This is a genomic window from Mucilaginibacter sp. dw_454 (genome assembly GCF_018449775.1).
Taxonomy (GTDB): Bacteria; Bacteroidota; Bacteroidia; order Sphingobacteriales; family Sphingobacteriaceae; genus Mucilaginibacter.
Window position 1 is genome coordinate 1 of sequence record NZ_JAAVVB010000003.1, and the last position, 230,686, is coordinate 230,686.

Annotated in this window: 204 protein-coding genes (1 of these 204 cut by a window edge); 133 read left to right on the forward strand and 71 right to left on the reverse strand. The window is 42.5% G+C overall.

Annotated elements, in window-relative coordinates; all coding sequences use genetic code 11:
* Positions 1-198: 198 nt before the first annotated feature.
* Complete coding sequence (locus HB679_RS10425; RefSeq protein WP_214071923.1) at positions 199-1,005, forward strand: hypothetical protein; 807 nt, start codon at positions 199-201, stop codon at positions 1,003-1,005.
* A gap of 45 nt (positions 1,006-1,050) precedes the next feature.
* On the opposite strand, the gene HB679_RS10430 is transcribed toward HB679_RS10425, so the two are convergent.
* From HB679_RS10430 to HB679_RS10450, 5 genes are all read right to left on the reverse strand, one after another.
* Positions 1,051-2,121 carry an AI-2E family transporter gene (locus tag HB679_RS10430; protein WP_214071924.1) on the reverse strand — a complete coding sequence of 357 codons (1,071 nt, stop codon included), beginning with the start codon at positions 2,119-2,121 and terminating at the stop codon, positions 1,051-1,053.
* An 89-nt stretch (positions 2,122-2,210) separates the two neighbouring features.
* Positions 2,211-3,788, reverse strand: a complete 1,578-nt coding sequence (locus tag HB679_RS10435) for a hypothetical protein (RefSeq protein ID WP_214071925.1) — start codon at positions 3,786-3,788, stop codon at positions 2,211-2,213.
* Positions 3,788-5,632 (reverse strand): glycosyltransferase family 2 protein, encoded by a 1,845-nt coding sequence (locus tag HB679_RS10440; protein ID WP_214071926.1) that lies wholly within the window; start codon positions 5,630-5,632, stop codon positions 3,788-3,790. Before HB679_RS10440 ends, HB679_RS10435 begins: the two co-directional genes overlap by 1 nt.
* 100 nt (positions 5,633-5,732) lie before the next feature.
* Complete coding sequence (locus HB679_RS10445) at positions 5,733-7,814, reverse strand: cellulose biosynthesis cyclic di-GMP-binding regulatory protein BcsB (RefSeq protein ID WP_214071927.1); 2,082 nt, start codon at positions 7,812-7,814, stop codon at positions 5,733-5,735.
* A gap of 11 nt (positions 7,815-7,825) precedes the next feature.
* Positions 7,826-9,172 (reverse strand): HAMP domain-containing sensor histidine kinase, encoded by a 1,347-nt coding sequence (locus HB679_RS10450; RefSeq protein WP_214071928.1) that lies wholly within the window; start codon positions 9,170-9,172, stop codon positions 7,826-7,828.
* Between the two features lie 117 nt (positions 9,173-9,289).
* Here HB679_RS10450 and HB679_RS10455 point away from each other — a divergent pair, with 117 nt between their 5' ends.
* Positions 9,290-10,375, forward strand: coding sequence for a cellulase family glycosylhydrolase (locus HB679_RS10455; RefSeq protein WP_214071929.1), 1,086 nt, complete (start codon positions 9,290-9,292; stop codon positions 10,373-10,375).
* A gap of 51 nt (positions 10,376-10,426) precedes the next feature.
* Complete coding sequence (locus HB679_RS10460; RefSeq protein ID WP_214071930.1) at positions 10,427-11,407, forward strand: acyl-ACP desaturase; 981 nt, start codon at positions 10,427-10,429, stop codon at positions 11,405-11,407.
* A 174-nt stretch (positions 11,408-11,581) separates the two neighbouring features.
* Here HB679_RS10460 and HB679_RS10465 read toward each other — a convergent pair whose 3' ends face one another.
* The gene (locus HB679_RS10465) at positions 11,582-11,911 is read right to left on the reverse strand and encodes a hypothetical protein (RefSeq protein WP_214071931.1); all 330 of its coding nucleotides are present in this window, start codon (positions 11,909-11,911) and stop codon (positions 11,582-11,584) included.
* Positions 11,912-12,106: 195 nt separating this feature from the next.
* Here HB679_RS10465 and HB679_RS10470 point away from each other — a divergent pair, with 195 nt between their 5' ends.
* A complete protein-coding gene (locus tag HB679_RS10470; protein ID WP_214071932.1) occupies positions 12,107-13,129 on the forward strand; it encodes an aldo/keto reductase in 1,023 nt (340 codons plus the stop codon).
* Positions 13,130-13,235: 106 nt separating this feature from the next.
* On the opposite strand, the gene HB679_RS10475 is transcribed toward HB679_RS10470, so the two are convergent.
* The 10 genes from HB679_RS10475 to HB679_RS10520 all read right to left on the reverse strand — a co-directional run bounded on the left by HB679_RS10475 (position 13,236) and on the right by HB679_RS10520 (position 22,164).
* Positions 13,236-13,604: a DUF3471 domain-containing protein gene (locus HB679_RS10475; protein WP_214071933.1), complete on the reverse strand. Its 369-nt coding sequence runs from the start codon at positions 13,602-13,604 to the stop codon at positions 13,236-13,238.
* A 115-nt stretch (positions 13,605-13,719) separates the two neighbouring features.
* On the reverse strand, positions 13,720-14,880 hold the full coding sequence (locus HB679_RS20710; RefSeq protein WP_214071934.1) for a helix-turn-helix domain-containing protein: 1,161 nt from the start codon (positions 14,878-14,880) through the stop codon (positions 13,720-13,722).
* Between the two features lie 81 nt (positions 14,881-14,961).
* Positions 14,962-15,984, reverse strand: a complete 1,023-nt coding sequence (gene hemH / locus HB679_RS10485) for a ferrochelatase (RefSeq protein ID WP_214071935.1) — start codon at positions 15,982-15,984, stop codon at positions 14,962-14,964.
* Between the two features lie 226 nt (positions 15,985-16,210).
* The gene (locus HB679_RS10490) at positions 16,211-17,062 is read right to left on the reverse strand and encodes a 4-hydroxy-3-methylbut-2-enyl diphosphate reductase (RefSeq protein ID WP_214071936.1); all 852 of its coding nucleotides are present in this window, start codon (positions 17,060-17,062) and stop codon (positions 16,211-16,213) included.
* 31 nt (positions 17,063-17,093) lie between these two features.
* Positions 17,094-17,762: a carotenoid biosynthesis protein gene (locus tag HB679_RS10495; RefSeq protein ID WP_214071937.1), complete on the reverse strand. Its 669-nt coding sequence runs from the start codon at positions 17,760-17,762 to the stop codon at positions 17,094-17,096.
* A complete protein-coding gene (locus tag HB679_RS10500) occupies positions 17,741-18,829 on the reverse strand; it encodes a glycosyltransferase family 2 protein (protein WP_346345151.1) in 1,089 nt (362 codons plus the stop codon). Before HB679_RS10500 ends, HB679_RS10495 begins: the two co-directional genes overlap by 22 nt.
* Entirely contained in the window at positions 18,829-19,410 is a 582-nt protein-coding gene (locus HB679_RS10505; protein WP_214071938.1) for a 1-acyl-sn-glycerol-3-phosphate acyltransferase, read from the reverse strand. The genes HB679_RS10500 and HB679_RS10505 overlap by 1 nt, the downstream gene beginning before the upstream one ends.
* A gap of 38 nt (positions 19,411-19,448) precedes the next feature.
* Positions 19,449-20,072, reverse strand: coding sequence for a lysophospholipid acyltransferase family protein (locus HB679_RS10510; protein ID WP_214071939.1), 624 nt, complete (start codon positions 20,070-20,072; stop codon positions 19,449-19,451).
* Positions 20,069-20,887 (reverse strand): alpha/beta fold hydrolase, encoded by an 819-nt coding sequence (locus HB679_RS10515; protein WP_214071940.1) that lies wholly within the window; start codon positions 20,885-20,887, stop codon positions 20,069-20,071. Before HB679_RS10515 ends, HB679_RS10510 begins: the two co-directional genes overlap by 4 nt.
* Positions 20,888-20,949: 62 nt before the next feature.
* Positions 20,950-22,164, reverse strand: coding sequence for a glycosyltransferase N-terminal domain-containing protein (locus HB679_RS10520; protein WP_214071941.1), 1,215 nt, complete (start codon positions 22,162-22,164; stop codon positions 20,950-20,952).
* 64 nt (positions 22,165-22,228) lie between these two features.
* On the opposite strand from HB679_RS10520, the gene HB679_RS10525 reads away from it, so the two are divergent.
* The 5 genes from HB679_RS10525 to HB679_RS10545 are packed head-to-tail and all read left to right on the forward strand — an operon-like array spanning position 22,229 to position 27,349.
* A complete protein-coding gene (locus HB679_RS10525; RefSeq protein WP_214071942.1) occupies positions 22,229-23,539 on the forward strand; it encodes a nucleotide sugar dehydrogenase in 1,311 nt (436 codons plus the stop codon).
* Positions 23,539-24,522: a UDP-glucuronic acid decarboxylase family protein gene (locus tag HB679_RS10530; protein ID WP_214071943.1), complete on the forward strand. Its 984-nt coding sequence runs from the start codon at positions 23,539-23,541 to the stop codon at positions 24,520-24,522. The genes HB679_RS10525 and HB679_RS10530 overlap by 1 nt, the downstream gene beginning before the upstream one ends.
* The gene (galE, locus tag HB679_RS10535; protein ID WP_214071944.1) at positions 24,522-25,547 is read left to right on the forward strand and encodes a UDP-glucose 4-epimerase GalE; all 1,026 of its coding nucleotides are present in this window, start codon (positions 24,522-24,524) and stop codon (positions 25,545-25,547) included. Before HB679_RS10530 ends, galE begins: the two co-directional genes overlap by 1 nt.
* Before the next feature lie 2 nt (positions 25,548-25,549).
* Entirely contained in the window at positions 25,550-26,602 is a 1,053-nt protein-coding gene (rfbB, locus tag HB679_RS10540; protein WP_214071945.1) for a dTDP-glucose 4,6-dehydratase, read from the forward strand.
* Positions 26,603-27,349: a CpsB/CapC family capsule biosynthesis tyrosine phosphatase gene (locus tag HB679_RS10545; protein ID WP_214071946.1), complete on the forward strand. Its 747-nt coding sequence runs from the start codon at positions 26,603-26,605 to the stop codon at positions 27,347-27,349.
* A gap of 154 nt (positions 27,350-27,503) precedes the next feature.
* Here the strand turns inward: HB679_RS10545 and HB679_RS10550 are convergent, their stop codons facing one another.
* Positions 27,504-28,748 (reverse strand): ABC transporter permease, encoded by a 1,245-nt coding sequence (locus tag HB679_RS10550; protein ID WP_214071947.1) that lies wholly within the window; start codon positions 28,746-28,748, stop codon positions 27,504-27,506.
* 330 nt (positions 28,749-29,078) lie between these two features.
* Between HB679_RS10550 and HB679_RS10555 the strand changes: the two genes are divergently transcribed.
* The gene (locus HB679_RS10555; protein ID WP_214071948.1) at positions 29,079-29,588 is read left to right on the forward strand and encodes a DUF3347 domain-containing protein; all 510 of its coding nucleotides are present in this window, start codon (positions 29,079-29,081) and stop codon (positions 29,586-29,588) included.
* Between the two features lie 129 nt (positions 29,589-29,717).
* On the opposite strand, the gene HB679_RS10560 is transcribed toward HB679_RS10555, so the two are convergent.
* Complete coding sequence (locus HB679_RS10560; RefSeq protein ID WP_214071949.1) at positions 29,718-30,065, reverse strand: iron-sulfur cluster assembly accessory protein; 348 nt, start codon at positions 30,063-30,065, stop codon at positions 29,718-29,720.
* A 94-nt stretch (positions 30,066-30,159) separates the two neighbouring features.
* On the opposite strand from HB679_RS10560, the gene HB679_RS10565 reads away from it, so the two are divergent.
* The 7 genes from HB679_RS10565 to HB679_RS10595 all read left to right on the forward strand — a co-directional run bounded on the left by HB679_RS10565 (position 30,160) and on the right by HB679_RS10595 (position 38,557).
* Entirely contained in the window at positions 30,160-30,690 is a 531-nt protein-coding gene (locus HB679_RS10565; protein ID WP_214071950.1) for a hypothetical protein, read from the forward strand.
* Positions 30,691-30,696: 6 nt separating this feature from the next.
* On the forward strand, positions 30,697-32,241 hold the full coding sequence (locus tag HB679_RS10570; RefSeq protein ID WP_214071951.1) for a methylmalonyl-CoA mutase family protein: 1,545 nt from the start codon (positions 30,697-30,699) through the stop codon (positions 32,239-32,241).
* Between the two features lie 353 nt (positions 32,242-32,594).
* Positions 32,595-34,022, forward strand: coding sequence for a chromosomal replication initiator protein DnaA (dnaA, locus tag HB679_RS10575; RefSeq protein WP_144247776.1), 1,428 nt, complete (start codon positions 32,595-32,597; stop codon positions 34,020-34,022).
* A gap of 153 nt (positions 34,023-34,175) precedes the next feature.
* The gene (locus HB679_RS10580) at positions 34,176-36,428 is read left to right on the forward strand and encodes a TlpA disulfide reductase family protein (RefSeq protein ID WP_214071952.1); all 2,253 of its coding nucleotides are present in this window, start codon (positions 34,176-34,178) and stop codon (positions 36,426-36,428) included.
* A 108-nt stretch (positions 36,429-36,536) separates the two neighbouring features.
* Complete coding sequence (locus tag HB679_RS10585) at positions 36,537-37,682, forward strand: SpoIIE family protein phosphatase (protein ID WP_214071953.1); 1,146 nt, start codon at positions 36,537-36,539, stop codon at positions 37,680-37,682.
* A gap of 1 nt (position 37,683) precedes the next feature.
* The gene (locus tag HB679_RS10590; protein ID WP_214071954.1) at positions 37,684-38,013 is read left to right on the forward strand and encodes an STAS domain-containing protein; all 330 of its coding nucleotides are present in this window, start codon (positions 37,684-37,686) and stop codon (positions 38,011-38,013) included.
* Between the two features lie 7 nt (positions 38,014-38,020).
* On the forward strand, positions 38,021-38,557 hold the full coding sequence (locus HB679_RS10595; RefSeq protein WP_214071955.1) for a hypothetical protein: 537 nt from the start codon (positions 38,021-38,023) through the stop codon (positions 38,555-38,557).
* Positions 38,558-38,561: 4 nt separating this feature from the next.
* Here HB679_RS10595 and HB679_RS10600 read toward each other — a convergent pair whose 3' ends face one another.
* The 10 genes from HB679_RS10600 to HB679_RS10645 form a co-directional block, all read right to left on the reverse strand.
* The gene (locus tag HB679_RS10600) at positions 38,562-38,741 is read right to left on the reverse strand and encodes a hypothetical protein (protein ID WP_214071956.1); all 180 of its coding nucleotides are present in this window, start codon (positions 38,739-38,741) and stop codon (positions 38,562-38,564) included.
* A 228-nt stretch (positions 38,742-38,969) separates the two neighbouring features.
* The gene (locus HB679_RS10605; protein ID WP_214071957.1) at positions 38,970-40,226 is read right to left on the reverse strand and encodes an aminotransferase class I/II-fold pyridoxal phosphate-dependent enzyme; all 1,257 of its coding nucleotides are present in this window, start codon (positions 40,224-40,226) and stop codon (positions 38,970-38,972) included.
* A gap of 118 nt (positions 40,227-40,344) precedes the next feature.
* Positions 40,345-41,082, reverse strand: coding sequence for a fatty acid desaturase (locus HB679_RS10610; RefSeq protein WP_214071958.1), 738 nt, complete (start codon positions 41,080-41,082; stop codon positions 40,345-40,347).
* Between the two features lie 580 nt (positions 41,083-41,662).
* Entirely contained in the window at positions 41,663-42,691 is a 1,029-nt protein-coding gene (locus HB679_RS10615) for an LLM class flavin-dependent oxidoreductase (protein WP_214071959.1), read from the reverse strand.
* Positions 42,692-42,774: 83 nt separating this feature from the next.
* On the reverse strand, positions 42,775-43,446 hold the full coding sequence (locus HB679_RS10620) for a hypothetical protein (protein WP_214071960.1): 672 nt from the start codon (positions 43,444-43,446) through the stop codon (positions 42,775-42,777).
* 87 nt (positions 43,447-43,533) lie between these two features.
* Positions 43,534-43,995: a MaoC family dehydratase gene (locus HB679_RS10625; RefSeq protein ID WP_214071961.1), complete on the reverse strand. Its 462-nt coding sequence runs from the start codon at positions 43,993-43,995 to the stop codon at positions 43,534-43,536.
* Between the two features lie 69 nt (positions 43,996-44,064).
* Positions 44,065-44,811, reverse strand: a complete 747-nt coding sequence (locus tag HB679_RS10630; protein ID WP_214071962.1) for an SDR family oxidoreductase — start codon at positions 44,809-44,811, stop codon at positions 44,065-44,067.
* 75 nt (positions 44,812-44,886) lie between these two features.
* Positions 44,887-45,459 (reverse strand): cyclic nucleotide-binding domain-containing protein, encoded by a 573-nt coding sequence (locus HB679_RS10635; protein WP_214071963.1) that lies wholly within the window; start codon positions 45,457-45,459, stop codon positions 44,887-44,889.
* 215 nt (positions 45,460-45,674) lie between these two features.
* On the reverse strand, positions 45,675-46,274 hold the full coding sequence (locus HB679_RS10640) for a short chain dehydrogenase (RefSeq protein ID WP_214071964.1): 600 nt from the start codon (positions 46,272-46,274) through the stop codon (positions 45,675-45,677).
* Positions 46,275-46,283: 9 nt separating this feature from the next.
* Entirely contained in the window at positions 46,284-46,670 is a 387-nt protein-coding gene (locus HB679_RS10645) for a carboxymuconolactone decarboxylase family protein (protein WP_214071965.1), read from the reverse strand.
* 105 nt (positions 46,671-46,775) lie between these two features.
* Between HB679_RS10645 and HB679_RS10650 the strand changes: the two genes are divergently transcribed.
* A complete protein-coding gene (locus HB679_RS10650) occupies positions 46,776-47,123 on the forward strand; it encodes a helix-turn-helix domain-containing protein (RefSeq protein ID WP_218625308.1) in 348 nt (115 codons plus the stop codon).
* A gap of 984 nt (positions 47,124-48,107) precedes the next feature.
* Here the strand turns inward: HB679_RS10650 and HB679_RS10655 are convergent.
* The 3 genes from HB679_RS10655 to HB679_RS10665 form a co-directional block, all read right to left on the reverse strand.
* Entirely contained in the window at positions 48,108-50,384 is a 2,277-nt protein-coding gene (locus HB679_RS10655) for a Tex family protein (protein WP_214071966.1), read from the reverse strand.
* Between the two features lie 119 nt (positions 50,385-50,503).
* Positions 50,504-50,863, reverse strand: coding sequence for a DUF1801 domain-containing protein (locus tag HB679_RS10660; RefSeq protein ID WP_214071967.1), 360 nt, complete (start codon positions 50,861-50,863; stop codon positions 50,504-50,506).
* A gap of 155 nt (positions 50,864-51,018) precedes the next feature.
* Positions 51,019-52,896 carry a M1 family metallopeptidase gene (locus HB679_RS10665; protein ID WP_214071968.1) on the reverse strand — a complete coding sequence of 626 codons (1,878 nt, stop codon included), beginning with the start codon at positions 52,894-52,896 and terminating at the stop codon, positions 51,019-51,021.
* Positions 52,897-53,399: 503 nt separating this feature from the next.
* Here HB679_RS10665 and rplM point away from each other — a divergent pair.
* The 9 genes from rplM (at position 53,400) to HB679_RS10710 (ending at position 61,307) form a co-directional block, all read left to right on the forward strand.
* Positions 53,400-53,837, forward strand: a complete 438-nt coding sequence (rplM, locus tag HB679_RS10670) for a 50S ribosomal protein L13 (RefSeq protein WP_214071969.1) — start codon at positions 53,400-53,402, stop codon at positions 53,835-53,837.
* A gap of 22 nt (positions 53,838-53,859) precedes the next feature.
* Entirely contained in the window at positions 53,860-54,246 is a 387-nt protein-coding gene (gene rpsI / locus HB679_RS10675) for a 30S ribosomal protein S9 (RefSeq protein WP_214071970.1), read from the forward strand.
* Positions 54,247-54,267: 21 nt separating this feature from the next.
* Positions 54,268-55,137, forward strand: a complete 870-nt coding sequence (gene rpsB / locus HB679_RS10680) for a 30S ribosomal protein S2 (RefSeq protein ID WP_214071971.1) — start codon at positions 54,268-54,270, stop codon at positions 55,135-55,137.
* A gap of 88 nt (positions 55,138-55,225) precedes the next feature.
* A complete protein-coding gene (gene tsf / locus HB679_RS10685; RefSeq protein ID WP_214071972.1) occupies positions 55,226-56,077 on the forward strand; it encodes a translation elongation factor Ts in 852 nt (283 codons plus the stop codon).
* Positions 56,078-56,243: 166 nt separating this feature from the next.
* Entirely contained in the window at positions 56,244-57,365 is a 1,122-nt protein-coding gene (gene nagA, locus HB679_RS10690; protein ID WP_214071973.1) for an N-acetylglucosamine-6-phosphate deacetylase, read from the forward strand.
* A gap of 51 nt (positions 57,366-57,416) precedes the next feature.
* On the forward strand, positions 57,417-58,121 hold the full coding sequence (gene pyrH, locus HB679_RS10695) for a UMP kinase (RefSeq protein ID WP_214071974.1): 705 nt from the start codon (positions 57,417-57,419) through the stop codon (positions 58,119-58,121).
* An 86-nt stretch (positions 58,122-58,207) separates the two neighbouring features.
* Complete coding sequence (locus HB679_RS10700) at positions 58,208-58,711, forward strand: lipocalin family protein (RefSeq protein ID WP_214071975.1); 504 nt, start codon at positions 58,208-58,210, stop codon at positions 58,709-58,711.
* Positions 58,712-58,904: 193 nt separating this feature from the next.
* Positions 58,905-59,468, forward strand: a complete 564-nt coding sequence (gene frr / locus HB679_RS10705; protein WP_214071976.1) for a ribosome recycling factor — start codon at positions 58,905-58,907, stop codon at positions 59,466-59,468.
* A gap of 72 nt (positions 59,469-59,540) precedes the next feature.
* Complete coding sequence (locus tag HB679_RS10710) at positions 59,541-61,307, forward strand: ABC transporter ATP-binding protein (protein WP_214071977.1); 1,767 nt, start codon at positions 59,541-59,543, stop codon at positions 61,305-61,307.
* Positions 61,308-61,354: 47 nt separating this feature from the next.
* Here the strand turns inward: HB679_RS10710 and HB679_RS10715 are convergent, their stop codons facing one another.
* From HB679_RS10715 to HB679_RS10735, 5 genes are all read right to left on the reverse strand, one after another.
* Positions 61,355-62,653: an MFS transporter gene (locus tag HB679_RS10715; protein ID WP_214071978.1), complete on the reverse strand. Its 1,299-nt coding sequence runs from the start codon at positions 62,651-62,653 to the stop codon at positions 61,355-61,357.
* Positions 62,654-62,727: 74 nt separating this feature from the next.
* Positions 62,728-64,836 (reverse strand): ATP-dependent DNA helicase RecG, encoded by a 2,109-nt coding sequence (gene recG / locus HB679_RS10720; RefSeq protein ID WP_214071979.1) that lies wholly within the window; start codon positions 64,834-64,836, stop codon positions 62,728-62,730.
* Between the two features lie 9 nt (positions 64,837-64,845).
* A complete protein-coding gene (locus HB679_RS10725) occupies positions 64,846-65,226 on the reverse strand; it encodes a RidA family protein (protein WP_214071980.1) in 381 nt (126 codons plus the stop codon).
* 30 nt (positions 65,227-65,256) lie between these two features.
* Positions 65,257-65,403 carry a DUF6728 family protein gene (locus tag HB679_RS10730; protein ID WP_214071981.1) on the reverse strand — a complete coding sequence of 49 codons (147 nt, stop codon included), beginning with the start codon at positions 65,401-65,403 and terminating at the stop codon, positions 65,257-65,259.
* A 116-nt stretch (positions 65,404-65,519) separates the two neighbouring features.
* Positions 65,520-67,073, reverse strand: coding sequence for an OmpA family protein (locus HB679_RS10735; protein WP_346345152.1), 1,554 nt, complete (start codon positions 67,071-67,073; stop codon positions 65,520-65,522).
* Between HB679_RS10735 and HB679_RS10740 the strand changes: the two genes are divergently transcribed.
* Positions 67,051-68,340 (forward strand): aminopeptidase P N-terminal domain-containing protein, encoded by a 1,290-nt coding sequence (locus HB679_RS10740; protein WP_214071982.1) that lies wholly within the window; start codon positions 67,051-67,053, stop codon positions 68,338-68,340. The genes HB679_RS10735 and HB679_RS10740 overlap by 23 nt on opposite strands.
* A 77-nt stretch (positions 68,341-68,417) precedes the next feature.
* Here HB679_RS10740 and meaB read toward each other — a convergent pair whose 3' ends face one another.
* On the reverse strand, positions 68,418-69,305 hold the full coding sequence (gene meaB, locus HB679_RS10745) for a methylmalonyl Co-A mutase-associated GTPase MeaB (protein WP_214071983.1): 888 nt from the start codon (positions 69,303-69,305) through the stop codon (positions 68,418-68,420).
* A gap of 82 nt (positions 69,306-69,387) precedes the next feature.
* Here meaB and HB679_RS10750 point away from each other — a divergent pair, with 82 nt between their 5' ends.
* The gene (locus tag HB679_RS10750; RefSeq protein ID WP_214071984.1) at positions 69,388-70,443 is read left to right on the forward strand and encodes a glycosyltransferase family 1 protein; all 1,056 of its coding nucleotides are present in this window, start codon (positions 69,388-69,390) and stop codon (positions 70,441-70,443) included.
* A 1-nt stretch (position 70,444) separates the two neighbouring features.
* Here HB679_RS10750 and HB679_RS10755 read toward each other — a convergent pair whose 3' ends face one another.
* The gene (locus HB679_RS10755; protein WP_214071985.1) at positions 70,445-71,155 is read right to left on the reverse strand and encodes a glycosyltransferase; all 711 of its coding nucleotides are present in this window, start codon (positions 71,153-71,155) and stop codon (positions 70,445-70,447) included.
* A 97-nt stretch (positions 71,156-71,252) separates the two neighbouring features.
* On the opposite strand from HB679_RS10755, the gene HB679_RS10760 reads away from it, so the two are divergent.
* The 5 genes from HB679_RS10760 to HB679_RS10780 are packed head-to-tail and all read left to right on the forward strand — an operon-like array spanning position 71,253 to position 77,312.
* A complete protein-coding gene (locus HB679_RS10760) occupies positions 71,253-72,131 on the forward strand; it encodes a glycosyltransferase family 2 protein (RefSeq protein ID WP_214071986.1) in 879 nt (292 codons plus the stop codon).
* A complete protein-coding gene (locus HB679_RS10765; RefSeq protein WP_214071987.1) occupies positions 72,128-73,303 on the forward strand; it encodes a glycosyltransferase in 1,176 nt (391 codons plus the stop codon). The genes HB679_RS10760 and HB679_RS10765 overlap by 4 nt, the downstream gene beginning before the upstream one ends.
* Positions 73,303-74,451, forward strand: a complete 1,149-nt coding sequence (locus tag HB679_RS10770; RefSeq protein WP_214071988.1) for a glycosyltransferase family 9 protein — start codon at positions 73,303-73,305, stop codon at positions 74,449-74,451. Before HB679_RS10765 ends, HB679_RS10770 begins: the two co-directional genes overlap by 1 nt.
* A gap of 37 nt (positions 74,452-74,488) precedes the next feature.
* Positions 74,489-76,333, forward strand: coding sequence for an ABC transporter ATP-binding protein (locus HB679_RS10775; RefSeq protein ID WP_214071989.1), 1,845 nt, complete (start codon positions 74,489-74,491; stop codon positions 76,331-76,333).
* Between the two features lie 4 nt (positions 76,334-76,337).
* Positions 76,338-77,312: a nucleotide-diphospho-sugar transferase gene (locus HB679_RS10780; protein ID WP_214071990.1), complete on the forward strand. Its 975-nt coding sequence runs from the start codon at positions 76,338-76,340 to the stop codon at positions 77,310-77,312.
* Positions 77,313-77,386: 74 nt separating this feature from the next.
* On the opposite strand, the gene HB679_RS10785 is transcribed toward HB679_RS10780, so the two are convergent.
* Positions 77,387-78,022: a porin family protein gene (locus HB679_RS10785; protein ID WP_214071991.1), complete on the reverse strand. Its 636-nt coding sequence runs from the start codon at positions 78,020-78,022 to the stop codon at positions 77,387-77,389.
* 154 nt (positions 78,023-78,176) lie between these two features.
* Between HB679_RS10785 and HB679_RS10790 the strand changes: the two genes are divergently transcribed.
* The 3 genes from HB679_RS10790 to HB679_RS10800 all read left to right on the forward strand — a co-directional run bounded on the left by HB679_RS10790 (position 78,177) and on the right by HB679_RS10800 (position 84,681).
* Positions 78,177-79,898 carry a glycoside hydrolase family 3 N-terminal domain-containing protein gene (locus tag HB679_RS10790; RefSeq protein WP_255547584.1) on the forward strand — a complete coding sequence of 574 codons (1,722 nt, stop codon included), beginning with the start codon at positions 78,177-78,179 and terminating at the stop codon, positions 79,896-79,898.
* A 109-nt stretch (positions 79,899-80,007) separates the two neighbouring features.
* On the forward strand, positions 80,008-83,181 hold the full coding sequence (locus tag HB679_RS10795; protein WP_214071992.1) for an ATP-dependent DNA helicase: 3,174 nt from the start codon (positions 80,008-80,010) through the stop codon (positions 83,179-83,181).
* Between the two features lie 123 nt (positions 83,182-83,304).
* Entirely contained in the window at positions 83,305-84,681 is a 1,377-nt protein-coding gene (locus HB679_RS10800) for a M20/M25/M40 family metallo-hydrolase (RefSeq protein ID WP_214071993.1), read from the forward strand.
* A 308-nt stretch (positions 84,682-84,989) separates the two neighbouring features.
* Here HB679_RS10800 and HB679_RS10805 read toward each other — a convergent pair whose 3' ends face one another.
* From HB679_RS10805 to HB679_RS10815, 3 genes are read right to left on the reverse strand one after another with little or no spacing between them, the layout of a single operon-like run.
* A complete protein-coding gene (locus HB679_RS10805; protein WP_218625310.1) occupies positions 84,990-85,790 on the reverse strand; it encodes an ABC transporter permease in 801 nt (266 codons plus the stop codon).
* The gene (locus tag HB679_RS10810; protein WP_214071994.1) at positions 85,790-86,692 is read right to left on the reverse strand and encodes an ATP-binding cassette domain-containing protein; all 903 of its coding nucleotides are present in this window, start codon (positions 86,690-86,692) and stop codon (positions 85,790-85,792) included. Before HB679_RS10810 ends, HB679_RS10805 begins: the two co-directional genes overlap by 1 nt.
* A complete protein-coding gene (locus HB679_RS10815) occupies positions 86,686-86,898 on the reverse strand; it encodes a hypothetical protein (protein ID WP_214071995.1) in 213 nt (70 codons plus the stop codon). The genes HB679_RS10810 and HB679_RS10815 overlap by 7 nt, the downstream gene beginning before the upstream one ends.
* Before the next feature lie 204 nt (positions 86,899-87,102).
* Here HB679_RS10815 and HB679_RS10820 point away from each other — a divergent pair, with 204 nt between their 5' ends.
* Positions 87,103-88,134: a sensor histidine kinase gene (locus HB679_RS10820; RefSeq protein ID WP_214071996.1), complete on the forward strand. Its 1,032-nt coding sequence runs from the start codon at positions 87,103-87,105 to the stop codon at positions 88,132-88,134.
* Between the two features lie 2 nt (positions 88,135-88,136).
* Complete coding sequence (locus HB679_RS10825) at positions 88,137-88,871, forward strand: LytTR family DNA-binding domain-containing protein (protein ID WP_214071997.1); 735 nt, start codon at positions 88,137-88,139, stop codon at positions 88,869-88,871.
* A gap of 500 nt (positions 88,872-89,371) precedes the next feature.
* Here the strand turns inward: HB679_RS10825 and HB679_RS10830 are convergent, their stop codons facing one another.
* The 5 genes from HB679_RS10830 to metK all read right to left on the reverse strand — a co-directional run bounded on the left by HB679_RS10830 (position 89,372) and on the right by metK (position 93,745).
* Positions 89,372-90,235: a TraB/GumN family protein gene (locus HB679_RS10830; protein ID WP_214071998.1), complete on the reverse strand. Its 864-nt coding sequence runs from the start codon at positions 90,233-90,235 to the stop codon at positions 89,372-89,374.
* 298 nt (positions 90,236-90,533) lie between these two features.
* Positions 90,534-91,271: a lysophospholipid acyltransferase family protein gene (locus HB679_RS10835; protein WP_214071999.1), complete on the reverse strand. Its 738-nt coding sequence runs from the start codon at positions 91,269-91,271 to the stop codon at positions 90,534-90,536.
* Positions 91,272-91,313: 42 nt separating this feature from the next.
* Positions 91,314-91,880 (reverse strand): NUDIX hydrolase, encoded by a 567-nt coding sequence (locus tag HB679_RS10840; protein WP_214072000.1) that lies wholly within the window; start codon positions 91,878-91,880, stop codon positions 91,314-91,316.
* A gap of 9 nt (positions 91,881-91,889) precedes the next feature.
* Positions 91,890-92,411: a DUF3347 domain-containing protein gene (locus HB679_RS10845; protein ID WP_214072001.1), complete on the reverse strand. Its 522-nt coding sequence runs from the start codon at positions 92,409-92,411 to the stop codon at positions 91,890-91,892.
* Positions 92,412-92,494: 83 nt separating this feature from the next.
* The gene (gene metK, locus HB679_RS10850; protein ID WP_214072002.1) at positions 92,495-93,745 is read right to left on the reverse strand and encodes a methionine adenosyltransferase; all 1,251 of its coding nucleotides are present in this window, start codon (positions 93,743-93,745) and stop codon (positions 92,495-92,497) included.
* Positions 93,746-93,929: 184 nt separating this feature from the next.
* Here metK and HB679_RS10855 point away from each other — a divergent pair, with 184 nt between their 5' ends.
* From HB679_RS10855 to HB679_RS11000, 30 genes are all read left to right on the forward strand, one after another.
* A complete protein-coding gene (locus tag HB679_RS10855) occupies positions 93,930-94,835 on the forward strand; it encodes a diacylglycerol kinase family protein (RefSeq protein ID WP_255547585.1) in 906 nt (301 codons plus the stop codon).
* Positions 94,836-94,850: 15 nt separating this feature from the next.
* Complete coding sequence (locus HB679_RS10860) at positions 94,851-95,195, forward strand: translation initiation factor (protein WP_214072003.1); 345 nt, start codon at positions 94,851-94,853, stop codon at positions 95,193-95,195.
* A 658-nt stretch (positions 95,196-95,853) separates the two neighbouring features.
* Positions 95,854-96,684, forward strand: coding sequence for a MotA/TolQ/ExbB proton channel family protein (locus HB679_RS10865; protein ID WP_214072004.1), 831 nt, complete (start codon positions 95,854-95,856; stop codon positions 96,682-96,684).
* 85 nt (positions 96,685-96,769) lie between these two features.
* Positions 96,770-97,384 (forward strand): biopolymer transporter ExbD, encoded by a 615-nt coding sequence (locus HB679_RS10870; protein ID WP_214072005.1) that lies wholly within the window; start codon positions 96,770-96,772, stop codon positions 97,382-97,384.
* Positions 97,385-97,390: 6 nt separating this feature from the next.
* On the forward strand, positions 97,391-97,927 hold the full coding sequence (locus HB679_RS10875) for a biopolymer transporter ExbD (protein WP_214072006.1): 537 nt from the start codon (positions 97,391-97,393) through the stop codon (positions 97,925-97,927).
* A 30-nt stretch (positions 97,928-97,957) separates the two neighbouring features.
* Positions 97,958-98,782: an energy transducer TonB gene (locus tag HB679_RS10880; RefSeq protein ID WP_214072007.1), complete on the forward strand. Its 825-nt coding sequence runs from the start codon at positions 97,958-97,960 to the stop codon at positions 98,780-98,782.
* Between the two features lie 224 nt (positions 98,783-99,006).
* Entirely contained in the window at positions 99,007-99,927 is a 921-nt protein-coding gene (locus HB679_RS10885; RefSeq protein WP_214072008.1) for a substrate-binding domain-containing protein, read from the forward strand.
* Between the two features lie 29 nt (positions 99,928-99,956).
* Positions 99,957-101,696: a tetratricopeptide repeat protein gene (locus tag HB679_RS10890; RefSeq protein ID WP_214072009.1), complete on the forward strand. Its 1,740-nt coding sequence runs from the start codon at positions 99,957-99,959 to the stop codon at positions 101,694-101,696.
* Between the two features lie 66 nt (positions 101,697-101,762).
* Entirely contained in the window at positions 101,763-102,134 is a 372-nt protein-coding gene (locus tag HB679_RS10895) for an NADH-quinone oxidoreductase subunit A (protein ID WP_214072010.1), read from the forward strand.
* Between the two features lie 229 nt (positions 102,135-102,363).
* Positions 102,364-102,906: an NADH-quinone oxidoreductase subunit B gene (locus tag HB679_RS10900; RefSeq protein ID WP_214072011.1), complete on the forward strand. Its 543-nt coding sequence runs from the start codon at positions 102,364-102,366 to the stop codon at positions 102,904-102,906.
* Complete coding sequence (locus HB679_RS10905) at positions 102,906-103,409, forward strand: NADH-quinone oxidoreductase subunit C (protein ID WP_214072012.1); 504 nt, start codon at positions 102,906-102,908, stop codon at positions 103,407-103,409. Before HB679_RS10900 ends, HB679_RS10905 begins: the two co-directional genes overlap by 1 nt.
* 3 nt (positions 103,410-103,412) lie before the next feature.
* Complete coding sequence (locus HB679_RS10910; RefSeq protein WP_214072013.1) at positions 103,413-104,624, forward strand: NADH-quinone oxidoreductase subunit D; 1,212 nt, start codon at positions 103,413-103,415, stop codon at positions 104,622-104,624.
* Positions 104,617-105,135 carry an NAD(P)H-dependent oxidoreductase subunit E gene (locus HB679_RS10915; protein ID WP_214072014.1) on the forward strand — a complete coding sequence of 173 codons (519 nt, stop codon included), beginning with the start codon at positions 104,617-104,619 and terminating at the stop codon, positions 105,133-105,135. Before HB679_RS10910 ends, HB679_RS10915 begins: the two co-directional genes overlap by 8 nt.
* Positions 105,136-105,150: 15 nt before the next feature.
* Complete coding sequence (locus HB679_RS10920) at positions 105,151-105,330, forward strand: hypothetical protein (protein ID WP_214072015.1); 180 nt, start codon at positions 105,151-105,153, stop codon at positions 105,328-105,330.
* A 4-nt stretch (positions 105,331-105,334) separates the two neighbouring features.
* A complete protein-coding gene (locus HB679_RS10925) occupies positions 105,335-105,529 on the forward strand; it encodes a hypothetical protein (RefSeq protein WP_214072016.1) in 195 nt (64 codons plus the stop codon).
* A gap of 4 nt (positions 105,530-105,533) precedes the next feature.
* Positions 105,534-106,907, forward strand: coding sequence for an NADH-quinone oxidoreductase subunit NuoF (nuoF, locus tag HB679_RS10930; RefSeq protein ID WP_214072017.1), 1,374 nt, complete (start codon positions 105,534-105,536; stop codon positions 106,905-106,907).
* 130 nt (positions 106,908-107,037) lie between these two features.
* Complete coding sequence (locus HB679_RS10935) at positions 107,038-108,036, forward strand: 2Fe-2S iron-sulfur cluster-binding protein (RefSeq protein WP_214072018.1); 999 nt, start codon at positions 107,038-107,040, stop codon at positions 108,034-108,036.
* Complete coding sequence (nuoH, locus tag HB679_RS10940) at positions 108,036-109,079, forward strand: NADH-quinone oxidoreductase subunit NuoH (protein WP_214072019.1); 1,044 nt, start codon at positions 108,036-108,038, stop codon at positions 109,077-109,079. The genes HB679_RS10935 and nuoH overlap by 1 nt, the downstream gene beginning before the upstream one ends.
* A 2-nt stretch (positions 109,080-109,081) precedes the next feature.
* A complete protein-coding gene (locus HB679_RS10945; protein WP_214072020.1) occupies positions 109,082-109,579 on the forward strand; it encodes an NADH-quinone oxidoreductase subunit I in 498 nt (165 codons plus the stop codon).
* 59 nt (positions 109,580-109,638) lie between these two features.
* Positions 109,639-110,139 carry an NADH-quinone oxidoreductase subunit J gene (locus HB679_RS10950; RefSeq protein WP_214072021.1) on the forward strand — a complete coding sequence of 167 codons (501 nt, stop codon included), beginning with the start codon at positions 109,639-109,641 and terminating at the stop codon, positions 110,137-110,139.
* 6 nt (positions 110,140-110,145) lie between these two features.
* Entirely contained in the window at positions 110,146-110,475 is a 330-nt protein-coding gene (gene nuoK / locus HB679_RS10955) for an NADH-quinone oxidoreductase subunit NuoK (protein WP_214072022.1), read from the forward strand.
* A gap of 103 nt (positions 110,476-110,578) precedes the next feature.
* Entirely contained in the window at positions 110,579-112,483 is a 1,905-nt protein-coding gene (gene nuoL, locus HB679_RS10960; RefSeq protein WP_214072023.1) for an NADH-quinone oxidoreductase subunit L, read from the forward strand.
* A gap of 1 nt (position 112,484) precedes the next feature.
* Positions 112,485-113,939, forward strand: coding sequence for an NADH-quinone oxidoreductase subunit M (locus HB679_RS10965; RefSeq protein ID WP_214072024.1), 1,455 nt, complete (start codon positions 112,485-112,487; stop codon positions 113,937-113,939).
* A 9-nt stretch (positions 113,940-113,948) separates the two neighbouring features.
* The gene (locus HB679_RS10970) at positions 113,949-115,325 is read left to right on the forward strand and encodes an NADH-quinone oxidoreductase subunit N (protein WP_214072025.1); all 1,377 of its coding nucleotides are present in this window, start codon (positions 113,949-113,951) and stop codon (positions 115,323-115,325) included.
* A 58-nt stretch (positions 115,326-115,383) separates the two neighbouring features.
* Positions 115,384-116,016: a VTT domain-containing protein gene (locus HB679_RS10975; RefSeq protein ID WP_214072026.1), complete on the forward strand. Its 633-nt coding sequence runs from the start codon at positions 115,384-115,386 to the stop codon at positions 116,014-116,016.
* 22 nt (positions 116,017-116,038) lie between these two features.
* A complete protein-coding gene (locus tag HB679_RS10980; protein ID WP_214072027.1) occupies positions 116,039-116,584 on the forward strand; it encodes an inorganic diphosphatase in 546 nt (181 codons plus the stop codon).
* A gap of 7 nt (positions 116,585-116,591) precedes the next feature.
* Entirely contained in the window at positions 116,592-117,932 is a 1,341-nt protein-coding gene (locus tag HB679_RS10985; protein WP_214072028.1) for a hemolysin family protein, read from the forward strand.
* Positions 117,933-117,943: 11 nt separating this feature from the next.
* On the forward strand, positions 117,944-118,651 hold the full coding sequence (locus tag HB679_RS10990; protein ID WP_214072029.1) for a 16S rRNA (uracil(1498)-N(3))-methyltransferase: 708 nt from the start codon (positions 117,944-117,946) through the stop codon (positions 118,649-118,651).
* Between the two features lie 101 nt (positions 118,652-118,752).
* On the forward strand, positions 118,753-119,415 hold the full coding sequence (locus HB679_RS10995) for a DUF4159 domain-containing protein (RefSeq protein ID WP_214072030.1): 663 nt from the start codon (positions 118,753-118,755) through the stop codon (positions 119,413-119,415).
* 4 nt (positions 119,416-119,419) lie between these two features.
* The gene (locus HB679_RS11000) at positions 119,420-119,920 is read left to right on the forward strand and encodes an acetyl-CoA carboxylase biotin carboxyl carrier protein subunit (protein ID WP_214072031.1); all 501 of its coding nucleotides are present in this window, start codon (positions 119,420-119,422) and stop codon (positions 119,918-119,920) included.
* A gap of 149 nt (positions 119,921-120,069) precedes the next feature.
* Here HB679_RS11000 and HB679_RS11005 read toward each other — a convergent pair whose 3' ends face one another.
* Complete coding sequence (locus HB679_RS11005) at positions 120,070-121,680, reverse strand: SUMF1/EgtB/PvdO family nonheme iron enzyme (protein WP_214072032.1); 1,611 nt, start codon at positions 121,678-121,680, stop codon at positions 120,070-120,072.
* Between the two features lie 238 nt (positions 121,681-121,918).
* On the opposite strand from HB679_RS11005, the gene porV reads away from it, so the two are divergent.
* Both porV and ispF read left to right on the forward strand, forming a co-directional pair.
* Positions 121,919-123,088: a type IX secretion system outer membrane channel protein PorV gene (porV, locus tag HB679_RS11010; RefSeq protein ID WP_214072033.1), complete on the forward strand. Its 1,170-nt coding sequence runs from the start codon at positions 121,919-121,921 to the stop codon at positions 123,086-123,088.
* Between the two features lie 5 nt (positions 123,089-123,093).
* Positions 123,094-123,576, forward strand: coding sequence for a 2-C-methyl-D-erythritol 2,4-cyclodiphosphate synthase (gene ispF / locus HB679_RS11015; RefSeq protein ID WP_214072034.1), 483 nt, complete (start codon positions 123,094-123,096; stop codon positions 123,574-123,576).
* Positions 123,577-123,693: 117 nt separating this feature from the next.
* Here ispF and HB679_RS11020 read toward each other — a convergent pair whose 3' ends face one another.
* Positions 123,694-127,062 (reverse strand): glycosyltransferase, encoded by a 3,369-nt coding sequence (locus tag HB679_RS11020; RefSeq protein ID WP_214072035.1) that lies wholly within the window; start codon positions 127,060-127,062, stop codon positions 123,694-123,696.
* Between the two features lie 360 nt (positions 127,063-127,422).
* Between HB679_RS11020 and typA the strand changes: the two genes are divergently transcribed.
* The 8 genes from typA to HB679_RS11060 all read left to right on the forward strand — a co-directional run bounded on the left by typA (position 127,423) and on the right by HB679_RS11060 (position 139,360).
* A complete protein-coding gene (gene typA / locus HB679_RS11025) occupies positions 127,423-129,231 on the forward strand; it encodes a translational GTPase TypA (RefSeq protein ID WP_214072036.1) in 1,809 nt (602 codons plus the stop codon).
* A 129-nt stretch (positions 129,232-129,360) separates the two neighbouring features.
* On the forward strand, positions 129,361-130,047 hold the full coding sequence (locus HB679_RS11030) for a class I SAM-dependent methyltransferase (protein ID WP_214072037.1): 687 nt from the start codon (positions 129,361-129,363) through the stop codon (positions 130,045-130,047).
* Between the two features lie 3 nt (positions 130,048-130,050).
* The gene (locus HB679_RS11035; protein ID WP_214072038.1) at positions 130,051-131,184 is read left to right on the forward strand and encodes a glycosyltransferase; all 1,134 of its coding nucleotides are present in this window, start codon (positions 130,051-130,053) and stop codon (positions 131,182-131,184) included.
* Positions 131,177-131,941, forward strand: coding sequence for a TylF/MycF/NovP-related O-methyltransferase (locus tag HB679_RS11040; RefSeq protein ID WP_214072039.1), 765 nt, complete (start codon positions 131,177-131,179; stop codon positions 131,939-131,941). The genes HB679_RS11035 and HB679_RS11040 overlap by 8 nt, the downstream gene beginning before the upstream one ends.
* Positions 131,942-131,949: 8 nt before the next feature.
* Positions 131,950-133,497 (forward strand): polysaccharide biosynthesis C-terminal domain-containing protein, encoded by a 1,548-nt coding sequence (locus HB679_RS11045; RefSeq protein WP_214072040.1) that lies wholly within the window; start codon positions 131,950-131,952, stop codon positions 133,495-133,497.
* 125 nt (positions 133,498-133,622) lie between these two features.
* The gene (locus HB679_RS20715; protein ID WP_214072041.1) at positions 133,623-137,597 is read left to right on the forward strand and encodes a gliding motility-associated C-terminal domain-containing protein; all 3,975 of its coding nucleotides are present in this window, start codon (positions 133,623-133,625) and stop codon (positions 137,595-137,597) included.
* Between the two features lie 78 nt (positions 137,598-137,675).
* Positions 137,676-138,449: a class I SAM-dependent methyltransferase gene (locus tag HB679_RS11055; RefSeq protein WP_214072042.1), complete on the forward strand. Its 774-nt coding sequence runs from the start codon at positions 137,676-137,678 to the stop codon at positions 138,447-138,449.
* 5 nt (positions 138,450-138,454) lie between these two features.
* Complete coding sequence (locus HB679_RS11060) at positions 138,455-139,360, forward strand: glycosyltransferase (protein ID WP_214072043.1); 906 nt, start codon at positions 138,455-138,457, stop codon at positions 139,358-139,360.
* Between the two features lie 126 nt (positions 139,361-139,486).
* On the opposite strand, the gene HB679_RS11065 is transcribed toward HB679_RS11060, so the two are convergent.
* Positions 139,487-140,233, reverse strand: a complete 747-nt coding sequence (locus HB679_RS11065; RefSeq protein ID WP_214072044.1) for a methyltransferase domain-containing protein — start codon at positions 140,231-140,233, stop codon at positions 139,487-139,489.
* A 3-nt stretch (positions 140,234-140,236) separates the two neighbouring features.
* Positions 140,237-140,779, reverse strand: coding sequence for a serine acetyltransferase (locus HB679_RS11070; protein WP_255547587.1), 543 nt, complete (start codon positions 140,777-140,779; stop codon positions 140,237-140,239).
* Between the two features lie 310 nt (positions 140,780-141,089).
* Between HB679_RS11070 and HB679_RS11075 the strand changes: the two genes are divergently transcribed.
* Both HB679_RS11075 and HB679_RS11080 read left to right on the forward strand, forming a co-directional pair.
* Complete coding sequence (locus HB679_RS11075) at positions 141,090-142,352, forward strand: glycosyltransferase family 4 protein (protein WP_214072045.1); 1,263 nt, start codon at positions 141,090-141,092, stop codon at positions 142,350-142,352.
* A complete protein-coding gene (locus HB679_RS11080; RefSeq protein WP_214072046.1) occupies positions 142,353-143,111 on the forward strand; it encodes a glycosyltransferase family 2 protein in 759 nt (252 codons plus the stop codon).
* 53 nt (positions 143,112-143,164) lie between these two features.
* On the opposite strand, the gene HB679_RS11085 is transcribed toward HB679_RS11080, so the two are convergent.
* The 4 genes from HB679_RS11085 to uvrB all read right to left on the reverse strand — a co-directional run bounded on the left by HB679_RS11085 (position 143,165) and on the right by uvrB (position 148,584).
* Positions 143,165-145,657, reverse strand: a complete 2,493-nt coding sequence (locus tag HB679_RS11085) for a YfhO family protein (protein ID WP_214072047.1) — start codon at positions 145,655-145,657, stop codon at positions 143,165-143,167.
* An 82-nt stretch (positions 145,658-145,739) separates the two neighbouring features.
* Positions 145,740-146,024 carry a hypothetical protein gene (locus tag HB679_RS11090; RefSeq protein ID WP_214072048.1) on the reverse strand — a complete coding sequence of 95 codons (285 nt, stop codon included), beginning with the start codon at positions 146,022-146,024 and terminating at the stop codon, positions 145,740-145,742.
* 6 nt (positions 146,025-146,030) lie between these two features.
* Positions 146,031-146,291, reverse strand: coding sequence for a DUF4834 family protein (locus HB679_RS11095; protein ID WP_214072049.1), 261 nt, complete (start codon positions 146,289-146,291; stop codon positions 146,031-146,033).
* A gap of 265 nt (positions 146,292-146,556) precedes the next feature.
* On the reverse strand, positions 146,557-148,584 hold the full coding sequence (uvrB, locus tag HB679_RS11100) for an excinuclease ABC subunit UvrB (RefSeq protein WP_214072050.1): 2,028 nt from the start codon (positions 148,582-148,584) through the stop codon (positions 146,557-146,559).
* A gap of 267 nt (positions 148,585-148,851) precedes the next feature.
* On the opposite strand from uvrB, the gene upp reads away from it, so the two are divergent.
* From upp to HB679_RS11195, 19 genes are all read left to right on the forward strand, one after another.
* Entirely contained in the window at positions 148,852-149,496 is a 645-nt protein-coding gene (gene upp / locus HB679_RS11105; RefSeq protein WP_214072051.1) for a uracil phosphoribosyltransferase, read from the forward strand.
* Between the two features lie 188 nt (positions 149,497-149,684).
* On the forward strand, positions 149,685-150,671 hold the full coding sequence (locus HB679_RS11110) for a DUF2975 domain-containing protein (protein WP_214072052.1): 987 nt from the start codon (positions 149,685-149,687) through the stop codon (positions 150,669-150,671).
* A gap of 2 nt (positions 150,672-150,673) precedes the next feature.
* Positions 150,674-150,877 (forward strand): helix-turn-helix transcriptional regulator, encoded by a 204-nt coding sequence (locus HB679_RS11115; protein ID WP_214072053.1) that lies wholly within the window; start codon positions 150,674-150,676, stop codon positions 150,875-150,877.
* Positions 150,878-150,955: 78 nt separating this feature from the next.
* Positions 150,956-151,306: a hypothetical protein gene (locus tag HB679_RS11120; RefSeq protein WP_214072054.1), complete on the forward strand. Its 351-nt coding sequence runs from the start codon at positions 150,956-150,958 to the stop codon at positions 151,304-151,306.
* A gap of 68 nt (positions 151,307-151,374) precedes the next feature.
* Positions 151,375-152,070, forward strand: a complete 696-nt coding sequence (locus tag HB679_RS11125) for a YjjG family noncanonical pyrimidine nucleotidase (RefSeq protein ID WP_214072055.1) — start codon at positions 151,375-151,377, stop codon at positions 152,068-152,070.
* Between the two features lie 14 nt (positions 152,071-152,084).
* A complete protein-coding gene (locus HB679_RS11130; RefSeq protein ID WP_214072056.1) occupies positions 152,085-152,612 on the forward strand; it encodes a DinB family protein in 528 nt (175 codons plus the stop codon).
* 257 nt (positions 152,613-152,869) lie between these two features.
* On the forward strand, positions 152,870-153,724 hold the full coding sequence (locus tag HB679_RS11135) for a UDP-2,3-diacylglucosamine diphosphatase (protein ID WP_214072057.1): 855 nt from the start codon (positions 152,870-152,872) through the stop codon (positions 153,722-153,724).
* Positions 153,725-153,770: 46 nt separating this feature from the next.
* Complete coding sequence (locus tag HB679_RS11140; RefSeq protein ID WP_214072058.1) at positions 153,771-154,760, forward strand: glycosyltransferase family protein; 990 nt, start codon at positions 153,771-153,773, stop codon at positions 154,758-154,760.
* A gap of 64 nt (positions 154,761-154,824) precedes the next feature.
* Positions 154,825-155,811: a DUF6427 family protein gene (locus HB679_RS11145; RefSeq protein ID WP_214072059.1), complete on the forward strand. Its 987-nt coding sequence runs from the start codon at positions 154,825-154,827 to the stop codon at positions 155,809-155,811.
* A 100-nt stretch (positions 155,812-155,911) separates the two neighbouring features.
* Positions 155,912-156,604, forward strand: coding sequence for a phosphoribosylformylglycinamidine synthase subunit PurQ (gene purQ / locus HB679_RS11150; RefSeq protein WP_214072060.1), 693 nt, complete (start codon positions 155,912-155,914; stop codon positions 156,602-156,604).
* A complete protein-coding gene (locus HB679_RS11155; protein WP_214072061.1) occupies positions 156,604-157,347 on the forward strand; it encodes a type III pantothenate kinase in 744 nt (247 codons plus the stop codon). Before purQ ends, HB679_RS11155 begins: the two co-directional genes overlap by 1 nt.
* Positions 157,340-158,677, forward strand: a complete 1,338-nt coding sequence (locus tag HB679_RS11160) for a hypothetical protein (RefSeq protein ID WP_214072062.1) — start codon at positions 157,340-157,342, stop codon at positions 158,675-158,677. Before HB679_RS11155 ends, HB679_RS11160 begins: the two co-directional genes overlap by 8 nt.
* A 7-nt stretch (positions 158,678-158,684) precedes the next feature.
* Positions 158,685-159,266 carry an LPS export ABC transporter periplasmic protein LptC gene (gene lptC / locus HB679_RS11165; RefSeq protein ID WP_214072063.1) on the forward strand — a complete coding sequence of 194 codons (582 nt, stop codon included), beginning with the start codon at positions 158,685-158,687 and terminating at the stop codon, positions 159,264-159,266.
* A 103-nt stretch (positions 159,267-159,369) separates the two neighbouring features.
* On the forward strand, positions 159,370-161,484 hold the full coding sequence (locus tag HB679_RS11170) for a SurA N-terminal domain-containing protein (RefSeq protein ID WP_214072064.1): 2,115 nt from the start codon (positions 159,370-159,372) through the stop codon (positions 161,482-161,484).
* A gap of 73 nt (positions 161,485-161,557) precedes the next feature.
* Positions 161,558-162,073, forward strand: coding sequence for a DUF2480 family protein (locus HB679_RS11175; RefSeq protein ID WP_214072065.1), 516 nt, complete (start codon positions 161,558-161,560; stop codon positions 162,071-162,073).
* A gap of 36 nt (positions 162,074-162,109) precedes the next feature.
* A complete protein-coding gene (locus HB679_RS11180; protein WP_214072066.1) occupies positions 162,110-162,883 on the forward strand; it encodes a DUF3108 domain-containing protein in 774 nt (257 codons plus the stop codon).
* 5 nt (positions 162,884-162,888) lie between these two features.
* Positions 162,889-163,464 carry a DUF3109 family protein gene (locus tag HB679_RS11185; RefSeq protein WP_214072067.1) on the forward strand — a complete coding sequence of 192 codons (576 nt, stop codon included), beginning with the start codon at positions 162,889-162,891 and terminating at the stop codon, positions 163,462-163,464.
* 109 nt (positions 163,465-163,573) lie between these two features.
* Complete coding sequence (gene gmd / locus HB679_RS11190; RefSeq protein WP_214072068.1) at positions 163,574-164,710, forward strand: GDP-mannose 4,6-dehydratase; 1,137 nt, start codon at positions 163,574-163,576, stop codon at positions 164,708-164,710.
* A 28-nt stretch (positions 164,711-164,738) separates the two neighbouring features.
* Positions 164,739-166,358, forward strand: coding sequence for a gliding motility protein RemB (locus HB679_RS11195; protein ID WP_214072069.1), 1,620 nt, complete (start codon positions 164,739-164,741; stop codon positions 166,356-166,358).
* Positions 166,359-166,561: 203 nt separating this feature from the next.
* On the opposite strand, the gene dxs is transcribed toward HB679_RS11195, so the two are convergent.
* Positions 166,562-168,490, reverse strand: coding sequence for a 1-deoxy-D-xylulose-5-phosphate synthase (dxs, locus tag HB679_RS11200; protein ID WP_214072070.1), 1,929 nt, complete (start codon positions 168,488-168,490; stop codon positions 166,562-166,564).
* 192 nt (positions 168,491-168,682) lie between these two features.
* Between dxs and HB679_RS11205 the strand changes: the two genes are divergently transcribed.
* The 3 genes from HB679_RS11205 (at position 168,683) to HB679_RS11215 (ending at position 174,171) form a co-directional block, all read left to right on the forward strand.
* On the forward strand, positions 168,683-169,432 hold the full coding sequence (locus HB679_RS11205) for a segregation/condensation protein A (RefSeq protein WP_214072071.1): 750 nt from the start codon (positions 168,683-168,685) through the stop codon (positions 169,430-169,432).
* Between the two features lie 333 nt (positions 169,433-169,765).
* Positions 169,766-171,040, forward strand: coding sequence for a serine hydroxymethyltransferase (gene glyA / locus HB679_RS11210; protein ID WP_214072072.1), 1,275 nt, complete (start codon positions 169,766-169,768; stop codon positions 171,038-171,040).
* A gap of 8 nt (positions 171,041-171,048) precedes the next feature.
* Positions 171,049-174,171: a PAS domain S-box protein gene (locus HB679_RS11215; protein WP_214072073.1), complete on the forward strand. Its 3,123-nt coding sequence runs from the start codon at positions 171,049-171,051 to the stop codon at positions 174,169-174,171.
* An 86-nt stretch (positions 174,172-174,257) separates the two neighbouring features.
* Here the strand turns inward: HB679_RS11215 and HB679_RS11220 are convergent, their stop codons facing one another.
* From HB679_RS11220 to rlmN, 3 genes are read right to left on the reverse strand one after another with little or no spacing between them, the layout of a single operon-like run.
* Positions 174,258-174,956, reverse strand: coding sequence for a phosphoribosyltransferase family protein (locus HB679_RS11220; RefSeq protein ID WP_214072074.1), 699 nt, complete (start codon positions 174,954-174,956; stop codon positions 174,258-174,260).
* Between the two features lie 5 nt (positions 174,957-174,961).
* Complete coding sequence (locus HB679_RS11225) at positions 174,962-176,257, reverse strand: hypothetical protein (RefSeq protein WP_214072075.1); 1,296 nt, start codon at positions 176,255-176,257, stop codon at positions 174,962-174,964.
* A gap of 55 nt (positions 176,258-176,312) precedes the next feature.
* Positions 176,313-177,386 (reverse strand): 23S rRNA (adenine(2503)-C(2))-methyltransferase RlmN, encoded by a 1,074-nt coding sequence (rlmN, locus tag HB679_RS11230; RefSeq protein WP_214072076.1) that lies wholly within the window; start codon positions 177,384-177,386, stop codon positions 176,313-176,315.
* A 128-nt stretch (positions 177,387-177,514) separates the two neighbouring features.
* Here rlmN and HB679_RS11235 point away from each other — a divergent pair, with 128 nt between their 5' ends.
* The 13 genes from HB679_RS11235 to sprA all read left to right on the forward strand — a co-directional run bounded on the left by HB679_RS11235 (position 177,515) and on the right by sprA (position 198,339).
* The gene (locus HB679_RS11235) at positions 177,515-178,693 is read left to right on the forward strand and encodes an amidohydrolase family protein (protein ID WP_214072077.1); all 1,179 of its coding nucleotides are present in this window, start codon (positions 177,515-177,517) and stop codon (positions 178,691-178,693) included.
* Between the two features lie 100 nt (positions 178,694-178,793).
* Positions 178,794-179,078, forward strand: coding sequence for an acylphosphatase (locus HB679_RS11240; protein ID WP_214072078.1), 285 nt, complete (start codon positions 178,794-178,796; stop codon positions 179,076-179,078).
* 27 nt (positions 179,079-179,105) lie between these two features.
* Positions 179,106-180,590 (forward strand): oligosaccharide flippase family protein, encoded by a 1,485-nt coding sequence (locus tag HB679_RS11245; RefSeq protein ID WP_214072079.1) that lies wholly within the window; start codon positions 179,106-179,108, stop codon positions 180,588-180,590.
* A 35-nt stretch (positions 180,591-180,625) separates the two neighbouring features.
* Positions 180,626-182,389, forward strand: a complete 1,764-nt coding sequence (locus HB679_RS11250; RefSeq protein WP_214072080.1) for a tetratricopeptide repeat protein — start codon at positions 180,626-180,628, stop codon at positions 182,387-182,389.
* On the forward strand, positions 182,367-183,185 hold the full coding sequence (locus tag HB679_RS11255; protein WP_214072081.1) for a DUF4292 domain-containing protein: 819 nt from the start codon (positions 182,367-182,369) through the stop codon (positions 183,183-183,185). Before HB679_RS11250 ends, HB679_RS11255 begins: the two co-directional genes overlap by 23 nt.
* A 22-nt stretch (positions 183,186-183,207) precedes the next feature.
* On the forward strand, positions 183,208-184,488 hold the full coding sequence (locus HB679_RS11260; RefSeq protein WP_214072082.1) for a peptidoglycan DD-metalloendopeptidase family protein: 1,281 nt from the start codon (positions 183,208-183,210) through the stop codon (positions 184,486-184,488).
* A gap of 49 nt (positions 184,489-184,537) precedes the next feature.
* Positions 184,538-185,023, forward strand: coding sequence for a twin-arginine translocase TatA/TatE family subunit (locus tag HB679_RS11265; protein WP_214072083.1), 486 nt, complete (start codon positions 184,538-184,540; stop codon positions 185,021-185,023).
* 33 nt (positions 185,024-185,056) lie between these two features.
* Entirely contained in the window at positions 185,057-185,257 is a 201-nt protein-coding gene (tatA, locus tag HB679_RS11270; protein WP_214072084.1) for a twin-arginine translocase TatA/TatE family subunit, read from the forward strand.
* A 94-nt stretch (positions 185,258-185,351) separates the two neighbouring features.
* A complete protein-coding gene (gene gatA, locus HB679_RS11275; protein WP_214072085.1) occupies positions 185,352-186,779 on the forward strand; it encodes an Asp-tRNA(Asn)/Glu-tRNA(Gln) amidotransferase subunit GatA in 1,428 nt (475 codons plus the stop codon).
* A gap of 68 nt (positions 186,780-186,847) precedes the next feature.
* Complete coding sequence (locus HB679_RS11280; RefSeq protein WP_214072086.1) at positions 186,848-188,137, forward strand: lytic transglycosylase domain-containing protein; 1,290 nt, start codon at positions 186,848-186,850, stop codon at positions 188,135-188,137.
* A gap of 165 nt (positions 188,138-188,302) precedes the next feature.
* Positions 188,303-190,582, forward strand: a complete 2,280-nt coding sequence (locus tag HB679_RS11285; protein ID WP_214072087.1) for an NADP-dependent malic enzyme — start codon at positions 188,303-188,305, stop codon at positions 190,580-190,582.
* A gap of 89 nt (positions 190,583-190,671) precedes the next feature.
* Positions 190,672-191,256: a Holliday junction branch migration protein RuvA gene (gene ruvA, locus HB679_RS11290; RefSeq protein WP_214072088.1), complete on the forward strand. Its 585-nt coding sequence runs from the start codon at positions 190,672-190,674 to the stop codon at positions 191,254-191,256.
* A 27-nt stretch (positions 191,257-191,283) separates the two neighbouring features.
* Complete coding sequence (sprA, locus tag HB679_RS11295) at positions 191,284-198,339, forward strand: cell surface protein SprA (RefSeq protein WP_214072089.1); 7,056 nt, start codon at positions 191,284-191,286, stop codon at positions 198,337-198,339.
* Between the two features lie 56 nt (positions 198,340-198,395).
* Here sprA and HB679_RS11300 read toward each other — a convergent pair whose 3' ends face one another.
* Together HB679_RS11300 and HB679_RS11305 are read right to left on the reverse strand one after the other, a co-directional pair.
* Positions 198,396-200,234 carry a hypothetical protein gene (locus tag HB679_RS11300; protein WP_214072090.1) on the reverse strand — a complete coding sequence of 613 codons (1,839 nt, stop codon included), beginning with the start codon at positions 200,232-200,234 and terminating at the stop codon, positions 198,396-198,398.
* Between the two features lie 11 nt (positions 200,235-200,245).
* Entirely contained in the window at positions 200,246-202,099 is a 1,854-nt protein-coding gene (locus HB679_RS11305; protein WP_214072091.1) for a hypothetical protein, read from the reverse strand.
* Positions 202,100-202,274: 175 nt separating this feature from the next.
* On the opposite strand from HB679_RS11305, the gene HB679_RS11310 reads away from it, so the two are divergent.
* From HB679_RS11310 to HB679_RS11350, 9 genes are all read left to right on the forward strand, one after another.
* Entirely contained in the window at positions 202,275-203,768 is a 1,494-nt protein-coding gene (locus HB679_RS11310) for a MiaB/RimO family radical SAM methylthiotransferase (RefSeq protein WP_214072092.1), read from the forward strand.
* A gap of 79 nt (positions 203,769-203,847) precedes the next feature.
* Positions 203,848-205,074: a sigma-54 dependent transcriptional regulator gene (locus HB679_RS11315; RefSeq protein ID WP_214072093.1), complete on the forward strand. Its 1,227-nt coding sequence runs from the start codon at positions 203,848-203,850 to the stop codon at positions 205,072-205,074.
* A gap of 5 nt (positions 205,075-205,079) precedes the next feature.
* On the forward strand, positions 205,080-205,598 hold the full coding sequence (gene lptE, locus HB679_RS11320) for an LPS assembly lipoprotein LptE (RefSeq protein ID WP_214072094.1): 519 nt from the start codon (positions 205,080-205,082) through the stop codon (positions 205,596-205,598).
* A 21-nt stretch (positions 205,599-205,619) separates the two neighbouring features.
* Entirely contained in the window at positions 205,620-207,173 is a 1,554-nt protein-coding gene (locus HB679_RS11325) for a hypothetical protein (RefSeq protein ID WP_214072095.1), read from the forward strand.
* Between the two features lie 9 nt (positions 207,174-207,182).
* Complete coding sequence (gene secG, locus HB679_RS11330) at positions 207,183-207,524, forward strand: preprotein translocase subunit SecG (protein WP_214072096.1); 342 nt, start codon at positions 207,183-207,185, stop codon at positions 207,522-207,524.
* Between the two features lie 225 nt (positions 207,525-207,749).
* Entirely contained in the window at positions 207,750-208,043 is a 294-nt protein-coding gene (locus tag HB679_RS11335) for a co-chaperone GroES (protein ID WP_214072097.1), read from the forward strand.
* Between the two features lie 88 nt (positions 208,044-208,131).
* Complete coding sequence (gene groL, locus HB679_RS11340) at positions 208,132-209,763, forward strand: chaperonin GroEL (RefSeq protein ID WP_214072098.1); 1,632 nt, start codon at positions 208,132-208,134, stop codon at positions 209,761-209,763.
* 539 nt (positions 209,764-210,302) lie between these two features.
* Positions 210,303-211,091, forward strand: coding sequence for a mechanosensitive ion channel domain-containing protein (locus HB679_RS11345; protein WP_214072099.1), 789 nt, complete (start codon positions 210,303-210,305; stop codon positions 211,089-211,091).
* A 69-nt stretch (positions 211,092-211,160) separates the two neighbouring features.
* Positions 211,161-212,588: an L-serine ammonia-lyase gene (locus tag HB679_RS11350; RefSeq protein WP_214072100.1), complete on the forward strand. Its 1,428-nt coding sequence runs from the start codon at positions 211,161-211,163 to the stop codon at positions 212,586-212,588.
* A 173-nt stretch (positions 212,589-212,761) separates the two neighbouring features.
* Here HB679_RS11350 and HB679_RS11355 read toward each other — a convergent pair whose 3' ends face one another.
* From HB679_RS11355 to HB679_RS11370, 4 genes are all read right to left on the reverse strand, one after another.
* Entirely contained in the window at positions 212,762-213,220 is a 459-nt protein-coding gene (locus HB679_RS11355; protein ID WP_214072101.1) for an RES family NAD+ phosphorylase, read from the reverse strand.
* Positions 213,217-213,624, reverse strand: coding sequence for an antitoxin Xre-like helix-turn-helix domain-containing protein (locus tag HB679_RS11360; protein WP_214072102.1), 408 nt, complete (start codon positions 213,622-213,624; stop codon positions 213,217-213,219). The genes HB679_RS11355 and HB679_RS11360 overlap by 4 nt, the downstream gene beginning before the upstream one ends.
* 116 nt (positions 213,625-213,740) lie before the next feature.
* The gene (gene lipB / locus HB679_RS11365; protein ID WP_214072103.1) at positions 213,741-214,472 is read right to left on the reverse strand and encodes a lipoyl(octanoyl) transferase LipB; all 732 of its coding nucleotides are present in this window, start codon (positions 214,470-214,472) and stop codon (positions 213,741-213,743) included.
* Between the two features lies 1 nt (position 214,473).
* Positions 214,474-215,112 (reverse strand): 4'-phosphopantetheinyl transferase superfamily protein, encoded by a 639-nt coding sequence (locus HB679_RS11370; RefSeq protein WP_214072104.1) that lies wholly within the window; start codon positions 215,110-215,112, stop codon positions 214,474-214,476.
* Positions 215,113-215,187: 75 nt separating this feature from the next.
* Between HB679_RS11370 and dcd the strand changes: the two genes are divergently transcribed.
* Positions 215,188-215,724: a dCTP deaminase gene (dcd, locus tag HB679_RS11375; protein WP_214072105.1), complete on the forward strand. Its 537-nt coding sequence runs from the start codon at positions 215,188-215,190 to the stop codon at positions 215,722-215,724.
* Between the two features lie 7 nt (positions 215,725-215,731).
* Here dcd and HB679_RS20690 read toward each other — a convergent pair whose 3' ends face one another.
* On the reverse strand, positions 215,732-216,574 hold the full coding sequence (locus HB679_RS20690; RefSeq protein WP_275952033.1) for a hypothetical protein: 843 nt from the start codon (positions 216,572-216,574) through the stop codon (positions 215,732-215,734).
* Positions 216,575-216,655: 81 nt separating this feature from the next.
* Between HB679_RS20690 and HB679_RS11385 the strand changes: the two genes are divergently transcribed.
* Entirely contained in the window at positions 216,656-216,940 is a 285-nt protein-coding gene (locus tag HB679_RS11385) for an ATP-dependent Clp protease adaptor ClpS (RefSeq protein ID WP_214072106.1), read from the forward strand.
* A gap of 133 nt (positions 216,941-217,073) precedes the next feature.
* Here the strand turns inward: HB679_RS11385 and HB679_RS11390 are convergent, their stop codons facing one another.
* The 3 genes from HB679_RS11390 to HB679_RS11400 all read right to left on the reverse strand — a co-directional run bounded on the left by HB679_RS11390 (position 217,074) and on the right by HB679_RS11400 (position 220,200).
* Complete coding sequence (locus HB679_RS11390; RefSeq protein WP_214072107.1) at positions 217,074-218,138, reverse strand: branched-chain amino acid aminotransferase; 1,065 nt, start codon at positions 218,136-218,138, stop codon at positions 217,074-217,076.
* Between the two features lie 170 nt (positions 218,139-218,308).
* On the reverse strand, positions 218,309-219,337 hold the full coding sequence (locus tag HB679_RS11395) for a hypothetical protein (protein WP_214072108.1): 1,029 nt from the start codon (positions 219,335-219,337) through the stop codon (positions 218,309-218,311).
* 5 nt (positions 219,338-219,342) lie between these two features.
* Complete coding sequence (locus HB679_RS11400) at positions 219,343-220,200, reverse strand: transglutaminase-like domain-containing protein (RefSeq protein WP_214072109.1); 858 nt, start codon at positions 220,198-220,200, stop codon at positions 219,343-219,345.
* Positions 220,201-220,241: 41 nt separating this feature from the next.
* Between HB679_RS11400 and HB679_RS11405 the strand changes: the two genes are divergently transcribed.
* Positions 220,242-221,027, forward strand: coding sequence for a class I SAM-dependent methyltransferase (locus tag HB679_RS11405; RefSeq protein WP_214072110.1), 786 nt, complete (start codon positions 220,242-220,244; stop codon positions 221,025-221,027).
* Between the two features lie 78 nt (positions 221,028-221,105).
* On the opposite strand, the gene HB679_RS11410 is transcribed toward HB679_RS11405, so the two are convergent.
* Positions 221,106-222,248, reverse strand: a complete 1,143-nt coding sequence (locus tag HB679_RS11410) for a BamA/TamA family outer membrane protein (RefSeq protein ID WP_214072111.1) — start codon at positions 222,246-222,248, stop codon at positions 221,106-221,108.
* Positions 222,249-222,409: 161 nt separating this feature from the next.
* On the opposite strand from HB679_RS11410, the gene HB679_RS11415 reads away from it, so the two are divergent.
* Positions 222,410-223,390 carry a deoxyhypusine synthase family protein gene (locus tag HB679_RS11415; protein WP_214072112.1) on the forward strand — a complete coding sequence of 327 codons (981 nt, stop codon included), beginning with the start codon at positions 222,410-222,412 and terminating at the stop codon, positions 223,388-223,390.
* Positions 223,391-223,395: 5 nt separating this feature from the next.
* On the opposite strand, the gene HB679_RS11420 is transcribed toward HB679_RS11415, so the two are convergent.
* Positions 223,396-224,199 (reverse strand): alpha/beta fold hydrolase, encoded by an 804-nt coding sequence (locus HB679_RS11420; RefSeq protein ID WP_214072113.1) that lies wholly within the window; start codon positions 224,197-224,199, stop codon positions 223,396-223,398.
* Between the two features lie 248 nt (positions 224,200-224,447).
* Here HB679_RS11420 and HB679_RS11425 point away from each other — a divergent pair, with 248 nt between their 5' ends.
* The 4 genes in view from HB679_RS11425 to HB679_RS11440 are tightly spaced (at most 41 nt apart) and all read left to right on the forward strand, a layout consistent with a single transcriptional unit that may run on beyond the window.
* Complete coding sequence (locus HB679_RS11425; protein WP_214072114.1) at positions 224,448-225,719, forward strand: cytochrome c3 family protein; 1,272 nt, start codon at positions 224,448-224,450, stop codon at positions 225,717-225,719.
* A gap of 41 nt (positions 225,720-225,760) precedes the next feature.
* Positions 225,761-228,808, forward strand: coding sequence for a TAT-variant-translocated molybdopterin oxidoreductase (locus HB679_RS11430; protein WP_214072115.1), 3,048 nt, complete (start codon positions 225,761-225,763; stop codon positions 228,806-228,808).
* Between the two features lie 19 nt (positions 228,809-228,827).
* Entirely contained in the window at positions 228,828-230,300 is a 1,473-nt protein-coding gene (gene nrfD, locus HB679_RS11435; protein WP_214072116.1) for an NrfD/PsrC family molybdoenzyme membrane anchor subunit, read from the forward strand.
* A 3-nt stretch (positions 230,301-230,303) separates the two neighbouring features.
* Positions 230,304-230,686, forward strand: partial view of a DUF3341 domain-containing protein gene (locus HB679_RS11440; RefSeq protein WP_214072117.1) — the 5' portion only. The gene runs 154 nt beyond the window's last position; the window shows 383 of its 537 coding nt (coding positions 1-383); the start codon lies at positions 230,304-230,306; its stop codon lies off the right edge, out of view.

The following is a 230,686-nucleotide window of genomic DNA, read 5'->3' on the forward strand; positions in this document are numbered from 1 at the left end:
AACGGTTTTTGCCTGCCGATAGGAGATCAATTTATATGGGAAACATGATAAATCGATCCCACTTTGTAGACTGTTTTCTACATACCTTACACCCTGCGGTTGTATCAGAAAATAAAGGAGTTGAAGTTGAAAATGGTATAAGGTTTGTACCTATACTTATAACAAATTGATTATTTTTACTATTTATAGATTGGTATTATGAAAGTAACATCTAAACTTTTTTTTGCAACACTTATAGGTGCAGCATTGCTATATACTTCATGTAAAAAATCAGATGTAACTGCAGGAAAGAAAACTGTTGACCAATCAATTGTCAGCGGTAAAATAGCGATGAGTTTATATAATGCTTTATATGGAAAACTAAGCGGCGGCCAGGGCATAAAAACAAATGGTGTTACCAGGCTTACCACAATGGGTGTTAATCCAACATGCGGCGACGTTGTTGTAACGCCTACTAATTTAACTACCCATAGCGGGGATACCACTAGCACCTACATTGGTAATTCTGTTTTTACTTACCAGTGCGATGGTTATTTTAACAACAGCGCCATATTAGATGCTTATACCCTGGCTGATACATTAGCTATTAATGAAACAGGTTCGGGTTTTGCAAACTACTATCGTAACACCCAAAATTATGTAGTTAAAGCTCTTGACGCACAATATAGCCAGGTTAGCGTAGGCGGCAGCATTACCACCATGGCTCGCGCCTCAAAATTTACAAGCGGATCATCCGGCACCCCAATTGATTTTTATGAGTTGTCATGTCAATATACGCTTCATAATATTACAACTAACCGCACCAGTAATACCGCCGAATTTGTAGCAGGAGCAGTTGATTTCAGCAGCCAGCAGGTTGATGATGTTAATGGCACCCCATTGGCGCTTGAAGGGTATATCTTGTTTTTACCTGATCACATTTTAGAAGTTAATATCCGTGGCACGGCCGGAGATAAATTATATGACGTTGATACCTTAACCGGTAAAGTTACTACAGTTAGATAATAATCAGCTTTGTATGTTTGAGTGACCAAAATACGGGAATTACGACTATTTCAAAACACCTTTATCCAGTTCATTATCGTTGTTATGGGCTATTTTCTTCACATATAGCTCATCTATCAAAATAATCAGGATAGCCAATAGCGGTACGGCCAAAATAACCCCTAAAGCACCAGAAACTGAACCCATAATCAACTGGCTGATCAGCGTTAATGCCGGCGGTAGATTGATCATCTTTTTCTGGATGAGTGGTGTGATGATATTGGCAACTATCGTTTGTGAGGTAATATATATTATCGCCACCAAAATAGCCATATTGGTACTCACCGTAAAGGCCAGCAACACGCCGGGAATCATGGCTACCAGCGAACCTATACTTGGTACCATTTCCAGTAAACCGGTTATCAGTGCCAATATTAAAGCTACCGGCATACCAACAATGGTTAGCGCTGTGCCAATTAAGATCGTCACAGATAACATTGAAAATAAGGTGCCCTTTAACCATCCTTTTAAGGATAGACTAATTCTATCCATAATATGCTTGCCCAGCGCTTTTTTGCTGCGCGGTACCAGCAGCATTATTCCATCTTTGTAAAGGGACGGATTGGTAGTAAAAAATATCCCCAGAAATATAATAATGTAAATATCACCCAAAACCCCAAAAGTGGTGCTGAAAAATCCGGACACTGTGCTCATCAGTTTCTGCGAATTGTCGCCCGAAAAACTGTCTAATGCTTTTTGCCCAAGCGACGTTTGCGACAGTTTAGCTCGCGCATTGTTAATCGTATGTGGTAAGGTATTACTTAGCTCGGCTACCTGGGCCTGAATTTTGGTGCCCATAAACCACAGTAATGCCCCTACAATAATTACCGTGCTAACAATAGAAATAATCATGGCCGCCTTACGTTTCAGGTTGGTACGGCGCTGTATGGCGTCGCCTAATCCGTGAAAATAGGTTGCTATCAGTGATCCGGCCAATACCATCAGCAAAATATCAAAAGCAACTCTGATAACTAAAATCGTTACCACCAGCAAGGCTACAATCCCAACGGTTTGCCAAACCTTATTTATGTAACTTAACTCTTTCTCTTCTTCGGGATGCTTTTTGCCTGTCGCCATGATTTGATTTATGTACAAAGAAATACGGACAAAGCTCTTAAATGTTTTAAATCATAAAAGCGGGCGGTTAAATCAAGAAATGTGGAGTATTAATAAAGCTTGTACAGCGTCCAATGGTCGGTTTCGTAAGCCTTTTGCAGGGTCGAATAATTATTCCCCGTTTGAAACATAACCGGGCCATAACGGGCATTTAAAATACTATAACCGGCCATGGTGTTTTTAGCATTGGCAATCAATATATAGCCCACATATTGTCCCGGTGTTTCAACTGCGCCCATGAAGTTATCCTGATAAGGCAGTAACATATTGCCTACATCGTTAGTAAATGCAACTATCGGATAAGCAATCGCGTCATCGGCCAAAACTTTTGAACCATCTGGCAGGCCATTGATATAATTGGCCATATCCTTATTTTCGTCCTGTTGGGTGTCTTCGGTTCTGTCTTTAAGAATAGTTACGAAGTTACGCTCATCGTCAATCAGCGAGTTAGAGAGAAAGTAATACCCGGTGTAAAACTGCAGCAGAATAATAAAAGTAAGCACCACTTTAAATAAAAGCCTATGTTTTACCGGCTGCGCTTTAATAATAAAACATAAAACCGCTAGAACCAGGAATATGAGGTAATACTCTTGCACCAGGAACGCTTTATCATATTTAATATGCAAAAACTCTACAAATGCAAAAGGAGTCAGGAGTGTAAGAATTTGATAAGTACTGCGCCAAAACAGTGCTATGGCGAATAAAATCAACGGGCAAAACATAACCATGCGAGCTGATAAAAGCACAGATACTTCGGGCGATTTAAAGTCGGGATTAAGTGCTGCCGTTTCGTAGCTAAAACGTTCGGCAATTACATTCCAGGTTGCATAGGGGCTGCTTAAAAAATAATCGGCATCATTGGCGTTGGTCAAATTAAGCAGTTTATAGCAAATGATGGATGCTATAGGCAGTATGAACAGAATCACATACAAAGCAAATGTTTTATTGATGAGCTTGCGGCGTAATGACGGGCTGTTAAAGCTCTGGGTCATCCTAAACAATGATTCTTTTTCTGCCAGGTTTAATGATTGCAAGGCTATAGAGAATATCAGCGGGATGAAGAATAACGTGAGCCAGATAAATTTATAATCGCAAAACAACAATAACACTAAGCAGATACTGGCTATGGAGATATGGAAGGTTGTATTAGATGTATAAAACTTAAATATGTTCAGGAAAAACATATAGAAGAAAATCAGTGCCATATAAATAGCCTTGCCCGAGCATGCGGTATATAATATGCCCGGATGAAACAGGAACATAATAATGAGCAGGAAAAGATAATAATCGTCGTCGGTTTTCTTAACGAGTGTGCTGGCCATAAGATAAAACAACACCGCTGTACCCAGGGCCGATGCAATAACAGGCGCAAGCAATGAACTGATAACTGTAAACGGAAAGGTAGCAAAGAATGGCAGTGCAGGAGCCGTTAAACCAATTACTTTTAATTTATAACCTGTACCCTCAAAAATAATACGGACTTTTTCAATATAGAACAGTGTTTCCTGATTGAAATAGCCCAGGTTGTTTATATAAATACCGCATACCAGGTAGTATATCGCTATTAGTATAGTGATAAATAGGAGGGTTTGGCGCCGGGTTATATTTATTTTAAACTTCCAATTCATTATTCGACAGGAGCGGCTTGGTTATTAACTTTACTTAAACCGTGATTGGTTTTTTCCCAATAAAATGGTTTTACTACCAACTGATACAAACCTTTGTAAGCCGCCCATGAGTGCAGTAGCCAATAAACCGGGTTGGCAATGGCAAATAATATGAGCTCATAATACCGGCGTTTAAACACCGCCATCATGTTTACATAGATCATCAATATATTACCCACCATTAAATTAATAATAGACATGAACAGTACCCAGTCTGGGAAAAATGAGCGGATAGATGTTAAATCGAATACCAGGTAGCAAAGAAAAATTCCTAACAATAACGGATATACCAGGAAGGTGACAGGCGTTGCCCCAATAAAGAAGTTAAAGCCCAGGAAGCCCTTCCATCCAATTTTTTTCCAGAGTTTTACGGGATTACGCATGTGTACCAGGTGAGTTTGCATATAGCCCTTGATCCAGCGCGAACGTTGACGCACCCAATTAAACATCTCGTTATTAGCCTCCTCGTAAGTAGTTGAGTTGATGATAGCCACTTTGTAGCCTTTTGCATAGGCACGTACGCCTAAGTCGGCATCTTCCGTTACATTGAAAGGATCCCAGCCACCCAGTTCAATCAAAAACTCAAATTTAAAGTGGTTGCTGGTACCCCCTAATGGTATCGGGATATCAAAGGTATCCAGGCCAGGCAGCATATAGTCAAACCAATAAGAATATTCCAGCGTAAACATGCGGGTAAGAAAATTCTCGCTGCGGTTAAAGTAATTTAATGCGCACTGTATGCAAACGTAATTATTGGGCAGTTTACCAAACAGGCTAACGCACTTTTTTAACTGGTCTGTATCAGGCACATCCTCGGCATCATAAATAGTCAGAAACTCGCCGCGCGAAAAATGCAAGCCGTAATTACAAGCTTTCGGCTTGGTTTTAGGCATGTGGAACGGCACCACAATTACCTCGAACACTGCAGGAAAATCCAGGTTGCGTACGGCGTTAAGGGTTTTGTCGTCATCCTCTTCGATCAGTAGCTTGATATCCAGTTTTTCGCGGGGGTAATCCAGGCTTTGCAGGTTCCAGATCAACTTCTTGATTAGTTTATCTTCTTTATAAACCGGTAAATGGATGGTATAAATGGGTAAGTCATCATCCTTAACCTGCCTTACTTCTTCGCGGGTGACAGCCTGGTGCAATTCAAATCTCGACCCAACTAAAGCGAGGAAGAGTTTAAATATAATAGACACCAGGAAAAACGAACTTAGTAGTACATTGATAATAATTGTTGTATTTACAAAGCTCAGCATTAGCCCCATCACAACCAAAGCAAACATGCCGAAGGTGAATATGAGTTGTGGCGTAGTAAAGGTTGTTAATGCAGAACTTTCGGGGTCGCGGTTTAGCAATTCAAACACGGCCGACTTAACATATTTTTGGCCCAGCAACACATGGCTAAGCCAGGTAATGTCCAGGTCGGATGCTAATATAATTTCAGGCTCCAGGTCATAGGTAAACCTAATGTAGTCAATAAATAGCTCGTCACTGGGATTTGCCATCAGCGTTACTACCTTATTGTTTTCTATACGCAAGGGCAGCGCCAAATGGGCATCGGCAAATTTCAGTTCGGTTTTTGCCAACACATCAAGGTCATAATCTTCCTCGCGTATTTGCTTAAACACCATGCCCGCATTGCTTAATGAGCGCTCATAATTTTTGCGGCTCAGGTAACCAAAGTTGAGCAGTATCTTTATAAATGAAAGTCCTGATCGTTCAGAAAAATTGCTGATCTTATCCTGATCGGCTTCTGTTAAAAAGCCGTCCTTTATCAAAATCTCAGGAATAGTCATCTGCATTATTTATAAATAAAGTGTTAAACAGCTAAACAACCTATGCAATACAATCGCTTTTAATATTGATCAGCGCCAATACATAGCATATTGTTGTTACAACAAATTACTCACTAAATATATCTGTTGATTTTTGAACCTTGGCGCGTATGTACAAGAACGATAGTAATATCAATACTAACATACCTAACAGTATATACAGGTTGTAGCTCTCCCAGAAACGGGTAAGCACGCTCTTGGTATCGATATACTCCAGGTTCTCGCTTGATTTGCTGATGTTAAATAGATACTTGTTATTATTTACGTCTGATATGGCCACATTACTTGATAGTGTAGACAACTGTTCTGTAATAGAGCGCGATGCCGCTGTAAATGAATTTGCTATGTTTTTACCGGTACCGGTAAGCACTAATACCGCGTTATTGCTTCGCCCGTAAAATATCTGCGCTAAGCCGTTAGATACCGAGTCTGATAGTGAGTAAACTACCTTATTATTCTCATTATTGTATAAACGGAACCGGTGGTTAAACTTGATAGGCGCATCAGGGAAATCGTCCATCAATGGGTCATCATGCGATAATAGTGCGATGATGTTATTTTTCTTCAATTCGTTTTTATCGATGTTATCAGAATACTCAAACTCAGGGAAGTTATTGGCATTGATATTATTGTTCAACTCGTAAATAATCTCGCCCATTGCGGCAGCTGCATATGGTGCATATTTTTTAGTTGCCACAATGCGTGTAGTACCAGAGTTAAATGCTTCAGGATACTGGTAGAAGCTCAAGTCGCTGGTGATGAACGGGTTTTTAGATTCAAGGTATGATTTGTCCACATCAACCTCGGCAAAAAAGCCATTAAAGCTGGCATTACAGTTACCACCACTGGTGTAAAACCTAAATTCGGTTTCCAGCGTGTTGTATTTATGGTGCTGGTAACGATTAATGGTTACTGATGTATTTAATTTACCGGATGCATCTAGTTTTTCTGAACTGATAAGCATGCCGTTAAGGTAAATGTTTATATAACCACGGTCGCCTTGCGCAAGGCTGCTATAGTTGGCAATAACACGGATCTCCACCTCTTTAGGTGTAAAGCTAAAGTCGGAGTTTTTAAAGTTGAAAACACTTTTTAAGTTACCAATACCCGACATAAAGTTGGTTGTACCGCCAATTTGACGGAATGATAATTTAGAGCGGTTTTCGTCAACAGTCTTAAAGAATTTATTCTCCGCATTATTAATTAACAGGTAATCGCCAAAGGTTGAGTTCAGGATATTCATGTTACCCAGGGCGGTGATGGTCTTTTCGTAACCAATATCATCGCCACCGCTGACATATAATATTTCTGACGGTGCGTTAGTTTCTTCTAATGATTTTACGGTTAACAGCTTACCTTTTACAGTGATTAAACGCGTCAAGGTATCAACACTTTTAACTACTGATTTATTGAGGTAGAATAAACCTTCACCTTTTTGCGGCAGCACTTTAAGCGTGGCTCTTCTTTCGGCACTCAAACTTGACAAGTTACCGCATACCACATAATTTTTAACGCTGTCTGGCAGGGTACCTTCCTGGTATACTGCAATATCTTTAACGTCAGATTTTTTTAACCTTGAATACGCCCAGGCCACCGCTTTCAAATCATGCAGTGTTGGATTTTTAGGATAAACAATGGCCTTCATGGTTTCAAAACAGTTGCCAATGTTTACGTTGTTAAAAAAGTTAGCTGTACTTTTAACCAGCGACAGATAGGAATAGCCTTTAACCTTCATCCACATGGCCGGATTGTCAAGGTCTTTACATTTCTCGTCAGTAACGGTACATAATGTTTTAACCTGTATTTTTAGAAACTTGTCTGACGACATATCCAGGCGACTCAGGTTCAATGATACCTCCATGATGGAGTCTTGAGTAAGTCGGCTGCTAAATGCAGGCCTGTCGTTAATAATAACGTTGACGTAAGACAAATTTTTAATCAGCGCTTGCGACGGCTGAATAAACAACACCAGTTTACTTCCGCTTAACTCTATGCTCGGGTCTATTTTTAAATAGTAGGCGCTGCTACCAATCATGCCTATAATTGCATCATCGTCATGCCCCATAGCACGAAACGACAGGATTTTTTGAGCAAAGCTTGCAGTACTTAATAAAAAGAAAAGGGCCAGTGAGGTTAAAAATTTATTCATTGGGTGCTGTATTAGTTAATTACGTAAAATTCAACTCTAAAATAGTTGCCATTATCATCGCTACGGTAAAATAGCTCGCCTTTCATTTCCTGGGTTATCAATTTAGCTATTGACAGGCCAAGACCCAGGCGGCTTTCCTGGCTGGTGTTCGCTTCGTTTAATGTTTTTAACTTATTAAACATCATATCAAGTTCTTCCTGGCCAATGGCTATACCTTCGTCAATAATCTCAAAAACAAATTTTTGGCGTTGCAGGCTGGTAACTACCCGTATATTATTATTGGTTTGCGAAAATTTAATAGCGTTTGATAAAAGGTTCTGGAAAATTTGCCCGGCAAATACCTTATCCAGCTTTACGTTTAAAGGCAGCTTTAAAATATTATCAATCAAATGAATATTTTTCATCTGGGCGGTTTCCATTAATCCTCTGAAGATGCGTCTAACTTCTACGTTAACGTCAAATATCTCCATATTAAATTTCATATCCGGCGACTCGATCTCTTTTACATCCATCAACTTGGCCAGCATATATTGCATTTTGTCGGCGGCCTCGGTAATGTAATCTGTAAACTCCTTTTGATCGGCGCTTAAACGATATTCTTCCTCTTTGATCATGTTATTACTCATGATGATAGAGCCAATCAGGTTTTTCAGATCGTGACCTGCTATATTGATAAAACTGTTTTTTTGTTCGTCCATTTTTAGCAGACGCTCATACTGCATATCAATGATGGTGTTTTTTTCAACGATGTCGCGGTTCTGGTTTTTTAGCTGCTCGTTTGATTTTTCAATTAACAACTGCTGTCGTGCTTCACGCTCCATGACTTTAAAGCGAGCGCTTGGGATCAAACAAGAAATAGCCGCAACAATAAAGAAAAACTGCCCGCCGTTGCTTACAAATAAGTCGACGGTATAATCGCTAAATGCATTGAAAAATACGGTAAGCAATATTAATGCTACCAATGACTGAATTATAGAGTGTATCGGTTCCCAAAATACCTGGATATTAAAAAATAGGATAAGGGCCGAATAAACCAGGAAGTAAACATTTAATTGCTGTATATTAACCAGCGTACATAACAATGCCGAGGTACACGACAGCGATAAGAAAGTTATATGTAATAATATGCGATAATTATACTTCTTGGTTTTGAAGAAGGTATATAAAGCGTAAATTACGATATCGGTTATAATACGTACAATTAAAAACTGTACCCATATACCCGGATTATAAATTACATCAATAATAGTGATGAGCGGGTATAAGAAAAGTATAGTCCAGACAATGTTATTGGTTTGGTACCACGCTTTTTTTAAAACTTCTTTTGAAAATTCTTCTTTAGTAATTTGAACAAACATTATAAGTTTCTGAAATTAGGTAAAGATCGGACTGATTGTGCTAATAAACCTATAGTTAAACAGGTGAATATAATAAAACTAAAGTTTATAATACGGCTAGCGTGCATTGTAATTGCGATGTTGGTAACTGTTGTGCCATATACTATAGCAAAAAACAATCCAAACCCCTCGCAAGAGCGTTTGCTGGCTTTTAAAAGAGCTAAAAGTTTAGATAATGGCATCAGTGTTTCGTGGCTTGAGCAAACCTGGGATAAAGATATATTAAATGATGATAAACTTACCACTGCCGATTTTGAGTTACTTAAAACGCTAGGTTTTAAGAGCATTAGGCTGCCTGTGGCGTTTCGGTTTTTTGAGTCAAAAAATATATCACTCGAGACAGTTTTCAATCGTATAGATAAAGTTGTAAAGCTATGTCACTTGTACGGAATAAAGCTAGTAATAGATTACCACTATGGTGAATTAAATGATAATAATTATTTGACAGAAACGCCTCATATCATTAATTCATGGCTTGCTCTGACAACGCGCTATAGTAATCAGAGTGCAGATGATCTGTTTTTTGAGCTTTATAACGAACCACCCCATATGGACCCAAAGACCTGGAAAGACGCTGCTTTTAATATCGTAACTGCCATACGCAAGATTGACAAAAAACGAACGCTGATTGTTGGCGCATCAAACTTTAATAGTATATATGAGTTGAGCCGCACCGAGCGTATGGCCGATGAGAATATTGTCTATACCGTACATTTTTATGAGCCTTTTTTATTTACTCATCAGGGCGCAAGCTGGGTAGGCGACCAGGTGGCCACCACCGGGGTGCCTTTTCCTTATAGTGCGGAGAATTTTCCCACTATGAATGCCAAAACTAAAGGAACATGGGGCGAAACCAATTATTACCAATACCGCACTGACGGTAATGAGCAGTCAATGGTTGATAAGCTATCTATAGTAAAAAAATGGGCCGACAAATATGATGTGCCACTAATCTGCACAGAATATGGCTCATACAAAAAATATGCAGATCAGGATAGCCGCTGCCGGTACACCAAGGCCATACGCCGCAGTTTAAAAAAACTGAAGATGCCTGGGATAATGTGGGAGTACGATAGCGATTTTTCAATTTTTAACGGCAAACCCTCGTTAGCCAACCTGCCGGATTGCATGCGTGATGCTATTGGTTACACAGGCAAAAATTGATGTATTATTGAATGTTTTAAATCATTACCTTTGGAGGATTAATTAATTGCTATGGTGTTTTTTGAAGAAAAAAGGAAAGAAGTAATGGCTCATATCGAGAAATTCATGCTCGAAAAGATGCAGGAATACCTGAAGCCTATTGATACTATCTGGCAGCCGTCAGATTTTTTACCTGACTCTACAAAAGATAGCTTTTTTAGCGAGGTTAAAACCATGCGCGAAACCGCTCAGGGCCTGTCTTACGACCTGATGGCAGTTTTAATTGGCGATACCATAACTGAGGAGGCCTTGCCTACTTATGAATCATGGTTAACCATGGTTGAAGGCGTATCGAAAAACGAAGAAGGCGGCTGGATGAAATGGACCCGCGCCTGGACCGCCGAAGAGAATCGTCACGGCGATTTGCTAAACAAATACTTGTACCTGTCTGGCCGTGTAGATATGCGCGCCATGGAAGTATCAACCCAATATCTAATTGCCGATGGTTTTGATATCGGTACCGGTCATGATCCGTATCGCAACTTTATCTACACCTCTTTCCAGGAGCTGGCAACTAACGTGTCGCACCGCAGGGTAGCATCGCAGGCTAAAAAAGATGGAGATGTTTTGCTGTCAAAAATGTGTGGCGTTATAGCTTCTGACGAGATGCGCCACGCTAAAGCCTACAAATACTTTATCGAAAAAATATTTGAGGTAGACCCAAATGAAGCCATGCTGGCGTTTGAAGATATGATGCGCAAAAAAATTGTAATGCCGGCGCATTTCCTGCGTGAGGTAGGATTGAAGATAGGCCAGACTTTTGGGCATTTTACAGATGCTGCACAGCGTTTAGGTATTTATACCGCTATTGACTATGTGGATATCTTGAAAGAACTGATCACTGACTGGCACATTGAAAGCATTAATGACCTGAGCGAGTCTGGCGAAAAAGCTCGTGACTACATTGTAGCGTTGCCAGATCGTTTATTGCGCATTGCCGACAGAATGAAAAATCCGACGCTCGATTATAAATTCAGCTGGATCAAAGGATAATATCCACTTTAAAATAAAAAAACGGCTCATATAAATATGGGCCGTTTTTGTTTATAAGTAAATTTGTCATCCTGAGCATAGCGAAGGATCTTATACAAAATACAAGAAACCGATACGCTTATCGCTTTTACAAGATCCTTCGCTATGCTCAGGATGACAGAAGGTTTGTTTACGTTATCCTTCCTGCACCATTTCCACACCACGAATATCGTCCGTCAAATCCTCAAACAAACTGCCCAGGATGGAAAATATCGTGAGGGAATTTACATCATCAACGTAATGCTCGTTGTGGGTAACGTTTAAGTGGGTGCCATCAACCTCTATATGAAATAATGCGCCCTCATAAAGCTCTTTTTGCCAGATCTCGACAGCGTTACCGGTTTTTACAGTTTCAAAAACGATTGGTTCTTGCCGCTGTTTGAAAAAATAAGGATTCAGTTTTTCATTGATGCGGCTCCAAAGGTCGTCAACGCTGATGCGGGTATGTAACGTTACTATTCTCATATTTTAATAACACATTTAAGAGCTAAAGGTTTAACTATGTCGCTATCTCGCACGTCATTGCGAGGAACGAAGTAATCTCTGCATGATAGGCGGTAAAACGTTCAGAGATTGCCACGCTCATTCCTCGCTCGCAATGACGTCTGAATTAGTGATAATTTATATAAGTTTGTTTAAACATACCACAACACACTTACCATGAACTACAAACTACTGGGCCGCTCGGGCCTTAAAGTATCAGAACTATGCCTGGGTACTATGGGTTTCGGTTCAGAAGCCGGCTGGGGTGCCGATAAAGAAACCAGCTTTGCCATTATGGATGCCTTTGCCAATGCGGGCGGCAATTTTTTGGATACGGCCAATGTATACAAACTAGGCACCAGCGAAAAGATCATAGGCGAATATGTACAGAACCACGACCGCGATTACTTTGTACTAGCTACCAAGTATTCATTGAAAGATAATTTGACCAACCCTAACGCATCGGGCAATAATCGTAAGAACATGATGCGTAGTGTTGAGGAAAGTTTGAAACGCCTGAAAACTGATTTTATAGATATTTTATACCTGCACATCTGGGATGATCTTACACCCATTGATGAGGTAATGCGGGGCATAGACGACCTGATCAGGCAAGGGAAAGTTAATTATGCTGCCATAAGCGATACCCCGGCATGGATGGTAGCCAAAGGCAATACCCTGGCCGAACTGATGGGCTGGAGCCAGTTTGTGGCGTTACAGGTTGAATACAGCCTGATACAACGCACACCAGAGCGCGAACTGATACCCATGGCTAAACACTTCGGGATGACGGTTACGCCCTGGGCACCACTGGGTGGCGGAGTACTTAGCGGCAAATACCTGCGCGGCGAACAGGGCCGTATTAAAGCAGAAAGCCGTAGACTAGATGACCGGAGCGTAGCGGTAACCAAAGCGGTAGTGGCTATAGCTGACGAATTAGGCGTTGCGCCAAGCCATGTGGCGTTGCAGTGGACAATGGATCAGGGTTTTTCATCCATCCCGATTGTTGGTGCTACCAAAGTGGCCCAGATGCAAGAGAATTTGAAGACTATTGATGTTAAACTATCCGCAGAACATCTGCAGAAACTAGATGAAGCATCTAAAATAGATCTCGGCTTTCCGGGCGAGTTTTTTAAAGAAGAAGGGGTAAAGATGAATTCGTTCGGCGGGTTTTATGATAGGGTGGAGAAACGCAGTTAATCATTTAATAAATTGTCATCCTGAGCGGAGCGAAGGATCTTATTTAAGCGATACGAGTGCGGTGTACAAGACCCTTCGCTCCGCTCAGGATGACAAATGTTTATTGTTATAAATCTTTTATTTTATCCCAAACTTCGGTGCCTTTTAGCACCAGGCGAACGATTTTGCCATTTTTGTCCCGCTCAAATTTTAGTGCCCAATCAAAACCTTGCATAATAAAATTGTCGCCGTTAAGGTGTTTTAACGGGTATTTGTTTCCATCCCACAAGCTGTGTGCTATCAGGCGGTTATCCTCTGTCAATAAAATTTCTACCAAAAAGGTTCCTGCCTTTTGAATGCTTTGGTACCTGCCGGCATAAGCTTTTAAGGAGTCTTTGTCGGCATCGTGAATGGGATTTGATGTGCGATGAATGGGATTACCAACGGCGCCATAGGCCATTACAAACATCAGCGAAAAAATAATCAGCTTTTTCATGTCTCTTAAATTTAAAGGTTTAATTAATGAATTTCTCATCAGGATTGTTAACGCCCTGATCTGAGATCAAAAAAAGCTGATTATTAAGCGCGCATCTACTCAAATCCAGATTTGATTAGGCTTTGCCGGCAGCTATGCCGAGTTTCAAGGAGTTTTGATATTGACTTGGCGTAAGGCCGGTGAATTGTTTAAAGCACCTTTGAAAAGTGGGGAGCGAATTGAACCCGCAATCAAACGCAATGGCTGCTATAGTGAAGTGGGCTAATGTTGGGTCGGCCAGTCTTTGCTTGGCTTCATCTACCCTATAACTATTAACGAAATCATTAAAATTTTTGCCGATATGCTGATTAAGCAAATGTGAAACATGCTTTACCGGCAATTGCAGTTTCTCTGCCAGGTACTCTAATTTTAAAAGCGGATCAAGATATAAAGTATCGTTGTCCATTAATTGATGGAGGCGGGCACTGTAATCGGAGATTTCCTGCGGCGAAAAAAATACTGTTGTAACTGCAGGCTTATTATAAATCTCAATTTCGGCCGGTGCCAGTTGGGCCTGCCGTAAATAGGCCTTAAATCCTAACCAATGCGTGAAACTTATAGCCGGGATAAATAACAGATAATATTCCCAATTGGTGCTGAAAACGTTTTTTATGAGTATTGCTACTATCCACAATACCAGCAGGGCAAATAAGCATATCAGTAGTTTTTTTAACCATTGAATATCTGCGAATTTAAAAACTGATGCTTCTTTATCTACATCCGTCCTGATAATTAAGCGATAGCTGACTGCCATGTAAGAAATTAATGACAACATGGATAAAAAGACAAACCTGTTGCTATAGCCAAATAGAAGGCTTTGTATCTGCGGGCTAAAATATAACTGCTGTACAAACGGAATGGCTAGTATACCACTGGTATAAAGCAGAAAAATAATTTGATGCTTCAAATCTATCAGCATGGGTAAAAAGTACAGGTATTTTCTTCGGGGTAGTCCGGTATCGCCAAAAATTAAACTGCGGGTATAAAAATAAATGAGCGGGCCTAAAGCAAGATTGACCGGGAATAATAAATAGTAAATGGCAGCGAAAGAATGAGAAAGGCTAATGCTCTGCACCAAAGGCAATATCGTCTCTACAGAAATACAAAATATCAATAAGCTTATCCAGCGGTTACTTTTTATTTTGCGGGACGAGTACCACAATATGCCCGACAGAATAAAACCCTGCAAAGCCAAAGCAAGCATTAAAAGTTCAGGAATGGCTATGGATAATTGCACTGTTAGGTTGGTTTTGATTTGTTATAAACTTACAAAGTTTAATTGTAAAACCAATTTCAAAATCAACAGAGTTGCATTGTGTTAATTTTTGTTACGCGCCAGGCGCTCTAAAGCATCGATAAAGGTTGGCGCATCGTTCAGGCTTTCTACTAACTGTACATGTTCGCCGCCTAAGGCTTTAAACTCGCCACCGTATTCTTCGGTCACTTCGTAAACGGTTTCCAGGCAATCGGCAACAAAAGCGGGACAAAACACCAACAGCCGTTTTTTGCCTTGATGAGCCAGTTCTTCAATTACTTTGCTGGTGTAAGGCTGTACCCAGGGGTCGTTACCCAGGCGAGATTGAAAGCAAACAGTATATTGTTCTTTGCCAATACCCATTCTGGCAGCAATCAGGCGTGCCGTATCGTATGACTGTGCCGAGTAGCAAAATTTGTTAGTGTCGTTCAGTGTATCGCAGCAGCCGTTAACCTGCAGGCAATAGCTGTGCGTATGATCGCATTTTTTGATCTGGCGCTGTGGTAAGCCGTGAAAGCTAAACAGCACATGATCGTAAGTTTCTGGCTGATATTTTTTTGCGTTATCTGCAAAAGTCTGAATCATCAAATCATCATCATGAAATGAATTGACGAAGGAGATATTCGGAATAGTCTGCCAGCTTTTTACCAGGTCCATCACTTTTTCCTGCACAGAGCCGGTACTTGCCGAGGCATATTGCGGAAACATTGGGATAACCTTGATGTCGCTTACTAAATTATCTTTCAAGCGTTGTAGGGCTGACTCGATAGACGGGCTTTGGTAGCGCATGGCCAGTTCAACCTGGTATTCGTCGCCTAATTTTTCTTGTAAGGCCTTGTGCTGTAATTTGCTGTAATGTAATAAAGGCGAACCGGTTTCTCTGCTCCAGATCTGCTGGTAAAGCTTAGCCGATTTTGATGCGCGAAAAGGAGTAATGATGCCCTTCACTAAGACGGTACGCAAAATGGGGTTAACATCTATAACCCTGCCATCCATCAAAAATTCGTTGAGATATTTGCGTACATCTGCTGTGCTCGGGCTATCAGGAGTGCCCAGGTTAACCAGTAATATTCCTTTTTTCGACATCGCTGCAAAAGTAGCAAAAAACGTGTTAATGCTTTGGGATGGGGATTTTAATTACAAAAGGATTAAAATATTGGTAGCGAAATGGGTGTCACCCTGAGGCACTCGAAGGGTGAGCGTTGGGATGTCAAGCGTTAAGGCCTTTGCCCTCATGCTTCGAGTGCCTCAGCATGACAGCCGCTTTATTCAAGAAATTGTGCTAATTACTCCCCCTTTAGGGGACCGGCGACTAAAACTTCTCTAACTCCGCCTTCACATCCTCCATTAACCACATTGGGGTTGAGGTAGCGCCGGCAATGCCGATGGTATCGCCGGGAGCAAACATGGATGATTGTAGATCGGTGGTGGAAGAGATGAAATAGGTATTCGGGTTATGTTTCTTACAAACCTCATACAGCACCTTGCCGTTTGATGATTTTACGCCGGAAACAAATACAATTTTATCAAAGTTTTTAGCAAAAACGGGGAGGTCCTTATCGCGGTTAGAAACCTGGCGGCAAATGGTGTCGTTAGCATTCAGTTCATAACCACGCGCATTCAGTTCGTCCTTTACCTGGTAAAACTTTTCCATGCTTTTGGTGGTCTGGCTATAAAGCGTAATGTTTTTTGGTAAGTCGACATTGTCCAGCTCGGCTATATCCTGGAATACCAGTGCTTCATTATTAGTCTGACCCTGCAAACCAATTACCTCCGCATGGCCATGTTTGCCAAATATCAGGATCTTCTCCTTAGCGTCGAATGATGTTTTGATGCGGTTTTGCAACTTCAACACCACCGGGCATGATGCGTCTATTAAAGTAATGTTGTTCTCTAACGCGGTACGATAAGTTTCGGGTGCTTCACCGTGTGCACGGATCAGTACTTTTTCGTTGTGCAGGTCTTTAAATTGCTCGTGCTCGATGATACGCAGGCCCATTTTTTTAAGGCGTTCAACTTCTTCATCGTTATGAACGATGTCGCCAAGGCAATACAGATACCCATCTTCGGCCAGGATATCTTCGGCCATATCAATGGCGTAAATAACCCCGAAACAGAATCCGGAATCTTTATCTATCGTAACCTTTAAATCGAATGCTCCCATGGCCTTACAAATTTACGGCATTAGGTTGATTTTATTGCAGTAAGGCAAAAAATATAAATTGGCAAATCAATATGGCCGGCCCTACCATCGACTGCTTTTTAAACTTAAATTGCTCAAACACAAAAAGCAAGACGGCGCTTACAATAAACCAGCATAAATAGTTTTGCAGCGGCACTTCATTATCGACCCAGTGCCAGTAGTTTAACCGGGCAGCTACGGGTTCAATCAGAAAGTCTAAAACAACCAGCAACCCCGCCCCGAAGAATATACGAAACAACATTGAGCGTATACGCAGCAACTGCATAGACACAGCTGCCGAGTAGATCAATATAAACCAATTGATGCCCATTAATACCGGTATGCTCTTAATACTGAAGCCTAAAGTTTTTCCGTAGCTGTAATCGCCAAATAGTTGGCCTGTACGTACGCCGAAATATTCAATCAGCCATCCTGCAATAAAAATCGCCACAAAAAAATAAAGAAATTTCAGGTTCAACCTATCGTGATTAATGATGAGAATAACCGCCATCAACAGTAAATGATAGGGCACCAGTTGTAAAAAGTAAGGTTTAGTTGGTGAAAAATATAACCCTGCCAGTCCTATCAAATGGAATATTACAATTATCCTCACCCAGTTAGCTGTACGTTCATGCAGCGCAAGCAGGTAACGGTTAGATCTTATATCTTCCGGCCTTTCCATATGATGGTTTTAGTTAAATGCCTTTGTATGGCTAAAAAGGCTACAACTGTTAGGCTAAACATTTGCGCCGGATGCAGTAAAATATTGTACCAGGCGTTTTGCCCTGCAGCAAGCGATATCATTGCCCGCGTTAAAGCAATCAAGCCGGCCATAAACAATATTAATTGAAAATTAAGTGTCATGATCACAATCATTGGCCCGCCAATAATCAGTACAATATAAATTAAAAACCAGAGAATGTTGTAGCTAAATGCCGCCAAAAAGTTTTTGCTGAAACCATTGATAGCATCTTCATAACCTTTATACATGCGGCAGCTAATCATGCCATTGGCCAGCAAAGCTTCGGCATTACAGGTATTGGCTTTAACTTGCCGCATAATCTCTACATCCTCAACCACTTTGTCTTTTACCAGCTGATGCCATTGATATTTACGATAAACTTCGGCATCAAACAACATAAACTGGCCACTGGCCGCAGCCACATTGTAATTTTTAACCAGGTATACCAGTTTTAAAGGCAGCAGATTTAACAAGATGTAATGCATTAGCGGCACTACCAACCGCTCGCCAATAGTATCCATTTGTTGATTGGCAAATAAACTAAGCAAACACAGTTTATTGGCATACATACGGTGAACGGCGCTGTTGATTAGCCCCAATCCCAGTTTTTCGTCGGCATCTACAAACAGAAAAAAATCGCCTTTGGCGGCCTGCGCCAGCTGATAGCAGGCATAGTTTTTACCCAGCCAGCCGTGCGGCAATGCTTTGCCTTTGATTACTTTAAAATAGGAGTGTTTGGCGGCAAAATCAGCGCAGATCTGGTAAGTGGCATCGCTGGAGTCATCATCCAGGATGATCACCTCGTAGTTTTGATAGTCCTGCTCAAGAATAGATTTTAATAGCGACAGAATATTGTCAGCTTCATTACGTACAGGAATCAGGATAGAAACCAGGTCGGGGTAAAAACGATTGACCCGGCGCAGTTTTGGGTCTGATATAAAATTGAATAGCGTTACCGCAAAACGCAGTATAATAAAACAGAAAGTAACGGCTATGGCTATAATCACTATTTTACTATTTGTAGTTGTTGTTGGCGCGCCTGTGTATAATGTTGTTGATAGGCCTGTTGTAATGCCTCAATATCTTTAAAGTTTGTTTCACTTTCTAACTTTAAATGCACATTGGCAACGGGCCTTAAGTTATCAAAGTTCTCGATAAAAGTTGCAGCAAAAATTAACTGAAAGTTTATGGCTTTTTTGAGGATATGGAATACCCCGCGCTCAAAATTAACCGCTGCCACCATATTCGAATAGAGTTTTCCTTGTGGGAATATCAGCACCAGGTTATTGGGATCATTCAGCAGATTAGCGGCAAAATTAAGTGATTCAACAACGTTTTTAGATCCCGGATTTACCGAAAACCCACCGGCATATTTCAGAAAAGGCTCTTTCACGGCCGTCTCTTCTAAAATCATGGCGTAGAAATTCTTTTTGAAAAACACCCGGTTGATGTGATATAAAACAATAGTATCCCAGGCACTGAAATGATTGGCGATGAGTAATATCGATTTATCTTTCTTGAGCGTTATCTCGTTAAAATTAATCTCTTTAAAATACCGGGCAGTTATGCGGCGTACATATAACTGCATGCCGGTTTTAATGAAGATATTTTTACGCGGATAGATCATTAATGCTCCACATTTAGCTGGTCTTTTAATGCCTGTTGATGGAAGGTGTTGATCTTGCTGCTGAGTTCATCCAATGTCAGCTCGCCGGCTACGCCACAATCAAACAGGTGGAAAAATACGGAGGGCTTCAGGCTTTCAAAATAATCAATCAACGCACAGGAGTAAACAATTTGGCAGGGGCCTTTAATATTTTTGATGAGTAGTTCGATACCCCGCTCAACAGCAATTTCTGTAGTATGATTGGAGATTAACGCGCCCTGCGGAAACACCACCACCAAATTCTCTTTATTATTAAGCAGGTTAGCCCCGTATTGTAAAGACTTGATCATTTCTCGCGAGCTGCGGTTGATGGAAAAGCCGCCAAACAAGTTCAACAACATGCGTTTCTGCAGGTGATCTTCCTGCATCATAATATATAATTTACGCTTAAGGTGCCAATAAGCCAGGTAGTTACCCCAAAGCCCATCCCACCAGCTAAAGTGATTACAGAGCAGCAGTATAGCGTGGCCTTCTTTCGGTTCGAACGGCGTTACCACCAACCGGTTAAAGTAACTGCGCATCCTGAAACGCGTATAGTACGCAAACCAATTGCTAAATAAGGTAACGCGGCGGGCAGGTATCATAATGCTAAATTAACTAAATAATCGTCTAACGCAGGCGTTACCAGCCAATGACCCAATGGGGCTTCAATCACCGTTGGGTTTTTCAGCAGATTAATAAAAGGCATGGCCGCTTTTTTCGGAAACAGTTCATCGTGCCTGCCAAATATCAGGGTGCAGGGAATTTGATATTGATTAATTAACTGAGCTACTTTCACAACATCGGGCGTTAATAACCTGATGATATTTAAAGTATAATATACATCAAGCCGCTTTTGTTCGGTGTCGGTTTCGCTGTGGGCAATTTTGTAAAGGCTATCATCAATAAACCGCACGCCGCGTAGTGTTTTGAGCACAGTTGGTGCCAGCCATTTGCTTTTGGTAACCCGGTTAAACAGGTATTTGCCCCAACCCGTATTACGTATTATATCAAAGCCTTTGTAAACAGATAGTCCATCCGGTGCCATCAGGAAAATATTGTCAATCAGGTCGGCATATTCTTCAACTAATATCAGTGCCAGGTTAGCGCCGATGGAGTAACCCATCACCGAGAACCGCTGACGGCCAAACTGCTTGAACCATTGCTCAACGTATTCGCGCACCAGGGCTTTGGGCATTCCCGCCAGGATCTGGGCCTCGGTCCAGTTATCAAGCTTGCTTTCACCATGAAAAAAATGATCGAAACCATAAACATGGTAATCTTTTAAAACAGATTGCTTGAGCACATGGAACTGCCTGCCTGTCATGCCATAGCCGTGAAAGGCCAGCATGGGTTTAGCGCCCTCGCTGTATTCATGAAAGTGTACGGTACCTAATTGCTCAATCTGTAAAAAGCCCATTGCGGCAATATTAAGTATTTTGGGTAAGATTTGCAGGATATCGCAGAGATGTCTGCCTCAACTTAAAATCCTATTGCTGATAAGATGATAGTCGTCGCACCCACATTTTGCTGCACATATTCCTTTGCCTTATAACCCGCATCGGCACAAAAAGATTGATCGTTAATTAAATTGTCCGTAGTTATTTTCAATGAGGCTGCATCATCAATGCTAAAGCCGGCACCGAGAGTAATCAGATCATGAGCCTCTTTAAACCGCGAGTAATTAGGGCCAAAGATCACCGGTAAGCCAAAAGCGGCCGCCTCAAGTGTATTGTGTATGCCCGCACCAAACCCGCCACCTATATAGGCAATATCGCCATATTGATATAAGGACGATAGCATGCCAATGTTATCAATAAATAAGATTTGAGACGTGAGATTTGAGATTTGAGACTGTAGTTGTGAATGCCTGATGTAAGAATTTGCAGGCAACAAATTAATGAGGTTATTGATCTTATCTTCGCCAATTTCGTGCGGAGCTATGATGAATTTCCAATCGGGATGTTGGCTAATTAGCTGGGCAATCAACTGCTCATCGGCGGGCCAGGTGCTGCCGGCTATGAACACTTTGTGACCAGCTTTAAACTCAGCAATTTGCGGTAGTTCTTTTGGATTTTGCGCGTTGGCCCAAACGCGGTCAAAGCGGGTATCACCACTGATGGTGACATTATTAATGTTAACGGTTTGGAGTAGTTGTTTAGACTGCTTATCCTGCACAAAAAAATGGGTAACAAAACTTAACATTTTACGATGCAGGCCACCGTACCATTTGAAAAATATCTGCCCCGGCCTGAAAATGCCCGATATAATATAAAGCGGGATCTGCCTGTCATTTAATTGCTTAAAAAAGTGGTACCAATACTCGTACTTAGTAAAGATGGCTATCGCTGGATTAATAGCATCAATAAACTCGCGGGCATTTTGAGCTGTGTCTAAGGGTAAGTAATAAACAGCATCGGCCAGCGGGGTATTTTTCCTGATCTCGTATCCCGAAGGTGAAAAAAAAGTAACCACTATTTTTGCGTCAGGATGTTGTGTGCGTATTTGCTCCAATACCGGGCGGCCCTGCTCAAACTCGCCTAATGAGGCAAAATGAAACCAGATGCTTTGGTCAAATTTTATATAGCTAACGCCCCTTCGCCCCTTGATCCACAGCGCGGCTTTTTGGTTAAATGCAGAAAAAAGCAGTATTAAAAGATAGTAAATACGTAGCCCTGTATTGTACAGTAATAACATTATTTAAATACGAAATGAGTATCTTCGCCGCGATAAATATAACAACATCTAAACAATTATATACGTGAAAATAGCTGTAGTAGGAACCGGATATGTTGGATTGGTTACCGGTACATGTTTGGCCGAAACCGGCAACCAGGTTATTTGCGTCGATATCAATGAAAAAAAGGTAAAGATGATGCAAGAGGGCAAATTGCCTATCTACGAACCTGGCCTGGAGCTGCTCTTTACCCGTAACATAACCCAGGGTCGCCTGCATTTTACCAGCAACCTGGCCGATGCGTTAAAAGAATCTAAAATAATATTCCTGGCATTGCCTACGCCTCCGGGCGGTGATGGCGCAGCTGACTTGAGCTACGTACTGGGCGCTGCGAAAGATATAGCCAAGATTATTACCGAATATAAGGTAATCGTCACAAAATCAACCGTGCCGGTTGGTACTGCCGATAAGATCACGGCAGTATTGAACGAACATACAGACGTTGAATTTGCGGTAGTATCAAACCCTGAATTTTTGCGCGAGGGCGTAGCGGTAGAAGATTTTATGAAACCCGACCGCATTGTAATTGGTACCATGGACGAACGTGCGCGTAAGTTAATGGGCGAATTATACTCGCCATACGTGCGCCAGGGTAACCCGGTAATTTACATGGATCAGCGCTCATCTGAATTGACCAAATACGCGGCTAACTCTTTCCTGGCAACCAAAATTTCTTTCATGAATGAAATTGCCAACTTATGCGAAATAGTTGGTGCCGATGTAGATATGGTTAGGCGCGGCATTGGCGCCGACGACCGCATTGGCAGGCGTTTCCTGTTTTCGGGCATTGGTTATGGCGGTAGCTGTTTCCCAAAGGATGTACAGGCGCTGGCAAAATCGGCCAAAGACAATAAATACGACTTTAAGATCTTAAACGCTGTGATGGAGGTTAACGATCTGCAGCGCACTATATTGGTGAATAAGATTAAAGACTATTATAAAGGTGATCTGAAAGGTAAGAAATTTGCCATTTGGGGCCTTGCTTTTAAACCGGAAACGGATGACATCCGCGAAGCACCTGCTTTATACATCATTGATGAATTATTAAAAGCGGGTGCAATAATCTCGGCCTTTGATCCGGAAGCGATGGAAAACGTGAAAGGGTTAATGGGCGATAAAATAACCTATACTGATAATCAGTATGATGCGTTAGAAGGTGCAGACGCGCTGTTGATATTAACCGAATGGTCGGTTTTCCGTACGCCTGATTTTGATTTGCTGGAGACTAAGTTGAAAGCGAAGGTTATTTTTGACGGACGTAACCTGTACGATATACAAAAAATGATTGATTGCGGATACTATTATAACAGTATCGGCAGAAAAGTGGTAAGCTAATGGAACGCAAGCGTATATTAATAACCGGTGCTGCCGGCTTTTTAGGTTCGCATTTGTGCGACAGGTTTATTAAAGAGGATTACCATGTTATTGGTATGGATAATTTAATAACCGGCGATCTGCGTAATATTGAGCACTTGTTTAAACTGGACAATTTTGAGTTTTACAATCATGATGTTTCCAAGTTTGTACACGTTCCCGGCGATTTGCATTATATCCTGCATTTCGCTTCGCCTGCAAGCCCGATTGATTATTTAAAAATCCCAATCCAAACACTTAAGGTTGGCTCATTAGGTACGCATAATTTACTGGGATTGGCCCGCGCAAAAAAAGCGCGCATGCTGATAGCTTCTACGTCTGAGGTTTATGGCGATCCCAACGTTAACCCGCAACCCGAAGAATATTGGGGCAATGTAAACCCGGTTGGCCCGCGCGGCGTATATGACGAAGCTAAACGTTTCCAGGAAGCCATTACGATGGCTTACCATACTTTCCACGGTTTGGAAACACGCATAGTACGGATCTTCAATACCTATGGCCCGCGTATGCGTTTAAATGACGGGCGTGTGCTGCCTGCATTTATTGGCCAGGCTTTACGCGGCGAACCATTAACTGTATTTGGCGATGGCTCTCAAACACGCTCGTTTTGTTATGTGGATGATTTAATTGAAGGCATTTACCGCTTGCTGCATAGCGATTATGCCCAGCCAATGAATATTGGTAACCCGGACGAGATCACCATCCGCCAATTTGGCGAAGAGATCATTAAGTTAACCGGTACAGATCAGCAACTAATTAGCTTGCCATTGCCTACCGACGATCCAAAACAGCGTCGCCCGGATATTACCAAGGCTAAAGCAATTTTAAGCTGGGAACCAAAAATATCAAGGAGCGAAGGTTTAAAAATTACTTACGAGTATTTTAAATCGCTGCCGCAAAAAGAAATTGAACACAAAGATTTTACCTATTTCAATAAACAATAATGGCTAAAATATTAGTAACAGGTGGTTTGGGCTTCATTGGCTCGCACACCGTAGTAGAACTGGTAAACTCGGGTTATGAACCTGTTATTGTAGACGATCTTTCAAACTCTGATCCAAGGATCCTTGATCAATTGGCCAAAATTATTGGTTATAAACCAACGTTTCATAAATTGGATCTTTGCGATGAAAAAGGCGTTTATGAGCTTGCCCAAAAAGAAGCCGACATTGCAGGTATTATTCACTTTGCGGCATCAAAGGCCGTAGGCGAGTCTGTACAGCAGCCCCTAAAATATTACCGCAATAACTTTTTCTCGTTAATAAACGTGCTGAATGCTTACAAAGGCAAACCTATAAATTTTGTATTTTCTTCAAGTTGTACAGTTTACGGGCAGCCGGATGTGTTACCGGTTACTGAAAGTGCGCCGGTAAAAACTGCCGAGTCGCCTTATGGCAATACCAAACAAATTGCCGAAGAAATGCTTATAGATATGCAAAAGGCAGGCAGCAGTTATAAAGTGATAGCGTTACGATACTTTAATCCGGTAGGTGCACATAGTACGGCGCTGATTGGAGAGTTACCAATAGGCGTGCCGCAAAACCTGTTTCCGTTTATTACACAAACTGCTATAGGCAAGCGCGAAAAAATTACTGTTTTTGGCGATGATTATAATACGCCCGATGGCAGTTGCATTCGTGATTATATACACGTGGTTGATTTAGCCAAAGCGCACGTAGCGGCGCTAAAACTAATGGAAACTAACGAGTTTGAAGGCTATGACGTATTTAATATAGGTACGGGCAAAGGTAGCACGGTATTAGAAGTAATACGTGCTTTTGAAAACTCGACCGGTGAAAAATTAAATTATGTAATTGGTCCGCGTCGTGAAGGGGATATTGAAAAGGTATGGGGCGATGTGACTAAATCGACCAGCAAATTAAAATGGCAAACCGAGCTTGATCTGGATACCATGATGCAGTCAGCCTGGGAATGGGAGAAATACATCTCGGCAAACCCGTTAAGTTAACAATGAAGAAAATTATAATTACTGGTGGCGCGGGCTTTATAGGTTCGCATGTGGTACGCAGGTTTGTTAGAAATTACCCTGAGTATACCATTATCAACTTAGATAAATTAACGTATGCCGGTAACCTGGCTAACCTGGTTGATATTGAAAACGCCCCAAATTATAAATTTGTTAAAGGCGATATTGTCGATCTCGGGTTTATTCGCCAACTTTTTGCAGATGAGCAACCCGACGCGATTATTCACCTGGCTGCCGAATCGCACGTGGACCGTTCCATCACCAATCCTTTGGAGTTTGTAATGACGAATGTTGTAGGCACCGTAAACCTGCTTAATGCCGCGCGCGAAACGTGGAAGGGCCAGTATGATCAAAAACGTTTTTATCATGTATCAACCGACGAAGTTTACGGTACATTAGGTGAGGATGGTATGTTTACCGAAACAACCGGTTATGATCCGCACTCGCCATATTCTGCATCAAAAGCAAGTTCAGATCACTTTGTAAGAGCTTATCATGATACTTATGGTATGGATACCGTAATATCAAATTGCTCTAATAATTATGGTTCATTCCATTTTCCGGAGAAATTGATTCCGCTGGCTATCAATAACATTAAAAACAAAAAACCGGTACCGGTATACGGTAAGGGCGAAAATATCAGAGACTGGCTTTGGGTTGAAGACCATGCCCGTGCTATCGACGTTATTTTCCACAAAGCAGCCACCGGCACCACTTACAACATTGGCGGCCATAACGAGTGGAAAAATATCGACCTGATTAGAACCCTTTGCGTCATTATGGACAAAAAACTAGGCCGTGCCGAAGGTGAATCAGCAGAACTCATTACATTTGTTACCGATAGGGCAGGGCATGACCTGCGTTATGCGATTGACGCTACCAAACTTAAAAACGACCTGGGTTGGGTGCCGAGCATTACTTTTGAAGAAGGATTAGAAAAAACGGTAGATTGGTATTTGGCTAATGAAAAGTGGTTAGACGATGTTACCTCGGGTCATTATCAGCAATATTATACAGAGCAATATCACACGAGATAAATGTTTGGGCTTTTTAAGAAGAAAGAAGAGAAAAGGGAAAAACAGCCATCAGTTAATTATGAAGTGATAGCTGTTGACATGCATTCGCACGTGCTGCCCGGTATAGATGATGGTGCGCAGAATGTAGATGAATCTATTTTTTTAATAAAAAAAATGATGGAGGCTGGCATAAAGAAAATTATTGCCACGCCGCACATTATGATAGATTATTACCGCAATACACCAGAAACCATTAGCGCTGCGCTTGAAATACTTAAAGCAGAGCTAAAGCGCCAGGGAATGGACATTGAGGTACAAGCTGCTGCCGAGCATTATTTCGACGAAACTTTTGAGCAACGTGTCGAGGATAAAAAGCTGATGCTGATGGGCGACAACTATGTGCTGTATGAATACCCTTTTATAAGCGCCCCGCAAAATGCTTTCCATGTTTTACAAAAATTGACAGCAGCCGGATATAAACCCATTCTTGCCCACCCCGAACGATACAATTATATGACGGTAGAAGAAATGGCGAACCTGCGTGCCTGGGGATGCAGCCTCCAGCTAAATACCATATCACTTACGGGTTATTACGGTAAAGGCATTAAACAAAAAGCTGAAGCTATGGTGGATGCAGATATCGTCGACTTTATATCAAGCGATATGCACCACCCTAAACATGCCGCGGCTTTTCAAGACGCGCTAAACTTTCCGCATGTTGAACGCTTGCTGACTAACTATCCGCTGAAAAATATAATGCTGAAATAGATGTGCGGATGTGCAGATATGCAAATGTGCGGATTATTTAATGAGTGAGGTAGTGATTGGGTGAATGTTTAAATAATATACAAGCCGCCAAACTTCTAACTAGCTGACAGGCATCTGCACATCTGCATATTCGCACATCTGCACATCAAAAAAATTACTCGTATCGCAAAGCTTCAACCGGATCTAACTTCGATGCTTTTTTTGCTGGATAAAAACCCGAGAGTAGCCCAATTAAGGTACATAAAGCTATAGCCGAAAAAAGCCACAACCAGGGCACTACAAACTTGCCGCTTATTTGTACGGCTATGAGGTTACCGGCCGCCATGCCTAATATAATACCGCCTACGCCGCCAATTAAACAAATCACCACAGCTTCAATCAAAAACTGTTTGCGTATAACAGCCGGTGTTGCGCCAATAGCCTTACGGACGCCGATTTCGCGCGTACGCTCAGTTACCGAAACCAGCATAATATTCATTAAACCGATAGCTGCACCAATTAGTGTGATAATACCAATGCCAAACCCGGCAATGGTCATATAACCAATCTGTTCGCCTAAACTTTTTTGGATAGAGTCGCTGCGTACAATCTCAAAATTATCGCTCATGCCTGCGTTTAATCCGCGAATGTTTCTGAAAAGCGATGTCGCTTCGCCAATGCAGGCGTCAAGCTGCGCGCCACTGCCTACCATAACCGTTACGCCAAAAGTTGGATTAGTTGTGGGTGCAAGTTGCTTGGCTTTCAAAATAGGGATAATACAAAGCCTGTCGCCCCCGTTAAAACCCGCACTCGATCCCTTCGACGCAAAAACTCCGACTACTTTGAATTTGTTGCTGCCTACAAAAATAGATTTATTGATAGGGTCCTCATTTTTAAACAACTTGGTTTTTACCTCATCGCCAATAATAACTACGTTGTCGCCATACAGTAATTCCTGGTCAGAGAAATTACGCCCTAATGCCAGTTTATAACCATTAGTTTGCAGGTAATTTTCATTAGTGCCGGTAACTTGTACGTTAGGGTTGGTTTTTTCGCTGTTATATTTAGTTATAGCACTACCTGAAATATTTAGGTTGATAGCAACCAACGCAGGCAGCTGATAGGAACTTTTAAACCGTTGCGCCTGTTCATAACTGATTGACGGAAACGCTTTACGATGCCCGCCATTGCCAAAACCAAAGTCAGACCCACGGTTTTGTATGGTGAACGAGTTGGCACCTAAGCTTGAAAAAGCATCGGTAGTGTATTGTTTGATACCCTCGATAGCAGTAAGTATGCCCACCAAAGCCATAATGCCGATAGCAATAATGAGCGAAGTAAGCGAGGTACGCAGCCGGTTGCCCGCAATGGATTGCAGCGCGATAGACACATTTTCTTTAAGCGAAGTTTGAACCGGCATTATATAAAATTAAGAAACTTAGCGATAAGACTGTGCAGGCTATAGGTTTGTTACAACCTGTGCACCTTATTTGATGTTTTAATAAGCTGGTGGCGGACTCACCCGATCATCGCTCGATCACCCTCTCTTCCGCAAGCGGGAAAGAGGGTAGGAATATCGAACATTATTCGATATTAAAGAAAGAATTACCCTCTTTACGCCGAAGGCGAAGAGAGGGTCGACAAGCGTAGCGATGTCGGGGTGAGTCAAAGCGTCGACAGGAAACCGATCGATCATATTGCATGCATTTCAAAAAAGATTTTGGTAACTTAACAGTCTAATTTTAACACTATGAAAAACATTAGATCTGTACTGTTATTACTGCTTTTATTAGGCATTGCCACTTATACAAAAGCGCAAACTACCGTTAGCACATCCATTAACGGTATTATTGTTAGTTATTTAGAATTGAAAAACGCATTAGCCACTGACGACAACCCAACGGCCCAGCTTAAAGCTAAGGTATTGAATGATGAAATTGTCGACGTTCAATCCAAAGGCATGACACCCCAGGAATTAAGTACCTGGAAAAACTACAGCGACAGGCTGAGTTTTGACAGCCGCCACATTAGCGAAAGCAAATCAATAGATCACCAGCGCGAGCATTTTGCATCATTGTCAAAAAATATGTACACGCTTTTAAAAGTGTTTAGGGTAAATACTTCGCCGCTTTATTGGGACTATTGCCCCATGAAAAAAGTGAGCTGGCTAAGCGATAAACAAGCCATCGAGAACCCATACTATGGCAAAACCATGCTGGATTGTGGTAGTGTTAAGGAAACTTTGAAAGAAGCAAAATAAGAGAGTCAAGAGGCAAGAATCAAGATAGGATATTGAATAGCTTATCAATAAAAAAGCCTTAGCGATTAATCGCTAAGGCTTTACTTTATATATCTTGACTCCTGGTTCTTGTCTCTTGATTCTACCTAACTATACCGAAAACGACGTGCCGCAACCGCAAGTGCTGGCAGCGTTAGGGTTGCTAAAGGTAAAGCCGCGAGCATTTAGGCCATCTTGAAAATCAACTTGCATACCTAACAGGTACATGCCGTGAGCTTTATTCATAAACACGCGCAGGCCTTCAATTGAAAATTCCTGATCGCCGTCTTTTTTCTGATCAAAGCCTAAAACATAGCTCATGCCAGAACAGCCACCGCCTTCAACGCCAATGCGCAAGCCAAAGTCGTCGCTAATTTCTTGCTGATCTTTTAATTTATACAATTCTTTAACGGCGCCTTGTGTAAGGATTACCGGTGCGGTTTCAACAGCAGTACTCATCTTATTTTTAATTAACTACACAAATATAATGTAAAATGCGGATTTTTGTTCCGGAGCCGGTATTTATGACCTGCGCCTAACATTAAACTTAATTATGCAATACTATCCCTATTTACTAGACATCATAAAATATACCGTTGCCGGCTTAGGCGTAGTGTGGATTGCCTTTTACCTGTTAAGACCCTACCTTGACCGCAACGAAAGTATCCAGCTGGTAGAGTTGAAGAAAACCATCAGCAATCAAACTTTGCCGCTGCGTTTGCAGGCTTATGAGCGTGTAGTGTTATTTATAGAACGGATTAACCCAACTAATTTACTCATCCGCCTAAATAACCCCGACTATTCAGCCGCCGAATTATATGTGCTGATTGTGGCCGAGTTGCGTAATGAGTATCAACATAACGTTACCCAACAGATTTACGTAAGCCCTAATACCTGGGCCATAGTAAAACGACTTAAAGACGAAACGCTGGGCCTGGTAAATTACGCCATTAAAGATTTGCCGGAAACAGCCACCGGCTTAGAACTAAGCAGGGCAGTGCTAACCCAGGTTAGTAACTCAGAAAACAATCCTTACGACTCCGGACTGGCGCTTATTCGCAACGAGCTGGAGCAACTATTCTAATTAGCAATGTCGGCCAAGCGGAAAACAACATCGGGTATCGAAATTAAGGAGGTTTATACCGAACCTTCAAAAATGAATGAACTACCCGGCGAGTTTCCGTATACACGCGGTATCCAGAAGGACATGTATCGGGGCAAGCCCTGGACAATGCGCCAGTATGCCGGCTTCTCTACTGCCGAAGAATCAAACAAACGTTATCATTATTTATTGAGCCGGGGCACCATGGGCCTGTCGGTTGCTTTTGACTTGCCCACGCAGATAGGCTACGACTCTGACCATGAGCTGGCCGAAGGCGAGGTAGGCAAGGTTGGTGTAGCGATAGACTCATTAAAAGATATCGAGATCTTGTTTGACGGTATAAAGCTAAGCGACATCACCACGTCGATGACCATTAACGCAACGGCTGCTATTTTGCTGGCTATGTATATCGCGTTAGCAAAAAAACAGGGTGCAGATTTAAAGCAGCTGTCCGGAACAATACAGAACGATATATTAAAGGAATACGCCGCACGCGGCACCTATATATATCCGCCGGCACCGTCTATGCGGTTAATTACCGATGTTTTTGAGTACTGCAGTAAAGAGCTGCCAAAATGGAACACGATATCGATATCCGGTTACCATATCCGCGAAGCCGGCTCGACAGCGGTGCAAGAATTGGCTTTTACGTTGGCCAATGGTAAAGCCTATTTAAAAGCGGCGCTGAGCAAAGGTTTAGATATTAATGTTTTCGCTAAGCGATTATCTTTCTTCTTTAATTGCCACAATAATTTTTTTGAGGAGATAGCCAAGTTCAGAGCCGCACGCCGGATGTGGGCCAACATCACCAAAGAGCTGGGCGCTACAGACCCCGGCGCGCAAAAGCTGCGCTTTCATAGCCAAACCGGCGGCTCAACGTTAACCGCACAGCAGCCTTTAAATAATATAGTACGCACAACTACCCAGGCGCTGGCAGCCGTATTGGGTGGCACACAATCGTTGCATACCAATGGTTATGACGAGGCTTTGTCGCTGCCGACAGAGGCAGCTGCGCAAATAGCGCTGCGTACCCAGCAGATCATTGCGTTTGAAAGTGGCGTAACGGATACTGTAGACCCCTTGGCTGGTTCGTACTTTATAGAAGCGCTGACAGATGAGCTGGAAGCCGCCGCACTATTATATATAGGTAAGATAGACGCCATGGGCGGTTCGGTAAAAGCTATCGAGCAGGATTATATGCAGCAGGAAATTGCAAGTGCGGCTTATCAATACCAAAACGAGATAGAAAGTGGCGAACGTGTTATAGTAGGCGTCAATAAATTCGCACAGGCAGAAACGCCGGCAGGCAATGTTTTCAGGGTTGACGACACTATCCGTTTGCATCAAATTGAAAAAATAAGGCTCTTGAAGGCCGGAAGAGATAGCGTTGCAGTAGCAAAAAATCTGAAAAATCTGAAAGCTGCTGCCATTGGTGCAGATAATCTAATGTTGCCGATATTATCGGCGGTTGAAAGTTATGCTACTTTGGGCGAAATAGCCGATGTGTTGCGTTCTGTTTTTGGGGAGTATTAGAGCTAATAGGAGTGCAATCGAATGCCGGACTTGGTATTTCTCCACATCTTTGTCGTGCCGGCGGCGCGCGGTACAGGTCCTGACCTTGAGTTAAATAATAAATAAACGGCCTAAAACACTGTAAATTCAGTGTTTATTGTGAGTAAGGTTATGAACATGTTAATAACCCGCGAAATATAATTTATAAACTCCAAAAAACCACAAAAAAAGAACACTTTTTTTCAAATTTATTTTCACAAAAAATGCAAAAAGAATTTTTTACTCCGCTTTTTTTTTGAATATTCGATGTTCCGTAGCAGTCCCAATAAAAGTGTCGCTGGGGGTCTGAAAATCAATATCTTATTAAATACTGTATGGAAAAAACTTGTACTAACGTCTGGAATAGCTGTCTTCAAATCATAAAAGATAACATACCTGCGCAAAGCTTTAAAACTTGGTTCGAGCCAATTAAAGCATTACGCATGGAGGGCAGTGTCTTGACCATACAAGTACCAAGTTTATTCTTTTACGAATGGCTGGAAGAACACTATGTTCAGCTTTTACGTAAAACAATAAAAAAACAATTGGGTGATGATGGCCGTTTAGAGTACAACATAGTTGTTGAACAGTCATCAGCAAGCAAACCATACACAACTAATATGCCCTCAAACGGAAACGGTGCGGAGTCTAAGAATCAGTCGATGCCTATCCCTATTTCAATAAATAAGGATATTAAGAACCCGTTTGTCATTCCCGGCCTTAAAAAACTGAATGTCGATCCGCAATTAAACCGTCAATATACCTTCGAGAATTTTGTTGAAGGCGATTGTAACCGTCTGGCCCGCTCGGCTGGCTATGCGGTAGCGGCTAAACCGGGTGGTACTTCGTTTAACCCATTAATGATTTATGGTGGTGTAGGTTTGGGTAAAACCCACCTGGCACAAGCCATTGGCAACGAAATTAAACGCTCATTACCGGATAAGCTGGTATTGTATGTATCGTGCGAAAAATTTACACAGCAATTTGTTGATGCTTTAAAGCATAATAATATCAATGACTTTGTGAACTTTTACCAGGCTATTGACGTGCTGATCATGGATGATGTGCACAACTTTGCCGGTAAAGAAAAAACACAGGATTTCTTCTTCCACATATTTAACCACCTGCATCAATCAGGTAAACAACTCATCATTACTTCTGATAAAGCACCTAAGGACCTTGCCGGGTTAGAGGAGCGTTTATTATCAAGATTTAAATGGGGCCTAAGCGCCGATTTGCAGATCCCCGATCTGGAAACCCGTATGGCTATCCTGAAAAACAAAACTTACCAGGATGGTATTGAGTTGGGCGACGATGTGATTGAATATGTAGCGCATAACATTGATAACAACGTACGTGAGCTGGAAGGCGCCATGGTATCGCTATTGGCACAATCAACGCTTAACCGTAAGGAGATTGACCTGAATCTGGCTAAACAAATGTTGAAGAACTTTGTAAAAAATTCTTCGAAAGAGATCTCGATGGAATACATCCAGAACCTGGTTTGCGAGTATTTTGAAGTGCCTATTGATATGGTAAAATCACAAACCCGCAAACGCGAGATTGTGCAGGCGCGCCAAATCTCTATGTACCTGGCTAAGGCACACACCAAGAGCTCATTGAAATCAATCGGCCATTTCTTTGGCGGCCGAGACCACTCTACGGTTATTTACGCCTGCCAAACTGTTGAAGATTTAATAGATACCGATAAGAAATTTAAAGGCTACGTAGCCGATATCCAGAAGAAGTTGAAGATGTCTTAAAACAAATCCTTGGAAAAACCACTGTTAAGCGCCATTATGATATTCATAGTGGCGTTTTTGTTTGTTAACAAACGTTAAAGTTGTCAGATACTTTTCAGTTTATGTGAAACTAGTGTTTATATTTAAACTATAAACCTAATCGCATTAACCTAAATGAAAGCCATTATTCTATTTGCATTCGGCCTGCTTACGGTTGGTCAGTTAAAAGCGCAGCAGTCTGGTTTAAAGCCTGGCGATGAATTTGCTATTCAAACAACCAGTATAGAAACCCCGGCAGTTGGTAAAAAAGTAACCGGGACTGAAAATTACACCTTTCAATTTAAAGTATTAAACATTACTGCAGACAGCACTAAACTGGAGTGTAAGCTTGTTAAAGCCAAGATCTGGCAGGACGACAGGTTATACCGGATAAACTCAGACAGCATCCGTATTACCGAGTTGAATGCCTCTAACTTGCTCACGCAAATTATATTATTACAGGGCCCTGTTAATGTGGTGTTTAACGCACAAGGCAAATTTATGCATACCGAAGGGGTTGACGAGCTGATAAAGCAAGCTACCCAGCCATGGCATTTGCTGGATAATGTATTAGCTTATCAGAAGCCAAATATCGATGGCTTTTTGAGCATGGCTTTAAACCGGATGTTTTTTGAAGTGCCGAAAGAAAAACTAAGCTATCAATCAACCTGGACAAACGCCAATACCAAAACAACTTATAAAGTAACAGCTATTCGCGGCTCATTATTAGATATAGAACCGGTAACCCAGGATAAAAATGGTAGTCTGAAAATATTGTTGAACGAGGTGAATGGCCTGGTAGAAGATGCCAAGCTAAGTTACACACAAACCGGTGTACCAGACCCTAAGCACTATGTGAGCACGCAAAACATAGTTTATGGTAAAGCCGATGCGTCTGTTATAGACACCGCCTGGTTAAACATGGCCATACCATTAAGTTATTGGAGCGAATGGTTCAAAGATAAAACGGGCGAGATCGACTCGGCCAAAACTTATTCTTATTTCAATAAATATGAACCCATCTATAAAACCGATCCGTTTTTTGTTGTTGCAACACTAAGCAAGGCAAACTCTGCTAAAAGCGATGGCGCTTTTCAGGCCTATCGGGGGTTATTAGCAAAAACGCCTAATAAATACCTGGCTGGCGATTATTCACATTTATTTAATAAACTCCAATGGGCCGCAGATGTAAATCCCGATTCGGCGTATAATGTTATCAGGTATTTTTATAAAGATCAGGGATTTATAACCTGGTTGCAGGAGTCCTTTTCGCAAGCTTTTCTTAATGAAAAGCATGAGGTAGCCTCGCAGTTGATTGAAAAATTAAACGCCGACAAACAATTAGGCATACACTCGTTAATTTACCCCATGTACCTATGGACGATGGCCAAACAGCAGCCCAATAATGCTAAACTGCTAATAAGTAGCTATCACCAATTCATGAAGATGAATGATGTATACCTACATAAAGGGAACGGCACGCGCTACGCTTTGTTAACTTATAAAATGCTTATTAACGCCGGTAAGCAAAAAGAGGCGGAAAAATTGCTTGAAAAAACTACCCAAACGCTGGAACGTTTTAAGGCAGATACGCTAAACAAAAATCGTTATACCGACAAAAATATGCTGGCCTATGCTTATTATCTCAGGTATCAGTCGGTTGCTAAAACAGATTCGGCTGCTGCTTTACTATACCTGGCAAAAGCGGCGCAATATTCGCCACAGAATAACAAAGAAAAGACATATTCAAGCTTTTATGACCGGGCGTTTCTGGAATCAAAAGAAAGTTATGGAGATGAATATATAAATAAACTGATTGCCACCGGCGACATCGAGACTGCCTTAAAACTGTTTGCCGATAACATTACAGCAAACCCTGTTAACCTTGCCGACATGCAAAAAGTTTATGAGAAATATTTGCCAAACAGCAACTTTAAAGATTTTTTTAAAAACAAGGTAGTGAACAACTGGGCAGACGCGCCCGCTTTTGAATTAACGGGTATAGACGGTAAAAAATATGCGTTAAGCGATTATAAAAACAAATGGCTGGTAGTTGACTTTTGGGGCACATGGTGCGGCCCCTGTCGCGAAGAAATGCCTAAAGTGAATGAGTTTAACCAGGAACTGGTTAGCGGTAAACACAAGGGCATACATTTACTGAGTGTGTCCTGTTATGACGAAGCCCCGGCGGTTAAAACTTTTGTTACCAATAACAATTATGGTATTACGGTAGCTATGAGCGATAACGTGATACAGAAAAATTATAAAATAGGCGGCTATCCAAGCAAGATCCTAATCTCGCCAAACGGTAAAATGATAGATATACCTTTTGGAACCGACTGGCAAAGTGTGATTAAAAAGTTTAATGAGTTGTACGCTGCTAACTGATTTAAAAAAGATGCTTACCTGACGCAAACGAATTAATTTTAATTTTAATTTTTTCAGGATTATTAAGTAAAATTGATAGTTGCTTTTAATTGGCAACTTTCCCCCTTAATGGCTATCCACAAACCCAAACAAATATTGCTGGTTGACGATGATCAGTTGTTCTTGAAACTGATTGAACAGGTATTTAAAAAATCAGGGTTTGTTTGCACGCGCGCGCCATCGGCCGAGGCGGCTATTGAAATATTGGAAAAGGGCGGAGAGATGCCTGATTTGATCTTGTCAGACTACGAGATGCTGAAAATGAACGGTTTCGAGTTTCGTCGCTATTTAATGAACGATACGAAGTTTCAGGATATCCCTTTTGTGTTCCTCACTTTCTTCTCTGATAAGGATTTGATGGAAAAAGGGCTTGACCTGCAGGCTATCGATTATGTAATAAAAGATACGCCTATCAACGTAATAGTATCCAAAGTAAACAACATTCTGTTTACAGTTGATAAGCAGCGCGAGCTTTCTGAAAACGAAGTAAAGAAGGCGGCTAAATCGCTTAACATAAAATCTATCCCGGTTAAATCGCCGCATATTGAATCGTTTAAAGTTGATTTTTGGCACCAGGCGTATCATGATATCCCGGGTGGCGACTTTATCGACTTTATAAAAGTTAATGACCGTTATCACTTTATTGTTTTGGGCGATATTATGGGCAAAAAGTGGATGGCCTGGTTCTTTACCTTCGGCTTTCTAAGTTATGTGCGGTCGGCAGTGCGGTTTGCGGCTTTTAATAATGAATATTCCACCTCAAAAATATTGCAGCAGGTTAATGCTATCATTTGTTTTGATGAGGTCTTGAAAGATATTTTATCAAGTTTATCTTTATTATTGATTGATAGCGAAACTAATAAAATTACCTATTCTGGCGCCGGCGATTTGCCTTTGCTACATTACAGCCTTGAAGCCGATGAATTGAATATGGTTAGCTCATCAGGTTTATTGTTAGGGCTTTTTGAAGAAGGAAATTATAGCGAAAAGGAGATTCAGCTAAAACAAGGCGATCGGTTATTTATCTTTACTGATGGCATGATTGATTTTATTGATGCAACCGGCAAGAAAAGTGATTACAATCAATTTTTGAAGACTTTGAAGCCTTTTATGGAAAAAGAGAATAACTTTACCGATATAGCATCAAAATTATTTAATAATAATCTAAACGAGCAGGTTGACGATCGAAGCATAATTAGCATATATAAGAACTAATATGATTAAAGTATACAAAGAACTTGACGACATTTTGTTAGTGAAGCTGGATATTAAAGAAGCCAGCCTTGAAAACGGTGATGCATTTAAAGCCGAGGTAATTAAGCTTTTTGAAAAACAGCAAAAATCAATAGCTATTGATATGAGTTCGGTCGAGTATATTGACAGCTCTTTTTTAGGGTCGATTGTTTCTGTCTTTAAGCATTTGATCTCGTTTAAATCAGAACTGGTATTGGTGGGCCTGAGTAAAGATATCACCAACTTGTTTGCCTTAACCAGGTTAGATAAGGTTTTTAAGATCTACAATAATTTTGACGAAATATCTAAGTAATAAAAATATGGCTGAACCAGTAAGCAAACAGTTTTTATTACCTAATAGCCGGCAATCTATAAAATCATCGGTAGAGGAGTTGCTTGATTTTATTGTTAAGCAATTGCCTGATCATGTAAATAAAGAGGCAATTAGTTTCAAAATTGAGGTAATACTAATTGAGTTATTAACCAATGGTATTAAACACGCAGGCACCAAAGAAACGTTTTTGGATATAACCGTTAGCGAAAAAAACATTCATATCGATAAAAAAGATTTTGGTAACCGTTACCAACCCGGTAACATAACGTCATTACTGATTTATGACCCCGGATACCGCGAGTTATTAACTAAAGACGGGCTGCACAGCATGTATGCTGTAGTTGAAAGCGATACCCAGATTAAATTTGTTTGTGAAGAAATGGACGACGACACCCCGCTTGATGTGGGTAACCTGATGGAACATTTTGGTTTATTGATCATCACTAAAGCCTCTGATAGCTTTACGTATGAGTACGATATCGCCAAAGGTCTGAATACGTTCAGCGTGTTTATTGAGCTTTAGCGCTTCAGGACGTAACGTCGGGGTCTTTATCTCTTTGGTGCCTTTCGGGTTTTATTTCTGATTGGATAATTTCTTTTCTAAATTCCTGCTCGTCTTTGCGGTCATTCCTGATTAGCCACGTAATCAACAATACTATTGCCACAATGAGGGCGCCAACCCACCAGTAATTAATATCTACGATCATAGGATTTTGTAATTGATTGCTATAAAAATCGGCTGTAGAGATTAATTGAGCGTTATGGCTTGATTAAAATTTAATAGCGAGATCTCAAAAAAATGTCATCTCGACCAACGGGAGAACTATTTTCTTGAGCGGAGCGAAAAAATCTATACACATACGAAGTATTTAATGCAAGTGTATAGATTTCTCGCTGTGCTTGAAATGACAAGGCGGAAAGAAATAAAAAAATGCCTAAACCAATTTGCTAAGCGCCGCTTTTATCCTTGGCATTGCATCCTCAATATCCTGCAAAGTGCATGCACCTACAGAGGCACGGAACCAGGTAACGCTATCGTCTGTACCAAAGGCAGAGAATGGTACAAAGGCAATCTTCGCCTCTTTGATCAAATAAAAGTTTATATCAGCCGAATCTTTAAGTACTGCTCCATCCGGCGTTTTTTTACCGGTATAGTCTAGCTTAACCGTTAGATAAATAGCACCCATTGGCGCAATTGAGTCTACCTGGAAACCATCAGCCTTTAAAGACTGGAAGCCATTGTGTAAAGCATTTAAGCTGGCTTGTACGCTGCCTTTTAGCTTAGTTAGATAAGCATTAACCGCGGCGTCATCCAATATATATTTAGCCATAGCTACCTGCTCGGCCTTTGGCGACCAGGCGCCCATGTGGCCAACAATAGCTTTCATATTGTTGATCACGCCTTCAGGGCCAAAGCCCCAGCCTACACGTACACCGGTAGCGGCAAAGCATTTAGATGCGCCGTCGATGAATATTACATAGTCGCGCAACTCGGGACGCAGCGTAACCGGGTCAAAATGCTGGTTGTCGCCAAAAGTTAATTGCGAGTAAATTTGATCGTATAAAAAGTAAAGTGGTTTCTCACCTGCTGTACGGGTTTTGTTTTCGGCAATCACCATGTCGCAGATCTCTTCCAGGTCCTTTTTGTTAAACATGGTGCCTGTCGGGTTCAGTGGCGAGCATAGTGCCAGCAAAGCTGCACCTTTAATATGAGGCCGTAATTCGTCTGCCGTAGGCATAAAATTATTTTCGGCACGGGTTTGTACCATAATACCTTCGGCTTTCAGCAAGTCGCAGTAATGGTTATTGTTCCATGACGGCGCCGGGAACACTACTTTATCACCCTCGTCAACCACGGCCAAATAAGTAGAATAGATCAACGGGCGAGATCCGCCCGAGATCAGGATCTCGTTAGATTTATAATTTAAACCCAACCTGTTTTTCAAAAATGCCGACACACTTTCACGCAATGCCAAAACACCATCAGCAGGCGGATAGTTGGTTTGATTAGCTGCATATGCATCAACAATATCTTGCTTCAATTCATCAGGGATAGGATAGATGTTAGAGTCGTAATCACCAATGGTTAGGTTGGCAACATTCTGTCCCTGGCGTTTTAATTCATTGACCTCGCCGGCTATCTTGATAATTTCAGAGCCGCGTAGATTTTCGGCTAATGCAGATACTTTCATTCTGTTTAAGCTAAAAGGGCAAAGGTGAAAGCTGAAAGCTTGCCTTTACCCTTTATTGTAGTTTGTTAATAATTTATTGAAGCTTGAAGCTTTATGCTTTGGTCTTTATGCTTTTAGCTTACCCTGCCAACGGCTTTCGCAATTTAATGATTCGTACCCAGTGCATGGCTTTCATGACAGGATAAACCGGATCAAACTCAAACCATTTTGCGGCAAAGTTTGAATTATTGGGGCGCTTGTGGTGATTGTTCTGAAACAATTCGCCAAGCATCAAAAGATCAATGAAAAATGTGTTTTTTGATTTGTCGCCGTTGTCAAAATTCGAGTAACCATATTTGTGGCCGCACCAGTTTACAATAGCGCCGTGGATAGGGCCCATCATAAAATGGATAGGCAATAACAAAAACATCCACCAATGGGTAGCAAAAGCAACATAGAATGCCACGTAGCCTATGCCAAATAAAATGCGAGACATATAAGTAGATCCCCAATAGTCAACCAGGCGCCACTCGGGGTAGTTGCCTTTAAATTGCGCATCAGGCTCTTTAAGACGTTTCTCGTACAATTTATAACTCTGCGCCGTGCGCCACATCATCTGGAAAACGTCTGTAAAAAAATAAGGTGAGTGCGGGTCTTTTTCGGTATCACTGTAGGCATGATGCTCGCGGTGCATGATAGCGTAAGCACGCGGATTTAAATACGAAGAACCCTGGCAAATAAAGGTAAGCATGTGGAAAACACGCTCATTTATTTTATGGGTACTAAACATTTTATGTGACGCGTAGCGATGTAGAAAGAAGGTCTGGAAAAACAATGATAAGAACCAATGTGCCAGAAAAAATATTAAGATAATCACTAATTGATATGGATTTTACTGTGTTTATAATTAACGGCAAAGATACCATTTTAGTTTTTATGCCAGTTAAACTTATTGTTAAATTAACCGATAGGGTAAAATCGACTTCGGCTTACTGAATTTTGCTTCGGATTTTGAATTTAAAATCAATTTTAATGACTTATAAGTCATTTTTTAAAATATGAAGAGACGACTTATTTAAAAATTGATTTATATTTATAAAAGCAACCAGTAAGCCAGTAAAACCTATTTGCCGATCAGATCTGAAAATGCCCAATCCATTAAAACCGCTTGCCGACTTGCTGATATTGATAGTGAAAATGACTTTTAGTGCCAGTTTTGCCAAAAGTCTTTTAAGTGATAGATCGTAACCCTAAAAAAAGAAATTAAATAAAGCGAAGTCAAAGCAATTGTAAGTTGAGTGTTTTGTTTGTTGTGTATCTCTAATGCAAAATAAGTTCAACCTAAACCTTATCCTTGCTAAATAAGGCCCGTTAAAGGGCCTGCAACTGCAATTGCTTTGACTATGCTAATAACATCGAAACCTAAATCTTGAGTATGTGTGTAAACCGCCTGGTCTTTAAACGCCCCGGCGGTTTTTTATTTCAAAAAGGTCTGCCAGTAATTTGTACGATTGCAGGCGGTCATCAAACTCTTCGGCAATGGTTACCGCTATGATCTCATCAATATCGTAGCTGTCGGCTAGTTGGCTGAGGCGGGTTTTCACCATCTCCGGCGATCCTGCCACCACGCGCTGCCGGTTATAACGGATACGATCCTGCTCTTGCAGGGTATATTCTACGTCTTTAATGTCGTCATAATTATACGGCGATAATCCCATGCCGCGCTCAAACTGTATGAAACGGTGATCCATCAGTGCTTTGTGCTGCATTACCTTTTCAGGGTCTTCGCTACAAAAAACAAATATGGCCATGTTTACCTCGGGCTGCTGCAAATCTTCTGAGGGTTGAAAGCGCTCGCGATATTGCTGTACAGCTGCCGGCCCGCCAACCGGGCTAATAAAATGCGCGAACGAAAACCCCATACCAAAATGGGCCGCAAACAAACCACTCTGCCCGCTTGAGCTTAGCAACCACATAGCCGGAACTGTTTGTACCTGCGGAATGGCCCGTATTTTTTGATGGATAGTTCCGGGATCTGCACGGTCATGAAAATAGTTGCGCAGATCAGCCAGTTGTTCAACAAAATCCTGCTCGGCGAAATGGTTTGATGGGTTTAATATGGAGGCAGTAATACGGTCGGTACCCGGCGCGCGGCCCATGCCCAAATCTACCCGGCCCGGTGCCAGTGCTTCCAGCATTCTGAAATTTTCGGCAACTTTAAGCGTGCTGTGATTAGGCATCATGATACCACCAGAGCCTACGCGGATGTCTGTTGTTTGCGATGCCAGGTAGGCTATCAGTACTTCGGGCGTTGAACCTGCTAAACTGCCGGTGTTATGATGTTCTGATACCCAAAAGCGGGTATAACCCAGCCCATCGGTATATTTTGCCAGTGCGATGGTTTCCTGTACGGCTTGCTCGGCAGTCAGACCCTTGCGGATAGGCGACTGGTCTAACACGCTCAAGCGAATGTTTTTTGTGCTCATAGTAGTAAATGAACACAAAAGTACTTAGCCTGTTGCGGTTAATGTACAACAGCCGGGTATTATGGCACTAAGCTTACAGTAGGCTAGTTTTGAACTTTATAGCTGGTCAATGTTTCGTGCGATTTTTGATTGTTGGGTTGCCCCGCATCCGTATCTATCTCAATTATTCCAACATTTTTGGCCACGTAAAAATCAATAACCTGGTAGGTTTCAAAAGCGCCGGTAATGTTATACTGTAGGAGCAATTGGCTGTGCGACACATTTTTAAAGGTATTACCAGACAGGGTCATGGTTGTATCGCTATTAAGCACTTTGCCTATGATTTGCGCCGGGAAGCCGGCCAGCTTGCCGTCGTCTGTAACAGGCGCTGTCCAGGTTTGTCCGGCGGCAATGTTGTCTTTTAAGTATAAGTATTCAACCGTGTTGCCAAAACCTATAATGGTAGAACGGATGGAGTAACTGTCGTTGCCATGATAAAAATAGGTGGTGCCACTTAAGCTATCCGTTTTATCGGTAGCGGCATAATAAGTTTTGCCGTTAATGGTGGTATGGTCGCCCGTCATGGTCATGGTCTCATCCATGGTTGGCCCGGGGGTGTATACCTGGTGGTAGGTCCAGGTGCTGCCTTTTGTAGTGGGTTGGTAACCATCAGCAGTACCGGCAGAACCGGTATTTGACATGTCTGGCGTATCTAATTTGCAATTGGAAATTGAAAAAGCAAAAAGTAAGGCAAGTAATTGATAGCGCATTTTCATAGTTGCTAATTAGGGTATAAGGTTGATAATCAAAAGGTTTTTCAAATTTAATATAATATTCGAAAAAACAAATTCTCGTCCCGTACCCTAGCTCTGGAAATGATATAAGAAAACTACCGAGCCTGTATACGCCGGTTTTTTCTCGTTTTCAATCTCCATCGTAACACCAATAGTAGCTTTGGTAATGCCGCGTAAATTGGCTACCGCTTCCAGTTTGGCAATTAAGCGCACACGGCTGTTAACTACCACTGCCTGTGCAAAGCGGATATTTTCAATACTGTAATTAATCTGCATTTTTAGATTCTGCACATCGGCTATCTGATGCCAGAAATAGGGGAGTAATGATACCGTTAAATAACCGTGAGCAATGGTAGCTTTGAACGGACTTTCGGTTTTTACACGCTCTTCGTCAGTATGAATCCATTGGTGGTCGATAGTAGCTTCTGCAAACATATTGATCTGCTCTTGGGTGATGGTGTGCCACGCAGACACGCCCAGTTGCTGGCCCAAATGCGATTCGAACTCTTCGTAGTTTTTAATAATGATCATAAAATCAGGTTTATTTTAGTAGGGGCCTGCTGTTTGTGCAGGCCCTACTAAAGTAATAAACCTAAATCATTACACCAAAACCGATCCGCCATCAACAACAATTACCTCGCCGGTGCTATAACGCTGACGCATCAGGTATAGGTAACTTTCGGCCAGATCATCGGCTTCGGCCACAAATTTTACCGGTAGGCTGTCGGCAAAGCTGGTATAAAAACTTTCCCGGTCGGCCTCGGGCATATTGCTCCACAAATTAGTTTTAACCACGCCGGGGCAAACTAAATTTACTCTTATCGGCGCCAGCTCAATAGCCATGGCCCGGGTAAAACCTTCCATCGCTGTACATATACTTGCGCCAAGCGACCATCCGCTTTGCGGTCTTCGGCTCGCAGTCCCCCCGCTTAAAGTAATAGAGCCACCTTCATTAATATTTGGCGATGCGTATTTAACGGCAGTGAAAGCGCCCCAATAACGCACATCGAAAAAACGCTTTGCATCGGCTAATGAAACATCGGCTATTTTAGACAGATTCAGGCTTTCGCCTGCAGTAAATACCAAATGGTCAAATTTTCCCAAATCGGCGAACAGGCTCTTAATTTGTTGTTCGTTAGTTAGGTCGGCAGCAATGCCTTTACTGTTTGCAGGTAGTTGGCTCAAAGCCGCATCAATGCGCGATTGATTGCTGGATATTATAATTACTTCGGCGCCCTCGACAGCGGCTGCTTTCGCAGTTGCCAGGCCTATACCTGAGCTGCCACCTAATACAATTACTTTTTTGTTGGATAAAGATGATTTTGAATGTTGTGTTGTGCTTTCCATTATTTAAATGTTTTGATAGCACAAATGTCCGCAGCAAAAAATCTGCGACACTTAACAATTGGTAAAAAGCAAAAGCTACTTAATATTTCTGCGGATGCGACTGAGCGATTGCGGTGTAATGCCCAGGTAAGAAGCTACATCGCTTAACGGAACACGTAAGGCAATCTCCGGCTGGCGCATCAGGAACATTTTGTACCGGGTGGTTGAGTCATAACCCAGATAGCCGTTCTTCAGGTCAATCTTATCCAGCAAAGCTTGCTGGGTTATCTGGTCTATGAGCGATTTTAAATAAGGCAGCTGGCCGTAAAGTTTAGTAAGCGATGCACGGCTGAAAACCAATACCTCTACATCGCAAGCGGCACTGATGCTTTCGTGCGCTATGGTGTTGTTGTTGAAGCTGTTTAGGATGCAGCAAAACTGGTTTTCCTTTAAAAAGAAATAAGTAACCTGCGTGCCCTGCTCATTCAATACCATAATGCGCAAAACGCCATTGCAAATAAAATACATTTCCCGGCAAATGGTATCGGCATGAAAAAGGTATTCGCCTTCTTTATAGCTGCGCGACTCTGTAGCTGCGATGATTAATTGTTCGTCAGCGGGCGGTATGGCGTGGAACAGTTTAAGAAAGGCTATAAGCGGATTGGTCATCGCTCAAAAATAGGGAAAAAGCTAACGCACCACAACAAGTCTGTCATGCTGAGTCAATCGAAGCATGAGCGCAAAGGCCAATAATCGTTTACCCATTTCCGACGCTCATCCTTAAAAAATTGTCATTGCGAGCGTAGCGCGGCAACCGCACGCGTTCAAGCCTTTCTCCGTGCGATTGCTTCGTCGTTCCTCCTCGCAATGACAATAAATCCTTATTACTCCGCAATCAAATAAACCTGACCCGTTTGCGCACCCAACACGCTCTTAACATACCCTTGCGTAACCTTAGCCATACTAACCGGTATATGCCCCGGGAAATATGGGAAATAAGCCGGCGACTCTTCAACCACATCCGGCGCTACTGAATTAATACGCACGCCATGATCCAACTCGACAGCGGCCGAGCGCACAAAGCCGTCAATAGCGGCATTGATAGCGCTAACCGCGGTGCCATAAACAATCGGGTCGTTAGCTAATGAACCTGAGGTTAGCGTGAACGAACCTTTTGGGTTGATGTAATGCTGACCGATCAATACCAAATTAACCTGCCCCATTAATTTACTGTTAATACCTTTTCTAAAATCGGTATCATTCAACTGGTTAAACGGACCGAAATGTCCATCTCCGCTGGCGCTTACCAAGGCGTCAAATTTGCCCACCTGTTTAAAGAATTTTTCAATCGATTCGGTTGAAGTGATATCAACCTGGTAGTCGCCGCTTTTAGAGCCGGCGGTAATGATTTCGTGGTCCTTTTTTAAGGCTGCTACCACGTGCTTGCCTATAGTGCCGCTGGCACCTACGATAATGATTTTCATAATGTGATTTTATTGATGGTTCTCAAAAACTTCTTTAGCGTGCGCCAATGCATTGCTTACCGCAGCGCCACCGGCATAAAAGGTCATCTGTAAAATTACTTCAACAATTTGTGTTTTACTAGCCCCTAGTTTTAGTGCGGCGTCAATATGTGCCTTTAATTGCGGCACGGTATGGCCCAGGGTGGTGCATGAGGCGATGAGCAAATATTCACGGGTAAGCAGGTCCAACCCCGGCCGGGCCATAATGCCCTGCATGGCCCATTCAATGGTCATGTCGACAAAATCCGGGCAAATGTTTTTCAAATTATTAACCAGTTGCTCGCCGGCCTGGCCTCCGTGTAGCTGGTTCAAAAGAGCGAGGCCTTTTTGATAGGTCTCTGATTTAACAGTTTCCATAGTATCTGTGTTTTTTTGACAATATTAGGCCAATACTTTACATTTGTCAAGTAATGGCACAATAGTCATGTATTGACAAATTTGTCACTATTGTTAAGCGTCAATATGTTAGCAGAAAAAATAATTGAAAAAAAATACGATCAGGCTTGCGACTGCCCAATCACCGCAGCTATTGGCATCGTTGGCGGCAAGTGGAAACCCGTCATTATCTGGGTATTAATGCCAGGCTCAAAACGTTTCGGCGAATTACATAAAACCATCCCCGGCATCGCCCTCAAAGTATTATCGCGCCAGCTAAAAGAACTGGAAGCCGATGGGATCATTAGTCGCAAAGTGTTTGCAGAAGTGCCGCCCAGGGTAGAATATACGCTGACAGAAAAAGGCCGCTCATTGCAGGCTGTTATGGATTTATTGGCTGATTGGGGTAGGGTTAATATTGTAGAATCGAGTTGAACTTATCAATACGTCATCGTGAGCGAGGTACGAGCGTGACGATCTCCGGGTCGCTTCGTCAGCTTATCGCTCGTCTAGCGCTCAATCGCCGCTAAGGCTTTGTTCTTTTGTCTTGATACAAAAGAACCAAAAAATCAAGTCAGCAAAAAGGCTTCTTTGCGCGCTAGGCCTTTGCCCTGCAAATCAAACAGAATCACAAGGCCGCAATCTTTTTGCCCCGCTTCGCTCGCACAGACCCTAGCTTCAGCAAAAAGTTGAATGCCTTCTCCCGCCCACTAGGCCACCATATTCTGTTTGCTTTCACCCGAAGCTGGTTTGCTGACGGTTTTAGGCTACAAAGATGAATCTTCAAAAAATAAATGTTCTTTCTGGTAGGTGGGATATTGGAACAATCCCGATAGCTATCGAGACAAGATGACAAATCTACAATGTGTGCAACACCGTCAGACGCAGAGCTTCAGGCGAAGACGATAAAACAATGGTGGCCTTGTGCGGCTGCAGGGCTGTCGGGAATGTTGCCTGAAGCGGTGGCTCAAGTGCGACAACAGGCGGCAACAGGCCCCTGCCCAGGTTTTATCGGCGTGCAGCGCAAAGGCCCTGAGTGGAGAAGCATTGCGTATGACTTGATTTTTTGTTACTTTTTCATCAAGGAAAAAGTAATGGGCCTTAGCGGCCAAGAGCGCTCACAAAGCGATAAGTAAATCAGCAATATTGTTTTATTGATTATTTAAATGTTTTATCGATTGTTTAAATGCCTTTAAAGGCATTATGAGCTTGCTAAGTCAGGCCTCCCACGGCATGATGCGTAATGGCCTGTCGGAGAAAAACGGCGCTGTTGAGTGAAACAAAAAAATACTTAAAAGTCATTTTTACTGTTTCATTTTGTTTCACTCAAAATGCCTAGTTATCTGAAAAACAATAGATTAGTTAAAAATTTTGTTTCACTTGTTTCATCTGTTGCACACACAAGTGAAACAAAACAGTCTATTTAAACATATTCTTCAACGCCGCCAGTTTCACCGCCATATCCGTCTCCGTCTCGGCCTCTCTCTTTTTAGGCTGATTGTTGTAATTAGGCTTGTTCTGCTGTTGTTTGGGCCTGTCCTGGTTTGCAGGTCGAACGTCGCGCTTTGGCTCGTCGGTCTTCATAGATAGCGAGATGCGCTTACGGGCAACGTCAACCTCCGTTACTGTCACTTCCACCTGTTGGTGTACCTTCAATACCTCATTAGGGTCCTTAATAAAGCGGTTGGTGATCTGGCTTAAATGCACCAAGCCATCCTGGTGTACGCCTATGTCTACAAAGGCGCCAAACGCGGTTATATTGGTTACGATGCCCGGCAGCTTCATGCCCGCTTTCAAATCGGTAATGGCATTCACGCCATCCGTAAAGCTAAAGGCTTCGAACTGCTCACGCGGGTCGCGGCCCGGTTTGGCCAGTTCGGCCATGATATCGTTTAGCGTAGGCAGGCCCACGGTTTCGGTAATGTAGCTTTGTAGCGGGATGCTTGCACGTAGCTTATCGTCGCGCATTAGGTCGGCCACGGTACAGCCTTTGTCTTTGGCCATCTTTGCCACCAATGGATAGCGTTCTGGGTGCACAGCGCTGGCATCTAATGGGTTCTCTGCATTATGAATGCGCAGGAAGCCTGCTGCCTGCTCATAGGCCTTATCACCCAGGCGAGGCACCTTCTTCAACTGCTCGCGCTGCTTGAAGGCGCCGTTCTCATCGCGATACTCCACAATCTTCTGCGCTAGTTGCGGCCCTAAGCCTGATACATAAGCAAGGATCTGCTTAGATGCGGTGTTCAGCTCAACACCTACGGCATTCACCGCGCTGATGACGGTGTCATCCAAAGAGGCTTGCAGCTTGTTCTGGTCCACATCATGCTGGTACTGGCCCACACCAATTGATTTAGGGTCGATCTTTACCAACTCGGCCAATGGGTCCATCAGCCTGCGGCCGATAGATACGGCACCCCGCACAGTAACATCCTTATCCGGAAACTCCTCGCGCGCTACATCAGAGGCCGAGTAGATAGACGCGCCGCTTTCGTTCACCATCACAATGTTCACGCCCGGCAGGTTAAGCTTACGTACAAATAGCTCAGTCTCACGGCCGGCGGTACCATTGCCAATGGCAATGGCCTCGATATTGTATTTCTCAAACAGATGCTGAACGGTCTTCTCAGCTTCTTTAGCCTGGCCCGCACCCGTATGCGGGAACACTGCGGTATATTCTAATAGCTTACCCTGCTCATCCAGGCAAACCACCTTGCAGCCGGTACGGAAGCCCGGATCAATAGCCATGGTGCGTTTCTGACCCAGCGGGGCAGCCAGTAGTAATTGGCGCGCATTCTCGGCAAACACACGGATGGCCTCTTCATCGGCTTTCTTCTTCGTCAACAAGCGCACCTCGGTTTCCATCGACGGGCGTAACAGGCGTTTGTAGCCGTCGGCAATCGCCTGCTTAACCTGATCGGCAGCAGCGTTATGGCCGGTAACGAAAGCTTTCTCCAGAGCGTCGATGGCTTCATCTTCGGGTGGCATGACGTCAAGGTATAGAATCTCTTCTTTCTCGCCCCTGCGCATAGCCAGCACACGGTGTGAGGGCGCCGATTTAACCGGCTCTTCCCACTCAAAGTAGTCTTTGTATTTGATGCCTTCGGTTTCTTTGCCCGGTACCACACGGCTTTTGAACGCTCCTTTGGTCACAAACAGCTCACGGACCTTGGTGCGCACAGCAGCGTCTTCGCTAATGTGCTCAGCAATGATATCGCGGGCGCCACCTAGCGCATCTTCAATGCCGACAACGCCTTTGTCTTCTGCTATATACTTTTGGGCTTCAGCCTCAACGTCAAACTTGTTTTGCGTCAGTAGCAGATCGGCCAGCGGCTGTAATCCTTTCTCACGGGCGGCAGTAGCGCGCGTTTTGCGTTTAGGACGATAGGGTAGATAGATGTCTTCTAACAGCACCATGGTTTCGGCAGCGTTGATCTGTGCCTCCAGTTCGGGCGTTAACTTATTCATGTCCTTCAGCGAGTTTAGTATGGCTTCACGGCGCTTGTCCAGCTCGCGCAGTTGCTGTATACGGTCGCGGATGCCGGCCACCTGTACCTCGTCAAGGCTGCCGGTTATCTCCTTGCGGTAACGGGATATGAATGGGATAGTAGCGCCCTCATCAAGTAAATTGGCAGTAGCAATAACTTGTTTTTCGGCTATCGAAAGCTCAGTGGCTATCTTTTTATAGTGGCTCGTCATATATACTTTATTGGGAAAGCGAAAATCGGTTTATGCCGAGAGATGTCAAAGGAGTGTTGGTAAATAAGTCGGCGATGAATATCGGACCGAATACTGAATGTCGAATAATGAAGAAGGGTTTACTTCCTCCCCTTCGTTAAATTCTTCTCCACCCGGTACTTCACAACCTTTTCAATCAGTTCCAGCGGCATAGGCTTGTCTAGCGGGAATTGTAGTGTGCCTCTGCCGGCTTGATATTGCGCTGTCTCGGCTTCAAAAGCCTCAATACCCATTGGGGCAGGGTAAAAGCCGATGTGCTTTTTATAACCACCGAAATGCACCAGGTTGCCGTTTAGTACAAACGTAGGGATGCCGTATTTAATATCCTCTGTAGCATCGGGAGCAGCGTTGTGGATGGTTTGACGGATAGTTTGTAATTGGGCTTGTACATCCTCCGGAAAGTCTGCTATGTACTCGTCTATGCTTTTTGCCTGCTTCATGGTTCTAGTTTTAGGGTTAATACAAAACTAAGGCCCGATGGGCAATTACATCGCGGGCGAAACGGACATATTTAGGGGTGAATTGCGACAAGGGATAACAAAAATGGCGATGGGGTCAACCCATCGCCATTAAATTCTTATAATAGGGCTAACATTTACTTAGCTACCCACTTATTATCAGCAGGGGTGGCATCCATAAATATACCACCATCAAGTGTAATTGATTTAGCAGTTTTAGAAGCTTTGATAGTTATAGTGATATGCTTTTGGTCTTTCTCCCAAACCTGCGATGTAGCATGTGTGCTTTGCGTGGTGCCATCAGCATAAGTAACAATGGCATCAAACGGTGCGGCAAAACCGCCAACATTAGCTACGCTTATTTTATAACCACCGGCTACAGCCTGGGCGCTCTCCAGTTTCAGATCGATATAGCCATTGGTGAAGAACCAGTTGTTAAAGAACCAGTTCAGGTTTTTGCCTGAGCCGGTGTTCATCGAGTTAAAGTAATCCCACGGAATAGGGTGTTTGCCATGCCAGTTGTCCATATAAGTGTGTAACGCTTTCTTAAATACAGCATCGCCCAGCATATCTTTTAGGGCCAGATAGCTTAATGACGGTTTGCCGTAAGCATTGTTACCATAACCCTGGCGCAGTTCGCTGGTTGGGGTGATGATGGGTAGGTCCTCCATGGTTGAGGGGTCATTAATGTAGTTCACAATCCTGAATTTCTTATAAAAGTCATCGGCTTTCTGTTTGCCGTTTTCTACGGTGCCTATCAGCAATTCAAGCGTGGTGGCCCAACCTTCGTCCATAAAGCCATAGCGGGTTTCGTTGATGCCCATGTAGAATGGGAAATAAGTGTGCGCCTGCTCGTGGTCCTGCACTAACTGTGCAAAGGTTAGGTCCTCTTCATGGCTGTCATTCACCATCATTGGGTATTCCATATCGGCAAAACCCTGGAAAACAGTCATTTTAGGGAAGGGGTAAGGTACTCCCGGCCAGTTGTGCGAGAACCAACCTAGTGCGTTACGGCTCCATTGTACTGAATGATGAAAATCTTCAGACTTATCAGGATAGGCTGCCTGCACGCTGGTTATGCGGTGTGTAGCATCGTCAACTAAAACGCTGGCTGCATCCCAATTATAATGGTCGCTAATACCAACGGCCATGTCAGATATATCTGTAGCGGTCCATGTCCAGGTGTTGGTTTCGTTTTGTGCGGTGACGTTCTTAGCGGCCAGATCAGCAGGCGTAGCAATGTGGATAGTGCTGTCGCTGGTCATGGATTGCTGCAGACGTTTGGCAAACTCCGGTTGTAAAACCTTATCGGCATCGCGCAAAGTACCGGTGCTCCAAACGATATAGTTTTTAGGAACAGTAATATTCAGCGTATAGTTATTGAAGTCGTTATAGAACTCCTGGGCGTCTAAAAATGCTAAAGTATCCCAGCCGTTGTAATCATCATACACAGAAACACGTGGATAGAAGTAAGCCAGGTAGAAAGTGGTAGAATCTATCACGCCCTCACGGCCGCTTTCTTTGGATAGATCGAAATGCCAATCAATGGTCATTTTAACAGAATCATGCGGCATTAGCGGCGTTTTCAGGCCCACCATTTGGTTAGTGCCCGAGATCTTTGCATTATCCCAGTTTACTTTATGGCCGGCAATATCAAAGTTATCTATCTGAGTGCCCGGTGTCATATAATCATCGCTTACACTGCCAAAGCGGGCGACACCCGGGCGGTGAATGTTCATGATCAACTTCATATTTAGCCTTTTCAACGTATCGGGGCTATTGTTATAATAGGTGATCTGCTCGGTGCCCTTAACCGTGCGGCCCGGTGGCGTTAAGGTGATGGATATATTGTAATTACCCGTATTTTGCCAATAGTTTTTGCCGGGTTTACCGCTGGCATCACGGGTGCCTTTGTTAAAGGCTTTCTGGATATCGCGAGGTGTGTACAGGCCCTGCGCGTTTGCCTGCACTATAAACAGGCATAGTAAGGCCGAAATGGAGATGGTTTTGAGCATCGGTTAGCGTTTAATAATAATTCAGTTAATTGAGACGTAAAAGTAGTAATTACTACTTTGATTTTGATGATGGGTGAAATGTTACAGGGCGGGCGAAAAATATACACGCTCGGAAGACGCAAAATATTGCGTCTCTACATAAGCAGCACTAGCCCAATAATCCTAAACCCGATTGCAGCGAATACCGGCCTGCGCCTAAAGCCTGTGCCGTATAAGCGTAAAGCGGGGCTATCAATACCAAAGAACCACTGGCATTGCTTTTCAAATAGCTTGATAACCCCTCCCTTCCCCTCCCAAGGGAGGGAATCGCACAAACCTCTGCTTTTTATCTGTTTATGAAAAAGATCGCTCGATATATGTCATTTAACTACGTAGCCAACTAACTTAATAAAACTAATAACAAAAAGGTATAAATCCCCTTGCAAGTAATAGAAATAACCGTATCTTTGCAGTCCCGAAAAAGCGGGGTTATATTAATATTTTAATAATTTAATTTAAAGCAAGTGAATACGTTAAGTTACAAAACTGTCTCAGCCAACAAAAAAACCGTTAACAAACAATGGGTTGTTGTTGACGCGGAAGGCGAGATTTTGGGGCGCTTGTCTACTAAGATCGCAATGATCATTCGTGGAAAAAACAAGCCAGAATTTACCCCGAACGTAGACTGTGGTGATAATGTAATAGTTATCAACGCAGACAAGGTTAAGTTGACCGGAAACAAATTCAGCGATAAGCAGTATGTTTCATACACTGGTTATCCAGGTGGTCAGCGTTTCATTTCTCCTAAGGAGTTAATGGCAAAACATCCTACACGCGTAATTGAAAAAGCGGTACGTGGTATGTTACCTAAAAGTCGTTTGGGCAAAGCATTGTTTGGCAATCTGCACGTTTATGCAGGTACCACACACCCACATGAAGCTCAAAACCCGAAAGCCATTTAATTAAAAAACTAAGGAAAAAGAAATGCCAACAACTAACACTTCAGGCAGAAGAAAAACAGCCGTTGCACGTATCTACCTTACTGATGGTAGCGGTGCAATTACCGTAAACGGTAAAGATTACAAAGAGTACTTCCCTACATTGCCATTGCAATACATCGTTACTCAGTCAACTGAGGTTTCTGGTTCAACCGGATTATTTGATGTAAAAGTAAATGTTGCAGGTGGCGGTGTAAAAGGACAGGCAGAAGCCGTTCGTTTAGCTATTGCAAAAGCTATTGTTGAACTTGATGCTGATAAGAAACCTTCTTTACGCGCTAAAGGTTTAATGACACGTGATAACCGTATGGTTGAGCGTAAGAAACCAGGTCGTAAGAAAGCTCGTAAGAGATTCCAATTCAGTAAACGTTAATATTTTAAGGAGGACAACACAATGGCAAGAACAACATACGACGAGTTACTGGACGCAGGTGTACACTTTGGTCACCTTACCCGCAAATGGGATCCGAAAATGTCTCAGTACATTTTCATGGAGCGTAATGGTATCCACATTATCGATTTAAATAAAACCTTATCAAAGGTTGAAGAAGCTGCTGCAGCTATAAAACAAATTGTAAAATCAGGACGTAAAGTTTTATTCGTAGCTACTAAAAAGCAAGCGAAAGACATCGTTGCTGAATATGCAAAAGGTGTAAACATGCCTTTCATCACAGAACGTTGGTTAGGTGGTATGTTAACTAACTTTGCTACGGTACGTAAGTCAATCAAAAAGATGTCTAACATCGACAAGTTGACTAAAGACGGTACTTACACTAACCTTTCTAAAAAAGAAAGATTGATGATTCAGCGTGAGCGCATCAAATTAGAAACTTTATTAGGTGGTATTGCTGATCTGAATCGCTTACCGGCTGCATTGTTTTTAATTGACGTTAAAAAAGAGCACATCGCAGTATCTGAAGCATTAAAGTTAAATATCCCAACCTTTGCAATGGTTGATACTAACTCTGATCCTTCAAACATCGATTTCCCTATCCCGGCTAATGATGACGCTACCAAATCAATTTCATTGATCACCGGTATCATTATCAAAGCTATCGAAGAAGGTTTAGACGAGCGCAAACGCGAGAAAGACGACGAAGCAGAAAAAGAAGCAGCACAGGCAAAAGCGAAAGTTGATGCTCCGGAAGTTGCTGACAAAGCTACTCCGGCAGGCGAAGGCAAAAGAGTCCGCAAATCTCCGGTTGAAGCATCTGCTGCTATCGAAGAAGAAGCGCCAGCTGCTGCTGATACTACAGAAGAGTAATAATATTTAGTCGTAAGTCTTGAGCCTTTAGTCTTCATAGACTTTAGGAGTCAGGGCTTACGACTTTTAACTTATAATCAAAAACAAGATGTCTACAGTACAAATCTCTGCATCAGATGTAAATAAACTGCGCCAGCAAACAGGTGCAGGTATGATGGATTGCAAAAAAGCTTTAACAGAAACCAATGGTGATTTTGAAGCTGCTATTGATTTTTTAAGAAAAAAAGGTGCTAAAGTAGCTGCCAGCCGTCAAGACCGCGAGTCTAACGAAGGTGTGGTTATTTCACGTACATCTGCCGATGGCAAACGCGGTGTGATCATCGAGTTAAACTGCGAAACTGATTTCGTAGCTAAAAATGCTGATTTTGTTGCTTTTGCTAACGCGATTGCAAATGAAGCCGTTGAACAAGCTCCAAAATCATTGGAGGAATTAAATCAACTTACTATCGATATTGAAAATACACGTTTAACAATTGCTGAGGCTTGCATTGACAAGACCGGTAAAATCGGCGAGAAAATCGGCGTATCTAAATACGAAGTTATTGAAGGCGATAAAGTTATTGCTTACATCCACGGTAATTTCCGTTTAGGTGTATTGGTTGGCTTAAGCAAAAACGTTGATGGTGCTGACGAAGCAGGTAAAGACGTTGCTATGCAAATTGCTGCAATGAACCCGGTTGCTATTGATAAAGATGGTGTTGACGCTACCACTATTGAGCGCGAATTGGAAATTGCTAAAGAGCAAATCCGTGCAGAAGGTAAACCAGAAGCAATGGTTGAAAAAATTGCTGCCGGCAAACTGAATAAATTTTACAAAGACTCAACCCTGTTAAACCAGGAGTTTGTTAAGGATTCTTCAAAAAGCGTAGCTCAATTTTTAGATACGGTTGAAAAGGGCCTTACGGTAACAGCCTTTAAGCGAGTGGCTTTAGGAGCTTAATCATATTTAATCCCCCGATATTATCGGGGGATTTTTTTTGACCTTATTTTTGCGAACGCAATCATTGCGTTCAATATCAAACTGTAGAGACGCAATATTTTGCGTCTTTGTAGTGAATACCAACATGCGGGAGACGAAATTAGACCCCGGCAATTAAACTGATCGAATGAAAACGGCTTTACATAATTTTAGGCTGATAACTGATGGTGAAATCACCGGCGGGAATGCTGTTGTTATTGAAGACGGAAAGATCATTGACGTCATAGCGGATACTCAAATTCCTAATGACGCTGAAAAAATCGACTTAAATAATAATTACCTGGCGGCAGGTTTGATTGATCTGCAGGTTTATGGCAGCGGAGGCAAATTATTAGGAGAAATATACAAGGAAGAAGCCCTTGCCCAAATGGAGGCCGACTTCTTGACACAAGGTACCACCGGTTTCCTGGCTACCATTGGCACCAACAGCGACGAACTTTTTGAAAAAGTTATTATCGCAGCCAAAAATTACCGTGATAACAGTATCGGTAATTTTTTAGGTCTGCATTTGGAAGGTCCTTTTCTAAATCCGCTACGCAAAGGTGCACACCTGGCTGAGTTTATGCACAAGGCCCCGCTTGATAAAGTAAAACGATGGCTCGACCTGGGGGATGGTGTTATTAAAATGATGACTATAGCACCCGAGTTACAGGATGATGAGGTAATCAATTACCTTAATGATCACGGTGTGATCTTATCGTCCGGCCATAGCAATGCAACTTATAAAGAAGGTAAATCTTTTCTAAACAACCCGGTAAGAGCAGTAACGCATTTGTATAATGCCATGCCGCAGATGCATCACCGCGAGCCTGGTTATATACCCGCGATTTTTGAAGAGCGGCCCTATGCCAGCATTGTTGCCGACGGTGTGCATGTTGACTTTGCAATGGTACGTTTGGCTAAACGCGAATTGGGCGATAAGCTTTTCCTGATAACCGACGCTGTCACCGAAACTACCGAGGGGATCTATCCGTTGCACGAATTGCGCGGTAACCATTATGTAATGCCGCCCCATTATACCTTATCTGGCTCATGCTTAACTATGCTGAAAGCGGTACAAAACTGCGTGGAGCACGTAGGCATTGATTTGGCAGAAGCTATTAATATGGCCTCGCTTTATCCGGCCCAATTAATAGGCGTTGCTAATAAAGGGAAGGTTGAAAAAGGCTGTATTGCGGATTTGATTGTGTTTGACGATGCGTATAAGGTTGAGGCCGTAGTACTCAATGGCGTAATAAAAACTACATAAAATTTTAACAATAGCTTTAAATACATATTTTTGACAAACTCCACGACATCCATGAAATACAAAAGAATTTTATTGAAACTGAGCGGCGAATCTTTGATGGGCGACAGGCAGTATGGCATTGACAACAAGCAGGTTATGCAATATGCACACGACATTAAAAACGTTTACGATAAAGGCATTGAGATAGCGGTTGTGGTAGGTGGAGGCAATATTTTCAGAGGCCTTAGTGCCGAAAAATCGGGCATGGAACGCGCGCAAGCCGACTACATGGGGATGTTGGCCACAGTGATTAACTGTATGGCGCTGCAAAACGCATTAGAGAATGTTGGTGTTGAAACCCGTCTGCAATCGGCGATTAAAATGGAACAGATCTGCGAGCCTTATATCCGCCGTCGTGCTATGCATCATCTGGAAGTTGGTAAAATTGTGATATTTGGCGCGGGTACCGGTAACCCATATTTTACTACGGATACTGCCGCTTCACTGCGTGCTATTGAGATCAAAGCTGACGTAGTATTGAAAGGCACCCGTGTTGACGGAATTTACACCGCCGACCCGGAAAAAGACCCAACCGCAACCCGTTACGACGAAATATCTTTTCAGGAAGTATATGACAAAGGCCTTAACGTGATGGACATGACCGCCATAACCCTTTGCCAGGAAAATAAATTACCCATCATAGTATTTGATATGAACAAGCCGGGCAATTTCATGAAAATTGCCGACGGCGAACCTATTGGTACGTTGGTGAGATAGAGGGTTTACATTCCTCAGATTACTAAGTATTAAAAATCTTCATAACACGTGGCTGCGTAAATCATTAAAATTTACCGCTATTTGTTATGAAGATTTTTGCTTTTATATCGCTGCTTTGGCTAACTGTTGTATTGCCCGGCAATAACAAACCGGTAGACAAAGTTGACTTGAATCGCTACGCGGGTAAATGGTATTCCCTTTACTCAATACCCACTATGTTTGATAAAGGTACCCGCGAAACCACCACCACTTATACTTTAAATAAAGACGGCTATTACAATGTTGTCACCACCGCGAAAAAAGGCGAGGATAACGAACTGCATACCTACACCTCTAAGCTTTTCCCGATAGCCGAAGATAATAACGCGCAAATGAAGGCCCAGTTTATCTGGCCTATTAAGGTTGATTATTGGGTGATAGACGTGGCGCCCGATTACTCTTATGTAGTAGTTGGCCACCCAGACCATAAATTTCTGTTCATTATGAGCCGTAAACCAACTTTAGACAAAAAGATTTACGAAGCATTGGTTGCTAAATGCAAAGAGATGGGCTACCCGGTAGAAAAATTGACTGCACAGTATCATGATTAAGGTTTATCATCATATGGCTAACAGGTATCTGGCGTATCAGCATAATTTGATAGCGGCTTTATTGCAGTGGTAGAAGCTTCTTCTCAAAAAATCAAGTTTAAAAACATTTTTAGGTTAAATTGCTTAATGGAAGAGCCTAAGATTAATAAGGCTATTTCATAGATTTTACTATTTTTGTCAAAAAAATAAAGCAATGAGCGAACTCGTTAAAAAACAAATAACCGATGCTAAAGCTGCCATGGATCGCGCGATTGAACATGCAGATAACGAGCTAAATAAAATACGTGCCGGTAAAGCAAGCCCATCAATGTTAGATGATGTATATGTTGATTACTATGGTACTGCAACTCCCTTAAGCCAGGTAGGTAGTGTTAATACACCCGATGCCCGTACTATCGTAGTACAGCCATGGGAAAAATCTTTATTGAGCGCTATAGAGAAGGCTATCATGGAAGCTAATTTGGGTGTTAACCCGCAGAATGATGGGGTGATCATTCGTATCAATGTCCCTCCTTTGACAGAAGAGCGCCGCCGCGATCTGGTAAAGAAAGCTAAAGGCGAAGCTGAAAATGGCAAAATAGCTATCCGTAATGTGCGCAAAGACGCTAACGAAAAAATCAGAAAGCTAAAAACTGAAGGTGTATCAGAAGATGAAATGAAAACAGGCGAAGCCGAAGTTCAAAAGCTGACAGACAGCTATATAGTTAAAGTAGACCAACTATCAGAAGCTAAAGAAAAAGATATTATGACAGTGTAAAATATCCATTAATTGTCAAATTAAAGGGAATGAGCTACTTAGCCATTCCCTTTTTTTATTTTTGGGCCATATATGAAAATACTTTTATCATACTTACAAAAATACCGTTGGACAGTAGTTTTTGCACTCATCCTTGCGGGTCTTAATATTGGGTTTTCATTGGTAGATCCATTGATAACAGGCAAGTTAATAGACAATTATATAACGCCTAAAGATAGCCCCTTGTTTACTTACGAATATAGATTACATGGTGCATTAATACTAATTAGTATTGGAATTGGTGCAGCTATGGTGTCGCGTATAGCAAAAAATTTTCAGGATTATTATACCAATATTATCGTACTAAAAACCGGCGCGCAAATGTATGGCGATGGTTTGAAACATTCTCTAGAATTACCTTACCAGGTTTTTGAAGATCAGCGTAGCGGCGAAACGCTGGGCATTTTGCAAAAATTGAGAATTGACTGCGAAAAGTTTATAACATCGTTTATTGCTACACTATTTGTGAGCGTGGTAGGCATTGTATTTGTGATTGTCTACTCCTTAAAAGTAAACTATCAGGTAACGTTGGTATATTTTGCTTCCATGCCTGTAATTGCTATTGTAAGCACATTGCTGAGCCGTCGTATCAAAAAAATACAAGGCACCATTGTTAAAGAAACAACAGCACTGGCGGGTTCGACTACCGAATCATTACGTAACATTGAGTTGGTAAAAAGCCTGGGTTTAGCTAAGCAAGAAATAGAGCGCTTAAACAAAACAACTTATAAGATCCTGGATCTGGAACTCAGGAAAGTGAAATTTGTGCGAAGCATGAGCTTTGTACAAGGTACCGTAGTAAACCTTGTACGTAGTGCAATGATCGTGGTTTTATTGATGCTGATATTTAAGCATACTTTAACATTAGGTAATTATATCCAGTTTTTGTTTTACTCATTCTTTTTGTTTAACCCTTTACAGGAGCTAGGTAATGTAGTGCAATCATGGCGTGAGGCACAGGTGTCGTTAGGTAATTTCAAAGCTATTTTGGAAACTCCAATAGATATAAAACCGGCAAAGCCGGTATTGGTTGAAAAAATTGGAAAATTAACTTTTGATGGTGTAACCTTTAAGCACCTCACTGCAAACCGTAATGCGCTTAACCAAATCAATTTTGAAACTAAAATGGGCGAAACCATCGCTTTTGTTGGTCCGTCTGGTTCTGGTAAAACAACGTTAGTTAAATTGCTGGTAGGTTTATATCAACCGTTAGAAGGTGGCATTAGTTATAATGATATTGACAGCAAAGAGATAGATCTTGATCAACTGCGCGAAAAGGTGGGTTTTGTAACGCAGGATACACAGCTGTTTTCAGGTAGTATCCGTGAAAACTTACTGTTCGTTCGCCCGGATGCCAGCGACGAGGAATGTTTGAATGTGCTGGACCGTGCAGCCTGCCAAACACTAATGGCTCGTGCGTCGCAAGGTTTAGACACCGTAATTGGCGAGGGTGGCGTGAAAGTATCCGGTGGTGAGAAACAACGTTTGTCTATTGCACGCGCTTTGTTGCGCAGACCGGATCTTTTGGTGTTTGATGAGGCAACATCGTCATTAGATTCACTAACTGAGGAGGAGATCACCGAGACTATTAAAGACGTATCAGAGTTTAATAATCATATAACTATCCTGATTGCTCACCGTTTGTCGACCATTATGCATGCCGATAGGGTATATGTATTGGAAAAAGGCCGCATTATTGAATCAGGTAAACACACAGAACTGCTTGATCAAAAAGGTTTATACTACGCCATGTGGAGGCAGCAGATTGGCGAGAAACATACTTTAGAAGTAGAAGGATAATCAGACCATCATAAAAAAGCCCTTTCAATTTGAAAGGGCTTCATTGTTTATATACTTAGCTCTTCTTTAACCTCCGGAGCGGAGATTTCATTGAGCGATAACGGGATCAACTTTTTGGTTTTGAAATAAGTAATGCTGACGATCAATAGCGTCATGCTACCACCAAATAGCACGGATGGTACCGTCCCCAGTAATCTAGCCGCAGTGCCCGATTCGAAAGCACCGATCTCATTAGACGAACCGATGAACATTTGATTTACTGCAGATACCCGGCCGCGCATACTGTCGGGGGTTAACAACTGCATGATGGTGCCACGGATCAATACGCTGATGCTGTCAAATCCGCCCTCGGTAAATAAGAATAATAACGACAGGTAGAAGTTGCGCGATAAAGCAAAGCAAATAATAGATAAACCGAATCCGGTAACTGCTATCAACAAGTTGCGCCAGGGCTTGCCCATTGGTGAGATACGTGCCATGGCCAGCATTACCAACACAGCACCTAAAGATGAAGTCGCACGCATGATACCTAGTCCTTGCGGACCGACGTGTAATATTTCATTTGCAAATACCGGCAACAAGGCTACCGCGCCACCAAAAAACACCGAGAACAGGTCAAGGCTCATAGCGCCGATCATCATTTTGTTATGAAACACAAAGTGTATGCCCTCTGATAAACTTTGCCAGATACTTTCTTTTGGGGTATATATGGGTGGGTATCGCTTTAAAAAGAAAACGCAGACCAATGCTACGGTTAAAAAGATGATAATAACGCTAAATGTTACTGTTATACCGTAAAATCCATAAAGCAAGCCACCTACAAGCGGACCTAAAATCGATGCTATTTGCCAGCTTGAGCTGTTCCAGCTGCTGGAGTTTGGATAAACCTCTTTAGGTACACTGTGCGCCATAATGGTAAATGCTGCCGGGTTATAAAATGCCCGGGCTACACCATTGCAAAAAACCATTACATATAATATTGGGATGATCCAGCCGGCATGAATATAGGCCGACATGCTTTTTAGGGTGATAGTAAACATCACTATGGACGAAAATAAAACCGCAAAAAATACAAATAGCAGCATCTTTTTCTTTTCGGACTTATCTGCAATGTAACCGCCATACAGCGCAATGCCGATAGATGGTATAGCTTCGCTTAGCCCGATTAACCCCAAGGCAAAAGCACTCTTGGTTAACTGGTAAACATAAAAGCCCAAAATAACGGCTTGCATTTGGTAAGCAAAGGTGAAGAAAAACTTCATGCCCAGGTATGAGCGAAAATCTTTATAACGAAGAGCTATAAAAGAATCTTTAGGAGGTAAAGGTTGACTATCAGAATCTGCCATGCGGCAAATTTACGATTCGGCAACTAAGATTTTAGATTATTTGATTTTTAGACAGTAAGATTATAGTTAGCGGCCTATGAGATTTTATCCCAGCTTAAACCTGCATTTTTAGCCATGAATGCTCGATTTAGAATCTGATTTTGGGGCAATGCCAGCTGCGGGTCAACTTCAAAAATCTCTTCAACGCATTTTCTACATAACATTAATAGCTCCTGGTCTGTAGTCAAGTCGGCTACTTTAAGATCAAGTAAACCGCTTTGTTGTGTGCCTTCGATATTGCCCGGACCACGCAGTTGCAGATCAGTCTCAGCTATCTCAAAGCCATTGTTGGTTTTAACCATAGTATTAAGGCGTATGCGGCCATCCGGGCTGAGTTTGTCCTTACTCATTAACAGGCAAAAAGATTGCTCTGCGCCGCGCCCTACGCGCCCCCTGAGCTGGTGCAGTTGCGACAAGCCAAATCGTTCTGCATTTTCAATGATCATGACTGAAGCATTGGGTACATTTACGCCAACTTCGATAACAGTGGTAGCTACCATGATCTGTGTTTCGCCTTTTACAAAGCGTTGCATCTCGAACTCTTTTTCGGCAGGTTTGATCTTACCATATACTACACTTAACCGATATTTTGGCAAGGGAAATTCACGCGAGATCACTTCGAAGCCTTCCATCAGGTTTTTAAGGTCCAGCTTCTCGCTTTCCTTTATTAACGGATATACAATATAAACCTGCCGACCTTTCGCAATCTCTTCCCTCATAAACCCAAATACACGAAGCCTGCTGCTTTCATAAAAATGCACCGTCTTGATAGGTTTACGGCCTGCCGGCAGTTCGTCAATTACTGAAACATCCAGATCGCCATATAAAGTCATGGCCAGTGTGCGCGGGATAGGTGTAGCCGTCATCACCAGTATATGCGGCGGGACAACGTTTTTACGCCAAAGCCTGGCGCGCTGCTCAACGCCAAAGCGGTGCTGTTCGTCAATTACCACCATACCCAGGTTTTGATATTGCACTTTGTCTTCAATCAGCGCGTGCGTACCTATCAAAATTTTAAGCTCACCATTCTCCAGTTTTTGGTGGATGATCTTACGGTCTTTTGGTTTGGTTGAACCGGTTAATAACGCTACTTCAAGAAAGTCATCGCCTACCAGGGCTTTAATGGTTTGATAATGCTGCGAAGCCAAAATCTCGGTAGGGGCCATGATACAAGTTTGAAAACCATTATCAATGGCTATCAACATACTCATTAGCGCAACTACTGTTTTGCCGCTTCCCACATCCCCTTGTAACAGGCGATTCATCTGTACGCCGCGCTGTGTGTCCTGACGGATCTCTTTCAAAACCCGCTTTTGTGCAGTCGTAAGCTCAAAAGGTAACTTATTGTGGTAAAACTCGTTAAAGTATGGACCTACTTTATCAAAGATATTTCCCTTAAACTTTTGAATGCGGAGGAGTTTATTTTTAAGGAGTTTTAATTGTAGAAAGAAAAGTTCTTCAAATTTAAGGCGATGCCTGGCTTCGGCCAGTTTATTGGCATCCTCCGGGAAATGAATATTCCGGTAAGCCTCGGCCCGTGCCATCAATTTAAATTTTTGGATAAGGTACAACGGCAGGTTTTCGCGGATATCGCGAGCATGTTGTTCCAGTAGTGTGGTTATCAACTTTTGCAGACCCTTGCTATCCAGGGTAAACTGCTTCAGCTTTTCTGTCGAGCTGTATACCGGTTGAAGTGTGATGTTGCCCTTGCGCTGCATAGCTTCGGGCGAGTACAGATCAAACTCGGGGTGCGACATCTGTGCTTTGCCATTAAATGATCCCGGTTTACCGAAAAGAATATAGGCTTTGCCTACAGCCAGATTTTTCTCAACCCATTTAATACCCTGGAACCATACCAGCTCCATAACACCGGTTTCGTCCTGTACCTGGGCCACCAGGCGCTTAGTGTGTTTTTCGCCCAGTAATTCTATGTGCGTAACACGGGCAGTTACCTGCACCAGGGGCAGGTCGGGCTGTATTTCTTTGATCTTATAATAGCGGGTACGGTCAATGTGTCTGAAAGGAAAATGCTGTAGCAAATCCTCCAGAGTTTTTATAGCCAGTTCTTTTTTAAGTACATCGGCACGCGCCGTGCCAACGCCTTTTAAATATTCAATAGGAGTTTGAAATGGCTGATCGTTCAAAGGTTATAATCAGGCTTTAACGGCTATTACAGAAATTTCGACACTAACGCCTTTAGGCAGGGCAGATACTTGTACGGTTTCGCGCGCCGGGAAATTATCTTCAAAGTAAGACCCGTAAACCTCGTTAACCTCGGCAAAATCAGCCATGTTGGTCAAAAAGATGGTGCTCTTAACGATGTGGCTAAAATCGGCTTTTGCCTGGGATAGCACAGCTCCAATGTTTTCCATTACCAGGTGAGTGGCGGCAGTAATATTATCGGTAACTAATTCGCCGGTAAACGGGTGTAAAGGTATCTGGCCAGAAACATATATGGTATTGCCGGCTTGTATGCCCTGGTTATATGGGCCTATAGGCTCTGGAGCGTCGGCTGTTTTAATTACTTTTTTCATAGTACGTAATAATTGTGATTTATGCTGATTTTAGTGCTTTTTTAAAATGAACCATTGTATTAGTTTCCAGATAATACCCAATAAAAACACCGTAATAGCAGTGGCATTAACAGCATGCATTACTCTTAAATTAAAGCTGGTAGGTCTGTTCGGATCTTTTTTGCGAAAAAAGTACATAGTACAAATTTAATAAATTTTAGCCCCTGGGCTTTATAGCACAAATATAGTTAAACAAAAAAGGCTCCCCAAAATTGGAGAGCCTTTATATTTTAACTTAACTGTTTATTCAAAAATTATTTTTTGAATTGAACACGACGGTTTAATACACGTCCTTCTTCAGTTGAGTTGTCAGCAATTGGACGAGTTTCGCCATATGCTTTTACTTTTACTTTTTTAGCATCAACACCAGAGTTAACTAAGTAAGTTTTTACTGAGTTAGCACGGTCTTTAGATAAAGCTAAGTTGTGAGCAGCAGTACCTTCAGATGAAGCGAAACCATCTAACTCAACTTTAGAACCTGATGCACGTAAGTCAGCAGAAGTAGCATCAAGAACCGGGTAAGAAGAAGTTCTTAATACTGAGCTATCAAACTCGAATTGAATGTTGCTGTAAGCAGCAGCACCAACTTCTTGTTTTCTCATGAACAATGAAGTATCAATTTTAGGGAACACGATAGCGCAACCTGAACCGTCAACTACTGTACCAGCAGCAGTGTTAGGGCATTTGTCAAATTGATCAGCAACACCGTCACCGTCAGAATCTTTTTTCAAGTCGTTAACTGCGTTTTCAACGTTAGTTACACGGCCTTTCAATGCTTCAACTTCTTTACGCAATGCCTCGTCGTATAATTCGTCATACATCATAGCAACTGGGTTAACCCACTCTAAGTTTGCTTTTGATTTTGAACCTAAAGTGAAGTCTAAACCTGCATAACCGTAAGAGTAACGGTCTTTAGTAGGATAGCCTTTTTTCACACCGTCAAATATGTCATCATCAACAAAGTTTTCAGTGTAACCTAATTTAAAGCCAATAGCGTCAGATAATTTGAATTTAACACCAACACCAACTGGAATAACTAGTTCTGTTACTCTGTTTGGGTAAGTTGAAGTAGGTACAACAGGTAAACCTAAAGAGTTAGGACCGCCAGTTAAAGTTGGTTTAAAATTTACCAAACCAGCACCAGCATTAACTAAGAAGTTAATAGCATTTTCGCGACGTAGATAATCTATAGTAGCTACGTTAACCTCACCAGAGATAGCACCTTGGAAGAAATTAGTTTTGAAAGCTGAGTAATCATTACCAGTTACACCGTCAACGATGTAAGGAGTAGGGCCGCCAACTGGTGAGCTGGTAGCTTTACCTTGTACTTGACCACCACGAAGGTTTAATTGTAATGAAAAAGAATGTGCTAATTGTTTTTTAATGTCAACACCGTAACCAAGGCTGATTTTGTTTCCGGTGAAATCACTTGAACCACCGGTTCCAAGTAATGGTGACGTTGCGCCAACATTTAAGCCAATACTCCAGGTATTGTACTGTCCAGCACCACCAAATACCTTGGCAGTGGTTGTAGTCGACGACGTTGTTTCTGTGGTTTGAGCGCTAACTGCACCGGCTACCATCAAAGAAACAAAAGAGAGAGCGACTGTTTTTTTTAATGTAGAATAGTTCATAGTTTTAAGATTAAACAATGTTTTAATTGTGATTTTTTTCCAAAAATAGTAATTATGTTTGAAACGGTTACCAAATTCTGTTCCAAAAATCATAATACCAACACAAAGAAATAAAAAATGTTCTATAAATAGTACAAATAAAATTAATGCTATGAAATATTTACCTGCCGACAATAGTTTATTTACAAATAATAGAAAAAATTTCGTTTCGAGTATAAAAGCCTCATCTTTAGCGATATTTTATGCAAATGACGAGTATCCGAGGAGTGGTGATCAGACCTTTGTATTTAAGCAAAATGCCGATTTTTTTTATTTAACAGGCATAGATCAGGAGCAAAGTATTCTGCTATTGTTTCCTGACTGTCCTAATTCCTTATACAAAGAAGTACTGTTTTTAAGACAAACCAATGAACATATTGCCGTTTGGGAAGGACACAAGTATACTAAAGAAGAAGCAAGAGAAGCCTCGGGAATTGAAGCTGTATATTGGCTAAGCGAATTTGATAATATACTGCATAGTATTATAAACTATGCCGATAATATCTACATCAACACCAATGAGAATGACCGCTTTAGCTTTTCTGTTCCGTATCGCGATTTGCGCATGCTGGAAAGCCTGCGTGCCAAATACCCGTTACACCATTATGAGCGCTCGGCACCCATTATGCGCGACCTGCGCCCGGTTAAATCGCAAATAGAAATAGATCTGACCAAAAAAGCATGCGCTATTACTAAAGATGCTTTCGAGCGGGTATTGAAGTTTACCAAGCCCGGCGTGACCGAGTATGAGATCGAGGCCGAGATCATCCATGAGTTTATCAGGCAGCGTGCTACCGGCCACGCTTATACCCCTATCATTGCATCGGGCAAGAATGCTATTGTACTACATTATATAGATAACAACCAGGTTTGTAATGATGGCGATGTGATATTATTCGATTTTGGCGCAGAGTACGGAAACTATAATGCCGATATGAGCCGCTCGATACCCGTGAATGGCCGTTTTACTAAACGCCAGCGCGATGTGTATGATGCAGTACTGCGGGTAATGCGCGAAGCCACCAAAATGATTGTTGAAGGAACCGTCTGGAATGAGTACCACGACGAGGTAGGCAAGATCATGAGCAGTGAGTTAATTGGTCTTGGCCTGTTAACCAAACACGATGTTGAAAAGCAGGACCCTAAAATGCCGGCTTATAAAAAATACTTTATGCATGGCACCTCGCATCACCTGGGTTTAGATGTGCATGATTATGCCAGTCGCTACAAACCGTTCGAGGTAGGCAATATCCTAACCTGCGAGCCGGGTATTTATATTCCTGCAGAAGGTTTGGGTATCCGTATTGAGGATAATATCCTGATAACCAAAGGTGGTAATGTTGATTTAATGGCTGATATCCCGGTTGAGGCGGATCATATCGAGGAAATCATGAATTCGTAATTTGATTTGCATGCGGGAGACGCAAAATATTGCGTCTCTACAAAACACCCTAACGTAGAGACGCAATATTTTGCGTCTTAATAAAGGTTAACAAAATTATAAAGGTTAAACCCTTTGTCATTCAACGCTTCGGCAAGATCCTGCCGGAGCTTTTTTTTGTCGATACCGGTCATGCGTTTTTGCTGGATGAGCTTGTATGCTTTTTCAGCAAGCAGATATTCTTTGCGTGTATTTTTAATATTTTGTGCCGATAAAATGAACTGCACAACCTCATCAATACCCTGGTTAGTCGTCGCTATAGTTTTAAAAACAGGTGTCTCGGTAGTTTCTTTTTGATGGATGATCTTTTTGAGGTTATTGGCGAACAGATCGGCATCGTCCCTGTCGGCTTTATTAATAATAAAGGCATCAGCAATTTCCATGAGGCCAGATTTGATATTCTGGATCTCATCGCCCGACTCAGGCACCAGCACCACAAAAGTCAGATCTGCCAAACCCGCTATCTCAATCTCCGACTGGCCAACACCTACAGTTTCTATCAGCACATAATCAAAGCCTGCGGCGCGCAGTACATCAGTCATTTCAATGGTTTTGGCTGATAGTCCGCCTAGCGATCCACGCGTAGCCAGCGAACGAATGAAAACATCCGGACTATTAAAATGATTGGCCATCCGTATCCGGTCGCCCAATAAAGAGCCAAAGTTAAACGGCGATGTAGGGTCGATAGCCAGCACGGCTACCTTATTGCCTTTATTAACCAGTTGTGCTATCAGGCTATTTACCAGCGTACTTTTGCCTGCCCCCGGTGGGCCGGTTATACCTATTATAGGTGTGCTTTTTGTGAACCGGAGATTTTTAAGCAACTCATCGGACGCGGCTAACTCATTCTCAACCACAGTCAACGCGCGGGCAACCGATTTAAAATCGGTACAAGAAATAGTTAATGGTTGGTTTGAGCGCGCCACTTTCTGTTATTGGATTTTACAAATGAATAAAAATATCGCAACATAAATTAATATATCTTTATAATTGCAGCAACGCATTACCATGTCAAAGCCATCTGTATTAGTCACCTTCGATTCGATGAAGAACCCAAACTCGGGTTATTTCAGTTTCGGCAAAGGGCTTGGCGATGCGCTGATCAAAGAAAACAGTAACAGGTTCAAGTTAACCTATTATATGTTTAAAAATACTATCTACTTTTTTAATAGGTTGGTAGAGATTATTTACCTGTACCGCTGGCATCGGTTCTTTTTTCCTTTTTATAACAACTTTGATGTAGTGCATTTTACTGATCAAACTTGCCGGTTAAGGCCGTACCGCGTTAACGGCAAAAAGATCATGACCATTCATGACATTAACAAGGTACACCTGCCGGGCAGCAAACAGCATAAAATAGACAAGCATATCAATAAGCTGCGCAGCTATATGGCGCATTGCGACAGGATAGTTGCCATATCGCAATTTGTTGCCGATGATGTACTGCGGTTCATCCCCGAAATAAAAGGCAAATTGAGTGTGATTCATAACGGAGCCGATAAACTGTATGTAACCGAAAATTACGAGCCAACATATCGGCCTAAAAAAGCTTTTCTGTTTACCATCGGCTTATTGTCGCCACAAAAAGGATTTCATTATATCCCGGTCTTACTTCAGGGTAATGATTATGAGCTGGTGATATCCGGCATTGAAACACCGCACAAAGCAAGGATATTGGAAGAGGCCGAAAAATACGGTTGCCTTGACCGTCTAACCTTGACCGGCCCTATTGCAGACGAAGACAAAGCCTGGTACTTTAAAAATTGCAGTGCCTTTGTATTTCCATCTATTGCAGAAGGGTTTGGTTTGCCGGTTATTGAGGCGCAGTATTTCGGTAAGCCGGTTTTTTTAGCTAAAGCAACGTCGCTGCCCGAGGTTGGTGGTAGCGTAGCCTATTACTTCAATAATTTTGAACCTGCCCATATGCAGGCTGTTTTTAATGATGGAATGAAAGACTATGCAAACAACCATCGCGAAGCTGCCATTATTGAACATGCCAATCAATTTTCGTGGGAAAACTCGGCCGGCAAGTATTTAGCTTTGTATGAGGAAGTGTTGAAGTAGATTATCTCTTTTTCTTCAAGTTCCTTTTAAATCGCCAGAATAAAAAACGCAGCCATATATTATTGCCAAAGTACTTACGCACTAACGCGCCACGATCTTTTTCAAAATCTTTATCTATTGATGTGCTAGAGACACCAGTCTGATTAAAATTGGCCACCAGGTGATCTTTAAATTCAAATCGGTACTCGCCGCTATTATATAGCTCCATGTTGAGGGCGTAATCGGCAGAGATTTTATAGCGGGTGTTGAATTGATATTTATCAAAAACTGCTTTAGGGTATATCATGGCCTGGTGGCAAAGCCCGTATTTAGCAAAGCCATATTCATTTACCGGTATGGTTGGCCCACCCAGCGTCATTACTCTACCATAATATATAAGGTGTTGGTCTTGCAGTTCGTTAGCCAGTTTGGTAAAATCATCAAACAATACATCATCGGCACCTAAAAAATAAATCCATTGGCCGGTAGCGTGTTTAGTGCCCTTGTTCATGGCATCATAAATACCGGCGTCCTTTTCGCTTTTCCAATAAGCTATTCTGTCAGTATTTTGTTCCAATATTTTAGTTGTGCCGTCGGTACTAGCGCCGTCTATCACTACAATTTCAAGTGCGGGATACTTTTGTTGGTAAATACTGTCCAGACAGGCTTGCAAGGTGTGGGCGACATTGTAGGTTACTATGACGATAGAAATTTTAGGCGCGTTTGTTTTCACGGTGCTCAAATGTTAATTATTTATAACGAGTACTGTATATTTGGGGCGACCGTTATACTACCGCAAAGTAACGGTTTATACATATATATTCTACCACATGAAGGTTGCAGGCTTTACATTTATACGCAATGCAGTAAAAAACGACTATCCGGTGGTGGAGGCCATCACTTCTATTTTACCCATTTGCGATGAGTTTGTGGTAGCCCTGGGTAACAGCGAAGATGAGACCGAGCAGCTTATTTTAGGCATTAATTCGCCTAAAATAAAAATAATACACACCGTGTGGGATGAGGATTTACGCGAGGGCGGAGCTGTGTTTGCTGTTGAAACAGACAAAGCTTATCAAGCCATATCGCCCGATGTAGACTGGTGCTTTTATATCCAGGGTGATGAGTGCGTGCATGAAAAATATCTCCCCCGGATAAAAAAAGAGATGGAGCAAAACCTGGACAAAACCACCGTTGAGGGCTTGCTTTTTAAATACCTGCATTTTTATGGATCGTATGATTATTATGGGCATTCGCGCCGCTGGTACCGCCGCGAGATCCGAGTGTTGCGTAATAATAAAGCTATCCATGCCTATCGCGATGCCCAGGGTTTCAGATGGGACGATAGAAAGATCAATGTGAAACTGATTGATGCTTACATTTATCATTATGGATGGGTAAAGCCACCATCGGGCTTAAAAAATAAGCTGCGCAGCTTTAACAAGTTTTATCATGACGACGATTGGATCGAGCAAAACGTACCCGAAACTTTTGAGTTTGATTATAAAAATGCGGACAGGTTATTACCTTTTAAAGGCACGCACCCCGAAGCAATGAAGAAGCGCATAGCGGCTACCAACTGGAACCTGGATATTGATTTCAAAAAGCTAAAAGACAAAATGACCTTTAGGCGCAGGGCTTTGCAAAAAATAGAAGACTGGACAGGTTGGCGGGTAAGCGAGTATAGAAACTACAAATTGCTTAAATGAAAAAGGTACTGTACTTCTTTCCCGATAATGTTGGCAAGCAAAATGCCGGAAATAAAACCCGTGCTATCCAATTACTTAAGTATTTAAAAGGGCGGGGCTATCACGTTGACTTTGCCAGCCAGAAACATGAAAAGTTTGATAAAGGCACCGAGCAGGAAACTATAGATTATCTGCTCAATAATAACCTGGCCGATAACGTTTACTTGTTGCCGCGCAAACCTGCCAAGGGAAATCCTGTCGTCTACTTTTTTAAAAACAAGCTTTGGGATTTGATCTATTATTTGACGGCCTATCCGCTGCGGTCAAATATCCCGACATTTATGACTATTGCGCTCAAAAATGCTTTTGAGGAGATTTTGGCGGCCAATACTTATGATGATATTATTATAAGCTATGTAACCTGTAGTGGTTTGATTTCAAATAAATCATTATTAAAGGGTGCTAAAACCATCATAGATACACACGATTTGATCACGGCTCAATTCAAATACAAAAAGCACTTTCATTTAGGGGTTACTTTTCAGGATGAAATTAGCCGGTTAAATAAGTTTGATGAGGTTTGGGCGATATCGCACGAAGAGCAATATGTGTTTGGGCAGTTCAGTAAATCAAATGTAAGATTGGTGACGTTGATGGTTGATACGGATGACTTAGCGGAAAAAACTGCTGTTGCCCCCAAATATGATCTGATTTATGTAGCCAGCGATAATGTGCACAATAAACGCTCGGCCGAGTGGTTTTTTGAACATGTTCACCCGTTATTGCCCGCCGATATAAAAATATGTGTGATAGGATTGATCAATAAATCTATCCCCGAAAAATATAAAATTGAACGTGTAGCTTATGCCGAAAGGCTGGATGATTACTACGCAGCTTCAAAAATTGCGCTTTGCCCTATGCTTACAGGAACAGGGGTAAAAGTGAAAGTAGTTGAGGCTTTGGCGCATGGCCTGCCGGTGGTTTGTAATCTGCGTGGTATTGATGGCCTACCTAATAAGCGATTAAACGGTTGTTTGGTGAGCGATGATCCTGCTGTGTTTGCTCAGAACATTATTGATCTGCTTAACGATAAAGAAGCATACAACTTGCAAAGCGTGTTTGCTAAAGAATTGTTTAACAACAGCTTCAGCAAAGCGGTACTATATAGAGAACTGGACGCAGCCTTTAACTGATGGAGATTAAGAACCGCAAATTATTCAGGCTGACGCGCTTTGTGCTGCTCAGGCTGCCGGCGGTTTTCAGGTTCCTGGCACTGTTTCGTAAACCAGCTAAACGACTGTTGCTCATTAAAACCGACGCTATTGGCGATTATATCATCTTCAGAAACTTTATTCAAGTATTAAAGCAATCAGAGAAATATCGCGATTACCAGATCGACCTGTTAGGTAATAAACTTTGGTCTGAGCTAACAGAAACCTACGACAAACAATACCTTAACGAAACTTATTTTATCACCCCAAACAGCTATTACGAAGCGCCGTTAAAAACGTTTAAACAAGGCTGGACTTTATTCAGGAATAGGTACGAGGTGGTATTACAGCCAACCTACACCCGTGTTTTTATTACAGATGGTTTTGCGGGTTTAACCGCAGCCAAACAAATTGTTGGGTATCAAAGCAATAATGAGGGTATCGTCCCACGCTATAAAAATAAGACAGATAAATTCTATACCCAGCTTTTACAATTACCTGCCGAGAGTTATTTCGAGTTCAATCGCAACGTGTGTTTTTTTGAAGCTGTTTTATGCACTAAGATCTACCTCAAAGCGCCAAATATCCAGACAAATGCAGGCATCAAAAACGGTATAGCCATATTGCCGGGTGCGGGTGCTTTTAAACGCGGATGGGAGGGCGAGAAGTTCCTGGAACTGATTAATCGTTTGCGCAAAGAAACGAATGAACAGATTTATTTAATCGGCGGCCCTGGCGAAGTAAAGCATGGCGACTTTTTGATGCAGAATTTGCCGACAGGAAGCGTTGAAAATCGCATCAACAAAACCACCCTGCCTGAGCTGATTAACACGATAGCCAATTCTGCTTTGTTGATTGCTAACGAAACCAGCGTTATCCATATGGCGGTAGCTACGCAAACTCCATCGGTTTGTATTTTGGGCGGGGGGCATTTTGAGCGTTTTGCCCCTTATCCGACAGGGACGCCAAACGCGCCGGTTTGTGTTTATGAGAAACTGCCTTGCTATTATTGCAACTGGCTTTGTATCTATAAAACAGAGAGTCATGAACCTTTTCCTTGTATCTCGGCGGTTAGTTTGGAAAATGTTTGGCAGGCTATTCTGCCGCTATTGCCAGACAACACTAATTAAATAATAACGTTAACTTTGCAGACTTTTATAATATTTAATGAAGACATATTTTAGGCTTCTCTCTTTTGCCCGGCCAATTAATAAATTCGCCATCCCCTATATCATTACCACGTTATTGTATGTGTTTTTCAGCACGCTTAACCTGGCATTACTGATACCTTTACTACAGACATTATTCTCAACACCCGGCACCAGTGGTGCAGCCGCAGCCGCCCAACCGCTTGGCCCAAAACCGTCATGGACTAACCTTAGCGCTACCTTCAATTATTATGTAAACTATTTTATTCAGCATTATTCTGCCTGGACAACGCTTGAATATGTTTGCGGTATTATTGTAGTTTCGGTGGTTTTAGGTAATCTTTTCAGGTATCTGTCACAGCGTATTATGGAGAACCTGCGTGTACATACCTTATTGAACTTGCGTAAATCGGTTTTTGATAACGTAATGGATCTACACCTGGGCTATTTCAATAACGAGCGTAAAGGTGATATTATATCAAAAGTAGCTTCTGATGTACAGGTGGTTCAATATTCAGTTACTGCTACCTTACAGGTTATATTTAAAGAGCCGGCGCAATTAATATTTTTCATCGTCACTTTATTTGCCATTAGCGCCAAACTTACTTTTTACTCGTTACTGGTAATACCGGTATCGGCTTTTATCATTTCGCGTATTGTAAAACGCCTTAAAGCGCAGGCTATAGCAGCCCAACAAAGTTATGGCAATATGATTAGTTACCTGGATGAGGCGCTGAGCGGTATTAAAATCATTAAAGCATTTAACGCCGCACCCTTTATTAAGGGGCGTTTTAACCAGGAGAACGAGCAATATTCCAAAATATCACGCTCTATGGCCCGCAGGCAGCAAATGGCATCGCCGGTTTCAGAAACTTTGGGGGTTGTCATGATAGCCTGTATTGTGTTATATGGCGGCTACCTGATATTGAACAGGCAAGCCGGTGGTTTAACCGCTGCGGCATTCATTACCTATATCGCTATGTTCTCGCAGGTTACCCGCCCGGCAAAAGCTATTTCAGATTCGTTCAGCAATATCCACTCTGGTATTGCGGCCGGTGAACGTGTTTTAGCATTGATCGACGAAAAACCACAGATCAACGACCTGCCAGATGCAGTAACTATCGACGGTTTCAACGACGGTATCTATTTTAAAGATGTAAGCTTTGCCTATGGCGAGCGCGAAGTATTATCGCATGTAAACCTAACTGTGCCGCGCGGCAAAACAGTGGCTTTAGTTGGTCCGTCGGGTGGCGGTAAATCTACCATGATGGATCTGATCCCGCGTTTTATGGATCCCAAATCGGGTGCTATTTATGTGGATGATAAAGATATTAAACATGTCACCGCGCATTCTCTGCGCGCCTTAATGGGCACTGTTAACCAGGAGTCTATCCTTTTTAACGACTCTATATTTAATAATATAGCCTTTGGTAAACCCGAGGCTACCCGCGAACAAGTTGAAGCAGCGGCTCGTATTGCCAATGCCCACAATTTTATCCTCGAAACCGATGATGGTTATAATACCAACATCGGCGACCGTGGTACCAAGCTATCAGGCGGCCAGCGTCAGCGCATTTGTATTGCCCGTGCGGTATTAACTAATCCGCCAATCATGTTGCTGGATGAAGCTACTTCTGCCCTGGATACCGAATCAGAAAAACTGGTGCAGGATGCTTTGAATAATTTGATGAAGAATCGTACCTCGCTTATTATTGCTCATCGTTTAAGTACTATCCAAAATGCGGATATTATTGTGGTGTTAGAGGGTGGCAAAATTGTTGAGCAGGGCGGCCACCAGGAGTTGATCAACAAAAATGGCTTATACCGTAAGCTGATAGACATGCAAACCTTTAGCGCCGACTAAATACATGGAAAAGCGCGATCCTAACTATCAAACCCAATCGCCGGTATTATTTATCATTTTTAGCCGTACCGATACCTCTTTACAAGTATTGGAAAGAATCAAACTGGCCAAACCACCACGCATTTATATTACTGCCGATGGCCCAAGACCAACTGTGTCCGGTGAGGATGTAAAATGCGCCGAAACCAAGGCTGCGATAATGGGTGGTATTGACTGGGACTGCGAAGTAAAAACACTTTTCAGAGAGGAAAATGTCGGTCCAAAAATTGCTATATCGTCAGCCATCGACTGGTTTTTTGAAAATGAGGAAGAAGGCATCATTTTAGAACACGATTGCCTGCCGGCAGATAGCTTTTTCTGGTATTGCGATACACTGCTTGAAAAATATCGCAACGATACCCGCATCTGGTTAATTTCAGGAAGCAATTTGTTAAAAGGCAAGACGTGGGGCGGCGCATCATACTATTATTCGCAATTGACTAACGGCTGGGGTTTTGCTACCTGGAAACGCTCATGGGATATGTACGATGTAAACCTTTCTCAATTTGAAGAAAGTGAGGTGAAAGGATATCTCGAAAAGATCTTTACCGATATCAGGGTCATTGATCAATGGGAGAAGCTTTTCAAAGAAACCAAATCGGGCAAAATAAATACGTGGGACTACCAGGCGGGTTTCGCTCATTTTTTTAATAATTGTTTAAACATCATCCCCAATAAAAACCTGGTAAGCAATATTGGTTATGGCGAATTGGCCGAGAATACCCATAACGCAGATCACGCCTATGCCGGCATCCCGCTGGAGGAACTTAATGAGATTATTCATCCAAAAGTAATGCTCCCCGAAAAAGAGGCCGATCACGAAGTTTTAATGATTGAGTTTATGCCCGCTTTCGAGCATCAAAAAAGCCTGCAAAAACATAATTCTGCACGCCGACGGTTTAAGCGTTGGGCAAAGTCGCTGTTTAAAAAATCAAATTAAATTTAGGGGCTGCTTTATAACTAAAAAAGCCGCCCGTTAGGCGGCTTTCTGTTAAATATAATTTATGAGATCAGTTATATATTAATGCCAAAGCCCAATTGGAATGCTTTGTTGCGGTGGTTAGGAACATAAGCCACATTGCCATTTGAGTATGTATTAGTTAAATCGAACGAATAGCGGGCGTGTATGCTCAGTGATTTGTTAACATCAATGCCAACTCCCAGCACACCCTGATAACGCAGATTAGAGCCACTATAAACATATTTATCGCGCATCTCTATAGGGAAGCCTTTGCCGTATGTATTATTGGTGGATACGATATAAGAAACCTGAGGACCCAGAGAAAAATTCACAAACTTACCTGAACGAAATTTTGCTAAAACAGGAAACTCCATAGCCTCAACGCGTTGCGTTAAGTCGCCGGAGGGTGTGCTTGCCGTAAATCCTTTTTGTGAAAATAACAAACCAGGCACGATAGATAATGAATGCGATGCAGGTATATCTGCGTCAAAACCTAAACTAAACCCCGGCAGGTTACCGGTATTAAAATTAGTACCGGTTGTAGCATTAGAAAGATTGGCATTGACTTCAAACGACCATCTGGTTTGATAATAGAAATCATAATCAGCACGATCGCCATTAAAATAAGTTTGAGCACTTACAGTCCCGGCAACCAAAATCATTGTTGCTAACAGTATAATCTTCTTCATTGTGCTGTACATCTTATTGTTACTCTTACGTTGCAAAACTGCAAAGGTTCGATAAGTTGTAAATTAGTTTTTTTGAGTTTGTTGTATGCCTCAGTATACGAAGTTTGGCTGAGTTGGGTTTCATTTTCTACCATTTTAATTTACTTTTGATGGTATGACCTCTATGAAAGCCCGCTTTTGTTATTGTACCATCATTTTAGCTTTATTGTGCAACAAAACCATTGCACAACAAAGTAATTATATTCAAATACTAGGCCAACAAAATAAGTGGGTTGATTCGGTGTATAACAAGCTGAGTCGCAGGCAAAAAATTGCCCAATTATTCTTTGTGCGTGCCCATACTAACCTTAGCAAGGCTTATGAAGACTCGGTAGCTAACGTTATTGAAACAGAACAAATTGGTGGTGTAGTCTTCTTTCAGGGAGGACCCGGCAGGCAAGCTAATCTCATCAATCGTTACCAGCGTTTGGCGAAGGTGCCGTTACTGATAGCCCAGGATGGAGAGTGGGGATTGGGAATGCGTCTGGATTCGACACTTTCATACCCCTATCAGATGACTTTAGGCGCTATACAGGATAACAACCTGATCTATAAAATGGGCCAGCAGGTAGCGTATGATTTTAAGCGCCTGGGTATGCAAATGAATTTTGCCCCGGATATGGATGTCAACAACAACCCTGATAACCCGGTGATTAATTACCGCAGCTTTGGCGACAACAAATACAACGTAGCCAAAAAAGGCATCGCCTATTTTAAAGGTATGCAGGATGCCGGTTTGTTAACCACAGCCAAGCACTTTCCGGGGCACGGCGATACTAATGTCGACTCGCACCTGGACTTACCTTTGCTGCCCTTTACCCGCCAGCGGTTAGATTCATTAGAAGAATATCCGTTCCGCGAAGCTATTGCCGCAGGCATAGGCGGAATTATGATTGCGCACATGAGTATCCCTGCTTTAGATAGTGTTAAAAATCGCCCCTCAACCTTGTCGCGCAAAATTGTGACAGGTATATTGAAAGACTCGCTCCGTTTTAAAGGCCTGGTGGTTTCTGATGCGATGGAAATGAAAGCGGTTACCAAATATTATCCTGATGGTGAAGCTGAGCTACAGGCATTTTTAGCGGGAAATGACATTATTGAGCTCTCTTTGAATTTAGATAAAGCCATCCTGAAAATAAAACGAGCAGTACGCAAAGGCCTGATCAGCGATGCCGAGTTTGAGGCTAAGGTTAAAAAGGTATTGGTTGCTAAATATTGGGCTGGCCTTAACAACCGTAAAGATGTAAATGCAACTGGGGTACTTGCCGATATAAACCGCGAACCCGCCCGCCAATTAATACAAGATTTGAGCGATGCGGCGGTAACTATGGTAAAAAGTACGCCTGAAGGGGTCAGGATCAATCCACTGACAAAAACAGCCATAATAAGCATTGGGGTTGATAAGTATACGTTGTTTCAGCAGGAGCTTGCGCGCTGGTCGTCAAACTGCCATTTGTTTATGGTAAATAAGAGCACGCCGGTAGCAACACTCAACAAAATACTGGAAATGCTGAAAGATTACAACCAGGTATATGTAAGTATTAACGACACCCGCGCACGCCCTGCCAGCAAGCTTGATTACAGCAATGGCGTAAAAGAGTTTATTGCCGCGGTATCCTCCCAAAACAATACCGTTACCAGCGTTTTTGCTAATGCCTATACCATGGCCGGCTTGCCGGGTATTGAGAAAAGTGCGGGCTTGTTGGTATGTTACCAAATGAGCGATGAACTGCAGCGTTCTGCCGTTAAGGTTATAACGGGTCAGTTGAAACCTACCGGTAAATTGCCGGTTAGCGTTAACGTTTTCTTTCCTAACGGGGCGGGTGTAGGGCTGTAAACAACACCATTCTTTTTCTGCGGATGGATGATCACCTCGTGTATTTGTATTCATCTTTATACGGTTGGGTGTTAGCAGATGCCCCGATCCTTTATTATCTTTACTCAACATGATATCGTTAAATCAAAATAAATACAATCAAAAATTTCAGGAAGCACTTGCCGGGCTAAACCCCGAGCAATTAGCTGCCGTCAATAAAATGGATGGCCCGGTGCTGGTTATTGCGGGGCCGGGCACGGGTAAAACGCAGATACTGGCGGCCCGTATTGGTAAAATATTAACGGATACCGATGCTTTGCCTGGCGAGATACTCTGCTTGACTTATACAGATGCAGGTGCCGTGGCCATGCGTAAGCGTTTGTTTGAATTTATTGGTCCGGATGCTTACCGGATCCATATTTACACCTTCCATGCCTTTTGTAATGAGGTGATACAGGAAAACCTGGAGTACTTCGGCAAATTGAATCTAGAACCATTGTCTGACCTGGAGTCGGCTATGCTGTTTAGGGAACTGGTGGACGACATGCCAAACGACCACTTACTAAAGCGCTTTACAGGCGACATTTATTACGATGTACCTAGATTGAAAGGCCTGTTCTCTACCATGAAACGTGAGAACTGGAACGAGGAGTTTATTGAAAACGCTATTAATGAATATTTAGAAGATATCCCCAATCGCGAAGAGTTTATTTATAAACGTGCCAACGCCGTCAAGGGCATCGCCGTAGGCGACCCTAAACAAAAAGACATTGACGCCCAACATGATGTCATGAAAAAGCTGTTGGCTGCCGTTGCCGAATATAGTAGGTATGATGCCAAAATGAAGGCCCACGGCCGCTATGATTATGACGACATGATTATTTGGGTGCTGAAGGCCTTCCGCGAGAATGAAGAGATATTGCGCCGTTACCAGGAGCGCTATCATTATATTTTGGTAGATGAGTTTCAGGATACCAGCGGATCGCAAAATGAGCTGTTGAAGTTTCTACTGAACTACTGGGAAACGCCAAACGTGTTTGTAGTGGGCGATGATGACCAGTCGATCTTCAAATTTCAGGGTGCCAATATGAAAAACATCCTGGACTTTGCCAACGATTACGTCAGCACCCTTTCAACAGTGGTTTTGAAACATAACTATCGCTCAAATCAGCATATTCTGGATATATCGAGAGTGCTTATCGACCATAATAATGAACGCCTAACCAAGCAGTTGCAACTCGACAAAAGCTTAAAGTCATCCCATCCAAGATTTGATGAATTGACGGTACAGCCAGTCATCCGCGAATACGAAAACCCCGATCAGGAGATGGTGGATGTTGCCCATGGTATTAAGCACCTAATTGATAGCGGTACTGAACCCGGCGAGATAGCCGTGATTTACCGTAACCACAGCCAGGTTGAAGATCTGATCCACTTCCTGAATGTACAAAAGATAGCCGTGAACACCCGCCGTAAGATAGATGTACTGACGATGCCGTTTGGCGAGAAGATCATTAACATACTGCGCTACCTGGCCATGGAGCTGGATTCGCCATATAGCGGCGACGAGTTGCTATTTGAGATCCTGCATTACGACTTCTTTAACATAGCCCCGATAGAGATTGCCAAGGCCAGCATCGCGGTAGCCAAAGAAAACTTTGTGACGGCTGCCAATAACGCACCCAAAACTTCATTGCGCCGGTATATCTATGAGATACGATTACCGGCTCAACGTGGCTTGTTTGACGCTGCGCCGAATACCGAAATGAAGTACCTGCTCAATAACATCGACGAGCTTTTAAGCAGTGCGGTGAGCGTCACCTTGCAGCAGCTATTTCAGCAGGTTATCAGTAAGATGGGCATATTGCGATACATCATGCAGCAGCCGGATAAAGGCACTTTTATGCAAATGCTCACCAATTTCTTCGACTTTTTGAAGGACGAGAGTCGTAAGAACCCAGAGATTACACTCGCCGGTTTGCTGCAGATCATCGACACCATGAAAGAGCACAATATCCGTCTTGATTTGAACCAGGTGATCTTTTCGGATAATGGTGTGAACTTCTTTACGGCGCATGGTTCCAAAGGGCAGGAGTTTGAGCACGTATATTTCATCGGTTGCGATAAAAAGACCTGGGATGCCAAGGGCCGGAATACGGGCTTTAGTTACCCCGACACACTTACACAGGCTGCTAATGACGATATCGCTCAAAAAGAGGAGTCGCGCAGGTTGTTTTATGTTGCGCTAACGCGAGCTAAGCAGTGTTTGAACATATCATATGCCGGTAAGGACAAGAAAGGTAAAGATCAGGAATCATCGCAATTTATAGGCGAGATCCTGGCCCAGACCGATATGGTAGTTGAGCATCCGAAAATAAGCGAGACAGCCATGATGGAGTTTTACGTTACCCAGTTTAGCGAGGACGATAAACCGAAGGTCGAACTGCTGGATACCAATTACATTAACCAACTGCTGCAAAACTATACGCTGTCAGTTACGCACTTGAGCAACTTCCTGGATTGCCCGCTGCGCTTCTACTTCCAGTGTTTGATCCGGGTGCCATCGGGTAAGAGTCCGTCGGCTACATTTGGACAGGCGGTGCACTGGGCACTTAATAAAGCTTTCAGGTGGTTGAAGGATGACGACGACAACTTCCCGGGTACCGAGCAGTTTATGAAGGAGTTCAAGTGGTACATGTACCGCAACCGCGACTCGTTCACTAAAGAAGACTTTAAACTAAAGGTAGATTACGGCGATAAGATCCTGCCCGCATACTACGAGCAAAATGTTGGTCTTTGGAACAAAGTGGCTGTTACAGAACGCAGCATCAAGAACATCGAGATCAAGGGTATCCCGATTAAGGGTAACCTGGATAAGATTGAGTTTGAAGGTAAACATGCCACTATTGTAGATTACAAAACGGGTAAGCTCAAGAATGCGACCGATAAGCTCAAACGCCCAAGCGAAGGCAATGCAGACGGCGGCGACTACTGGCGCCAGGCGGTATTCTATAAGATCTTGATAGATAATGATCGCACTAACGACTGGGAGGCAACCACAACCATATTCGACTTCGTAGAACCAGTAAGTGAAGGCGAGTATCATAAGGAGAAGATCGTTATCAGTCCGGAGGATATAGAGATAGTGACCGGACAGATAGAGACGGTATACAGTAAGATCATGGCGCACGACTTTAACACAGGTTGCGGCAAGAAAGAATGCGACTGGTGTCACTTCGTCCGCAGTAACTTTAAGCAGGTGGATGATATGCTGGCCATTGCCAGTGATGAGGACGGGGAATAATACGTATGGCTACGACGTAGAGACACAATATTTTGTGTCTCTTGACTTCATGCTTGTAATTTGGCTATAACTAACTGATCATACCGGAGACGCAAAATATTGCGTCTCTACGATAACCGCTATATGAAACACATCAAACTCTTCATCTTATTACTCATTGCCGCACCGGCAATGGCGCAAACCACCATTAAACAAGACCCTGCCATCAAGCAAATGATTGATGACGTATCCTCCAAAAACATCGAAGCCATTGTACGCAAGCTGGTGAGCTTTAAGAGCCGTAATACGCTGAGCGATACGACAAGCAAAACCGATGGTATTGGTGCGGCTCGCAACTGGATCAAGAGCGAGATGGAGCGTTATGCCGCTGCCTCGAACGGACGTATGAGGGTAGAGTTTGACTCGTTTACCCAGCCTGCCGGTGGCCGGTATAATAAGCCTACTGTGTTGAAGAACGTACTGGCTATATTGAAAGGCACCGACCCTACCGACACCCGGGTATATGTGGTTTCAGGCCATTATGACTCAAGGGTTACTGATGTGATGAACGCCAACGCTGTTGAACCCGGTGCGGTGGATGATGCTTCGGGTACAGCCGTGTCTATGGAGATATGTAGGGTGATGGCGCAGCGCGCGTTTCCGGCTACGATCATCTTCATGTCGGTACCCGGCGAGGAACAGGGTTTGAATGGCTCCGCGCATGTGGCCAAACGCGCTAAGGATGAACACTGGAACGTTGATGCTATGCTCAACAACGACATCGTTGGGAACACTCACGGTCAGGACAATGATTTGAAGGATAACACCCACGTACGTGTATTCAGCGAAGGTATCCCATCTATCGATGCGGTTTTGAAAGGCGATACTACCCGTAAGGTGGCAGCTGCTATCAGCGCCTTGATTGGTAATGGTGGCGAGAACGACAGCCCATCGCGCCAATTGGCAAGATATACTAAAGAGACAGCCGAACGCTATGTTGATCAGCTGGATGTGAAGCTGGTTTACCGTCGCGACCGCTTTTTGAGGGGTGGCGACCAAACCTCGTTCCAGTTACAGGGCTTTACTGCTGTGCGCTTTACCGAGATGAACGAGGATTTTACCCATCAGCACCAGGACCTGCGTACCGAAAAGGGCGTAGTATACGGCGATTTGCCCGAATTTGAAGATTTCAACTATATCCAGAAGGTGGCCCGCATGAACCTGTCAGTACTGGCTAACCTGGCTTCGGCACCTGCATCGCCGGTTAATGTGGGCGTGACTACGACCGAGCTGACCAACAACACTACTTTGAAATGGGAAGATCCAAAAGTAGGCAAGAAGCCTGCGGGTTATTACATATTGATGCGGGAAACGACCAGCCCGGTATGGGAGCGGAAGACCTTTGTAACCGGTAACCAGGTAACGCTGGACTACTCGAAAGATAACTACTTCTTTGCGGTGCAATCGGTAGATGCAGAAGGGCATGAAAGCTTGCCGATTTACCCTAAACCCGTGAGATAATGCGGTGTGTTTTGTTTCACGTGTGTATGCAACAGATGAAACAAGTGAAACATTATTTTGGATCAACTATTTGTTAATCAATCTATTGTAAAAATAGCGTGAAACAAAATGAAACACTATTTATGACTTTTAAGTCTTTTTTTGTTTCATTCCACAAACCTGGTTTTTCTCCGCCACGTCATCGTGAGCGATAGCGTGACGATCTCTATGCGAGCGATCCGGAGATCGTCACGCTCGTTCCTCGCTCACGATGACGAACGTTTTAAAAGCGATAAAAAACATTTAAACCGCTTAAAAAGCATTTAAATTTACTTAACACTCTTCTTCTGCACAATAAAGAATCCCGCCACAAACACTACCGCAAAAACGGCCAGGCTTACAAAAACATCCTGGGTAAAAATGTCTATCACAATTCTATCGGGCGGTAATCCCTTACGGTGCGGGATCATGCTTTTCAAGGCTAACATAGGGTGCGCATAGGGGATCAGGTAGGCGTAGGTCCACTCAGAACCTACGGATATCACCCCAATGATAAATAATACAAAGCCAATACCCATCGGCTTTAAAAAGTCTGACCAAAGCAGGCTCAGCAAAAACTGTATGGATAGTATGCCCAGGGCGGCTAAGAATAGTTTAAAATAGATCTGCAATAGCATCCACTCGGCGTGGTAGTCGCCAAATTTTAGCTTGGGTTGCAGCAGCCCCAGTAAATCGCCAAAGCCTATCGTAAATATGGCAAACAGCAATAAAGTCATAAACAGTAATAACAAGGCATAAACAAACTTAGCCGAGTAAACCGACCATTTGGCTATGGGCAAACTGAACAATGTTTTCCAGGTATCGGCTTTATGCTCAATGCTATTTACTGAGTAGGCCAAAAATATCACAAATATCGGCAGCAATAAACCACCCATAATGTTTAACACCAAACCGGCAAAAAATAGCCACAACACCATGGGCGGGTTATGTGCAAACTTATCTGCGTGCAGATAAAAGCCAATCGATACAAAAAGAATCAGAATAAGCGGCAATAATATGGCCGACCAAAAACCCAATGTTTTGCGGCTCTTGTAAAACTCTGATTGCAGGGATAAAAAGAAGCCTTTCATTATGCCGATTTTTGGGTAATGTCTAAAAATAATTTCTCCAGGTCTTTTTGCACCTTATGGATGCTGTAAACTTTATACCCGGCATGGTTAAGCAGGGCGTTGATTTGGCCTGTTTTTTCTTTGGACTGGTAAATCACCGAAAGGCTGTCGTCTTTAACGTCAACAACCGTAAAGCTATTTTTGGTAAGCAGGTTAGCAGCATCGACAGCATTGTCGGTTTCAACAAGCACCTGCGGCTGGCTGATGGAATCCAGGTCTTTTATATCGCCCTGAAATAATAGTTTACCATTGTGGATAATGCCAACGTGCGTAGCCATGCGCTCAATTTCGCCCAATAAATGGCTGGATATAAAAACGGTTTTGCCGTGGTTGGTCACCAGGTTTTTCAATAACTCGCGAATCTCGATAATGCCATTGGGGTCAAGCCCGTTGGTTGGTTCGTCCAGGATTAGCAGTTTTGGGTCAGACAATAAAGCGAGCGCAATGCCCAAACGTTGCTTCATCCCCAAAGAATATTTGCCGGCTTTTTTTTCGGCTGCGCCGGATAAACGAACCAGCGTCAGCATTTCGTCGACGCGTTTCTCATTTACCTGCAGCAAAATGGCCCGGTTCATCAGGTTTTCGCGGCCGGTTAGATGGGCGTAAATGGCGGGCTGCTCTATCAGAGAACCTACCTGCGATAAGATTTCTTTGCGGTTGGCCTTAAAATCAAGACCGAATAGTTGGATGCTGCCTTCCTGCGTTTGCAGCAGGTTAAGCAGTAGCTTAATGGTAGTGGTTTTCCCGGCGCCGTTAGGGCCAAGAAAACCATATATACTTCCTTGCGGAACTTGTAGTGAGAGTGAGTTGACAACCGTTTGGCTGCCAAAGTTAAAGCTTAGCCCTTCGGTTTGGATTACCATACGTTAATCTTACCGACAGAGCAAACTGTTTTTACCAGCTTAACTCCTTTTACAAACAATGAAGTTGCATGAACCGCAGATGCAGTCATGTTTTCGGCTTCATGCTTTTTTTGTTCAAACTGGTAGCTAACGCCCATAATTAATGCAAACATTACCGGAGCAAGTAACAGAATAAATGGATTGGTATTTGTAAACAGCTTTTTCATTGTGAGTGATTTTTTTTGATGAAACAAAGAAATATCTTTTTTATCGCTCACTAAAAACATTTATACCAACCCCCTCAAATTATAGATGAACGCCCATTTATCGAGATTACCCGTTCGTCGAAGTTTATCGCCAGTTCATCGATGAAAGGTGTACCTCTATCTAAATAATATAGTGCAGTAATTCAAAATATTAAATTTGATGCAATGAAAAAAAGTTGGCAAATTTTCTGGCATGTATTTGTATGGGTATGTATTATAACCTTTTTCCTGGTTATCATACAAAGCAGCCATGTAATGCCGGTGAAGAGTATGGTGGTAAACATTGTACTGTTTGGTGCTATTAACATCAGTATTTTTTACCTCAACTACCTGATTTTCATTCCGCAGTTTTTAAATAAGAAACGTTTCAGCGTTTACATAGCGGCCGTTGTAATTACCATTGTTGTGTATGGCTTGGCTAAGTATGGCGTAGGTTCGGTTTTTAAAGAAGAAGTGCTGATGCATACTAAAGGGCCCAACAGCATCAAAACCGCGCCATTGGGTTTTTGGCCGTTTTTTTTGAGTACGCTGTTTACCAGTACCATATTTGTACTGCTGAGTATTTTATTAAAATTTAGTGTCGATTGGTTTCTGAATGAGCGAATACAGCGCGACCTGGAAAACCAACGCCTGACAGCCGAACTGGCCTTCCTGAAATCGCAGATCAATCCGCACTTTTTGTTTAACTCGCTAAACAGCATTTATTCGTTGGCCTATCAGCAGTCAGAGAATACGCCGGGGGCCATCCTCAAGCTGTCAGAAATTATGCGGTATATGCTGTATGAGTGTAATGATAACAAAGTCGACCTATCCAAAGAGCTGCAATACCTGCAAAATTATATCGACCTGCAAAAAATCCGCTTTGGCAATAAAGCTTATATAGATTTTAAGGTAGACGGGCAGGTTGCCGATCAGAAGATAGTGCCACTGCTGCTCATCGCTTTTATTGAAAACGCCTTCAAACATGGCATTGCCAATGATGCAACAGTACCTATTACGTTGTTTATAAACGTAAATCAGCAGCATCTGCAGTTTTATATCCAGAATAAAAAGCACACCAATAACCGCGACGCCATAGGTGGTATAGGTTTGAGTAATGTTAAACGCAGGCTGGATCTGCTATATCCCGGAAAGTATAATTTAGATATCCGCGACGAAATTGATACCTACACTTGCGAATTATCCTTAGTTTTATAGCCATGATACGATGCCTGATAGTTGACGACGAGCCATTGGCCCTGCACATACTGGAGGATTATATCTCCAAAATACCTTTTATGGAGCTGGTAAAATCAACCACCAACCCTATCGAAGCCTTGACCATGGTACAGGATGGCAACATAGACCTGGTATTTTTGGATGTACAGATGCCCGAATTAACCGGCATTCAGTTTCTGCGTATAGCCAACGGTAAAACTAAAGTGATACTGACTACCGCCTATCCGCAATATGCTTTAGAGGGATATGAGCTGGACGTGGTTGATTACCTGTTAAAACCCATAGCTTTTGATCGTTTTTTTAAAGCGGCACAAAAAGCGCAGGGCATCATTCACCCATCAAAGGCTACCGCTACAGAGCAACCCGCACCAGCACAACAGCCGCAAAACGACTTCGCCAGCGATTTTATTTTTGTAAAAAGCGAGCATAAAATACAAAAGGTATACCTGCACCAGATCCTGTTTATTGAGGGACTGAAAGACTATATCTCCATCTTTACTACTACCGAGCGCATTATCACTCTGCAAAACATGAAAAAGATGGAGGATACCCTGCCATCGCAGCATTTTGTGCGGGTGCATAAATCATACATCGTGGCGCTTAATAAGATCGACAGTATTGAACGCAGCCGCATTCGCATTGGCGATAAGATCATCCCGGTAGGAGACACCTATCGAGACGATTTCTTTAAAATTATTGATGGGAAGAATGTTTAGGTCCCTCGGCTCCAATTATCAATTTGTCATTGCGCGGCCGGAACGACAAAGCAATCGCAAGGATGCAACATTCGCGATTGCCACGCTACGCTCGCAATGACAATAAAGTGTCTATTGCAAAGAGCGTTGTCATGCCCCGCCCTTGTTGGTGTTATCACCAACGAGTATCTGTGTGCACTGATTGCGGGATTTAAGCCCGACCCATGTTGTTGGTGATAACACCAACAACGGCGAAGGGGATACCTATCGCGACGATTTCTTTAAGATTATTGACGGGAAGAACGTTTAGCCCCCAGCCAAAAAAGGGGGGGGTAATTAGCGAATGCTTTTAATCAAAACCTAAAAAAATGCGTCATTGCGCGGCCACTACGCAATCTCTACAACAAACAGTCAGTAGGATAAATCTCATTGGCGGAAGCCGCACGGCCACTTCGGACATTGATTAGCAAGTGTAGAGATTGCGTAGTGGCCGCGCAATGACGTGGCAGGATTTTATCGCCCTATATCTTCACTGCCGTCACCGTATAACCCTTTAATCTCAACTGCTTAATCAAACCATACTGCCCAATTAAGTGCCCGACGCCTACGGCGATGAAGGTAGGCTGAGCATTCATAATGGCAGGTAATTGTGCTATCCAGTTTAGGTTGCGGTTTTTTAACAGCTTTTCGGTTTGTTCCGGGGTCATTTCCTCATCGTTGTCCAGCATTTTACCCAGCGCGTCCAAATCCTGATGGCGGTACAGCTCATACATTTTCAATGATTCTGATCTTAGCTGGTCCCTCTTTTTTACGGTCGATAAGAGTTGCTTTTTCTGCTCGGCCATTGGTTCGTTCAGCAACATTTCTGCTTGTTGCTGCAAAGTTTCCAGTCCAATTATTTTTTCGTTGCGACGTTTGCCCTCCTGCTGAAAGTACATGTCAATGCCCGGGTTTGCGGGGCCGGTTGTATTAGGCGCTGACAACGCTGAAAGCATAGTAGCAACAGCCGCCGGCTTAAAATGATTTAAGCCTTCTGCACCGACATGGATGATCTGCTTGATGGCGGTATCTATTTGTTGATATTCGGCGGGCGTAAATATTTTATCCAAAGTAAGGCTATCTGGAGCCATCATATAAGGCACCAGCTTCATTGCCATGGTAGAGTCCATGATCATTTCTCCAACCACTGCGTTGCAGGTGTTAAAGCGGGTTCTGATCTCGGGTAGGCTATCTACCAAATTTTTGCCTACTAAGTGATAAGTGCCAAAAAGGTATGAAGGTGTTTTAAGTCCGTTGCCACTGATTTGCCACAGTAAGCTGTTTTTTTGAGCGTAAGTATTGGTAAGCGGTAGTAGAAAAGCTATAGCCAGGATGATCTTTTTCATGCGAAACGGTTTGTTAACAACGACAAGGTAATATTTTAGCCCGGGATTTTATTTTATCGGTATTCATAAGTCCTTATGACCAGTTTTCCCCAATACGTCATTGTGAGCGAGGTACGAGCGTGACAATCTCTATACAACTTGCTATTAAGTGGTCAAATATGAATGTGTCACTCCTAAACTTATCGCTTTTAAAGAGATCATTACGCTAGTACCTCGCTCATGATGACGTGCGTGTAATGCAGAGATTGCGACGTGGTGGTTGGTTGCCTCGCATAAGGCACCAGGACGACAAAAGCGTTTAAGCTTGGTGCAATGCTTTCTTGATGCGACTCTCGGCTTCTTTAACCCGTTCTTCGATGGTACCGAAGTCGGTTTCTATGGGTTCCAGAACTTCCCAGGTCATTTTAGTAAAGGTATTCAAAGGGTATGCGCCGTACCTCACCATTTCCCACGAGCCGTCTATGGCAATAGGCACAATGAGCGCTTCAGGACATTTTTTTAAGATAATGGCTATGCCGCCAGCCTGGAAATCTCTCACCTTGCCGTCTTTAGAGCGGGTGCCTTCCGGAAATATCACTGCCGACCAGTTGTTTTCTTTCATCCGGGTACCTAGCTTACCCATTTCCATGAGCGATTGACGCGGATCTTTACGATCAATATTAGCCCCACCGCCTACTTTTAAGTTGTAGGAGATGGAAGGGATGCCTTTAGTCAGCTCAATTTTTGAGACAAACTTAGCGTGGTATTTACGCAGGTGATAAATAAGCGGCGGTATATCCAGTAAACTTTGGTGGTTAGCCAAAAATATGATCGGCCTACTCGCAGGCAGTTTTTGTTTATTGGTAAAGGTTACGGTATTGCCCAGTAAATAAATGGTCCTAAACAAGCACAAATTTAAAACGTCGACCACCTTTTTATGTGCGCTGTAGCCAAACCATTTGTAAGCCACCCATTGTATGGGCTGAAAAATTACCAGTACCAATAAAAAGGCAATAATGGCAATTGGCGATAAAATGAAGCCCAGGAGTTTTCTCATGCGGTAAAATAAATCGCCCCGAAATTAAAAATAATTTAGCAATTACAGGATTATGCGATTTTCCATCAGCAGCAGCTTTACCTTCAAGATTGCCGTTACGGTAACTGAATCGGTAATCTCGCCGTCGCAAACCATGCGGTACACATCGTCGAAAGGCAGTCTTTTTACGGTTAGCTGCTCGGTGTCTTCGGGTTCGGCTTCATGCTGTGTTAATCCTGTCGCAGTATAGATCAGGCAAAACTCGTCGGTTACTGAGTTGCTGAGGTGCATGGTTTGTATCGCGGTCCAGTTAGCGGCTACCAGGCCGGTCTCTTCCAGTAATTCGCGTTTAGCGGCGTCAAGCGGGTCCTCATTTAATGGTCCGCCACCTTCGGGAATCTCCCAGCAGTATTGGCTCAGTGTGAATCGGTATTGGCCAACCAGGTAAGTATTCAAATCAGCATCAAGCGGGACAATGCCTATGGCCCGGTTTTTAAAATGCACCTTGCCATAAATGCCCGGATTGCCTGATGGGTTGATTACCTGGTACTCGGTTAGGTTGATCCAGGGGTTATCATAAACCTGTTGTTCGGATTTTATTTTCCAGGGATTTTCTTCGGGATGCTGCATGAATATTAATTATTTTGAAGCAGGCAACACCTCGCGGATAACGCCTTCTTTAACCATTTTCTTTTCGGCTATGCCGTAATACGGGTTTTTGATGATCTGACTGTTGCTTAACCAATAGGCATCTTTGCTTTGGCTGTATTGCCGGTAAAGGGTAACCGGCGATAACTTTGAGTCCTTCAGTAAACCATACATAGCGTTTGAGAGGGCCGAGAATTGCCTGCGCTGCTCTTCGATAGATGTGGTTTCGCCCATAGCGCGGCTGGTGCTTTGCAGGCGGCTCAGGTAGTTAAACCACGCCTCGTGCTGCTGGTTGGTCATGTCTTTATCCGGTACGCTATTAAAATCAAAAACCAATTTTCCGGCTTTGTTTTGCGCCAGCGATACGTTACCGGCCAGTAAAGCATTTTTAACATCCAGGTAATCTTTCACTACCAGGTTAAGGGCAAAGTCAAGTCCGCGTTGCTGGGCTTTAACCGGGTTTAAATATAGGGTAATCAGCGTTAAAGCTAAAGCAAGTTTAAGTAGTTTCATACGTGTTAATTTCAGACCGGGGTATAAAAAAAGAGCGATAGTTGCCTATCGCTCTAAATTAAAAAATTAATTTTTGATTACTATTATAAACCGAATGCGGCTTTAACTTTATCTACGTAGTCTAGTTTTTCCCAGGTAAACAGCTCAACTTCTTTAGTAATTACAGTTCCGTCATGATGCGTGAAGGTTTTGGTTACGGTTGTGCTGGGTTTACCAAAGTGGCCGTAAGCAGCAGTTTCGCTATAAATTGGATTGCGCAGTTTAAAACGGGTTTCGATAGCGTATGGAGTCATGTTGAAGATCTCTTCTACCTTTTTAGCAATCTCGCCATCATGTAAACCTAATTTGCTTGTACCGTAAGTATTTACATAGATACCCATTGGTTGCGCTACGCCGATAGCGTATGATACTTGTACCAATACCTCGCTGCAAACGCCGGCCGCAACCAGGTTTTTGGCAATGTGGCGGGTTGCATAAGCTGCAGAACGGTCAACTTTTGATGGGTCTTTACCAGAGAATGCACCACCACCGTGTGCGCCTTTACCACCATAGGTATCCACAATGATTTTACGGCCGGTTAAGCCGGTATCGCCATGCGGGCCGCCGATAACGAATTTGCCGGTAGGGTTAATATGGTATTTAATAGCATCATTAAAGAAATGAGCATATTTAGGATATTTAGCTTTAACACGTGGAATCAGGATACCGATAATATCAGTGCTGATTTTAGCCAGCATGGTTTTTTCTTCATCAAAATCGTCATGTTGGGTAGAGATTACGATAGCATCGATACGTGTTGGTACGTTGTTATCATCATACTCTAACGTCACCTGCGATTTAGCATCAGGGCGCAAATATTTAATCTCCGAATTTTCGCGGCGGATGGCAGCCAGCTCAATTAATAAAGCGTGAGCCAGATCCAGTGCCAATGGCATGTAGTTGTCGGTTTCGCTGGTGGCGTAACCAAACATCATACCCTGGTCGCCGGCGCCTTGCTCTTCTTTAGCCTGGCGGTCAACACCCTGGTTAATATCCGGCGATTGCTCGTGGATTGCTGAAAGCACACCGCATGAGCTGCCGTCAAACATATACTCGCCTTTGGTATAACCAATTTTGTTAATTACCTCGCGGGCAATTTTTTGAACATCTAAATAAGCTTTTGATTTTACCTCGCCGGCTAAAATAACCTGGCCGGTGGTAACTAATGTTTCGCAAGCAACCTTCGACTCAGGATCTAAAGCTAAAAAGTTATCAATCAATGCATCCGATATCTGATCGGCAACTTTATCCGGGTGTCCTTCTGATACGGACTCTGATGTAAATAAATATGGCATTTTAAAATGTTATTTTATTAAATAAAATAGAAAAGAAGGATTTAACGGAACTTTGTAAAGAAGATGGCTTTAGCACTTTTTTACGTGGTTGCAATCCGGTCTTGACGGGGCAAGACAACTAAATCAGTCCACTATTGGCCTCAAAATTAAAACAATTTTTACAAAGCAGAAAATAGATTTACTTTTGACCGCTAAAAATAAATTGTTGAAACGGAAAACGTTATTTATTATCAACCCAATATCGGGCGGGAAGAAGAAGGATGGGGTGCCTGAATTGGTTGACGCCCATTTTAAGGGTGATGCAACAATTGTATTTACCACCGGTGTATCTCATGCTAACCGTATAGCTGCCGAGGCTATTAATAACTATGATATGGTAGTTGCGGTAGGCGGCGATGGTACAGTTAATGAAATTGCATCGTCATTGGTAGGCAGTAAAACCATATTGGGGGTTGTGCCCTGCGGATCGGGTAACGGGTTGTCCAGGTTTTTGCAGATACCGATGAATATTGAAGACGCTATTAAAAACCTGAATGTTGGCGATGTTGCCGTGATCGACTCGGCACAGGCAAATGGCAAGCCTTTCTTTAATATGGCCGGGATGGGTTTTGACGCGCACATCAGCGAAGTGTTTTCGCATGGTAAAACGCGCGGCTTCATTACCTACATCAAATCATCGCTGCAAGAGATATTTAAATATAAGCCGCAGAGTTATCATATAGAGATTGATGGCAAATCTTATGAGCGCAGGGCTTTTATGTTAAGCTTTGCCAACTCATCGCAGTATGGCAACAATGCGCATATATCGCCACAGGCTTCTGTGCAAGACGGTTTGCTGGACGTTTGTATTATTAAACCATTTCCATTTTATCGCTTTATCGAGCTGGGTATTCGCATGTTTAATAAAACGGCAAACAAATCAGGCTTTGTTGAAATTATTCGCGGTAAGCATATTATAGTTAAGCGCAAAACAGACGGACCCCTGCACCTGGATGGCGAACCCGAAATTACCGGCACCGAAGTTAAGATCGATATCTTGCCACAGTCGCTAAATATTTTAGTGGGTAGTGGTTTTAATAGCATAGCATAAAAGTCAAGATTATTTATGTCCAAAAAGAACAAGAACTTTTCAGGCATCATGTACTCAACTGATCCTGGTTTTCAACCCGACAGCGGCAATAGCGGCAGCGCACCACAAACTTTACCGCCGCCGCAGCAAAGCCTCAGAATTTTCCTGGACCGTAAGGGTGGGGGTAAAATGGTGTCGGCAATAGCCGGATTTGTAGGCGCAGCTGATGATTTAGAAGCATTGGGCAAAAAGTTAAAAACCAAATGTGGCGTAGGCGGCAGTGTGAAAGATGGCGAAATATTAATTCAGGGCGATTTTAGGGACAAGCTACTGGCACTTTTACAAGCCGAGGGTTATAAAGTTAAAAAAGCAGGCGGCTAATATTATAATCTATCTAGCGATATTTTATAAACGTAATACTGCTTACTGCATAAAATAAGCTGCTTTATAAGTGACTGATTAATAAATGTATCAATTAAAAAACCTTTATTTTGGATGTTGACTAATTTTTTAGTTAATATTGCTATCAATAAAAAATAATTGGTCGATTACTTGTTTTAAAATATAAACTCACTAATATTGTGATACCAATTATAATAATACTAACAAACAAACATTATCAAAAGCAGTTATAATGTAACGTTTAAACTTGCGTTATAGAGTCACCGCTGTGATGGATATTGTATTTTGCCGTAGAAAAATAAAAGAGGAGAATTAACCCCGCCTTTTTGACGAATAGTATTTATAACAGGATAATTACAAGATTATAACAGTATAATTACACAAATTTTATAGTGCATAGCTTGCTATTTAAAAAAATAATAAGTTTTATTGTAAAAAATTGTTGTAACAAGTATTGTTTGGAGCTTTCTTGACGTTTTCGAAAGCGTTATAAGGGGCTACATTAAATAAATGTTAAAGAATAACAAAAGTCTTTTTTTATTTAGGTAAAATTCTATTTTTGTTATCCGCTTAAAGAAAATGCATATAATTAACTAACTAAAAATAAACAAAAACTAAAAACTAAAATTTAAAAGTAATGGCAAACGCACCAACAAAACCAACTACCGTTAAGACTGAAAGCTCAAGTGCATCTGGCATGTTTGCGACCTTAACCATCCCTCTTTGTCTAGTAGTTACTGTATTGATTTACGCCTTTGTTCTGGCGCATCCAAGCCACTACAAAGGTGGTGATGTAGACGCGGGTGAGCCGGTAGACATATTTGGTATCGTACACAGAGGTGGTGTATTAGTACCATTGGTAATGGGTTACGTATTAATGGTAATTGTATTCTCTATCGAGCGTTTTATCGTAATTGGTAAAGCTTCTGGTACTGCAAGCATAGATGCTTTTGTTAGAAAAATACAAGGCTTCTTAACTGCAGGTAACATTGACGCTGCTTCTGCAGAGTGCGACAAACAAAAAGGTTCTGTAGCAAACGTTATCAAATCAGGTTTGAAAAAATACCGCGAAATGGAATTGGAGACAACTTTAGACGTTGACCAAAAAACATTAGCTATCCAAAAAGACATTGAAGAAGCTACAGCTTTAGAAATGCCTATGTTAGAGCAAAACTTAACCATCATAGCAACTTTGGTTTCTATCGGTACATTATCTGGTCTGTTAGGTACTGTAATTGGTATGATCAAAGCGTTCCACGAGTTAGCGGGTTCTGGTGCAAATACTGCAGCTTTATCATCAGCTATCTCTGAAGCATTAGTTAACACCGCGTTAGGTATCAGTACTTCAGCTATCTCAATTGTAATGTACAATGTGTTTACATCAAAAATTGACGGCTTAACTTACGCTATCGACGAAACAGGTTTTAGCATTGTTTCTACCTTTGCTGCAACCCATAAAAACAAATAAATTTTAGTGTTAAATATATAATCGGGTCTGGCCTTAGCCAGACCTGGTATTCTAAATTTTTCAGTAACACTATATTTAAATTATTATGGCAAGAGCAAAAGTTTCAAGGAAGAGTACATCAATTGACATGACGGCGATGTGCGACGTTGCGTTTTTGTTGCTAACCTTCTTTATATTATCTGCAAAACCAAAAGTGCAGGACCCAATACATGCAGATATCCCTGCATCAACAACTATACAAGCGCTGCCTGAAGTGGATTTTTCAAGTCTTTTAGTAGCCGAAGGTAAAGTTGTATTTAGCGTTGAAGGCGGCGATGTACGTATGGAGACATTGAAAGGTATGGCCGATCAGTATAAAATTAGTTTCACACCTGACGAAATTAAGCAGTTTGCCTCTCTTGACAATTACGGCTTTTCAATTCAGTTTTTGAAACAATACCTGGCTATGACCCCGGCAGACAGGGCAAAATACCCTGTAACTGGCGTGCCTGTTGATACTACTGACAATAACGAGCTTTTCTGGTGGGTTAAAAACGCACGTAAGGCAGATAAGTTAGTGCATAACAAAGAGCTGAGAATTGCAATTAAAGGCGATGCAAAAGAGGAATATCCTACTATTGCTAAAATCATCAAGACCCTGCAGAAGCAAAAAGTTAACAAATTTGGTTTAATCACATCGCTTAAAACAGCGACAAAATAAAGAAACATGGCAGAATTAGATACCTCCGGCGGGGGTAAAAAGGGCGGGGGCAAGGTAAGAACCAAAAAACAGAGCACGCGAGTTGATTTAACCGCGATGGTGGATTTGGCGTTCTTGTTGATCACCTTCTTTATCCTTACCACAACACTGCAAAAGCCAAAGGCTATGGATCTTACCATGCCCGATAAAGACGAGAAAAACGACCAATTACCGGTACCTGCAACACGTACAATGACTGTACTTTTAGGTGCAAATAACAGGGTAGAGTGGTTTATGGGCCAACCAGGCAATCCTTTAACAGCACCAACTGTTACTGGTTTTGGTAAAAACGGTATCCGTCAGTCTTTATTGGACAAAGGCCAAGAGGTTAAAGCTAAATCAGGCAAATCTATGATCGTGTTGATCAAACCAAGCGACAAATCGACCTACTCTGACATGGTTAGTATGATGGACGAATTGAACATAGTTGGGAATGAGCAACGCGCTATTGTTGATATTACTCCACCGGAGATCGATCTCCTGAAGAGAGATAATGTTTATTAAAAATTAACGTAAAAATTAAAGATTCAAACTATGCTAAGATCTAAATTAGACATATTAAATCAGGACTGGATCGACGTTGTTTTTAACGGCAGAAACAAAGCTTACGGCGCGTATGAACTAAGAAAGAATAATTCCGGTAGAACTAACCGCGCTCTTTTTTTTGGTGCAGCATTTTTCGTATTTGTAATATCGTTACCAACAATCATCAATACGCTTGAAGGCTTTATTCCAAAAGCTCCTGTAAAAGTTAAGATTACCGACGTGGTGCTTACACCGCCGCCGGTTGATCAGAAAAAATTACCTCCTCCGCCACCACCAGAACCACCAAAACCAAAAGTGGATCAGGTAAAATTCCCGCCTCCGATTGTAAAACCGGATAACGAGGTGAAAGAGGAACCGCCAACTCAGAAAGATCTGAAAACTTCGGACCCTGGTCAAAAAGATCAAAAGGGTGACCCGAATGCAGATATCAGAATTGATGAGCCGGTTGGTAACAGCGATACAAAAGCAGTTACAGAGGAAGATCCAAACAAGATATTTAGCCAGGTAGAAAAACAACCGGCATTCCCGGGTGGTATGGAAGCATTTGGCAAATACTTGAGCGACAATATCAAATTCCCTGCTGTCGACAGAGAAAACGGCGTAAGTGGTAGGGTAATCTGTACTTTCGTTGTTGAAAGAGACGGTAGCTTAACTGATATTAAGCCGGTACGTGGCCCAAGCCAGACGATGATGGACGAGGCTGTTCGCGTGTTGAGAAAATCACCGAAATGGACACCGGGTATCCAAAATAATCGCCCGGTTCGTGTATCTTATACTATTCCAATCAACTTTACATTGGATTCACAAGAATAAGTGCATGCCATCTCATTTTCATAATAAGCAGAAATCGCTCAAAAGGCGATTTCTGCTCATTTTAGGCATAGCGGCATTTATATGCTATGTAGGTTTCGGTGTCACGATAATTTTTTGGGATCAGATATTGCCTGAATATGGAAACAAGAAGATCATATTTGGGGTATTACTTATAATTTACGGAGCTTTTAGATTTGGAAGGCTTTTTAAAAGAGAACAAACTGATGAAGAATAAAGCCGGATATTTAATTATAGGGTTATCAGTAATGATAGCATTGCAGAGCTGTAAACAAAAAGCAGCGCCTGCAGTACCCGAAGAAACCATTAATACCGGCACTGTTAAAATAGCTGCAGATGAGTCTGCACAACCCATTGTGGATGAAGTAACCTATTTATTTAAGCGATTGAATGAAAACGCACATCCTCAAGTTTCATACACTACTGAAAATGGCGTTTTAAGACGCTTGTTAAATGATAGTGTACGTTTTGCGGTACTTACCCGCCAATTAACGGCCGACGAAACCAAAGAATTAACCGCGCGCACACTACCGCCGGTTACCAACAGGTTTGCTGTTGATGCAGTTACGTTTATAGTCAACCAGGCTTCGGCCGATACGTTAATGACTGTTGGCGACATAAAAAAAATGCTTAACGGACAGACTAAAACCACTACCGATATCGTTTTTGATAATCCAAACTCTAGTTTGGTAAGGTATTTGAAAGACTTTTCCGGCAATAAAGACCTTAAACTAAAGAATGTCTTTGCAGTCAAAAACAATAAGGAGGTAATTAAATATATTAGCCAGCATCCGCAAGCGATAGGTATAACGGGGTTCGACTGGTTAAATGATCCGGATAGCGATTATGCAGCGGCTGTAAAGAAAGTAAAGATTGTAGCCATTAGGGACGAGCAAAGTAAAACAGCCCCTAATCAATACTTCAAACCCTCACAAACAACTTTGGCATTAAAACAGTACCCTTTTGCAAGAAATTTGTACCTTGTGAATTGTACCGGAAAATTAGGCTTAGGCACTGGTTTCGATCATTTTTTATTGAGCGACAGGGGCCAGAGGATAATTTTAAGATCAGGTTTATTGCCTGATTCATTACCCCAAAGGGAAATAGTTATTAAACGAAACTTTTAACACACATACTAACTAAAATTAATTAAGCAATGAAAATGATCAGTAAAATAGCTAATGTAGCATTGGGACTGGTATTTATCGGATCGGCTGTTTCTGCACAAACGCTGAGTGACGCTAAAAAAGCTATTGATGCCGAGCAATATCAGAAAGCAAAGGGTATGCTGAAAAACCTGACAGTTACACAAGCTAACAACGACGAAAACCTTTTTTATCTTGGATGGGTGTACCTGATCCAGGATTATCCGGATTCTGCAAAAGCCACCTTCACTAAGGGTATTTCAGTTAATCCAAAATCAGCCTTAAACTACGTGGGTTTAGGTGCTGTTGCATTATCAGCAAATGATAATGCAGGCGCTACATCTAACTTTACTCAGGCAACTACTGTTGCAGCTAAAAAAGATGACCAGCCCTATTTATACATAGGTAAAGCTTATTTGCTGGATGCTAAAGACGGTAAATTCCCACCGGCAAAAGCAAACGCAGCTATTGATGCTTTAACAAAAGCAAAAACTATTAACCCTAAAGACGCAGAAGCTCAAGTTATATTAGGTAATGCTTACCGTTCGCAATTAAACAGTAACTCTGCCTATGATGCTTACCAGGCTGCTTTAGCGCTTGATCCAAAATCGCCGAGTGCAAATGTAGCTACAGGCGTACTATGGCGCTATGCTGATAACTTTGATGATTCTGAAAAACAATTTCAGGCAGCTATAGCTATCGACCCTAATTATGGCCCGGCTTATCGCGAATTGGCTGAGACTGATTTGACCGAAGCACAAGTAAACATTAAAGTTGCTTCTGCTAAAGTAAAAGAAGGCGTTGCTAACTATCAAAAATACATTAACCTTACTGACGAATCGGTAGAGTCATTGATGCGTTATGCCGACTTCCTTGTAAATGCAGGTGATTACACTACGCTGCAAGATGTTGCCACTAAATTGACCAAGAGCCAGAATGCAAACGCTCGTGTTTACCGTTACCTGGCTTATGCAGCTTACGAAAACAAAGACTATGCAGCCGGTTTAACTGCGATGAATAACTGGTTTGCTAAAGCAACACCTAGCCGTATTTTACCACGCGATTATCAATATTTAGGTCAACTACAACTGGCTGCCGGTAAAGACACTACAGAAGCTATTAAGAACTTGACTAAAGCCGCTGATCTTGATTCGGCTAAAGCTCAGGATATCTTTACAGATCTTGGAAAAATGATGTTTGCTAAATCAAAATATATTGAAGCAGGTAACGCGTATGACGAAGTACTTAAAAGGGTACACGGTAAGCCACTGCTTACTGAGCATTTTTATGCTGCTTACTCTTACTATTTTGCTTTCAGAGCACAAAAGAAAACGCATAACCAAGACTCAACACTGATTGTAAGAGCCGATACACTATTAGGTGATTACCTGAAAAATACCCAGGCGCCGGTTATTCAGGCTTTGACTACCCGTGCTTACATCACCGATTTTAGAGATACGTCTTTCACTAATTTGAAAGGTCTTTCAAAACCACGTTACGAGCAAATTATTACCTATGTAAGTGCTAAACCTACACCAACTGCTTCAGAAAAAAACGCACTGGCAGCAGCTTACGCTTATTTGGGTAACTATTATGAGTATCATGATAAGGACGATGTAAAAGCGAATGAGAACTTTACAAAAGCGAGGGATGCTAACCCGGATAACGCTTATGCTAAGTTCTATTTTGATCAAAAAAATGCACCGCCGACACCAACCCCAGCGGCAAAGCCAAAAAAGACAAGTAAATAATATCAAAATAAAAAAGGCCTCAATTGAGGCCTTTTTTATTAACAGTGCATTTGTATATTTGCACCCATGGAAGTACAAAGTTTACCGGTAAATTATTTACCAATCATTTTTCAGATGATTGTGGCTATTGGTTTTGTGGTTACTACAATGTTTGTTACCCACAAAATAGGCCCTAAGCGCGAAACCAAAGATAAACTGACGCCGTTCGAGTCGGGTATTGAGGTTATTGGTAACGCCCGTACACCTATCTCTATTAAATATTTCCTGGTAGCTATACTGTTTGTTTTGTTTGATGTTGAGGTGATATTTATGTATCCCTGGGCAGTAAACTTTAAAGAGCTTGGCTCAAGCGGTATGATAGAGATGTTTATCTTTATGGCTACGCTACTGGCGGGTTTTATTTACGTCATCAAAAAAGGCGCTTTAAACTGGGATTAAATACACCTTCCAACCCTCCCCGGTAGGGAGGGCTATATGTCATTTTTTATAAAAGAAAAACAAAAAAATCTCCCCAGCCGGGGGAGATTTAGAAGGGACTGATTTACTTAGTTTAGAATAATTCTAAATATATCTCCGAAGGTTATTAGTGTACTAAATACAAGGTTTTTTATCATAAATTTGCGCTTTCTATCCATGTTTTTGGACAGATATTTGTTTAATAGATTTCATGAGTGATATTCAAATAGTTGGTGCCCCGGCCGGTGTGGAAGGTGCAGGATTTTTTGCTACTTCGCTGGATCAGGCGGTAGGTTTGGCTCGCGCAAACTCTTTATGGCCATTGCCTTTTGCAACTTCATGCTGCGGTATTGAGTTCATGGCAACCATGGCTTCACATTATGACTTGTCGAGATTTGGTGCAGAACGTTTAAGTTTCTCACCTCGTCAGGCCGATCTTTTAATGGTGATGGGTACTATCGCTAAAAAAATGGGTCCGGTACTGCGCCAGGTATACCTGCAAATGGCCGAGCCGCGTTGGGTAATGGCTGTTGGTGCCTGTGCATCAAGCGGTGGTATATTTGATACCTATTCTGTATTGCAGGGTATTGACGAGATTATCCCGGTTGACGTTTATGTACCCGGATGCCCGCCGCGCCCTGAAGCTATTATTGATGGCTTTATGCACATCCAGGAGTTGGTTAAAACCGAATCATTACGCAGGAGAAATGCGCCTGAGTATCAAAAACTATTAGCTTCATACGGAATTCAGTAATGGGTAAGATCACTAACGAAGAGCTTTTAAGCAGTATCAATAGTAAATTTGAAGGCAAAATTACTGTAACAGGCGAACCTTTTGGCCTGCTAACCATTGAAACCGGTACAGATAGCATTATTGAATTATTGGGTTATCTTAAAAACGACCCAACCTTTCAATTCATATATTTAACAGACATTACCGCCGTGCATTATCCTGAACAGGAGAAAGCTATTGGTATAATATATCACTTACACAGCCTGGTAAACAATGTGCGTATCCGCATAAAAGTGTTTATTGATGGTGTTGCTTGCCACATACCTACGGCTACTGTGTTATGGCAGGGTGCCAACTGGATGGAACGCGAAACGTATGACTTCTTCGGAGTTATATTTGACGGCCACCCTGATTTGCGCAGAATATTAAATGTTGACGACATGACCGCCTTCCCGATGAGAAAAGAGTTCCCGCTGGAAGACCCTAATCGTGTTGATAAAAAAGATTACTTTTTCGGACGATAAGAGATGCAAAACCATCCGGTATATACAGATAACGATCCGCAGAACGAAAATTCTACCCTCAACCTGGGTCCAACCCACCCGGCTACACATGGGGTATTTCAAAACGTACTGCAGTTAGATGGCGAAAGAATTGTTAGTGGTGTTTCAACCATTGGCTATATTCACCGCGCTTTTGAAAAAATTGCCGAACACAGGCCATTTTACCAGATAACTCCATTAACAGACCGCTTAAACTACTGCTCGTCGCCCATAAATAACATGGGTTGGCACATGACGGTTGAGAAGCTGCTAGGCATCACCACCCCAAAACGTGTTGATTACCTGCGTGTCATCGTAATGGAGCTGGCCCGCATCTCTGACCACATTGTTTGTAACGGTGTATTGGGTGTAGATACCGGCGCATTTACAGGCTTCCTGTACATGATGGAGTTCCGCGAATCGATCTATGAAATTTATGAAGAAGTTTGCGGCTCTCGCTTAACAACCAACATTGGCCGTATAGGTGGTTTCGAGCGTAATTTTAATGCTAAAGCTTTTGATAAGTTGCGTAAGTTTTTGGTTGAGTTTCCTAAAACACTGAAACAGTTTGAAGCGCTGTTTAACCGTAACCGCATATTTGTTGATCGTACGAAAGACGTAGCTGCGGTTACTGCCGAAGATGCGTTGAACTATAGCTGGAGTGGCCCTTTATTGCGCGCTGCCGGTGTTGATTACGATGTTAGAGCAATGAACCCATACTCATCATACGAAGACTTCGATTTTGAAGTACCGGTAGGAGAGAATGGCGACGTTTACAATCGTTTCCTGGTGCGTAACGAGGAGATGTGGCAAAGTATGCGCATCATTGAGCAAGCATTGGTTAAGCTGGAAAAAGAACCAACCGATATTTTCCACGCCGACGTACCTGAGTTTTACCTGCCTCCAAAAGAAGAAGTTTACAATAACATGGAAGCGCTAATCTATCACTTTAAAATTGTGATGGGCGAGATCCCTACCCCAACTACCGAAGTATATCACTCGGTTGAGGGCGCTAACGGCGAGTTAGGTTTTTATTTAGTGAATGATGGTGGTCGCTCGCCATACCGTTTGCACTTCCGCAGACCAAGTTTTATTAATTACCAGATGTACGCCCCAATGAGTAGGGGTATGTTACTGTCTGACGCGATAATTAACATGAGTAGTTTAAACGTTATAGCCGGAGAATTAGATGCTTAGAGTTGAAGATACCGTACAAAGTCCGGTTGAATTTTCAGCCGCTTTAATAGCTCAGTTTGATGATGTAGTAAGTCGTTATCCGGCAGGAAAACAAAAATCGGCGTTGTTACCGATTTTACATTTGGTACAAGCCGAATTTGGCTGGACAAGCGCCCCTGCAATGGATAAAGTAGCCGAATATCTACAGCTTCAGCCTATTGAAGTTTATGAGGTAGCCTCATTTTATTCGATGTACTTTTTGCGTCCGCAAGGTAAATATGTGCTGGAAGTTTGCCGTACCGGGCCTTGCTGCCTGGTTGGTGCAGAGAAGATAATGGATCACCTGGAACAAAAAATTGGTAAAGAAGGCGAAGTTACTGCCGACGGCTTATTTAGCTGGCGCGGTGTTGAGTGCCTGGCAGCCTGCGGTTTTGCGCCGGTTTTACAGATAGGTCCTGAATATACGTTTTACGAAAAATTAACTAACGAGTCGGTTGATCAGTTGATCACTGACTTAAAGGCAAAAGGATAAATCAATTACCGTGCAATGGATAATGCAAATCTGATACTTGGAGATTCATTATTTGCATTAGGCCTGCTGCTGGTAATTGCTACTAACGGAATAAGAGACTACGGAATTATACTGGTACCCTTGCTTGTTGTAGCATTTGCCAGTTGTGTAGTAAGACATATTAACTATTATAACGAAACCGGAAGGTATTTTTAAGCTGATGACCACTAAAAGAATGATGATTATAAGGGATATAGTATACACGATATTGATTATCGCGTTTTTACTTCCCGGCGATCTGAACCCATTTGCAGGAATTAATTTTGGTTTTAAAATACTGATTGCGTTTTTAATGTTGAGCACGCGGATTTTCCAGCATGTTAACTATTATAAGGCAACGGGAAAAATATATTAAGAAGATGGGACGCAAATTACTTTTAGAACATATTAACGTACCCGGCATCAATACTTTTGAGGTATATCGCCAAAAAGGCGGTTACGCATCGGTAGAGAAAGCTTTAAAGAAAATGACACCCGATGAAGTGGTGGAAGAAGTAAAGAAGTCGGGCTTGCGCGGCCGTGGTGGTGCGGGTTTTCCTACCGGCATGAAATGGAGCTTTTTAGCTAAGCCTGAAGGTGTTGCACGTTACCTGGTTTGTAATGGCGATGAGTCTGAACCGGGCACTTTCAAAGATCGTTTCCTGATGACCTATATTCCTCACTTACTAATTGAGGGCATGATCACCAGCAGCTACGCGCTGGGTGCTAATACATCATACATTTACGTACGCGGCGAAATGATGCCGCAAATCCGCATCCTGGAAAAAGCCATTGCCGAAGCAAAAGCAAATGGTTTCCTGGGTAAAAATATTTTAGGTACCGGTTATGACCTGGAGCTGTATGTACAACCTGGTGGTGGTGCTTACATCTGCGGCGAAGAAACTGCCTTATTAGAATCACTGGAAGGTAAACGTGGTAACCCGCGCATTAAACCACCATTCCCGGCTATTGCGGGTTTGTATGGTTGCCCTACCGTGGTGAACAACGTTGAATCTATAGCAGCGGTAGTCCCTATCATTAACGATGGTGGCGAGGAGTATGCTAAATTGGGCATAGGCCGTAGTACCGGTACCAAACTGATATCTGCAGGCGGTAACCTGGTTAAACCGGGTGTATACGAAATAGATTTGGGCCTGCCGGTTGAAGAATTTTTATATAGCGATGAGTATTGCGGCGGTATTGCCAACGGCAAACGTTTAAAAGCGGTTGTTGCAGGTGGTTCATCGGTGCCAATTTTACCGGCTAATCTGTTCCTGAAAACCATTAATGGCGAAGGCCGCTTGATGAGCTATGAGTCATTGTCTGACGGTGGTTTTGTTAGCGGATCGATGATGGGTTCGGGTGGTTTTATTGCGTTTGATGAGGATCAGTGTATCGTTAGAAATACCTGGAACTTCGCCCGCTTTTATCACCATGAAAGCTGCGGACAATGTTCGCCTTGCCGTGAGGGTACTGGCTGGATGGAGAAAGTATTACATCGTCTTGAAAACGGTCATGGCAGCATGAGCGACATGGATTTGTTGGTTGATGTAGCTAAAAAAATTGAAGGTAATACCATTTGCCCGTTGGGCGATGCAGCAGCCTGGCCGGTAGCCAGTGCGATACGCCATTTCCGCGATGAGTTTGAATGGCACGTAACGCATGCAAGTGAAGCGGTGACCAGGAATTATGGATTGGCGCATTATGCAGATCCGTTGCCTAAGCCAGAGCCGAAACCGGAAGCGACGGCATAAATAAAAAAAGGTTGTCATTGCGAGCGTAGCGTGGCAATCTCAAGGAGGCAAAGCAATCATGCAAAGTTCGCGATTGCCACGCTACGCTCGCAACGACAGAAATTGAAAATTTGACTAAGATAAAGTGTCAATGAAAGTAACGATAGACGGAATATCAGTAGAAGTACCGGACGGAACCAGCATCCTGAACGCAGCACGCGTTATAGGTGGTGATGTTGTGCCGCCCGCTATGTGCTATTATTCTAAACTGGCCGGTAGCGGTGGTAAATGCCGTACTTGTTTGGTAAAGGTGAGCAAAGGTTCTGAAAAAGACCCGCGCCCTATGCCTAAGCTGGTAGCGTCATGCCGTACTACGGCGATGGACGGTATGGAGGTGCAAAACATGACCTCGCCAGAGGTTATTGAGGCGCGTAAAGGTGTGGTAGAGATGTTGTTGATCAATCACCCGCTGGATTGCCCGGTTTGCGATCAGGCTGGCGAGTGCGATCTGCAGAACTTAGGCTTTGAGCACGGCGCAGCAAAAACCCGTTATGAGTTCGACCGTCGTACATTCAACAGAATAGATATTGGCGATAAGATCCAGCTACACATGACGCGCTGCATACTTTGCTACCGTTGTGTTTTTACTGCCGATCAGATCACAGATCACCGTATCCACGGTATCCTGAACAGGGGCGATCATTCAGAGATCTCAACTTATATCCAGGCTGCTGTCGACAATGATTTCTCAGGAAACGTTATTGACGTTTGCCCGGTAGGCGCTTTAACCGATAAAACTTTCCGCTTTAAAAACCGCGTTTGGTTTACCAAACCAGTTGAAGCACATCGCGATTGCGACCATGAGAAATGTAAAGGTGAAGTAACCCTTTGGTATAAAGGTGATGACGTATTACGCGTAACTGCACGTAAAGATCAATACGGCGAGGTAGAAGACTTTATCTGTAACACTTGTCGCTTTGATAAAAAGAAAACAGCCGATTGGGTTATTGAAGGCCCTCGTAAGGTATCTAATCATTCTGTGATTAGCTCTAATCACTACGACACCATGAAACCTTTACCGGTTGTAAAAGCCAACCCGGTATTGCAAGAGGCCAATAAAGAACAATTTGAACGCGAAACCCGATTATAATGGCATTAGCAGACATCATTATTAAATTTATACTGGTTATCATCATCTTCGCGATAAGCCTGGTGATAGCTATGTACTCCACCTATGCCGAGCGTAAATTCGCGGCATTTTTTCAGGATCGTATTGGTCCTAACCGCGCCGGCCCATGGGGTATATTACAGCCTTTAGCCGATGGTGGTAAAATGTTTTTGAAAGAAGAGATCATCCCAACCAACTCAAGCGGTTTCCTGTTCATTGTAGGCCCGTCACTGGCTATCATGACAGCCTGTATCGGTTCGGCAGTTATTCCATGGGGACAGCAATTGGTTATCGGTACGCATGTTATTGATTTGCAGGTGGCTGATATCAACGTGGGTATTCTGTACATCTTCGGTGTAGTATCGTTAGGTGTATATGGTATCATGATTGGTGGCTGGGCATCAAACAATAAATATTCTTTGCTGGGTGCTATTCGTGCAGCTTCTCAAAATATCAGCTATGAAATTTCAATGGGTCTGTCAATCATCGCTTTATTGCTGGTTACAGGTACTTTGAGCTTACGCCAGATAGCCGAGCAGCAGCATGGTTTTTGGGCCAACGGCTGGTTTAGCTGGAATTTTTTCAAGCAACCACTAGGCTTCCTGCTGTTCATCGTATGTGCATTTGCAGAGACCAACCGCTCACCGTTTGACTTACCTGAGTGCGAAACCGAGCTGGTAGGTGGTTATCACACCGAATATTCATCAATGAAACTGGGCTTTTACCTGTTTGCCGAGTATATCAACATGTTCATTTCATCGGCAGTTATGGCTACGCTTTACTTTGGCGGTTATAACTTTCCTTTTATGGATTTGATCCACTCGCCAAACCTTGTAGCTATTATAGGCGTAGTTGCGCTGTTTGCGAAGATATTTTTCTTCATATTCTTCTTTATGTGGGTGCGCTGGACAATCCCGCGTTTCCGTTATGACCAATTGATGGACCTGGGCTGGAAAACCCTGATTCCGTTGGCTATAGCAAACATTATTATAACCGGACTTTGGATTACTTTTATTAGAGGATAAAGATGGAACCATTAAGTAATAAAAGAAAAGCAGTAGACAACAAGCCGCTCAATTTGTTAGAGCGTTCTTACCTGCCTGCTATCGTAAAGGGACTTGGCATTACCATGAGCCACTTTTTCAAAAAGCCGGTAACCATCAGCTATCCTGAGCAAAAACGCGAGTTCTCTGAGAATTTTCGCGGTATGCACTCATTAAAGCGCGACGAGAATGGTAAAGAGCGTTGCACGGCCTGTGGCCTTTGCGCATTATCATGCCCTGCAGAAGCGATCACGATGATAGCGGCCGAACGTCAGCCTGGCGAAGAGAACTTATATCGCGAAGAAAAATATGCTGCGGTGTATGAGATCAATATGTTACGCTGCATTTTCTGCGGATTATGTGAGGAAGCTTGCCCTAAAGAGGCGATCTACCTGGATGGCGACATCGTACCGTCTGATTATTTAAGGAAGGATTTTATTTACGGTAAAGACAAATTAGTTGAAGCGCCGTTAAATCAATAAAGAAGTTTTATACATTTGCCCCCGATTTAAAGAGGTCGAATGTCTTGCAATAGTTAACCATGAATACATTTTACTTTATAGCGTTTCTGTCCGTATTCTTCGCCATTTTGGTTATATCAGCCAAAAACCCGGTGCATAGCATACTATACCTGATATTAACGTTTTTTACGTTCACTGTTCACTATATCCTACTTAACGCCCAGTTTTTAGCGATAGTTAACTTTATTGTATACATGGGCGCCATCCTGGTGCTCTTCCTGTACACGCTGATGTTAATGAACCTGAACAAAGAGAGCGAGCAACCCAAATCAAACCTTATCAAAATTGCAGCAGTTATAGGCGGCGGATGCTTCCTGGTAACTATTGTTGCAGCTTTAAGAACCTTTGGCCATTCAGAACCGGTAATATTAAAAGACCCTAACCTGGGCCTGGTTAAAAATTTAGGAAAGACATTGTTCAACGAGTATTTGTTGCCATTTGAGATCTCATCGGTATTGCTGTTATCGGCAATGGTTGGTGCTGTTTTATTGGCTACTAAAGACCCAAAAACTACAGCGTAGATTAATATGGAACACTTAACACAAACCATACAAACCGTACCGCTTAACGCTTATATTCTGTTAAGCTCGGTAATATTTGCAATAGGTGTTATTGGCGTATTGGTACGTCGTAATGCCATCGTAATATTTATGTCGGTTGAGCTGATGCTGAATGCGGTGAACCTGTTATTAACAGCGTTCTCGGTTTATTTAGGCGATTCAAGCGGACAGGTGTTTGTATTTTTTATCATGGCGCTGGCCGCTGCTGAAGTAGCAATAGGCCTGGCTATCATTGTAATGATCTACCGTAACACAAACTCGATAGACATTAACGTACTGAATAGATTGAAATGGTAAGCCCCCCGACCCCCTGAAGGGGGAGGATAAGGCGACAAACAATATTTAAAAAATAAAAGACCAACTATTATTCCCCCTTTAGGGGGCTAGGGGGCAAAAAATTATGGAGAAATACATCTGGCTTATTCCTTTATTACCGTTAGCCGGTTTCGTTATTAACGGCCTGGGCCGCAACACGCTGTCAAAAGGCGTAATTGGCTTTATCGGCAGTTTATTGGTTTTGATATCATTTGGATTGAGCCTTGCTGCTTTTTTCCAGGTAAAATCAACCGGGCACGCTATTGATGTTGATTTGTTTACCTGGTTCTCGGTTGGCAAACTAAGCGTTGATTTCTCTTTTTTGGTAGATCAGTTGAGCGCTATCATGTTGCTGATCATTACCGGCGTAGGTTTTTTGATCCACCTGTATTCTGTAGGCTATATGCATGATGATGAAGGTTTCGGTAAGTTCTTTGCTTATTTGAACCTGTTTGTTTTCTTCATGCTTTTACTCGTGATGGGCTCAAACTACCTGATCATGTTTATTGGTTGGGAAGGTGTAGGTTTATGCTCTTACCTGCTCATCGGTTTCTGGTACACCAACCCAAGCTATGCCGATGCCGCCAAGAAAGCCTTTATCATGAATCGTATTGGCGACTTAGGTTTCCTGTTAGGCATATTTTTGATCTTTAATACTTTCGATAGCATATCTTACCACACTGTATTTAGCAGAGTAGCTGGTGTGCATGATGCACCATTGGTGCTGATCACCTTATTGTTATTTGTTGGTGCAGTAGGTAAATCGGCACAGTTACCGTTATTTACCTGGTTGCCGGATGCGATGGCCGGCCCAACCCCGGTATCTGCATTGATACACGCTGCTACCATGGTTACTGCAGGTATCTATATGATTGCCCGCTCGAATATCCTTTTCACCATGGCGCCTCAGACTATGGAGGTCATTGCCATCATCGGCTTAACTACTGCAGCTTTCGCAGCATTGATTGCACTTACACAAACTGATATAAAAAAGGTACTGGCTTATTCAACCGTATCTCAATTGGGTTATATGTTTTTGGGATTAGGCGTTGGTGCTTACACTGGTGCGTTCTTTCACGTATTAACTCATGCTTTCTTCAAAGCATTATTATTCCTGGGTGCGGGTTCTGTTATCCACGCCATGGGCGGTGAGCAGGATATGCGCAAAATGGGTGGATTGAAAGGCAAGATCAAAGTTACTTTCATTACCATGCTAGTTGGTACTATCGCTATCGCAGGTATCCCGCCATTCTCAGGCTTCTTTTCAAAAGACGAAATTTTAGCAGCAGCTTATGCGCATAACCCTACTTACTATGCAATAGGTGTTATTACCGCTATGCTGACATCATTCTACATGTTCCGCATGATGTACCTGACATTCTGGGGTAAATTCCGCGGAACACATGAGCAGGAGCATCATGTACATGAGTCGCCGGCAAGTATGACCATCCCGCTCATCGTGCTAGCTATTTTATCAGCAGTTGCCGGACTTATCGGTGTACCAGCAATAATGGGTGGTCATCATGAGTTACATGCTTTCCTGTCGCCGGTTTTTGAAAGATCAGCTAAAATATTAGGCGAAAATGAATTGAGCACCAGTACAGAATGGACCTTAATGGGTATATCTGTAGGTCTTGCCTTAGTTGCAATGGCCTTCGCTTACAACAAATACGTTAGCAAGGCACAGTTACCTGTTGAAGATACCGAAGAACGCTCGATATTGGCAAACCTGTCATACCATAAGTTTTATGTTGACGAGATCTATGATTTCCTGATCCGTAAACCATTGGATGCGTTGTCAGGCTTCTTCTACAATATTGTTGAGCGTTTAGGCATTGATGCCTTAATAAACGATTTGGGTAAAGGCACTTTAGAAACCAGTAAGGCTTTGCGTTTGCTGCAAACCGGTAATGTTGGGTTTTACATCTTTATGATGGTAGCCGGCATAGTTGCCATCTTGTTATATAGTTTAAAATTGTTTACCATATAAAATGACCGTTAGCATATTAATATTTTTGCCGGTAATAGCGGCGCTTGCTGTTCTTCTATTCAAGAACGAGTCGGCTAAATACGCTGCATTATTTTTCTCTGTTGTAGAACTGGCAATAGCAGGCGTGTTTTTAGCAAAATTTGTACCCGATGCAACCAGCCAGTTTGGAATTGATGTACCATGGCTACCACAAATGGGCATTTATTTTAAAGCCGGTATTGATGGTATAAGCATGATCATGGTATTGTTAACTACAGTACTGGTGCCGCTTATTATCTTAACCACCTACAAACATCAATACAAAAATGCCAATGCTTTTTACGCGTTGATATTATTTATGCAAGCAGGTATGCTGGTTGTATTTACCGCCTTAGACGGTTTCTTATTCTACGTTGGTTGGGAAGCAGCTTTGATACCTATTTACTTTATCTGTGGTTTATGGGGTGGTGAAAATCGCATCCGCATCACTATTAAATTTTTCATTTACACATTTGCCGGCTCGCTATTTATGCTGCTGGGAATGATCTTCTTGTACCTGCAATCGCCAAATCAGACTTATGATATCGTTGATCTATACCGCGGTGCACGCCTGGCAACAGGCCATTCAAGCTTGATATTCTGGGCCTTCTTTATAGCGTTTGCTATCAAGATGCCTTTGTTTCCATTCCATACCTGGCAGCCCGATACTTATACCGAAGCGCCAAGCGCAGGTACGATGATGCTATCCGGTATCATGTTGAAGATGGGTGTTTACGGTGTGATCAGATGGTTGGTTCCTATTGCGCCGCAAGGTGTAATGTCATGGCAGAACGTAGTGATGGGCATGTCAGTGATAGGTATTGTTTACGCATCGGTTATAGCATTTACTCAAAAAGACGGTAAACGTCTGGTAGCCTATTCATCTATCGCGCACGTTGGCTTAATTGCTGCCGGTATTTTTGCCTGGAACTCGCAAGGTCTGCAAGGAGCAATGATCCAGATGCTGAGCCACGGTATTAATGTAGTAGGCATGTTCTTTATCTGGGATATCATCAGCCGCCGTTTAGGTACCCGTACCATTAGCGAGCTGGGCGGTATTGCTAAGGTAGCTCCGCAATTTTCGATCGCGTTTTTAATTATCGTGTTAGGTACGGTGGCTTTACCATTAACCAACGGTTTTATCGGCGAGTTTTTATTATTAAATAGTGTTTATCAATATAACATATGGTTTGCGGCCGTTGCCGGTTTAACTATCATATTTGGTGCGGTTTATATGCTGCGCATGTACAAAAATGTGATGCAAGGCACCACTAATGAGTTAACAGCAACATTTACTGACATCCACGGTTCTGAAAAACTGGCCCTGGGTATCATCTGTTTATTGATCATCGGTTTAGGTGTGTATCCGCAGCCTATACTGCATATATCTGCTGCTGCGGTTGAGCATTTGATATACATTGTAAAAGTTTCGAGGTAAGTTTTAATCATGAATACCATAATAGTCATATCTGTTTTACCTATAGTGCTTTTGTATTTAGGTTTGTATAAAATGCAAAAAGCGTTGTTGCCTGTAACCGTTATAGGGCTGCTTGTTGCATTAGGTTTAGCAATTGCGCAATGGAACACCGGCGCGGTACCACAATACAGTGGTATGTTGTTATTCAACAACTTTTCAGTTGCTTTTTCTGTGGTAGCTATTGTCTCAACTATATTGATCCTATTGTTATCCAAAGACTATTTCGAAAGGATCAGCAATCACATTGCCGAATATTATGCCATCATCCTGTTCTCTTTAGCGGGCGTCATTGTCATGGTATCTTACTACAACTTAACCATGCTGTTTATCGGCATCGAAATCATGTCAGTAAGTTTATACATATTGGCCGGTATCAAAAAGAACGATTTTGCTTCAAATGAAGCCGCGTTGAAATACTTCCTGATGGGCGCTTTTTCAACAGGTTTCTTATTGTTCGGCTTTACGCTGATCTATGGTTCAACCGGTTCATTCAGCCTGGAGAAAATTCAAAGTTTTGTGCTTGCACAGAGAACGCTTTCGCCAATGCTTTGCGTGGGTGTAATGTTAGTAATAGTAGGCTTATGCTTTAAAGTAGGCGTAGCGCCATTCCACTTCTGGACCCCCGACGTTTACGAAGGTGCACCATCATTGATCACTGCTTTCATGTCGACTGTGTCAAAAACAGCGAGCTTCGCGGCTTTCCTGCGTTTGTTCTCTATCTGCTTCCCGTTGTTGTCAAACATCTGGTCGCCGGCTTTGATTGTGATTGCTATTATTACATTATTTATCGGCAACATCACCGCTTTATATCAGCAAAGCTTTAAGCGTATGCTGGCGTACTCAAGTATCTCGCATGCAGGTTATTTATTGTTTGCTATATTATCTTTAGGCGCAGCGTCTGGCAATACCATCCTGGTTTATGCTACCGCTTATTCAATTGCATCTATTATCGCCTTTGGCGCATTGATACTGGTACAGCAAGAAACCAACAGCGATACTTTCGACAGCTTTAACGGCTTGGGCAGAAAGAACCCATTTCTGGCTTTTGTGTTGACCGTAGCTATGCTTTCATTAGCAGGTATACCGCTTACCGCAGGCTTTATAGGTAAGTTTTACGCGTTCAATATGGCAATGGGCCAACTTCATATAGCATTGTTAGTTATAGCGGTTATTAATGCTATCATCAGCATATTCTATTACTTCAGGGTTATCATTGCTATGTATTTCCGTAGTGCCGAGCGCGAGCAGATTGCTGTTTCGCCATATTATGCTTTTGTGCTGGGCTTTGCTGCTTTGGCAACTATCGTTATTGGTGTATACCCGCAATTAATAAGCGGCCTTATTTAATTGGGCCGTTAAATCCCCCTGAAATTGATTTAATATTTGTAGTTTTACAAATACAGTAATGGAACATTTCTGGGAACACCTGCAAAATTTAACGGACGCCCAATCCATATTAAGTAAAGGAGGGTTCTACTTCCTGCTTGTGGTCGTTTTTGCGGAGACAGGTCTGTTCTTCGGTTTCTTTTTACCAGGCGATTATTTATTATTTATGGCGGGGCTGTTGTGCTCATCGGGTATGATTGATGTGTCATTGGGCACTTTGCTGTTATCGGTAATGGCAGCGGGCATTTTGGGCAATTATACCGGCTACTGGTTTGGGTATCGAACTGGCCCAATGTTGTTTAACAAGAACGATTCAATTTTCTTTAAGAAGCGTTATATCGTTATTGCCGAAGAGTTTTACGCCAAACATGGGGGTATGGCATTAGTTTTAGGCAGATTTTTCCCTATAATAAGAACTTTTGCTCCTATCTTTGCAGGCGTAGTCAGGGTCGACTTTAAAAAATTTACAATTTATAACCTGGCCGGCAGCATAGCTTGGGTAAGTACATTTATCCTGTCGGGTTATTTTTTAGGCCGACGATACCCCCAGCTAAAAGATTATCTGGAATATGTGGTGATCGGATTAATAATAATTACAACAATTCCGCTGGTTTTTGCTTTCTTAAAAAAGCGATTAGTAAAAAGCGATTAATAAATATATACTATAATAATAAATGAGTACACAACATCCTTGGCACCAGGTTTCACCGGGTGATAACGTTCCTGAATTTGTAAACGCTATTATTGAGATCCCTAAAGGCTCAAAAGCTAAATATGAAATTGATAAAGACTCTGGTTTACTGAAACTTGACCGTGTTTTGTTTTCGTCGGTAATGTATCCGGCTAATTATGGCTTTATTCCGCAAACTTATTGTGATGATAAAGATCCTTTAGATATATTAGTACTGTGTTCAATAGATGTGTTCCCGATGTCGATTATCGAAGCTAAGATTGTGGGTGTAATGCATATGGTTGACAATGGTGAGCAAGACGACAAAATCATCGCGGTAGCAAAAAATGATATGTCTGTAAACTACATCAATGATTTGAATGAGTTGCCACCACATACTATGAAAGAAATTGTGCGTTTTTTTAAAGACTATAAAGCTTTGGAGGATAAAAAGGTGACCATTGAACATATGTTGGGTAAAAAGTATGCTCACAAAGTAATTAATGAAAGTTTAGAACTATATAAGTCTACTTTCCCCGTGTACCAATAATTAATTAATGGGCCCTGACACATACATAAACGGTTATTACATACTCCTAACCTTTTTCCTGGTTTTACTGAACGGCTTTTTTGTAGCCGCAGAATTTGCCTTGGTTCGCGTGCGCGGGTCGCAGATTGAAATAAAAGCCAAAGCCGGCAGCCGTATAGCTAAAGTTACACGCGGTATCATGGCTAATTTAGACGGTTACCTGGCCGCCACACAATTGGGCATTACCATAGCCTCATTAGGATTAGGTGTAATAGGCGAGGGTGTATTTAGCAATGTGGTGTTAAGAGGGTTTGAAATTATTGGGGTAACCATTACCTCGAGTTTTATAATCACTTCAAGCCATGTTATAGCCTTTATACTGATTACTATACTAAGTATAGTTTTTGGCGAACTGGCCCCTAAAACATTAGCTATACAAAGGTCAGTACGTACCGCCTTAGCGGTATCAGCGCCGCTAAGAATATTCTTTATCGTGTTCAGACCCATTATTTGGTGCCTGAATGCGTTTGCTAATTTTATTTTGCGCCTGTTCGGCATCAATGTTATATCGGGCCATGAGGCACACCATAGTTCTGAAGAGTTGCAATATCTTTTAGAACAAGGTAAAGAAACCGGCGCCATCGATTCCAGCGAGCACGAGCTGATTCAAAATGTATTTGAGTTTAATGAGCGCGTGGTAAAAAATATCATGGTGCCGCGTACCAAAATATCTGGTGTTGAAGTAAGTACCGGCAGAGACGAATTACTAGACCTGCTGATTACCGAAGGCTACTCGCGCCTGCCTGTTTATGATGAGGTGATTGACAAGATAGTCGGCATTGTTCATGCTAAAGACGTTTTACCTTTGCTGGCCCGTAATGAAGAGATTGTTCTGAAGGATATTATCCGTAAACCATATTTCATCCCAGAAACCAAAAAGATCAATGATCTGATGGCCGAGCTGCAGCAAAAACGGATACAGATAGCTATTGTGTCTGACGAGTTTGGCGGTACTGCCGGTATGGTTACTTTGGAGGATATTGTTGAAGAATTGGTAGGTGAGATCCAGGATGAATATGACGAAGAAAAACCAATTGTTGAAGCAGTGAACGATCGTGAGTTTATTGTAAATGCTTTGGCGCCAATATATGATGTTAACGGCCACTTGCCGCATGATTTGCCCGAGGATGGTGACTTTGACACCGTATCAGGCTGGTTAGGCGATATTTTTGGTAAGATCCCGGACGTTGGCGAGCAAAAAGAATCTAACGGCTATAACATTACCGTACTCAAAAAATCCGACCAAAACATTGAGTCGGTTAAGCTGGAGTTATTGCTTAATGAAGAAGATACGGTAGATTTGCATTAATCTGCTTGCCCATGCATCTTTTTTATACGCCTGATATTGCCCCATCGCATCCCCAATACTTTCTAAACGAAGAAGAAAGCAAACATGCCGTACGTGTGCTGCGCCTGGAGGCAGGATCTGAAGTGCAGCTGATAGACGGTAAAGGCGGCTTGTACACTGCGCAAATTAAAGATGCACATCCCAAAAGAACTATACTGCAAATAACAAATGTTGTTACCGAATATAATAAACGGAACCACTACCTGCATATCGCGATAGCCCCTACAAAAAATCTGGATAGACTGGAATGGTTCCTTGAAAAAGCTACCGAGATTGGCATTGATGAAATATCGCTCATTATCTGTCAGCGTTCGGAGCGTAAAGAAGCTAAGACTGAGCGTTTAAATAAGATCATTACGGCTGCTATCAAACAATCATTAAAAGCGTATCACCCGGTATTGAATGAACCAATAGCGTTGAGTAAGTTTTTAGCTCAGCCATTTGATGGACAGAAGTTTATTGCACATTGCGAAGATCGCGAGAAAACCAGCCTGCAAACCCAACTGCAAAAAGGCGGACGTTGCCTGATCTTAATAGGCCCGGAAGGCGATTTCTCGCCGTCAGAAATTGATGTCGCTTTGGATAACGAATATAAAGCCATAACTTTAGGTGATAGCAGATTGCGTACAGAAACGGCCGCGTTAGAAGCTTGTTTTGAAGTGAATTTTTTGAATAGGTAATTCTATCCCTTTTGTCATTGCGAGGAGGGACGACGAAGCAACCGCGAACCGTGCAACCTTGCGATTGCCACGCTACGCTCGCAATGACAAAATATAACTGAATGAAAAGAGCCATATACACCATTTGTGCCCTCTGCTTGCTAATCATCATTAGCAGCTTCAACGCGCCTACCTATAAAATGGCTAAGCTTAAATATAGTGGTGGGGGAGACTGGTATGGCGACCGGACTGCTTTGCCTAATCTGATCAAGTTTTGTAATGAAAATTTGAAGACCAACTTCCAGCCCGAGGATGATATTGTTGAGCCGGGCAGCGCGCAGTTGTTTAATTATCCTTTTGTATTTATGACGGGCCATGGCAACGTGATCTTTTCTGACCAGGAAGCGGCCAACCTGCGTAAATATTTAACCGGCGGCGGCTTTTTGCATATTGATGATAACTATGGCCTGGATAAGTTTATCCGCCCGCAAATGAAGAAGGTTTTCCCGGAGCTTGATTTTGTGGAATTGCCTGTAAATTATCCTATTTATCATCAGAAATTTCCTTTCCCTAATGGTCTGCCAAAAATACATGAACACGATGGCAAACGTCCACAGGGTTTTGGGCTGATCTATAAAGGCCGCCTGGTCTGTTTTTACACTTATGAGTGCGATCTGGGCAACGGCTGGGAGGATTATGGTACCTATGCCGGCGACACGCAGGAAACACGTATAAAGGCCCTGAAAATGGGCGCTAACCTCATTCAATATGTACTAACCCAATAAAGCCATGTACCAGCTTAAAGTAAATGATAAGTTCGATTTTGACATCGATAAAACTGGCGACGATTTATTAGTAAATGACGAAGTTATACAAGCAGATATTAAACAACTAAGCCCGGTAACCTGGCATATTATCAAACAGCTTAAATCATACAATGTCACACTGGTAAGTTTTGACAAAACGACTAAAACTGCAGAGATAAAGGTTAACAATAATACCTACACCGTATCGGCTAAAGATCGCTTTGATCTGCTGCTTGATCAAATGGGGTTGACTAACTTGGCAAGCGCCAAGGTAAGTGAGCTTAAAGCGCCGATGCCCGGCCTGGTGTTAAAAGTTTTTGTAGCCGGCGACACCACTGTACAAAAAGGCGACAGCTTGTTTATCCTGGAAGCCATGAAGATGGAAAATATTATCAAATCGCCGGTTGATGGTGTGATTAAATCCATCAAAATAAAACCGGGCGACAAAGTAGAAAAGGGGCAGATACTGTTGCAATTTGCATAGATTTTTGTCATTGCGAGGAGGGACGACGAAGCAATCGCAAGTAGAAAAGTATAATTCGCGATTGCCACGCTACGCTCGCAATGACAATTAATATAACAAAAAGGGTCGCCTTAAATAAGGCGACCCTTTTTGTTATAGTTGGAGTAATACTATTTAGCTTTTTTAACGCTGAAGTGAGGCTTACCTGCCGGGTGAATCTCAGGAGCGCCTACCAGGTCCATTGCGCAACGGAAACCAACCTCGGCGCTTGCATCATCCTCATTCATAAAACGGCGTGTAGCCGGGTTTAACCAGTATGCCATGTCATTCCATGAACCACCTTTGTATACTTTAGAATGGTTGTTCACCAAAGTAGTAGTACCATATAAACTATTGTTAACGGTATCTAAGTAACCACGTGCATCAGCATTGTAAGCTTTGCCAGCTAATGGATCTTTTGTTCCGGCAGTAGCAGGTGTTGCAGGAGCAGTACCTGCAGGAGCGCCAGCCGCCGCAGCGGTACCGGTTTGTTGCGAAGCGATCAGATCGGCATATGACATTTTCTTAGCAGACTTAGCCGGATCTTTAATAGGGCGACCGTATTTGTCTTTTGCGTATTTACCTGTTGCAGGGTCGGCTAAACGTTTGTCAACAAACTCATTACCACGGAAAGGGTTAAAGTCGTCAACATCTTCAAATGTCATCTGGCGATAAGTATCGCCCACCCACTCATTAACGTTACCAGCCATGTTATACAAGCCAAAATCGTTAGGCACGTAAGAACGTACCGGCGCTGTAATGAAGGCCTTGTCATTCAGGTAACCGCCAACACCACCGTTGTCACCTTCGCCACGCTTAAAGTTAGCCAGGATCAAACCACGGGTTGATTTTTTAGCAGAACGTACACCTAAGCCGTTCCATGGATATATTTTACCGTCTGTAATGTTTTCAAATTGGGTGTTACCGGCTAAAGCCATAGCAGCATATTCCCACTCGGCCTCTGTCGGTAAGCGGTAGGCAGGTTTCAAGATACCGTCTTCAACAGTAACCGGTCTAACCGCTCTTTTCTGGCCGGCAACGGGCTTGCCGTTTAAGTCAGCCGTCATTTTTTTACCGTCTATACCTGCACCTCTGTACTGGTTATTCAAGTACATGTCGGTATTGAAAGGTGTTTTTTGAGCATTAGCAGCACTAGCCTGTGCACCTTTTTTAGGATCTCTTGGATTAAGAATTTTGCCTTGTCCTTCCAGGATAAACTCGTTCATACGGTCGGTACGCCAAACACAATAATCCTGAGCCTGATCCCAGGTAACACCTACAACCGGGTAATCCTGGAAAGCAGGGTGACGCAGGTAATTGTTTACGTAAGGTTCATTGTATGATAACGGTCTGCGCCATACCAGGGTATCTGGCAACGCATTGTAATATAATTCATGATCCTGAGGGAAAGTAGCGCTGATCCAGTGCAGGTAATCCAGCCAATCCTGGTTAGATACCTCTGTTTCGTCCATATAAAACGCCGGGATAGTTACCCTTTTGCGTACGTTGTTATACTCAAAGTTGATATCCTGATCTGCACTTCCGCCCAAAACAAAAGTACCACCCTCAATAGCTACAAGGCCAGGGCCAGGCGAAGGGTGTGTTTGTCTGAACTTAGAATAGCCATATTTTTTATCGTTATATGGTATACCAGTTTTCTGCGACTTTTGTTTATGACAACCGCTTAGTATCGTTCCAACACCTACCAGCACTAAAGCAGTATAAGTAAAAAGTATTTTCATATTTTTACAATAAGTATAAAATTATATATAGGGGTAAATTTATAAAATTTTCCAATAAAATAGTAAACATATTCCGGCGTTAGGTAAACAATTTAAACGCTTTGGGTCTTTAACGTAAAAACCGTTGTTTGTGTTGCATCGGTAATTAAATTAAAAAATAAAAAACTTAAGTCTGTTTAACGCCCAAAAAGTATAATTAATCTATATTTATCCAATTAAAATAAAAACGGACTATACAATGAAGTTTTCGTACAGAAAGACCTCTTTAATATATATTGTACTTTTCATTCCGGTGTTTGCAGCTGCTCAAACAGGTTCAAATACCAATGGTAGCAGCACCAATGCTATACCGACGGCGGTTCCGTTTTTAAATATATCGCCCGACTCACGTTCGGGAGCTATGGGCGAGGCCGGCGCAGCTCTTTCACCAGATGTTAACGCCAATTACTGGAATCCCTCGAAACTGGCATTTCTAGACGATTCGCTTAACGCGGTTTCATTATCCTATAGCCCCTGGTTGCGCCATTTAGTGCCGGACGTTAGCTTATCATACTTAAGCTTTGCCCATAAACTGGATAGTCGTAATACCATAGGCGCTTCATTGCGTTATTTTAATCTGGGTTCTATACAACTGGTGGATGCTAATCAGAATGAACAAGGGACCTATCGCCCAAGCGAGTTTTCGCTGGATGTATCTTTCGCGCGTAAGTTTGGTAATGATTTTTCATTAGGACTAACCGGGCGTTATATCCACTCAAACCTTTCAAATCAATCATTTGCCTCTGGTGCAAGCCAGCAATCTAAAGCGGGTAGCGCTTTTGCTGCTGATATTTCTATGTATCATACCAGTAGTACACAGCAATTTGGTAAAGATGCAACCTTTAACTATGGTATTGATATATCTAACATTGGTACCAAGGTTAGTTATTCTGATGTCGGCCCGTCGTACTTCTTGCCTACTAACTTAAGAATCGGCGTAGCCAACATCATCAATATCGACGATTTAAACCAAATCACTTTTGCGTTTGATATCAATAAATTACTGGTGCCGACACCGCCTATCCGCGATGATAACGGCAACATCATTAAAGGAAAAGATGATAACATTTCCGTGCCTGCCGGTATCTTCGGCTCGTTTTCTGACGCACCAGGCGGCTTTAGTGAAGAGATGAAAGAAATTACTTTTTCGCCGGGTTTCGAATATTTGTACGATCAGCAATTTGCTATACGCGCCGGATATTTCTACGAGAACCCTGATAAAGGAGGTCGCCAATACGTTACCATGGGCCTTGGCCTGAAATATGATATCTATCGTTTCGATTTTTCATACCTGGCTGCTACGCAGTCGGCCAGTCCGCTAGCTAATACGCTGCGCTTCACCCTGGCTGTAAACTTCGGCGGTAAGTAAACATTATGGGCAAAATAAAGGTAGGTTTTGGGTTTGATGTCCATCAATTAAAGGAACAGCATCCATTTGTTTTAGGGGGAGTCAATTTAGAACATCACGCGGGGGCTTATGGGCACTCTGATGCCGATGTATTACTACACGCCATATGCGATGCCCTGCTGGGCGCAGCCAACCTGCGCGATATAGGTTTTCATTTCTCTAATACAGACGATCGCTGGAAGGGTATAAGCAGCTTAAAGCTATTACAGCATGTAATGGTGCTACTTCGCGAGAAGGGTTGGGAGATAGGCAACATCGATGCCATGGTGTGCCTGGAAGCGCCTAAAATCAATCCGCATATACCGGCCATGAAAGGTTACATCGCTAATGCAGCAGGTATCAGCGAGGAAGATATCTCTATCAAAGCAACCACCAACGAAAAGCTGGGCTTTATTGGTCGCGAAGAGGGTGTGGTGGCTTATGCCGTTTGTTTGATTGAGAAGTCATAATGTAGAGATGCAATATTTTGCGTCTCCATTTGCATGTATATTATTTCTGCAAATTCTGGTGTGTTTGCACAGAGACGCAAAATGTTGCGTCTCTACCCATTAATTATTCCTGATCCTCTATTCCTGATCCTCGGCCTTCTTCACATTCCCCGTACGTTTTAATACGCCCCAACCGCTATGCTCGCCCTTAAGCGCTCTGCGGATAGATTTGAAAAGGATATAATACATTAGCTGGCGCCAAATGAATCGCTGAGGGATAATGTATATCAGTTTCCGGTAGTTCTTTTCTTTCTCCATCCAGAAAGCAATAACCCCCACTATAAAGTCTACCACTACAAATAAAGCGTAGTAAAGCAATATTTTACCGGGCTTGTCGCCCAGTAGGCCTAAGATCATAAACAGGTCTGCCAGCGGCGAAAATAATGGTAGCACAATCTGGAAGATCAGGATGTTAGGCATGCCCACCATCCCGAAGAACTTGTATTTTTTATTAAATAGCGCTTTACGGTTTTTCCAGAAACTTTGCATTACGCCGTAGCTCCAGCGGAAACGTTGTTTTAACAGGGCACCAATAGTTTCGGGTGCTTCTGTGTAAGCAATAGCCTCAGCACAGTTTTTAATGATATAGCCTTTTCTAAGAATGCGCATGGTTAAGTCGCAATCCTCGGCCAAAGTGTCGGTAGTAAAGCCACCCGCCTGGAATACTGCGGACTTACGGAACGCGCCGATAGCACCCGGTACAACGGTGATACTATTGATCAGATCGAATGCACGGCGATCCATGTTTTGAGCCGTGATGTACTCTATAGACTGCCAGCGGGTGACGATGTTATTGTCATTACCTACTTTAACTGTGCCTGCTACCGCACCAATCTCGGCATCGGTAAAATAGGTCATCAGTTGATAGATGGCATCGTCTTTTAGTTGGGTATCAGCATCAATACAAACCACAAACTCATGGCTTGCATGCGCAATGCCAAAATTTAAGGCTGATGCTTTACCTCCATTAGGCTTATCCAGCACCTTTACCCGCGGATTGTCACCATAAGCCTTGTTAACAATATCGAAGGTGTTGTCCTTTGATCCGTCGTTAACAAATATAATCTCGAAATCCTTGTACTCTGTTTTTAATAAACTTTCAATAGTTTTAACAGCGGTAACCTCTTCGTTATAAGCCGGTACAATAATACTTACCGGGTCAAGCTGCATTTTAGCTACGCGATCGCGGTATTTTTTAAAGCTTTTGTTTTCAGCATACTGCCTTGACGCCAGGATGCCGATTAATACGATACGCCCTATAGCCAGGAATATGGCCGACAAGAACAGGTAGAGCAAGAACCAGTTGCCATAAAAATAGCCCACCACAAAAATGTCATACAACGAATTGTAAAGCCCCGGGCCATGTTTAACCGGTGGCATTAGATCCTCTTTACTTTTATCCAGGATATCGGCAATGGTGGTAAACTGGTAGCCGTGGCTTTTAAAGTAATGAATAATCTCTGGCAAGGCTTTTACAGTTTCCTCACGCGTGTCGCCGCCGGCATCATGCAATAAAAGCATAGAGCCGTTGTTGGCTTGTTTAATGGTACGGGCTACAATACTATCCTTGGTAACACCCGGCTGCCAGTCCCAGGGGTCAATAGATTCGCCAATGTTGATATAGCTTTGCTTGCGGCTCTCGGCCACCGGAATAACCTCGGCCAGCGTCTGTGGCTCAGCATCGGCATTAAATGGTGGGCGGAACAATATGGTGCTATGCCCGGTAACCGATTCAATAAGCTTGCGTGTAGCGTTCAGTTCAAGGTTTACGCGCTCAAGGCTAACTGTCGATATATCCGGGTGGAAAAATGTATGGTTACCAATCTCAAACCCCTCGTCATATTCGCGACGCAGTATCTGCATATTTTTCTCGGCCATGGAGCCCACCACGAAGAAAGCTGCCGGTACTTTTTCGCGCTGCAAGATATCTAGTATGCGCGGAGTGTAATCAGGGTCAGGGCCGTCGTCAAAAGTTAAAACTATTTTACCGGGTTTGTAACCGTATTTGCGGATTACATATTTGGTAGGCAGTTTAATATAATTCTGGTTGGTGATGACGTAATTGGTGGTATCCATCTTTACGTCAATCTTGCCTTCTACCGGGGTGGTAATCAGGTCAAGAACTTCGCCATTCCCTTCATAATTTATCTTGTTATCACGTCCAATGTAAGTAAGGCGCTTAATATCAACACCGGTTTTTCTCAATGAGTCTATAGCCAGGTTCTTCTGGAAGAAACTCCACAAGCGGGGGTCCTCACCACCTAAGCGCCAAAGTGCTACACCGCCGGTATCCCAATCATCCGCCATGCGGATAATATTAAAATTGGTGGCGGCGTCGGTAAAATATACCAAATGCTTTAAGCCGTCTTGTCCGTTATAATTGAAATGCAGGTTGGCCGACGCCGGATCGAAAATAATCTTACTGTTATTTTCATGGGCGGTACTAATGGCAGCCTGATAGCCTACAGATTTACCTATGCTGTTTTCGGGCCAGTCAACCCCGCCGCCAAAAACAGTCAGAATTACTTTTTCACTCGGTATTTCGGTACAAACTTCATCTAAGATCTGTTCAACCCAATGTTGGTTAGATATATCGCCGGCATTGCTATCTTCGGTATGCTGGCTAATAGCCATTACAAACAGAAAGTCATTATAACGTTGCAACGTTTTAAGATCATACTGTTCATCATCAGGAACAACGTTTTGCGTTACCAGGAAACCTATTGGGTGCAGCGTGTTATAAAGCTCCTGTTCAAACTTTAAAAAATCCGGCTCGTTACGATTTTTTATATCGTCAAACTCAAGGTTAATGCCTTGAAAATGATATTTGTTTAACTCCTTAACAATACTGTTAATGAAAGTAGTGCGCAGCTTTTTGTTTTTAACAATACGCTCTACGTCTTTTGAATCAAAACCACCATTAGCATTGTCATAATTTACATAGTTTGACAACGTAACCAATACGGGTTTTTTGTATTTTTTTTTGAGATTGATAAGCCCGGTATCGATAACAGTCTGTATAGTATCAATATCTTTCTTCATTTGAAAGCCCTCGCTCACAATCATGTCCAGGCGGTCTATATGATCAACCAGCGAATTGTATGCCTGGGCCTCCCACGGGCGGTAAAAGGCCGCGTTTATACGGTCCTTATTATTAGGATGGCGTACGCGATAAGTGTTACGGGTGTGCTCCAGTTTCTGAATCTGCGCCTTATCTATCTTAAAGTCTTTAAACTGTTTTGATTTTTTAAGGGCTTCAATCTCTTCTCTGGTGAGTTTTTTTGGCGCGGGATTAAGGTTAGGAAGATCAGGATACTGGTGAGAAGTGATAGTAACCACCGAACCGATAACACTGCATATCATGACGATGAGCAGAATACGGCTCAGCCATTTAAAACGGTTCCATCTACCTGGGGTGTCAGCTTGAAAAACCTGCTTATCGGCCATTTAAAAACTTTAGTAAAATATTTAGGTTGATGTTATTTAATACTTTTTTCCGGAGTGATATTTGAAAAATCAACCCCGCATTTACAGTTCTCGCCGCAGCCCTTTTTTACAAATAAACTCCTGTAAAGCATCCTCGCAATGTAGAATATAGCTGCCGCAAATAATATGATAACTAATAATGCCTGTATATTCATATCTGCAAAATTACACTTTTTATTAAGAAACGTACATATTATAGATATGTTCTGCAAGAGCCACGTTTTTACATTTATCTGAAATTATGGTTGTGTTAAAATGCTGTAAATCCTTTCATTTACCATATTTTAACCTTACCTTTGCGCCAAATTTTAAAGGCATTTCATGCAAAAAATAAGAAACATTGCGATCATCGCACACGTTGACCACGGTAAAACTACGCTGGTTGATAAAATTCTGCACAGCTGCGCTATTTTCCGCGAAGGACAAGAGACCGGAGAGCTGATATTGGATAATAACGACCTGGAGCGCGAACGTGGTATCACCATCGTTTCAAAAAACGTTTCGGTAATGTACAAAGATGTTAAGATTAACATCATTGACACACCTGGTCACGCCGACTTTGGCGGTGAGGTTGAGCGTGTGTTAAAAATGGCCGACGGCGTTTTGTTACTTTGCGATGCTTTTGAAGGCGCTATGCCTCAAACCCGCTTTGTAACTCAAAAGGCTTTGGCTTTGGGTTTAAAGCCAATTGTGGTTGTAAACAAAGTTGATAAAGAAAACTGCCGCCCTGAAGAGGTTTATGAGCAAATTTTTGAATTGTTCTTTAACCTGGAAGCTACCGAAGATCAGTTGGATTTCCCTGTAATTTACGGTTCATCAAAACAAGGTTGGATGAGCACAGATTACAAAAAACCAACCGAAGATATATTCCCGTTGATGGATGCTATTTTAGCAAACATACAACCACCGCCAATTAGCGAGGGTACATTGCAAATGCAAATCACATCGTTAGATTACTCGTCTTTCGTTGGTCGTATTGCTATTGGCCGTGTTGCACGTGGTGTTATTAAAGAAAATATGCCGGTATCATTGGTAAAACGCGATGGTACTATCCAAAAAACAAGAATAAAAGAACTATATACTTTTGAAGGCTTAGGTAAAGTTAAAGCTACCGAAGTTAGTGCGGGCGATATTTGTGCAGTAGTAGGTATTGAAGGTTTTGATATTGGCGATACCATTGCCGATTTTGAAAAACCGGAACAATTGGAGGTAATTCATATTGACGAGCCTACCATGAACATGTTGTTCACCATTAACACTTCACCATTTTTTGGTAAAGAAGGTAAGTTTGTAACCTCACGCCACCTGCGCGATCGTCTATACAAAGAGATGGAGAAAAACCTGGCACTTAAGGTTGTTGAAACCGAATCGCCTGATTCATACCTGGTGTATGGTCGTGGTATTCTTCACTTGTCAGTATTGATCGAGACTATGCGTCGCGAAGGATACGAGTTACAGGTTGGCCAGCCACAAGTTATCGTTAAAGAAATTGATGGTGTTAAATGCGAGCCGATTGAAACCCTGATCGTTGATGTTCCGGGTGATGTATCAGGTAAAGTTATTGAGCTGGTTACCCAACGTAAAGGCGATTTGCTGGTAATGGAACCCAAAGGCGATTTACAACACTTAGAGTTTGAAATACCTGCACGTGGCATTATCGGTTTACGTAACAACGTATTAACTGCTACCGGCGGCGAAGCTATTATGGCTCACCGTTTTAAAGGATACGAGCCTTGGAAAGGTACTATCCCTGGCCGTAGCAACGGTGTATTGGTATCAATGGACACTGGTAAAACTACTGCTTTCGCAATTGATAAATTACAAGATCGTGGTCGTTTCCACGTTGATCCGGGAGTTGATATTTACGAGGGCCAGGTTTTAGGCGAGCACATTCGTGATAATGATTTGGTTATTAACTTAACTAAAGGCAAGCAGTTAACCAACATGCGTGCATCTGGTAGCGATACCAACGTACGTATAGCGCCTGCTATCAAATTCTCATTAGAAGAATCAATGGAGTATATCCAGGCCGACGAATACATTGAGGTTACGCCTCAAAGCATCCGTTTGCGTAAAATATATTTGAATGAAAACGAGCGCAAAATCAACGCTAAAAAGTTTCAGTCATAATTGAATAAATAAATATTCATACAGAAAGAGCCCCGTATTACGGGGCTCTTTTTTGTTAGATGTTGGCCTATAAGCGGCCCGTTCAACAAGTAATTTTAATAACCTGCATAAAAGAAGTAAATTAGCCGCATGAAAGCTAATGACCGGCTAAACCCCAATATATTTCATCCAAGATATGTGCATCTAACTCAATTAAGAGATGCCACCATTCAAAAAATTGAAGAGCTAACCGCTGGTAATAAAGAGTTATTACTGGTTGATTTTGGCTGTGGCGATATGCCATACCGGTCGGTTATTGAGCCGCATGTGGGCACCTATCTGGGTGTCGATCTGGAAATGAACCCGAAAGCCGATCATCATATAGGTTTCGACAGCAAAACTACACTGCCCGATAATTACTGTGATATCATTCTCTCCAATCAGGTATTGGAGCACGTAGATACACCTTCGGGTTATTTGCAGGAAGCCCTGCGTATTTTGAAACCGGGTGGTTCTATTATCTTAACTACGCATGGTTACTGGTATTATCACCCAACACCAAATGATTACTGGCGCTGGACAAGTGCCGGCCTGCGTAAAACCGTAGAAGATGAAAGTTTTATAGTGACATCATTTTTTGGGATAATGGGTTTGGCAGCAAGTGGTTTGCAGTTATTGCAGGATGCTATCATCAATAAACTGCCTAAATTTTTGCGTCCGCCGTTTGCGTTTATCATGCAGGTAAAGATCATTTTGTTTAACAAGATCAACTCGCAGCCGCAGCGCGACAGGGATGCCTCTCTCTATATAGTTCTAGCTCAAAAACCGCTGAAATAATTAATGGAGCAATTCAATCTCTGCATCATTAAACCCAATAAAGAAACCGTTTCAGAAACATTCGTTCGGGAGCATATTGAGCGCCTGCCCGGTAACAAAAAAGTGCTGTATGGCGGTGTTTTTCCGGTTTTTGATGATGAGGGTAAATATCTTATCCGCTCACCCTTTGGGCTGCTTAGCTACCTGATACAGAAAAAGCTTTTTAATAAAATAAACATTGGCGTGCGCACACGTGCGTTGGCTAAATATTTAACAGCAAATAACATTGATGTGGTGTTTGCTGAGTATGGCATGGTTGGCGCCTCGGTTACAGAAGCCTGCCAGCTAGCCGATGTGCCGTTGGTGATACATTATCATGGTGCCGATGTACATCACACCGAAACTATTAAGCGATACCTTGATCTGTACAAAAAATCTTTTGCTTACGCCAGTGCGTTAATTGCCGTTTCGGGCGATATGGCTAAAGCGTTAATAGAGTTAGGCGCGCCGGCTAAGAAAATAACCAATGCCTCTTGCGGTATAGATCCGGATGCTTTCCCCCAGCTGGATATTTCTAAAACGGGCCGTACATTTTTATCTGTGGGGCGATTTGTCGAAAAGAAATCACCAACATCGGTAGTAAAAGCATTTAAGTTGGTCGTTGACGAATTTCCGGAAGCTACGCTTAAAATGGTAGGTGTGGGACCACTGTTTGACGAGACAAAAGCATTGGTGAGCCAATTACAGTTAGCAGAAAGTGTGACGTTGCTGGGCGCTCAAAACCAAAGTCAGATAAAAGAACTGCTTGGCGAGAGCCGTTGTTTTGTGCAGCACTCTGTTACGGCTAAGGATGGCGACAAAGAAGGCACTCCGGTAACTATTCTCGAAGCCGGATCGTCCGGCCTTGCTATAGTGAGCACTTTGCATACCGGTATCAAAGAAGCAGTAGTTAACGGCGAAACCGGCTACCTGGTACCAGAGCATGATATTGAAGGCATGGCCCGCTATATGAAATTGATTGCCGCTGATGTAAATTTGGCGGTAACTTTGGGTGCTAAAGAAGCGACATATATTCGCGAAAATTACGATATTCAGAGTAGAATACGTACCATTACAAAACTGCTTAAACAAGCAATAGTTAATAAAAAACATGATTAGAAAAACCGTACGTGGCCTGGCACAAAGATTTGGTTACGACATTGTAAAGCCCGACGAAAGATTAGTGGTTGACGGCCTGCCGGCTGATTTTGATGCAGCAACTGTTGAAACTTACAAAAAGGTAAAGCCATATACCATGACTACGCCCGAGCGTATAGCCTCATTAGTTAATGCGGTGAACTACCTGGTTAAAAATAAAATTGAAGGCGATTTCGTGGAATGCGGCGTATGGCGCGGCGGCAGCACTATGGCAGCTATTGATACCTTGCTTAAAAACGGCGACAAAAGCCGCGAGATCTACTTATATGACACCTATGAAGGTATGTCAGAGCCAACCGAGATTGACAAGGTGTTTACCGGTACCGGCGCTGACGTATTAATGGAAACTACTGACCGTGAAGACCCAACCTCGGTTTGGTGCTATTCGGCCATTGAGGAAGTGCAACGTAACGTAGGCACATTGAAATATCCCGCAGAAAAAATACACTTTGTAAAAGGCAAAGTTGAAGACAGCATTCCGCAAACATTGCCGGGCAAAATAGCCTTGCTGCGTTTAGATACCGACTTCTATGAGTCGACCGCGCATGAGCTGGAGCATTTGTACCCGCTATTGGTACCGGGCGGCGTGATCATTATTGACGATTACGGCCACTGGGAAGGCGCCCGCAAAGCGGTGGATGAATATATCGAATCTCAGAAATTACCGTTATTGCTAAATCGTATTGATTATACCGGCCGCATCGGTATAAAATATTAATACTGTAAATGGGAATAGTAAAAAAGCAAGCCTATAAAAATACGCTAGTATCATACGGCGGTATGGTAATAGCGTACATCAATACCGTCCTGCTTTTTCCTTTTTTTGTTAATGCTTCTGAGTACGGTTTTTATAACCTCATTATCAGTATATCTGTGCTTTATGCCCTGGTAGCTTCTATGGGCGTACCCAGTATCCTGGCCAAATATTTCCCCCATTACCGTACCGACGATAAAAAACATAATGGTTTTATGCATTGGTCGGCGGGTTTGGTTTTGCTGGGCTTTATTGCCGCCACGGCGCTATTTATTGTCTTCAAGCCTTTAATCACTTCGATGTATGCCCATACAGATCATGTGGTGGGGTTATCGCGTTTTAAAAGCTCAGGTACGGCAAGAGCGGTCCCTTTTTTAGTAGAGTATTACTATTATCTTATCCCGTTATCGTTTTTTGTGCTGGCCTTCAATTATCTGGAGATGACCGGGCGCATCATTTACCAAACCATTTACTCCAATTTCTTGCAAAATGTATTGCTGCGCCTGCTTACTACTGCGCTGTTGATCATGATCGCGTTAAAGTGGATCAATTTCGAAGATTTTATATTCTTATACATCGCCAGTAACGGGGTGATATCGCTATTGTTGCTCATCAGCATTATCGCCACAAAAAACTTTTCTTATAAACTGGATGGCAGCAGTTTTAAGAATATCAATAAGCGGGAGATATTGGGTTTCGGTATTTTCACTTTGGTATCCAGCGCTATCTACGTACTGCTGCAGAAAGTAGATACACTGATGCTAAGCTCTATAGTAGGCGATGACATACAGGGCGTTTACAGCTGGTATTTTAACATCGCTATCGTCATCAGTGTACCGGCCCAGGCACTAAGCCGTACCACCTACGCCATAGTTGCCGACGCCTGGAAAGCCGACAACCGCGCCAACATCATGGAGGTTTATTACAAAACATCCATCATACAAATGGTAGTGGGCTGCCTGTTGTTTGTTGGCATCATCGTAAATCGGGAAAATCTATATGCCATAGCCCGCAACAAAGAGTTTACTGATCCTAAATATTTCAGCCTCTTTATAGTGATCGGTCTGGGCTTTTTGGTGGATATTACCGGTGGGTTAAATACTTACATCATTACTACATCGCATAAATACAAGCTGATTACAGGGTTGGTCATATTCGCGGTAGTATTTTGTGTGGGATTGAATTATATTCTTATCCCCAAATACTACGGTATGGGCGCTGCAATATCCTATCTGCTTACTACCATCGGCATAAACTTTGCTACCTGGTTCTATATCAAGTATCGTTTTAAAATGCAGCCCTTTAATTACAAACACTTACTGGTACTTGTTGTCGCGGTGGTGGGCTGGGCTACGGGCCATTACTTTTGGCGCATGCCTAATGTGCTGCTTGATATTGCCGTACGCAGTTGCGTCACCGCACTGGCTTATGGCCTATTGGCCTATCTCTTCAAAATATCCACCGATATTAATGACAAGGTTGACGCTACCTTGAAAAAGATTTTTAGTCTTGTAAAGTAATTTACAATAAGTTAATTTGTTAAATATAAATACAGACGTAAAAGTCGGCATTAGGGATACGCTATGGCTTTGTTGAATAGTTTTTTGTAACTTTCTCGTCTCAATTGTAACCTGTGACATCCTGCGTGAGAACAATTTTGCTGATAGTTTGCTGTCTGGCTATTTTGCCATTAGCTGCCTTTTGCCAAAATGCGCCGCCATATTCTTCGCCCCAATGGTTTGACGATATTGGAAGCAGTGCCGGTAGTGCCAACGCAACGGCCGTGCAGGTTGATGCATCAGGTAATAGTTTCGTAACTGGCAGTTTTAGCGGCACGGTAGATTTTGATCCGTCGACGGGGATTAACAGTATCACCGCACCTTCGGGTGCTAGTGCAGGTTTTATAGCGAAGTACCAGGCCGACGGAACGCTGGCATGGGTATACCCGCTTGCCGGAGCCAGCGTTGTGCCAAATGGAATAACGCTTAGCCCTGATGGATCTATCACCCTAACAGGCAAATATACCGGCACCATGGACGCAAACCCGGGTTTAGGAATTCAGAGTATAAATTCTGCCGGGGGCAATGATGCTTTTGTCATTCACCTAAATAACAACGGCGGTTTTTTATGGGCAAAATCAATTGGCGATACCGGCGAGGATATTGGCAATAAAGTAGCGAGCGATGGAACAGGAAACTTGTATGTAGCCATGCAGTTTCAAGGTACAGTTGTTCTTACTGGCGGCGGCACGCCTTATACTGCTAAAGGCACTACAGATGGTATGCTGGTTAAATATGATGCCGCCGGCAATGTGGTTTTTGGAGTTGATTTGGGCTATGCCGGTAACGCGTTTGATAATACCGTATCGGGCGTAGTTGTCGATAAAAACGGTAATGTGGATGTGATTGGTTATATCAATGGCCCTATAGATTTTAATCCGCTGGGCACAGCCAATCTTGTAAGCAATGCGCATTCAATGTACCTGGCGCAATATACTTCTGCCGGGATTTTAAACTGGGTAAAAACTGTTGCAAACAATTTCCAAAACAATAATAATATCAATTTAGCCATAGATGGTTCAAATAGCATTTACATTTGTGGGGCTTACAATGGGCAGATAACTTTTGCTACGGGTGATAATTTGACGGGAGTTGGTAATAGAGCCGTTTTTATGGCTCAATATTACGCAGACGGTACATTACGCTGGCATAAAAGCATAGGCGGTGTGGGTGCAACCCTGACTGGTACGGCTTTGGGCGTAAGCCCGGATAATCAAACTTTATATTTATCGGGCTATTTTACCGGTGCCGCCAATTTTGATACCGGATCAAATAGCAACTACCTAACTTATAACGGACAAAAGGATATATTTTTAGCCAAATACACGGCAAGTACCGGCGAGTATAGGGATGCTGTGAATTTTGGTAATGGTACTTGTACTAACACTCAATCCAATGGTATGGCGGTTACCACCAACGGTGATGTTATGCTTACCGGCGCTTTTTGCGGTAGTACTAATTTTAGCGGAGCAAGCTGCACACTATTTAATGAACAGGCACAGAGTAGCAGCGAGGATATGTTTTTGGTAAGGTATACGCTGGTTAGCCCAATAGCAAACAACGCAATTGGCAACCCGCAAAACTGCCCCGGTGCCCCCGCAGGCCCTTTAATACTTATGGGTAGTACGCCAACGGGAGGGGCAGGTACTTACAGTTATGAGTGGCAGCGGTCTACCGATGGGATGACTTTTATAGACATAGGTGTATACGACAAAGATTATCCCGCGCCGGCTGGTAATAGCCTGGTATATTATATCAGAAAAGTGTTCTCTGGCTGTGCTACCCCCTCAATAAGCAGCGTATTACAGGTAGGGCCTTCGGTAAATGGCCCGGTACAAAATAATATAATCGACGCAAGTGGTATTACCGAGGGTTGCGGCGGGGCAGGTTCAACAAACCTGACTGCTAGTTTGCCCACCGGGGGTGGAGGCAATTACACCTACTTATGGCAGACATCTAGAAATAAGATTGATTGGACGGATATAGTGGAAGGGCCAATTACTACGCCAACCTCTCAAAACCTTGGTGCAATAAGTTATCTTTTTACATTTTATGTAAGACGACTGGTTACGACACCCGGCTGCAACACGCCGTCTATAAGCCCGGTAGTAACGTTTCCGGCACTTCCCCGTTTGAATGATGTTACTATCCATGCTACGGGTACAACCGATTTTTGTGGTTCGGGAGACCCCGGCACTTTAACAGGTGACAAAACGCCTACCGGCGGTACCGGCGTTTACACTTATCAATGGAAATCGACGACTACAAATGATTTTGAAGATATACCGGGGCCTGCTGCTAAAAAGGCCGATTACGTGCCGGGAATAATAACCCAAACAACATATTTTAAGCGCGAGGTTTTATCAGGCCCGTGTTATACCGGCGACCCCGGATTGAACTCGAACCCGATAATTGTCACTATTAAACCACTAATTAAGGTTACTAATAATACCATAGCCCAGGCTACACCGGATGGCGTATTGTGCCTTGCAAATGCGGACCCCTCTATGATAATCGGTCAGCTACCTGGCGGCGGTAGCGGCACCGCCAATTTCTTTTATCAATGGCAGCAATCAACAGATAATGTCCATTATGCGGATATTGGTGGGGAAACCCGTAAAGACTATGATCCAAAAAAAATTACCCAAACTACTTATTACCGGAGGGTGGTTACTTATTCAGATAACAGCACCTGTGCCACGCCCGATTTAAGTAATGTAATTGCGGCTAACGTGGCGGTAGCTAATGTATCAAACAATACTATTTTTCAGCCGGTGACTGATGATGCGATAATTTGCTCCATCCCGGCAGATCCTAAGCCCATTACCGGTAGCACAGCTCAAGGCACAGGCTTTACCTATCAATGGCAAATTTCACCGGATAGTATCAATTTTACCAATATTACTGGTGTAATTACACAAGATTATGATCCGCCTCAAATCACCCGGAGCACGTTTTACCGTCGAGCGGCGGTAATATTAAGTGACAATTGCGTTGCGCCGTTGTATAGCAATATTATCAGTATACATGTATCGCCAACTGCAACCGCCAATACGATCACATCTCCGAGAGATACCATGTTTTGTGATGCAGGCGACGCTGGGGTTATTTATGGGTCAGAAGTAACCGGCAATGGGGTGCATTATCAATGGCAAAGCTCGCCGGATAATATCACCTATACAGACATCATAGACCCCAATAATGGTCCGGCAATATATCCCAACTATGATCCTCCGCCAGGCACTTCTACGGTTTATTATCGCCGTTCGGTAACAACAAGTGTTTGTAATACTCCATCGGTTACCCGGGCACTGGCTATCCAGGTTTTTAAAACCCCGGTAGTCGCTATTTCAGACAGCGTTACACTTTGTGCGGGCAGTACCACTACGTTAACCGCATCGGGCGGTGCCAACTACAAATGGAGCCCGGCCCAAGGCTTATCGTCTGCGAATGTGGCATCGCCCGTAGCGTCGCCAGATGCAACAACTACCTACCAGGTAGCTGTTTCTAACGGCGGTTGTAGCGTCAATGCCTCTGTTAAAGTTATTGTAATACCCAAGCCCGTTGTTGACGCCGGCCCTGACCAAAAAATATTTAGGGGAGAAACTGCGCAGCTTAACGGAAAAGTAACAGGTAATAACGTTCAGTACAGTTGGTCGCCTGCTACTTATCTGGATGATCCTACCATACTTAACCCCAAGGCCACACCCCCCGCAAGCATTACTTATACCCTTACCGCCATTACCAACTATGGCTGCAACATCATAACAGACGATGTGCACCTGGAGGTTTATGAGAAGGTAACTGTTCCCACAGCATTTACACCTAATAACGATGGCAAAAACGATACCTGGGAAATAGTTGGTTTGAGCACCTATCCGCGCAGCGTAACTACTATTTTTAACCGCGACGGAATGCAGCTATTTAGAAGCATAGGCTATTCAAAGCCCTGGGATGGTACCTTTAATGGCAAGCCTATGCCTTTTGGTACCTATTATTATGTGATAGATCTGAAAGATGGCTTTAAACTGCTATCGGGCTGGGTAGCTCTGGTGAAGTAATATTTAACGCTTTGAGCCGCCCTAATTGGTAATTATATCTTAATTTTACCGCAGGCTAAAATCACCATAAAAACAAAAATGCAGGAAGTTAACAGCAGCGAAAACTTAAAAACAGCGTATGATAATTATTATGAAAATAATGATGAAACATGGCGCATGCTGGGTGCTAAATATAAGGTTGAGCATATTGTAGAAGTTTGCAAAGGCTATACTTTTAATAAGGTATTAGAGGTTGGCGCCGGCGATGGTGTGATTTTAAAGCTGCTGGCCGATAAAAATTTTGCTACCGAATATCATGCGGTCGAGCTTTCTGCAAGCGGCGTAGAGCGTATTAAGGAGCGTAATATCCCGAGTATTAAATCGGTGCAGGAGTTTGACGGTTATCATTTGCCATTCGGCGATGAAAGTATGGACCTGATTATTCTTACCCACGTTTTAGAGCATGTAGAGCATGAGCGCCTGTTATTGCGTGAGCTTAAACGTGTTGCCAAAATGGTAGTAATTGAGGTGCCGCGCGATTACCGTGCGGGTGTAGATGCGCGCATTAAACACTTCCTGGCTTATGGCCATATCAACGTTTATACACCTACATCATTAAGATATTTATTGTTGACTGAAGGGCTTGAAGTGGTGAAGGATCTGACAGATACCATAGCGCCCGAAGTAACCAAGTTTTATACTTTTAAAACACTCCATAAACCCGACAACTTTTTGAGTAATTTTAAGATTGATTTAGAGCATAACGTAAAAAAAATGGCGGCATCTATCTTCGGAAAAAAAGCGGAAGAGAAATTTGCCAACTATTACACTGTGCTATGTAAAAAGGCAGAACGCCAACCCGATATATTTTAATTGATATGCAAAACCTGGCGCCAATAGCATTATTTGTTTATAACCGCCCCGACCACATGCGTCGGACGATTGAATATTTGCGAAAAAACGAGCAGGCAGCCGATAGTAATCTCTTTATTTTTTGTGACGGCCCAAAAACTGACGCGGATAAAGAAAAGGTAGCAGAAGTACGCAAGCTGGCTAAAGAGGTTACCGGGTTTAAAGAAGTTAAGGTAATTAGCCGCAAAGAAAATTTGGGCCTGGCTAATTCTATTATTATTGGTGTTAGCCAGTTGGTGAGCGAGTTTGGGAAGATCATTGTATTTGAGGATGACCTGGTTTCATCGCCCTATACGCTCGAATATTTTAACGAAGCGCTTACTAAATATCAGACTGATGATACGGTGATGCATGTTGGCGCTTATATGTATCCACTAGAGAATACAAACCTGCCAGAGAGCTTCTTTTACCGCATAGCCACCAGTTGGGGTTGGGCAACCTGGGCGCGTGCCTGGAAAAACTTTGAACCAGATATTGATGTATTGATGAATCAGTTTGACGTTGAACAGCGTTACGATTTTTCTATTGAATACACCATGAACTTTTGGCGCCAGATGGAAGAGTTTAAATCAGGCAAAAATAATTCATGGGCCATACGCTGGTATGCGTCTATATTTTTAAAAGGCGGTTTGGCGCTTAACCCGGCACATTCGCTGGTTCACAATATCGGGCATGACGGCACAGGCGTACATTCTAACATAGAGGATATGTACGGTGTAGATATCGCTCAAAAGCCCATCAAAAACTTTCCTGCCGAGATCAAGGAAAACGAGCAGGCACATGTTGCTATCCGTAATTTCCTGAAAAAACGTAAAGGCACTTTGCTGGAGAGAGTAGTAAGGGCGTTTAAGCAGTGGCGTGCTAAGAAATAGTAAACAAAAAAGGCGGGTGTCACCCTGAGGCTCTCGAAGGGTGAGCGTCGGACTGTCCATTTGCTAGGCCAGCCCGCATGCTTCGAGAGCCTAAGCATGACACCCTTTTTATATGCAGATAAATAACTATTTCGTCCCCTTTACCACTATATAAGGCGACAGTGCCTTACTCTCAAATGGAGCTATCTTAGTAACAATCTTCCCTGCAAACCAAAGCGTTTTTACAAAAGCCTTTGCTAACGCAGATTGGCCGGGTTTGTTTTCCAGCCACATCGAGAACCTACCATGGTAGTAAGCTTCTACATCCTTTAAGCCCAACTCTTTAAAAATGCCGGCCAGCAGGGCAGGGTCCATGCATTCTATATAGTGCTTGTCGTAATTCTCGCGGTCGAAACTGCGCTGTACCCAGCCGTTGATGCTTTTGAAATTGGGCAGGGTAATAAACAAAGTACCATCTGTATTCAGGAAAGGCAAGTGTGTTGCTATGATAGCCTTGGTATCTTTAAAATGCTCTATCAATCCAAACGATGAAACGATATCATACTGTTGAATTGGCTTGTATTCAAATAGGTCGGCCTCAATGATGTTGACATCGCCTTCTTTCAGGCCATTAACTTCTAACAACTCATTGATCAGGCCTTTATGGATAAAATAGTCGAACAAGGTAACATCCATGTTCTCATATTTCTTCAGGTAAACGGCATAGTAGCCGGGGAATCCCCCCAATTCAATAGCCGTTTTATACCCTCTGTCAGCCTTTAATTTGCCCAGGATATTACCAAAAACATAATCGCGCTTAATGTTAAATATCAGCCCTATCCTCGATTCCCAAAATGCCTTCCAAAAAGAACGATCAGTTAAATTATTATCCATTTATTATAAAGTCTCTTTTTTCTCCAATATCCTTGCCGGGTTGCCCACTACGGTGCAGTTAGCCGGTATGCTTTTAGTCACTACCGAACCCGCACCTATCACTACGTTATCGCCAATTTCAATATCGCCAATAATTACTACGTTAGCACCAACATCAACCCCATTACCCAAACGCGGGCAGCGGCTAAATGTGCCGTCGGCCAGTTTTTTGTGGCCGATGGTGATGCTGTTTCTTAACGAACAGTTATCGCCAAATACTACGCCCTGGTTTACTACCAATGCGTTGCCATGGTATAATGAAAGCCCTTTGCCAATTTTGGTTTTCCGCGGAATTTCTATCCCCCAAACCCACTCTACCGTGTAGCGATAAAACAGCAGGTATGGGTAAAATATGACTTTGGCAATCATCGAACGGTTAATGAGCGATGCCAGCCTGAACATAAACAGCACCAGTTGCCCCTTAAAATTCCGGCGGTTTGAATGCCAATCCTGAAACAAGTAACTCATGCCCGCTTTACCTTTGGTGTTTGATTGATTAATACTCAAAAGTAAAAATTTTCGGCATAGTATAGCTATTGAACCAAGTAATCAGATTCTGCATTGAAGTACGGTTGCTACAGGAGGCACTTACGGAGCCAACACACCTGTGTGTGATTTCTACAAACAGGCGACCCCGCTGGGGTCAGTATTGAAAAGGAGTATAGCTCCATAGGAGCTTTGTGTTTATAGAACAAAGGAAATATTGATTAGGGCTCCGTAGGTGCCTCCTTTCTTCCCGACATGAACGCCGAATATCTTAGAGATTACTTTTAGCTTTCTGCTTTCAGCTTTAACCTTTATTAGTATACTTGTGATAATGAAAGTAACCCTCATCAATACCGCTGATGCCGGTGGTGGTGCCCCCGCCGCGTGTTTTCGCTTGCTGAAAGCATTGGTATCGCAAAAAACAGATGCACGGTTACTGGTCCAATATAAAAAGACTAATGATGAGCGGGTTGAAGGAATTGCAACAACATTCCTAAGTCGCCTGGCTGCAAAAGTCAATTTTATGCGCGAGCGGATACCTTTTATACTTTTTCATGAAAAGGACAAATCTGTGCGGTTTGCATTCTCTACGGCTAATGCAGGCATCAATATCAAAAATCACCAATTAGTTAAGGATACAGATATTATCCACCTGCATTGGACAAACTCAGGTTTTCTTTCTGTCGCCGATTTAAAGGAATTGATAAACACCGGAAAACCCATTGTATGGACACTGCACGATATGTGGACCTTTACCGGCGGCTGCCATTACTCAGGCACGTGCGACGGCTATCTAAGAGAATGTGGTAACTGCCCTTTCCTGTGTGATCCGAACGATAATGACATTTCACACCAGGGCTGGCTGCGCAAAGCGGCCATGTATGCTGATGCCAGAAACGTCACCTTTGTAACTTGTAGCCAATGGCTGGCGGGTGTAGCCAAACAAAGTTCATTGATCAACAATTTCAGAATTGAGGCTATACCTAATCCAATAGACATCAATATCTTTTCGCCGAAGGATAAACCAACCGCCCGACGAAAACGGAACATCGATCCGCAGGCTAAAATCATCTTGTTCGGTGCTGCCAATATTAATGACCGAAGAAAGGGGATAAGCTACCTTGTTGAAGCTTTGAAGATCCTGAAACAACAATATCAAGGCGATCAAAAAATTGAGATAGTGATCTTTGGTAAAAACAAGCATTTTGATGTTAGTGAATTGCCTTTTGAAGTTCATGAGTTGAATTTGATCACATCCCAGGATGAACTGGCGGACATTTACAGCCTGGCAGACGTATTTGTAACGCCGTCACTGGAAGATAACCTGCCTAATACCATTATGGAAGCCATGGCCTGCGGAACGCCCGTCGTCGCCTTTAATACCGGAGGTATCCCAGAGATGATCGACCACGAACAAAATGGTTACCTGGCGGCATTTAAAGACGCTACAGACATGGCGAGGGGCTTAGCTGAGGTATTGAATGGCCCTGCTGATGAACTGGCTACCAGAGCACGAAAAAAGGTGCTGGATAATTACACCAATGAAAAGGTCGGGCAGCAATACATCAATCTGTATAACTCTGTAAGCAATTAAATGAAAGCCGGGCAGCCCATATTAAGCGTAATCACCGTGGTTTATAATAACGCGGTTGATATCGAGCGTACACTATTGTCGGTTTTTAAACAAACCTATCCGCATATAGAATATGTTGTGGTTGATGGTGGCTCGACTGACGGCACCCTGCAAATCATTGAAAAGTATAAAGACAAAATCGCGAAACTAATCAGCGAAAAAGACAAGGGCATTTACGATGCCATGAATAAAGGTCTTACCCTCGCCACCGGCGATTATGTGTTGTTTATGAATTCGGCTGACGAGTTTTATTCAGCCGATACAGTTAGCTCCGTTTTTGCTGCCGCGCCCGATGCTGATATCTATTACGGCGAAACCGAAATGATTGGCGCAAATGGAGAAAACCTTGGTCGCCGCCGCCACCAGGCTCCTGAAAACTTTACCTGGCGCGATTTTAGATACGGCATGAGTATCAGTCACCAGGCTATTTATATCAAACGTTCGCTGGTTAAATCGTATGATCCTAAATATCAGCTAAGCGCCGATATCGACTGGATCTTGGATGCCGCTAAAAAAGCAAAGATTATAGTCAACGTACATCAATACGTGGCTAAATATCAGGTGGGAGGGATGTCGAAACACAAACATCGCCAAAGCTTATTGGAACGTTTTGATATTATGAAACGGCATTATGGGTTATTGCCAACGTTATTAGACCACGGGGTTATTGCCTTTAACCTGGGCTGGTACTGGCTCAAGCATCGCCGAACTAATGACTAACAAAAAAGGCGATCCATCGTTGGATCGCCTTTTTTGTTAGTATGAATTAGCTATTAAGGCTTTTTTTCAGTTAGTTTCTTTTTATTCTCCGTATATCCTGCAAAGCCCAGCGCCAGGATCAATAATATTGATCCTGCCAGAGAGATGGTCTCGCCGGCATAATAAGATACGGGGTGGAATTTAAATTCGATCGTATGATTACCCACTGGTATCTGCGCTGCACGTAAAATGTAATCGGCACGGAAATAAGGCGTTTCTTGCCCGTCAATGTACATTTTCCAGCCTTTATCATAATAAACTTCAGAGAACACCGCTATTTGCGTGGCGGTTGAATGACTCTTATAAGTCATATGATCCGGGTTGTAATTTACCAGATCTATGGTGCTATTGGTATCTATTACCGCTTCCTTCTCGTTGATCAGGCTTCTGTATCTTTGGTCAATTATAGCTTCTTCTTTGGGGTTAAAGCTGCTAATGGCTGCCATCTCTTCGTCGGCATTTTGCGCATATTTTACATTTTGCACAAACCAGGCATGGCCGCATGCAGTTGGATTAGCCTGCATATTTACGCTTTGTGTTTTAGGATCAGACGTGATCAGGTATTTCACATTCATCATGTCCAGAACATCATGATTGATGCTCTTCGTGAACTGACCGTCAATGATCTCCTGGTAGCGTTTAAGCCTGGCTGCCGAATACCCGCCGAATGATTTGTGAAAGAACGGATTGCGCAGGTCATAGGTTAGCGGTTCGGAAGTATCAAAGACTCTGAAATCAGGATCTTTATCACGTTGGATAAACTGATCAACCTCGCGTGGTTGCGGTGCGTTTGTTTCTTGCTTATCTGCAAAATTTTCGTCTTTTAGATAGCGTTTATCAACCTGCCAAAAATCAGCCAGCATTAATACCAATAAACCTATAGACACTATAGTTGCTGTAATCTTATGTTTCAGAAACGCTAATAAAATACCGAAGGCTAATATCACAAATATCAAAGAGCGAATAGCATCGGCACGTTCCAGGCCGATACGGTCTTGAACAACAGCGGCCGAAATCTGTGCTGCTATAGCATTGTCATTATGCAGCTGTTGAGCCAGCATTTGGGTTCCGTTGACTTGATCGGCAGAATGAAAGCTTAATATCAGATCAGGTACCGCTATCAAAATTATCAACAAGCCACCTGTGATGTAAAAAGCCAGCAAAAGCTTTTTGGTGACATATTTAGTGTCGTTAGCTTCCAGTGTTTCCTTAACAGCCAGGAAGGCCAGTATCGGGAAACATAAACCGGCAACCGCCAGGACAGACTCTACCGTACGGAATTTATTATACAGTGGGAAATATTTAAAGAATAGATCTGATACTACCGGCCAGTTACCACCGAATGATAATAACATGGTCAAAACCACGGTGCCTAACAACCACCATTTTAAACGGCTTCTTACCACAACCAATCCAAAAATAAACAAGAAGCAAACCACCGCCCCAAAATAAAACGGACCGCTGGTGCTTGGTTTGGCGCCCCAATACATAGTCAAGCCTGGGAAGCCGCCAGAAATTTGATTGGCAAACTGCACGGATTGCTCTTGTGACTGACCAGCACTGCTGAATACTTTAGCGGTGGCCGAATTTTGGTCAAGCGCTTCGGCTCCGCCACCGGTTGCACCACCATAAGCATTTGGTACCAGGAATGTTAAACACTCGCTTACACCCTGGCTCCACTGGTAGGCGTAATCTTTAGCTAAGCCGCTGCTTGGCTCGGTAGTGTGCTGCGATAAATTTGATTGACCTCGAATGGTGTCTTTACCATAATCATAGGTGCTCCAAAGTATTGAAGCATTTACCATTAAGGCTAATACTAAAGCACCTCCCAAATAAGCTAATGACTTTAGGTAGTTATTGAGCGTTTTGGCTTTGATAGCATGGTAAAGCTCAATGCCTGCTAAAATTAAAATTGCAAACATGAAGTAATAAGTCATTTGCACGTGGTTGGCGCGAATCTCCAGAGACAAAAATAAAGCCGTGAGCGAGCCGCCCAAAATGTGCTTACCGCGCAGCGTAAGTATAATACTGGCCAGTAACGGTGCAAAATAAGCAATAGCCGATGCCTGGTTGGAGTGTCCGGCAACCAATAAAATGATATTGTATGATGAAAACGTAAACGCGATAGCGCCGGCCGCAGCCAGCCACGGATTCAGTTTTAATACTGTGAACAAGAAGTAAGTGCCTAATAAAAGCAATAAAACAGTATCAATTGGGTTAGGGAATACCGCTTTCATAGCATGGATAACATGCGTGGTGATATTATGGTTGTAAGGAGCCCAAAGCTGGAAAGCAGGCATACCGCCAAAGATCTGGTTGGTCCAGAGTATAGTAGTATCTTTAGCTTTGTAGGCATCAATTTCGGTGGTGGTTGACTGGGCACCGGTTACGTCGGCCTGGCCTAATACTTTACCCTGGAATGCAGGCGTAAAATACAGGAAACAGATCACTAAAAAAATTCCGATGATGGCAAAGTGAATGCCATTGCGCTTAAACCAGTTGCTCATTTAAGGTTTTTTAAAATATATAATTATTAATGCTCAAAAATAGAAAATTGCCTGACAATAGGAATTATATGTTTGAAACGATTTATACGCCCTGAGTATGGGCAGCGAAAAGCAGTATAATAATGCCTAAAATACTTAGGCCATAGGCAATAACTATCTGCCTGGTATATTCTTCAATATTTCTGCGGATATTGAAGTAATTATAAACGGCTAATAAAATTATGGTCAGGAAAAAGAACCAGTTAAACTTGTTATCAAGTGTAAATAAGGCGCAACAAACCACGTAATTGGCAATAATCAGCAATACATATTTAGGCGTATTGTTGTGTCTGCGTCTGCGGTTAAATAATGGGCCAGGTTGTTCCACGGTTAACTATTTTACTTCTTCGTAATCAACAAAATCACCGGCTTTGTCTGTAAAATGGCCTTTTTTGTCGGTTTTTTCAGGGACATAATCAACCTTGATACGGCCGGTTGGCTGTTCAGGGCGGTTGCTGTAATTAGTTTGCTGCTGTTGTTGCTGAGCCTTGTTAACCATGCTTTGAAAAAGTGCGGGTATTGCCCAGCGCAGTATAGCTCTTACAATGTATAGTATCGCAATTGCGATGAATATAAAACGAATAAATTCTTCCATCTGATTTTCTTTGCTGTAAAGCGGCTGCAAATATAATAATTATTATAACGGCAAAATTGTTTGCTTATGATTTGCGCTTTTGTTTTAAGACACTCTTTTGCTATGCTTGTTACATCAGGGGAATGTCATTTGTACTGAATTCAAATCAGGCTGTCACCCTGAGGCACTCGAAGGGTGAGCGATGGCCTGCCTGGCGTTTAGTTGGCCTTTGCCCTCATGCTTCGAGTGCCTCAGCATGACAGCCAGCCCCAGCGCGCTACCTTACTTACGAAAACTTCTCTTCCATCATTTTCTCTAGCGCAAACATTTCGTCGCGCAGTTTGGCGGCACGTAAAAAGTCCATATCCTTGGCTGCGGCAAGCATGTCTTTCTTGGTATTGTCGATAGATTTTTTCAGGTCGCCTTTTGACATGTATTGAACAATCGGGTCGGCAGCCAGAGTCATTATCTCGTCTTCTACATACGCTTTTTGTACGCCACCCTGGAAATCCATTACTGATGTTTGCTCAATGATCTCTGCCCGGGTTTTACCAACAGTCATCGGCGTAATGCCATGCTCTGCATTGTATGCAATCTGTTTTTCGCGACGACGCAATGTTTCACTCATCGTGATCGCCATCGAGTCGGTAATCTTATCGGCATACATAATTACACGTCCACGGTCGTTACGCGCAGCGCGGCCTATAGTTTGTATCAGAGAACGCTCGCTGCGCAGGAATCCTTCTTTATCGGCATCTAAAATTGCTACTAAAGAAACCTCAGGTAAATCAAGGCCCTCACGGAGCAAGTTAATACCTATCAATACATCAAACACGCCTAAACGCAGATCGCGCAGTATCTCTACCCTTTGCAGGGTCTTAACTTCCGAGTGGATATACCGGCATTTGATACCCAAACGGTCCATATATTTTGCCAGCTCTTCAGACATGCGTTTGGTTAGGGTGGTTACTAAAACACGGTCGCCCATTTTTACGGTTTTATCTACTTCGTCTAAAAGGTCGTCCACCTGGTTAATTACCGGGCGCACTTCTATTAACGGATCAAGCAAACCGGTAGGGCGTATCACCTGCTCAACCACCACACCATCAGATTTTTCTAATTCAAAATCAGCAGGGGTAGCGCTTACATAGATAGTTTGTGGTGCCAGGCGCTCAAACTCCATAAAGTTAAGGGGCCGGTTATCCATAGCTGCAGGCAGGCGGAAACCATAATCAACCAAAGAGATCTTTCTGGAACGGTCACCGCCGTACATGGCCCTGATCTGCGGAACAGTAACGTGGCTCTCGTCTATCACCATTAAATAATCATCCGGAAAATAATCCAGCAAACAGAACGGCCTGGCACCCGGCGCACGGCCATCAAAAAAGCGGGAGTAATTTTCAATACCCGAGCAATAACCCAACTCACGGATCATTTCCAGGTCGTAGTTTACCCGCTCTTCCAGCCGTTTAGCTTCCAGGTAGCGGCCATCGTCTATAAATTGCTTTTTGCGGGTTTCCAGCTCCTCTTGTATGGCCCAGATAGATTGCGTGAAACGTTCGCGCGGTGCCACATACAGGTTAGCCGGATAAAGCACCATATGCGTCATCTTTTCTACGGTTTTGCCACTGCCAATGTCAAACGTGCTTAGCTCTTCAATGTCATCGCCAAAAAAAGAAATACGGTAAGCGTGGTCCATATAAGCCGGGAAAATATCGACGGTATCGCCTTTAACCCTAAAGGTGCCGCGTTTAAAATCGGCTGTAGTGCGCGAATATAATATCTCTACCAAGCGGTGTAAAAATGCATTGCGGCTTATCCTGGTACCTACCGCAAACTTAAATACCGAGTTGGCAAAATCCTCCGGGTTACCCATACCATAAATGCAGGAAATAGATGATACCACAATCACATCCCTACGGCCACTCATCAAAGCCGAAGTAGTGCGCAAACGCAGCTTTTCAATCTCCTCATTGATCTGCAGATCTTTTTCTATATAAGTATTGGTGGTGGGTATAAAAGCCTCCGGCTGATAGTAATCGTAGTAGGATACAAAGTAGTTAACCGCGTTTTCCGGGAAAAACTGTTTGAACTCGCCATAGAGCTGCGCCGCAAGGGTTTTATTGTGGCTCAGAATCAGCGTAGGTTTCTGCGTTTGCTGGATAACATTGGCTACCGTAAACGTTTTGCCCGAGCCGGTAACACCCAGCAGGGTTTGATAATTTTCGCCGCCGTTCACGCCTTCAACCAGTTGACGGATGGCTTCGGGCTGGTCACCGGTGGGTTTATATTGAGAGGTTAATTTAAAATCCATGTTTTACAAAAATACCTGTTTTTTATGTTGTACGTATGACGTTTTACGTTGTACGTTGTACGTTTTCTTTTACAATAGCATTATTATAGGTTTTGTTATACGTATCACCTAAAACGTACGACGTAAAACCTCAACAACAAAAAAAGTACCTGCTTGTGACAACCTTATGTCAGCAGAAAAAAATATATCATCTACAGAACTATTTTTTATCATCTGTATTATGATAAATTTACGTTAGTAAACTAAAACCTTCTAAACCCCTGTACTATGATCTTCGTGCTGAATAAAACCAATACCGTGGCTAATAGTTTTTTAGCGCAAATGCGCGATATTAACGTGCAGCAGGATAAGCAGCGTTTTAGACGGAACCAGGAAAAGCTTGGCGAAATTCTGGCTTACGAGATCAGTAAGTCATTTAAATATAGCCCCGAAGAAATACAAACACCATTGGGAACCTGTACACTAAAACTACCCGCAGAAACGCCCGTGCTGGGTACCATATTGCGGGCGGGGCTACCTTTTCATCAGGGGTTTTTAAATTTTTTTGAAGATGCCGAGTCGGCGTTTATAACCGCCTGTCGCAAGGTTAAACGTTCGGGGGCTTTTACTATACAAGTAGATCATATATCAACCCCCAACCTGGATGGCAAGACGTTTATTTTGTGCGACACCATGCTGGCCACCGGCCAAAGCATAGTTGACGTCTGTAAAGAATTAATAGCCACCTATAAAATTACCAATCTGCACATCGCCGCTATAATTGCCAGTACAGAAGGTATTGCACATGTACAGGCTAATCTACCAAAAGCCAAAATATGGGTTTGTGCAGTGGATGAAGAAATGACCAGCAAATCTTATATAGTACCGGGGCTGGGTGATGCGGGAGATTTGTCGTTTGGAGAGAAAGCTTAGTTATTTCGGATGTCGGATTTTCGATTTCGGATTGATAGCGCCCGTCACGTCATCGTGAGCGAGGTACGAGCGTGATGATCTCTGAATAACACGATTATTAATATTTGATATTTATTTATTGTTTTAAAATAAATTTGTATCGTATTGCAATTAATTTCTATACTTGTGAAACCAATTGTCACAACGTTATGAAATTTAAGTTTAGCACTAATCTTCTGGTCAATATTGTCATCATTGCTTTCGTGGGTTTGTTGGTTTTTACCTGGGCTTCGTTTTACTTTGGGCCTAAATCATTTACCGGTACTGGTTATCTAAATAAAAATGAAGGTTATTCATATTCTCTATTAAAGCCTTTCGATCAGGAAATACCGGACAGCACTACTTATAGGAAATATGATTCTTTAAAACAGGAAAAAGAAGCAGTACGGCTTTTTAGAAATGGCGTATGGCCCCATGAGGGCGGCCCCATGTTTGCTTGGTTCCTGGCAACCGATGGCGGCTTGATTTGCGACACTTGTACAGTGTACCGCCCGCTTGATCACGGAAAGTTTATGCCCGACCCGGGAACCCGTCAATATTATATAAAACTACCTGCCTGGCAGTTAAAATCTCAAGATTATGGGCGGCCTTATTTTGCTCCTCAATTTCATGTTGAGCATAGCCAATCGTATGTGCGTAAATTTCTGTCAGATAAAGTCCTGAAAAAAGGTAATGGCACCGATCATTCGCTTGAGCAGGTAGATGTCCCTGTAAAATTCAGGTATAATAGTAAAGATAATGTTATGCTCATCCCGGTTTCATCAGGTACCAAGCATTTTGTTTCCGGTTTGCTGTTCGGCTTAATCGCCTTATTTGGTGGGTGGTTTTACTACCTGGTAGCCTCTTTTTTAAAATTCATCATAGATATTTCAAAAGGTCTGACCTTCACCGCAAAAAACGTGAACCGGTTAAGGCTTATCGGTTTTAGTTTGATTGGTTTCCCCGTTTTGATGATGGTGCTTCCTTTTGTAGCCCGCCTTATATTTAGTAGTTACTTTACTGACGATATTGTACTGAAAAAGGAGGTGTGGAACCAATCATGGCAAATGCTTAGCGCGGGAATTGTATTTTTGCTACTCTTCAGAGCATTCAGCCAAGGGAAAGCTTTAAAAGAGGAACAAGAACTAACTGTTTAACCATGCCGATAATTGTAAACCTTGATGTAATGATGGCTAAGCGCAAAATGTCATTAACAGAGCTTAGCGAAAAGGTAGGCATCACCATGGCCAATTTGTCCATCCTTAAAACAGGTAAGGCTAAGGCAGTGCGGTTAGAGACCCTGGAAGCCATTTGCCGTATATTAAATTGCCAGCCCGGAGATATTCTGGAGTTTGTGGATTGATTGTTTGTTAAAATTCTATTCGGTATCGCTAAACAATCTCGCTGTTAATGAGTTATATCGATAATAACTTATAACACTATGAAAAGATCAATCACTGCTTTTTTAACAGCAATGCTAATTGCAGGTGCGGTAACCGTTTTTGCTGATAAATTACCAAAACGTGAAAGCGTACACATTCCAAGCGGCAGAAGCATCACCATGCAGGCCCGGATCAATAAACTGGGCCATGCCTATGGTACAATAACCGTCGACTTTAAAATTAACCGCAAAGGGGAGGTTATTTGGGCAGAAGCCAATAAGGTGCATACCACTGTAATGGACAAAGCCTTTGTACATAAAGTGGAGGATGCCGTAAAGGATATGAAATTTAATAAAGCTAAACGCGCACCAATGAGCCAGAATGGCAGCATAGCTTATTCGTTTAGATAAGAACCAGTTATTATAGCGATGGGTTTTAAACCCATCGCTATATAAATAAATTTTACCTTTGCTCATTCATGAGCAAATACCAACACATTTTTTTCGACCTTGACCATACCATCTGGGATTTTGATAAAAATGCCGAAGAGGCCTTACATGAGTTATATATCAGTCACCGCTTAAGTAATATTGGCTTAGCATCGGCAGACGTTTTTATCGAGACGTACACCCAAAACAATCACCGTCTTTGGCGCGAATATCACATAGGTAATATTACCAAGCAGGCGTTGCGCGAGGCTCGTTTTAAACAAACTTTCCTGGACCTGGGCGTACATCCGGATGTGATACCGGCAGGTTTTGAAGATGAATATGTGCAATTGTGTCCCACTAAAACCAACCTGTTTCCTCACGCGCATGAAACGCTGGAGTACCTGCGGGGTAAATATCAGCTGCATTTAATATCTAACGGATTTAAAGAATCGCAGGATACCAAGATTAACGGCACCGGTATTGGTAAATATTTTACGCATATTATAATCTCCGAACTCGTCGGCGTCAATAAACCAGACAAGGCGATATTTGAATACGCCGTTAACCTGGCCGATACCACCAAAGAACAAAGCTTGATGATAGGGGACAGCCTGGAAGCGGACGTATTGGGCGCACTGAATTTTGGGATGGATGCCATTTATTTTAATCCGTTTAACGCGCCGAAACCTGATGAGGTAAAAGTTCAGATCAGTGACTTGAAAGAGTTAACTTTATTATTGTAAGCCAAATAGCAACTGTGAATATAGCCGCCGAACGTAAAGCCATAGAAGAAGCCCTGGATACCTATCGCGATCTGTTGGATGAGGTTAGTGATGAGCAATTTGCCGAAACTCCCGAACAAGGTGGCTGGTCCATAGCTGAAATTTACTCGCATGTTTTACAGTCTACCTTAGGTGCTTCCATAGCTGTTGAGCGTTGTATAAACGGTACGTGCGATACCAGCCGCAAAGGCTTGAGCTGGATGGGGCGTTTTGTTTTATTTTTTAGGCGATTTCCAATCAAAGTAAAAACTCCTGCAGCTGTGGCCTCTAAAATGACTATATCCAAAATCAGTATGGAAGATGCCCGCAATCTCATCATCAAATGCCGGCATCGTATAGACACTATCGCTCCGCGACTTGCTGAAGAAACCGGTATCCATAAGATCAGCCATTCCATTCTGGGCATGCTCAACGGCAAGCAGTGGTTCAAGTTTGCGTTGGTTCATTTAACACATCATCTCAAACAAATTAACCGTATAAAAAATAAATTTAATACCAGATGAAACCTTTTACATTTAACAGCGTCTTAATGTTAAAATAATCTGGGTTTCAGATCTTTGTTAAAAATTAGGTTATGCATTTTGAGTACGCATATATGGTTGTAATACTTCTTCTTATCATGGTAGGGGTATTTTACATAAGCCCATACGAACTTACCGTTGATGAAGAGGAGAGCGAGGAATAATCGCATCATCTCTAAAATACCAAATAAATTTTCCGGTAAAAAATACCGGCCAGATTATTGTCCCCCAAAACTTTCATGGCAAAACGCGAAGTTGATATCGTAATTATTTCCGATGTGCATTTGGGTACCTATGGCTGTCATGCCAAAGAGCTGCTTAAATATTTAAAAAGTATCAAACCTAAAATGTTGATCCTAAATGGCGACATTATTGATATCTGGCAATTCAGTAAATCGTATTGGCCAGAGGCGCATATGAAGGTGGTACGCCGCATTATGAAGTTTATTACCGAGGGCATCCCGGTTTATTACCTAACCGGTAATCATGACGAAATGCTACGTAAGTTTGCCGATTTTGACTTAGGTTCATTTAAACTGATGAACAAAGTAGTGCTTAATATCGACGGTAACAAAGCTTGGATATTTCATGGCGACGTATTTGACGTTACCATGCAGCACTCTAAATGGCTTGCTAAACTAGGGGCCATTGGGTATGATACCTTAATAATTTTAAACAGCCTGACTAACCGGTTGCTAACCGCATTTGGGCGCGAAAAAATGAGTTTCTCGCAAAAGGTCAAAGCTAAATTTAAAGATGCTGTAAAGTTCATTAATCAATTTGAGCAAACGGCTGCCGATTTGGCCGTAGACAAACAATACCAATACGTTATCTGCGGCCATATTCATCAGGCAGAAATCAGGGAGATTACCGCTACCGATAACCCCGGCAAAGTATTGTATCTAAATAGTGGCGACTGGGTAGAGAGCCTAACCGCGCTAGAGTACAATGAAGGCAACTGGAATATCTTTAAATATAAGCCAGAAGATTTTAAAAAGGAAGTTGAGGATGATGACCAAACCGATGCCGAAGATCTTGATGCTAAATTGGATGTGAATTTGTTGCTGGAAAGATTTAGGCAGGAACAATCTTAAATTTCGCCCGTGCGTTTATCTTTATTAAATTGGTCGGCAGTTTAGCATGAAGATATTATACGCCATACAAGGAACCGGCAACGGGCACATTAGCCGTGCACGCGAGATCATTCCGTTGTTACAAAAATACGGCGAACTCGACCTGCTGGTAAGCGGCACCGAAGCCGAGGTGACCCTGGCGCAGCCTATCAAATACAAATTTCACGGGGTGAGTTTTGTATTTGGCACCAAAGGCGGGGTAGACAAATGGGCCACTTATAAGATTATGAATCTGCCCCAAATGTGGCGTGACATGCACAGCCTGCCGCTAAAAGATTATGACCTGATTATTAATGACTTTGAGCCTGTTAGTGCCTGGGCCTGCAAATTACAGCGCGTGCCTTCAGTGTCGTTAAGTCATCAATGCTCTTTTGTATCGCCTAATACACCGCGGCCAAAGGCAGGTTTATTCAATTATGGCGCATGGTTGTTGAATAATTATTCGCCCACTACACATCATGTCGGTTTTCATTTTGAGCGATATGCCGATTTTATCCACACGCCGGTTATCCGCAGCGAGATTCGCAATTTGCAAACTACTAACCTGGGGCACTATACGGTATATCTACCGGCATACGACGATAAGAAGCTGACCGAATTATTGAAACAAACAGATGTAGATTGGCACATCTTCTCCAAGCGCCAAAAAACGGGTTATACTGATGGTAATGTGCAGGTAATACCGGTAAATAATGAAGGCTTTAACATGAGCCTGGCTAGCTGTGACGGCTTACTGACGGGCGGTGGTTTCGAAGGCCCTGCCGAAGCGCTCTTTCTGCAAAAGAAAGTAATGATGATACCGATGTTTGGCCAGTACGAACAGCAATGTAATGCACTTGCCGCATCGCGGTTAGGCGTGCCGGTACTACAACATATTGACGAAAGCTTTGTACAGCGTGTAAACAACTGGATCAAGGGCGAAGACAGGGTATGGGTAGATTTCCCCGATGAAACTGCGGCTGTTATAGATGATATGGTGAAGCGGTACGCGCGGTAGTACCTCGCAATGACGCGATGCAAAAGATTTTAACATCCCCTCTTTTTCTGCTAATATTGCAGTCATGATAAACGTGTTCAGATCTTATAACCCCATTAATATTATATGGCTGGGCATTTTATTGTTTTTATTGCGGGCCGGGTATGTTTATAACGCCCCCGCCCATGTAGAATTTACCTATCTCGAGCCTTTTGCACGTTTACTGGCGCCAGATGCTTATCATTATGCTTTCCCGGCCTTAGTTAACGTGTTTTTGGCGGCGGTGCTGGTTTTTATACAGGCATTATTGGTTAATAGATTAGCCAACCAATATGGTTTGTTAGGCAGGCCAAGCTTTTTACCGGCGCTAATGTACATAGTACTCTCAGCGTTATTTACACCATTCCTAACACTGAGCCCACCACTTATCTGTAATTTTTTGCTGATATGGATGTTTTACAAACTGTTTGATTTGTATAAGGGCGACGATGCCAAATCCATTACTTATGATCTGGGGATGATCGTAGCCATTGGGTCGCTCATTTATTTCCCATTCATTTACTTGTTTTTAACTATCTGGGCTGCATTGGTGTTATTCAGACCTTTCAACTGGCGCGAATGGATTATTGGTATAATGGGTTATGCTACTATATTTTTCTTTCTGGCGGTTATTTATTATCTGCGTAACAAGTTGCCGGCTTTTGCCGATATCTGGACACCGCTGGCAACCAAGTTCCCCACGCATGTAAGCATTAACACCTATAATTACCTGGTGTTGGTGCCCGTTATTGTAATTTTTGCTTTTGGGATAGTGCGTATACAGCAGGTGTTTTTTAGAAGCTATGTGCAAATTCGCAAATCATTCCAGTTATTGTTTGTCACTTTTTTGATTGCCGGCTTATCATTTTATGTAAAGGCGCAATTTTCATTAACGCATTTTTTACTGTGTGTAATCCCCCTCAGTATATTTTTTGCCTACTATTTTCTGTATGCCAGCGCCCGTTGGTTTTATGAAAGTTTGTTTTTAATACTGCTGGTAAGTATAGTGTATTTTCAGTTTAACAATTTTTAACTTTTACATTCGTTCAAATTTCGGCTGTTATATTAGATTTGTAGCATGAAAATTTCTGTGGCTTTTGTATAGCCGCATGAAAAACAAAAACATATAGCTAATGAAATTTGGAGTTGTAATATTTCCCGGGTCTAATTGCGATGAGGATATCATCCATGTATTAGAAAAAATAATGGGTCAAGAAGTTGTAAGACTTTGGCATAAAGATCATGACCTTCAAGGTACCGAATTCATTATCCTGCCCGGTGGCTTTTCTTTCGGCGATTATTTGCGCTCTGGCGCTATTGCCCGCTTTTCACCTATCATGCAGCAGGTTATTCAGTTTGCAAATAATGGTGGCTATGTAATGGGTATCTGTAACGGATTCCAGATATTGACAGAGGCTGGTTTATTACCAGGCGCTTTATTGCATAACAATCATCGTAAGTTTATTTGTCGCAATATTTACATGAAGCCGCAAACTTCAAACGCATTAATTACTGCTCATATTAACCCGGAGCGTGCACTTAAAATCCCGGTGGCACATGGAGAGGGTAACTACTTTGCCGATGCCGGGGTATTGCAATCATTAAAAGATAACGATCAGATCTTGTTCCGTTATTGCGATGAGGCTGGTAACATAACAGCCGATGCCAATCCAAACGGATCATTAGAAAACATAGCAGGTATCACTAATCTTGGCCGTAACGTATTTGGCTTTATGCCGCACCCTGAGCGTGCTGCCGACTCAATACTGGCAAATGAGGATGGGCTGGCAATTTTTGAGTCTATCCTGTCAATGGTTAAGGCCTAATGCCTGTTCTGGTTGTCGATATAGGAAATACTTTTACAAAGACAGCCATATTTGAGCAGGACGAACTGGTTTATACTGATCATTTTAAAACGCTTGACGCGGCATTAATCTATACTTTTTTAACAAAGTACAACGTTGATAAGGCGATCATATCATCGGTAAAAAAAGAAAGCCAGGAATGGGAGCCACAGCTAAAAGGAAAAGTGCCGGTAATTGAGTTTAATGCCGAAATGATAACAGGCATTAATAACCATTACCGTACGCCGCAAACTTTAGGGCTTGACAGGCTCGCGGCCGTGGTAGGCGCACATCACCTATACCCTGGCGTAAATAACCTGGTAATTGATGGCGGCACATGCATTACTTATGATTGGGTAGATGCTGATGGTAATTATTTTGGCGGCAGCATATCGCCGGGATTAAATATGCGTTATAATGCACTTAACTATTACACATCGGCACTGCCTGTGGTTAAGCAGGATGACGATTTTGACAGTAACACTGGTAATGATACCGAAACTGCCATCAGATCGGGCGTGCAAAACGGAATTAAATTTGAACTGCTCGGCTTTATTAACAGTTATGCCGGCAATCAACAACAACTAAATATTATACTAACCGGAGGCGACAGTATTTTTTTTGATACCCTATTAAAAAATAGCATCTTTGCCCCCTATATAAAAAATGAACCATACCTGGTTCTTAAAGGATTAAACGCAGCTACACAAAAGCATAATGACTAACTATACCAAGCTCTTTATAACATTTTTACTTGCCGCCATTGTATTTCAGGCCAACGCTCAATCAACGGCTACTACAAGCTCGCCTTACTCGCAATACGGCCTTGGTCAGCTTACTCCAATGATATTGCCGCAAAACCAATCAATGGGTGGCATTTCAACCGGTGTAAATACCATTAACCGGTTTATGAGCATTAACCCGCAAAACCCGGCATCATACGCAACGGTAAGTTTTACTACGATCGATGCAGGTTTGTACGGCGACAAAGTATCGTTAAGCCAAGCCGGTCAGAGTTCGCAAAAAAACTCTGATTTTAGATTGAGTCACCTTGCATTTGCAATACCAATTGGTAGCACCAGTGCATTTAGTTTTGGTTTGATGCCTTATAGCCAGGTAGGTTATAACTACACCAAGTCTGTAAAGGGTTACGGCACAGGTTCATCGCTAGATACTAACGTTACCAATTATATTTACAGTGGCGAGGGCGGTTTAACCAAAGCTTATTTAGGTTATGGTTTTTCAATAGCACGTAACTTCCTGTTCGGCGCAAACATTTCTTACATTTTTGGTAATATTAAACACCTGCAACAGCTTGAAATACCTACGTTAGGTAATAATTTAAACACTTCTATTGAGCAAAGCGACGCTATTGGTGGCGTAAGCTATGACTACGGTTTCCAGTATATTTATGACTTGTCGCTTTCGCGTCACCTTACTTTCGGTTATTCTGGCTCGGCCAGTTCACAGCTTAATTCAAAAAGCAGTTACATAGTTAGTCAGTATACTTTTGATGCCAATGGTAACCGCAATGTTGCGTTAGATTCAATTATCAATCAGACAAATAATACCTCAAAAATAAAGCTGCCTAATATCCAGCATTTTGGTATTTCATATCAGCAGGATCTGAAGTTTTTAGTTGGTGCAGATTACAGCATGGGCAAATGGGCAGATTTACGGATAGACGGTACTAACCCAGGCATGGCCAATAGCAGTACCTTTAATATTGGGGGCCAATACACACCTAACTTTAATGCCTTGCACAATTGGCTGGCTACATTAGATTACCGTTTAGGCGTTATGCTGGATAAAACCTACTACAACGTACCTAATGCCAACGGCGACGGGTTTACAAATATCAAGTCAAAATCTTTGAACTTTGGTGTAGGTATACCGCTAAAAGGGGGTAACACAAGCTATTACAAAATAAACTTAGCCGCCGAGGTTGGGCAACGCGGAACAATAGCTAATGGCCTTGTGAAAGAAAATTTTGTAAACTTTAGATTAGGTTTTACACTTAACGATAAGTGGTTCCAGCGTTATAAATTTGATTAATTGAATAATGCATAGTCGGTTAAAGCAGGTATCGTCCCTTATTTTGCCGGTGTTGCTTTTAAGCATGCTGTTATTGGGAGCGTGCGAAAACGATCTCAAAAAGATCAAGGAGATATCATCTAAATTTACAAGCCAGCCGTACGACACCACAAAAGGTGTCGAGGTGATCTACAGCGATTCGGCCATTGTTAAGGGTAAGATGATTACCCCGATGATGATCCACTTCAATGTTGCTGCCCCATATTATATCATGCCAAAAGGGGTTAAGGTTATTTTTTACGATGTATATGCAAGGGAAGACGGTAACATTGTTGCCGACTCTGCGGTTTATCATGATGTAGACCAGAAGATAGAGTTTTATCATCACGTAGTTTATACTACAGCAAAAAATGAGACTTTTAAATCTGAAGAGTTGATATGGGATAAGCTTAAAAAATCCATGTACTCCACCAAACCCGTACAATTGGTGTCGGCCACCGGCGATATCCTAAATGGCGTCAACTTTACCAGTGATGATAAATTACTGAACCCCCAGATGACACAGGCTACCGGCAGTTTTAACGTTAAAGATATGCCAGGTGCAAAGTAATTTTAACGTAAAAAATTGTATGTTAAAATTTTACTAAAAGTTGTATCTTGCGCCCTCTTTTTAAGGGTATATTATAAATAAAATAACATAGAATAATAAGTTTATGGCTGTAATGGGTTATCTGCGCGACCGGATGGGTAAAATTGTCGCAGGTGTGATTGGGCTTTCGCTATTTGCATTTATTGCCACAGAAGCAGTAAAGAGCGGCGGGTCGTTTTTTAAAGGTGATAATAACGAAGTGGGTTCTGTAGGGGACGAAAAAATCCCGCTGGATAAGTTTAATGCGAGTGTCGAACAAAATTTGGCACAGTTTAAACAGCAGTCTGGCCAAGGCCATGTTACTGCTCAAATTACAAGTTATGTGCAGGACAATACCTGGAACCAGTTTGTAAGTAAAGCAATATTTGCCAAAGAAGTTGACAGGCTAGGCATTACCGTAGGTGGTAATGAAACGCAGGACATGCTTACCGGCCCAACGCCAAACCAGCGTGTAATGCAGGTATTTACCAATCCGCAAACCGGAAAATTTGACCCGTCATCAGTAATAAATGCTCAAAATGCTGTGAAAAGCTTGAGAGATGATGATCCGCAGAAAGCAAGATGGGTAGATTTTATTACCGATATTATTGACGCTAAAAGAGCCGAAAAATACATGGCTTTAATTGCCAATGGTGTTTACGTTAACTCGCTTGATGCTAAAGATAACTACGATGCTAAAAACAGACTGGCTAACTTTAAATATGCTTTGTTAGAATATGCTTCTATTCCTGATAGCAAGGTGTCTTTAACGGATGCCGATTATAGCAGCTATTATGACGAGCATAAAAATGAATTTAAAAATCCGCAGGAATTAAGAACTATCGGTTATGTTAGCTTTAACGCTGCGCCATCGAAAGCCGATTCGGCAGTAGTGAAAGATCAGTTAACAAAACTGCTTCCTGATTTTATCGCTTCAAAAGACGATTCATTGTTTGTGCAGATCAATTCAGAAACAAAAGCGCCGTTAACCTGGCAGCATAAAGGCGAGCTTGATCCAAGGATTGACAGCTTAATGCTTAAACAAAATCCGGGATTCATCTACGGTCCTTACCTGTCAAACGGTAGCTATAAATTAGCTAAATTGGTTGAAACACGCATGAGCCCTGACTCTGTAAAAGCCAGACACATACTGATTGCTCCTACCGGAACAGGCGGCATACAGCAGGCCCTTGCAAAAGCAGATTCATTGAAAAAAATCATCCAAAGCGGCAAGAGCACGTTTGCAGCTTTAGCACCAATGTTCTCTGTTGATAAAGCATCTGCTGTAAAAGGCGGTGAGCTGGGTACTTTTGGCCGTGGTGCAATGGTTGCCCCATTTGACAATGCAGTATTTGAAGGTAAAAAAGGCGACCTGAAAATTGTAACCACTCAATTTGGTGTACACCTTATTGAAATTGAAGATCAAAAAGGATCGTCAAAAATTGTAAAAGTTGCCACTGTTGATAAACCGTTAACTGCCAGCAGCGCTACACAATCTGTTGCTTACAGTAAAGCTCAAACTTTCCTGGCATCTGTTAATAAAGACAATTTTGATGCTGAGGCCACTAAAGAGGGTTTTAAAACTCAAAAAGCTGATGACATTACCGGTATTGCTTCAAGCCTTCCGGGCCTTATTGATGCCCGCGACCTGGTAAGATGGGTGTTTAAAGCTGACAAGGGCGAAGTTGCCGATCAGGTATTCACTGTTGACGATCAATATGTTGTTGCACACGTAACTGCAATTAAACCAAAAGGCATTTTATCGCTTGACGTGGTTAAGGATAAAATTAAACCCGAAGTTATCAAGCAGGTAAAAGGCAAAATGCTGAGCGATAAATTCGCAGCTGCTACTAATGGCTCATCGTCAATTGAGCAAATTGCGCAGAAGGCGGGTGCCAAAGTTACCCCGGTACAGAATATAGTGTTTGCTAATCCGGTTATCCCTGGCTCGTCTGCAGAATACAAACCTATCGGTACTGTATTTGGCTTGCCGGTTAACAAAATATCAAAACCAATTATTGGTCAGCAAGGTGTTTATGTGCTGGTAGCTAACAGTTTTATAAACCCGGCGCCGCTTACTAATGCTGTAAGAGAGAAAGAACAACTAGCTGGTGCGCTGTTACAACGCGCCGAAGGGCAGCTGTTTGAAGCCTTGAAAGATAAGGACAATGTAAAAGATAACAGAGCTAAGGTGCTGTAGTCAATATTTAAAGTAATTTTGTATCCGGGATAACGTTTATACTTCGTTATCCCGGATTTTTATTTTAAGCAAAATGGAGATACAAGAAAATTTTGTGAATAAGGTAGCCCAAAGCGGGCTGGTAACCTTAGACCCTGCAGATTTTTATACACCCGGCGAACGTGTGGTTTACGATATTAAAGACAACCTTTTTCATGGCCTGATATTGCGCGAGAAAGAACTGCGCGATTTTGTCAAAGAACATGATTGGGCACAATACCAGGATAAATGCGTAGCGCTTACCTGCACCGCCGACGCAATTGTACCAGCCTGGGCTTACCTGCTTTTGGCTAATAGGATGGCACCATATGCTAAAGAGGTTGTTTTTGGCGATTTAGAGACGCTGGAAACTGTTTTGTTTACCAAAGAGCTAACTAAGCTTGATGTAGAGCAATATCGCGACCAAAGGCTGGTAATTAAGGGCTGCGGAGACATAGACGTGCCGGTATCGGCTTATGTAGAGCTGGGGAAAAAATTGACACCGGTGGTAAAAAGCCTTATGTTTGGTGAGCCTTGCTCAACCGTACCAATTTATAAACGAAAAGACTAACAATTTGGTTAGATTGCTTTTTGTAAAAACCTTTAAATGAAGAAGTATTTTTTACTCTTATTGTTGCTGGCTTTATGCTGCACCATGTCTTTTGGCCAGGAACTGAAAGATGTTAACGAAGCCGTGTTTAAAGCCGGCGAGGAGTTGACGTATAAGTTTAAATATGGAATCTTTACAGGAGCCGAGGGGCACTTAAAGGTTGAGGACGGCGAAGCAATAGACGGCCATGCTACCTATCATATTATTGCTGATGGTAATACCGCAGGCAGTTTTGATTTTTTTTATAAGGTGCGCAACCGCTACGAAAGCATTGTCGACCAAAAAACTTTACTGCCATACTTATATACCGAAACCCGGAAAGAAGGCAGCTGGAAACATACCGACAAAGTAAAATATGACCAGGCCGGCAATAAAATCATAGCCAATAAAGGGACATTTGCAACTAAAGGGAAGACCTTCGATTTTGTATCGGCCTATTATTTTGCGCGCGGGCTTGATATCTCTAAAATAAAAATAGGCGATAAGTTTGAGCTGCCCTATTTTTTAGATGACGGAGTTTATACATTGAGTATAACCTACGCGGGCAAAGAAATTGTAAGCAGCGCAATCGGTAAGTTTAATTGTCTTAAATTTAACCCTACAATTATAGCCGGACGGATCTTTAAAAAAGACAGTAAGCTGTACTTGTGGATAACAGATGATAATAACAGGATACCTGTGAAGGCAAACGTCGGATTGATCATTGGTAGTGTAACTATGGATTTAACCGCTGCCAAAGGGCTTAAATATCCGCTTAATCCAATAAAATAATTACAATGATAGAGGTTGGCAGTGTTTTGGTACATGAAGATGTAGTAAGAGAGAACTTTGTGTGCAATTTAACCAAATGCAAGGGCGCTTGCTGTTTAGAGGGCGACTCGGGTGCGCCTTTGAATCATGATGAGCTGCATATCCTGGATGAGATTTACCCCAAGGTAAAACCCTACATGACCGCCAAAGGTATTGCCGCCGTTGAAGAGGTTGGTACCTCAACAACCGATTTTGAAGGCGACTATACTACTCCTTGTGTAGACATGAACAAGGAATGCGCCTATGTGATTTGGGAGGGGGGCATAACCAAATGTGCTATTGAAAAAGCGTACGAAGACGGGGTGATAGATTGGAAAAAACCTATCTCTTGCCATTTGTATCCTATCAGGATAACCGCGTACCCGGAGTTTGATGTGTTGCATTATGATCGATGGAGCATATGCAGCCCGGCATGCAGCTTTGGCGATGAACTTAAAGTGCGCGTTCATGAGTTTTTGAAAGGCCCGCTAACCAGAAAATATGGTCAGGAGTGGTATAACGAGTTAGAAGAGGCTGTGTCGGTTTACGATCAGAAGTTTTAAATATTCCAATCTTTTGTAAACAATCTTACGTATTAACGCTTAACTTAAATCAATAACTAATTAGTTTTGCAATAAAATTGTATCATTGCAACATACTTAATAAATTTTAATGAAAGTAGCTTTAATCACGGGCATCACCGGTCAGGATGGTGCTTACCTCGCAGAATTTTTGCTTAAAAAAGGTTATTACGTACATGGCGTAAAAAGAAGATCGTCGTCGTTTAATACAGACCGTATAGATCACTTATACCATGATCCGCATGAACCCAATGTTAAATTTAAATTGCACTACGGCGATTTAACCGACTCGACCAACCTGGCAAGATTGATACAGGAAATTCAGCCTGACGAAATTTATAACCTGGGTGCCATGTCGCACGTGCAGGTGAGTTTTGAAACACCGGAATATACCGCAAATGCCGATGGCATAGGTACGCTGCGCATATTAGAAGCAGTAAGGTTGTTAGGACTTACCAAAAAAACCCGTATTTACCAGGCATCTACTTCGGAGTTATATGGTTTGGTACAAGCAGTTCCGCAAAGCGAAACAACACCGTTTTATCCACGCTCGCCTTACGCGGTTGCTAAATTATATGGCTACTGGATAATTGTTAACTATCGCGAAGCTTATGATATCTATGCCTGCAACGGTATATTGTTTAACCATGAGAGCCCTATCCGCGGGGAAACTTTTGTTACCCGTAAAATTACACGTGCAGCTTCAAAAATTGCCCTGGGCTTGCAGAGCTGTCTTTACTTAGGTAATCTTTCTGCACAACGCGATTGGGGCCATGCTAAAGATTACGTTGAAGCGATGTGGTTGCTGTTGCAACAAGATGTAGCCGAAGACTATGTAATTGCTACCGGCGTAACTACAACAGTTAGAGAATTTGTTAAAATGGCTTTTGGCGAATTGGGTATAACACTTGAATTTAGCGGAAAAGACGAGAACGAACGTGGTGTGGTAATTGATATTGACAAAGACAGAGCTAAAGAGTTAAACTTAGATCCAGACCTGTTGAAGTTAGGACAAACTGTGGTTAAGGTTGATTCCAAATACTTTAGACCAACAGAAGTTGATCTGTTAATTGGTGATCCAACTAAAGCACAAACACAGTTAAACTGGAAACCTAAATATGATTTAGCCGGCTTGGTTAAGGATATGATGGAATCAGATTTACACTTGGTTAAGAAAGATGATTATTTGAAAAAGGGTGGTTTTAAAACCATGAATTATTTCGAATAGCCGGATATTCGTTACTAAATCTATTTACATGAAAAAGATCTTAAGCAGTGTAGTATTGCTGTTAATATTTGTTAAGGTTGGTATGGCGCAAGGTCAATACCAACCTTATTCATATCAGTTCTATCAAAAATTTGACGAAGATCTGTACTCTACCAAAACCCGTATTCATACTTCTTTAAAGCCTTTCATAATTGATAGTACATTGCAGCGCAAGTATGATTCATTGATGAATTATGGCGTTGATACCAGCAAGCATCATGGTTGGGTTTACCGTAAACTTTTTAATGAGCATTTGTTTGACGTTAAAGAACGAGACTATACCTTCTTTGCTGATTTTATGCCTGATCTGGATATTGGTAAAGACTTTTCGGGCCATAAAAATACCTGGATGAATACCCGTGCCTATCAGTTGGGTGGTACTATAGGTAAGAACTTCTATTTCTATTCAAGCGGTTCAGAAAATCAGGCCGTATTTCCTGAGTATTTAACCACTTATATCAACCAGGTGGGTATTGTGCCTGGTAAGGCTTATGATCGTAGCTATGGCAAAAACACAAAAGATTGGTCAGACGTAAGCGCCCTGGTATCCTACACGCCTGTTAAATATCTTAACGTTACCCTGGGCCATGATAAAACGTTTATAGGTGATGGCTATCGCTCTATGTTGCTATCAGACTTTGCCTCTAATTATCCTTTCTTAAAGTTAACGGCTAATTTGGGTAATGTTAGGTACATGGTTATGTGGGCCTATATGACAGATCCTGCATCGCCTGAGCTGAACTACAACAATGGCTATAATCGTAAATGGGGTATATTTCATTACCTGGATTGGAACGTGAGTAAACGTGTGTCATTAGGCTTTTTTGATGCGGTTATTGCTGCCGATCGCGACTCGGCTACCAATGTACATCGTGGTTTAGATCCTGCTTATTTAAACCCGGTTATATTTTTGCGCCCGATTGAGGCATCAGACGGCTCGCCAGATAATGCTTTAATAGGTTTTACCGGAAAATATAAAATTACAGATGGCATAACCGCTTATGGCCAATTTGTACTGGATGAATTTAATTCTAAGGATTTCTTTGCAGGAGAAGGAAGTTTTAGAAATAAATATAGCTGGCAGTTTGGCTTTAAAGGGGCCAATCTGTTTAACGTGAAGAACTTAAATTACCTGGCCGAGTATAACGGTGCTACGCCATATACTTACTCTGAAACATTAGAAATAAAAAATTACAGCGAAGAAGGCGAGCCGCTTGCGCATCCGTTTGGGGCCAACTTTAAAGAATTGGTTGGATTGCTAAACTATAGCTATAAGCGGTTTGATTTTAGTGGTGAGATGGATTATGGCCACTATGGGTTGGATATTAATGGCCTTAATTATGGTAAAGATATATTTAAGCTTTATCAAGATCCCGTGCATCAGTTAGGCAATTATATTGGTCAGGGTCTAACTACTAACATGACGTATTTGGAAGGTAAAGTTGCTTATGTGCTTAATCCGAAATATAATTTACGCATTGAATTAGGTGGCATATATAGGTTAGAAACTAACGATCAGTTTAGGGATAAAACATCTATGATCACTATAGGCTTACGTAGTTCATTCAAGACACTTTATACCGATTTGGCAAGTTATAGAACTCATTAATTATAATTAAATAGCTTAAAAAGTAAGGCCGCTATTTTAATAGCGGCCTTACTTTTTAAAAGATACTGTCATTTCGAGCAGCAGCGAGAACTTCTCTCTTGAGCGAAGCGAAAAAATCTATACACATGCAACCCCGTTTACTTGCCAATGTATAGATCTCTCCTTTCAGTTGAGATGACAAAATGTAATAAATGGTTTACTATTTAGCTTGCTATAGTATGCGTGTTGCTTTTAACTCCAATCTCTCGCACTTGCGCCGCAATAGCGCTTGCATCGTAACCGCATTCGGCCCAAAGCTCAGGCTGGTCGCCGTGTTCAATTACCCGGTCTGGAATGCCTAACCGAATAACCTGTGCATTGTAATTATGATCGGCCATAAACTCCAATATCGCGCTGCCCATGCCGCCTTCAATACATCCATCCTCAACCGTAATTACTTTACCGAATTTTTTGAATACTTCGTGTAGCAACACTTCGTCTAATGGTTTCACAAAGCGCATATCGTAATGAGCAGGATAGTAACCCTCGGTATTTAATTTCTCAATAGCTTTTACCGCTTGATTACCGGTATGCCCTATGGTTAATATCGCCACATCTTCACCGTCTGTTAATTTACGGCCTTTACCAACCGGAATAGCTTTAAACGGTCGCTGCCAATCCACCATCACACCGTTTCCACGCGGATAGCGAATCACAAACGGACCCATATCATCCTGTTGAGCTGTATACATCAGGTTACGCAGCTCTTCCTCATTCATTGGTGCAGATACCGTCATGTTAGGTATACAGCGCATAAAAGCCAGGTCGTACGCACCATGGTGTGTAGGGCCATCGGCACCGGCAATACCGGCACGGTCAAGGCAAAACACTACGTTTAGTTTTTGTATGGCTACGTCATGAATTACCTGGTCATAGGCCCGTTGCATAAAGCTGGAGTAAATATTACAGAATGGTATCAGCCCTTGCGTAGCAAGTCCGGCAGAAAAAGTCACGGCATGCTGCTCGGCAATACCTACGTCAAACGCGCGGTTAGGCATGGCTTTCATCATCAAATTTAACGAACAGCCCGATGGCATAGCCGGCGTAATACCCATAATCTTAGGGTTGGCTTCTGCCAGTTCTATAATGCTATGGCCAAATACATCCTGGTATTTTGGTGGTTGCGGTTTCTCGTAAGTGGTTTTCTTGATCTCGCCGGTTATCTTGTCAAACAAACCGGGAGCGTGCCATTTGGTTTGGTCCTTTTCGGCCAGGGCATAGCCTTTACCTTTGGTGGTAATGCAATGCAAAAGCTTTGGTCCGGGTATATCGCGCAAATCGTTCAACACCTTCACCATGTTTTTTACATCATGCCCGTCAATCGGCCCAAAATATCTGAATTTTAAAGCTTCAAAGAAGTTACTGCGTTTAAGAAGCGTGCCTTTAATGCTTTTCTCGATCTTCTGCACCATGTTATACGCATCAGGGCCTATAGACGAGATCTTGGCCAGTACACTGGCGATATCGTCTCTGAAACGGTTATATGGTTTTGATGTAGTTATAGAGGTAAGGTAATCCTTCAAGGCGCCCACGTTAGGGTCGATAGCCATGTTGTTATCATTCAGGATCACCAGCAAATTTGAATTTTCAATACCGGCATGGTTCAAAGCTTCGAAAGCCATACCCGCGGTCATCGCGCCATCGCCAATAACAGCAACATGCTGGCGGTCGGTCTCGCCTTTGTATTGCGATGCTACGGCCATACCCAAGGCTGCCGAAATAGAAGTAGAGGAGTGCCCGACACCAAAGGTATCGTATTCGCTTTCAGAACGCTTAGGGAACCCGCTGATGCCGCCATATATGCGATTCGTATCGAACACATCGCGACGGCCGGTTAGTATTTTATGGCCGTAAGCCTGGTGGCCCACATCCCACACTAACTGATCGTAAGGGGTGTTTAAAACATAATGCAGGGCAACGGTAAGCTCAACCACACCCAGGCTGGCGGCAAAATGCCCGCCATTTACCGAAACTATGTCAATAATATATTGACGCAACTCCTGGCAAACCTGTTCCAGTTGATCTTCACTAAGCTTCTTTAAATCAGAGGGATAGTTTATATGTTCTAATAAGTCACCGGCCTTTACCTGCATTGATTTTTATACAACTCTATTAACTTACAAAGTAAGTAAGTTTAATTTATAATTTAAGGACATTTAGCGGTAATATTTATTAAAAACAATCTGTCATTGCGAGCGAAGCGTGGCAATCGCACGTTGCAAAGTTCGCGATTGTCACGTCGTGCCTCCTCGCAATAACAAAAAAATGTATTTTTACCCGTAAATATGGAGCAAGAAGGCTTTGAGATAAAATTACCGCAGTTTGAAGGCCCTTTTGACCTTTTGCTGTTTTTTATTGAGCGCGATGAGCTGGATATACAAGATATCTCCATAGCCCGTATTGCCGATGATTTTCTGAACTATATACACCACATGGTGAGCTTGAACATTGAGGTAGCCAGCGAGTTTATTTTTGTTGCCGCCACGCTGATGCGCATTAAAGCCAAGATGTTACTGCCGCGACATGACAGTGGCGAGGCCGAAAACGAGGAAGATACCCGCGAAGCGCTGATCCGTAAACTGGTTGAGTATAAAAAATTCAAAGAGCTCTGCGAAGAGATTCGCCCGATGGAGGACGAGCGACTGAAACAGGAGCGCCGTGGTAATATAGTTGCCGACCTGGAAAATGCCGAACGCGCAGCCACCCCGGGCGAAGAGTTAAGCGACCTGAGCCTGTATCGCCTCATGATGGTTTATAACCGCCTGATGCGTAACTACAATAACCGCAGCGAAGAGGTCACCCATACCGTAACGCAGTACCCTTACACCATAGAAAAACAAAAGAAAGCCATAGACGATCTGCTGCGCATCAACAAAATGATGGACTTTAAAGCCATAGCCAAAGAGTCTGAAAACAAGGTGCATTTTGTATACAACTTCCTGGCTGTGCTGGAGATGCTGCAACAAGAGTTGATTGATATACAGATAGGGCTGGGTTTTAATAATTTTTGGATCTCGGCGAAGGTTAACGAATGAAACGAATTTTATGTCATTGCGAGCGTAGCGTGGCAATCGCGAATTATGTTTTGAAATTTGCGTCTTCGCGATTGCTTCGTCGTTCCGGTCGCACAAACACAATTTTTTTGGCAGACTACACCCATTAAAACAATTGTCTATTCATTATATATCCTTTAACAAATTCGGTATCTACAACTTATCTCCAAATATCCGACCTGCAGTCTAATTTTTGTTACCATTTGGAGTTATTAACATATCCGGAAAGTTTTGCACGCACAGCTAAAATCCACTAAATCTGTAGTCTAAAACGTTAATCTTTACTAACTTAGTCGCGATTTTTATATATCACTAATGAAAAGAGACAAATTAATATTTGAGCTGTTAGACGAAGAACAACAGCGCCAGGAAGAAGGACTAGAGCTTATAGCCTCAGAAAACTTTGTAAGCAAGCAAGTTATGGAAGCAGCAGGCTCTGTTGCAACCAACAAATATGCCGAAGGCTTACCGGGCAAACGTTATTATGGCGGCTGCCAGATAGTTGATGAAATTGAAACCATTGCTATTGAGCGCGCTAAAGAACTGTTTAATGCGGAGTGGGTTAACGTACAACCACACTCTGGCGCACAAGCTAACGCAGCCGTGATGTTAGCCTGCCTGCAACCAGGCGATAAAATATTAGGTTTTGATCTTTCACATGGTGGGCACTTAACCCATGGTTCGGCAGTAAACTTCTCTGGTAAACTGTATGAGCCTCATTTTTATGGTGTTAAAAAAGATACCGGCTATGTTGATTATGAGCTGTTAGAGAAAGTAGCACTTAAAGAAAAACCAAAGATGATTATCTGTGGTGCCTCTGCTTATTCGCGCGATTGGGATTATGCTTTCATCCGTCAGGTAGCCGACAAGATTGGTGCTTTGGTATTGGCAGATATTTCTCACCCTGCTGGCTTAATAGCACGGGGTTTATTAACAGACCCGCTGCCTCATTGCCACATTGTTACTACTACTACCCACAAAACCCTTAGAGGCCCCCGGGGTGGTTTGATCATGATGGGTAAAGACTTTGAAAACCCATGGGGATTAAAAACCCCAAAAGGTGAAATCAGGATGATGTCGAACCTTTTGGATATGGCGGTTTTCCCGGGTACACAAGGTGGCCCGTTGGAGCACATCATTGCTGCCAAGGCAATTGCCTTCGGCGAGGCGCTTTCCGACTCGTATATGAAATATATATTGCAGGTTAAGAAAAATGGCGCGGCTATTGCAAAAGCATTTATAGACAAAGGTTATGAGATAGTATCAGGCGGTACAGATAACCATTTGGTGCTTATTGATCTGCGCAATAAAAACGTAACCGGCAAGGCTGCCGAGAACGCTTTGGTAAAAGCAGACATCACTATCAATAAAAATATGGTACCTTACGATGATAAGTCGCCATTTATAACTTCAGGCATACGTATAGGTACAGCAGCTGTAACTACGCGTGGCATGAAAGAGAAACAAATGGAAGAGATTGTAGACCTGATTGATGAAGTAATTAAAGACCCTGAAAACGAACATTCTTTAGATAAGGTTCGTAAAAAGGTCCATAAGTTAACGGAGAAATTTCCGTTATATAAGGAGTAACCGGTTAAATGATTCGAAAGCAACCAGTCTTAACAGATACTGAAACTAAGCGCCTTGCGGCGCTTAGTTCATATAATGTTCTGGACACGTTGCCCGAGAAGGAATATGATGCTATTACCCGCCTGGCTTCCTACATATGCCAGGTGCCTGTCGCGCTGATCTCTCTGATCGATGGCGAAAGACAATGGTTTAAGTCGAAAATTGGCTTAGACATTAATGAAACCTCGCGTGCCGATGCTTTTTGCAACTACACCATTTTAAATGATGATTTGCTGGAGATAAGTAATGCCGCCGAGGACGAAGATTTTAAAGACAATCCGTTTGTAAAGGGCGATGCCCATATCCGTTTTTATGCGGGCGCCCCGTTAATTGACCCCGACGGTAACAGGCTGGGTTCATTATGCGTGGTTGATATTGTACCCCGTAAGCTAACCACCGAGCAGCGCGATGCTCTGCGTACATTGGCCGACGAGGTGATGTCGCACTTTATCCTGCGTAAGCAACAGCGCGAACTGAAGAAATCGCTGGAGGCGCATAAAGAGTTTTTCAACCTGTTCGATTCATCGCCTGATATCCATTTTATTGCTGCCGAAGATTCAAGTATTGAACTCATCAATAGGGCTGTGATAAGCATTTTAGGCTATGAGCCTGAGCAATGTATCGGCAAATCGCTTTGGGCCTTTGTTGCCGGCGAGAGCAGGGATAAGTTTGCTGAGGTGATAGAAAAAGCTAAAGCTACGGGCAAGGCATTTGATCTGGAAACCCGCACCGCTAACTTAAGTGGCGCCGAGAAATGGATTGGTTGGTGCGGTGTTTATAAAGGTGGCAAATGGTATGCAAGCGGCCGGGATATTACCTATCAAAAAAGAATTACTACAGAACTGGAGCAGCTATCATTAGTTGCCAGTAAGATTGTTAACGGGGTGATGATTGCCGATGCCAATGACAACATTATCTGGACAAATGACGCCTTTGAAAAGATCACAGGCTATAGTCACGATGATGTGGTTGGAAAGCGCCTACGCGATGTGATCATTGGTAAATCTGACCATAATAACCCGTTACAACAGTACCAGGATATGATTAAAAGCAAGAAATCATACTCGGTACATGTTTACGCTACCTGTAAGAATGGGCAAGAAGTGTGGTTATCATTAATAACCACAGTTATTTACGATAAAGACGGCGAGGTTGAAAAATACATCCGCGTAATATCCGACATCACCCAACGTAAAAATGCGGAGCGCGATCTGGAGATATTGTCATTCGCGGCACGTAAATCGCCAACCGGCATGTTAAGCAGGGATGCTAATGGTGTGGTGATCTGGATGAATGAGGCGATGGAGAAAATAACCGGCTATACACTAGCCGAGATGGAAGGCAAACGTTTTGGTAAAACACTGGTGGGTAAAGATACCGACATGACGGTATTTGAATCGGCCCTTAAAGCTGTCGAACAAAGCCTTCCCTATAATTGTGAAATACTGATCTACCCTAAAGATTGCAACCCGATATGGGTGGCCATGTCTAACAGCCCGCTATTTAATGATGCCGGGAATGTGGAGCGCCAGGTTACCAATATGATAGATATCAGTGAGAGCAAAAAGGCACAGGCTGAATTGAAATTGCTGTCGTTAGTGGCCAGTAATACTACTAGCGGCGTAGTAATTAACAATGCCGAAGGTGAGATAGAGTGGGTGAATGGTGCTTTCGAGAAAATAACAGGTTTCGATATTAATGATGTGCGTAGCCGCCACCTGGGCGATGTTTTGCAGGGTGAGCTTACCGACGTATCTATTATCAAAAAGGGCCGTGACCTGTCAAAGAACAAACAATCCTTTGAGGTTGATTTGCTGGGATATCGTAAAGACGGTACACCTATGTGGATCACGGTGATTAACTCGGTCATTCTGGATAAACAAGGCGCGGTCGAGAAATACATTGAGGTGGTAATTGATATCAGTGCTAAAAAGAAAGTAGAGCTTGAACTGGTAGCTGCCAAAGAGCAGGCCCAGCAACTAAACCGCGCTAAAGACATGTTTATTTCGGTAATGAGCCATGAAATACGCACGCCGTTAAATGCGGTTATCGGTATGTCGCACTTGTTGTTGAATGGGCAGAAACTGGAGTCGCAGGAAGAAAACCTGGAAGTGCTTAAATTCTCGTCAGATAACCTGTTAACATTAATTAATGATCTGCTTGATTTTACCAAGATAGAAACGGGTAATGTTGAGCTGGAACAGGCCGAAGTAAACCTGCGCGATACGATACATAGCATCACCGCATCATTACAATATAAAACTAAAGAAAAAAATATCTACCTTCAGGCTCAAATTGACCCTGCAGTACCCGACGTGGTTATTGGTGATAGTACAAGGCTGTCACAGATAATGTTAAATTTAACCAATAATGCTGTTAAATTTACCGATGAAGGTGGTGTTAAAATTAGTTTAGAAATTATTGATCAAACCCGGAAAAAGGTACGCATACGTTTTTCTGTAACCGATACTGGAATTGGTATAGCTAGTGATAAATTAAATACGATATTTGAATCGTTTAAACAGGCTGATAGCAGTACAACCCGTAAATATGGCGGTACAGGCTTAGGTTTAGCAATAAGTAAACGCTTAATAGAACTGCATGACTCGCGTGTAAATGTTGACAGTGTGCCGGGCGAGGGCTCTACATTTTGGTTTACAATAACATTTAATAAAACAGACAGTAAAAAAAGTAATAATACAAACGTGGAAACAACATTAAATATCAGTGTACTTGTGGTTGATGACAATCAGATCAACAGATTATTGATCAATAAGATCTTGACCAAATGGGGGGCCACAATTGATTTTGCCGAAAATGGTTTACAGGCGGTAAATAAAATTGAAAGTCAAAAGTATGATGTGATTTTAATGGATATCCATATGCCCGAAATGGGCGGCCTGGAAGCTACGCAGATAATTCGTAACAAGCCTGAGCCATATTTTAAAAACTTGCCTATCATTGCGCTAACTGCATCAATGCTAACCAGCCAAATGGGCGACATTGGCAACGCCGGTATGAACGACTATATCCTGAAGCCATTCGAGCCAAAGATCCTGTTCGAAAAATTAAGCAGGTTCCAGAAGCAATAGCCAGTGATTGGAGATTAGTGACTAGAGATTAGTCATTTCTTAAAATAGAATATTACTTAATCTCTGATCTCAATTGCCTATTCTCTCTATTCCGCATAGGCTATCGTAGCAATGCTGAGTTTCAATCCTTCTATTTGTAGTAGCGGTATGGCACAAGCCTCGAGTGTTGAGCCGGTGGTGATGATATCGTCTACCAATAATATATGCTTGCCTTTTAGCTTTTCCGGATTTTTTACCGCAAACACTTCCTGCATATTTTCAAAACGTGCAAATCTTGACCGGTGTGTTTGAGTTTGGGTGGCTTTGGTGCGTATCAGGTTATTTTCTTCAACAATACCGTTCAGTTTTTCTGCCAGCCCCTGGGCAAAGCAAGTGCTTTGGTTATAACCGCGTTCTTTAAGCCGCTTTTTGTGAAGCGGCACGGGTATGATATAATCAACCCCGGCAAATTGCGGGTTACCTGATAACTGCTTGCCTGCAACATTGCCTAAAAAATTACCAATTTGCTGCATGCCTTTATATTTAAAATGATGCATCAGATTTTGCACCTTACCACCCTTGGTAAAGTAGTACAAAGCGTAAGCGCCTTCCAGGTTTAGTTTACCCCAAAATTGTTGCGCTACAATATTGTCGGCCTGTAAATGGAAATTGGTAAGCGGTAAATTATAATGGCAATCGGTGCAGATCACTTTTTCGTGCGCTACCAATTCATTGCCGCAGGCCGGGCATAACTGCGGAAATAAGAGTGATAGAAAATCTGCTAAATAACTGGTTTTTAGCCTCATTCTTATCATTTTTTGTATTCAGTGATCCAATGAAACGGCGGCTCGGTCAATTGGAAGTGCCGTTTACTGCGTTTTAACTCTACTTTTAAACTGTCGGCCCCTTTTTTACCCGAAAGCTCGATAGTGTTGCTATCGGGCAATTGATAGTGCATGGTAAATAACGTAGAAGTACCGGCATCAGTAGTTCTCTTGAAATCAATATTACGGTTTAGGCTGTCAATCGAATATTCAAAATAAGCCCGGTTGTATTGGCGCCTAAAAGTAGTATCGCCTGTTTTAATGCTGCCCTGGTCATTGTCTAAAATAAAATCCTGCCAGGCTAAAGTATCTGCAGCAATATTAACAGGTTTGTTGTTAACAACATAGGCAGCTACATTGTAAATTCCATTTGGAATGGGAGATTTTACAATTTGGTGTACCCTTTTGTAGTAAGAATAATAGTTAAAAGTAACTATGCCCACCGCCATGATGACAAATAGCGTTTTAAATATTATCCGGCCTATTTTCAAATATTTATTACTAAAACTAAACTGATAGATATTTGAAACGGGAGCCGGTTTATTGAGAACAAAAATTGCTAGTAAACGATTGCTTTCGTTAGCCAGTAAAAACAAGCAGATAAATACCAGTTGGGTCGAGAATATTTTTACTGGTATGTCATAACAAAAATTAAGCATCATTACATTGATAAATACCCCGGTTGCTATAATAATACCTAATGTAGTAGTCCGGCGATACAACAATAATAGCCCTGCTACAACCTCCATTACTCCGGAAAATACCTGGTATGGTGTGGAATAGCCTATAAACAACCATGAAAGCCGCATCGGTAAAAAATCGCCAAGCGGGGTAGCCAATTGATGCAGGTTGGGGAAAACCATCTGCATTGCAAATAATTTGTCTATACCGTATACCATAGCATTCAAAATCAGAAAATAGCGGGCAAACAGGCAAAGCCAATAATTAAGCTGTATGTAATTCTTCCGCTTAAAGTCTATCGCCGACCAAATTATACAACCGATCAACGATAACAGCAAAGCCAGCCAAAGCCCGGCCCATGAAAACGAAGTATCGCCGCCGCTTCCGTTAGAATACATCAGTGTGTTCTTAATATGAAAAAGATGTTTGTTGGCCAGCTCTGCCAGCCACCTCCAAAATATTCCGTAAAATTTAAATAAATTTTGGCCCGGGCTAAACCAGCCCCATGGGCGTATGGTAAGTGTCAGGTAAACAAACAAGAATCTGAAAATAATTTTTCTCCACCGCGGCCAGCGAATAGATTGTTCCTGAGCAAAATTCATGGTGATAAGTAATTGGTGCCTAAATATAAAACATACTTAGGTATTTACCTACCAATTAGCTTTCTTTAACAGATGGTTCTTTAGCGTCTTTAATAGCTAACTGCCCGCAAGCGGCATCAATGTCTTTACCACGGCTGCGGCGAATGTGGGTGTTTACCCCGTTTTTGCGCAGATGCTCGGCAAAAGCGTCAACTTTATCCTCGCCGGCATTCAGATAAGAGGCAAAAGCAATAGGATTATATTCTATAATATTTACTTTACAGGGCAGGTGCTTGCAAAAGCGAGCCAGCTCATCGGCATCCTCAATGTTATCATTAAATCCGTCAAAAATAATGTATTCATAAGTTACCGGATTCTTTGTTTTGGCGTAGTAGTATTTTAAAGCCTCGGCCAATGCCTTTAATGAGTTTTGCTCATTGATGGGCATTATGGTATTGCGCTTTTCGTCATTAGCTGCATGTAGAGACAGGGCTAGGTTAAATTTAACCCCGTCATCGCCCAGCTTTTTAATCATTTTGGCTATACCTGCTGTAGATACAGTGATACGCTTAGCCGACATGTTGAGACCGTCTTCAGAAGTTAGTTTTTCTACCGACTCCAATACATTCTTGTAATTAAGCAAAGGTTCGCCCATACCCATATAAACAATGTTGCTTAAAGGGATGCCATAATTTTCGCGGGCTTGTTTGTCTATGAGTACAACCTGGTCATAAATCTCATCAGGATTAAGGTTGCGTTTGCGCTCCATGTAGCCGGTAGCGCAAAATTTACAGGTTAAGCTACAACCCACTTGCGATGATACACAAGCAGTCATTCGTTCACTTGTCGGAATTAAAACGCCCTCAATTAAATGCTTGTCGTGTAAAATGAAAGAATTTTTTATAGTTTTATCAGCGCTAAACTGCGAGTTGTTGATTGTTACATTATTAATAACAAATTTCTCGTCGAGTTTAGTACGAAGTTCTTTTGAAATGTTGCTCATCTCTTCGAACGAAAAGCATGATTTTTTCCATAACCATTCATAAACTTGTTTGGCCCTGAAGCTTTTTTCGTCCATTTGGATAAAATGATTTTGCAGGTCGGCCAGACTTAGGCTACGGATGTCAATTTTCTCTTTTTCAGCGCTCACGTTGCAAAAATACGAAATTTTAAAAAATCTGTCTTTTAAATTGTTGGGTTAAAAACAATAACCTAAAGTTAATGTATTAATTTAATGGATCGACAAGAGAAGAATGAGCACCTGTTAAGTTACAACCGATGAAAATTTTTAGAGCCGATTACGTTTTTCCTATTAGTGCCGATCCGATAAAAAATGGTTATGTTGCCATTGATGATGAAGGTAAGATCATCGCGGTATCAGACCAAATACCCCCTGGTGCAGAACATGGATCTGTTGAACAACTAAGTGGTATTATAACCCCCGGGTTTATAAACACTCATTGCCATGTAGAGCTTTCACATTTGCAGGGCAAAGTCGCCGAAAAAGAAGGCTTGGTTGCCTTCATTAAAAGCATCCAAAGTCTCAGAAATGCCGATCCCAAAGAAATAGAAGCTGCCGCCGTTAAGGCCGACGCAGATATGTATGAAAACGGCATCGTAGCCGTAGGCGATATATCCAACAGCAACGTCACCATTCCCATTAAGGCCAAAAGCAAAATTTACTATCATACTTTTGTTGAAACCTTTGGTTTTACCCCAGATAGGGCCGATGCCGTGTTTCAGGGAGCATTAGACCTTGTGGCCCAGTTTGAGCCGCAACCATGTTCGGTTACTCCGCATGCGCCGTATTCGGTTTCTAAAGAGTTGTTTAAACTGATCAAACGGTACTGCGACGATCATCCCAATAAAAACCTGATTAGTATGCATAACCAGGAGTGCGAGGATGAGAATAAGTTTTATCGTTACAAGCTGGGTAGTTTTAATGATCTGTATGCGCATTTTGGTATAGATATCAGTTATTTCAAACCGCAAGCGCGTAACTCGTTACAATCGGTTGTGCCGCTATTAACCAGCAAGCAGGATATATTAATGGTACATAACACCTGTACCAACCTGAAAGATATATACTTTATTAAGCGCTTCGATCGCCGTATTAACTGGTGCTTTTGCCCTAACGCTAATGTATATATTGAAGGGAGTATGCCCAAAGTGGACCTTTTTCTTGACCAGGGTTTTAATATTACCCTGGGTACAGACAGCCTGGCATCAAACAGTAAGCTATGTATTTTAAGCGAAATGCGGGTGCTGCAAGCCAAATTTCCATCACTAAGCACAGAACGGTTGCTTCAATGGGCTACGATCAATGGCGCCAGGTTTTTGGGTATTGACAAAAACAAAGGCAGCATTGAACCCGGCAAAGCCCCCGGCCTAAACCTGATAACCGGACTTGATGGTCTTAAAATTACGCCCGAAACTAAAGTTAAAAGGTTAGTGTGACGTCACAGATTATTCATCATGTCATCTCCCGCTTTGCTCGAAATGACAGCGTTTTTTTTACCGGCTTTTGCCTTTTTAATTTTTACTTTTGGCTTCAATTATGAAGCATCTCGATATTACGGTAAAAGGAAAAGTGCAGGGCGTAATGTACCGCGCCGCAACCAAAGCGGTAGCCGATCAACTCGGTGTACGCGGTAGTGTAAAAAACCAGCCCGATGGCGATGTGGTTATCGAGGCCGAGGGCGAACCTGCAATGCTGGACATGTTTATAGATTGGCTGCATGAGGGCCCGCAAAATGCCGAGGTGAGTTCTGTCGAATCGCATGAGGGCGAATTGAAAAACTATCGTAATTTTGAAGTGTTAAAACGGGGATTGTTTAAATAACCTCTGCCAACTAAACTACGCGCACTATTGTCAACAGCTAAAAAATTTGCCGGGCAAACAGCTATATATGGGTTAAGTACCATCATACAGCGCCTGCTAAGCTCATTACTTACGCCTTTATATACCGGGGCATACCTGCCTAAGGTTTACAGTATTTTTAGTACCATGTTTAGCTATGCATCCATTTTACAGGCTGTATTAGCATTTGGGATGGAAACTACTTTTTTTAGATACCTAAATAAGTTTCCTGATAAAAAAAGGCAGGTTTATAATAACGGTTTCTGGGTAATATTTGTAGTAACCATCTGCTTTTTACTACTTACTGTTCCGTTTACCCATACGTTGGCAGGGTTAATAAAAATTGGAAAAGACATACCACAAAATGAGTTCGAGCTTTATATAAAATTATTTATCGGCATTTTGATACTTGATGCGTGGTGCGTAATTCCGTTTGCTAAACTACGTGCTGATAATCGCCCGGTAAAATATGGCTCAATTAAAGTAGTCAATATCATTATCACAGTATTTTTTAACCTGTTATTTATTATCGCGATCCCCTATTGGATAAAGCACCAATTATATGGCTGGCATTGGTTCTCAAGTTGGTATGTACATGGCTGGGTTGCGTATGCTTTTTTATCCAATCTTATTTCCAGTTTTGTTACACTGTTAATGTTATTGCCAGAGCTGCTCGGACTCGAGTTAAAGTTTGATAAAGTAATGTTTAGGTTAATGCTGATTTACAGCGGCCCTATCTTGGTGGCAAACTTATCTTACCTGGTTAATGAAAACCTGGATAAGATATTACTTGGAAAATTATTGCCCGTAAGTATAAGTGAGCAAGAAGTAGGTATTTATTCGGCCTGCGCGCGCTTGTCTATTTTTGCAAGTTTGTTTAACCAGGCATTCCGCATGGGAGCCGAGCCATTTTTTTTCAGTCACTCTAAAAATAAAAATGCCGGATATACCTACGCTAAGATCATGGACTACTTTGTAATTACCATGTGTATAATGTTTTTAGGTGTGGTAGCCAATATTGAGATATTAAAACACTACGTGAATAACAGAGCATATTGGGTAGGGCTTGATGTAGTGCCGCCATTGCTATTTGGTTATGTGGCACTAGGGGTTTATATGAATTTATCGGTATGGTATAAACTATCAGACCAAACACGTTACGGTTTATATATTTCGTGTGTAGGCGCTGCCGCCACAATTATTTTAAATGTTGCTTTTATTCCAAAATACAGCTACATGGCTTCGGCTTGGGCATCGCTCGCGGCTTATACCATCATGATGATATTATCATACATCTGGGGGCAAAAAAACTATCCTATCCCTTACAACCTCAAAAAGAACCTCGCTTATATCATTGCTTCACTGGTGTTTGTTTATTTATCGTTCTACATATTTAAACGCAACATATTTGTAGGCAATGCGTTCTTGCTATTATTTGCAGGCGGCGCGATATTTTTTGAATGGAAAAATTTAAAAGCTATTTTTAGCAAATAACATCGCAACATTCTGCCTTAAGTGATAATTAATAAATGAGCAAGCAGTTTATAAACGGCATAAGAATCAGACATTGGGCAATGATTGCGTCGTTGGCCGGTTTTTGCTTTTTAACGATGCCTGTTAATGCGCAAAATGCTGCTCCCGAAAAAACTTCTATAACCAATATTGATTCTGATGCCGTTGAGAATTTGTTCTTTTCTGCGCTGAAAGAAAAAACGGTTGACAATAACGCCGGCGCCGCAGACATTTTCAATAAAATATTAGTGCTCGATCCGCAGAATGACGCGGCACTCTATGAACTGGCCAACATCAAGAAAAAGGAAAATAAATTTACCGAAGCACAACCACTACTGGAAAAAGCGGTAACGATAAAACCCGATAACGAATGGTATTGGTCGTCTTTGGCTGATATTTATGAAAAAGCTAACCAGATAGATAAACTGGAAAATGTATTTACCCAACTGATCAGACTTAATCCGGATAAGGTGGATTATTACTATGATCAGGGGAATGCTTATTTTATCCAGGGCCGTTATGACGAAGCGTTGAAGTTGTATGACCAGGTGGAGCAGATTACCGGTCCAAATGACGACCTGATCATCGCTCGCCAAAAAATATATTTGAAAGAAGGAAAGCTGGATAAAGCTGCTGTCGGTTTAGAGCAAATGATTGCATCGAACCCTAACCAGATAAAATATTACCTGCTGTTGGCCGAGATCTATACCTCGAATAACGCTACTGATAAAGCCTTCAAAGTATTGTCGCAAGCCAAAGCCATTGAGCCCAACAACCCGATGATCCATTTGGGTTTGGCTGATATTTACCGCAGCAAGAAAGATATAAATTCCAGCTTTGCCGAGCTTAAAATAGCTTTTGCCAATCCGGATCTGAATATAGACCAAAAGGTAAGAATTATGATGGGATACTTCCCCAAATTCTCTGAGCCTAATGCTAAAAACGGCGCACTGGCCAGCGCGCTTGAGTTGAGTAAGATCATTGTGGATACACATCCTAACGAAGCCAAAGGTTACGCGCTATATGGCGATTTGCTGGTACAAAGCGAAAAATATCCTGAAGCTAAAGACGCCTATTCAAAATCAGTGGCATTAAACGGCCAGATCTATGAAACCCGCGAACAGTTGGTACGCCTTGAATTAGGCAGCAATGATATTGAAGGCGTGATTCGCGATGGCGAAAGTGCGTTGTCGTTTTTCCCCAACCAGGGTTGGATGAATTATTACGTGGGTAGTGCCTGGCTGCAAAAAAAGGATTATCAGAAAGCTTTGAGTTACCTTAAAAGCGCAGTAGCGGTAGAGTTTCAGGATAAGGATCTGTTGTCGCTTACGTTTTCGCAGATGGGCGATTGTTATCACGCCATGCAGGACAATAAAAATTCTGACGACTCGTACGAAAAATCATTAAGTTACAGCCCTGATAATAAATACACCTTAAATAATTACGCCTATTATTTATCGTTAAGGGGAGAGCAATTAGATAAAGCTGCTGCAATGGCTAAACATGCTAATGAGCTGGAGGTTAATAACGCATCGTTTGAGGACACTTACGCCTGGATACTTTTTAAGCAGAAAAATTATAAGGATGCTAAAGTATGGATGGAAAAAGCCCAAACCGACAATAAAAATAAAAGCGCTGTACAGACCGAACATTACGGCGATATCTTGTTTTACCTGGGTGATGCCGATGGCGCCGTGCAATATTGGAAAAAAGCTAAAGAGTACGGAGCAACTTCGCCCGTTCTGGATCGAAAGATAAATGAAAAGAAATATATTGAATAAGGCATTAATAGCTTGCGTTTTATTGGCGATGGTAAGTTGCAAAGCCAAAAAAAAAGTAGTAGCGGTTACATCCACAACTCCGCAGGTTGGTAACACGGTTTCCATTCCAACCACCACACCCGATTTAACTTATCTGAAAAATCAGTTAGCAGTAATCAAAGGTCACCAGGTTACTTTCAATACTTTTTCGGGCAGAGCTAATACTAAGTTAGACGTTAACGGCAGCAGCAATGATGTTACCCTCAATATCCGTATAGCGCGCGATAAAAAGATCTGGGTATCTATTACCGCTTTGCTCGGTATTGAAGTGGCCCGTGCTGTAATTACTCCGGACAGTATAAAAATTGTCAATAAGCTGCAGGGTGTTTACCTGAAAAAGCCTTTTAGCTATATCTATCAATACGCCAGCCGCCAGGTTAATTACAAAACTGTAGAATCATTACTGGTAGGTAATGTTATGCCGGAGTTGCTTACCGAAAACTCGACTGTAAAAACGGACATGGGCAATGTACAGCTTTCGGGCACTTTGCAAGACTTGGTATATAATCTGATGTTAGGTACAAATATGCGTGTTACGCAATTCAACCTTACTAATACTGCCGAGCAACAAGCACTGCTGGTTACCAACAGCACTTTTATACAAGCCGATAACAGGTTAGTTCCTTCGGAAATCAATATCCTGTCGACCATAAAAGACAAAAAGATCCAGGCCGAATTGCACTATAACAAAGTAGACTTTGATCTTCAATTAGATTTTCCTTTCAATATTCCGGAAAGATATACCCCTGCCGATTAAAAAATTAATATTTTTGACCCGGATGAAATTTTTAAAAGTATTACTTCTTTTAATCTGCGTTTTCGCAGCGGTACATGTGCACGCCCAAAGCAGTACCGAGCTAAAAAAGCAGCGCGACCGCATTAATGATGAGTTAGAGCAACTGAATCGCCAATTGGAGGAAACTCAGAATAACAAAAAATCCACCCTAAAACAGCTTAATATATTAAAGGCCCAGATCAATCTGCGCGAGCAGAAAATAACGGGGATAAACAGTGAGGTCCGTGGGCTTGATAATCAGATCTCGGAGAACACCAATACTGTTCATGATTTGCAGGGCCAGCTAAGCCTGCTAAAAAAGAAATATGCCGATATGGTGCTATTCGCCTATCGAAACAAAAGCGGGTATAACAAGCTCATGTTTATTTTTGCCGCAAAAGATTTTAATCAGGCTTATAAACGTTTAAAATATCTGCAGCAATTTGCAACCTATCGCGAGCGACAGGCAGCCTCTATTGAAAGCAAACAAAAAGATCTGCATGTTAAAATAGTTGAGCTGGACAAAACCAAGGACGAAAAACATACGTTACTAGTTGACCAGGAGAAGGAAAAAGCAAACCTGGGGAAAGAGCGTAACAGCCAGTCTGAAGCAGTAAAAAACCTGAGCAGCCAGGAAAAACAACTGCGTAGCCAGGCTATGGCAAAACAACGCGAAGCATCAAGAATAACCCGTGCTGTTATTAAGGCGCAAATTGAAGAAGAAAGGCGCAGAGCCGAAGCTGCAGAGGCTGCACGTTTGGCAGCTGAAAAGGCGAAAGCTGCAGCTAATGGTACTACGGTAACCGCTGCTGCTCCAAAACCGGTAGCGCGCAGAACCAATAGCGAGTTGCTAAATTCGACGCCTGAAGCGGCTAAATTGTCAAACGACTTTTTGGGTAACCGCGGTAGGTTACCTTGGCCGGTGGCCCAGGGAGCCGTAACACAAGGCTTCGGTACATATACTACTGATGGTATCAGAAGCGAAAGTACCGGTCTGGATATCCGTACTAATGACGGCGCTGCAGTAAGGGTAGTGTTTGACGGAACGGTGTCAAAAGTGCAAAATGTGTTAGGCGCCTGGCTAATCATTATCAGGCATGGCGAGTATCTGACAGCTTACTCAAACTTAAAATCGGCAAACGTGTCGGCAGGGCAAAAAGTAAGTACCAAACAAACCATAGGCACTGCCGCTACCGATGGGGTAACCGGCGAGAGCATGGTGCACTTTGAGTTGTATAAAGCCGGTACGCCGGTTGACCCAAAAGAATGGTTGGCCGACAGATAATTAACTTATATATAATAATTACTTATATTTGTAACCTAATAAAAAGAATATGTTTAGTTCAGTTTTTTTGTTTTTTGAATTCACTCCGCCCGAAATATTTTTGATACTATTTGTGGTATTGTTGTTATTTGGCGGTGATAAATTACCGGGTCTGGCACGTGGGTTAGGTAAAGGTATTCGTGATTTTAAAGATGCATCAGAGGGTGTGAAACGTGAGATTAATAACCAGATAGATAACTACGATAAGAAAAAGGAAGATGCGAAGCCTGAAGATACACCTTTAATTGCTGAAAACTCGACCGATAATCCGGAAGGAAAAAAAGAGGATACGCCATCTGAAACAGTTACACCGGTTGCCAACACTATACCTGCGGGCACTACGCACACAGCTACAGATAGTATTGAGCATAATCATATGTATGACGGCACGCCGGAGAGCAATGAGGAGCTTCATGCACATTATCGCGGTGGCGACACACACGTAAGAGAAACACCAATCCCGGGTACTGAGCCGGAGAAGAAAGCAAACGAATAATTAATTGTAAACTAATATTAAAAAATAAATATCATGGGATTAGAAGGGCCTACCGTCATCATCATCTTAGTAGTAGTATTGCTATTATTTGGAGGTAAAAAAATTCCTGAACTAATGAAAGGTTTAGGTAAAGGCGTTAAAGAATTTAAAGACGCACAAAGTGGTACTAACGCTGATGGTACTACCACTAACGGTACTAACACAACCAGCGAAGAACCAAAACGTAACGTATAAGTTCTGATTGCTACATCAGTACTTGTTAACTTAATATTACTTATCTGTTGAAATTAATTTCGATTTCGACAGATAAGTTTTTTATTTTCGGCCCATGGCTAAATTTTATTCCTCTTTAAGTGAGATAAAGGGCGACTTACAAAGTAATAAAATTACTGTTGAAGGACTGGTGCAGCGCTATCTGAGCCAGATTGAGAAGAATGCACATTTAAATGCCTTTAACGAGGTTTTTGATAATGAGGCATTAGTTCTTGCTAAAGAAGTTGATAGTCGCCTTAAAAAGGGCACCGCTGGCAAACTGGCCGGTATGGTGATTGCTATAAAAGATAACATTTGCTATAAAGGGCATAAGGTTAGCGCATCATCCAAAATACTTTCCAATTTTGAGTCTATTTATTCGGCAACTATTGTTGAGCGCTTGTTGGCAGAGGATGCCATCATCATTGGCCGTTGCAATTGCGATGAATTTGCCATGGGCGCCGCTAATGAAACATCATACTATGGCCCGGTAAAAAATCACGCCGATCAAACTAAAGTGTCAGGTGGCTCGTCAGGCGGCTCTGCGGTTGCTGTGCAGGCGGGTATGTGCCATGCGGCTATTGGTACAGACACAGGCGGCTCTGTTCGTCAGCCGGCCGCATTTTGTGGTACCATTGGCCTAAAACCTACTTACGGCCGCATCTCGCGTCACGGATTGATTGCTTATGCCTCTTCATTTGATCAGGCAGGGCCGATAACCAAGTCAGTAGAAGATGCCGCGCTGTTGCTTGAAGTAATGGCAGGGGCCGATGAATACGATAGCACATCGGCCACGCAGCCGGTACCGGCATATGCCACCGATCTTAAAAAATCAACCGGAAAAAAGAAAATAGCTTACCTGCAAGAATCTATCTCAAGCCCGGGTGTTGATAAAGAAGTAAAAAACGTGCTCATCAGCACCATAGATAAACTACGTGCCGAGGGCCATTCGGTTACACCAATTGCTTTTGAATTTCTGGATTACCTGGTGCCGGCGTACTACGTTTTAGTTACCGCCGAGGCTTCATCCAACCTGTCGAGATATGATGGTGTGCATTACGGTTATCGTAGCCCCCAGGCTACCGATTTAACATCAACCTATAAACGCTCGCGTTCTGAAGGTTTTGGTAAAGAGGTTAAGCGCCGTATTATGCTGGGCACTTTTGTACTGAGCGCCGGTTATTACGATGCCTATTATGCCAAGGCGCAAAAAGTACGCAGACTGATCCAGGAAAAAACTAATGATATTTTCAAAGAGTACGATTTTATACTAATGCCTACCGCGCCCGGCCCGGCTTATGACATTGGTAACGTAGAGGCCGACCCCGTTGTAAGCTACCTTGCTGATATATTTACGGTACAAGCTTCGCTAACCGGCGTGCCTGCGATTTCACTACCCGTAGGCAATAACAGTAAAGGTTTACCGTTAGGTTTACAATTATTAGCCAAACATTTTAACGAACAAGAATTACTTAATTTCTCCAAATATTTCCTGGAGCTATAATAATTTAATATATTGGTAAAACAATTAGGCTAAAATATCCGTAAAACGGCTAACCCTAACAAAATATAATGAAGAGAATTATAACTGTTGCTGCCTTCATCTTATCACTGCAAATAGTAAAAGCTCATTCGTTAACCGCTGCTCCTGCTAACTTAGGTTGGGCAGAGGCTTACTATTCACCAAATATTTCTGGCGATACCAGTTTAGCGCTTCCGGTAGGTGCTTATGCCGGGTCGATATTTAAATTGAGGCTTGATTCTATCCAAAAAGATGTACCATTAGATTATAATGAGTACGTACAGGACTACATTGACATTTACACCCGTCATCGCGATGAGATGAGCCATGTGATGGCGCTTTCTAATTATTACTTCCCAATTTATGAGAAGATTTTTCGCGATGCCGGCATCCCTACAGAAATAAAATATCTTTCTATAGTCGAATCAAAATTAGATCCTACAGCAGTATCGCGGGTAGGGGCAACTGGTCCATGGCAGTTTATGGCTACTACAGCCAAAATTTATGGTTTGAATATGGATGGCTACAGAGATGAGCGCCGCGACCCGATACAGGCCAGCTATGCCGCTGCAGCCTATTTAAAAGATGCTTACCAGGAATTTGGCGATTGGCTGCTGGCTATTGCCTCTTACAATTGTGGTAAAAGCAGTGTTGAGCGCGCCATTGAAAAAGCTAACGCGATGGATTTTTGGTCCATCCGCCCATACCTGCCTAACGAGACACGTAACTATGTGCCTGCTTTTATAGCTATGTCCTATGTTATGAACTATGGCAAAAAACACAGCATCGTTCCGGATATTTTAAACTTTAATCCTAAAACAGATACGTTGATGATTGACCGTATGGTTGATATGGCAAATGTGGCTAAAGCGCTTAATACTAATCTTAGCGATTTGACTATGTTGAATCCTTCTTACACCAGGTTAATTGTTAACGGCACGCCAGGCGCTCCGCGCAGGTTAGTTATACCGAGTGTTAATCAAAAAAATTACCCATCGTTGTATAATGTGCTTAATGGTATTAATGATCCGGTACTTTCGCAGCCGTTACCTACGGTTGTCGCATTATCAGTACCAACAAAAGCTCCTGTTTCGGCTTATTTAGCTTTGCAACCGGCTGCACGGGCTACCACCGTGGCTTATGTTCCGGCAGCCAGACCCGCAGGCAGTAGCACAGAGGACGTTTATGTGATTAAACAAGGCGAAACATTAGAACAAGTAGCAGCGCATCACGGATTAAACGTGCACGATGTCAGGGCCTGGAACAATATACCCGACGGGCAATTGACGGCAGGCTCGAAAGTTACTTTAAACCCTGCTATCAAAATCAACAAAAGCTAGTATCAATATAAAATATTTTGAGAACTGGTGGTTGGATCTTCAGCTACCGGTTTTTTAGTTTAATATCATCTGTTTTTTGTGCCGACATTATTTAACAATTTAACCAGCCCGACGCTTTTTTTATCACGTATAAAAAGCCTTAACTTTGAGCGCTAATTATTATCTATGGATAAATCTAACCGTAAACAAGACGCATTAAATTACCACTCGAAGGGTCGCCCCGGGAAAATACAGGTGGTACCTACCAAACCCACCAACTCGCAGCGCGATTTAACCATGGCGTATTCGCCGGGTGTGGCAGAGCCTTGTTTACGCATTGCCGCAAATGTTGATGATGTTTACAAGTACACCGCTAAGGGTAACCTGGTGGGAGTGATCAGCAATGGTACTGCTGTTTTAGGGTTAGGCAATATTGGCCCTGAAGCCAGTAAGCCGGTTATGGAAGGTAAAGGCCTGCTATTTAAAATTTATGCCGATATCGATGTGTTTGATTTGGAGATAAATGCTAAATCGGTTGATGAATTTGTGATGATTGTAAAAGCGCTGGAGCCAACCTTTGGCGGTATTAACCTCGAGGATATATCGGCGCCCACCTGCTTTGAAATTGAGCGCAGGCTAAAGGCCGAGATGAAGATCCCGGTAATGCATGACGACCAGCACGGCACAGCCATCATATCCGGTGCGGCATTGCTGAATGCCTGCGAGATTCAGGGTAAAAAATTAGATAAAATAAAGATGGTGGTAAATGGCGCGGGTGCGGCTGCCATTTCTTGTTCAAAAATATACCTGTCGCTGGGTGTTAAAAAAGAAAACCTGGTGATGTTTGACATTAACGGATTGATAACGCCTACCCGTACCGACTTGGACGAGATGCGTTTGCAATTCGCTACAGGTCGTAAAGATATCAATACCCTGGCCGATGCCATGAAGGGTGCCGATGTGTTTATCGGCCTTTCGGCAGGTAATGTAGTTACGCCGGATATGGTGAAAAGCATGGCGAAAAATCCTATCGTATTTGCCATGGCCAACCCCGAGCCTGAAATTGCTTATGATCTCGCTGTAAATGCCCGTAAGGACCTGATCATAGCTACCGGCCGGTCAGATTTCCCTAACCAGGTAAACAACGTTCTGGGTTTCCCTTACATATTTCGCGGCGCATTGGATGTCCGCGCCAGCGCTATTAACGAAGAAATGAAACTGGCCGCAGTGCACGCCATCGCAGGCATCGCCAAAAAACCGGTACCCGAAGCGGTGAATCTGGCTTACGATGCCAGGAACCTGAAATTTGGCCGCGATTATATCATTCCAAAACCGATGGATCAACGGCTGATCACCGAGGTATCATCGGCAGTAGCTAAAGCAGCTATCGAGTCGGGCGTTGCCCGCAAGGTAATTACCGATTGGGAGGGCTATACAGAAGAATTAAGAACCCGGGTAGGCGATGATGACAAACTATTGCGTAACATCACCAACATGGCTAAGAGCAACCCAAAACGGGTTGTATTTGCCGATGCCGAGAATTATAAGATACTACGTGCCGCACAAATAGTAAAAGATGAGCGTATTGCTACGCCGATATTACTGGGCGATGTAGAAAAGATCAAACAGCTTATTAAAGAAACTGAAATGGATCTGGCCGAAGTGGAGATCATTGATCCGCACCTGGGTACCAAACGTTCAGAAGAATACGCGCAATATTATTTTGAAAAGCGTCAGCGCCGCGGCATAACTTTATTTGATGCCCGCCAACTCATGGCCGACTCTAACTATTACGGCGCCTGCATGGTGCAGTTTGGCGAGGCCGATGCACTGATATCGGGCTTAGCCAAAAACTATGCAGATACGGTTAAACCTGCGCTGCAGATCATAGGTACCGAGCCGGGCGTTAGCCGCGTAGCGGGTATGTACATGATGATTACCCAAAAAGGCCCTGTGTTTTTTGGTGATACCACAGTTAATATTGATCCTACAGTTGAAGAATTGGTAGACATTACGGTGCTGATAGAACGTTCTGTAAAACGTTTTAATATTAACCCCAGGGTGGCTGTGCTATCGTATTCAAACTTTGGCTCAAATGCGGGCCCTATCCCTGAAGGCACACGCGAAGCCGTACGTATTTTGCATGAACGATACCCGGATATGGTTGTAGATGGCGATATGCAAGCCAACTTTGCGTTGAATGCATCGCTGCTGGCAGACAACTTTCCATTTTCAACATTAAAAGGCAGGGCAGCTAATACCTTGATCTTCCCCAACCTGGAATCGGGTAATATAGCCTATAAACTATTGCAGGAAATTGGTGGTGCAGAGGCGGTTGGCCCGATACTATTGGGGCTGCGCAAATCGGTACATATCCTGCAGTTAGATAGCTCTGTGCGCGAAATTGTGAACATGGTTACTATAGCCGTGGTAGATGCGCAAGCCAAAGCAAATACCAATAAATAGGCGTTGGCCGATTAGAGATTAGTGATTAGATTTGAGACAATGGGAATGAGTGATTTTATTAACCCTTAACCTTTACTTATAGATAATATATGTACGCTTATATTGATGGGAGATTAGTGTTTAAAAGCCCGGCTTACGTGGTAATTGATGCCAATGGTGTGGGGTATCATATCAATATATCTTTAAATACTTATTCTTTAATGGGCGATGCCGAGCGTTGTAAACTTTTTACCTGGTTGCACGTAAAAGAAGACGCCCATACCCTATATGGTTTTGCTGACGAGTCTGAACGCAACCTGTTTCTGCATCTGATATCTATATCCGGCATTGGTCCAAACACGGGGCGAATGATGCTTTCATCAATAACCCCGGCCGAGATTCATACTGCCATTGTTAACGGCAACGTCGCTGTAATACAAAGAATAAAAGGAATAGGCCCAAAATCGGCGCAAAGAGTGATATTAGAGTTGCAGGACAAACTGCGCAAAGAAGGACCAGGATCAACAAGTGCGATACCCGTAGCAAAAACAGCTAAAGACGAGGCATTAGCCGCATTGGTAATGCTGGGTTTTGTGCGTAATAATGCTGAAAAAGTGCTTGATCAGGAACTGAATAAAAATGGCGGGACTTTAACTGTCGAAGAGTTAATAAAGTTAGCCTTAAAAAGTTTATAATTACGGTGGGATTTTAGTTGAGTGCATGTGATAAGAAATTTTACTTATAAATTTCTTCTGGGTATAATATTGGTATCTGCATTTTGCGGATCGGAACCTGTTTTTGCCCAGCAAGCACCAAAAAAGGACTCTGTTGGCGTTAAAGCCCCTTTTAAACGTACCCTATCTAACAACTCTTTAAATCGCCAGGGCATATTTGACCAGGTACCTTTTGGTGTAACCCGCACCGTAGAGTACGACCCGATGACAAATCAATATGTTCTATATGAGCGTATTGGTAACATGCTGTATCGCCCGCCAATATATTTAACTTTCAACCAATACCTGGCTATTAAACAGCAGGAAGGAAAGCGAGATTACTTTAAAAAACTGGCCGATAATTATTCGTATGAACAGACGCAGCCGGGCTTTATTCCGCAGATTAATGTACATAACCAAACCTTCGAGAAGATCTTTGGCAGTTCTATAATTGATATCCGCCCGCAGGGATCGGCAGAAGCCATTTTAAGCGGACAGATTAACAGTAACGAAAATCCGCTGTTTAATACCAAACAGCGCCAGCAGTTTAACTTTAACTTTGATCAACATATCCAGTTAAATCTAACCGGCAATATCGGCGACAAGTTAAAAATCGCTACCAATTATAATACTGATGCACAGTTTCAGTTTGATAACCAGGTAAAGCTTGACTATGTGGGCCATCCGGATGAGATCATTCAGGAAATACAAGCCGGTACTGTAAGCATGCCTTTAAATACGCAGCTGATTACCGGTACGCAGGCCCTGTTCGGTTTAAAAACTAAATTGAAATTCGGCAAGCTGGATGTTACTACTATTTTCTCGCAACAACGCTCTCAGTCCAAAGATATCACCATAACCAACCAGGGGCAACAGGGGAATTTCTCCATCTCGGCGTCAGACTATGAGGCCAATAAACACTATTTCCTGTCACAGTATTTCCGAAATAACTACGATAAAGCGCTGGCAAATATCCCCATCATTAGTTCTAATATCAATATTACCAAAATTGAAGTGTGGACAACCAATCGCAATAACTCAACTACCGATTCGCGTGATGTAGTGGGTTTCCTGGATTTGGGTGAGAATGCGCCGTACAATACAGCACAAATTCAGGGTGGGGCCGGCTTTTCGGGTCTGCCTGCCGGTTTCAAAGGTCCGGGTTTCCCAGATCAATCAAATAGTTTGTTGAATAACCTGCCGGCAGCTGCCAGGCAAACCAACGACCCTTCGAACTCGCTGATTACCTATTTTGCTGCGCATGGAGCCAGTGACAACTATGCTAAACTAACCTATGCCCGTAAGCTTACTACCAAGGAGTATACGCTGCATCCGCAATTGGGCTATATCTCTTTAAATTATCCTTTAAATAATGACGAGGTGTTGGCGGTTGCTTACCAATATACCTACAACGGTAAACAATACCAGGTGGGTGAATTCTCTACCGATATACCGGCTACGCCTAATTCACCAAAAGTGCTTTATCTTAAATTGTTAAAGAATACTTTACTAAAAACTACTTTGCCAACCTGGAAGCTGATGATGAAAAACATCTACTCGCTTAATGCTTTCCAGGTTAGTCAAACCAATTTTAAATTAGCCGTCACCCGTGTAGATGATAAAACGTCGGTTGAAAAGCCGGTGATGGAAGAGGGGCAAAATACGGCATCTAAGCTTTGGCTCAAAATAACGGGCCTTGATAACCTGAATCAACAAAATGAAAAGCAGTCTGACGGCTATTTCGACTTTTTGGAAGGGATTACTATCGACTCACAAAACGGGCGCATTATGTTCCCTGTACTGGAGCCGTTTGGGTCTGATCTGGCAAAACAATTTACGCCTTCAGAAACCAATCTCACAAGCAGGTATGTCTATCAGCAATTATATGACTCTACCAAAACGGTGGCGCAGCAGTTTTTCCCCCAATTAAACCGATATGCTATTAAGGGAACATATACGGCCCAGGGCGGCGGCGGTAGTTATCAATTAAATGCGATAAACATTCCGCAGGGCTCTGTTACGGTATCGGCAGGTTCCACCAAGTTGGTTGAGGGTACAGATTATACCATTGATTATAATGCCGGCAGGTTAAACGTCATCAATACATCTATCCTGTCGTCGGGGCAACCAATCTCTGTCCATTTAGAGAATAATGAACTCTTTGGTATCCAGCAAAAATCATTATACGGTACCAGGCTCGATTATAAGTATAATCCTAACCTAACGCTGGGGGCTACGGTCATGCACATCACCGAGCAGCCTATCTCTCAAAACGAAGCAATAGGCTCAGAGTCTATATCGAATACTATTGTTGGTTTCGATGTGAATTATGCGGCTAATTCAAGATTGCTTACGCGACTGGTTGACAAAATTCCATTCATCCAAACCAAGGCACCATCTTCAGTAAGTTTTAGCGGCGAGTTTGCCAAGCTGATGCCAGGCAGCCCGAGTGTACTTAATTACGCCGGCTCAAAAAACGGCACCTCATACCTGGATGACTTTGAGAACAGCCAGTCTATCATCGATGTTAAAAGCGCTAATACCTGGCAAATCTCGGCCACGCCGCAGCTGTTCCCGGAGTCGGCGTTGTTTAATGATTTGAGCTATGGTTTTAATCGTGCCCGTTTGGCATTTTATAACATCGACCCTATATTTTACACAAATACGGGTACAACCAGTGTTACCCGGGCACAGCTTTCAAACCATTACGCAAGGCAGGTTTTGCAGACAGAGGTTTTCCCATTCAAACAGTCGGTTACGGGCCAGCCTTTAAGTTTATCTACACTCGATCTGGCTTTTTATCCAACAGTTCGCGGTCCGTACAACTACACCACTACCGGGCTTAATTTTGATGGTACATTACAAAACCCTACCAGCCGTTGGGGCGGTATGTACCGCAGTATTTCTACCAATGATTTCCAATCGCTTAACGTAGAGTATATTGAGTTTTGGGTGATGGATCCTTTTATTTACAAACCAAACTCGGCCGGTGGCGATCTGTATTTTAACTTAGGTAGTATCTCTGAAGACGTTTTGAAAGACGGCCGCAAAAGCTTAGAGAATGGTTTGCCGGTTAACGGCGATCAAAGTACAGTTGACACCACAGCCTGGGGGCGCGTACCAAAAACGCAGCCTGTAGTTAACGCTTTTGACAGTAACCCTGCATCGCGTGTTTTGCAGGATGTTGGTTTAGATGGTTTGAGCGATGCGGATGAGCAGGCAAAATTTGCAGGCGTAGTTAACAAAGTTAAAGGGATAGTTACCCCAGCTGCGGCAAATGCCCTGGCGAATGACCCATCATCAGACGATTATCAATATTATTTGGGACCCAATCAGGATGCCGCTAAAGCAGGCATTTTGCAACGATATTCCCAATATAACGGTAACGAAAGTAACTCTAAGACAGCCGAGCAATCGCAGGCGCAATTAGGTTTGCAAACATCGGCCAATACCTCATTGCCCGATGGTGAGGACATTGACCATGACAACAACATGAGCCAGGACGATCAGTATTTTCAATACAAGGTATCCATGCGCCCAAAAGATCTGATAGTAGGTCAAAACTTTGTGAACGATAAAATCACATCAACCGTAAAATTGCCCGACGGTACATCAACACCTGTTACCTGGTATCAGTTCAGGGTGCCTATTACCGCTTATCAATCGGCGGTTGGTGGTATACAAGATTTTAAAGCGATACGCTATATGCGTATGTTTATGACCAACTTTGCAGATACCGCAGTATTACGTTTTGCTACGCTGCAACTGGTGCGTGGCGACTGGCGCGCCTACAATACCGAAAATAACCCGCTGAATGTTATAGCCGACCCGGCGCTGATTAACCCGCCGCTGGATAATTCGGCTATTAACGTAGAGACTGTAAATATTGAAGAAAATGGTAAGCGTGTGCCTATCCCTTACGTGGTGCCGCCGGGTATTATTCGCCAGCGCGATTATAATAATCTGCAAAGCAATACCCAGTTGAATGAGCAGTCGCTATCAATCAGCGTAACCAACCTTACCGATGGTTATTCAAAAGCGGCTTTTAAAACTTTTTATAATGATCTGCGCAAATACAAACGCTTGCAGATGTTTATCCACGCCGAGGCTAATAATCAAACTATTTTGCATGATCATGATGTAAGCGCGTTCATTCGTCTGGGTGCCGATTATCAGGATAACTACTATGAGTACGAAATACCACTAGCTGTGACCGGGCCTGGTACTACCAATGCAAGCTCTATCTGGCCGGAGGCGAATGAGTTAGATATACAACTGTCTTTATTAACAGATGCTAAGATCGCCCGAAACAATGCTAAGTTTAACGGCTTGCCATGGCCGGTAAATAAACCCTTTGTGTACGCTAACGGGGGCAACCGTATTACCATTATGGGGGTGCCGGATTTGAGCGCCCTGCGCACGATTATGCTCGGCGTACGCAACCCGTATCGCAATAACTCAGCGCCTGGTGTAGATGATGGCTCAGCTAAATCTGCGACGGTATGGTTTGATGAGCTGCGCCTAACCGATTTTGATAATAAAGGTGGCTGGGCAGCGATTGCCAGGGCAGACCTCAAACTTGCCGATATTGGAACGGTAACGATATCAGGAAACAAAAGTACCGCGGGTTTCGGTGCGCTTGATTCAAAAATGGAGGACCGGCAACTCAGCGATAACCAGGGGTATGATATGTCGGCAAATATGGATCTGGGACGATTTTTTCCTGCCAAGAGCGGTATTAAAATCCCGGCGTATGTAGATGTATCTAACCAGGTAAACATGCCGCAGTATGACCCGGCGCAGGCTGATATTTTGCTCAAGCAAACGCTCAACTCGGCTACATCGTCGCAACAGCGAGATTCTATTAAAAATGCTGCCGAGGATTACACCATGCGTAAAAGTGTAAATTTTACCAATATCCATAAAGATCGCTCGCCGACGCAGAAAGCGGTGCACGTGTATGACGTAGAAAACTTAAATGCCAGCTACGCTTATACAGAATATACGCACCACGATTTCACAACCGAAAACGACCTGGAGAAAACGTACCACGTGGCCCTGGCTTATAACTACGCTAACCCGCCTAAATATGTTAGTCCGTTTGATAAGATCATCAAATCAAACAGCCTGGCTTTGCTGCGCGATATAAATTTTGCGCTGGCACCTACCCGGTTAAATTTCAGCATTAATTTTGACCGTTTTTACTCCGAGAATTCGCCGCGTAATAATGACCCGGATAACCCCTTGTTTATTCCAACCAGTTACAATAAAAATTTTAATATCACCCGGGTTTATGGCTTTGGCTGGAAGTTTACCAAATCCCTATCTGTAGATGTAGATGCAACCAACTTATCGGTGGTTGATGAACCGTATGGCCGTTTAGATGGGTTAAAAAGGGACACCCTTTGGGATAATATCCGTAAGCTAGGGCGTACGGTAAATTATAACCACACGCTTAACATTAACTACGTTGTGCCGTTAAATAAAATCCCTTATATGGATTGGACGGCGCTTACCGCACATTATAGCACCAACTTTACCTGGCAGGCAGCCCCGGAGTTTGCCATTGGCAATCCTGATTTTAATGTGGGTAACAGCATCCAGAACGCCCGCAAAATTCAATTGGACCCGGTATTGACTATGAGCACGCTTTATAACCGGTTGAGTTATTTGAAAAACGGATCTAATCCTAAAAACGATGCCTTCACCAGGATCTTTACCGGTTTAATAACCAGTGTTAAAAGTATCAGCGCTAATTACACCCGTACAGATGCAACTTTTGTACCAGGGTATCTGCCAAATTCGAACTTATTTGGTGAAGATTTAAACTATAATGCGCCAGGTGTTGGTTTCTTGTTGGGCAGCCAGGCTGATATACGTGGCAGGGCATTAGCCAATAACTGGATCTCAAGAGATACGCTGCAAAATCAAATGTATGTTCAATCTGTAAATGAAGATCTGCGTTTGAAAGCCAGTGTTGATCCTTTTCCTGATCTGGATATCCAGTTATCAGCCTTTAAAACACAAGATCATACTTATCAAACCAATTTTAAATATTTAGCAAGCACAGGCGGCTTTGATAACCTGGCGCCTACCACCACCGGCGATTACAGCGTTTCGTTTTTCTCTTTGGCTACAGCCTTTTCAAAATCAAAGGGGATAAATAATATTTCGTCGCCGTTCCAGAAGTTTTTAGATAACCGTACCACTATATCGCAGCGGCTTGGTCAAACCAATCCAAACTCAAGCAAAGTAGTTACCGATGGCTATGTTGATGGCTACGGGCCAAACTCGCAGAACGTATTAGTGCCGGCATTCCTGGCGGCTTATACAGGCAAAAGTGCTACAAGCGCCAATCTTACCCAGTTTCCAAGTATACCTATTCCTAACTGGCAGATCAGGTATACCGGCCTGAGTAAAATTCCATTCTTCCAGGAATTATTTGATTCGTTTGATATCAATCACGGTTACCAGTCGTCATACACGGTAAGTCAATACACTACCTTGCTGCAATACCAGGAGTTAGGCGGCAGCTCAAGTCAGCGTGATGCCAACAACGATTTCTTGCCTAAATATCAGTTTTCACAGATTACTATTCTGGAGCAGTTTGTTCCGTTATTGGGTATAGATATCCGCTTTAAAAATAATGTGACGACAAATTTTGAATATCGCCAAAGCCGTGCCTTGAGTTTGAGTTTACTGAATAGTCAACTCACCCAGCAAAATGAGCAGGTAGTGACCTTTGGCTTTGGTTATAAAACTAAAAATTTCAGATTCCCATTCGGATTGTTTGACAACCTGATTTTGAAGAATGATCTGGACTTTAAAATAGATTTCGCTCTGCGCAATAATAAAACCTTGATTTACCAGGCCGACATTACTGCCGCACAAATCTCGTCTGGTGCACAGAACATCACTTATCGCCCATCGATAGATTATGCCATCAGTCAGCGTTTTGTATTGAATCTGTTCTATGATTCAAATTTGACCAAACCATACACCTCGCAGGCGTTCAACACCTCGTTTACCAACTTTGGGGTTAACCTGAAATTATTATTGCAATAAAACATAAGAGAACTGTCATTCTTCGCTATGCTCAGAATGACAACGAAAAAGAAATCTTAGTGCTTGCCTTTCGCAGCTTTTTCAGCTTCTTCTTGTTGCTGTTCAAGCGCGCGCTTATGTTTTCGCTCCGCACGTTTTTGCTGGCGTATGGCTTTTTTGATCTTACGATTTTTCTTGTTCAGCTCGCCTTGCGCCATACGTGCCGTGGCCGCTTTTTGCGTTTTCTCGTCATAACCAACAGATGGCTTTAAGCCCAGCAACATGCTGCGCCAAACAGATTTAAAGAAAGGGAAATCTATAGGCCGTTTAAAATCTACGTTAAAGGTGCGCGGAATTTGCCCCGGCCCATCTGGGTTATTATGCTTCAAAATGAATAGGTTGGCAAATAACGATACCAGCATTTTATTTTTAAGCGTAGAGTTAACGCTATCTGGCTTAAGAATCTTTACTTTAAGATCATTATACAATAAGGTAACCTTTCCTTTAGCCTCTTTTCGGCTGCCCTTAAAAGCAAAATCAAAACTTTTTAATGTACCTGCCGTAATCTTGACCATAGCAAAAGGCATCGTAGCCTCGTTAACAGCCGATAATTCCATTGGCCCTAAATGACCTTTGTAGTCGTAGCGTGCGTTTTTATCAGTGAGGTTAAAGTTAAACGCAGTTTCAAGTTTTCCACGATTCATGAAATAGGTTGTCAGGTTTACGTGGGCGATATTGTTTTTTTGCAGTGCTTCTTTATTGTTGGTTACGTTCAGGAGTGTACCCGAGGTATTGTTAAAGTGAATACTGCCATCCAGATTAGATTGCCTGTTATGCTCAGCGTAGGTTACATCGAGATGTTTGATCCTTACTGTATCAATTTTTAAATCTGGATAGATTTTGTAAATAACCACGTTGGGAAAACTCGCAATTTTGTCCTTATGCGATGCGGGCTTGTTGGGGTTATTAAATAAACTGAAATCGCCATTGTGAATTACCAGGCTAGAGGCATTCATGATGCGGTATTTGTGATAGCGCAGGTAATCGAAATTGTTGATCCACAACGAGTCGATACCAAAAGTAAACCTGTCATTCATCGTCTTCTCAAAAAAAGTACGCTTGTTTACTGGTTCAAAATTCAGCCCATGTATCATCAATTGCGATATACGGGTAGATAGTTTTAATTGCTTGATATTGTATTTATATAAGCCATCGGGTGTTATTCCTTTGTAATCGTTTAAATCGGCAATAATGTCTTTACAATAAAGCAAGCGGCTGTTGTCGGTTTGCGTGGCCGAATCGATCAACAGATCTGTAGCCTGTACATTCATTTCTTTAAGCTCAGAGACTTCCAGTTTATTACCCGAATAATCTTTGTATTTAAACTTGATGTCGCTTAAAAAGATCTCGCCAACATGAATGTATTTTAGGGTTTTGGAGATTTTTTGCCAAACGGTTCGATGGTCTTTGTTAATGGTATCTTTGGTATGGTTAAGCAGATAGCTCATCTGCACATTAGGCGAGGTAATGGAGATGCGACTGATGTCAACAACGTGCTCAAAATATAATTTAAACGGGTGGATATGTGAGAGGATCAATCGTTTTACATGCACATTGAGCAGGTTATTGGGTGCCAGTCCCTGCGCCTTGCGCCGATTGTAAACCTGGGTGTCAACACTTAAATTGATGTTGTAAATGAGTATGCGCCCCTCCAACACGTCTAGTTCGGCATCAGAAAAATCAGCTTTATACAAGCTATCTGTAGCGCTGATTACTGAGTCTTTAACCTTAGAGGAGAGAATGGGCGACCAATAGCTGTTTACCAAAAAGGCCGCAGCAAATAGCAATACCAGAAATATAGCCGAACCAATTAGCGTTACTTTGTGCCACTTGTGCTTCAAAAATTTTAACGCCATCTGGTGTTTCCCTACTGTTTTTTAAGGTTTGCTATCGAGTCGCGCTTAGCCTGCCTGCGCGCCTGTCGTTCTAGTTTACGTTGTTTTCTGTCAGCTTTAAACTTGTTAAACTTATCAACCAAGGTAGTCACTTTAGTAACTACTTTGTTCACGGTACCTTCGGTTTTTTTGCTGAAACCAACACTGGGTTTCAAGCCGTCAAGTAATCCTTTGTATAAAAAGCTAAAGAATGATACGGTTGGGTCGCGCTTCAAGTCAATCGGCCCGGGCCTGAAATTTCCTTTTTTATCAGGGTTGTCGTCGTCAATAATTAAGGTGTTAGCCACTTTTGATATAAAGCCCTGGGTTTGCAGTTGGGCTTTGCCATCTACCTTTTTTAATAGTTCGACATTCAGATTTTTGTAGTAAAACTCCAGGTGGCCCTTACCGCCATAGTTGCTGGCGTTAACGTTAAAGCTTAGTTTTTCCACATCGGCACTTTTTACGTGTACCAGCGCCAAAGGTTTAACCAACTTGTCCAATATCCGCCCATCAAATTTACCCAGTGTACCCGAGTAGTTAAAGGCGCCGTCTTTAGCGTTTAAGTTAAACTTAAAGTTTACCTGTAGTGGCCCTGCATTCATAAAGTGCGTATTAACGCGTGCAATCATAAATGGGTTCTTCCTTTTAACATCCGCATCATTGGTAACGTTAAAAAACTGCCCGCTGGTATTATTGAAAGTAATTACACCAATTTGTTGAGTAGTAGCGTCTAGCTCCGAGTAGATAATGTTGCTATGGGTAAGATTCAATTTGTTTAGCTTCATATCCAACGCTACACGCTGCAAGGCCTGCTGGGGATCTTTGCCAATTTTGATGGTCTTTTTGCCCTTGTAATTACTGTTGCTAAAGATCTCAACATTGGCCCTGTCTATATCTATAGTACCGGCATATAATTTTTGATCGCGCAGAAAGCGTTGCAAATCGATATCTGTAATGGCTATCTTCTTAAATTTTAAAGTGAAAATATCGCCGGAGGTGCCCAGTTTTTTATAAAAATCGGTATGGTTATAGCGTGGGGTAAAGTTTACTTTATCCAGTATGATCTCGCGTTTAGCAGTCGAGAAATAGATCTGTTTTAAATTTGCGGTATATAGGCTATCGGGAGTGGCGATGTTGTAATCGTGTACTATAAATTCAATGCCTTTGGTATAATAGAACCTGGAATTATCCAAAGCCGAAAGCGAATCTATTAATATGCTGGATATATTAATATCCAGATGTTTTAGCGCAGTTTGCTTAGTTACCGGGTTGCTTTTGTTAATGTAATTTAAGCTGATGTCTTTTAGTGATATAGAATCTATGCGTAATTGTTTAAAGACACTTTTAATAATCTGATATGGAGTTTTAGGCTTTCCAACCTTCACCGTATCATTAAAGCTGTAACGCTTATTAATAATGGTGAGATCTGGTTTATCAATTGTGATGTTATTAATGATCAGGATCTTTTCTTTATAGGCTTTTTTTGCGCCGACATTTTTGATAGTGAGTTTTTTAACGCTTAGGTTAAACAGGTTATCGGGCGCCTTACGCTCGGCAACTAGTTTGTTATACACCGCCGAATCGGGCACTAGTTTAAAATCAGAAAGCGTGGCGTCGCCCGAGGCTAAGTTTAAATCAAAATCAGAATACTCGATGTGGTACAAACTATCGGTCGATTTAAGTATCAGGTCCTTTAACTTGGCTTGCAATAAAGGTTTCCACTTGTCGCCGTCTATATAACGTTTATAGAGGTACCAGCCGGTACCGCCAAGTGCAAATATCAGCACCAATATTACTATTGGCCATATGCGGATGGTATATTTTCGGGTAGGTTGCTCGGTCATTAATTGTCTGCTTTGAAACTAGTTAACAGCAAAGCGGCGCTTTTGTGATAAATGTCTTACATCTCCTAAGAATATTACAATTGGTCTGGCGTGTCTATTTAATTTCATAATTCTGCCAATCTGTCATCTGTTATTCAAAATTTATGTATTTTTGCTGCTCAAATTTTTATAAACAATGATGGATTTGATTTCTCAGGATAAGACACATGACGAGAGCAGACAAGGTGAAGCTTTGTTATTAGACCCGGTTGCGGGGAAAAATAACGGGCGTAAACTTTACATTGAAAGTTATGGCTGCGCGATGAATTTTTCTGATAGCGAGATTGTTGCCTCCATTTTGTCTGAAAGTGGATTTGAAACCACCGGCGATTTTAATAACGCCGACGTGATTTTTATTAACACCTGTTCCATCCGTGAAAATGCCGAAACCCGCGTACGTAACCGCCTGAAAGAATTCAAGGTGGCTAAAGGCAAAAATCCGGGGATGGTAGTAGGTGTGCTGGGCTGCATGGCCGAGCGCTTAAAATCTAAATTTTTAGAAGAAGAAAAGCTGGTAGACGTTGTAGTGGGCCCTGATGCTTACCGCGACCTGCCTAACCTGATAGAACAGGTAGATAGCGGCCAAAAAGCCGTAAACGTACTGCTGTCGCGCGAGGAAACTTATGCGGATATAAGCCCGGTACGTTTAAATACCAACGGCATTAACGCTTTTGTATCCATTATGCGTGGTTGCGATAATATGTGCTCATTCTGCGTAGTGCCGTTTACCCGTGGCCGCGAGCGTAGCCGCGATCCATTCTCTATTGTAAATGAATGCCAGGATCTGTTTGATAAAGGTTACCGTGAGGTTACTTTGTTAGGGCAGAACGTGGATAGTTATAAATGGAGCCAATCAGCCCCTCCCAAACCCTCCCCGGAAGGGAGGGCTTTAGAAGAAGCTGATCAAAAAGTCTCCCCTACCGGGGGAGATTTAGAGGGGGCGGTCAACTTTGCTAACCTTTTAGAAATGGTTGCCGCAGTGCATCCAGATCTGCGCGTACGTTTTTCGACATCGCATCCAAAAGATATTACTGACGAGGTGTTATACACCATGGCTAAGCATGATAACATTTGCAAATACATTCACTTGCCGGTACAATCTGGCAATAGCCGGATACTGGAGTTGATGAACCGAACTTATGACCGCGAATGGTATATTAATCGTGTAGATGCTATCCGTCGCATTATGCCTGAATGTGCGATATCGACAGACGTGATCACCGGTTTCTGCACCGAGACTGACGAAGAGCATAAAGAAACCGTAAGCATGATGGAATATGTACAGTATGACTTTGCCTATATGTTTATGTACTCTGAGCGCCCAGGTACTCTAGCTGCCAAACGTTACGCCGATGATATTCCCGAGGAAGTAAAAGCAGCAAGGTTAACAGAAATTGTTGCGTTACAGCAAAGAATGTCGCTGGGGCGTTTACAACAGCAAATAGGTAAAGTGCAAAAGGTATTGATCGAGGGCTTCTCTAAAAAATCAAAGAACGATTATGCCGGCCGTACAGATCAAAACGCTATGATGGTTTTCCCGGTAGACGAGAGATTTAAACCGGGTATGTACGTAAACGTAATTGCTGAACAATGCACTACAGCGACGCTAATGGGTTCTATTGTTGACTAATAAACAATAGTCACCTGTTACATAATTAAACGACAAAAAACATCTCGAATCTTGATTCTAAACTCTTGATTCTAACACTATGGAGATACAAGAAATAAAACAACGCTTCGGCATCATTGGCAACTCGCCTTTGTTAAACCGGGCTATAAATATTGCAAACCAGGTATCACCTACCGATATCTCTGTTTTAATAACAGGGGAGAGTGGTAGTGGTAAAGAGGTTTTCTCGCACATTATACACCAGATGAGTCCGCGTAAGCATGGGCCGTTTATTGCGGTTAACTGCGGCGCTATACCAGAAGGTACTATCGATTCAGAGCTATTCGGTCACGAAAAAGGCGCTTATACCGGCGCCGTTGGCGAGCGTAAGGGTTACTTTGAAACGGTAAATGGCGGTACTATATTTTTAGATGAGATTGCCGAGATGCCGCTGGGCACCCAGGCGCGCTTGCTGCGTGTGTTGGAGTCTGGTCAATATATCAAAGTAGGGTCATCAAAAGTCGAAAAAACCAATGTACGGGTTATCGCAGCAACCAATGTTGATGTGTATGACGCCGTTAAAAACGGAAAATTCCGCGAGGATTTGTACTATCGCTTAAATACTGTGCCTTTGCGCATCCCACCATTGCGCGATCGCAAAGAAGACATTTACCTGCTGTTCAGAAAATTTACGTCAGACTTTACCGATAAATACCGCACGCCGGCTATTCAATTGGATGAAGAGGCACAGCAAGTTTTGATTAATTACTCATGGCCGGGTAACGTGCGCCAGTTAAAAAACATGGCCGAGCAGCTGGCGGTGTTAGAACGCGACCATGTCATAACCGCGCAGACGCTGCTTACTTACATCCCGCAGGAAGCTAACGGCAAAAACCTGCCTATGCGCCTGGACAATCAGCCTAAAGAAGATTTTAGCGAGCGCGATATATTGTACAAAGTGCTGTTCGATATGAAGCGCGATATGGTGGAGCTGAAAAAATTGGTAGCCGATATTATTGAACACGGCGGCGTAACACCAAGCTTTGCCAATCATTCTCAGGCTATTAACCAGCTATACCGCGATATTGAAATGCCGGGTAATCCCGACCAACAATTTACCATTCAACAACCCGTTAATAACAACGACGGCTATAATATTACTCATGATGCCGAGGAGGTAGAAGAGTCATTATCCTTAGTCGAAAAAGAATCTGATTTGATACGTAAAGCACTTAAAAAACACAAGGGTAAACGTAAGCTGGCTGCAAACGAGCTGGGCATATCAGAGCGTACGCTGTACAGAAAAATAAAAGAATTAAATTTATAAGGTTGATGAAAAAATTGTTTAGTGTTTGTTTAGGGTTGATGTTAGCCGTGTTGGTATTTGTGTCGCCGGGTTGTTATACTTTAACCGGATCGGCAGTGCCGCCAAATATGAAAACCATTAACGTGGGTTTCTTTGAAAATAACGCGCCTATTGTGGTAGCCAACCTCAGCCAGAATTTTACCGAGGCGATGAAAACCCGTATCCGCACCACCACAAGTTTAAGCATTGTTAATGGCGAAGGCAATGCTAATATGACGGGGTCTATAACAGGTTACTCTTACGCACCGGCTTCTATACAGGCCACAAACCCTAATACTCCGCCCATTGCCAACGCCGAAGTGTTGTCCATACGTGTACACGTAAAGTTTGTTTATGATGCCGATAAAAAATTGAACTTTGATCAGGATTTTACGAAGACAATCAACTTCCAGGGCGATATCACTACGCAAGAACAAGCTTTGATAAAAACTGTTACTACACAATTAATAGACGATATTTTTAATAAGGCCTTTAATAATTGGTAAGTATTTTATAGCTTCATCCCCGTGAATCAGCAAGTAGACAACGCAGAGTACGAATTTTTATGGAAGCTTTTAGCCAACCCGGCTGATCCTAATCACTCCTATATCTTTAATCTACAATCGTTAGTGTCAGACTATCCGCAAAGCGGAGCATTACATGCATTGTTAATGCCTAACGGAGACAGGCGTTACGTAAAACACGCTGCCGCTTATTTTAACCCGGTTGTACTGCATAAGCTGGCTACTGCGCCAGATAGCTTGAGACGGGTATCGCCGGAACAAATTATTTTTAGCGATGTGGCGCCTGCAACACCAAGCGATGTGCATTTTAAGGTGCCGTATGCCGAACCTTTTGTACCGCCGCAGCCAACACCCGAAACTGAATACACGCCCGTAGTTGATGATACCGCTACAGAAAGGGTAGCAGAAGCACATCCAACATTTGCCGAACCAATAGAAATAGCGAATGCAGCGCCCGAACCTGTTGTTGATTCATCACGCGAAAATGTTCCCGTTTATATTAACGAAGAAGAAGAGGATCACGTTCATCCAACGTATACTAATTATACCGAAGTAAAGCCTGAGCCGGAAGTTTATCCGGAGTCTGTTGCCGAAGTTGCTGCTGTGGCTTTTCATGAAGAGTATGTGCCGCAGACCGAGACATCTGTGTCTGAAGAATATAAAAATGAAGCCGCCAAAGAGTACGAAGAGTACATGGCGAAAACTGATCTGACAGCAGCACCCGAGCCTGTTTCGTCTTATGAGGAAGATCAGGTAAGATACTTTCATCAGCCTATTGAGGATGAAGTTTACGACGAGATTGTCAGCATAGAAGATATTGGCTTAGAGCAACTGGCTATCTTAAACAGAGGAGGTCAGGGTCAGGATGGAAACGGACCGGACGAAAATTATTTTGTTTTTGAACCTGAAATTTCGGGTGATGCCGGACAAGGACAGTTGCAACAAACTGCCGCTGAACAAGCATATGCACCGGCTCCGCAACAAGATCAATCGCAACTGATAGAATACCCCGGCCCGTATTATAAAGATGACCTGTCAAGATATAATGACGAAAAAATGCCTTATAGTTTTATGTGGTGGCTGGATAAAACCCGCAAGGAGCACGCATACATCTATCAACCCTATGCCGCTAACGGTAATGCTACTGCAGCACAAGGTGCCGCAACTGCAAAACAACCGCAAGCAGCACGCCCGGTAGTTGATGAATTACAGAAACAGTATTACCAAAATATTGTAAGCAATACCGCATTTACTGATCTGGATGCAAACGCGACTAAAATATCGACACGTAAAGAAGATAAGATCATAGAGCGCTTTATACAGGAAGAACCACACATCAAACATCCAACAGATATTAAGCTGGATAATGAGAATAAAGCTAAGCGTAGTTCGGAGGATAAAGAAGAGCTGGTAACCGAAACATTAGCACGTATTTATACCGAGCAAATGCTGTATCACAAAGCCATCATCACCTATAAAAAATTGATGTTGAAATATCCGGAAAAAAGCCTTTACTTTGCAGGCCAAATTGAATATTTAGAAAATAAAATAAATTAATATAAAGAAATGTATTTAGTATTATCAATCATTGTTGTGATAGTGTGTGTGCTTTTAGGGCTTATCGTACTTATTCAAAACCCTAAAGGTGGCGGCTTAACTTCAAATTTTTCAAACTCATCTCAATTAATGGGTGTGCAAAAAACCGGCGACTTTTTAGAAAAAGGTACCTGGGTTTTAGCTATCACTTTAATGGTATTATCTTTAGCCATTAACGTGGTAAGCAAAAGCGGTTCAACTAAGGTTGATTCGCAATATCAGGATCAGATCCAAAAATCATTGAAAGCTCCGGTAGCATCACCGTCGGCTCCTGCAGGCCAGGCACCATTGACATTACCAGCTAAAAAATAAGCTGTAAGAACAACTTAATAGAAAAGGCTTTGAGGTTTCACTTCAAAGCCTTTTTCATGTACTGTCATCATGACACTACCCAATTAATTAAAGCCGACAAAAAAATAGCCGGATTACGTAAATCTGACAATACAACAGTATATCAATGTCAATTATGCAATTGGCATAATTGATGTGTAAAAGCAAGCAAACGAATAAACTTAATAACCAAAAAATAATATTAGTATGTCATTAAACATTAAACCTATCGGAGACAGGGTAGTAGTGGAAGCTGCACCGGCCGAAACAAAAACTGCTTCTGGTATTTACATCCCTGAAACTGCTCAAGAAAAACCTCAACATGGTACAGTTGTAGCTGTAGGCCCTGGCAGATATGCTGACTCTACAGGTAATTTGATTCCGTTAACAGTTAAATCTGGCGATAAAGTTTTGTACGGAAAGTTTGCCGGCCAGGAAGTAACCATCGAAGGTAAGGACTACCTGATCATGAGAGAATCTGATATTTACATCGTATTATAATAATTAGTGAATGAGTGATTGTTGAATTAGTTAATAATTCATCAGTCGATAATTCATCAAGTCATAAAATCAAAAATTAACAAAAAGCATGTCAAAGCAAGTAAAATATAATGTTGAAGCAAGAGACGCCCTGAAAAGAGGTGTTGATATCTTAGCTAACGCGGTTAAAGTAACGTTGGGTCCAAAAGGTCGTCACGTAATCATCGATAAAAAATTCGGTTCGCCGGCAGTTACTAAAGATGGTGTTACTGTAGCAAAAGAAATTGAATTGAAGGACCCTATCGAAAACATGGGTGCTCAAATGGTTAAAGAAGTAGCCTCTAAAACTGCTGATATAGCAGGTGACGGTACTACTACTGCAACTGTATTAGCGCAAGCCATTGTTACTGCAGGTATTAAAAACGTAGCTGCCGGTGCAAACCCAATGGATTTAAAACGTGGTATTGACAAAGCTGTTAAAACCGTAGTTGAAAACTTGAAAACTCAAGCTCAGGACGTAGGCGATGACTTTAGCAAAATTAAACAAGTAGCATCTATCTCTGCTAACAACGATGACGTTATTGGCGAAATGATTGCTGATGCAATGCAAAAAGTTGGTACAGGCGGTGTAATTACTGTTGAAGAAGCAAAAGGTACAGAAACTGAAGTTAAGACTGTTGAAGGTATGCAGTTTGACCGCGGTTACCTGTCTGCTTACTTTGTTACCAATACAGACAAAATGGAAGCTGAGTTAGAAAACCCTTACATTTTGATCTACGACAAAAAAATCTCTTCAATGAAAGAGTTATTGCCGATTTTGGAAAAACAAGTACAAACCGGCAAACCTTTATTAATTATTGCTGAAGATTTGGATGGTGAAGCATTATCTACTTTAGTAGTAAACAAGATCCGCGGCTCACTAAAAGTTGCTGCTGTTAAAGCACCGGGTTTTGGCGATCGCCGTAAAGCCATCTTAGAAGACATTGCTATCTTAACCGGTGGTACTGTAATCTCTGAAGAAAAAGGTATCAAATTAGAATCTGCTGAATTAAGCGACTTAGGTCAGGCAGAAAAGATCTCTATCGATAAAGACAACACTACCATCATTAATGGTGCAGGTAGTTCAGATCTGATCCAGAGCCGTATTGCTGAGATCCAGGCAGGTATCAAAGCCACTACATCTGATTACGATAAAGAAAAATTACAAGAGCGTTTAGCTAAATTATCTGGTGGTGTTGCCGTATTATATATCGGTGCAGCATCAGAGGTTGAGATGAAAGAGAAAAAAGATCGTGTTGACGATGCTTTACACGCAACCCGTGCAGCTGTTGAAGAAGGTATCGTAGCTGGTGGTGGTGTTGCTTTCATCCGCGCAGTATCTGCTTTAGCTGATCTGAAAGGCGATAATGAGGACGAGAATACTGGTATCCAGATCATCCGTCGTGCTATCGAAGAGCCACTACGTCAAATCTGCGAGAACGCAGGTATTGAAGGTTCTATCGTGGTACAAAAAGTAAAAGAAGGTAAAAATGACTTTGGTTATAATGCCCGTACAGACAAGTTTGAAAACTTGATTGGTGCAGGTGTTATTGATCCTACTAAAGTAAGCCGTGTAGCGTTAGAGAACGCAGCTTCAATTGCATCAATGTTGTTAACAACAGAATGTGTATTGGCTGACGATCCTGAAGATGCTCCTGCAGGCCCACCAATGGGCGGCGGCGGCATGGGTGGCATGATGTAATATCAAGCTCTCAAAGCTTATTAATATTGAAGCCCCGTCTACCAGACGGGGCTTTTTTATTGAGATGAATTTATTAGAGGTGAAACAAAAAATGACCTAAAGTATTTTTTGTTGTTTCATTTTGTTTCACTGATTTTACATAGTTTGCTTATTTGCAATTAGTTATATGAAAATACTGTTTCACTTGTTTCATCTGGTACATACACACGTGAAACAAAACACCATTGAACCGTAGCGCTGTATGTTATTGCAGACAGGCTGAAGCTTTGGCTAAACATAACTCATTGTCATCAAGGCGTAAACGATCAGTCATTTGTTAATCAAATGATTAATTATTAACAAATCGGTAACATTCAAGCCTTAATTTTACAATCGCAAAAGCACGGCACAACAATTGAATATAGCTACCCAAATGAAACATCTTAAAGAAACAACCACACAAATACGCACCACAGTGGTCGACTGGGTGTTTTACAAAGGCTTTGAGCTCTTTGTATCTATCTACGGACGCTAAAAATTTGTAACTTCGTGCTTCAGTTATGAAGATATTACACGATTTTGTCAATTCCGTCTACCAGTGGTTAATTGTTAGCGGCGTTAAAGTAGTAATAGCCTTTGCGATATTACTTATCGGCCTTAAAGTTATTAAGTTCTTAGGCAGTCGCATTCGCAAGCGAATGAGTCAGCGAGAGCTGCATTCTTCTTTACAACCCTTCTTTATTAGTCTATCCATAACAGCGCTTTACGTATTGCTGTTGATTGTGGTATTGATGACGGTTGGTATTCCACTTACCGAATTTACAGCAATCTTAAGTGGCGCTACTGTTGCAATAGGCTTAGCCTTATCGGGCACATTCCAGAACTTCGCTGGCGGAGTGCTCATTCTGTTGCTAAAGCCTTTTGAATTGGATGACAGCATCCTGGCGCAGGGGCAGGAAGGCAAAGTAACATCGATACAGATCTTTTATACAGTTCTTTTATCGGTTGATAACAAAACCATCATTATACCCAACGGTAAGCTGTTTAATGAGGTAATAGTTAACTACACTCGTCAAGGTAAGCGCCGTTTGGATTTTGAAGTTAAGCTGGGGTATTACGTAGATGTTGAACAGGCCAAACAGATCATGATTGACGCAGTGAACGCTATCCCGGGAGTAATTAAAACGCCCGCTATACGCGTCGGCATTATTGGTTTGGAGGTTGATTGCATCCGTTACACCATTAACATCTGGGTAAACCCTTCCGACTTTCTGACTGTTAAGATAGCCCTGCAAGAGCGCATTATTAAAGACTTAAAAGCAGGCGGCATAAGGCTTTTAGGCACCTGATCAGGCGCTTAACCTAAATATGCATGTTATACTGCAATATTGCACCGGTTTACCCGTATATTAGCTAAAATGCAACGCGAACAACTCTCCGTATTTGACATGTTTAAAATTGGCATCGGCCCGTCAAGCTCACATACGCTTGGTCCGTGGCGTGCCGCCCAGCAATTTGTCCAGGTTCTCGAAGATCAGGGTTTGTTACCGCTGGTTACTGAAGTTAAGATTTTACTTTATGGCTCATTAGCCAAAACCGGCCGCGGCCACGGTACAGATATTGCCGTGCTGCTGGGCCTAAGTGGTGACGACCCGGTAACGTTCGCGGTTGATAATGTTACGCCTAAGATCAACCAGATCAGAGATGCGCATAAATTGACCTTGGGTGCAAAGCATGAAATAGATTTTACGATAGATACTGATCTGCTGTTTCTGTTTAATGAAAGCTTGCCTTTTCACCCTAATGCGGTGACGTTTCAGGCTTTTTTGAGTAATGGTAAAGGTCTGTCAGAAACCTACTATTCAATAGGCGGTGGCTTCGTGGTGAAAGAGGGCGGAGAGAGCCAGCACAAAGCAGAAGTTGATTTGCCATTCCCGATAGACACAGCAGGCGATTTACTGCACTGGTGTATTAAAACCGGACTAAAGGTATCGGAAGTAGTATCAGAGAACGAGCAAGCCTGGCGCAGCGAACAGGAGACACGCAGCGGTGTACTGAATATCTTTCATGCGATGTCTGAGTGTATGTACCGCGGCAGTCATACCAGAGGCACTTTGCCGGGTGGCTTAAATGTAGCCCGTCGCGCAGCTAAGTTGAACAAAAGGCTCATTGGCAATAATGCTTACCATAACTACGATGAATGGGTAGCGGCTATCCGTAAAACGGGTAACGGCTTTCAAAATATACTGGATTGGGTAAGTTGTTTCGCATTGGCTGTGAATGAGGAGAATGCCTCATTTGGCCGTGTAGTTACAGCGCCTACCAATGGTGCTGCTGGTGTTATCCCGGCAGTGCTGCAATACTTTATTGTTTTTTGCGATGGATTTGACGATAAACGCATTGTCCAGTTTTTATTCACCGCATCAGAGATAGGCTGTATCTTCAAGAAAGGATCTACCATATCCGCAGCAATGGGCGGATGCCAGGCCGAAATTGGTGTGTCGTCAGCCATGGCGGCAGCGGCCCTTACCGAGTGTTTGGGCGGCTCACAGCGCCAGGTAATGATGGCGGCGGAGATTGCCATGGAGCATCACCTGGGCCTAACCTGCGACCCGATAGGCGGCCTGGTGCAGGTGCCTTGTATAGAACGTAATACCATGGGGGCTATCAAAGCCATAACAGCATCACAACTGGCGCTCCAAACTAACCCGGATAATGCTAAAGTAAGTTTAGATGCAGTAGTGAGAACCATGTGGCAAACCGCCCAGGATATGAATTCTAAATACAAAGAGACTGCAGATGGCGGGCTGGCTATCAATATTCCGCTTAGCTTGCCTGAGTGTTAGCGATGAAATGATCCACGCGCTAATGTGGATCAGTTGGATCACCTAAAAAGATCAACCATTTGAAAATCAAATAATTATCTAAAAACTAGTTTAATAGTTGGATCACTTTGGATCACTTTTCCTGACTTTTAAGTCTTTTTTGGATCACCTGATTTTTGCGTTTTTTGGCCGAGCTACCGCTTAAATAAACGCACATCAAACACAAACGGGTCGATACTCTTTAGCTTTACTTTGTTAAAGTCGGGGTGACAGGGATTAATCAAATAGTTAAAATCTCCGGGAACACTGGCGGCAGGAACCTGCAATATTAAGTGCTCTTGTTTCTGCAGAAAAGCATCACCCAATAACTGTGTACTTTTAGCAAATGGATTGCTATTCCAGGCAGGCGGCAAATCTTTTAAGTGTAGCTCTGCAATATCATTGTGCTGGATATCGATAGTAGCAATAAAATAGTTAATGGGGATAATGCCTAACGGAACGTGTACGGCGATCTCTACCATAGCCAACGCTCTTGAAGCAGCTGTATATAAAACGGGTATGCCTTTGCTGTTCCACCGTCCGCCGGTTTTCTCGGCACCATAGCCCGATAGATCATTAATAAACGCTTGCCTGGCCAGCCGGTAAACAATCATGCAAATATACCATGCTCTATACGGCCCAACTCATCGTAAATCGCGGTAATGCCAAACGCTGTATCTAAAAGCTCTTTAGGTTTAATATTGCCTAAAGGCAGGCTGATAGTATCCATCCAGGTGTAAAAGTTATCAGCAAGACCAAAAACCGCGATCCCTTTTTTGTAAAGCAACTCAATTTGCAAAATGCGCTCAGAGTATAGCGGATCAAAAGATTTGTTCTCTTTTTTATAACGCTGTATGGTACGCTCAGAAATATGCAGATATGACGACCAATCTTCCACACCCAAATGTATTTGGTTTGAAAGATTGTTGAAGTAAGGATAAGGCACACCCTCTCTAACCATATTGGTTAAATCAAAGGTGTCATCATCGACAAATTTATATGGTTTTGACTTGCTCATTGTTTATTTCCTTTTTTGCGTCATCTGTCATCAAATTTACGACACTTGTCTAAGATAAACAAATATTTTAACATTTAGTTTAAATGTTGAACCTAACAATCAGGCAATTAAAAAATTTAAGCTGATATCTCCATACCAAACAAAACGGCAATATGCTCTTGAAGCCGTTGCTGCACCAATTTGATATCCACCTCTCTACCTAACTCGGCTTGCATGGAGGTTACGGCCTTGTCGTCAATACCGCAAGGAATAATGTTTTTGAAAAAAGAAAGGTCGTTATTGACGTTAAACGCCAAGCCATGCATGGTAACCCAGCGGCTGCAACGCACCCCCATGGCGCTAATCTTACGGGCACGCTCATTATCGGGGTCCAGCCAAACGCCGGTATAACCTGGATAGCGCGAGGCAGTAATGCCAAAATCGGCCAGGGTAAGTATTACTGCTTCTTCCAGCGTGCGCAGGTATAAATGTATGTCGGTAAAGAAATTATCCAGGTCTAAAATAGGATAGCCAACTATCTGGCCGGGGCCATGATAAGTGATATCGCCGCCACGGTTGATATGATAATAAGTGGCGTGATTTTCCTCAAGGCCTTTTTCGTCCAGCAAAAGATGTTCTGGTTTGCCGCTATTACCCAAAGTATAAACATGCGGATGCTCGCAAAAAACAAGATAGTTAGGTGTGATTATTTCTTCAGATTGATGATCGCCGGCGGCAACTTGTAACTCGCGATTACGGATCTCCATTTTAAGCGCAATGCTGGCATTAAACAAAGCTTCCTGTTTTGCCCAGGCTTCTTTATAATCAATCAACCCCCAATCTTGCACCTGAACCTTTTTATTCTTCATCTTATCCCTTTACGTAGCCAATCATGTAGTCTTCGTACTGCAAATATCCAACGGTATAATCTATTCTGGTTGTTCCTTTGGTTAAAATGGCATTAAGCTGACCCTCTGTATGAAACGTAAAAGGCTTAAGTGCTATGTCCTCCATGAAGGATACCTCTTTTTGCCCATGACATTTATAAACAGCCTCTTTGGCACACCAGCAGGCATACAGGTGATTGATTTTTTCCTGCGGATCAATAAACGCCAATTCATCAGGCGATAAGAAACGGGCGGCAATGCGCTCAACCTTTTCTTTTACCTGCTCGATATCAATACCAACCGGGCTTTTACGGCTAATCATTACCGCGGCATAATCAAACGAATGGCTTAGCGATATATGATAAGGCAACGATACCAAATAAGGTTTGCCGTGCTCGTCTACCTGGCAGTCTATGTATTCGTCAGTATGCAGCATTTTGCGTAATAGAACACGCGTACCTAACCAATGTAAATGGCGCTTACCGTTGCTGATTTTCTCTATAAAGGCTTTTTCATTATCATTTAGCTGCAACTGGTTGTACAGATCTTCTGCGTGCTCCTCTATTTTCCAGAGCGCAAATTCTGTATCATCATCAACCCGTTGGTGGTAAGCTATAGCCATGTGGTAAAATTGCAAAAAGCATGGCAAACATAGAGCAAATAATTCTAATTTTACCCAAAATAGCCTCGTAGTTTTATGATACTGTCTGACAAGCGCATTCTTGAAGAAATAGATAAGGGTAACATCATTATTGAACCCTTTCAGCGCGAATGCCTGGGCACAAATTCATACGACGTTCATTTAGGAAAGTACCTGGCCACCTACAAGGATCGTGTGCTGGACGCGAAGCTGCATAACGAGATTGACAGCTTTGAAATACCTAAAGAAGGTTTCGTGTTGCAACCCAATACGCTGTATCTGGGTGTAACGGTAGAATACACCGAAACCCATGCACATGTACCTTTCTTGGAGGGCAAATCAAGTACAGGCCGCTTAGGTATAGATATCCACGCTACCGCCGGTAAAGGTGATGTAGGTTTCTGCAATACCTGGACATTGGAGATATCATGCGCGCAACCCGTTAGGATATATCCGGGGATGCCTATCGGCCAGCTAATTTATTTTGTAGTTGAGGGTGAAATTGAAACCTTATACAACACCAAGAGCAACGCTAAATACAATAACAAAACCACACGCCCTGTTGAGAGTATGATGTGGAAGAATAAGTTCTAAGCCGCGCTTATTCTTTAACCAAAGTATATTTAGCCCAGAAATCGACGGATTTTGCTTCTGCATCATGGCTGCCGGAGCTGTTGCCTGAACCGCCGCGACCACCACCCATGCCACCACCACCGCCCATTCCACCGCCACCGCCATGACGACCACCGCCGCCACCCATTCCGCCGCCGCCATGACGACCACCGCCGCCGCCTGGAGTTGGATTACTGCTATCGCCACTCGGCTTTTTATCTATTTGGTCGGATTTGTTTAATTTGATGTTGAATGCCCATTCGGTTTTTGGGTTGATATCAGCATGAAAAAGCGATAACGGAATCTGCTCTTCATAAATCAAATTCCCATGCGCGTCATAATTAATGGCAACTTTAAAACCATATAAGTTTTGTTGGGTAAAAACATCGTTCTCCACATCTTTAAAACCATCAGCTTTAATGCGTTCTAACTTGGTTTGCACTATCTCCTGTTTCTTTTGCTGATCTGTTGGGTTGGGGGCAATTTCTGCATTGCCATCATCCTGCACCGGGAAAGAAACGCTGAATGTTTCTTTTTTGCGCCCCTTTGGGTCAATGCCTAAAGTAAGTCCCCTGGCCAATATCGCATTTTGCTGTGCCGGATCATCTGTTTTTACGACCAGGTATAAATTGGTTTTGTCGTTAGCTATACTATAGTTAATCCCGGTTTCGGGGTTGGTGTAACTCAATGTATCGCCCCATTCGGATAAGCTGCCGTCAATGCTGACATTGGCTGGCGCCGGTTTTAAACTTGTGGTTTGAGCAAAGCTTATATGTGCCGATAACAGCTGAGTAAATGCAATTGCCGCAAAGGCAGTATAGAGGTTTTTCATGATAGGTGGTGTTGTAAAACAAAACATAAACAACATTTTAACCTGTTTATTGCACTTTTTGGTTAATTTTGTATCTACATTATGCCGAATACAGAAACACAAGAACAAACCTTTACGCTCGAGGAGTTACTGGCAGGGTTTAAAGAGCTGCATCGCCTTATATTATGGAATGACGATCATAATACTTTTGACCACGTTATCCACTGCATGATTAAATACCTTGACTATAATGAAACTCAAGCCGAGCGCATAGCCTGGAAGGTGCATAACGAAGGCAAATGCGCGGTATTAGAGGGCTCATTTACCGAGGTTGAAGTGTACCGCAAAATATTACAACAAGAAGGATTGACGGTAAGTGTGGATTAGTTAGATAGATTAGAGACTAGTGATTAGATAAATCCGCTTTAAAATATAAAAGCCCTCGCGTTTGCGAGGGCTTTCTTGTTATCTTGAAACTGAGATTAAAAAACTAACCTCTAGTCTTTAATCACTGTGATCGTTAGATCACATAATTCCAACCATGAGTATCGGGCGCATTACCGTAGCGGATAGCATCCAGGGTAGCCAATGCTCTTTTAGAAAACGCGCGTTCTGCCGGATCTGGTAACTTGTATTCTTCTCCATTCAAACTGATAGAGCCTACCGGCGCGATAGTTGCAGCAGTGCCTGCACCAAATGCGTCCTGTAATTTACCATCTTTGGCACCTGCAATAATTTCATCAACAGAAACTTTGCGCTCTTCTACCGGCACACCAAAATCATGTGCCAATTGAATCACTGTATCGCGGGTTACGCCATCAAGAATTGTATCCAAAGCAGGTGGCGTTACCACTTTGCCGTCAATTACAAACATCGCGTTAGCGGCACCCATTTCTTCAATGTATTTGTGCTCTTTTGCGTCGGTCCAGATCAGTTGATCAAAGCCTTCTTCGGTTGCTTTTTTTGCCGGGAACATTGAACCACCATAGTTACCTGATGATTTAGCAAAGCCCATACCACCTTCAGCCGAACGGGTATAATGTGTTTCGATTTTAACGCGCAACGGTTTGGTAAAATAAGGGCCAACCGGGCAAAGTAAAACCATGTATTTATAAGTTTTTGATGGCGCTACACCTAAGAATTGGTCAGTAGCGAACATAAACGGACGAATGTATAATGAGTGGCCAGCTGCGCTCGGAATCCAATCGCGATCGATATCTACAATAGCGGCTAAGCTTTGTAGAAAAACGTCTTCAGGAATAGTTGGCATGCACAAGCGCTCTGCCGACTTATTAAAGCGCGCCGCATTTTTATCTGGGCGGAAGATAGATACCTTACCGTCGGCGTGTTTGTAGGCCTTTATGCCTTCAAAAAATGATTGGCCGTAATGCAAAGAAGAAATACCAGGACTGACCGTAATTTCGCCATAAGGAACAATTTCAAAATTTTTCCATTCGCCGTCGCTGTAATCAGCAACCAGCATGTGGTCAGAAAAAGTGCGTCCAAAAACTAGGTTGCTCATGTCGGTCTCTGCCAAACGCGACTTGGTGGTCCTGGTGATTTTGATGTCCAAAGTATCAGTCATTGCTTTACGTATTAAGTATAATTCAGGATTGCAATTTACCTAATTTACAGTGTGTTTAGCAAAAGGAAAATGAAATTTGTTATGCATGCAGAATATTTCGTTGCATGGGTATGACACAATATAGTCGCTTAAATAAAAAGCATCACAGCAAAACAATATTTTGAAAGCGACTACTTAAGCCCGGCCAGTTTTGTTTGGACGTCTTTTTTATACATCCCCTTCGGGAACTTTTTAATGTATTCTTGCCCAATGGTTTTGGCTAATAGACTACGGTTGCTTTTAACAGCATCGCTAATGTATTGGTAACCCAATTGCTCAACAACCGGGCCGGGTAAAAACCTAGTAGCGCCAAGCCAGCGGATGTACTGGGGGCCGTATTTAGTATTAAATCCTTCAGCTTCAGCAACGGTTATACCATAGTCAGGCACAAGTTGGTTTGGTTTAATATTTTGCGCCTTAACCTTTAACCATGATTTGGTTTGTTTGTACCAGAGATAGTTATTGGCAAATAAATAATACTGTGGTCCTGCCGGAAATATGCCTGGTTTTAGGTCGGCTTTATCAAATACGTTGATAACCAATTGCTCCAATTTTTCTTTATATTGATCAAACTGGATAAGCTCGTAAAGGTTATTATAGGTTGCCGCAGTTAGTTCGGAGATAATTAGTTTTTTATCTTTCGCATTAATAGCCGACTGTTTAACTGCTGCTATTTTTTTATCGCGCATAGCAAAATAAGGTTTTACCAATTTTTGATCTAAAGCCTCTAGACTCAAACTGGTGTATGCCGCGTCGTTTTGTAGAAAGAAAGGATATTCATTTACATTAACGGACATTAAAGCGTTGTTTTCGGGCAATGCATTACCGGCGATAAGTTTAAAACCTTTGTCGCTCAACTCTACCTTTAAGCTTTTACCGGCACCCAGCAATATTAAATGAAAGTTTTGCTGAAAGATAAGATCTCCAAATTTTTGATCCTTAACAGGTAGAGTCACAGAGAACGAGCCGTTTTTCTTAACGGGTATTTTTATGGAGTTAGCCTCATCAAAACCGTAAATAAGCGGGATATTGATTTTGAGTTCTGCCTGGCCGGTATAATTTTTAATGGTGCCACTCAACCTAAATTGCGCGAACGATTGTGTGCTGCAAATTACCAACAGCAAAAAGAAATACTTTTTTATAATTGAGATAAGGTGCACAGATTTTAATCCAATATAAATAGTAGCTGCTTCAGTTCCTCAACTTTTTCGGCAGAGCCCAAATGTTCATAAGAGCTGATGAGGTTACGCAGTACGCGTTTAATAATATCAGTATTTGAGCATGGCTCGTAAAACTGCTTATCAAAAGTAAGATTAAGCTGTTTCAAAAACATATCTACATCCCTGCGGCCAAAAATGAAACCTTTATTGAATGCATTTATGTAAAATAAAATGCCGCTTTCAAATTCGCTCTCTTTGCTTTCGTCCAGGTAGGCCAATATAAAATGTTGCGGCAGGTTTACACCATGCACCGGGATGTCCAGTTTTTGAGCGATGATAGAGTAGATAATAGCCAACAGGATCTGGTTGCCTTTTTTGATTTCCATTACCTGGCTCAGGTAACTGTTTTGCGGGTCCTGGTGATTACTGGTGTTGCCGCTAAAGCCATGCATGTGGTAGAATACGTGGTTAATAAGCTTAACCTGTTCTACGGGGCTGGCTTCATTATTCATCTGGATCCAAACATCGCGCTTAATGGTTTCTAACTGATTGATGATCTTTTGCTCATCCAGATCTGGATATTGATAGCGGTTAATGATGAGTATACCTTGCAGCAAATCAAAAGCACCACCCTGATACCAAAGTTTCAGGTCGTTTTGTACAATGCCGAATTGAATTTCATGCACCAGATTGGCAATACGCTCCTGCTGTATCGAGTCAAAAGCCTGCTCGAAAGCAGATTCCAGATGCTCAATTGCTATGCTACCGTACGACAACAATTTGTCATGAACGTGGTTATATATTTCCGGATCGGGATCGTCCAGCAAACGTATTAATGAATTTACTTCAGTTAGATTAATCATTAGTACCGCTAAAATACGAACGTTTATATAATTTTACAACCATGTTAAATCTACGGTTCGCAAAAGACTACCTGTTGTATCGCTTAAAAGCCAAAACCAGGCACGGCCTGCACTCGCCATTTGTTTACAGGTTGGTTGATGAAATTATATACGATTTTCATGCCAAAAACGTATACGTCGAGGTGGAAGGCGTGCGTAAAGGCCTGTTAAATGACGACCGGGTGATCACTATTACAGATCTCGGTGCCGGCTCGCACGTCAATAATAATAAACAGAAGCGGGTAGGGGATATAGCTAAAAATGCGCTTAAACCACCCAAGCTGGCGCAATTGATCTATCGCCTGGTGGCCGACCAGCAGCCAAAAAATATCATTGAGCTGGGCACTTGCCTGGGTACTACCAGCATCTATCTGCAAAAAGCTGCGCCTAATGCCAAAGTCTACACATTGGAAGGCTGCCCGGAAACAGCCAAAGTTGCCAAAGAAAGTTTTACAAAAACGGACACAAAAGACATCGAACTAATTACCGGTAATTTTGACGATACCTTAAAAAGTGTGATCGATAGTTTGGATCAGCTGGATTTTGTGTTTGTGGATGGTAATCATCAAAAAGACGCAACATTAAAATATTTTGAATGGTGCCTGCCCAAAGTACATGACAATACACTATTAATATTTGACGATATCTATTGGAGCGAAGGTATGAAACAAGCCTGGGCGCAAATCAAAGCGCATCCGCAGGTAACGGTAACTGTAGATCTGTTTTGGATAGGGTTGGTGTATTTAAGAAAAGGGCAGGTTAAGGAAGATTTTGTGATTAAGATATGAGGTAGGTTTTACGTTGGACGTTGTAAGTTTTACGTTTTTTTCTCTCACGTATAACATCAAACGTAACACGTATAACATCTAGAAGGCTTCTCCCAATCCAACATAAAATCCGCTTTCTCTTTGTTCGCCGTTTGGTTTTTGGCCTATGCCGTAGTCAGCGCGTATGCTTAAGCCCTTTTCTACATCAAAGAAATAACGCAGGCCACCACCCATATCGGGTTTTAGCGCAGGGAAAGTGAAAGTCGAATGGAATACCTCGCCGGTACCCACAAAGCCTACTACACCAAAGCGCTCGTCTATGCGGTATCTTAATTCAGCCTGGCCGGCCAGGTAGTTGCGGTCGCGGTAGCGGCCTTCGTAATAGCCGCGCATCATTTCGTCGCTACCCATCTGCGGCAGCAAATAAAATGGCGACCGTGCGCCGGTTAAGCTTTGTTCCTGTACATCCAGCCCTAAAACCAAACGTTTACTTAGCGCCATAAACTGGGTATACTCGAAATTAAAAAGGCCACCCTGGTAACTGTTATTACCGAATACTCCCTGCATGATATTATAATAGGTATTGATCATCATGCCTTTGGTGGTATAGGTGTTGTTGTTGCGGGTATCGTAAATAAAACTGGGGCCTATGTATAAAAAGGTGCCGCCAGCCTGATCTTGCACCTGCGGGTTAGTATTGAAAATGCTGGTTGGATCATTATTGCTAAAATCATACTTGTAGCCGCCACCCACTAAACCAGCATAGATATTTTTGGCGATCAGCTTCTGTGCCTCTAACATCAAGCGATACCGTTTCTGGCCCACGTCCACGCCATCGGCCTTAACCGTATTATTACCTATCCCATAAAAAGTAAAGGGAAAATCAATGCGGCCCAGAGAAGCGGTAAGGTGATAGGTGTTTTGCGGCGACCAATATACTGAACTCAAATTTAAGCGATTTTGACCTTTGGTAGTGAGGGTAGCATAGGCATATAGGTTAGATACCCGGGTTTCATGATGGACGCTGTCCGAGTAATAAGAGTATAAACCTGCGCCGCCTGCTTCAATGCCTGTTTCGGGCGCTGATGACAGTACCGGCAAAACCACAAAACTGCTGTGCTTTGTTGTATCCTTTTCGAAGTACATTTTGCGAAGAAACTTCGGGACGATTTTTTGTGCCGATGCGGGAAGCAAACCCGCAGAAATGCTCATAATTAACAATAAGGTAAAAAGTTTCTTCATGTGGCGATGTAGCCCCTAAGATAAATTTTACGCTTGATATTGAAGCTTATGCGGCAATATTTATTTGTGTCGATAATATCTGCATCCAGGAACATTTGAAATTTAAAATTCGGGTAATACTAAAATGTCTACTTTTGCGAAATATTTATAACAGTAATATAATGAGCACAACTAAAGGACCCGTATCTCAGTTTATTGAAAGAAACTACCTGCATTTCAACGCTGCAGCATTAATGGACGCCGCTAAAGGTTATGAAACCCATTTGTTGGAAGGTGGCAAAATGATGGTGACCTTAGCCGGCGCTATGAGTACTGCCGAGCTGGGTATTTCACTGGCCGAGATGATCCGTCAGGATAAAATAGCCATAATTTCATGCACAGGCGCTAACCTGGAAGAAGATATCATGAACCTGGTAGCGCACTCGCACTATAAACGTGTGCCTAACTACCGCGATCTGAGCCCGCAGGATGAGTGGGATCTGTTAGAGAACCATTACAATCGCGTAACTGATACCTGTATTCCTGAAGAAGAGGCTTTTCGTCGTTTACAGAAACATATCCATAAGTTATGGAAAGACGCCGATAACGCCGGCGAGCGGTATTTTCCGCATGAGTACATGTACAAAATGCTGTTAAGCGGCGATTTGGAACAGTACTATGAGATTGACCCGAAAAACTCATGGATGCTGGCAGCTGCCGAAAAGAACCTGCCAATTGTGGTACCGGGTTGGGAAGACTCAACCATGGGTAACATCTTTGCATCGTACGTTATTAAAAACGAGATCAAAGCTGTCACTATGAAAAGCGGTATCGAGTATATGGCCTGGTTGGCCGATTGGTACGTTAAAAATTCATCAGGCAAGGGCATCGGTTTTTTCCAGATTGGCGGTGGTATTGCCGGCGATTTCCCGATTTGTGTGGTACCTATGCTATACCAGGATATGGAAATGCCTGAAATTCCTTTCTGGAGCTATTTCTGCCAGATCTCTGATTCAACTACATCCTATGGTTCATATTCGGGCGCGGTGCCTAACGAGAAGATCACCTGGGGCAAACTTGATATACATACACCTAAGTTTATTGTAGAGAGCGATGCGACTATTGTTGCGCCGTTGATCTTTGCCTGGTTATTGGGGCAGTAAAATTATTACTTAAGCTGGTTTAAAAAATCAGCTAATACTTTATTGAAAGCTCCGGGTTGCTCCATATTGGGAATGTGCCCGGAGTTTTTTATGATAGACAATTTTGATTGCTTGATTCTGTCGTGCATAAACTTGGCGGTAGCAATTGGCGTAAACTCGTCCTCCTCGCCCACAATAATTAGTGCCGGTATGTTAATTTCAGAAAGCAGGTTAGCATGATCACGCCGTTCGGCCCGTCCGCGTTGTACCGCTGCCGAGCTGGCGGCATTGGTCGTAATCATCATCTCTCTTAAATGCGCAACAGCTTCAGGATTGTTTTTAAAGGTATCATCACACATAAATAAATGGATGCGCTCGTCGGTAAACTTTTCCATACCATCGGCTTTTATCTTCGTGGCTAGTTCTAGTCGGTGTTTATAACTGTCTTCGGTTTCGGCTCTTGCATCGGTATCGGCCAAAACCAATCCTTTAAATAAACGGGGCGCCAGGCGATAAAGCTCAAGCACCACCTGGCCGCCCATAGACAAGCCTACAAACACTGCTTTTGCAATATGTAACTCTTCCAGCAGATGGAGAAGGTCTAAGGCCAACTCATCTAATAAAATTATAGTGTTGTTTTTGGGCGATATGCTGTCGCCGTAACCGCGTAGATCCGGGATTATTAACCGGTGGGTTTCTGAAAACGTTTTGATTTGCGGCGCCCACATGCTACGGTTAAAAGGTTGGCCGTGTACAAAAAACACTACTTCGCCTGTTCCAAGGTCGTCAAAAACTAAATTTATCCCCCGGATTTTTATTTCCTTTGCCATTGAAATTAGTACTTGAAAGTTGCCTAAATGATTGCTTGTAAACCTATTATAAAAATTGATTTTATACATACAATCTTACTCAATATCTACATTATTTAGAATAATTATAAATTAAGTTTTACTGTCATTTATTTGTCAGCGATTATTTAATAAATTATACTTTTGTGGCTGAAAATTCCGAGAAAAGCTAAGGCCTTACCTCTGTTTTACACATATTACAATTAAATATTTAGCATCAATACAACTTTATGAGAAGCATCTCATTGATTTTTAAACAATTCTCAAAGACAGTTTTACTGCTTGCCTGTTTTACTGTCTGGGGGATTTCTGCTAAGGCACAAGGTGATCCTGCAAAAGGTGAAGCTATTTTTAAAGCCAACTGTACGTCGTGTCACAAAATAGACAGCCGTATGACAGGTCCGGCGTTAGGCCCCGTTATCTCGTCAGAGACTGACGATAAATGGTTAGCCAGCTGGATTCGCAACAATCAGGCATTAATTGCAGCTAAAGATCCTAAAGCACTTAAGATCTGGAATGAATATAGCCAGGCAAGTATGTCGGTCTTCACTCAACTTTCAGATGATGACATAGCTAATGTTATTGCTTATGTGCGTGCCGACTGGAAAAAGATTCAGGATGACCAGAAAAAAGCAGCCCCTGCTGCCGGTGCTGTCGCCGAAGACAAAGGCCCAAGCGATTTAGCAGTTTATGCATTGATTGGTGTGATTGTGGTTGCCTTGATCATTATCCTGGTATTAAACAACATCATTGCAACTTTAGAACGCCTGATAGGTGGCCAAAGATTGCTGCCTGTTGAAGCTGAAATTACTGAAAGCGAAGTTGCTGCTGACAAATACGCACTATTAAAAAGAATATTAAAAAATAAAAAACTGGTATTCTTTATCATTTTCGCCGGCACTATTGCCATGTGCAGCTGGGGTTGGGTGGCGTTATGGAATACTAACGTACACCAGGGTTACCAACCGGTACAGCCTATTAAATTCCCGCATGATCTGCACGCAGGTGTAATGCAAATACAGTGTCAATATTGCCACTCGGGCGCATACAAATCTAAAAACGCTTCAATACCGTCATTAAACGTTTGTATGAATTGCCACAAAACGGTTAAAACCGAGTCGCTGGAGATTCACAAAATATATGACGCGTTGGGTTATGACCCGCAAACTCAGAAATACGACAGCCTGAAAGCTCGTCCTATTCAATGGATCCGTATCCACAACCTGCCTGATTTTGCTTACTTCAACCACTCACAACACGTTAAAGTTGGTGGTATCAAATGTCAGCAATGCCACGGCCCGGTTGAAACCATGAAAGAGGTTTACCAGTACTCGCCATTAACAATGAAATGGTGCATACAGTGCCACAAACGCACAGATATTAATATGAAAGGCAACGCATACTATGAGAACATGATAGCTGTTCACGACCTGATTAAAAAAGGTGTGAAAGTTACTCCTGCTCAATTGGGTGGTATCGAGTGCGGCAAATGCCACTATTAATAATAACAGAACTTAGCATTACAGTTTATACTATAGCTTAAATGGATAGCAATAAAAAATACTGGAAAGGTTTAGAAGAGCTAAACAAAACACCAGAATTTGTTGAGAAAAATAAACATGAATTCGCGGAACCTATTCCTATCGAAGATGTTTTAAGTGGAGATGGTCTATTGGGCAAAACCCCTCGTCGCGACTTTTTAAAGGCGGTGGGCTTTGGTGTGGGCGCGGTTACTTTGGCAGCTTGCCAAAAAGTGCCTGTACACAAATCAATACCATACCTGATTAAACCAGAAGAGGTAACTCCGGGTGTGGCCAACTACTATTCGTCAACTTACGAAGGTCATGCTATTTTGGTTAAAACCCGCGAAGGTCGCCCTATTAAAGTAGAAGGTAACCCTAACGATCTTTTAGCTAAAGGCGGTTTGAGCGCACAGGCACAATCATCAGTTTTAGATCTGTATGATGTAAGCCGCGTACAAGCACCATTGGTTAATGGCGAAGGCAAAGCCTGGAACGAGGTTGATGACTACGTTAAATTAGAGCTTGCTAAAATTCAAGACTCAGGCAAAAAGATCGCTATCATATCGTCATCAATCAGCAGCCCATCTACTTTAGCTGTAATTGCCGATTTTATTACTGCACACCCTACCGCTAAACACATTATGTATGATGCGGTTTCTTATACAGGTATTATCCAGGCTAACCAAAATAGCTTTGGTAAAGCCGTATTGCCTCATTACAATTTTGATAAAGCTGATGTTATTGTAAGCTTCGGGGCTGATTTCCTGAGCACCTGGATCTCTGGCGAAGAGTTTACCCGTCAGTACGTATCTAACAGAAATAACAAATCGCTGCAAAGCAAAAAAATGTCTCGCCATATCCAGTTCGAAACTGGCATGAGCCTGACAGGTACCAATGCCGACGTACGTATCCCATTAAAACCATCTGAAGAAGGTGTTGCTTTAATTAATCTGTACAACGCTATTACCGGTACTACTTTACCAGGCACTAAAAAACTAGCTGATAACGCTGCTAATAACGCCATCACCATTGCCGCTAAAGAATTAGCTGCTGCAAAAGGTAAAGCATTGGTTGTAGCCGGATCTAATGATGTGGCTACCCAAACCTTGGTTAACGCTATCAACGCTGCTTTAGGAAGCTACGGAACTACGATAGATCTGGATAACAATTCAAACCAATACAAAGGTAATGACGCTGATTTAGCCGCTTTCATTGGCGATGCTAAGAAAGGCGATATCGCTGCTGTATTGTTCCTGGATGCTAACCCGGTTTACGATTACTATAACACCAAAGAGATCACTGAGGCATTGGCTAAAGTGCCTTTGAAAATATCTTTCAATACCAGCCTTGACGAAACTGCTGCTTTAGCAACCGTTGTAGCGCCAAACCACCATTACTTAGAGTCTTGGGGCGATGATAGCGCTATTGCAGGTTACTACACCGTAATGCAGCCAACCATTAACCCGGTTTACAATACTCGCCAGGCAGAAGAAAGCTTATTGATCTGGAGCAGCAGCGCTACCAAAACTTATTATGACTATGTTAGAAATAACTGGGATAAAAACATCCTTGCAATGGGTGGTTTATCTGGTCAGAAAGGTTGGGAGACTTTGTTGCAGACAGGTTTTGTACACGTTGCCGCTAAAACAGCAGGTGCTTATTCTTTTAGTAAAGATCTGAATGCAGTTGCTCAAACTATCTTAACACAAAGCACTTCATTAGTTGCAGGCGATAAAGCATACGAATTGCACTTATACCAAAGCTCTGCTATCCGCGATGGTAAACATGCAAACAACCCATGGTTACAAGAGTTGCCAGATCCGGTTTCTAAAGTTACCTGGGACAACTTTGCTGCCATGTCTTTAACAGACCTGAAAGCATTAAACCTGCAAGAAGGCGACGTGATCACTATCGATGCTAACGGAACTTCAATTGCTTTACCGGTGTTGTTACAACCAGGCCAGGCAGAAGGTACCATATCTGTAGCTGTAGGTTACGGCCGCGCTAAAGGTGGTGCTGTAATTGAATCTGGTATTGGTAAAAACGCTTATCCGCTTTATAGCTTCCGTAACGGAACCGTACAAGGATCAGCTGTTGCAAAAATTTCTGCAACCGGCGACCAGATCATCCTTGCACAAACACAAACTCACCACTCTTACGAGGGTCGTAATGTTATCCGCGATGCTTCGTTTACTGAATACAAAAAGAATCCTTACGTAAACAGCGGTAAAGATGGCGAGCATAAAGATTACAAAAGCTTGTGGGAAAACTACGACAGGCCTACTTATAACTGGGTAATGGCTATCGACTTGAACGCTTGTACCGGTTGCGGTGCTTGTGTGGTAGCTTGTAACGCAGAAAATAACGTGCCTGTTGTTGGTCGTGACGAGGTTCGCCGCCGTCGTGAGATGCACTGGATCCGTATTGACCGTTACTATACCTTCAATGACGAGCAAGGCAAAGGCGTTACCGAAGAGCATGAGATCGATAAGTTGAAAAACATCAACAATGTATCGGTTGTACACCAGCCAATGCTTTGCCAGCACTGCGACCACGCACCTTGCGAGACCGTATGCCCGGTATTAGCTACCGTTCACTCATCAGAAGGTTTGAACCACATGGCTTACAACCGTTGCGTAGGTACCCGTTATTGCGCTAACAACTGTCCGTTTAAAGTACGTCGTTTCAACTGGTTTAACTACTGGAATGATTCACGCTTTGAAAATTACTTAGCAGAACAACATACACAATTAGTATTAAATCCAGACGTAGTTACCCGTTTCCGCGGTGTTATGGAGAAATGCTCAATGTGTATACAACGTATACAAGCCGGTAAACTACAAGCTAAAATGGAAAAACGCCCTGTTAAAGATGGCGACATTAAAGTAGCTTGCCAGCAAACCTGCTCTGCAAATGCAATTGTATTTGGTAATGGTAATGACCCTGAGTCTGAAGTTTCAAAAGCATTACGCAGCGAAAGAACCTACTACGTATTGGAAGAGTTAAACGTACAACCGGGTATTGGATACCAGGTTAAGGTTAGAAACACAAACGAATTAGAAGCTTAATCTTTACAATAGCTATAATATGGCATCTCATAAAGAATCAATAATAAGGGAACCGTTAGTTACCGGCAAAGGCATAACCTACGCCAAAGTAACCGACGATATATTGGCTCCCGTTGAAAATAAACCAAACAGGGCCTGGTGGATAGGCTTTACTTTTGCATCATTAGGTGCTTGCCTTTGGGTGTTTGCAGTAAGCTGGACATTTTGGTACGGTATAGGCTCTTGGGGCTTAAACAAAACAGTGGGTTGGGCCTGGGACATCACCGGTTTCGTGTGGTGGGTAGGTATCGGTCACGCTGGTACGCTGATCTCTGCGGTATTACTATTGTTCCGTCAAAAATGGCGTAACTCAATTAACCGTTCTGCCGAGGCGATGACCATCTTCGCGGTAATTTGCGCCGCTACTTATGTAGTATCACACATGGGCCGCCCATGGATGGCGCTTTATTGCTTACCATTGCCTAACCAATACGGCTCTCTTTGGGTTAACTTTAACTCACCGCTGATCTGGGACGTATTTGCAATCTCGACTTACTTCTCTGTATCATTAGTATTCTGGTATACAGGTTTATTGCCGGATATAGCTACAATCCGCGACCGTGGTACAGGCTGGTACCGTCGTATTTATTCTGTTCTTTCTTTTGGCTGGACAGGATCAGTAAAAACCTGGCAACGTTTTGAAACCGTGTCATTGATTTTGGCAGGTATTTCAACTCCGCTGGTGCTTTCAGTACACACCATTGTATCCATGGACTTTGCAACATCATTAGAGCCGGGATGGCACACTACCATCTTCCCTCCATACTTCGTTGCGGGTGCAATCTTCTCTGGTTTTGCGATGGTACAAACACTATTGCTGGTAACCCGTAAGGTGTTAGGCTTAGAAAACTATATTACCATGTTCCACATCGAATCAATGAACAAGATCATTTTGGTGACCGGTTCGGTAGTAGGTGTGGCTTATATTACTGAGTTCTTCATCGCTTACTATTCAGGCGGCGAGTATGAGCAATATACTTTCTTAAACAGGTTTATTGGTCCATACTGGTGGGCAGCATGTATGATGTACGGCTGTAACGTGTTAATGACCCAGGTAATGTGGTTTAAGAGAGTACGTACCAATATCGCCATGTCATGGGTATTGTCAATCATCGTGAACATCGGTATGTGGTTTGAGCGTTTCGTGATCATCGTAACCTCATTACACCGCGACTATATCCCATCAAGCTGGGCAATGTTTTATCCAACCTGGGTTGATGTGTCTGTATTCATCGGATCAATAGGCGTGTTCTTCACCTTGTTCTTACTATTTATCCGCGTATTGCCTTCAATTGCAATGGCCGAGGTTAAATTGTTATTGAAAGATCAAAGCGAGGAATACAAATTGAAACAAATAGCAGAAGGTCATCTTGATCCTGAGCAGGTAGAATTCTACAAAAACTCATTGAAGAAATTTGACAGTGTTGATATTTCAGTATACGAAAACGCATAAACTATGAGCAGCACCAAATATATATTAGGCCTTTTTGACGATCCGGATGTAATGATGCACGGGATTGACAAACTACAGAAAAATAGCGTCCCTATTTATGATGTATACACGCCAATGCCAATACACGGTATTGAGGCAAAATTAGGTATAAAAGATTCACGTTTAGGTTATGCAGCATTTATGTTTGGCTGCTTAGGCGGAACAACTATATTAAGTATGGTATACTATTTCTTAGGCTACGATTGGCCTATGAATATAGGTGGTAAAATTCACTTTGCTTTACCGGATTATATCCCGGTTACATTTGAGTGGTCTGTACTGTTCGCTTCATTTGGTATGGCTTTTACATTTTTTTACTCTACACATCTTTTCCCTGGCCGTGCGCC

Excerpts from the sequence above, each read along its gene's own strand:
- HB679_RS10425 (WP_214071923.1), top strand. The coding sequence starts at position 199 with ATGAAAGTAACATCTAAACTTTTTTTTGCAACACTTATAGGTGCAGCA.
- HB679_RS10430 (WP_214071924.1), bottom strand. The coding sequence starts at position 2,121 with ATGGCGACAGGCAAAAAGCATCCCGAAGAAGAGAAAGAGTTAAGTTAC.
- HB679_RS10435 (WP_214071925.1), bottom strand. The coding sequence starts at position 3,788 with ATGAATTGGAAGTTTAAAATAAATATAACCCGGCGCCAAACCCTCCTA.
- HB679_RS10440 (WP_214071926.1), bottom strand. The coding sequence starts at position 5,632 with ATGCAGATGACTATTCCTGAGATTTTGATAAAGGACGGCTTTTTAACA.
- HB679_RS10445 (WP_214071927.1), bottom strand. The coding sequence starts at position 7,814 with ATGAATAAATTTTTAACCTCACTGGCCCTTTTCTTTTTATTAAGTACT.
- HB679_RS10450 (WP_214071928.1), bottom strand. The coding sequence starts at position 9,172 with ATGTTTGTTCAAATTACTAAAGAAGAATTTTCAAAAGAAGTTTTAAAA.
- HB679_RS10455 (WP_214071929.1), top strand. The coding sequence starts at position 9,290 with ATGTTGGTAACTGTTGTGCCATATACTATAGCAAAAAACAATCCAAAC.
- HB679_RS10460 (WP_214071930.1), top strand. The coding sequence starts at position 10,427 with ATGGTGTTTTTTGAAGAAAAAAGGAAAGAAGTAATGGCTCATATCGAG.
- HB679_RS10465 (WP_214071931.1), bottom strand. The coding sequence starts at position 11,911 with ATGAGAATAGTAACGTTACATACCCGCATCAGCGTTGACGACCTTTGG.
- HB679_RS10470 (WP_214071932.1), top strand. The coding sequence starts at position 12,107 with ATGAACTACAAACTACTGGGCCGCTCGGGCCTTAAAGTATCAGAACTA.
- HB679_RS10475 (WP_214071933.1), bottom strand. The coding sequence starts at position 13,604 with ATGAAAAAGCTGATTATTTTTTCGCTGATGTTTGTAATGGCCTATGGC.
- hemH (WP_214071935.1), bottom strand. The coding sequence starts at position 15,984 with ATGTCGAAAAAAGGAATATTACTGGTTAACCTGGGCACTCCTGATAGC.
- HB679_RS10490 (WP_214071936.1), bottom strand. The coding sequence starts at position 17,062 with ATGGGAGCATTCGATTTAAAGGTTACGATAGATAAAGATTCCGGATTC.
- HB679_RS10495 (WP_214071937.1), bottom strand. The coding sequence starts at position 17,762 with ATGGAAAGGCCGGAAGATATAAGATCTAACCGTTACCTGCTTGCGCTG.
- HB679_RS10505 (WP_214071938.1), bottom strand. The coding sequence starts at position 19,410 with ATGCAGTTATATGTACGCCGCATAACTGCCCGGTATTTTAAAGAGATT.
- HB679_RS10510 (WP_214071939.1), bottom strand. The coding sequence starts at position 20,072 with ATGATACCTGCCCGCCGCGTTACCTTATTTAGCAATTGGTTTGCGTAC.
- HB679_RS10515 (WP_214071940.1), bottom strand. The coding sequence starts at position 20,887 with ATGGGCTTTTTACAGATTGAGCAATTAGGTACCGTACACTTTCATGAA.
- HB679_RS10520 (WP_214071941.1), bottom strand. The coding sequence starts at position 22,164 with ATGTTATTACTGTACAATACAGGGCTACGTATTTACTATCTTTTAATA.
- HB679_RS10530 (WP_214071943.1), top strand. The coding sequence starts at position 23,539 with ATGGAACGCAAGCGTATATTAATAACCGGTGCTGCCGGCTTTTTAGGT.
- galE (WP_214071944.1), top strand. The coding sequence starts at position 24,522 with ATGGCTAAAATATTAGTAACAGGTGGTTTGGGCTTCATTGGCTCGCAC.
- rfbB (WP_214071945.1), top strand. The coding sequence starts at position 25,550 with ATGAAGAAAATTATAATTACTGGTGGCGCGGGCTTTATAGGTTCGCAT.
- HB679_RS10545 (WP_214071946.1), top strand. The coding sequence starts at position 26,603 with ATGTTTGGGCTTTTTAAGAAGAAAGAAGAGAAAAGGGAAAAACAGCCA.
- HB679_RS10550 (WP_214071947.1), bottom strand. The coding sequence starts at position 28,748 with ATGCCGGTTCAAACTTCGCTTAAAGAAAATGTGTCTATCGCGCTGCAA.
- HB679_RS10555 (WP_214071948.1), top strand. The coding sequence starts at position 29,079 with ATGAAAAACATTAGATCTGTACTGTTATTACTGCTTTTATTAGGCATT.
- HB679_RS10560 (WP_214071949.1), bottom strand. The coding sequence starts at position 30,065 with ATGAGTACTGCTGTTGAAACCGCACCGGTAATCCTTACACAAGGCGCC.
- HB679_RS10565 (WP_214071950.1), top strand. The coding sequence starts at position 30,160 with ATGCAATACTATCCCTATTTACTAGACATCATAAAATATACCGTTGCC.
- HB679_RS10570 (WP_214071951.1), top strand. The coding sequence starts at position 30,697 with ATGTCGGCCAAGCGGAAAACAACATCGGGTATCGAAATTAAGGAGGTT.
- dnaA (WP_144247776.1), top strand. The coding sequence starts at position 32,595 with ATGGAAAAAACTTGTACTAACGTCTGGAATAGCTGTCTTCAAATCATA.
- HB679_RS10580 (WP_214071952.1), top strand. The coding sequence starts at position 34,176 with ATGAAAGCCATTATTCTATTTGCATTCGGCCTGCTTACGGTTGGTCAG.
- HB679_RS10585 (WP_214071953.1), top strand. The coding sequence starts at position 36,537 with ATGGCTATCCACAAACCCAAACAAATATTGCTGGTTGACGATGATCAG.
- HB679_RS10590 (WP_214071954.1), top strand. The coding sequence starts at position 37,684 with ATGATTAAAGTATACAAAGAACTTGACGACATTTTGTTAGTGAAGCTG.
- HB679_RS10595 (WP_214071955.1), top strand. The coding sequence starts at position 38,021 with ATGGCTGAACCAGTAAGCAAACAGTTTTTATTACCTAATAGCCGGCAA.
- HB679_RS10600 (WP_214071956.1), bottom strand. The coding sequence starts at position 38,741 with ATGATCGTAGATATTAATTACTGGTGGGTTGGCGCCCTCATTGTGGCA.
- HB679_RS10605 (WP_214071957.1), bottom strand. The coding sequence starts at position 40,226 with ATGAAAGTATCTGCATTAGCCGAAAATCTACGCGGCTCTGAAATTATC.
- HB679_RS10615 (WP_214071959.1), bottom strand. The coding sequence starts at position 42,691 with ATGAGCACAAAAAACATTCGCTTGAGCGTGTTAGACCAGTCGCCTATC.
- HB679_RS10620 (WP_214071960.1), bottom strand. The coding sequence starts at position 43,446 with ATGAAAATGCGCTATCAATTACTTGCCTTACTTTTTGCTTTTTCAATT.
- HB679_RS10625 (WP_214071961.1), bottom strand. The coding sequence starts at position 43,995 with ATGATCATTATTAAAAACTACGAAGAGTTCGAATCGCATTTGGGCCAG.
- HB679_RS10630 (WP_214071962.1), bottom strand. The coding sequence starts at position 44,811 with ATGGAAAGCACAACACAACATTCAAAATCATCTTTATCCAACAAAAAA.
- HB679_RS10635 (WP_214071963.1), bottom strand. The coding sequence starts at position 45,459 with ATGACCAATCCGCTTATAGCCTTTCTTAAACTGTTCCACGCCATACCG.
- HB679_RS10640 (WP_214071964.1), bottom strand. The coding sequence starts at position 46,274 with ATGAAAATCATTATCGTAGGTGCCAGCGGCACTATAGGCAAGCACGTG.
- HB679_RS10645 (WP_214071965.1), bottom strand. The coding sequence starts at position 46,670 with ATGGAAACTGTTAAATCAGAGACCTATCAAAAAGGCCTCGCTCTTTTG.
- HB679_RS10650 (WP_218625308.1), top strand. The coding sequence starts at position 46,776 with ATGTTAGCAGAAAAAATAATTGAAAAAAAATACGATCAGGCTTGCGAC.
- HB679_RS10655 (WP_214071966.1), bottom strand. The coding sequence starts at position 50,384 with ATGACGAGCCACTATAAAAAGATAGCCACTGAGCTTTCGATAGCCGAA.
- HB679_RS10660 (WP_214071967.1), bottom strand. The coding sequence starts at position 50,863 with ATGAAGCAGGCAAAAAGCATAGACGAGTACATAGCAGACTTTCCGGAG.
- HB679_RS10665 (WP_214071968.1), bottom strand. The coding sequence starts at position 52,896 with ATGCTCAAAACCATCTCCATTTCGGCCTTACTATGCCTGTTTATAGTG.
- rpsI (WP_214071970.1), top strand. The coding sequence starts at position 53,860 with ATGCCAACAACTAACACTTCAGGCAGAAGAAAAACAGCCGTTGCACGT.
- rpsB (WP_214071971.1), top strand. The coding sequence starts at position 54,268 with ATGGCAAGAACAACATACGACGAGTTACTGGACGCAGGTGTACACTTT.
- tsf (WP_214071972.1), top strand. The coding sequence starts at position 55,226 with ATGTCTACAGTACAAATCTCTGCATCAGATGTAAATAAACTGCGCCAG.
- nagA (WP_214071973.1), top strand. The coding sequence starts at position 56,244 with ATGAAAACGGCTTTACATAATTTTAGGCTGATAACTGATGGTGAAATC.
- pyrH (WP_214071974.1), top strand. The coding sequence starts at position 57,417 with ATGAAATACAAAAGAATTTTATTGAAACTGAGCGGCGAATCTTTGATG.
- HB679_RS10700 (WP_214071975.1), top strand. The coding sequence starts at position 58,208 with ATGAAGATTTTTGCTTTTATATCGCTGCTTTGGCTAACTGTTGTATTG.
- frr (WP_214071976.1), top strand. The coding sequence starts at position 58,905 with ATGAGCGAACTCGTTAAAAAACAAATAACCGATGCTAAAGCTGCCATG.
- HB679_RS10710 (WP_214071977.1), top strand. The coding sequence starts at position 59,541 with ATGAAAATACTTTTATCATACTTACAAAAATACCGTTGGACAGTAGTT.
- HB679_RS10715 (WP_214071978.1), bottom strand. The coding sequence starts at position 62,653 with ATGGCAGATTCTGATAGTCAACCTTTACCTCCTAAAGATTCTTTTATA.
- HB679_RS10725 (WP_214071980.1), bottom strand. The coding sequence starts at position 65,226 with ATGAAAAAAGTAATTAAAACAGCCGACGCTCCAGAGCCTATAGGCCCA.
- HB679_RS10730 (WP_214071981.1), bottom strand. The coding sequence starts at position 65,403 with ATGTACTTTTTTCGCAAAAAAGATCCGAACAGACCTACCAGCTTTAAT.
- HB679_RS10740 (WP_214071982.1), top strand. The coding sequence starts at position 67,051 with ATGAAATATTTACCTGCCGACAATAGTTTATTTACAAATAATAGAAAA.
- HB679_RS10750 (WP_214071984.1), top strand. The coding sequence starts at position 69,388 with ATGTCAAAGCCATCTGTATTAGTCACCTTCGATTCGATGAAGAACCCA.
- HB679_RS10760 (WP_214071986.1), top strand. The coding sequence starts at position 71,253 with ATGAAGGTTGCAGGCTTTACATTTATACGCAATGCAGTAAAAAACGAC.
- HB679_RS10765 (WP_214071987.1), top strand. The coding sequence starts at position 72,128 with ATGAAAAAGGTACTGTACTTCTTTCCCGATAATGTTGGCAAGCAAAAT.
- HB679_RS10770 (WP_214071988.1), top strand. The coding sequence starts at position 73,303 with ATGGAGATTAAGAACCGCAAATTATTCAGGCTGACGCGCTTTGTGCTG.
- HB679_RS10775 (WP_214071989.1), top strand. The coding sequence starts at position 74,489 with ATGAAGACATATTTTAGGCTTCTCTCTTTTGCCCGGCCAATTAATAAA.
- HB679_RS10780 (WP_214071990.1), top strand. The coding sequence starts at position 76,338 with ATGGAAAAGCGCGATCCTAACTATCAAACCCAATCGCCGGTATTATTT.
- HB679_RS10785 (WP_214071991.1), bottom strand. The coding sequence starts at position 78,022 with ATGAAGAAGATTATACTGTTAGCAACAATGATTTTGGTTGCCGGGACT.
- HB679_RS10790 (WP_255547584.1), top strand. The coding sequence starts at position 78,177 with ATGACCTCTATGAAAGCCCGCTTTTGTTATTGTACCATCATTTTAGCT.
- HB679_RS10795 (WP_214071992.1), top strand. The coding sequence starts at position 80,008 with ATGATATCGTTAAATCAAAATAAATACAATCAAAAATTTCAGGAAGCA.
- HB679_RS10800 (WP_214071993.1), top strand. The coding sequence starts at position 83,305 with ATGAAACACATCAAACTCTTCATCTTATTACTCATTGCCGCACCGGCA.
- HB679_RS10805 (WP_218625310.1), bottom strand. The coding sequence starts at position 85,790 with ATGAAAGGCTTCTTTTTATCCCTGCAATCAGAGTTTTACAAGAGCCGC.
- HB679_RS10810 (WP_214071994.1), bottom strand. The coding sequence starts at position 86,692 with ATGGTAATCCAAACCGAAGGGCTAAGCTTTAACTTTGGCAGCCAAACG.
- HB679_RS10815 (WP_214071995.1), bottom strand. The coding sequence starts at position 86,898 with ATGAAAAAGCTGTTTACAAATACCAATCCATTTATTCTGTTACTTGCT.
- HB679_RS10820 (WP_214071996.1), top strand. The coding sequence starts at position 87,103 with ATGAAAAAAAGTTGGCAAATTTTCTGGCATGTATTTGTATGGGTATGT.
- HB679_RS10825 (WP_214071997.1), top strand. The coding sequence starts at position 88,137 with ATGATACGATGCCTGATAGTTGACGACGAGCCATTGGCCCTGCACATA.
- HB679_RS10830 (WP_214071998.1), bottom strand. The coding sequence starts at position 90,235 with ATGAAAAAGATCATCCTGGCTATAGCTTTTCTACTACCGCTTACCAAT.
- HB679_RS10835 (WP_214071999.1), bottom strand. The coding sequence starts at position 91,271 with ATGAGAAAACTCCTGGGCTTCATTTTATCGCCAATTGCCATTATTGCC.
- HB679_RS10840 (WP_214072000.1), bottom strand. The coding sequence starts at position 91,880 with ATGCAGCATCCCGAAGAAAATCCCTGGAAAATAAAATCCGAACAACAG.
- HB679_RS10845 (WP_214072001.1), bottom strand. The coding sequence starts at position 92,411 with ATGAAACTACTTAAACTTGCTTTAGCTTTAACGCTGATTACCCTATAT.
- metK (WP_214072002.1), bottom strand. The coding sequence starts at position 93,745 with ATGCCATATTTATTTACATCAGAGTCCGTATCAGAAGGACACCCGGAT.
- HB679_RS10860 (WP_214072003.1), top strand. The coding sequence starts at position 94,851 with ATGTCCAAAAAGAACAAGAACTTTTCAGGCATCATGTACTCAACTGAT.
- HB679_RS10865 (WP_214072004.1), top strand. The coding sequence starts at position 95,854 with ATGGCAAACGCACCAACAAAACCAACTACCGTTAAGACTGAAAGCTCA.
- HB679_RS10870 (WP_214072005.1), top strand. The coding sequence starts at position 96,770 with ATGGCAAGAGCAAAAGTTTCAAGGAAGAGTACATCAATTGACATGACG.
- HB679_RS10875 (WP_214072006.1), top strand. The coding sequence starts at position 97,391 with ATGGCAGAATTAGATACCTCCGGCGGGGGTAAAAAGGGCGGGGGCAAG.
- HB679_RS10880 (WP_214072007.1), top strand. The coding sequence starts at position 97,958 with ATGCTAAGATCTAAATTAGACATATTAAATCAGGACTGGATCGACGTT.
- HB679_RS10885 (WP_214072008.1), top strand. The coding sequence starts at position 99,007 with ATGAAGAATAAAGCCGGATATTTAATTATAGGGTTATCAGTAATGATA.
- HB679_RS10890 (WP_214072009.1), top strand. The coding sequence starts at position 99,957 with ATGAAAATGATCAGTAAAATAGCTAATGTAGCATTGGGACTGGTATTT.
- HB679_RS10895 (WP_214072010.1), top strand. The coding sequence starts at position 101,763 with ATGGAAGTACAAAGTTTACCGGTAAATTATTTACCAATCATTTTTCAG.
- HB679_RS10900 (WP_214072011.1), top strand. The coding sequence starts at position 102,364 with ATGAGTGATATTCAAATAGTTGGTGCCCCGGCCGGTGTGGAAGGTGCA.
- HB679_RS10905 (WP_214072012.1), top strand. The coding sequence starts at position 102,906 with ATGGGTAAGATCACTAACGAAGAGCTTTTAAGCAGTATCAATAGTAAA.
- HB679_RS10910 (WP_214072013.1), top strand. The coding sequence starts at position 103,413 with ATGCAAAACCATCCGGTATATACAGATAACGATCCGCAGAACGAAAAT.
- HB679_RS10915 (WP_214072014.1), top strand. The coding sequence starts at position 104,617 with ATGCTTAGAGTTGAAGATACCGTACAAAGTCCGGTTGAATTTTCAGCC.
- HB679_RS10920 (WP_214072015.1), top strand. The coding sequence starts at position 105,151 with ATGGATAATGCAAATCTGATACTTGGAGATTCATTATTTGCATTAGGC.
- HB679_RS10925 (WP_214072016.1), top strand. The coding sequence starts at position 105,335 with ATGACCACTAAAAGAATGATGATTATAAGGGATATAGTATACACGATA.
- nuoF (WP_214072017.1), top strand. The coding sequence starts at position 105,534 with ATGGGACGCAAATTACTTTTAGAACATATTAACGTACCCGGCATCAAT.
- HB679_RS10935 (WP_214072018.1), top strand. The coding sequence starts at position 107,038 with ATGAAAGTAACGATAGACGGAATATCAGTAGAAGTACCGGACGGAACC.
- nuoH (WP_214072019.1), top strand. The coding sequence starts at position 108,036 with ATGGCATTAGCAGACATCATTATTAAATTTATACTGGTTATCATCATC.
- HB679_RS10945 (WP_214072020.1), top strand. The coding sequence starts at position 109,082 with ATGGAACCATTAAGTAATAAAAGAAAAGCAGTAGACAACAAGCCGCTC.
- HB679_RS10950 (WP_214072021.1), top strand. The coding sequence starts at position 109,639 with ATGAATACATTTTACTTTATAGCGTTTCTGTCCGTATTCTTCGCCATT.
- nuoK (WP_214072022.1), top strand. The coding sequence starts at position 110,146 with ATGGAACACTTAACACAAACCATACAAACCGTACCGCTTAACGCTTAT.
- nuoL (WP_214072023.1), top strand. The coding sequence starts at position 110,579 with ATGGAGAAATACATCTGGCTTATTCCTTTATTACCGTTAGCCGGTTTC.
- HB679_RS10965 (WP_214072024.1), top strand. The coding sequence starts at position 112,485 with ATGACCGTTAGCATATTAATATTTTTGCCGGTAATAGCGGCGCTTGCT.
- HB679_RS10970 (WP_214072025.1), top strand. The coding sequence starts at position 113,949 with ATGAATACCATAATAGTCATATCTGTTTTACCTATAGTGCTTTTGTAT.
- HB679_RS10975 (WP_214072026.1), top strand. The coding sequence starts at position 115,384 with ATGGAACATTTCTGGGAACACCTGCAAAATTTAACGGACGCCCAATCC.
- HB679_RS10980 (WP_214072027.1), top strand. The coding sequence starts at position 116,039 with ATGAGTACACAACATCCTTGGCACCAGGTTTCACCGGGTGATAACGTT.
- HB679_RS10985 (WP_214072028.1), top strand. The coding sequence starts at position 116,592 with ATGGGCCCTGACACATACATAAACGGTTATTACATACTCCTAACCTTT.
- HB679_RS10990 (WP_214072029.1), top strand. The coding sequence starts at position 117,944 with ATGCATCTTTTTTATACGCCTGATATTGCCCCATCGCATCCCCAATAC.
- HB679_RS10995 (WP_214072030.1), top strand. The coding sequence starts at position 118,753 with ATGAAAAGAGCCATATACACCATTTGTGCCCTCTGCTTGCTAATCATC.
- HB679_RS11000 (WP_214072031.1), top strand. The coding sequence starts at position 119,420 with ATGTACCAGCTTAAAGTAAATGATAAGTTCGATTTTGACATCGATAAA.
- HB679_RS11005 (WP_214072032.1), bottom strand. The coding sequence starts at position 121,680 with ATGAAAATACTTTTTACTTATACTGCTTTAGTGCTGGTAGGTGTTGGA.
- porV (WP_214072033.1), top strand. The coding sequence starts at position 121,919 with ATGAAGTTTTCGTACAGAAAGACCTCTTTAATATATATTGTACTTTTC.
- ispF (WP_214072034.1), top strand. The coding sequence starts at position 123,094 with ATGGGCAAAATAAAGGTAGGTTTTGGGTTTGATGTCCATCAATTAAAG.
- HB679_RS11020 (WP_214072035.1), bottom strand. The coding sequence starts at position 127,062 with ATGGCCGATAAGCAGGTTTTTCAAGCTGACACCCCAGGTAGATGGAAC.
- typA (WP_214072036.1), top strand. The coding sequence starts at position 127,423 with ATGCAAAAAATAAGAAACATTGCGATCATCGCACACGTTGACCACGGT.
- HB679_RS11030 (WP_214072037.1), top strand. The coding sequence starts at position 129,361 with ATGAAAGCTAATGACCGGCTAAACCCCAATATATTTCATCCAAGATAT.
- HB679_RS11035 (WP_214072038.1), top strand. The coding sequence starts at position 130,051 with ATGGAGCAATTCAATCTCTGCATCATTAAACCCAATAAAGAAACCGTT.
- HB679_RS11040 (WP_214072039.1), top strand. The coding sequence starts at position 131,177 with ATGATTAGAAAAACCGTACGTGGCCTGGCACAAAGATTTGGTTACGAC.
- HB679_RS11045 (WP_214072040.1), top strand. The coding sequence starts at position 131,950 with ATGGGAATAGTAAAAAAGCAAGCCTATAAAAATACGCTAGTATCATAC.
- HB679_RS11055 (WP_214072042.1), top strand. The coding sequence starts at position 137,676 with ATGCAGGAAGTTAACAGCAGCGAAAACTTAAAAACAGCGTATGATAAT.
- HB679_RS11060 (WP_214072043.1), top strand. The coding sequence starts at position 138,455 with ATGCAAAACCTGGCGCCAATAGCATTATTTGTTTATAACCGCCCCGAC.
- HB679_RS11065 (WP_214072044.1), bottom strand. The coding sequence starts at position 140,233 with ATGGATAATAATTTAACTGATCGTTCTTTTTGGAAGGCATTTTGGGAA.
- HB679_RS11075 (WP_214072045.1), top strand. The coding sequence starts at position 141,090 with ATGAAAGTAACCCTCATCAATACCGCTGATGCCGGTGGTGGTGCCCCC.
- HB679_RS11080 (WP_214072046.1), top strand. The coding sequence starts at position 142,353 with ATGAAAGCCGGGCAGCCCATATTAAGCGTAATCACCGTGGTTTATAAT.
- HB679_RS11085 (WP_214072047.1), bottom strand. The coding sequence starts at position 145,657 with ATGAGCAACTGGTTTAAGCGCAATGGCATTCACTTTGCCATCATCGGA.
- HB679_RS11095 (WP_214072049.1), bottom strand. The coding sequence starts at position 146,291 with ATGGAAGAATTTATTCGTTTTATATTCATCGCAATTGCGATACTATAC.
- uvrB (WP_214072050.1), bottom strand. The coding sequence starts at position 148,584 with ATGGATTTTAAATTAACCTCTCAATATAAACCCACCGGTGACCAGCCC.
- upp (WP_214072051.1), top strand. The coding sequence starts at position 148,852 with ATGATCTTCGTGCTGAATAAAACCAATACCGTGGCTAATAGTTTTTTA.
- HB679_RS11110 (WP_214072052.1), top strand. The coding sequence starts at position 149,685 with ATGAAATTTAAGTTTAGCACTAATCTTCTGGTCAATATTGTCATCATT.
- HB679_RS11115 (WP_214072053.1), top strand. The coding sequence starts at position 150,674 with ATGCCGATAATTGTAAACCTTGATGTAATGATGGCTAAGCGCAAAATG.
- HB679_RS11120 (WP_214072054.1), top strand. The coding sequence starts at position 150,956 with ATGAAAAGATCAATCACTGCTTTTTTAACAGCAATGCTAATTGCAGGT.
- HB679_RS11125 (WP_214072055.1), top strand. The coding sequence starts at position 151,375 with ATGAGCAAATACCAACACATTTTTTTCGACCTTGACCATACCATCTGG.
- HB679_RS11135 (WP_214072057.1), top strand. The coding sequence starts at position 152,870 with ATGGCAAAACGCGAAGTTGATATCGTAATTATTTCCGATGTGCATTTG.
- HB679_RS11140 (WP_214072058.1), top strand. The coding sequence starts at position 153,771 with ATGAAGATATTATACGCCATACAAGGAACCGGCAACGGGCACATTAGC.
- HB679_RS11145 (WP_214072059.1), top strand. The coding sequence starts at position 154,825 with ATGATAAACGTGTTCAGATCTTATAACCCCATTAATATTATATGGCTG.
- purQ (WP_214072060.1), top strand. The coding sequence starts at position 155,912 with ATGAAATTTGGAGTTGTAATATTTCCCGGGTCTAATTGCGATGAGGAT.
- HB679_RS11155 (WP_214072061.1), top strand. The coding sequence starts at position 156,604 with ATGCCTGTTCTGGTTGTCGATATAGGAAATACTTTTACAAAGACAGCC.
- HB679_RS11160 (WP_214072062.1), top strand. The coding sequence starts at position 157,340 with ATGACTAACTATACCAAGCTCTTTATAACATTTTTACTTGCCGCCATT.
- lptC (WP_214072063.1), top strand. The coding sequence starts at position 158,685 with ATGCATAGTCGGTTAAAGCAGGTATCGTCCCTTATTTTGCCGGTGTTG.
- HB679_RS11170 (WP_214072064.1), top strand. The coding sequence starts at position 159,370 with ATGGCTGTAATGGGTTATCTGCGCGACCGGATGGGTAAAATTGTCGCA.
- HB679_RS11175 (WP_214072065.1), top strand. The coding sequence starts at position 161,558 with ATGGAGATACAAGAAAATTTTGTGAATAAGGTAGCCCAAAGCGGGCTG.
- HB679_RS11180 (WP_214072066.1), top strand. The coding sequence starts at position 162,110 with ATGAAGAAGTATTTTTTACTCTTATTGTTGCTGGCTTTATGCTGCACC.
- HB679_RS11185 (WP_214072067.1), top strand. The coding sequence starts at position 162,889 with ATGATAGAGGTTGGCAGTGTTTTGGTACATGAAGATGTAGTAAGAGAG.
- gmd (WP_214072068.1), top strand. The coding sequence starts at position 163,574 with ATGAAAGTAGCTTTAATCACGGGCATCACCGGTCAGGATGGTGCTTAC.
- HB679_RS11195 (WP_214072069.1), top strand. The coding sequence starts at position 164,739 with ATGAAAAAGATCTTAAGCAGTGTAGTATTGCTGTTAATATTTGTTAAG.
- dxs (WP_214072070.1), bottom strand. The coding sequence starts at position 168,490 with ATGCAGGTAAAGGCCGGTGACTTATTAGAACATATAAACTATCCCTCT.
- HB679_RS11205 (WP_214072071.1), top strand. The coding sequence starts at position 168,683 with ATGGAGCAAGAAGGCTTTGAGATAAAATTACCGCAGTTTGAAGGCCCT.
- glyA (WP_214072072.1), top strand. The coding sequence starts at position 169,766 with ATGAAAAGAGACAAATTAATATTTGAGCTGTTAGACGAAGAACAACAG.
- HB679_RS11215 (WP_214072073.1), top strand. The coding sequence starts at position 171,049 with ATGATTCGAAAGCAACCAGTCTTAACAGATACTGAAACTAAGCGCCTT.
- HB679_RS11220 (WP_214072074.1), bottom strand. The coding sequence starts at position 174,956 with ATGAGGCTAAAAACCAGTTATTTAGCAGATTTTCTATCACTCTTATTT.
- HB679_RS11225 (WP_214072075.1), bottom strand. The coding sequence starts at position 176,257 with ATGAATTTTGCTCAGGAACAATCTATTCGCTGGCCGCGGTGGAGAAAA.
- HB679_RS11235 (WP_214072077.1), top strand. The coding sequence starts at position 177,515 with ATGAAAATTTTTAGAGCCGATTACGTTTTTCCTATTAGTGCCGATCCG.
- HB679_RS11240 (WP_214072078.1), top strand. The coding sequence starts at position 178,794 with ATGAAGCATCTCGATATTACGGTAAAAGGAAAAGTGCAGGGCGTAATG.
- HB679_RS11250 (WP_214072080.1), top strand. The coding sequence starts at position 180,626 with ATGAGCAAGCAGTTTATAAACGGCATAAGAATCAGACATTGGGCAATG.
- HB679_RS11255 (WP_214072081.1), top strand. The coding sequence starts at position 182,367 with ATGAAAAGAAATATATTGAATAAGGCATTAATAGCTTGCGTTTTATTG.
- HB679_RS11260 (WP_214072082.1), top strand. The coding sequence starts at position 183,208 with ATGAAATTTTTAAAAGTATTACTTCTTTTAATCTGCGTTTTCGCAGCG.
- HB679_RS11265 (WP_214072083.1), top strand. The coding sequence starts at position 184,538 with ATGTTTAGTTCAGTTTTTTTGTTTTTTGAATTCACTCCGCCCGAAATA.
- tatA (WP_214072084.1), top strand. The coding sequence starts at position 185,057 with ATGGGATTAGAAGGGCCTACCGTCATCATCATCTTAGTAGTAGTATTG.
- gatA (WP_214072085.1), top strand. The coding sequence starts at position 185,352 with ATGGCTAAATTTTATTCCTCTTTAAGTGAGATAAAGGGCGACTTACAA.
- HB679_RS11280 (WP_214072086.1), top strand. The coding sequence starts at position 186,848 with ATGAAGAGAATTATAACTGTTGCTGCCTTCATCTTATCACTGCAAATA.
- HB679_RS11285 (WP_214072087.1), top strand. The coding sequence starts at position 188,303 with ATGGATAAATCTAACCGTAAACAAGACGCATTAAATTACCACTCGAAG.
- ruvA (WP_214072088.1), top strand. The coding sequence starts at position 190,672 with ATGTACGCTTATATTGATGGGAGATTAGTGTTTAAAAGCCCGGCTTAC.
- HB679_RS11300 (WP_214072090.1), bottom strand. The coding sequence starts at position 200,234 with ATGGCGTTAAAATTTTTGAAGCACAAGTGGCACAAAGTAACGCTAATT.
- HB679_RS11305 (WP_214072091.1), bottom strand. The coding sequence starts at position 202,099 with ATGACCGAGCAACCTACCCGAAAATATACCATCCGCATATGGCCAATA.
- HB679_RS11310 (WP_214072092.1), top strand. The coding sequence starts at position 202,275 with ATGATGGATTTGATTTCTCAGGATAAGACACATGACGAGAGCAGACAA.
- HB679_RS11315 (WP_214072093.1), top strand. The coding sequence starts at position 203,848 with ATGGAGATACAAGAAATAAAACAACGCTTCGGCATCATTGGCAACTCG.
- lptE (WP_214072094.1), top strand. The coding sequence starts at position 205,080 with ATGAAAAAATTGTTTAGTGTTTGTTTAGGGTTGATGTTAGCCGTGTTG.
- secG (WP_214072096.1), top strand. The coding sequence starts at position 207,183 with ATGTATTTAGTATTATCAATCATTGTTGTGATAGTGTGTGTGCTTTTA.
- HB679_RS11335 (WP_214072097.1), top strand. The coding sequence starts at position 207,750 with ATGTCATTAAACATTAAACCTATCGGAGACAGGGTAGTAGTGGAAGCT.
- groL (WP_214072098.1), top strand. The coding sequence starts at position 208,132 with ATGTCAAAGCAAGTAAAATATAATGTTGAAGCAAGAGACGCCCTGAAA.
- HB679_RS11345 (WP_214072099.1), top strand. The coding sequence starts at position 210,303 with ATGAAGATATTACACGATTTTGTCAATTCCGTCTACCAGTGGTTAATT.
- HB679_RS11350 (WP_214072100.1), top strand. The coding sequence starts at position 211,161 with ATGCAACGCGAACAACTCTCCGTATTTGACATGTTTAAAATTGGCATC.
- HB679_RS11355 (WP_214072101.1), bottom strand. The coding sequence starts at position 213,220 with ATGATTGTTTACCGGCTGGCCAGGCAAGCGTTTATTAATGATCTATCG.
- HB679_RS11360 (WP_214072102.1), bottom strand. The coding sequence starts at position 213,624 with ATGAGCAAGTCAAAACCATATAAATTTGTCGATGATGACACCTTTGAT.
- lipB (WP_214072103.1), bottom strand. The coding sequence starts at position 214,472 with ATGAAGAATAAAAAGGTTCAGGTGCAAGATTGGGGGTTGATTGATTAT.
- HB679_RS11370 (WP_214072104.1), bottom strand. The coding sequence starts at position 215,112 with ATGGCTATAGCTTACCACCAACGGGTTGATGATGATACAGAATTTGCG.
- dcd (WP_214072105.1), top strand. The coding sequence starts at position 215,188 with ATGATACTGTCTGACAAGCGCATTCTTGAAGAAATAGATAAGGGTAAC.
- HB679_RS20690 (WP_275952033.1), bottom strand. The coding sequence starts at position 216,574 with ATGAAAAACCTCTATACTGCCTTTGCGGCAATTGCATTTACTCAGCTG.
- HB679_RS11385 (WP_214072106.1), top strand. The coding sequence starts at position 216,656 with ATGCCGAATACAGAAACACAAGAACAAACCTTTACGCTCGAGGAGTTA.
- HB679_RS11390 (WP_214072107.1), bottom strand. The coding sequence starts at position 218,138 with ATGACTGATACTTTGGACATCAAAATCACCAGGACCACCAAGTCGCGT.
- HB679_RS11400 (WP_214072109.1), bottom strand. The coding sequence starts at position 220,200 with ATGATTAATCTAACTGAAGTAAATTCATTAATACGTTTGCTGGACGAT.
- HB679_RS11405 (WP_214072110.1), top strand. The coding sequence starts at position 220,242 with ATGTTAAATCTACGGTTCGCAAAAGACTACCTGTTGTATCGCTTAAAA.
- HB679_RS11410 (WP_214072111.1), bottom strand. The coding sequence starts at position 222,248 with ATGAAGAAACTTTTTACCTTATTGTTAATTATGAGCATTTCTGCGGGT.
- HB679_RS11415 (WP_214072112.1), top strand. The coding sequence starts at position 222,410 with ATGAGCACAACTAAAGGACCCGTATCTCAGTTTATTGAAAGAAACTAC.
- HB679_RS11420 (WP_214072113.1), bottom strand. The coding sequence starts at position 224,199 with ATGGCAAAGGAAATAAAAATCCGGGGGATAAATTTAGTTTTTGACGAC.
- HB679_RS11425 (WP_214072114.1), top strand. The coding sequence starts at position 224,448 with ATGAGAAGCATCTCATTGATTTTTAAACAATTCTCAAAGACAGTTTTA.
- HB679_RS11430 (WP_214072115.1), top strand. The coding sequence starts at position 225,761 with ATGGATAGCAATAAAAAATACTGGAAAGGTTTAGAAGAGCTAAACAAA.
- nrfD (WP_214072116.1), top strand. The coding sequence starts at position 228,828 with ATGGCATCTCATAAAGAATCAATAATAAGGGAACCGTTAGTTACCGGC.